Genomic DNA, 228704 nt, shown 5'->3' with positions numbered 1-228704 from the left:
CCAAGGTCGTCGTCTCCTCGCGCAAGGCCGACGCCTGCAAGGAGGTCGCCGACGGCATCATTGCGGCCGGCGGCGACGCCATCGTCATTCCCTGCAACATCGCGCGCAAGGCCGAGGTTGAGGCGCTGATCTCCGGCACGACCAAGCATTACGGCAAGATCGACATCCTGGTCTGCAACGCCGCGGTCAATCCCTACTACGGCCCGCTGCTCGACATATCAGACGAAGCCTTCGACAAGATCATGGGCTCGAACGTCAAGAGCAACATCTGGCTCTCCGCGCTCGCGATCCCTGAGATGGCGGAGCGCGGCAACGGCTCTGTGATCATCATCTCCTCGATCGGCGGCCTGCGCGGCTCCACCGTGATCGGCGCCTACGGCATCTCCAAGGCCGCCGACTTCGCGCTGTGCCGCTCGCTCGCCGGCGAATGGGGCCCGAAAGGCGTCCGCGTCAATTGCATCGCGCCCGGCCTGGTCAAGACCGACTTCGCCCGCGCGCTGTGGGAAGACGAAGCCAACCTCAAGCGCCGCACTGCCACCACGCCGCTGCGCCGCATCGGCGAGCCCGACGAGATCGCCGGCGCCGTCGCCTACCTCGCCTCCGACGCCTCGAGCTTCATGACCGGCCAGACCATCGTCATCGACGGCGGCGTGACGACCGCGGCGGTGTAGTCCTTTCACTACTTGCAATTGTGCCGCGCGCACGCTTCACTTCACCCTCCCCTGGAGGGGTCCGGGACGAGCGCAGCTCGCCCGTGGGTCGCCGCGCATGCAATGCGGGGTGGGGTGAAGCCACACCAATGGTCTCGACATCAATCCGACGTGCCGCCGCGAAGAAACTGAGGGCGAATACGACTCCGCACGAGCGGATGTTGTGGCGCGCGCTCAAGGAACTTCCGATGGACGGCTCGCACTTCCGCCGCCAAGCGCCGATCGGTCCCTACGTCGTCGACTTCTTCTGCCCGGCCAAGCGTCTCATCATCGAGCTCGACGGCGGCCACCACAACGAAGACGCCACGGCCGCCCACGATCTCGAACGTCAGCGCTGGCTCGAGAACGAAGGCTATCGCGTTGTCCGGTTCTGGAATTCGGAGATCAACGCCGACCTCACCGCGGTCCTCGAACGCATCTATGTCGAGCTCTACGGATCGCGCGAAGCGGAAACCATCCGCCTCCAGCACCGTCGCAACCGGAAAACGCGAACCTGAACTCAGAAGCACGCTTTCTTACCCTCCCCTGGAGGGGGAGGGTCGATCGCGCGTAGCGCGAGCGGGGTGGGGTGATCTCTCCCCACGGGCACTGATAGCTGTGGAGAGACCTTCACCCCACCCCGGATCACATTCCGCTGCGCTCCATGTGATCCGACCCTCCCCCTCCAGGGGAGGGTAGGCGAGACCAACCTTGACCTTGCCGCCCTAATCCGCTCCCTTTGGCGCGACACGATGACCCCTCCAGGGGAAAACGCTCAAAGGAACGCCAAGGTAAGCTCCCATGTCTTTCGTCCTCGCCATCGACCAGGGCACCACCTCCTCGCGCGCGATCGTGTTTCGCGGCGACATCTCCATCGCGGCGAAGGCGCAAGCCGAGTTCCCGCAGCATTTCCCGGCCTCGGGCTGGGTCGAGCACGAGCCGGAGGACATCTGGACCTCGACCGTGATGGTCTGCCGCGAGGCGATCGAGCAGGCCGGCATCAGCGCAAAGGACATCGCCGCGATCGGCATCACCAACCAGCGCGAGACCACCGTGGTGTGGGACCGCGCGACGGGGCAGGCCGTGCACCGCGCCATCGTCTGGCAGGACCGCCGCACCGCCGACATCTGCGCGAAACTCAAGGCTGAAGGCCGCGAGCCCGTGATCTCGCAGAAGACCGGCCTGATTATCGATCCCTATTTCTCCGGCACCAAGGTCGCCTGGATTCTCGACCACGTCCCCGGCGCCCGCGCCCGCGCGGCGCGCGGCGAATTGATGTTCGGCACCGTCGATTGCTATCTGCTGTGGCGCCTCACCGGCGGCAAGGTGCACGCCACCGACGCCACCAACGCCTCGCGCACGCTGCTGTTCAACATCCACACGGGCCAGTGGGACGACGAGCTCCTGGAGATCATCGGCGTGCCGCGCTCGATGCTACCCGAGGTGAAGGATTCCTCCGCCCGCTTCGGCGAGAGCACGCCGGATCTGTTCGGCGGCGCGATCGCCATCTCCGGCATCGCCGGCGACCAGCAGGCCGCCACCATCGGCCAGGCCTGCTTCCGCCCGGGCATGATGAAGTCCACCTACGGCACCGGCTGCTTTGCGCTGCTCAACACCGGCACCACGCCGGTCGTCTCCAAAAACAAGCTGCTCACCACCGTCGCCTATCAGCTCGACGGCAAACGCACCTACGCGCTCGAAGGCTCGATCTTCGTTGCGGGCTCGGCGGTGCAATGGCTGCGCGACGGCCTCGGCATCATCAAGCATGCCGCCGAGACCGGTCCTCTTGCCGACCAGTCCGACTCCATGCAGAGCGTCTATCTCGTGCCGGCCTTCGTCGGCATGGGCGCGCCCTACTGGAATCCTAGGGTGCGCGGCGCGCTGTTCGGCCTCACCCGCAACACCGGCCCCGCCGAGCTCGCCCACGCCGCGCTGGAGAGCGTCTGCTACCAGACCTTCGACCTCTGGGCCGCGATGCGCGCGGACTGGCCGAGCTCGGAAACCGCCAGCGTCGTGCTCCGCGTCGACGGCGGCATGACGGCGTCGGACTGGACCATGCAGCGCCTTGCCGATCTCCTCGACGCGCCGGTCGATCGCCCCGTGATCCAGGAGACCACGGCACTCGGCGCCGCCTACCTCGCCGGCCTCAACGCCGGCGTCTATCCCGAGCCGACCAAGTTCGCCGACAATTGGCGCTTGGAGCATCGCTTCAAGCCGAACATGAGCCAGGCGACAAGGGAGAGAAAGCTGGCGGGCTGGGCGCGCGCGGTGAAGGGCGTGCTGGCGAGCGATGAGGGGGAGGGGTAGCGGTAAACTTCGTAGCCCGGATGGAGCGCAGCGAAATCCGGGACCGCTGCCGGCTCTGCCAAGAATCCCGCATTACGCTGCGCTCCATCCGGGCTACACGGTTGCGAGAACAATGATCCTCCCCGACGGCTATTCCGACGTCCCCAACGGCAAGATCGCCGCAATCGTCACGCATCTGGAGATGACCGCACCTCCCGCGCGCCGCGACGATCCGCCCGGCAAGTGGACCCTGCGCAAGGTCGATTCCCCCGCGCTTCATTGGTACCGCGACATCTTCCGCCGCGTCGGCGAGGACTGGCTTTGGTTCTCGCGCGCCCGCATGACCGACGCTGACCTCGCCGCAATCATCCAAGCGCCTGATGTTGAAATCTACGCGCTGGTCGCCGACGGCCGCGACGAAGGCCTGCTCGAGTTCGACTTCCGCGACCCCGGCCAGTGCGAGCTGGCCTATTTCGGCGTCACCGCTGGCCTCATCGGCACCGGCGCTGCCCGCTTCCTGATGAACCGCGCACTGGAGCGCGCCTGGTTACGCGACGTCCGCCGCGTCTGGGTCCACACCTGCACGCTCGATCATCCCTCCGCCGTCGCCTTCTACCAGCGCTCCGGCTTCCGCGCGTTCCGCCGCCAGATCGAGATCGCCGACGATCCGCGGCTCGACGGCACGGCGCCGCGAACGGCCGCGAAGCATGTGCCGATTATCGAATAGTGCGCGGCCGTAGCCCGGATGGAGCGAAGCGCAATCCGGGACCAGTCTTTCACCAAGCGAGACCGCCCAAACTAAGCTAGCCGCATCCAGGCTGCACGGCTCTGAGACTGTTCTAGTGGAGCAGCATCCTGCCCCGAAGATCTCGATCAGCTCTCCGGCTCGAAGATGGCCCGAGAAAGCAGTCTACAGACTTCGTCTTCGCCGAGATCAGTCCAACTGAGTCCCTTAACATTCAGCAGCGCGGGGCTATAATCGTACACCATCTTACTCGTGACGCCGTACCATACTGGAAGTATGACCTGGCTATGCTCCAGAATTTCTCTCGTGAATATCGAATCGAACTCCTTTTTGGTCCATCCCTTGTTCGCGAAAAACTGCGGGCTGAGTATAAGGATGCACTTCTTGCATTCTTTCAGCCCTCGTTCGATGCTGTCCCTGAGATTGTCGCCTACGTTCAACGAGAACTCATCATACCATACGGGGCACATAAGCCTCTGAAGGTGAAGCGCGATCTTCCGTGCAACGTCCTGCTTGTCTCTTGAATCGTGACTGATGAAAGCTAACGGGCGCTCACCCTTTGCTCTCTGTGCGGCGTGACGCACGGACCTGAACTGGATGTCATGCCCAAGAGTCTTTCCTTCATCTTTCAATTGAATAACTTCCGCTTCTGAGAGTTGGGACTCCGTGTAGATGAAGATCCGCCTTGAGGCGTCGATTTCTTTCATTGAGGTCCACGCCGGGTCGTCAAAGAATTTAGCTCGAATTTCGAGCGGATTATCGTGCTTTACCTCAAGCTGTCCTGGGAAAAAACGTGTATTGGGGAGAGTCACCTGACCCCGAAATTTGACTTGTGTCTTTCCGTATTCCAGACTTCGGATAATCTCAAGGAACTGATCAATTGGAGCAGAGTGATCGGGGACATAGCAGGCCAGAAAGCTTTTCATTCCTGCGAAGTCATAAAGGATCACTCCTTGTACATCGCCTCCAGTCTTCAGTGGGAAATCAACGTGAACGCGCACGGCGAAGCTGAAGTCTGCATCAAAGTACTCCCGTAACGTCGCCATTGACTAATGCTCCTACCATCTGCCTGAGCAACGCGCATTGTAAGAGCATTTCGCCTATCAAAACACCTCCTGCTTCCCCCGCGCCAGCGAAAACCCTCGCTGCATCGCGTTGAAGCACGTCAGCCCGGTCTGCTCCGACCGGCACGTGAATCCCCCGCGCTGCCACACCTCGCCATAGGCCAGCACCGGCAGTGATTGATCCATCACGGTGTCGCCGGCGCAGATGCGGCTGGCGGCGCCCTTCGCGCTCATCTCGAAGGCGTGGCCCCAGTCGAGCTCGCAATCGGCGGGCCGGCGCGGGCGCGCGTCCATGTTCATGATGTCGCAGCGGAGCACGCCTTTATCGTTGGCTTGGCCGTTATCGGTGAAGAACTGGCAGGCGATGTTCTTCGACGGCGTCAGGAAGCCGATCGGGCGGTCCTGCGCGTGGGCGGCGCCGATCATCGCCAACAGGATCGCTATCAGGATCAGTCCGCATGGCCCCGCCATGTCATTCCCGCTCAGCTGTCGAAATTCACCGCCGTTGTGTTGGCGCCGCAGACCAGGACCGCGACGCGTTCGCCGGCCGAGGGACGATAGCGGCCGGAGAGCACCGCGGCAAAGGCGGCGGCGCCGCCGGGCTCGGCGACGAGGCGCAGGTGCGACCACAGGGCGGCCTGGGCCTGCCGGATCGCATCGTCGCTCACCAGGACCACGCGCTCGACATGGGCGCGCGCGAGCGGAAACATCAGTTCGCCGACGCGCCGCGGCGCAAGGCTGTCGGCGGCGATGCCTCCGGCCGGCGCATCGACCGGCGCGCCCGCCGCGAACGCGCTGTGCAGGGTTGGCGATTGCTCCGGCTCGACCGCGACGATGCGCGTCCGGCCGGCGTACCACGCCGCAATGCCGCCGATCAGTCCGCCGCCGCCGACCGCCACCAGCAGCGTGTCGATGCCGGGCGCATCCTGCTCCAGCTCCAAGCCGACGCTGCCCTGGCCGAGCAGAGTTTCGGCCTGATCGTAGGCATGAACCGCCAGCGCGCCGGTTTGCGCGACATGCGCCTCGCTCGCGGCGAGCGCATCGGCGTAGCGGCTGCCCGCGATCACGAGCTTTGCGCCATAAGTCCTGATCCGCTCGGCCTTGGCCGGCGAGGTGATGTCGGGCACGAAGATCGTGGCGGGAATGCCGAGCCGCTGCGCCGCATAGGCGACGGCCGCGCCGTGATTGCCGCCGGATGCGGCGACGACACCGGCCTGCGGCACCTGCCGCAGCAGCAGGTTGGCGAAGGCGCCGCGCGCCTTGAACGATCCGGAATGCTGCAGCATCTCGAGCTTGAAGGTGACGGGCGCGGCCGGCAGGCCGAAATCGGCGAGATCGGCCTGAAGCAGCGGCGTGCGCCTGATATGCGGGCGGATGACCGCCTCGGTCGCCGCGATCCGCTCCCGATTGATGTCCATTGTCGCTGTCATGATACCGCCCAGGATAGCGCAAGGGAGCGTTGACATCAATTAGCCAATTAGCAAAATGACTAAATGAAATTTGCCCCCGCCCTGCGCGCGCTTGCCAATGAACGCCGCCTGCAGATCCTGGAATGGCTGCGGGATCCGCGGAAGCATTTTCGCGAGCAGGAAGATGGCGACCTGGTCGAGGACGGCGTCTGCGGCTTGCTGATCGCCGAGAAGCTCGGCGTCAGCGCCCCGACTGTGAGCGAGCACATGCGGGTGCTGACATCAGCCAAGCTGGTGCGCGCCAAGCGGATCAAGCAGTGGACGATGTACAAGCGCAACGAGACCGCCATCGCGGCGCTCAAGCGCGCGATCCATGACGGCCTTTGAGCGTGGTGCGCGGTGAGGCCGTCGCGGACGTCGTTGCAGCCGGCGCAATGCTCCCTTTCCGAGATTTTTGTTGCGTCGCATCGTGCTGGTCGGGGAGACTGATCGGCCCTGCCTGTTCAACGATCGAGAAGAGCGAGAACCATGTTCCTGATCGGCCAATATGATTCCCCCTTCGTCCGCCGCGTCGCGATTGCGCTGAGGCTTTACGGGCTTCCCTTCGAGCACCGGCCGTGGTCGACCTTCGGCGATGCCGACAAGATCGCGCCGTACAATCCGCTGCGCCGGGTGCCGACGCTGGTGCTCGACGATGGCGAGGCGCTGATCGAGAGCATGATCATTCTCGACTATCTCGACGACCTCGTCGGCCCCGACAAGGCGATGCTGCCCCGCGGCGGTGCCGAGCGGCGCAAGCATCTGCGCATCTGCGCGCTCGCTTCCGGCCTCGGCGACAAGGCGGTGAGCCTGCTCTACGAGCGCGTGCTGCGAAAGGAGCAACTCGCGCTGTGGGTCGAGCGCTGCCAGGCGCAGATCGGCGACGTGCTGAAGGTGCTGGAGGCCGAGCGGGCGAAGGTGGCAACGCCGTACTGGCTGGGCGATCGCATCGGCCACGCCGACGTTGCGGTGGCCTGCGTCGTCCGCTTCACCCGCGAGGCGCATCCGCAGCTGTTCGACGCCTCGCGCTATCCGGCGCTGTCGGCGCATGCCGAGCGCTGCGAGGCGCTGGCGCCGTTCAAGGAGATCGTGCAGCCCCTGGCGCCGCCGAAGGGGTGAGACGCTCACCCTCCCCTGGAGGGGGAGGGTCGATCGCGCGAAGCGCGAGCGGGGTGGGGTGATCTCTCCACACGGGCAGCGCTTCCGCGGAAAGACTGTCACCCCACCTCGGCTCGCATTTCGCTTCACTGCATGCGAACCGATCCACGGGCGAGCTGCGCTCGTCCCGAACCCTCCAGGGGAGGATGGGCACCGTGCGTGTGCGAAAGTTACAAGACAGCACCGCCGGCTTTGCGCCACCGCGCACGCCAGCCGATAATGGAATACTAGCCCTGTTTTGCCCGACGCCGCAAAGCGGCTTCGGCGTGTCCGAAATTCTTCAACCTTTTCAACCCCATTCTACTGTGCATGGGGTTGTTTTCGCATTTTTTGTTTGGCAGCGGGTCTACCCCGCCCCCGCGCGTTTCTTCTGCCAGACGAGGTGCACCGCGCAGGTGCAGCCCGGCGGATGCGAGGCGAGGTCGTTCGACGGCTCGTCGTTCGCAGGCTTTGCCGCGAAAGCCTTGTCCTCTCGCGACGGGATGTAGTTCAGCACCGGCGCCAGCCAGCGCTCGGTCTCCGCGACGCTCATGCCCTTGCGCGCGGCGTAGTCCTCGACCTGGTCGCGCTCGATCTTGCCGACGCCGAAATAATAGCTCTCGGGATTCGCGAAGTAGAGGCCCGAGACCGAGGAGCCCGGCCACATCGCAAAGCTCTCGGTCAGCTTCACGCCGGCCGTCGCCTCCGCATCGAGCAGCTCGAACAGCGTCGCCTTCTCGGTGTGGTCGGGCTGGGCGGGATAGCCCGGCGCGGGGCGGATGCCCTGGTATTTCTCCAGGATCAGATCTTCGCTGGAAAGCGTCTCGTCCGGCGCATAGGCCCAGAACTCGCGGCGCACGCGGGCATGCATGCGCTCGGCGAAGGCTTCGGCGAGGCGGTCGGCCAGCGCCTTGCACAGGATCGAGGAGTAGTCGTCATTGGCCATCTTGAAGCGGTCGGCGACCGCGTCCTCGCCGATGCCGGCGGTGACGACGAAGCCGCCGATATAGTCCGGCACGCCCGCGGGCGCGATGAAGTCGGCGAGCGCGGCGTTGAAGCGGCCTTCGCGCTTCTCCAGCTGCTGGCGCAGCGTGTGCAGCGTCGCGATCTTCTTGGTCCTGTTATCGTCGGCATAGAGCACGATGTCGTCGCCTAGCGCATTCGCCGGCCAGAAGCCGATCGTTGCGCGGGCCCGGAACCATTTCTCCTTGACGATGATGTCGAGCATCTTGCGCGCGTCGTCATAGAGCGAGCGCGCGACCTCGCCGACCTTGGCATCGTCGAGGATGGCGGGGAAGCGTCCGGCGAGCTCCCAGGTCTGGAAGAACGGCGTCCAGTCGATGTAGTCGATCAGCTCGGCGAGGTCGTAGTCGTCGAAGCTCTTGATGCCGAGGAAGGTCGGCTTCACCGGCTTATTGGCGGTGAAATCGACCGGCACGCGGTTGGCGCGGGCGTCAGCCAGCTTCAGGCGCTTCTTGTCGGCCTGCGCGCGCAGATGCGCTTCCGAGATCTTGGCGTATTCGGCGCGCACCTCGGCGGCATAGGCCTCGCGCTTCTCGGGCGAGAGCAGCGAGGACGCAACGCCGACGGCGCGGCTGGCGTCGTTGACATGCACGACGGGCCCGGCGCGATAGCTCGGGTCGATCTTGACGGCGGTATGCACGCGGCTGGTGGTGGCGCCGCCGATCAGCAGCGGCAGCTTGAGGCCTTCGCGCTGCAATTCGCCGGCGAAGAACGCCATCTCGTCGAGCGAGGGCGTGATCAGGCCCGAGAGTCCAACGATGTCGGCCTTCTCCGCCTTCACGGTCTCGACGATCTTGGCCGCGGGCACCATCACGCCGAGGTCGATGACCTCGAAATTGTTGCACTGGAGCACGATGCCGACGATGTTCTTGCCGATGTCGTGGACGTCGCCCTTGACGGTCGCGAGCACGATCTTGCCGGCGGACGAGGAGCCCTCGGTGCCGATGCCGTTGGCGAGGTTGCGCGCCTTCTCCTCCTCCATGAACGGCATCAGCCAGGCCACCGCCTGCTTCATCACGCGCGCGGACTTGACGACTTGCGGCAGGAACATCTTGCCGTCGCCGAAGAGGTCGCCGACCACGTTCATGCCGGCCATCAGCGGGCCCTCGATCACGTCGAGCGGACGCGAGGACTGCTTGCGAGCTTCCTCGGTGTCCTGCTCGATGAATTCGGTGATGCCGTGCACCAGCGAATGCGACAGCCGCTTCTCCACCGGCCATTCGCGCCAGGCGAGATCGGCTTCCCTGCTTTCCGTCTTCTTGCCGCGGAATTTCTCGGCGAGTGCCAAGAGCCGCTCGCTCGCGCCCGGATCGCGGTTGAGGACGACGTCCTCGCAGGTCTGGCGCAGCTCCGGATCGATGTCGTCATAGACGATCATCTGCCCGGCGTTGACGATGCCCATGTCCATGCCGGCCTTGATGGCGTGGTACAGGAACACCGAGTGCATGGCCTCGCGCACCGGCTCGTTGCCGCGGAACGAGAAGGAGAGGTTGGAGACGCCGCCCGAGATATGCGCGCCCGGCAGGTTCTGCCGGATCCAGCGCGTCGCCTCGATGAAGTCGACGCCGTAATTGTTGTGCTCCTCGATGCCGGTCGCGATCGCGAACACGTTCGGATCGAAGATGATGTCCTCGGGCGGGAAGCCGACCTTGCTCACCAGGATGTCGTAGGCGCGCTTGCAGATCTCGGTCTTGCGCGCGAACGTGTCGGCCTGCCCGACCTCGTCGAACGCCATCACCACCACGGCCGCGCCGTGGCGACGGGCGATCCTGGCTTCGTGGATGAACTTCTCCTCGCCCTCCTTCATCGAGATCGAATTGACCACCGGCTTGCCCTGCACGCATTTCAGGCCGGCCTCGATCACCGAGAATTTCGAGGAATCGACCATCACGGGGACGCGGGCGATGTCAGGCTCGGCGGCGACGAGGTTGAGGAAGGTCACCATCGCGGATTCGGAATCGAGCAGGCCCTCGTCCATGTTGACGTCGATGATCTGCGCGCCGTTCTCGACTTGGTCGCGCGCGACCTGCAGCGCGGCGGTGTAGTCGCCGGCGGTGATCAGCTTGCGGAAGCGGGCGGAGCCCGTGACGTTGGTGCGCTCGCCGACGTTGACGAAGGGAATCGCGTCCGTCAGCACGAACGGCTCGAGGCCGGACAGCCGCAGGCGCGGTTCGATCGCGGGCACGATGCGCGGCTTGTGCGGGGCGACGGCCGCTGCAATCGCCGCGATATGGTCCGGCGTGGTGCCGCAGCAGCCGCCGACGATGTTGACGAGGCCGTCGCGGGCGAACTCGCCGATCAGCCGCGCCATGTACTCCGGGCTCTCGTCATACTGGCCGAACTCGTTGGGCAGGCCGGCGTTGGGATAAGCACAGACCAGCGTATCGGCGACGCGGCCGATGTCTGCGATATGCGCGCGCAAATCCTCGGCGCCGAGCGCGCAATTGAAGCCGATGGTGACGGGCTTGGCGTGCCGCACCGAATTCCAGAACGCCTCCGGCATCTGGCCCGAGAGCAGGCGGCCGGACTTGTCGGTGATGGTGCCGGACACCATCACGGGCATGTCGATGCCGCGCTCTTCGGTGATCTCGGCGATCGCATAGAGCGCCGCCTTGGCGTTCAGCGTGTCGAAGATGGTCTCGACCAGCAGGAGGTCGACGCCGCCATCGAGCATGCCGCGGATCTGCTCGCCATAGGATTTGCGCAAATCGTCGAAGGTGACGGCGCGGTAGCCGGGATTGGAGACGTCAGGCGAGATCGAGGCGGTGCGGTTGGTCGGGCCGATGGCGCCGGCGACGAAGCGCGGCTTGCCGTCCTCGGCCTCGACGCGCCGTGCGGCGTTGCCGGCAAGGCGGGCGCCTTCACGCGCCATCTCGTAGACGATGTCGGCGAGGTCGTAATCGGCCTGCGCGATCGACGTGGTGGAGAACGTGTTGGTCGCGACGATGTCGGCGCCGGCGCGCAAATAGGCGGCGTGGATGTCCTCGATCGCCTGCGGCTGGGTCAGGATCAAGAGGTCGTTGTTGCCGCGCAGGTCGCGATGGAAGTCCTTGAAGCGCTCGCCGCGGAACGCTTGCTCATCGAGCTGCAGATTCTGGATCATCGTGCCCATGGCGCCGTCGAGCACCAGGATGCGCTCGCGCGCGGCGTTGAGCAGGGCAGTTCGCTTGGCGGAAACGGGGACGGTCATTTTCTCTCACGCAGCCTTCTGGACGCTCTTGGCGCGGATGCCGAGCAAATGGCAGATCGCGAACACGAGATCGGCGCGGTTCATGGTGTAGAAATGGAAGGTGTCGACGCCGTGCTTGGCGAGCTTCTGCACCTGGCCGGCGGCCACCGTCGCCGCCACCAGCTTGCGGGTCTCGGCGTCGTCGTCGAGGCCCTCGAACTTCGCGGCGAACCAGTCCGGCACCGTGGTGCCGGCGCGGGTGACGAAATTCCGGGCCTGCTTGAAATTGTGCATGGGCATGATGCCCGGCACGATCGGAATATCGATGCCGCGGGCGCGGACGCGGTCGAGATAGCGGAAGTAGAGGTCGTTGTCGAAGAACACCTGGGTGATCGCACGCGTCGCGCCGGCATCCACCTTGGCCTTCAGCGTGTCGATGTCGGCGTCGAAGTCGCGCGCCTCGGGATGCTTCTCGGGATAGGCCGAGACGGACACTTCGATATCGGCGTGCCGCTTCTTGATCCCGGCGACGAGCTCGGCCGAGCTCTGATAGCCGTCGGGATGGCTGGTATAGGGCGTGCCGATGCCGCCGGCGGGATCGCCGCGCAGGCCGACGATGTGGCGGACGCCGACCTCGTGATAGCGGTCGACGATCTCGTCGATCTCACCGCGCGAGGCGCCGACGCAGGTCAGGTGCGCCGCCGGCAGCAGCGCGGTTTCCTTCAGGATCCGGGCGATGGTCGCATGGGTGCGCTCGCGCGTGGAGCCGCCGGCGCCGTAGGTCACCGAGACGAATTTCGGGTCGAGCAGGGCGAGCCGGTTGATGGTCTCCCAGAGATTGCGCTCCATCTCCTCGGTCTTGGGTGGAAAGAACTCGAAGGAGATCGCAGGCCGCTTCAGGTGCCCGTCTTGCCCGTCGGCCCGGGCAGGAATCGTCAGATCGGTCATGGCACCACTCACTCCAGATTTGCCGCCAAGAGATTCATCGCCACGTCTCGGCGCCAGATTCGGCGGCCGACCGTCAGCTCAACTGGCGCGCAGGATAAGCCAAAGACGACTTGATCGACAGCCCATCGGGGATGGGAAGTAGCCCACTTCTGTCGATATTTCTGGAATTTTACGTCTTTGATGGATTGTGGTGGGATACCCGGCTCATAAAAATAGAATATATGTATCAATACAATATGCAGGAAGCGGGGTCAAATCCAGGGATTCAGGTCGGTGGGCAGGTCGAAGTAATCGTTATCTAGATGTTAATTGGCCCATCGCATCGCCGAACTGCCGCATCTGCTCTCGGCCGGCACACGTCAGACCTGCGCAGCCGCCCATTGTCGCCGCGCGGCCGTCCACTACGTTAGGCCGCCATGATCCCGCTCTCCGTTCTCGACCTCTCCGTTGTCACCACCGGCACCAAGCCTGCCGCGGCGCTGCGCAACAGCATCGATCTGGCGCGCCATGTCGACGGCCTCGGCTATGTCCGCTACTGGCTCGCCGAGCACCACAACCTCGCCTCCGTCGCGAGCCCTGCGCCCGACGTCATGATCGGCCAGATTGCGGCGGTGACAAAGCATATCCGCGTCGGCTCCGGCGGGGTGATGCTGCCCAACCACGCCCCGTTGGTGGTGGCCGAGCGCTTCAAGATGCTGGAGGCGCTGTTTCCCGGGCGCATCGACCTTGGCCTCGGCCGCGCGCCCGGGACCGACGGTGCGACGGCTTACGCGCTGCGCAGCCGGCTGGATCGCCGCGAGGGCGACGATTTTCTGGAGCGGCTGCACGAACTGATCCTGTGGCAGACCCGCGAATTCCCCGCCGGGCACCCCTACAACGAGGTCGTCGCCATGCCCGACGATACCGCCCTGCCGCCGATCTGGCTGCTTGGCTCCAGCGACTATTCCTCGGAGCTATCAGCGCAGATCGGCATGGGCTTCGCCTTCGCCCATCACTTCGCCTCCCACGATGCCGTCGATGCCATGGTGCATTACCGCAATCGGTTCCAGCCCTCAGCCTGGCGCGCGAGCCCGCACGCGATCCTCGCGGTCGCCGCCATCGCGGCCGATACCGATGCGGAGGCCGAACGGCTCGCCTCTTCGTTCGACCTCAACCGGCTGCGCCGCGACCGCGGTCAGTATTTGCCGCTGCCGAGCGTCGAGGAGGCGCTGGCCTATCCTTACTCCGACGCCGAGCGCGCCTCGATCCTGCGCAACCGTTCCCGCCTGTTCGTCGGCAGCCCCGCGACCGTGCAGAGGAAGCTGCAGCCGCTGATCGAGGCGAGCAAGCCGGACGAACTGATGGTGATCACCGCCGTTTACGATCACGAGGCGCGGAAAAGGTCGTATTCGCTGCTGGCGGAGGCGTTCGAGCTGGCGAAGCCGGCGGCTTAAGCGGTCTCGTGCCCCGGACGCAGCGCAGCACGCAGTGATGCGCTGCAGAGCCGGGGCCCATCATGCCTATGGGTATTGCGGCCTCTGGGTCCCGGCTCGCGCTTCGCGCGTCCGGGACACGAGACTAACTCTGCTGCGATTCGCTGAACGTCGCGCGGAACGGATGGCCGGGATAGACGCCGACGATGCGGAATTCGCGCGAGAAGAATTTCAGCTCCTCGATGGCGAAGGCGAGGCCCTTGTCCTCGGGATGGCCGTCGACGTCGGCGTAGAACTGCGTGGCGAAGAAATTGCCGTCGACCATGTAGCTTTCGAGCTTGGTCATGTTGACGCCGTTGGTGGCAAAGCCGCCGAGCGCCTTGTAGAGCGCGGCCGGCAAATTGCGCACCCGGAAAACGAACGTCGTGACCAGCGGGCCGGAGCCCTGCGCGGCCCATTTCGGCTCGCGCGCCAGCACCACGAAGCGCGTGGTGTTGTGGGCCTCGTCCTCGATGTCCTCGGCGAGGATGTCGAGGCCATAGATCTTTGCGGCGAGGCGCGAGGCGATCGCGGCCACCGTCTTGTCCTTGCGCTCGGAAATGTCGCGGGCGCTGCCGGCGGTATCGGCGTGAACGATCGGCTTGATGCCGAGCTTGCGGATGATGCGGCGGCACTGGCCGAGCGCATGCACATGGCTCTCGACGCTCCTGATGTCCTCGAGCCTGGTCCCCTTCACCGCCATCAGCTGATGCCGAACGGGGAGAAACCACTCGCCGATGATGAAGAGACCGGAGGCCGGCAGGAGATGATGGATGTCGGCGACGCGGCCCGCCACCGAATTCTCGATCGGGATCATGCCGAGATCGGCCTCGCCCGACGAGATCGCCGACAGCGCGTCCTCGAAGGTGGCGCAGGGCATCGGCTCGGCGTCCGGATAGGCCTCGACGATGGCGATGTGGGAATTGGCTCCGGGTTCGCCCTGGAATGCGATCTTCATCTTGCTCATGATCGGCCTTGTAACAGCGGCTCAGGATTTGGAAAGGATGCTGCGGGCGGTTTCCAGGTCCGCCGGCGTATCAACTCCGCGGGGCACTGTATCCACGATGGTGAAGTCGATGCGCATTCCGGCCTCCAGCGCGCGGAGCTGCTCGAGCTTTTCCTGCAATTCCAGCGGAGACGGCGGAAGCGAGACGTAGCGCTCCAGCGCGGCGCGGCGGTAGGCATAGAGCCCGATATGGTGGTACCGCGGTCCGTCGCCGTAAGGGGCCGTCGCGCGGGTAAAGTAAAGTGCGCGCATCCGCCTGCCGCCAAGCGAGGTTCCGATCGCCTTCACCACGCTCGGCGCGAGGTCCTCTTCCTCGGTGTGGATCTGCGAGGCAAGGGTCGCGATGTCCACGGCCGGGTCGTGCAGCGGAGGCAGCACCTCGCGGATGTTGTCGATCGTGATGGTTGGGAAATCCCCCTGGAGATTGACCACGATCTCGGCCCTGCCTTCCGGATCGAGCTTCTGCATGGCCTCATGGATGCGGTCGGAGCCGGAGGGGTGATCGGGGCGGGTCATCACCGCCTCGCCGCCATGTGCGGCCACCACTGAGGCGATCTCCGGCGTGTCGGTTGCGACTGCGACCCGGCCGATGGCAGCGGCCTCGGCGCGGCGCAGCACATGGACGATCATCGGCAGTCCCGCGATATCGGCGAGCGGCTTGCCGGGCAGGCGGGTGGCGGCCATGCGGGCCGGGATCAGCACCAGGATGCGAGGGTCGATCATAGGGTCAAGTTCTTGGGGTCAAGTTCTTGGGGGCAAGGTGTTGGGGCAAGGGTCTGGAAACGGGGCGTTTTTCGCGCCGAGCAAGGGGGTGGGGACGAGCCTGAAGGCGGCTCGCTTATACGGGTTGCCAGACCCCGGGCAAACCGATATCTCAATGGCAAAACTCGGGGAAACGATAGCGAACGGTTGATTCTCCCGAGGCTCGTCCTGGCGGCCGCCCGGCCGCTCGATCCTTCTTGCGGTGTGGGGCCTGGCCGGAAATGGACTCTTTCGAACTCAATAAAATTCTCGGTGCCTTGCTCGGCACCTGTCTCTTCTTGCTGGTGACGAGCTTCACCGCGAATGCGCTGTTCTCGCCCAAGGTGCCGGAAAAGCCGGGCTTCGAGATTGCGGTGAAGGAAGATGCCGGCCACGGCAAGGAAGGCGCCGCTGCGGCCGCACCGTCCGAGCCGATCGAAAAGCTGCTCCAGACCGCCTCCATCGAGAAGGGCGCCGCCGCCGCCAAGAAGTGCGGCGCCTGCCACACCTTCGAGAAGGGCGGCCCGAATCGCGTCGGGCCGAACCTCTATGGCGTCGTCGGCGAGCCGAAGGGCCAGGGTCGTGGTGGCTTCAACTTCTCGGCCGCCATCAAGGCCAAGGGCGGCAACTGGACGTTCGACGATCTCAACAAGTTCATCGCCAATCCGAAGGGCTTTATCCCGGGCACCGCGATGGGCTTCGCCGGTATTGCCAAGGATTCCGAGCGCGCCGACGTCATCGCCTATTTGAATTCGCTGTCGGAGCATCCGCAGCCGCTGCCGACGGCCTCGAAGTAAGGCCTCAACAATCTGTCTTGGAAGAGGCGGCCAGGCTGAGAAGCCTGGCCGTTTTCGTACCCGGGCCTCCCGGTGAATTTATCGGGGCGTTTGGCCGCATCTGGCGGGCCATCCGGCCCTTCAAGATGAGGAAAAAGCAACATATTCGGTCGAAACCTCGCCTATATTGGGAACTTAAAGGAGTAACCTCCTTCAAGACAGGGATGTTGATTTGGCCATTACCCGACGCGATCTCCTGCTCACAGGCACTGCGGCCGCAGCGCTTCCCGTCCTCGGTTCCGCAGCGGGCATTCCCGCCATCGGCTCAGCGCAGGCGCAATCCGCAACTGAGCTGCCTTGGCGTCATGCCCTGTCGCTGTTCGGGAAGGTCAAGTACCCCGCGGATTTCAAGCGCTTCGACTACGTCAATCCGGAAGCGCCCAAGGGCGGCGCCGCCCGCCAGATCGCCGTCGGCACCTTCGACAATTTCAACATCGTCGTGTCGGGCGTGAAGGGGCAGGTCGCAGGTGCCGTCGCGTTCATCTACGAATCCCTGATGACGGCCTCGCTCGACGAGGTCTCGACCGAGTACGGCGCGCTGGCCGAGGCCGTCAGCCATCCCGACGATTTCTCCTTCGTCACCTACCGCTTGCGGCCGCAGGCCAAATGGCACGACGGCAAGCCGGTGACTGCGGACGACGTGATCTTCTCGCTCGATTCCTTCAAGAAGCACCACCCGATGTACTCGGCCTATTACAGCCATGTGGTCCGGGCGGAGAAGGTGGGCGAGCGCGAGGTGAAATTCGTGTTCGACGCGCCGGGCAACCGCGAGCTGCCGCAGATCGTCGGCCAGCTCACGGTCCTGCCGAAGCATTGGTGGGAGGGGACCGACGCGCAGGGCCGCAAGCGGGACGTTTCGGCGACGACGCTCGAGGTGCCGCTCGGCTCCGGTCCCTACCGGGTCAAGGACTTCGTTGCAGGCCGGTCGATCGCACTTGAACGGGTCAAGGATTATTGGGGCCGCGACCTGCCTGCCAATGTCGGCCGCAACAATTTCGACGAGCTGCGCTACGAATATTTCCGCGACGCCACCGTGGCGATCGAAGCCTTCAAGGCCGACCAGGTCGATTGGCGCACCGAGAACAGTGCGAAGAATTGGGCGACCGCCTACGACTTCCCGGCCGTGACCGAAAAGCGCGTGATCCTCGAGGAATTCGTCAATCGCAGCTCAGGCGTGATGCAGGCCTTCGTGCCGAACCTGCGCCGCGGCAAGTTCAGCGATCCCCGCGTGCGCCGTGCGCTCAACTTTGCGTTCGACTTCGAGGAGATGAACAAGCAGATCTTCTACGGCCAGTACAAGCGCATCAGCAGCTATTTCGACGGCATCGAGGAGCTCATGGCAACCGGCTTGCCGCAGGGCAAGGAGCTCGAGATCCTCGAGACCGTGCGCGCCCAGGTCCCACCCGAAGTTTTCACGACGGCCTACAGCAATCCCGTGGGGGGCAGTCCGGAGGCTGTGCGCGAGAATCTGCGCGAGGCCCTGCGCCTGTTCAAGGAAGCCGGCTACGAGGTGCGCGACCGCAAGTTGGTCGACGTCAAGACCGGCGCCCAGTTCACCCTGGAACTGCTGAACTCGGATCCGAGCTTCGAGCGGATCACGCTGTTCTACAAGCCGTCATTGGAGCGGCTCGGCATTGCCGTCAGCGTGCGGACAGTCGATCCGACCCAGTACGAGAACAGGACGCGCGAATGGGATTTCGACATCGTCACCAACTCGTGGGGCGAGTCGCAGTCGCCGGGTAACGAGCAGCGCGAGTTCTGGTCGTCCAAGTCGGCCGATATCGCGGGGTCGCGCAATATCGCGGGCATCAAGAATCCGGCGATCGACAAGCTGATCGAGCGCTTGATCTACGCCACCGATCGCGATGATCTCGTCGCAGCCACCAAGGCTCTCGACCGCGTGCTGCTGTGGAATCACTACGTCGTGCCGCAGTGGACCTACAACAAGATCCGCACGGCGCGCTGGGATCGCTTCGGCCGGCCGGCGGAGTTGCCGAGATATGGTCAGTCCGGCTTCCCGTTCATCTGGTGGTACGACGCAGACAAGGCGGCGCGGATCGCAAAGAAGTCGTGAAGGATATCCCCGCATGACGCAGATGTCACGCCGCCACGTGCTGGCCTTGGGTGTTGGCGGCGCCCTCGGGGCGTCCATGGGGGCGCCGTTGCGCCGTGTGGGTGCAACGGAAGCCGGGACCGAGGCGCACGGCATCTCGGCGTTCGGCGATCTCAAATATCCCGCCGATTTCCACCATTTCGACTACGTCAACGTCGATGCGCCGAAGGGCGGCACGTTCTCGCTGATCCCGTCGGTGCGGGCCTATAATCAGTCCTACCAGACCTTCAACTCGCTCAACGCCTTCATCCTGAAGGGCGATGGCGCGCAAGGCATGGACATGACATTCGCACCGCTGATGGTGCGCGCGAGCGACGAGCCTGATGCGATGTACGGGCTCGCCGCCAGATCCGTGCAGATCTCGCCGGACCGGCTGGTTTACCGCTTCACGATGCGGCCGGAGGCCAAATTCCACGACGGCACCAAGCTCACCGCGCACGATGCGGCGTTCTCGCTGATGGCGCTGAAGACCAAGGGGCATCCCCTGATCCTCGTGCAGCTCCGCGACATGGTCGGCGCGGAAGCGGTCGACGATGCAACGCTCGTCGTCACCTTTGCCAAGGGGCGGGCGCGCGACGTGCCGCTCTATGCCGCCAGCCTGCCGATCTTCTCGAAGGCCTATTACGCCTCTCGCCCGTTCGATGAATCGTCTCTGGAGATTCCGCTGGGATCAGGTCCGTACAAGGTGAGCAAGTTCGAGGTCAATCGCTATATCGAGTATGAGCGGGTGAAGGACTGGTGGGCTGCCGATCTGCCGCCCTGCCGCGGCACCTATAATTTCGATGCCGTGCGCTATGAGTTCTATCGCGATCGCGACGTCGCCTTCGAGGGATTCACCGGCAAGAACTATCTCTACCGCGAGGAGTTCACCTCGCGGATCTGGGCGACGCGCTATGATTTCGCCGCCGTCAAGGAGGGCCGCGTCAAGCTCGAGGTCGTGCCCGACGACACGCCGTCCGGCGCGCAGGGCTGGTTCATCAATACTAGGCGCGACAAGTTCAAGGACCCGCGCGTGCGCGAGGCCCTGATCGATGCGTTCGACTTCGAATGGACCAACAAGACCATCATGTACGGAGCCTATGCCCGTACGGTGTCGCCGTTCCAGAATTCCGATCTCATGGCGAGCAACGGGCCGCCGTCGCCGGAAGAGCTGAAGCTGCTGGAGCCGTTCCGCGGTCAGGTTCCCGATGAAGTGTTCGCTGCGCCCTTCGCGCCGCCGGTTTCCGACGGCTCGGGGCAGGACCGCGCTCTCTTGCGCAGGTCGCAGCAGCTGCTCAACGAAGCCGGCTATCCGATCAAGGATGGCAAGCGAATACTGCCGAGCGGAGAGGTGTTCAAGATCGAATTCCTGGCGGAGGAGCCGTCGCTTCAGCCGCATCACGCGCCGTATATCAAGAATTTGGCAACGCTCGGCATCGAAGCAAGCCTCCGCCTCGTCGATGCCGTGCAATATCGCGCGCGCGTGGAGGATTTCGACTTCGACATGACGATCCAGCGCTTCAGCATGTCGGCGACGCCTGGCGATGCCATGCGCGCGTTCTTCTCCTCGCAGGTGGCGAACACCAAGGGCTCGTACAATCTTGCGGGCGTCGCCAGCCCGGCCATCGACGCCATGATCGAGAAGATCATGGCGGCCGACAGCCGCGAGGAGCTGACCGTCGCTTGCCGCGCGTTCGATCGTCTGTTCCGCGCCGGCCGCTATTGGGTGCCGCAATGGTACAACAAGACGCATCGACTGGCTTACTGGGACCAGTTCGGTCATCCGCCGAAGCTGCCGCGTTACGCCAACGGCGTGGGCGCGCCCGATATCTGGTGGCATGAACCGGCCAAGGCCGCCAAGCTGGAGCAGGCGAAATAATCATGAGCGCCTATATTGCCCGCCGTCTCCTCCTGATGATTCCGACCCTGCTCGGTATCCTCTTCGTCTCCTTCGTCGTGGTGCAGTTCGCGCCGGGCGGCCCGGTCGAGCGCGTGATCGCGCAACTTTCGGGGGCCGATACCGGTGGCACCTCGCGCATTTCGGGCGGCAGTGACTTTGCACAGCGCGCGCCGGGACAAGTCGGCGCCGGCGGCGATGCCATCAACTCGAAATACCGCGGCGCGCAGGGCCTCGATCCCGATTTCATCAAGAAGCTCGAGGCACAGTTCGGCTTCGACAAGCCGGCCCCCGAGCGTTTCGCGCTGATGGTGTGGAATTTTGCCCGCTTTGATTTCGGCAAGAGCTATTTCCGCGACGTCAGCGTGCTCCAGCTCATCAAGGAAAAGCTGCCGGTCTCGATCTCGCTCGGGATCTGGCTGACGCTGATCACCTATCTGATCTCGATCCCGCTCGGCATCCGCAAGGCGGTCAAGGACGGCACGCGCTTCGACACCTGGACGTCGACCATACTCGTGCTGGGCTATGCGATTCCCGGCTTTCTGTTCGCGATCCTTCTCATCATCCTGTTTGCCGGCGGTTCTTTCTTCAACTGGTTCCCGCTGCGCGGACTGACCTCGGACGGCTGGTCGCAGTTTCCCTGGTACTGGAAGATCATCGATTATTTCTGGCACCTGACGCTGCCGCTGATCGCGATGGGATTGGGTGCGTTCACCACCATGACGTTCCTGACCAAGAACTCGTTCCTGGACGAGATCCGCAAGCAATACGTCATGACCGCGCGCGCCAAGGGCTGCAGCGAGGGCCGGGTGCTTTACGGCCATGTCTTCCGCAACGCGATGCTGATCGTGATCGCGGGCTTCCCCGGCACCTTCATCCACGCCTTCTTTTCGGGCTCGCTGCTGATCGAGACCATCTTCTCGCTGGACGGGCTCGGGCTGCTCAGCTTCGAGAGCGTGCTCAACCGCGACTATCCCGTGGTGTTCGGCACGCTCTACATCTTTTCGCTGGTCGGCCTCGTGATCAATTTGGTCTCCGACCTCACCTATATGTGGATCGACCCCCGGATCGATTTCGAGGCGCGGGAGGTCTGATGACGCTGACCGCGCCGACGCCGATCGAAACCACAGCGAAGTCGCCCCTTGGCGACGCCGTTCCGATCACGCGCAAGCCGTTTGCGCCTTCGCCGCTCAACAGGCGGCGCTGGCAGAACTTCAAGGCCAACCGCCGCGGCTACTGGTCGTTCTGGATCTTCATCGCCCTGTTCGTTGTCTCGCTGTTCGCCGAGCTGATCGCCAACGATCGTCCCTTCCTGATCAAATTCGACGGCCGTCTCTATTGGCCCGCTTTCGTGACCTATTCGGAAACCACCTTCGGCGGCGATTTCGAGACGGCGGCCGACTATCGCGATCCGTACTTGCAGAAGCTGATCAAGGACAAGAACGGCAGCATCGTCTGGCCGCTGATCCGCTATTCCTACGACACCCACAATCTCGATCTACCGACGCCGGCGCCGTCGCCGCCGACCTGGATGCTGACCGAGAAGCAGTGCCAGCCGGTGGTGGAGAAGAAGGGGCTGAAGAGCTGCCGCGACCTCGAATACAACTGGCTCGGCACCGACGACCAGGGCCGCGACGTCGTCGCGCGGCTGATCTATGGCTTCCGCATCTCGGTGCTGTTCGGCCTTTGCCTCACCATCATCTCGTCCGTCATCGGCATCGCCGCGGGCGCGGTGCAGGGATATTTCGGCGGTCGGGTCGATCTGATCTTCCAGCGCTTCATCGAGATCTGGACGGCGATTCCCTCGCTCTATCTTCTCCTGATCCTGTCCTCGGTGCTCGTGCCCGGCTTCTTCGTGCTGCTCGGCATCCTCCTGCTGTTCTCCTGGGTCTCGCTGGTCGGTCTGGTGCGGGCCGAGTTCCTGCGCGGGCGCAACTTCGAATACATCCAGGCGGCGCGGGCGCTCGGCGTGTCCAACCCGGTCATCATGTTCCGCCACTTGCTGCCGAATGCGATGGTTGCGACCATGACGTTCCTGCCCTTCATCGTGTCGAGCTCGGTGATGACGCTGACGGCGCTCGATTTCCTGGGCTTCGGCCTGCCGCCGGGATCGCCTTCGCTCGGCGAATTGCTGTCGCAGGCCAAGTCCAACGTGCAGGCTCCCTGGCTCGGCTTCTCCGGCTTCTTCTCGGTCGCGATCATGCTGTCGCTCCTGATCTTCATCGGCGAAGCGGTGCGCGACGCCTTCGATCCGCGCAAGACGTTCAGGTAAGGTCATGGACGCGATCAACCAGCCCCTGCTTGCCGTTCGCGACCTCTCGGTGGCTTTCCACCAGGGCGGCGCCACCACGCTCGCGGTCGACAAGGTCTCGTTCCAGATCAAGCGCGGCGAATGCCTGGCGCTGGTCGGCGAATCCGGCTCCGGCAAGTCGGTCAGCGCGCTCTCGATCCTGAAGCTGCTGCCCTATCCGAACGCCTCGCATCCCTCGGGCAGCATCCGCTTCAAGGGGCAGGAGCTGATCGACCGTTCGGAGCAAGAGATGCGGGAGATTCGCGGCAGCGATATCTCCATCATCTTCCAGGAGCCGATGACCTCGCTCAATCCGCTGCACACGATCGAGGCGCAGATCGGCGAGATCATCCAGTTGCACAATCCGACCAGCAACGCGGAGGCCCGCAGGCGGACGCTGGAGCTGCTGACGCAGGTCGGCATTCCCGAGCCCGAGACGCGGCTGAACAGCTATCCGCATCAACTTTCCGGCGGCCAGCGCCAGCGCGTGATGATCGCGATGGCGCTCGCCAACGAACCGGATCTGCTGATCGCGGACGAGCCGACCACGGCGCTCGACGTCACCGTGCAGGCGCAGATCCTGGCGCTGCTCGCCGACATCCGCTCGCGGCTCGGCATGAGCCTGCTCTTCATCACCCACGATCTCGGCATCGTGCGCCGCATCGCCGACACGGTCTGTGTGATGAAGAACGGCGAGATCGTCGAGCAGGGGCCGGTCGAGCAGGTCTTCAGGACGCCGAAGCATCCCTATACGCGCGACCTGCTCGCGGCGGAGCCGAAGCCGGATCCTGCGCCGCCGCAGCCGGACGCACCGGTGGTGATGTCGGTCAACGATCTGAAAGTGTGGTTTCCGATCAAGCGCGGCCTGATGCGCAAAACGGTCGGTCACATCAAGGCTGTCGACGGTGTCAGCGTCGCCGTGCGCAAGGGCGAGACGCTTGGTGTGGTCGGCGAATCCGGTTCGGGCAAGACCACGCTGGGGCTGGCGCTGCTGCGGCTGATCTCCTCGAACGGACGCATCGTGTTCCTGGGCAAGGATATCCAGGGCCTGCGCTTCAAGGAGATGCGTCCGTTCCGGCGCGACATGCAGATCGTGTTTCAGGACCCGTTCGGCTCGCTCTCGCCGCGCATGTCGATCGCCGACATCATCGCCGAAGGCCTCTCCGTGCATCAGCCGAAGCTGTCGCGTGAGGAGCGTGAGGCGCGCGTCGTCAAGGCGCTGGAAGACGTCGGGCTGAAGCCCGATACGCGCTTCCGCTATCCCCACGAATTCTCCGGCGGCCAGCGCCAGCGCATCTCGATCGCACGCGCGGTGGTGCTGGAGCCGGATTTCGTCGTGCTCGACGAGCCGACCAGCGCGCTCGACATGCTGTTCCAGGCCCAGATGGTCGATCTGTTGCGGGAGCTGCAGCGCAAGCGCGAGCTCACCTACATGTTCATCTCGCACGATCTGCGCGTCGTCGCCTCGCTTGCGAGCCATTTGATCGTGATGCGCGGCGGCAAGGTCGTCGAGGAGGGACAGGCCGCCGAGCTGTTCAAGAACCCGAAGACGGATTACACGCGCGCGCTGTTCGCGGCGGCCTTCCGGCTGGAGACGTCGGGGAACGGCTCGGTGGCGACGTAAGCCCGTCAGAGCCGCTTGATCGCAACGACCTCGCTGCCGGCCTGCCTGATTCGCGCAATGGCCGGTTCGATCGGCTCGATCATTGTCGCCATGTGATACGCGTTGGCGTGAACCATGGTGCTGCCGTCGCGGGCGATCGCGACATGCCCCTTCCAGAAGATCAGATCGCCGCGCCGCAAGCGGCTTCGCTCATGCGGCTCGAGTGCGCGGCCGAGACCGGCGAGCTGCATGTCGCTGTCGCGCGGGCAGCCGGTGCCCGCTGCCGTCAGCGAGACCTGGACGAGGCCGGAGCAGTCGATGCCGAGACTGCTCTTGCCGCCCCAGAGATAGGGCGTGCCGACGAAACGCTCGGCGATTGCGACGAAATCCGGCTCGCGATGATCGAGCGCAGCGAGATGCGCTTTCGGCAGATATCTGCCGTCGTGCGTCACGGCAAAGCTGCCGTCCTCGCGCGCCACGGCGAGCCTGGATCCCATCACGAGCGTCTCGGCCGGCGGCAGCTTGATCGATGGGCCGGGGAAGGCAAACGTCCGCAATGCGCTGACCACGTGGGTCGGGGCGGCCGACGGCTTTACGAGCGCGGCATCCGGCAGCCAGCCGACATAGCCGTCGCCATTGAGCTGTCCCCACGCCCACCCCTCGCCGTTGCGGTCATAGATCGTGATCCGCTCGCCGCGCAGGGCCTCCGTCATCAGCATCGCGCTCGAGGACGGCTGCTCGCGCACCGGCGCGACCGGCTCGATCACTTCGAATTCCTCGCCCGCGACGAAGCGATCCGCCTGCACCTTGCCTTCGAGATATTTCGCGGCGAGGTCGCCCCGCGCCGGTGTTATTCGCGGATCATGCATAGCGCTCGCTCAGCAAGGTGTAGATGGCGCGCGCGGCCTGGCACTCGCCGCCTTCGGGGCGTGCCGGCTTGGCCGACGGGGTCCAGCCGTAGATGTCGACGTGCAGCCAGCTCCCGGCGTGCTCGACGAAGCGTTGCAGGAACAGCGCGCAGGTGATCGAGCCGGCAAAGCCGCCCGATGGCGCATTGGTGATCGTGGCCGTCTTGGAGTCCAGCCACTGATCGTAAGGCGGCCACAGCGGCATGCGCCACAACGGATCGTTCTCCTTCACCGCGCAGCGCGCAAGGTCGGCGGCGAGGGTCTCGTCATTGGTGTAGAAGGGCGGCAGATCCGGCCCGAGCGCGACACGCGCCGCGCCGGTCAGCGTGCCCAGGTCGATCAGCAGGTCGGGCTTCTCCTCGTCGGCCAGCGCCAGCGCGTCGGCGAGCACCAGGCGCCCCTCCGCGTCGGTGTTGCCGATCTCGACCGTGATGCCCTTGCGCGAGGTGAAGATGTCGAGCGGGCGAAAGGCATTGCCGGCGACGGCGTTCTCCACCGCCGGAATCAGCACGCGCAGGCGCACCTTCAGCTTCGCATCCATCACCATGCGCGCCAGCGCCAGCACGTTGGCGGCGCCGCCCATGTCCTTCTTCATGATCAGCATGCCGCTCGACGGCTTCAGGTCGAGCCCGCCGGTGTCGAAGCAGACGCCCTTGCCGACCAGCGTCACCTTGGGATGATCGGGATCGCCCCAACCGATGTCGATCAGCCGCGGCGCGCGGCTGGAAGCCATGCCGACGGCGTGAATCAGCGGGAAGTGCTTCTCCAACTCCTCGCCGATGGTGCAGGCGAAGCTCGCGCCGAACTCGGCGGCGAGGGCTTGCGCGGCGGCGGCGAGCTCGTCCGGCCCCATGTCGTTGGAGGGCGTGTTGATGAGGTCGCGGGCCAGCATCGCCGCACCGGCGATCCGCTCGATCTCGGCGGGGTCGACGCCATCAGGCGGCGCCAGCCGGACCTCGGGCCTGTCAGCCTTGCGGTAGCGCGCGAAGCGGTAGGTGCCGAGCGCAAAGGCGAGCGCCGCCAGCCGTGTATCGTGCGGCGCATTGGCAAAGCGATAAGTGCCCGGCGGCAGCAGCCCGGGCAGGGCGCCGGGCCGGAACAGGTCGCGCGATCTTGCACCCTCATCCTCGAGGCCGAACAGCACCTGTGCGAGCGCGCCATCGGGCGAGGGCAGGGCGAGATAACCGCCGGGCTTGGCGGCAAAGGCGCATGAAGCGGCGAACTGGCGTTGCGGCGGCGGCAGCGCCTCGGCGACCTCATCCCAGCTCGATTTGGTGACGAACGTGATCGGGATGGCGGTGGATGACGTCTCGAAGAAGGGCATTGGCGGGTCCGGATCGTCGGATCAAACGGGTGATGCGAACGGACGAGACTTCGCAGAGTTTCGTCACGGCTGCAATCGGCATTGCTGACACCGTTTCGGCGAGCGCTACTCGCGGCAAGGGGGCCATGCTAGGTTCCGGCAAGGGTCGCCAGGGCTGGAGATCGGGCGGGCGACGACAAACGCGCCGGGAGGACATGCAATGGAATTCGTGTGGAGCGTGGTCATGTTCATCGGCCATGCCGTTGAGGCGATCCTTGGCTATGTCGAGCACCACCATTGGATCTTTGCGCTCCTGGCCGGCGGTTACGTGTTCTATCTCCACGACCGCTCGGTCCACGCGCGGTTCGATGCACTCGACAAGCGCGTCGACGAAATCCGCAAGCGGCTTGCGATCGAATATTGAGAGGCGGCAATGGCTGCGGGATCCGGACCGGCAGGCGCTCGGCCTCGATCCCGACCTTGGCACAGGGGCCCCCGCAGGCGTGGGCGAGGTGCGGCCTGGGAAGCGGCGTTAACCCGCCGTTAGGGTTAACAGCCTATTGCTGACGCGTTCGGCTCGATCAATCGGCTCGAGAGTCAAGGCGTCATGCGTCAACGGTTCAGTCTCGCCCGGCTTCTTGCGTCCACCTCGCTGGTCGCGGCGGTCGCCATGGGCCTCGGCGGCTGCACGGGCATGTCGAAGCTCTCCGACGTGACGGGCTCGCTCGGCGGACCACGGGCAGAGGCGGCTCCCACCGATCCCACGCGCGCCGTCGAGGTCTACGGCGAGCGCTACCGTGCCAATCCCAGGGATGCCGAGGCGGCGCTGGCCTATGGCCAGGCCTTGCGCGCCAACGGCCAACGCGCCCAGGCCGCCGCGGTGCTGGAGCAGGCGACCATCGCCAATCCCGGCAACAAGGCTCTGCTCGCGCAGTATGGCCGCGCGCTCGCCGACAACGGCAATTTCCAGCAGGCCTACGACGTGCTGTCGAAAGCGCATTCGCCTGACAATCCGGACTGGCGCCTGCTCTCGGTGCAGGGCACCGTGCTGGACCAGATGGGCCGTCACGAGGAGGCGCGCTCCTATTATGCGAGCGCGCTCAAGATCGCGCCGGGTGATCCCGGCGTGCTTTCCAATCTCGGCCTATCCTACATGCTGTCGAAGGATCTGCCCAAGGCCGAAGAGGCGTTGCGGCAAGCCTACGCTTCGCCGCGCGCCAGCAGCCGGGTGCGGCAAAATCTCGGCCTCGTCGTCGGTCTGCAGGGCCGCTTCGCCGAGGCCGAGACCATCGTGAAGGCGGATCTGCCGCCGGATCAGGCCGCGGCCAATGTCGCCTATCTCAAGGACATGCTGAGCCGCAGCGACCATCATCGCGGCGGGCCGAAGCGGACCCCGGTCGCCGCGCTCAACCAGCCCGACTGATCAGGATCTGATCTTCAGCATGCGAAGCCGTCCCACGGACCGCGCGGGGTCGACGGCTCGTGTCACTGCATCTCGGTGATCTTGATGCCGGTCGGTCCGAGAATGACCACGAACAGCACCGGCAGGAAGAACAGGATCATCGGCACCGTCAGCTTCGGCGGCAACGCGGCGGCCTTCTTCTCGGCCTCGGTCATCCGCATGTCGCGGTTTTCCTGTGCCATGACGCGCAGGGACTGACCGAGCGGGGTGCCATAGCGTTCCGCCTGCTGAAGCGCGAGACAGACCGACTTGACGCCCTCGAGCCCTGTGCGTCGCGCCAAATTCTCATAGGCGACCTTGCGGTCCTGCAGATAGGACAACTCGGCCGTGGTCAGCGTGAACTCCTCTGACAGCGCGATCGACTGTCCCACGATCTCGGTGGCGACCTTCCGGAACGCCATTTCGACCGACATGCCGGATTCGATGCAGATCAGGAGCAGGTCGAGCGCATCGGGAAAGGCGCGCTTGATCGAGAGCTGGCGCTTGGAGATCGCATTCTTCAGGAACAGCATCGGCGCCTGGAGACCGAGATAGGCCGCGCCGATGCAGATGCCGATCTTGATCGGCACCGGCTTGTCCATGTGCGCGATCACGAAGACGTAGAGAAGCGAGCCGACGAAGAGCACGATCGGCGTGACCAGGCGGGCAAACAGGAAGGTGATATAGGGCGCCTGGCCGCGGTAACCGGCCATGATCAGCTTGTCCCGCGCCGCCTCTTGCGCCAGCCATTTCGTGAGGTTGAAGTCCTCCACGACCTTGGAGACCAGCTGCTTCGGGGTCTGGCGCAGCGAGACCTTTTCGTTCTTGTGAAGGCGCTCACGCTCGCGCTGCCGAATGCGCTCACGTTCGCTCGCGACCGCCTTCATGCGCTTGGAGAGTCCCTCGCCGGCGAACAGCGGCATCACCAGCGTATAGACGGTGGCGCTGGCGGCGATGGCCGCCAGCAGCATCGTCATGAAGCGGACGTCATGCAGTTTCGAAACGAGGAACTCGACCATGCATCACCGTCAGAAGTCGAAATTGATCATCTTCTTCATCACCATGATGCCGATCGACATCCAGATGACGCAGCCGACCAGCATCAGCTGGCCGGTCGGATGAGTCCAAAGCAGCGAGATGTAGTGCGGCGTCGTGAGATAGACGAGGAACATCACGATCGGCGGCAACGAGCCGATGATGCCGGCGGAGGCCTTGGCTTCCATCGACATCGCCTGAATCTTCTCTTTCATCTTCTTGCGGTCGCGCAGCACCTTTGAGAGGTTGCCCAACGCCTCGGAGAGGTTGCCGCCCGATTTCTGCTGGATCGAGATGACGATGCCGAAGAAGTTGGCTTCGGGCAGCGGCATGCGCTCATAGAGCCGGGAGCAAGCCTCGCCCAGCGGCATGCCGATCGCCTGCGTCTCGATGATGGCGAGGAATTCGCTGCGCAGCGGCTCTGGCGAATCGGCCGCGACGACCTTGATCGATTCGAACAGCGGCAGGCCGGCCTTGATGCCGCGGACGATGACGTCGACCGCGTCGGGCAGTGCCTTCAGGAACTTGTCTTCCCGGCGCTTCTTCAGGAAGCCGAGGGCCCAGCGCGGCAGTCCAAAACCTCCGGCAAAGGCGAGACCGGCGGCGCCGAGCAGGCCGCCGCCGACGAACAGGGCCGCCGCGAACAAGACGCCGGCCACGACGGCGGACACGATCCAGAACTTCTGCGGCGTCCAGTTCAGGCCGGCCTGGGAAATGCGGATATTGAGCGGAACGCTCTTCTCCTGCTGACGTCGTGCCTCGAGATCCTTCAGCGACGTTTCGACCTGCTCGCGGCGCGATCGCTGGCTCTTTTCGCTCTGCTTGGCCATCGGCGCGTCGGCACGCGCGATCGAGGCGCGCCGGCTTTCCGCCTTCCGCTCCCCGGAGAGCAGCGGATAGAGGAAGACCCAGGCGATGCCGCCGACCGCGGCGGTGGCCAGAAATGCGAGGGCGAGGACCTGTATGTTCATGGCGTCGCTGTCCTGCTCACGTCGTCGGCGCCACTTCCGCGGCGTCGAGAGCAGCGGCAAGGCGCTTCTCCTCGCCGTAATAGCGCGCGCGTTCCCAGAACTTCGGACGGCCGATGCCGGTCGAGCGGTGGCGGCCGATGATCTTGCCGTTGGCGTCCTCGCCGATCATGTCGTAGAGGAAGATGTCCTGGGTGATGATGGTGTCGCCTTCCATGCCCATCACCTCGGTGATGTGGGTGATGCGGCGCGAGCCGTCGCGAAGGCGCGCGGCCTGGACGATGACGTCGATCGAGGCGCAGATCATCTCGCGGATCGTTCGCGAGGGGAGCGAAAAGCCGCCCATCGTGATCATGGATTCGCAGCGCGACAGCGCTTCGCGCGGATTGTTGGCATGCAGCGTGCCCATCGACCCGTCATGGCCGGTGTTCATGGCCTGGAGCAGGTCGAACGCCTCGGGTCCGCGGACTTCGCCGACGATGATGCGTTCGGGCCGCATACGCAGGCAGTTGCGCACCAATTCGCGCATGGTGACCTGGCCCTCGCCCTCGATGTTGGGCGGACGGGTCTCCAGCCGCACCACATGGGGCTGCTGGAGCTGGAGCTCGGCGGCGTCCTCGCAGGTGATGACGCGCTCGTCGTGCTCGATGTAATTGGTCAGGCAGTTGAGCAGCGTCGTCTTGCCCGAGCCGGTACCGCCGGAGATCAGCACGTTGCAGCGGACGCGGCCGATGATCTGGAGGATCTCGGCGCCCTCCGGCGAGATCGCGCCGAACTTGACGAGCTGATCCAGCGTCAGCTTGTCCTTCTTGAACTTGCGGATGGTGAGCGTCGGGCCGTCGATCGACAGCGGCGGCACGATGGCGTTGACGCGGGAGCCGTCGGCGAGGCGTGCGTCGCAGATCGGCGAGGATTCGTCGACGCGCCGGCCGACCTGGCTGACGATGCGCTGGCAGATGTTGAGGAGCTGCTGGTTGTCGCGAAAGCGGATGCCGGTGCGCTGGATCTTGCCGGCGACTTCGATGTAGACGGTGTTGGCGCCGTTGACCATGATGTCGGCGATATCGTCGCGCGACAGCAGCGGCTCGAGCGGGCCGTAGCCGAGAACGTCGTTGCAGATGTCGTCGAGCAGTTCCTCCTGCTCGGCGATCGACATCACGATGTTCTTGATCGCGATGATCTCGTTGACGATGTCGCGGATTTCCTCGCGGGCGGATTCCGAATCCAGCTTGGCCAGCTGGGCGAGGTCGATCGCCTCGATCAGCGCGCCGAAGATGGTCGCCTTGACCTCGTAATAATTGTCGGAACGCCGGCTCTCCATCGCCGGGGGCGGCGGGGCCTTGGCGGGAGCAAGCGGCGGCGAGGCGACGGCCGGCGGCGGCGGGGCGCGCGACACCGTCGGCGCCGGAGCCTGGGCAGGCTCGAGCGACACGGCGCCGGGCTTGGGCGCCCGAAGGTCGGTGTCTGTTCCGCTACGCTTACCGAACACTTAACAACTCCATGCGGCGGCTATTTTCCCCGCAACTTGTCAATCAGGGGTGAAAACAGGGACGACTTTTGCTTCTTGGTCTCGCTGCGGCCGGTCAGGCGCTGGGCGATCTGAAGGAACATCTCGATCGACTTGTGGTTGGCGGAGATCTCCGCGATCATCTGGCCGTTGTTGGCCGCCGAGCCGAAGATCTGCGGCTCGAACGGGATCGAGACGATCGGCTGGCTCTCGATCGCCTTGGCGAACTCCGCGGCGGCGATTTCGGGCCTTTTCGGCACGCCGACCTGATTCAGGCAGTAGAGCGGCGGCCGGTCGTTGGGCCGCGCGGCCTTCAGCAGGTCGAACAGGTTCTTGGTATTGCGCAGATTGGCAAGGTCGGGGGCGGCCACGATCAGAATGTCGTCCGCTCCGATCAAGGCGCGCTTGGTCCAGCCCGACCATTGGTGCGGAATGTCGAGCACGATGCACGGCATGGTGGAGCGCAGCGTGTCGAACACGGAGTCGAAGGCGTCGGTGCCGAAATCATAGACCCGGTCCAGCGTGGCCGGCGCCGCCAGCAGGCTGAGATGGTCGGTGCATTTCGACAGCAGGCGGTCGATAAAGGCGGTGTCGACGCGATCGGGCGAGAACACGGCGTCGGCAATGCCCTGCGGCGGATCCTGGTTGTAGTCGAGCCCGGCGGTCCCGAAAGCCAGGTCGAGATCGGCGACGACGGCGTCCATTGCGAGGTCGCGCGCGATCGCCCAGGCGACGTTGTGCGAGATGGTGGAAGCCCCGACGCCCCCCTTGGCGCCGACCACGGCGATGATGCGGCCGACCGCCTTGGCTTCCGGCGCCGAGAACAGGTTGCAGATCGAGCGTACGACGTCGATCGCGCCGACCGGCGCGAGCACATAGTCGCTGACGCCGCGGCGCACCAGCTCGCGGTAGAGCGTGACGTCGTTGATGCGGCCGATCACGACCACGCGGGTGCCGGCATCGCAGACGGTGGCGAGCTGGTCGAGCCCGCCCAGGAGGTCGTTGCGGCCGTCGCTCTCGAGCACGATCACGTTCGGCGTGGGAGCCGAGCGGTAGGCTTCGATCGCGGCCGCCATGCCGCCCATTTGGATCTTGAGATGGGCCTTGCCGAGGCGGCGATCCTCGCCGGCCGACTGCACCGCGGCCGCGGTCTCGACCGTCTCGCAGAAGGCCTGGACCGAGACGCGCGGCGAGGGCGCGATATGCTCCTCGACCGGCGGAGGCGGGGCTTCCGGCTGCTCTTCGTGTGTCTGGCGAGCGTAGCTGATCATTTGCCGGTGTCGCTGAGTTTGGCCTTGTCGGCTTCGGGATAGGTGGTCGCGCTCGTGAGTCCCTTGCGATACTTCTCGAGACCGGTGATGCGCCGGGGAGTGTAGGACGGCGTTTCAGGCCGCGGCTGCTCGAGGTCCGACGGATTGTCGACCATCGCGGCGAGGTTGCGCTGATAGGCGCAGCCGTAATTGTAATATTCCTTGTTCTCGAACCAGCCCTTGTTCTTCATCGAAGGGCCGATGTCGTCCGGCCACAGGCCGCAGGGGCCTGCGATCGCTGCGATCTTGGAATAGGTGAGACGGATCGGTGGCAGGAAGCGCCTGTCCTCGGGCTGGTAGGGGCGAACGTTGACACCCCGCGGCGGAACGCCCGCCGCGGCCAGCATCGCCTGGATTTCGCGCATCGTGTCCGCCACCGGTCGCGCATTGGGCGTGCCGGACGGCACGTCGATGCGGATGGCGCCGGTGCCTTCGCGCAGCCATGCCGAGGCGACGCCCATCACGTCCGCACGCTGGGCCGCGGTCAATCCGCCGCGGGCATGGCCGACGAAGACGACGATCGAGCGATTCTGCTCCTCGATCGCGATCGGGTGGCGCTGCTTGTAGTCGCCGGGAATCGAGGCGGTGACGACCTCGTCGTGCTGGCAGCCACTGAGCGCGAGCGCCATTGCGACCAGCGCGCCACCGAGACGGATGGCGCGCTTGCGAAGCTGGGGTGGTCTTGTGATCATCGTGGAGTCCCCGTTCCGCCTCAGTCGGTAATGAAGCCGTAGGTGCCGCGGTAGTTCTTGGCCGGTTCGGTCCGGCCCGGCACGCCGTAGATGCGGTTGATGTTGCCGAGCAGCTGGGCCTGTGGATCCGCGGGCGGGGCGAAGCCGTCATCCGGCCGCGACAGATCCTTTGGCGCCACCGCGCGAACGACATAGGGCGTCACGATCACGACCAGCTCGGTAGCGTTGTTGACGAAGTCGCGGCTGCGGAACAGCGTGCCGAGGATCGGGAGCTGCATCAGCCCCGGCAGTCCGCTGATGGCCTGCTTGGTCTGCTGCTGGATCAGGCCCGCCATCGCCATGGCGCCGCCGGAGGGAATTTCCAGGGAGGTCTCCGCGCGGCGGGTCCTGATCGAGGGCACCGTCAGCGAATTCACCGAGGTCGAGGTCACGGCCTGCGACAGCGTGATCGCGTTTTCGTTCGAGAGCTCCGAGACCTCGGTCATCACGCGCAGGCTGATCTTGCCTTCGCTCAGGACCACGGGGGTGAAGTTGAGCGAGATGCCGAACTTCTTGAAGCTGATCTGGGTGGTACAGACATGGGTGGTGGGGTCGCACGCATAGCCTGCCGGGACCGGGAATTCGCCGCCGGCGATGAACGTGGCCGATTCACCGGAGATTGCGGTCAGGTTCGGTTCGGCCAGCGTGCGGATCACGCCCGCGGTCTCCATCGCGCGCAGGGTGGCCTGCACCGACGACGAGCCGCCGAACTTCGTCGTCAAATTGTTGCCGTCCACGAGGTTCTTGCCGAGCGCGGTGAACGGATTGGAGTTGCTGAAGCTCACCACCGACGTGCCGTAATTGAGGCTGGCGCTGAGGTCGATGCCGAGTTGCTTGACGATGGTGCGCTGGACCTCGGCTACCGTCACCTTGAGCATGACCTGGTCGCGGCCGCGCACCACGATCGAGTTCACCACCTTGTCGACGCCGCCGGCCAGGCGCGCGGCGAGCTCGTTGGCCTGCTGCGCCTCCATCGGATTCGCCGCCGTGCCGGTCAGGACAATGCCGTCGCCGAGCCCGTCGATCTGAATGTCCGAATTCGGCAGTATTTGCTTCAGCGCGGCCCGCACGCCGTTGAGGTCGCGCTTGACCGCGATGTCATAGGCCGCGATCTGCTGGCCGGCGGAATCGAAGAACACGATATTTGTCTGGCCGACCGTGGCACCGATGATATAGGCGCGCTGCGCCGAGCGGACCACCGCGTTGGCGATCTTGGGATCGGCGACCAGCACGTCCTTGATGTCGCGCGGCAGGTCGATCACGACGGATTTTCCGACTCCGAGCGAGAGGAAGCGCGCGTTCATCTGGCCATCCGCCGCGGCCAGGGCCCCGGGACGGTAATCGGCGGCAACCGCGGGGGTCAGCACCGGGTTGAGCGCCAGCGCCAGCGCGGCCGAAAACGACAGGGCGCGAACCGCCGAGGTTCGCATCGTCGCCAAATCCACCCTGCGTTTCATATCGACTGTCTTCATCGTACTTTCGCCGTCTGACTTGGAATGCCGTAGCGAATGATCGAAACACCGTCCCGCTTCTGCGCGGAATCATCGAGCGTGATTTCGCTCATCTTGACGTCGACGATGCTGCGCAGTGCCAGCGACAGCGTGCCGCTCTGGCGGGCTGCGGAGAGCGTCGCGGTCTGCGCCGGATTGAGCTCGAGGGTGACGGTCTTGCCGACCACCGCGTTCTGGCCGTCCTTCTCCTTTGGCGCCTGGTCGATGGCGAGGACTCGGATATTGGCCAGGATGATCTCGGAGGTGACGATGTCGGGGGCGCCGTTGTTCTGGTCCGGGTTCTTCAGCCGGCGGGTCAAGAGGACGTCGACCCGATCGTTGGGCAGAATGAAGCCGCCTGCGCCGGTCTCCGGCGAGATCTCGGTCGAGATCGCCCGCATGCCGGTGGGCAGGATTGCAGCCATGAAACCGGAGCCTTCGGCCTTGACCAGCTTCTGGTCGCGGATCGGCTCACCTTGAATGAAAGGGGCGCGCGCGATCGAACCGGTGACCTGGGTCGCGCCCTCGGGACGCTCGTTGCGGCGGATGAAGGTGGCGCTGGCGGTCGCGGCCGGCCAGGTCTGCCATTGCACGTCTTCCGGCTTCACGGTCTGGCCGAGGCCGATGTCGTTCTTGGCCACGAGGACGTCGACGGTCGGAAGCTGGGCGACCGGAGCTGCCGGAGGCGGTGCAGATTGGTCCGAGCCGCTCGCCAGGTACGCGGCGACGCCGCCGGCGCTGATGGCGACCGCCAGGACGACAATGCGTGCCCTATTCATACGCTTCACTTTCCAACAAGACGCCGCGACGCTGCCGCCGCCGTAATCGGCAGTTGACCAGCTATTCGTCAAAGCATGGTTAATGAGGCGTATCTAAATCGCCTTAACGCCGGGTTTACCCGGTGCGTTCAGCGCAGTGCGAGGTGAGCGAGGTCGATCGCCTTCACCCATTCGGTCTCGGGGTAGACCATCAGCGCGCTCAGCGCGAGCGCGATGCCGTAGGGGATGCCGCTCTCCTTGGCGTGCAGCCGCGCGAGCCAGGCCTGACCCGCCAGCCCGTAGGGCAGCGGCCATTGCCGGAACTGGAGCAGGAGCAGCGTCAGCGCGCCGCCGAACAGCGAGGCGTAGAGCAGGAAGTTCATCAGCTGCGCGAACCCGAACCAGAGCGCGACGGAGGCCGCGACCTTGGCATCACCGCCGCCGACCCAGCCCATCGCAAAGCAGGCGAAGGATATGACGAGCAGCAGCGCGCCGGCGCCGACATGGCTCAGCATCTCGTAAGGTGCCATGCCGCCGGCGAGGGCGAGCGCGAAGAAGCCTGCGACCAGCGCCAGAGACACGCGATTGGAGATCGTCATCGTGAACAGATCGCTCGCGGCGGCGAACGCCATCAGGGCAGGGAAGAGCAGAAGGCGCGCAAGGTCGAGGATCATGGGCTGCGTCTTGAGGCCTGGGTTTGCCGCGGGAACTGGCGTCGCCGGATTCTAGCCGGCAGTGCTAAACAAACCGACAACGGCCGCGAGGTTCATGCAAGGCCGAAGCTGCGGAACGCGTGCCTACCAGAGGCTGGCAATGCGCGCGGCGAGCGCGACTGTCGCAAGCAGCAGCGCAAGGCAGACCCAATAGACCGGCGAGCCGGCCTGCGCCGCAGCTGCCTCGTCTGCCGCGACTGCGGCACCGGTTCTGGACTCACGCAACGCCACTGGAACTCGCCGTCCTTGGAAAAACAAAGGCCCCGGAGGTCCGGGGCTTTTGCCGTCGTTCGTCTGTTGCTTACTTCAGCCCGGTGCTGATCGAGGTGAACTTGGTGTTGAGCGTGCTGCCGAGGCTGTTGACGACGGTGATGATGGCCAGCGCGATACCGGCGGCGATCAGACCGTATTCGATGGCGGTTGCGCCGGATTCATCCTTTGCGAAACGCGCAATCAAGCTCTTCATGAACAAAACTCCATTCGGGTGGGATCGCCTCGTTCGGCGCTGTCTTTGACCCGATGACCATGTGAGCCGAGCTCTTTCGGTAGAGTTAATCCGATCGCGTAAACCCGCGTCCGGCGCGATGCTTTCGTCCAGAGTGAATTTCGCCTTAAGGCCGCGGCCTCAATTTCGGTTCCAGATGCGTCGCCGGCACGGCGGCCGCTTCACCCTCCCTTAAATCTCACGGAGTAGGCGTAACAAAGGACCGGAATTCGCGGAGAGAGGCGATGATGTCGAGCCTGCCCATGCAAGTCGCCCTGATGCTCGGCGAGACCATCGCGAAGTTGCTCCCCGTCACCTTCGTGCTCGCGGCGGTCTTCACCGTGCTCGAGCATTTCTGGGCCTGCAACCCCGGCGCCCCGTGGTGGCGCAAGCGGGAGATCATCACCGACATCTGCTATTGGTTCTTCGTTCCGGTGTTCGCCCGCACCATGCGGATCGGACTTCTGATCGTCGGCGCCGCCGTCGTCTTCAACATCCACGACGCCGACGAGCTCATCGCCTTCTACGACAACGGCCATGGGCCGCTGGCGCAGCTGCCTCTGTGGGTGCAGGCGCTGCTGTTCCTGGTGCTGTCCGATTTCATGCTGTACTGGATCCACCGGTTCTTCCATGACGGTGGCTTCTGGAAGTACCACGCCATCCATCATTCGTCCGAGGAAATCGGGTGGATTTCGGCGGCCCGCTTCCATCCCATCAACCTCCTGCTCGGCACGATCAGCGTCGACGTCGTGTTGCTGATGGCCGGCATTTCCCCGAACATCATGCTCTGGGTGGGCCCATTCACCACCTTCCATTCGGCGTTCGTGCACGCCAACCTGAACTGGACCTTCGGACCGTTCAAATATCTGCTGGCAACGCCGGTGTTCCACCGCTGGCACCACACGTCGCTCGACGAAGGCGGCAACACGAATTTCGCCGGGACGTTCCCGGTCTGGGACGTGCTGTTCGGCACGTTCCGCATGCCGGAGGGGCGGCTGCCGCAGGATTACGGCAAGGACGAAGCGGCCATACCGAAGGAGATCGGGGGCCAATTGGCCTATCCGTTCCGCCAGTAGGGTGGGAAAATCGGCGGCAAATCCCGACTACGTTCAAACAATCGTCGGCGAGTTTGCGGAACGTTCACAAATTAAGGGCAGGTTAGCCGGGTCGGGCACCGGCTCCGCTGTTAGCTTCTGCCGGTTTGTGACGTCCCGGGAGTATGAGTATGCGTAAGGAATTGCTGCGCCGTCATGCGCGGGTCTGTCTTCTGGTTGCTGCCGCAGTGCTGGCATCGCCGGCTGCCGGCCTCGCCGAACCGACCGCCGACACCATCGCCGTCAACGTCGACCAGGCCAAGCTGGTGCGGCTGCCCGGCAAGGTGGCGACCATCGTGGTCGGAAATCCCCTGATTGCCGACGTGACGCTCCAGCCCGGCGGCATGATCGTCGTGACCGGCAAGGGCTACGGTGCCACCAATTTCATTGCGCTCGACCGGGGCGGCGAGATTCTGGTCGACCGCCAGATTCAGGTCGAAGGCCCGAGCGACCGGCTCGTCACCGTCTATCGCGGGATTGAGCGCGAGTCCTACAGCTGCATGCCGCTCTGCCAGCGTCGGGTGACGCTCGGCGATAGCGACACCTACTTCAACAACACCATGAACCAGGCCGGTTCGCTGAGCAGCAGTGCCAGCGGCAACGCCGGTGCGGCCACCAAGTCCAACTAGCCGAATCGATTGGCGGCTTCGCGCCGGGGTGGATCGCCTGATTCTGCCGCGCCGCTTCTGCATGCCAGCGACGTCCCTCTGGGCGTCATCCTTGGCCGCCGCCGGCGCGCGGGGTTAACGCATCCTTAACCGACCGCTTCGCGCAGCGTGAATCGCCTGCAACACTTAAACAATCAGTTTTAGCTATTGAACGAAGCAGATGATCGCCGCTGCTGGGGAATTTGACGCGATGCCTGCGCCTACGAGATTCACGCTCCGGAAAGCGCTATGCCGGTTTCGTGGCAGCCGCCGCGGCTCCGCCGCGGTCGAGTTCGCGCTGGTCGCTCCGATCTTCTTCGGGCTGCTGTTCGCCATCATCGAGACCGCGTTGGTATTTTTCGCAGGGCAGGTGCTCGAGACCATCACCCAGAATTCGGCGCGTGCGATCCTGACCGGTCAGGCGCAAGCACAGGGCGGCTCGGTGGCGGCCTGTCAGACGGTGCCCAACGCGGTCTCGGCATGCAATCAGACCACGTTCAAGGCCTATGTCTGCACCCAGATCCCGGCGCTGTTCGATTGCAGCAAGCTTTACGTCGACGTGGTCAGCACCAGCTCCTTCACGACGCTGAGCCTCACCAATTACGGCGATTCCTGCACCTTCAATCCGGCCGGCGTGCAATACAATCCCGGCAGCTCCAGCCAGGTCGTCGTGGTGCGGCTGTTCTATCAATGGCCGCTCTTCGTCACCGGCCTCGGCTACAACATCGGCTGCAGCAACAAGCGGCTGCTGGTGGCGACCGCGGCCTTCAAGAACGAACCCTTCTGAGGCAGATGGATCTGGGCGGGCCAATGCAGGCGATTGCGAACTTCCTGGGGAATGCCCGCTGCTCGGCGCGCGACTTCGTCGCCGACACGCGCGCGCTCGCGGCGACCGAATTCGCGGTCATCGTCCCGCTGATGCTGGTGATGTTCTTCGGCACCGTCGAATTCTCGTCGGCGGTGGCGATCGATCGCAAGGTCACGTTGATCGCACGGACGCTGTCCGATCTGACGTCGCAATCGACGACGCTTGCCGATGCCGACATGCAGAACACGTTCACGGCGAGCATCTCGATCGTGATGCCGTACGACGCTACGCTCGTGAAGGGCTCGATTTCCCAGATCTATATCGATGCCGACAAGATTGCCACGGTGCAGTGGAGCAAGGCCGGAACCATCGCGAGCGGCGCGACGCAAGCGACGCTGGCGACCTCGGGCCGGAAGGCCGGCGACAAGGTGACCAACGAGATTCCGCCGACGCTGCTGATTCCGTCGACCTATCTCATCCTCAGCGAGGCGAGCTACACTTACACGCCGTCGGTGGGCTACGTGTTGAAGTCGAACATAGCGCTGAAAGATCTGTCCTACACGCGGCCGCGGCAGGCCACTTGCGTTCAATACAACAACGTGCCGTCCTCGTGCTGACGCTCCCGAGGGGGGGCCTGGACATGAAAAAGGCCGTGCGTTGCGCACGGCCTTCTTTGCTTCTTGCGAGCCGATCGGGCGAGGCCCGGCGGGTTCAGCCTGCGGCGCGGAGGTTGTCTGCAGCCGACTTGCCGGAACGGCGGTCGGCCACGATCTCGTAGGAGATCTTCTGACCTTCGCGCAGCGTGCCGAGGCCCGCACGTTCCACAGCGCTGATGTGGACGAACACGTCCTGGCCGCCGTCGTCGGGCTGAATGAAGCCGAAGCCTTTGGTCGCGTTAAACCACTTCACGGTTCCCATGCTCACGGGGGTAGTCCCTTCTCAGATAACACAATGTGACAGCCTGCTCGCGCAGGCCAGTTAGATCGAATTTTTGGAAGGGTCGTCAGCGTGTCTGAACCGGCTGTACCGGTGGATGCTAATGTCGTCCGGCCGAAAATCGATAAATTCCTTTTATCGGAATTCCAGCGGCAAAACAATCCAGCCGCGCACGATTTTTTGATCCGCCGTGGTGTTCACGGCGGACCAATGGAAAGTTCGGAGTTTTACTGCCGCGCCGTGCGCCGCCGCTCGACTAGCGACGACGGAACTGGCCGCCACGCTGTCCGGGACGAGGCGGTCCGCCCACGCCGCTGGGGCGTTCGTCCTTGTGGCGGAAAATCAGCCGACCCTTCTCGAGGTCATAGGGCGACATCTCCACCGTCACGCGGTCGCCCGCCAGAGTCTTGATGCGGTTCTTCTTCATCTTGCCGGCGGTATAGGCGACGATCTCGTGTCCGGCGTCGAGCTGCACGCGGTAGCGGGCGTCGGGGAGGATTTCGGTGACCAGTCCTTCGAACTGGATCAGCTCTTCCTTAGCCATGTGGGTGTCTCCAGTCGTAGACTGTTAGTTCGAATGAGGATTGCGGTTCGGTCGGCCGTTGGGGCGGCTCTCGCGACGCAAAAAGGCAACGCCTTGTATTCCATCAGGCTTGCCGGCGCTATGCGCGGGACGCTGTTCCGACCGATCGGCGGGTGAGGAATTCATCTTACCACCAGGACCACGCCGGCGGCGAGACCCCTTGGAGGCCTTGTGGCCTTCTCCCGGCCTGCCATCAACAGGTCTGCCCTCGCCATGACGTCCTTCGCCGGGCCGTCCGTCGGCCGGCCTGCCGGCGCTGTGATGACGTCCGTCAGCATGTCGTTCGTCGCCACGCCGTCCGTCGCCGTGCCGGGCGCCCTGAGGACGCTGGCCCGGGCGGCCGCCCGGCCGGCCCTGCCGTTGCTGCGGCGGGGGAGGACCGGCGTCGCGGCGACCGGCATCGGTGCGGTGGTCTTCGCGCGGCAACGCCACGCGGATCAGCCGCTCGATGTCGCGGAGATAGCTGAGCTCCTCGCCGCCGGCCACCAGCGAGATCGCGGTGCCCTCGGCGCCGGCGCGCGCGGTGCGGCCGATGCGGTGGACGTAGGTTTCCGGCACGTTGGGCAGGTCGAAATTGATGACGTGGCTGATGCCGTCGACGTCGATGCCGCGGGCGGCGATGTCGGTGGCGACCAGGGTCCGGATCTCGCCCGAGCGGAACTGGGCCAGCGTGCGCTCGCGATGGTTCTGCGACTTGTTGCCGTGGATGGCGCTGGCAGGGATGCCGGCCTTCTCGAGCGACTTCACCACCTTGTCGGCGCCGTGCTTGGTGCGGGTGAAGACCAGTGCGCGGTTGACCGGCTCATCCTTCAGAAGCCTGGTCAGGAACGCCGGTTTGGCGGAGAAGTCGACCTGGACGATGCGCTGGTTGATCCGCTCGGCGGTCGAGGACACCGGGGTCACCGCGACCCGCGCGGGGTCACGCAGCATGGCGTCGGCGAGCTCGGCGATGTCCTTCGGCATGGTGGCCGAGAAGAACAGCGTCTGCCGCTTGATCGGCAGTTTGGCGACGATTTTGCGGATGTCGTTGATGAAGCCCATGTCGAGCATGCGGTCGGCCTCGTCGAGCACGAGGAACTCGACGCTCGAGAGCTTCAACCCGTTGCTCTGCACGAGGTCGAGCAGGCGGCCGGGGGTGGCGACCAGCACATCGACGCCCTGCATCAGGGCGCGGACCTGGCGGCCCATCGGCACTCCGCCGATGGCCAGCGTCGAGGCGAGGCGCAGGTGGCGGCCATAGGCGTTGAAGCTGTCGAGGATCTGGCCGGACAGCTCGCGGGTGGGCGACAGCACCAGCACCCGGCAGGTCTTGGGCTGCGGCTTGATGCGGTGCTCGAGCAGGCGGTGCAGGATCGGCAGCGCGAACGAGGCGGTCTTGCCGGTGCCGGTCTGGGCGATGCCGACGACGTCGCGCCCGGTCAGCGCGATCGGGATGGTCTGGGCCTGGATGGGGGTGGGAGTGACGTAGTTCTCTTCCGCGAGAGCACGCGCGATCGGTTCGGCGAGGCCGAAATCCTGAAACGAAGTCAAAAGATGGGTTCTTTCCATGTCAAAAGCGGGCGCCCGGCGCATTCGGCGCGGCGCGCGCAAAAGGGTGTCGAGAAGACACCTGCGTGTTTAGGGTGTCGGATGGCTTGGGAGATATGGGGCAAGCCAGAGGCCCGTTAAGGGGCTTAAGAACACGCGGCTCGCAACGACCTCTTGATTCGCAAGAGGTCTCGGCTGCTCATATGGAACATCCAAGGGGCGCTTTCAAGGCAGGCCCGCGCCAAAAGGCGATTGCAGTGCAGAAATAGTTATGCCGGAAATTTAGCCAGGGCGGGTGATTTGCATAAGAGATGACCAGCCTGCCGCTTTGGCATACATTTGAGTTGCCTAAGATTTGAGCGGTCTCTTCGCCCCAGGACCCCCTTTTTTCAGAATTTTGACAGTAGAATCAACAAGTTGCAGGGGGTTCAGCCCATGGCACGGTTCTTGCGAATCCGTTAATCGCAGGCGGCCGTGGGGCCGTTTCGCAGCGTTTTTCACGTCTGCGTCAGGGAGATGAGACACTCATGCTTAGCAAATCTACTCACGATATAGCGGCATCATTTAGCCGCCGCGGCGTGCTCGCCGCGACCGCTGGACTGGTGCTCGGTCTGGCTTCATTGACTGGCGCGAAGGCCGCGGACGACACCATCAAGGTCGGCGTGCTGCACTCTCTGTCCGGCACCATGGCGATCAGCGAAACCACGCTGAAGGACACCATCCTCTTCCTGATCGACGAGCAGAACAAGAAGGGCGGCGTTCTCGGCAAGAAGCTCGAAGCCGTCGTCGTCGACCCCGCGTCGAACTGGCCGCTGTTCGCCGAGAAGGCGCGCGAGCTGATCACCAAGGACAAGGTCTCGGTCGTGTTCGGCTGCTGGACCTCGGTGTCGCGCAAGTCGGTGCTTCCGGTGTTCAAGGAGCTCAACAGCATCCTGTTCTACCCCGTGCAGTACGAGGGCGAGGAGAGCGAGCGCAACGTGTTCTATACGGGTGCGGCGCCGAACCAGCAGGCGATCCCCGCCGTCGACTACCTGATGAAGGAAGAGAAGGTGAAGCGCTGGGTGCTCGCGGGCACCGACTACGTCTATCCGCGCACCACCAACAAGATCCTGGAAGCCTATCTCAAGTCCAAGGGTGTCGCCCAGGACGACATCATGATCAACTACACGCCGTTCGGTCACTCCGACTGGCAGACGATCGTGGCCGACATCAAGAAGTTCGGTTCGGCCGGCAAGAAGACCGCGGTGGTCTCGACCATCAACGGCGACGCCAACGTTCCCTTCTACAAGGAGCTCGGCAACCAGGGCATCAAGGCGAAGGACATCCCGGTGGTGGCGTTCTCGGTCGGTGAGGAAGAGCTCGCCGGCATCGACACCAAGCCGCTGGTCGGCCATCTCGCCGCCTGGAACTACTTCCAGTCGATCAAGTCGCCGGAGAACGAGAAGTTCATCAAGGCCTGGCAGGCCTACACCAAGAATCCGAAGCGCGTGACCAACGATCCGATGGAAGCGCACGTGATCGGCTTCGACATGTGGGTCAAGGCGGTCGAGAAGGTGAAGTCGACCGATCCCGACAAGGTCATCGACGCTCTCCCGGGCATCGAAGCCAAGAACCTGACCGGCGGCACCTCCAAGATGCTCCCGAACCACCACATCACCAAGCCGGTGTTCATTGGCGAGATCAAGGGCAACGGCCAGTTCGACGTGGTCTGGAAGACCCCAAGCCTCGTCGCGGGCGATGCCTGGTCGAAGGAGCTCGATGGCTCCAAGGACCTGATCGGCGACTGGGTCGGCAAGAAGTGCGGCAACTTCAATACCAAGACCAACAAGTGCCTCGGTTCCGGCTCCTGATCCGGATCTGACACGCCATTGCGCGACCGGAGAAGGCGGCGATCCCGCCGCCCTCTCCACCTATTTCTGCCGGGGTCATTCACAGTGCCAGCCTATCTGTCCGCGCGCCTCTGCTCGCTTGCGCTCTCGCTATTGCTGATCGCGTTCGCGCTGCCGGCCTTCGCCGGCCCGTTCGAGGACGGAGTCGCCAAGTTCGCCAATGACGATTTCTCCGACACGGAAGAGGCGATCGGCGCAGTCGCGAGCAGCGGCAACAAGCTGGCCTTTCCGATCATCAGCGCGCTCCAGGACGGCCGGTTGATGGCCGATCCGGACAGCAAGAAGGTTTACGTCACCGGCACCGACGGCAAGTCGATTGATGCCGCGACCGGCGAGGCGGTGGCCAGCGTTCCCGATAGTGCGAGCGCGGTGCGCCTCAACAATCGTCTGCGCCGCAGTGTCGATGCCGCGCTCGGCGGCCTGACGCTGCAATCGCCGGATGTCGGAACGCGCCTGCAGGCCGCGCAATCGGTCTTCAAGTCGCATGAGGAGACGGCGCTCGATGCGGTCGATGCCGCGCTCGCCAAGGAAGGCAACAGAGCGATCAAGACGGCCCTCGGCGAGGCCCGCGCCGCCATCCTGCTGTTCAAGTCCGATGCGACCGAGGTCGAGAAGCTCGAGGCCGTGGCCACGCTCAAGGCGCGCGGCGACCAGGACGCGCTGGCGCTGCTCACCGGCATGGGCGACCAGCCGGCCTCGGTGACCAAGGCGGCCGCGAGCGCGATCGGCTCGATCCAGAGTTCGCTCGCGGTCTGGTCCATGGTGCAGAACGCCTGGTACGGCCTCTCGCTCGGCTCGGTGCTGTTGCTCGCCGCGATCGGGCTCGCCATCACCTTCGGCGTGATGGGCGTGATCAACATGGCGCATGGCGAGATGGTGATGCTCGGGGCCTACACCACCTTCGTGGTGCAGGAGGTGATCCGCACCCGCTATCCCGGCCTATTCGACTATTCGCTGCTGATCGCCGTGCCGCTCGCCTTCCTCGTCGCCGGCGCGATCGGCGTCTTGATCGAGCGCAGCATCATCCGCTTCCTCTACGGCCGTCCGCTGGAGACGCTGCTGGCGACCTGGGGTCTCTCGCTGGTGCTGCAGCAGGCGGTGCGCACCATGTTCGGCCCGACCAACCGCGAGGTCGGCAATCCCTCCTGGATGAGCGGCGCGTTCGAGCTCGGCCAGATCACCATCACCTATAACCGGCTCTGGATCCTGCTCTTCACGCTTGCCGCGTTCGCGATCCTGCTCGCGATGCTGCGCTACACCGCACTCGGCCTCGAGATGCGCGCGGTGACGCAGAACCGCCGCATGGCGGCCTCGATGGGCATCGCGACCTCGCGCGTCGACGCGCTGACCTTCGGTCTCGGTTCGGGCATTGCCGGCATCGCCGGCGTGGCGCTGTCGCAGATCGACAATGTCAGCCCCAATCTCGGCCAGAGCTACATCATCGACAGCTTCATGGTCGTGGTGTTCGGCGGGGTTGGCAATCTCTGGGGCACGCTGGTCGGCGCCTTCACGCTCGGCATCGCCAACAAGTTCCTGGAGCCGGTCGCCGGCGCCGTGCTCGGCAAGATCGCCATCCTGGTCCTCATCATCCTGTTCATTCAAAAGCGGCCGCGCGGCCTGTTCGCGCTCAAGGGCCGTGCGGTGGAAGCATGACCCCTCACATGCTGACGCGATCGCTGGACCGCAGCGCGACGATCTTCCTTGCCGTCGTCGCGGCCTGCGGCATCCTCATCCCGCTCTCCAACCTGCTGCTGCCCGCAGGCTCGTTCCTGCAGGTGCCGACCTATCTGGTCGCGCTCTGGGGCAAGTATGTCTGCTACGCGATCCTGGCGCTGTCGATCGACCTGATCTGGGGCTATTGCGGGATCCTCTCGCTCGGCCACGGCGCTTTCTTTGCGCTCGGCGGCTATGCGATGGGCATGTACCTGATGCGGCAGATCGGCACCCGTGGCGTCTACGGCAATCCGATCCTGCCGGATTTCATGGTGTTCCTGAACTACTCGAAGCTGCCCTGGTACTGGTACGGCTTCGACATGTTCTGGTTCGCCGCCCTGATGGTGCTGGTCGTGCCGGGGCTGCTCGCCTTCTGCTTCGGCTGGCTCGCCTTCCGCTCCCGCGTCACCGGCGTGTACCTGTCGATCATCACGCAGGCGATGACCTATGCGCTGCTGCTCGCCTTCTTCCGCAACGACTTCGGCTTCGGCGGCAACAACGGCCTGACCGACTTCAAGGACATCCTCGGCTTCAACGTCCAGGCCGAAGGGACGCGCGCTGCCTTGTTTGCGTTGAGCTGCCTGGCGTTGATCGCCGGCTTCCTGATCTGCCGCGCCATCGTCTCGTCGAAGCTCGGCAAGGTGCTGATTGCGGTGCGCGATGCGGAATCGCGCACGCGCTTCCTCGGCTACCGGGTCGAATCCTACAAGCTGTTCGTGTTCACGGTGTCGGCCTGCATGGCCGGCGTCGCCGGCGCGCTCTACGTGCCGCAGGTCGGCATCATCAATCCGTCCGAGTTCGCGCCGGGCAATTCGATCGAGGCGGTGATCTGGGTCGCGGTCGGCGGCCGCGGCACGCTGGTCGGCGCCGCGCTTGGCGCCGTCGTCGTCAACTACGCCAAGACGTTCTTCACCTCGGGCGTGCTCGCGCCGTATTGGCTATTCATGCTGGGCGCGTTGTTCATCCTGGTGACGCTGCTGCTGCCCAAGGGCATCGTAGGCACTTTCAACGCCTGGTGGGACCAGTCCAAGGAGAAGCGCACGGCGAGCTCGGCGAGCGCCGCGGCCGAGGACGGTGTCACCGAACCCAAGATGGCGGAGTAGCCGCACATGAACGTCATGGACAGCCGCACCACGTCCGCAATGCTCTATCTCGACGGCGTGCACGTCTCGTTCGACGGCTTCCACGCCATCAACAATCTGTCGCTGACGCTCGAGCCCGGCGAGATGCGCGCCATCATCGGCCCGAACGGGGCCGGCAAGACCACGATGATGGACATCATCACCGGCAAGACCAAGCCGGACGAGGGCACCGTGCTGTTCGACGGCGTCACCGATCTGACGCGGCTCGACGAGACCCGCATCGCCGAACTCGGCATCGGCCGCAAATTCCAGAAACCGACCGTGTTCGAGAGCCAGACCGTGCAGGACAACCTCCTGCTCGCGCTCAACGTCGACCACTCGGTCCGCGGCACGCTGTTCTGGCGCGGCAGCAGGGCCGAGTCCGAGCGCATCGACAAGGTTCTGGAGACGATCCGCCTCACCGACGCCCGCAACCGCCTTGCCGGCAGCCTCAGCCACGGCCAGAAGCAATGGCTGGAGATCGGCATGCTGCTGGCGCAGGATCCCAAGCTGCTGCTCGTCGACGAGCCCGTCGCGGGGATGACCGACGTCGAGACGCATCTCACCGCCGAGCTGCTGAAGGAGATCAACAAGACCCACACCGTGATGGTGGTCGAGCACGACATGACCTTCGTGCGCGAGCTCGGCGTCAAGGTCACCTGCCTGCACGAGGGCACGGTGCTGGCGGAAGGAACCATCGACCAGGTCTCGTCCAACGAGCGGGTCATCGAAGTTTATCTGGGGCGCTGAGCGATGCTTGAGGTCAAGAACATCAACCTGTTCTACGGCGCCGCCCAGGCGCTGCGCGGCGTCTCGATCTCGGCCGAGCCGGGCAAGGTCACCTGCGTGCTCGGCCGCAACGGCGTCGGCAAGACCTCGCTGCTGCGCGCGATGGTCGGGCAATATCCGATCGCCTCGGGCGCGATCATGCTCGACGGCAGTGACATCACCGGCCTGAAGCCCTATGAGCGCGCCCGCAAGGGCATCGGCTTCGTGCCGCAGGGTCGCGAGATCTTCCCGCTGCTGACGGTCGAGGAGAACCTCAAGACCGGCTTCGGCCCGCTCAAGCGCGAGGACAAGCACATTCCGGACGATGTGTTCTCGCTCTTTCCGGTGCTGCAATCGATGCTCGGCCGGCGCGGCGGCGATCTCTCCGGCGGCCAGCAGCAGCAGCTCGCGATCGGCCGCGCGCTGGTGATGCGGCCGAAGCTGCTGCTGCTCGACGAGCCGACCGAGGGCATCCAGCCCTCGATCATCAAGGACATCGGCCGCGCCATTTCGTACCTGCGCAACCTCGGCAACATCGCCATCGTGCTGGTCGAACAATATCTCGACTTTGCCTGCGAACTCGGCGACAGTTTCGCGGTGATGGATCGCGGCGCGGTGAAGTTCACCTGCGACCGCGCCAACCTCGACGCGAGCGAGATCAGCCGCCAGATGGCACTGTAGGCCGTCTGTCGCGACCGGCTGGGGAGGCGGATGCGCAGCGACGTTTCAACCACGTCAGAGGTTTTCGAGGCCAACCGCGCCCGCGGTGCCGTGCGCTTCGACGTGCACGCCCGCGAGGGCGTGACGCGGCGCGGCACCTTGCAAGAATCCGGCTCGCTCCGCGTCCGCTTTCCCTCGCCGGAGGATCAGGGCCTCTCCGGCGTGTTCGTCAACACGGCCGGCGGCGTTGCCGGCGGCGACGGTTTCGATATCGACGTCACGGCAGGCCAAGGCTCGCGTCTGACCTTGACGACGGCGGCCGCCGAAAAGGTCTATCGCGCACCGGGGCCGGCAGCGCAGCTCAATATCGCTTTGCAGGTCGGCGCGGGGGCGCATCTGTCCTGGCTGCCGCAGGAAACCATCCTGTTCGACCACGCCCGGGTGCAGCGCCGTTTCGACATCGCGCTCGACGAGGCCGCCTCGCTCCTGCTCTGCGAGATCGTCGTGTTCGGCCGCACCGCCATGGGCGAGCGGATGGAGCAGGGCGAGTTCGTCGACCGCTGGCGGCTGAGGCGTGGGGGCAAGCTGGTATTCGCCGAGACCGTCCGGCTCGACGGTAACATCGGCGCCAAGCTCGCGCGATCGGCCATTGCCAAAGGCGGCGCCGCGATCGGTACGGCCTTGATCGCGCCCGGCGACGAGGCCCTGGTCGAGCGCATCCGCGAAGCGTCCGAATCTTTCGCCGGCGAGGTCGGAATCTCGGCCTGGAATGGCTTTGCAATGGCGCGGTTCTGTGCCCAAGATGCGGCGCGTTTGCGCGCCGACATGATGGCTGTGCTGGCACGCACCGGCGCGGCCCTGCCGCGGCTCTGGCTGAATTGACCGGCTGAATTGACGAATTGAACGGAAGAGATTCTGCATGAACCTGTCTCCCCGCGAAAAGGACAAGCTTCTGATCTCTATGGCGGCGATCGTGGCGCGCCGCAGGCTGGACCGCGGCGTCAAGCTCAACCATCCCGAGGCGATCGCCATCATCTCCGACTTCATCCTCGAAGGCGCGCGCGACGGCCGCACCGTGGCCGAGCTGATGCAATCCGGCGCGCAGGTGCTCACCCGCGATCAGGTGATGCCCGGAATCCCCGAGATGATCCACGACATCCAGGTCGAGGCGACCTTTCCTGACGGCACCAAGCTCGTCACCGTGCACGAGCCGATCCGTTGAGACACGACGCTATATCAACACCGTCATGCCCGGGCTCGTCCCGGGCATCCACGACCTTCGAACCAGGTGGCTCCACGTGGATGGCCGGGACAAGCCCGGCCATGACGCAGCAGAGCAAGACGAGGTAGCACATGATCCCCGGCGAACTCTTCATCCAGGACGGCGAGATCGAGCTCAATGCCGGCCGCAAGACCGTGATCCTGACGGTTGCCAACACCGGCGACCGCCCGATCCAGGTCGGCTCGCACTACCATTTCTTCGAGACCAACCCCGCGTTGAAGTTCGACCGCAAGAAGGCGCGCGGCATGCGCCTCGACATCGCCGCCGGCACCGCCGTCCGCTTCGAGCCCGGCCAGACCCGCGACGTGCAGCTCGTCGCCTTGGCGGGAAAGAAGACCATCTACGGCTTCCGCGGCGACGTCATGGGAAAGCTGTGAAGCGATGCTTTCGATGTCTGCGAAGCCCCGAGGACGAGTTTCGGCAACGCCGGTGAGCCGGACGTTCGCCTGGCCGGTCCACCGAGGCTTTGCTGCCATCGTCCTCGCGTTCGCTTTCTCGTCGACCAGCTACGGCGAAGACGGCTGGCAGTGGCGCGTAAACAAGATAGGCGACGGACGATTGTTGCTTGCATTCACCGAGACCGAGGCGACCGACGAGTTGGGAACCGTGTGGTTCTACTGTCGGCCGGCGTCGGGCGTTATCGATGTTCTTGGTGCGGCCAATGACAGGCAGCGCAAGGTCCTTGCGGACTTCGTCCGATCGAACGCCTATCCGAAGGTGCAACTCGAAGGAGACACATCGATCGTCGAACCCTCGTTTTCGGAGGCCGGCGGCTGGGAATATCGTTTCCAAGTTAGCGCCGATGGTGAATGGTTCAACAAGTTCAAGCAGACTGGCCGGATCGGATTCAGGTTCGGATCGGTGGTGGCGGACTATGGAAAGGACCCGATCGCAAAGTCAGGTCTGAAGAAGGTTGCCGAATTTCAGGCGCAATGTCTGAGGCCCGCCTCTCATGGCACCTCAGGCGGGCCGAGGGGGCAACGATGACTTTCGCCGACCATTGCGCTAGCGCAGTGAACGATGCGTTGACTGGCACTGTGGAGGCGTGAGAGTGCTGCCTGCTGTTCGCCTCATCTCCGAAGCCGCCGAGCTGGCCGCGCAGCGCCACAACGGCATGGCGCGCAAGGGGCGCGGCAACGAGCCTTACATCAATCATCTCGCGGAGGTCGCGAACCTGTTGGCGACCGCGACCGACGGCGCCGATGCCGAGCTGGTCGCGGCCGGCTGGCTGCATGATACGCTCGAAGACACCGACACCACGCGCAAGGAGCTTGCGCAGCGATTTTCCGAGCGTGTCGCATCGCTCGTCGCCGAATGCACCGATGACATGAACCTGCCCAAGGCCGAGCGGCGGCGGCTTCAGGTGCTCGAGGCACCGAAGAAGTCGCCCGGCGCCAAGTTGATCAAGATTACCGATAAGATCAGCAATATCGGCGCGCGGATCCATTTCGATCCGAGTGCCGCGGAGCGCGACGATCTCGCCGACTACATCGAATGGGCCACGCAAGTCGTGGCGGGTTGCCGCGGGGGCAATGCGTGGCTCGACGAAAGATTCGATGATGCCGTCAAAGCAGCGAGGGCGTTGCTGTGACCACCCAAACAATCAAAAGCAAGCGGGGCTCGTGATGTCCGTCAAGATGAAGCGTTCCGTCTATGCCGACATGTTCGGCCCGACCACCGGCGACAGGGTGCGGCTCGCCGACACCGACCTCATCATCGAGGTCGAGAAGGATTTCACCACCTATGGCGAGGAGGTGAAATTCGGCGGCGGCAAGGTGATCCGCGACGGCATGGGCCAGTCGCAGGTCACCAACAAACAGGGCGCGGCCGACACCGTCATCACCAATGCGCTGATCGTCGACCATTGGGGCATCGTCAAGGCCGACGTCGCCATCAAGGACGGCCTGATCGCAAGCATCGGCAAGGCCGGAAATCCCGACATCCAGCCCGGCGTCACCATCATCATCGGTCCCGGCACCGACGTGATCGCGGGCGAAGGAAAGATCCTCACCGCCGGCGGCTTCGACAGCCACATCCATTTCATCTGTCCGCAGCAGATCGAACACGCGCTGATGAGTGGCGTCACCTCGATGCTGGGCGGCGGCACCGGTCCCTCGCACGGCACCTTCGCCACCACCTGCACGCCGGGACCGTGGCATATCGCACGGATGATCCAGTCGTTCGACGCCTTCCCGGTCAATCTCGGCATCTCCGGCAAGGGCAACGCCTCGCGGCCCGCAGCCCTGGTCGAGATGATCAAGGCCGGCGCCTGCGCGCTCAAGCTGCACGAGGACTGGGGCACGACGCCGGCTGCGATCGACAATTGCCTGTCGGTTGCCGACGCGCACGACATCCAGGTGATGATCCACACCGACACGCTGAACGAATCCGGCTTCGTCGAGGACACCATCAAGGCCTTCAAGGGCCGCACCATCCACGCCTTCCACACCGAAGGCGCCGGCGGCGGTCACGCGCCTGATATCATCAAGGTCGCCGGCCTCAAGAATGTGCTGCCGTCCTCGACCAACCCGACGCGGCCCTTCACCCGAAACACCATCGACGAGCATCTGGACATGCTGATGGTGTGCCACCACCTCGACCCTTCGATCGCGGAAGATCTGGCCTTCGCGGAAAGCCGCATCCGGAAAGAGACCATCGCCGCGGAGGACATCCTGCACGATCTCGGCGCGCTCTCGATGATGTCCTCGGACTCGCAGGCGATGGGCCGGCTCGGCGAGGTCATCATCCGGACCTGGCAGACCGCCGACAAGATGAAGAAGCAGCGCGGGTCCCTGCCGCAGGACAAGGGCAAGGACAACGATAATTTCCGCGTCAAGCGCTACATCGCCAAATACACCATCAATCCGGCCATCGCGCACGGCGTGTCGAAGCTGATCGGTTCGGTCGAGAAGGGCAAGCTCGCCGACCTCGTGCTGTGGTCGCCGGCCTTCTTCGGCGTCAAGCCGGACTGCATCGTCAAGGGCGGCAGCATCGTCGCGGCGCCCATGGGCGATCCCAATGCCTCGATCCCAACGCCGCAGCCGGTGCACTACCAGCCGATGTTCGGCGCTTTCGGCAAGGCGCGCACGGCCTCGTCCGTGGTCTTCACCTCGAAGGCGGCGGTCACGGGCGGCCTGGCGCGAAAGCTCGGCATCGAGAAGAAGCTCTATGCCGTCCAGAACACCCGCGGCAGGATTTCGAAAAAGAGCATGATCCACAACGACGCCACGCCCGACATCGAGGTCGATCCGGAGACCTACGAGGTGCGCGCCGACGGCGAGCTGCTCACCTGTGCACCCGCCGAGGTGCTGCCCATGGCACAGCGTTATTTCATGTACTGAAATAGCGCCTCGACGCATGTCCCCGGCGGGTGTCCGGGGACCGCTTTTTGCGGTTTTGCGTTCGGTCCCGCCTGGTCTAATGTCCGCCCGGTATCGAACCCTAGAAGAAAAGCCGGGAGGATTTCTCGTGATCTATGTCGTCGCCACCTTGACCATCAAGCCCGAAACGCGCGCCGAATTCATTGCAGCGGCCACCGCCTGCATCAAGGAGACGCGGAAGGAGCCCGGCAATATCGCCTACGATCTGCACGAGAGTGTCACCGATCCTGCCAAGATGGTGTTCGTCGAGCAGTGGGAGAGCGCCGAGGCGTTGGTGCCGCATCGTGGCATGGAGCATATGAAGACGTTCGGCCGCGTCGCGGTGAAGTGCTTCACGGCGCCGCCGAAGATCGAGGTGATCACGCCCGAGAAGGTCGAGACACGGTAACGAGGTAGAGCATGATCCGGGCGACGCAGGTTAGGGGGCAGCACCGCTTCACGGAAGCGCCGGCGGACACGGTCGTGCTCGATTTCGACGATCGGCACCGCCGCCGCATGGCGATGACGGGCACGCGGGGGCTCGAATTCCTGCTCGACCTCGAGCACGCCACAGCGCTCCGCGGCGGCGATGCGCTGGTGCTCGAGGACGGCCGCCTGGTCGAGGTGGTCGCGGCGCCGGAACCGCTACTGGAAATCCGCGGCCGCGATCCGCATCACCTCATTCGTGTCGGCTGGCATCTGGGCAACCGCCATCTGCCGACCCAGATCATGGCGAAAGCCTTGCGCATTCGCCGGGATCACGTCATCGAGGCCATGGTGAAGGGCCTCGGCGCGCGCGTGATCGAGATCGAAGCGCCGTTCGACCCCGAAGGCGGCGCCTACGCAGATGCCGGTCACGCCCATGGTCACGACGACCACGCGCATCACGATCACGGCCATCATCATGATCATGGCCACGACCACCATGATCACCACGGCCATGATCACCACGACCACCATGGTCATGCCTCACATGACCACGGTCACGACCACCACCATCACCACGACGAGCATTGCGACCACCCTGAACACCACGGCCACAAGCATGCTCATGACCACAAATGAGCCGATCAGCGCCGGTGGCCTCGACGAGGGCGAGGCGGCGGCGCTGTATCGGCTGATGACCTGGCTGTCGCCGGCATTCCCGGTCGGCGGCTTCTCCTATTCCAGCGGCATCGAATGGGCGGTGGAGGCGGGCGACATCGTCGACACGGCAACGCTGGCCGACTGGCTCGACGCGATGCTCGGTGACGGCTCCGGCTTTTGCGACGCGACGTTTCTGGTCCACGCCTATCGCGCCGCGGAGGCGGATGAGAAGGCCGCTTTGAACGACATCGCCGAGCTGGCCGCAGCCTTCGTGCCCTCGCGTGAGCGGCAGCTGGAGACGAGCTCGCAAGGCCGTGCCTTCATCGACATCGCCCGCGCCGCGTGGGATGCCGATGGGCTGGATGCCATGGTTGCGGCATGCCGCACGCCGATGGTCTATCCTGTCGCCGTCGGCGTCGTCGCGGCTCAGCACGGCGTTCCGCTGGCGCCGACGCTGCATGCGTTCCTGCATGCGCTGGTCTCGAACTGGATTTCCGCGGCCAGCCGTCTCGTCCCGCTCGGCCAGACCGACAGCCAGCGCGTGCTGGTGCGACTGGAAGCCGCCGTGGCTGCGACTGCGAATCGCGCGCTGAACGCGACCTTGGACGACCTCGGCAGCGCCACCTTCCGCGCCGATCTCGCCAGCTTGCGGCACGAGACACAATATACGCGGCTGTTCCGGTCGTGAGCGCGCCGCGCCTTCAACCCTTCGAGAGAGAGCGAGTTGCATGTCGAAATCTCACGGCCCCTTGCGTGTCGGCGTCGGCGGTCCAGTCGGATCGGGCAAGACCCAGCTGATGGACCTGCTCTGCAAGGCCATGCGCGAGCGCTATGACATCGCCGCGATCACCAACGACATTTACACCAAATGGGATGCGGAATTCCTGGTGCGATCGGGCTCGCTGACGCCGGACCGCATCGCCGGCGTCGAGACCGGCGGCTGCCCGCACACCGCGATCCGCGAGGATGCCTCGATGAATCTGGCTGCTGTCGCGGACATGCGCGCCAAATTTCCCGGGCTCGATCTCGTGCTGATCGAGTCCGGCGGCGACAATCTCGCTGCCACCTTTTCCCCGGAGCTGGCCGACCTCACCATCTACGTGATCGACGTCGCCGCCGGAGACAAAATCCCCTCCAAGGGCGGCCCCGGCATCACCCGGTCCGATCTTCTGGTCATCAACAAGATCGATCTCGCCCCCCATGTCGGCGCCTCCCTGGAGAAGATGGACGCGGACGCCAGGCGCATGCGCGGCGAGCGTCCCTTCGTCATGACCAACCTGAAGAAGAGCCAGGGGCTCGAGCGCATCGTCGGTTTCATCGAGGCCAAGGGCGGCTTGAAACGGGCAGGCTGACGGCGCGACCACTTGGCGTACGCTCATTTCGCCGTTAACCTCGCCGTCGAGCCGCAACGACGGAACAAATTTCGGACACGGCGATTGATTACCTCCGGCGCCCCGGGCAGTCCGTCATGGCCGGACCGGACGGATTAAGCTTTTCAGGCGACCTACGTTGCGTACCGATGTCTCCTCCTTCATTATCTCCGCCACTGGAGTCCATCCTGTTTCGGCACATGGCCGTTCGAACGGCGTTCATATGCTCCCTGTTTGTTGCCGACCTCCTGCATTGGCCTGAGTAGTCGCGTGGTCCGGCTGGGTTTCATCATCGGTTTCATCGCACTGCTTGGAGCCTTGCTCTCCGGGCTTGCAGCCTATCGCGTCCACGACCAGGAATTGGCGCTGGACCGGATCGCGCTCGCGCGCGCGATCGACGTTCATGCCAGCCTGGTCCAGGACCGGCTCACCGAGCGCGAGCTGCTCGCGCGCGTTGCCTCAGGCCTGTTCCGCAGGCCGTCCGTGATCAATCCGAACATGCTGGAGCCGCTGCGCTCGGCCATCTACGCCTTCAAGACGGATTTCGTCGTGGCCGGCTGGATCGCCCGGCTGAAGCCGGACGAGCTGACCGCGGCGCAGGATGCCATTGCGGGCGCCGGCTTCCCGAATCCGAAAATCCGCAGCTTTGACGACAAGCCGATGAATCCGGCCGAGATCACCGCGCCGATCGACGTGCTGCTGGATCTCGAGCCGCGCAGTGACGAGACCAAGGCCCTGCCGGGCCGCAGTTACGACCAGGACCCGGTTCGCAGCGCCATGCTGACGCGCGCCAGGACCGAGAAGAAGTCGGTGGCTTCGGACCCGGTTCCGCTGTTGCACGCGAACGGGCCCGTGGGCGTCATCGTGGCTGCGCCCGTCATTCCCGAAGGGGCGACCGAGCCGGCCGGCTTCATCACGTTCTCCTACGAGCTGGCCACGCTGATGTTGACCAACGACGACATGTCGTTGTTCTCGGTCGCGCTCAGGGATCCGCGCAAGGAAGGCGGCGAGCTGATCGCCAACGACCAAGGCGTGGTCTCGACGCGCAGCGTGGCGGACGGACCGGCACCGTCGGCGATGCGCACGGTGAGCTTCGGTGGCCGCGATTGGCAGCTCGGCTACTACGCCAAGACCAACTCGGTGCGCCGTGCCGAGCAGACCGCGATCATCGTGGCGGCCATCGGCTTTGCGATCACTGCCATGGTGTGCGGCCTGTTCGGCTATGTTGCCTACAACAATCTGCGGCTCAGTCGGGAAATCCAGGTCAGAATCGGCTTCGAGCGCCGGCTGACCGCGGTGATCGACGAGCTCAACCACCGGGTCAAGAACATCCTGGCGGTGATCCAGTCGATCGTGACGCGCACCTTGCGCCATGGCGCGGACATCGACGTCGCCCGCGAGCTCCTGATCGGGCGCATCCACGCCATGTCCAACGTGGTCTCGCTGCTCAGCGAAAGCCAGTGGCAGGGCGTGAAACTCAAGGGCTTGTTCGAGGCGCGTGCCATCCCGCATGCCGACCGCATCGCCGTCACCGGTCCCGATATCGCGGTCAGCGCGCGCGCGGCGCAGAGCCTGTCGCTGCTGTTCTTCGAGCTCGCCTCGCATTCCGACGAAGGCCTGTCGCTGGTTGGAAAGCATCCGCACATCACCGCGAATTGGACGGTGACGGGCGAGGGGAGCGAGGAGATCTTCAATTTCCGCTGGGAGGAGTTCAACACCAGCGAAGCGACCCGCCGCCCCGATTCCGATTTCGGCCTGATCCTGCTCGACCGCGTCGCCCCCGAGGCGCTCGGCGGCACCGCCAAGCGCTATTTCACCGACGTCTCCTACGTCTATGAGCTCACCGCCCCTATGGAGACGGTGGTCGACATGACCGAACGCGACCGCACGGACAAAATCTCGGCTCCGGTGCGGCCTGCTCGCGGCTAAGCTTTCGGCCGCAAGATCAGATCGACCAGATTGCGCGCGTAGCTGGGCGTGATCGGCGCGATGCCGAAGACGTAGCGGTAGAACAGGCTGCCGTAGATCGCGTCGTAGAGATCCTCAGCCGGGCCTTCGGCCAGGATGCTGCCGTCGTGCTGGCCCGCCGCGATCATCTCCACCAGCGCGTCGCGACGGAATTGCAGATAGCGGGCATAGAACAGTTCGGCGGAGCCGGTCTTGGAAATGCATTCGGAGATGACGGCAAGCTGCACCTTGCCGAACTCGCCCTGGAGCGCCTCCGCATAGGCCGCGGCGTGGCGGCGCGCGCGGGCGGCGGGGCTGCCGGAGCTCGCCGGGGGCAACGGCAGCATCTGCGCCGCATGTCGAAGAAAGGCGTCGATCAGGAGTGCCTCGCGCGACGGCCACCATTTGTAGATCGTCATCTTGGAGACGCCGGAATGGCGGGCGACGGCGTCGATGGTGGTGGCCGCAAGGCCGGTGGACGCCATCAGCGCATAGGCGCTTTCGAGAATGGCGTTGCTGGTCTCGATCGATCGCGGCCGGCCGCGCCGGGGGGCGCTGTCGGCCCCGTCGCCCCCGCCATTCGCCGTCACCACGCCCGGTCTCCTCGCGCACCCGCTCTCGCTCCGGGATAGCGCAGCCGCGGCGGCCGGCCTAGGGAAATCGCGCTAAAGCGCGATGCGATCAGGCGGCGCGCTTTTGCGGATCATACTCTAGGCCCCCCTGCCGCAACGCCTCGGGCAGATCCTGCCACTTCGACCAGGCGACGTAATAGGCCACCGCGGTCATTGCGGCGAATCCGGCGAGGCTCACCACGATCTGCATCGCGACCAGATTGGCGCTGGTGATCAGGATGAGATGCCCGGCAAAGGACAGGAACACTCCGACGCAGAACACGGCAAGCCACTCCTCGCCAGATCTGATGACCGCTTGGAGCGGCTTCAAACTCAGGCCGGGGTGATCGGCCGGAATGAGATGGGTCGCGAGGAAGGCGAGTGCGAGGAAATGAACCACGCGATAGGGCGCGAGATTTTCCTTGTCGGTCGGCGCGATGCCGGCGAGGAGAAGGTCCGGCAGGTAATGGGACAATTGCGGCGAATGGCGCAGCAAGGTGACGGCCATCGCGAAGACCAGATAAGTCCCGGCGAGTATCCTTAGCCAGGGCATGTCGCGTAGCGCCCGCCCCGATGCGCCAGTCACGGCGAACCAGCCTCCGAGCACCATCAGCATCTGCCAGCACAGCGGGTTGAAGGTCCATTCCTGATCCGGATAGACCCGGAAATTCCAGTCGAACCAACGCGCGGCAAGATACAGCGCGACCGATGCCGCCAGCGTCACGTTCGGCCTCCGCAACAGCCCCCAAAGGGCCAAGGGAAAGAAGGCCATCAGCGGGATCATCAATTGCAGGAGATCGAGGTTCAGCGGCTCCTCCTGGAGCACGAGGCCGCGGACCAGGATGCGCAGCGGGTGCTCGAGGATTCCCGAGATGTTGTATTGGTGGATGATCTCCGGCGCCATCGACTGCGAGGCGACGTAGGCGATGGTGGCGATGTAGATCACGAACAGCACGACATAGGCGGCATAGAGCCGCCAGACGCGACGGAAGATGCGTGTTGCGGCGACGAGATAGCCGCGCTCCAGCGCGATCCGGCCGTAGATGATCGCGACGCCATAACCGACTACGAAGACGAACAGGTCGGCGGCGCCGCTGAAACCGAAATTGCGCAGCGTCAGCAGGTTGACGATGTTGTTCGGGATGTGGTCGACGAAAACCGACCAATTGGCGATGCCGAGCGTCAAATACAGCCTGGCGTCATGCCGGAACGCGGCAAGGTTTGCCTGAACGGACGGTTTCATTGAGTAAATTAGCTTTGAGAATCAGGGTGACGCTTTTAGCGGCAACCGGCGGTCCGTCCGAGTAGCGTTTGCGTGAGTGACGGTCGGGCGCTCAAAATGACCGCAGAATCGGGCGAATGAATGCCGCCGCGGGGTGGCCCTCCGCGAAATTCTTGACGTGGTCCGTCCTTACTCGGCCGGTTCGGCCGACACCTCGTCCGACATGCCGGCGGCGCGGCTCGCGAGGATGCCGAGAGCGACGCCACCGATCGCCAGGATCGGCAACAGCCGCTTGACGCCGATGGCGCGAACGATCTGGAGCCCGGTGGCGAGGAGCATGGGGTCCGCGAGCATGCTCGAGGCCGCCGCCTTCGCGGCGCGCTCGGCTGCGATCTGGGCTTGCTTGCGCAGCTCGCGCTTGTAGGCCCAGTAGCTCACTGCTGCGGCCAGGGTGAGGAGGAAGAAAACGCCGGCCCCCGCGAGGCAGGCTTGCACCGGGCCGTAATTGTTGAGCACGGAGATGAATGCCGCCGCGCACAGGAAGCACGTGGTGATGAACAGCGCGAACGCCGCGCCCGCGGCCAGGGAGGTCAGCCGCACCGTCGTGCCGGTGGATGCACTGATCCCGTCGATGATGCGCTGAAACATGGCCTTGCTCCTCAAATCCCCAACAGCCCTGTCCGTCCACAAGCCGGCAACGGCGGCGCCGTAACGCCGCCGTTCCAATCCCCCCTCGCGCGTCCTACCGACGCCAGGCGGCCCCGATCAGGAAGCCGATCCCGAGCGCGAGTCCGACGGTCGCAAGCGGCCGCTGCGTGATCGCGTCTTCGAGCGTCTCTTCGATCGATCCATAGGCCTCCTGGGCCGCGCCCATCATCGCACTGCCGCGCTCCGACATGTCGTCCATCGCGGTGTCGACATTCTCGCGCGCCTGGCGGTAGCCGCGGCGGGCCTGCTTGCTGGTGGAATTGGCGAAGGTGTTGAGCGCGTCGGTGATCTGGTCGGTCAGGGCGGCGATATCGCTTTTCACGGCTGCTACATCCTTTTCGAGGCGTTCTCTGGTGGCTTTGTCGGTCCAGTCTTTCATCCCGGCTTCGGCACTGGTCGTGGACATCGGGAGCTCCGAACTGTTGACGGCTGCGATAGCCGGAAAACGTTTCGTCACCGGGGAAGTTCCGTTCACGGAAACCGGTCAGTCCCGCGGCAGCTGCGGCGAATCCGCCGGCAACAGGTGCTCCTTGAGGATCAGCGCCACGATCAGGAGCGGCGACGACAGGAACGCGCCCATCGGACCCCACATCCAGGTCCAGAATGCCAGCGCAAGCAGGACTGCAAGGGCATTCAGAGCGAGCCGCCTGCCGATGATGGTCGGGGTGATGAAGTGCCCTTCCAGAAAGGTGAGACCGCCGAAGGCCAGGGCCGCCATCAGGCCGCCGCCGATGGTCGGAAAGGCAACCAACCCGACCACGACCAGCACGACGAACATCGCGACCGGCCCGATGATCGGGATGAAGTTGAGCGTTGCTGCAAGCGCACCCAGCCCGGCCGGATTGGGCATGCCGGTGAGCGCGCAAATGAGGCCGGTGCCGACGCCGACGCCGACGTTGATGAGCGTCACTGTCAGCAGATAATTGCCGAGATGCTCCTCGATCTCGTTGAGGATCCGGAGCGTGCGAAGCCGTGCGTCATGGCCGCCGAAGTTCATGATCATGGCGCGCCGGAGGTCACGCCAGCTGGCGATGAACAGGATCAGGGTGACGAAGAACAACAGGAATTCGGTGAAGGTCGGTGACAGGAATTCCAGCGTCGGCTGCACCCACTCGACCTTCGGCATGTGGATGCTCGGCAATCCTTCGGAGCCGCCGAGCATGGCTTGCGTCTCCCGCCACAGCGAAAGCGGCCGGTCGAACACGTGCAACTTGTCCTTCAGTCGCGCGCCGAGCTCCGGCAGGCGCGTGCTCCACTCGATTGCCGGCGAGGCGATCAGCGCCACGACGAAGGCGACCACGGCGGTCCCGGCAGCCACGATCAGAACGGCCCCGACCGCGCGCGGGACCCGGTATCGCTCCAGGAAGCCCGCCGCGGGCGACAGCATGGTGCCGGTGACAAAGGCCATCACCACGGGCAGGAAGAAAGCCCTTCCGACGTAGAGCACGGTGACGACGGCAATCAGCAACAGGCCGGCGAGCGCAAAGGCGACGAACTCCGTGCGGCGGATCACCGGCGGCAGCTCGGCACGGCTGTCGGGAAGCGGGTCGCCTGCGCTGTTGCCGGGAATCAAACTCTCGCTCGGAAGGACGCGCACAATCTCTCTCCCGCACGGAAGCCTCGCGCCGCGCGCCCATTGATGACGGATAATGCGCGAGCCGGACCGCGGTTCCATCGCGGCTTCGTGAAGTGCTGCTCGCTTGACTGTGACAGGGATGCCGCGCGCCGTGCCGGAACTTGAATCGCCCCCGCGGAGTTCATGGGACAGCGCATCACCCTGATGCACACATCCCACGGGGCAGCACATGACAAAGTTCTCTGCAGTCCGTCGCAGCTCGTCGCCGCGCGTCGTCACCGCATTCGCCTTCGCAACGCTCCTGCTCGGGGTGCCATTCGGCGGCGCGAGCGCGCAAACGTACGGTTACAGCCCGATGCAGCCGCAATCCTACGCGCAGGATCAAGGCTACTCGCAAGGCTACGTGAACGAGGCGCCGCAGGCGGCCGAGGACGAAGATGCTCAGCTGCCCGATCGCCTGCGCAGGCAGATCGTCGGCTTCGACCGCAGCGAGCCCGCCGGCACCATCGTGATCGACACCAACAACACCTATCTCTACTACGTGCTCGGCAACGGCCGCGCCATTCGCTATGGCGTCGGCGTCGGCCGCGAAGGCTTTACCTGGTCCGGCGTGCAGAGCGTCAGCCGCAAGGCGGAGTGGCCTGATTGGCGTCCGCCGGCCGAGATGATCGCGCGCCAGCCCTATCTGCCGCGCTTTGTTGCCGGCGGTCCCGGCAACCCGCTCGGCGCACGCGCGATGTATCTCGGCGCGAGTCAGTATCGCATCCACGGCACCAACGATCCCTCCACCATCGGCAAGTTCGTCTCGTCCGGCTGCATCCGCATGACCAATGAGGACGTCGCAGACCTTTACAGCCGCGTCAATGTCGGCGCCAAGGTCGTGGTGCTGCCGAAGAATGCGCCGCTGATGGCCAGGGGAGGGGATCCCGTGCGCAAGCGCTCGACGGTGACGGCGCTGCCCCCGGGCCGGCAGGCGCTGAGCGTCACGACGTCGGCCGTGAACTAAGACTGTGCGAGGTCCCATGTCGAACAGGCTCATTGGTAGATTGTCTGGCGCCGCGGCGATTTTGGTCGTCGTCTCGACAGGGCTGGCAATGGCACCATCGGCGCATGCGCAGGATTTCTTTTCGAATTTGTTCGGCGGCTTCCGAATGCGGCCGCCGCCGGAAATCCGGATACCTTTCCCAACCGACGACAACCCGCGCTATGAGGCGCCTCGGCATCGCTCGTCCTATGGGGGTGGCACCGCTTATTGCGTGCGCGGCTGCGATGGTCGATATTTTCCGGCGCAAGGCAGCGATGGCGAGAGCAAGGCGCAGTCCTGCAAGAGCTTTTGCCCTGCCTCAGAGACGTCGCTCGTCTACGGCGGCAGCATCGACGATGCCACGACGGCGAATGGAAAGTCATATTCCGAGTTGCCGAACGCATTCCGCTATCGCAACGAGATCGTTGCCGGCTGCACCTGCAACGGCAAGGATCCGGTCGGGCTGGCGCAGGTCAAGGCCGAGGACGATCCCACCTTACGCAAAGGCGATATCGTCGCTGGCGCCAATGGTCTCGTCGTCGCCAGCCGCAACGCCAACGACCGCCGCGGCGTCGCGATGAATTTCTCCCCGCTGCCCGACTCGGTGCGCGCCAGATTCCGCCAAGTTCCGGTGGTGGCGAAGGAATAAGGCCGACATTACGGCCGGGTTTTGGTGATTGCTCAATGGGTTGCGTCTGCGGAACCGACGCCGCGGACGTGCGTTAGATTGCCGTCAGATCATTTGCCACAGGGGGCCTCGCGATGCTGGTCGGCGTACTTGTCACTTTTCTCGTCGTTATTCTCGTCCTCTATCTCATCAACATGCTGCCGATGGATGGTCGCGCCAAGCAGATCGCGCGCGTGGTCGTCATCATCATCGGCATCGTGTCGTTGCTGAAATATCTGGCGGTGTTCTAGCGCAGAGAACAGCGCCGCCCGGGATGGCCGCAAGCGATCAGGACGGCGCTGCGCGTCATCACTTGCAAGATATGCAATCAAAAAGCCCCGGCGTGAGCCGGGGCTTTTTTCGGTCTGACTTAGTTCAGCGTCTTCAGCCAGTCGTCGACGTCCTGGCGAATCTGGTCCTTGGCCTTGCCATAGCGCTCCTGCAGCCGTCCCTCGAGCTGCTCGCGGCGGCCTTCGATCAGCTGGAGATCGTCGTCCGTGAGCTTGCCCCACTTCTCCTTGGCAGAGCCCTTGAACTGCTTCCAGTTTCCTTCGATCCGATTCCAATCCATAACCACCTCCCGTTTTGGTTGATGGCCCGACAACGCGAGACGCGCGCGACCAGTTCCGCGACTTGGCGCGACGTTTCGCCCAACGAGAAAGCCCCGGCGAGGGCCGGGGCTTTCGGTATTGCTGTGACTGCGCTCGGCCGAACGCCTGTTATCCAAGCGCCTTGGCCTCGCGGCGGCGCGCGGTGAGGATGTATTCGGTGTAGCCGTTCGGCTGCTCGCGCCCCTTGAAGATGAGATCGCATGCGGCTTTGAAGGCGACGCCGTCGAAGGCGGGCGCCATCGGCCTGTAGATCGGATCGCCGGCGTTCTGCTTGTCCACGACGACTGCCATGCGCTTCAGCGATTCCATCACCTGCGCCTCGGTGATGACGCCCTGGTGCAGCCAGTTGGCGAGATGCTGGCTCGAGATGCGCAAGGTGGCGCGGTCTTCCATCAGGCCGACATCGTGGATGTCGGGCACCTTGGAGCAGCCGACGCCCTGGTCGATCCAGCGCACGACGTAGCCGAGAATGCCCTGGCAGTTGTTGTCGATCTCCTGCTTGACGTCGTCGGGCGCCCAGTTCGACTTCGACACCGGAATGGTGAGGATGTCCGAGAGCTTGGCGCGTGGCCCGCCCTTGGCGAGCTCCTCTTGCCGCGCGGTCACGTTGACCTGGTGGTAGTGCAGCGCGTGCAGCGTCGCCGCGGTCGGCGAGGGCACCCAGGCGGTGGTCGCGCCGGCTTGCGGATGGCCAAGCTTCTGCGCCAGCATGTCCGCCATCTTGTCGGGGGCGGCCCACATGCCCTTGCCGATCTGGGCGTGGCCGGGCAGGCCGCAGGTCAGGCCCATGTCGACGTTCCAGTCCTCATAGGACTTGATCCAGGCCTGCGCCTTCATCTCGTTCTTGCGGATCATCGGGCCCGCTTCCATCGAGGTGTGGATCTCATCGCCGGTGCGGTCGAGGAAGCCGGTGTTGATGAACATGATCCGCTTGGAGGCGCGCTGGATGCAGGCCTTGAGGTTGACCGTGGTGCGCCGCTCCTCGTCCATGATGCCGACCTTGAGCGTGTTATCGGGCAGGCCCAGCATCTTCTCGACGCGGCCGAAGAGCTCGCAGGTCAGCGACACCTCGTCCGGGCCGTGCATCTTTGGCTTGACGATATAGGCCGATCCCGTGCGGCTGTTCTTCACCTTGGAATTGCCCTTGAGGTCGTGGATGGCGAGCAGGCCGGAGACGGCGGCATCGAGCAGGCCTTCGGGAATCTCCTCGCCGTTCTCGTCCAGCACCGCGTCGGTGAACATGTGGTGACCGCAATTGCGCATCAACAGCAGGCTGCGGCCGTGCAGCTTCACTTCGCCCTTGCCGTCGGGGGTCTTGTAGCTGCGGTCGGCGTTGAGCGAGCGCGTCAGCGTCTTGCCGCCCTTCTCGAAGTCGGCCGACAGAGTGCCGTTCATCAGGCCGAGCGTGTTGCGGTAGACAAGCACCTTGTCTTCGGCATCGACCGCGGCGACCGAGTCCTCCATGTCGAGGATGGTTGAGACGGCGGCCTCCATGATCATGTCGGCGACGCCGGCCGGATCGTCCTTGCCGATCGCGCTGCTGCGGTCGATCTTGACCTCGACATGCAGGCCGTTGTTGACGAGCAGCACCGCGCTCGGGGACGCCGCATCGCCCTGGAAGCCGGCGAACTGCGCGGCGTTTTTCAGCGCGGTGGCGTTGCCGCTCTTCAGCTTCACCGCGAGCTGGCCCGCGACGACGCTGTAGGCGGTGACGTCGGTGTGGCTGCCGGTCGCGAGCGGCACGGCGGCATCGAGGAACGCCTTGGCCTTGGCGATCACCTTGTCGCCGCGCGCCTTGTTGTAGCCCTTGCCGCTCTCGGACGGATCGTGCGGAATGGCGTCGGTGCCGTAAAAGGCATCATAGAGCGAGCCCCAGCGCGCGTTTGCCGCGTTCAGTGCATAGCGCGCATTGGTGAGCGGCACGACCAGCTGCGGGCCGCAGATCTTGCCGATTTCCTCGTCGACATTGGCGGTCTCGACCTTCTGGGTCGCCGGCTCCGGGACGAGATAGCCGATCTCCTTCAGGAAGGCGGTATAGGCGTTGAGGTCGAACGCCTTGCCCTTGTTGGCACGGTGCCAGTCGTCGATCTTGGCCTGCAGCGTGTCGCGGAAAGCCAGCAGCGCACGGTTCTTCGGCCCCAGGTCCCTGACGATGGCCGCAACCCCGGCCCAGAACGCATCCGGTGCGATCCCCGTTTTCGGGGCCGCTTCCTTGGCGATGAAATCAAACAGAACAGGGGCGATCTTCAATCCGTGGGCGTCGACGCGTTTCATGATGGGCTTTCTTGTTGGAAATGGCTGTTTTTTGGCTGCTTTTGACCCGACAGCAGCAAAATGCGCCCACGAGGGCGGCTTTCGGGGCCCTATTAGCCCCAAAACCGGGGCGGTGAGAAGACCTCCATAAGTTGTCAAAATGTCAAGCAGAGGTGGGGCCCAGGCACCGCTGTCATTCCCCGCGAAGGCGGGGAATCCAGTACGCCGCGGCTTTTCCGTATCCCAACGCTGTCTCTGGAATACTGGGTCGCCCGGTCAAGCCGGGCGACGACAGCGGGGGTGGGGCGCCTTCAAATATTCGCCGCGAGGTCCACGGCCTCGTCGAACAGCACGCCTGATGTCTTCAGCATGCGCTCGATCTCGTCGGCGGCCTCGGCAACCGTCCGTGTCGAGGTGTCGATCACGAGCTCGGCCGCCTGCGGCGCTTCGTAGTCGTTGCCGATGCCGGTGAACGAGGCCAGCGCGCCGGCGCGCGCCTTCTTGTAGTGGCCCTTGGGATCGCGCTCCTCGCATATTTCGGCAGGCGTCGCGACGTGGATCTCGCGGAACACGGTGTCGGCGATGCGGCGCGCACTCGCGCGGTCCTCACGGGCCGGCGAGACGGCGGCGACGATGGCGATATGGCCGTTGCGGGCGAGATGCGTCGCGACCTCGGCGAGGCGGCGGATGTTCTCGCTACGGTCCGCGGCGGAGAAGCCGAGATCGCTGTTGAGGCCGGCGCGCAGCGTGTCGCCGTCGAGCAGGATCGGCGAGCCGCCGTTGCTGAACAGCCGCCGCTCCAATGCCTTGGCGAGCGTCGATTTGCCCGAAGCGGGCAGGCCGGTGAGCCAGACTACGGCACCGTTGTGTCGATAGCGCGCGGAGCGCTCGTCGGGACGCAGGGCCGATTCCACCGGTACGATGTCGACGGGCACGGCGCGCTGGCCGGCATCGACCGACAGCACCAGGCCGCCGCCGGCGATGCGCCCCGCGACCTCGATCACGAGCCGGCCGGTGCGCGGATTCTCGGTGTAGGGATCGGTGGCAATCGGATTCGAAAGAGAGATATCGATCTCGCCGACATGGTTGCGACCGATCGCCTTGTTCTCGGTGCTTTCGAGCTCGCCCGGATCGACCGCCTTCTCGATCGCCACCACGGTGGCGCGGCTTTCCTTCGGCCCGCAGCGAACCAGCAGCTGGTCGCCCTTGGCGAGCGGCTTGTCGTGCAGCCAGAAGATGCGCGCACGCAGGCGCCGCGTCTCGCGCGGAGCGCTGCCGGCATGCGCGACGATGTCGCCGCGCTCGATGAACAATTCGCGGTCGAGCGTGATGCCGACCGAACGGCCGGCGCCTTGCCGCCCCGCAACCGGCGTCACCGGCCAGCTCTCGACCGTCCTGATCCGGGCGATCTTGCCGGCGGGCATGATCACGATCTCGTCGCCGGCCTTGAGGCTGCCGGATTCGAGGCGTCCCGCCACGATGCGGCGATCGTCGAACTTGTAGATCGCCTGCACCGGCAGGCGCAGCGCCAGCGCTTCCAGCGCCCGCGCCGGCTCGAGCCTGTCCAGCGCCTCGACCACGGTCGGGCCCTTGTACCAGCCGATCCGGTCGGTCCGCTCGGCGACACCGTCGCCGTCGCGGGCGGAAATCGGGATCACGGCCGTGGGCGTCACGCCGAGGCCGCTCAGATGCGCGGAAATCTCGTCGCTGATCTCCTTGAAGCGATCGGCTGAGAAGTCGACGCGGTCCATCTTGTTGACGACGATCGCGACCTGCTTCACGCCGAGCAGATGCAGCAGATAGCCGTGCCGCCGTGTCTGATCGCGCACGCCTTCGAGCGCGTCGATGATCAGCACCGCGCCGTCGGCCTGCGAGGCGCCGGTGATCATGTTGCGCAGGAATTCGGCGTGGCCGGGCGCGTCGATCAGCACGATGTCGCGCGAATTGGTGCGGAAGCGGATCTGCGTGGTGTCGATGGTGATGCCCTGGTCGCGCTCGGTCTGCAGCGCATCGAGCAGGAACGACCATTCGAACGGCATGCCGCGCCGCGCGCTGACGGCTTTCAGCATTTCCAGCTTGCCGTCCGGCAGGCTGCCGGTCTCGTGCAAGAGGCGGCCGACCAGCGTCGACTTGCCGTGGTCGACATGGCCGACGATGACGATGCGCACCTGCGGACGGGTGGTGCCGTTCGGGGTCGCAGGCGAAGCGGGGGTGACGAGCATGTTCATGACCGCGATGCGTCCTTGGAATCAGAGATAGCCGGCGACGCGAAGGCGCTCGAAGGCGTCCTCGGTCTCGTGGTCGAGCGCGCGCCCCGAGCGCTCCGGGACCTTGGTCTGCTCGAGCTCGATCAGGATCTCGTCGATGGTCGACGCCGTCGAATTCACGGGATTGGTGATGTCCTGATCGCCCAGCGAGCGGTAGCGCTTGCCGTCTTTCGCCAGATAGAGCGGGATGATCGGGATGTTCTCACGCTTGGTGTAGGCCCAGATATCGGCCTCGGTCCAATGCAGGATCGGATGGATGCGCAAATGCGCGCCTTGCGGCGGTGAGGCGTTGAAATGATCCCAGAACTCCGGCGGCTGGTCGCGCACGTCCCAATTGCCTTCAAGCCCGCGCGGCGAGAACACGCGCTCCTTGGCGCGGGTCGCTTCCTCGTCGCGGCGGATGCCGGCGATCAGGCCGTCGAAGCCATACTTGGCGAGCGCCATCTTGAGGCCTTCGGTCTTGCGCGCGGCGGAGCGGGCGGCCGGCGGCAATGTCGGATCGACGGCATCGATGGGCGGGCAGGGCTCGACGCGCAGATCGAGATCCCACTCTTTGCCGTAATGATCGCGGAAGCGGTACATCTCGGGAAACTTCTTGCCGGTGTCGACATGAAGGGCCGGGAACGGCATCTTGCCGAAGAACGCTTTGCGCGCCAGCCAGATCATGACGTTGGAGTCCTTGCCGAGCGACCACAGCAGCGCGATCTTCTTCAGCCGGGCGAAGGCCTCGCGGAAGATGTAGATGCTCTGCGCCTCGAGCTGGTCGAGATGGTCCATGCTCGGCGCAACATCGGCAGAAAATTCTTGCGAGCCCAGGCGTGCGAGGGGGGCTCTGCTGCTCGCTCCCACCGAAGCGGAATCGTCCTTGAGAAGATGCATCTCTGCCACTTTGCGTTTGGAGGCGAAAATTCTATAGTTGCAGTGCGGAAGAGAAGAAAAAATTTTCTCTTTGCGCGCTCGAAACGAGACATATATAGAAAATAATTCCAGTCAACCCCGGAAGTGGGGGAAGCGAGTATCGCATGCGGTTCTTGCCGGTATTCCTCGATCTCAAGGCCGGTCCGGTGGTTCTCATCGGCGCGGGCGAGCTTTTGCGCGCCAAGCTGCGCGTGCTCGCCGCGGCCGGCGCGCGCATCCGTGTGCACGCGATCGACGACAATCAGGATCTCGGTCTCGGTGCGGAAGATGCGGCGCGTATCGAAGTCCGGACGGGCGATCCGCTCGCCGCCGATCTCGCGGGCGTCATCGCCGTCGTCTGCGCCGGCGCCGGCGACGTCGGGGTGGCGATGTCAATTCGCGCCAAGGCGCTCGGGCTCCCCGTCAACGTCATGGACGATCTCGAGCATTCCAGCTTCATCTTTCCGGCGATCGTCGATCGCGGCGACGTCGTGGTCGCGGTCGGCACCGGCGGCACATCCCCGGTGGTGGCACGGCGCGTGCGCGAGAAGATCGAGGCGCTGCTGCCGGCGCGCATCGGCGAGCTCGCCGAGTTCATCGGCGGCTTCCGCAAATCCATCAACGAACGGATCGCCGAGTTTCCGCTGCGCCGCCGCTTCTGGGAGCGGGTGATCGACGGTCCGATCGGTGCCGCCGTGCTCGCCGGCCGCAAGGCGGACGCAGACGCTGCCCTCAATGCGATTTCAGATCCCTCCGAATTCGCACGCGCGGACAAGCCGCAAGGCTCCGTCGCGCTGGTCGGCGCCGGTCCCGGCGATCCCGATCTTCTCACCATCAAGGCGCTGCGCGCGTTGCAGGACGCCGACATCGTCTTCCATGACGAATTGGTCTCGGGCGAAATTCTCGACCGCATCCGCCGCGACACCACGCGCGTTGCCGTGGGCCGCCGCGTCGGCAGGCCCGGCATCGGCCAGGACGCCATCAACCAGCGCATGATCGAGGCCGCGCAAGCCGGCCAGCGGGTGGTGCGGCTGAAGGGCGGCGATCCCTTCGTGTTCGGGCGCGGCGGCGAGGAGATCGAAGCGCTGCGCGCCGCAGGCGTTCCCTATTCGATCGTTCCCGGCATCACCGCAGGCCTCGGCGGCGCCGCCGATTTCGAGGTGCCGCTTACCTACCGTCATGAAGCGACCCGCATCACCTTCCTCACCGCGCACAAGGCGCGCGACGCGGAAGCGGTGGACTGGTCGGCGCTGACCGACACCAGGATGACAGTCGTCGTCTACATGGGCGTGTCCGCGACAGCTGCCGTGCGCGCGGGCCTGCTCGCTGCAGGCCGCTCGCCGGAGACGCCGGTCGGCGTGTTCGCCCGCGTCACGCGCCCCGACGCGCAAGGCGCGATCGGCACGCTTCGCGAACTTCCCGAGCTCGCACGGCGGGCCAATGGCGGTCCGGCCATTCTCATCATCGGCGAGGTGGTCCGGCATGCCGGTTCGCTTCGCCGCCAGACACCCAACCAAATCATCTCTGACCTATTGGATGCAGCCGAATGACCTCTCCGCTCGAACAGAAGAAGATCAAGATCGCCGGCCCCTCGATCGTGACCGCCAACCGCACCTGGGACGGCATCGTGGTTTACCGCACCGCCGCCAAGAGCTGGTCCGCGGACCTCTCGGAAGCCGCGATCGTGCGCAACTCCGACGAGGCCAAGGCGTTGCTTGCGGAGTCCATCGCCGATGACGTCGGCGCGATCGGCCCCTATATCGCCCCGGTGCAGGTCGGCGCCGACGGCAAGATCGAACCCGGCAACTTACGCGAACTGATTCGCCGCACCGGCGTCACCATCGGACAGTCGGCCCAGGCTTAAGGCATCTTCTTATGTATGCTTACGACGAAATCGACCGCACGCTCGTCAACGAGCGCGTCTCGGAGTTCCGCGACCAGGTGAAGCGGCGCCTGTCCGGCGAGCTCACCGAGGACGAGTTCAAGATCCTGCGCCTGCAGAACGGCGTCTATCTGCAATTGCACGCCTACATGTTCCGCGTGGCGATCCCCTACGGCACGCTGGCGACCAACCAGCTGCGGGCGCTGGCGCATGTCGCGCGCAAATACGACCGCGGCTACGGCCATTTCACGACAAGGCAGAACATCCAGTTCAACTGGATCAAGCTCGCCGAATTGCCGGACGCGCTGGAAGATCTCGCCAAGGTCGGTATCCATGCGATGCAGACCTCCGGCAACAACATGCGCAACGTCACCTCGGACCAATGGGCCGGCGTCGCGCCCGGCGAGATCGAGGACCCGCGCATCTGGTCGGAATTGATCCGCCAGCACACCACGCTGCATCCGGAATTCTCGTTCCTGCCGCGCAAGTTTAAGATCGCGATCACCGCATCGGACCACGACCGCGCCGCGATCAAGATCCACGACATCGGCCTGCGCCTGATCAAGAACGAGAAGGGCGAGACCGGCTTCGAGGTGCTGGTCGGCGGTGGTCTCGGCCGCACGCCGTTCATTGCCAAGACCATCAAGCATTTCGTGCACGGCCGCGACATCCTCAGCTACATCGAGGCGATCCTGCGCGTCTACAATCAGTACGGCCGGCGCGACAACATCTACAAGGCGCGCATCAAGATCCTGGTGCACGAGCTCGGCATCGAAAAATTCTCCCGCGAGGTCGAGGACGAGTGGCAGCACATCCGCAACTCCTCGCTCCAGATCGACGACGAGGTGATCGAGGACATCCGCTCGCGCTTCACCTATCCGGCTTACGAAAAGCTGCCGCATATGCCGGACGAGCTGCGCCAGGCCGCCGCCGACCCCGATTTTGAGGCGTGGCGCAAGAACTCGGTGGCCCCGCACAGGGTACAGGGCTACTCGATCGTCACCATCTCGCTGAAGCCGACGGGCGGGCCTCCTGGCGATGCCACCGCCGAGCAGATGGATGCGCTCGCCGATCTCGCCGACAGATATTCCTTCGGCGAGATCCGCGTCGGTCATGAGCAGAACCTGGCGCTGCCGCATGTCGCCAAGCGCGACCTGCCGGCGCTGTGGAAGGCGCTCGACAAGCTCGGGCTGGCGACGCCCAACGTCAATCTGATCACCGACATCATCGCCTGCCCCGGGCTCGACTATTGCTCGCTGGCGAATGCGCGCTCGATCCCGATCGCGCAGGAATTGACGCGGCGCTTCGCCAATCACGAGCTCGCCAATCTGATCGGCCGGCTCCACATCAACATCTCCGGCTGCATCAATGCCTGCGGCCATCACCATGTCGGCCATATCGGCATTCTCGGCGTCGAGAAGAACGGCGAGGAAGTCTACCAGATCACCATCGGCGGCCGTGCCGACGAGAACGCCGCGCTCGGCACCTTGATCGGGCCGGGCGTCAAGTTCGACGAGGTCGCCGACGTCGTCGAGGACATCGTGGAAGCCTATCTGGCGCTGCGCGAGCGGCCCGAAGAGCTGTTCATGGACACCGTGAAGCGTCTCGGCGTCGAACCCTTCAAGGAGCGCGTCTATGCCACTCGTTAAAGGCGGAAAGATCACGGGCGACAGCTTTGCCAAGCTCGCCGTCGACACGCCGGTGCCCGAGGGCGGCGACATCCTGGTGCCGGCCGAGCGCTTTCTGGCCGAGGCCGACACCCTGCTCAACCGTTCGGGCAAGGTCGGGGTGATCTGGCCCAACAACCGAGACATCAGCGAGCTCGTGCCCTATCTCGGCAAGGTCGCCGCCGTCGCGCTGGTGTTTCCGACTTTCCGCGACGGCCGCGCCTACAGCCAGGCCCGCCTGCTGCGCGAGCGCTACGATTATCGCGGCGAGCTGCGTGCGACCGGCCAAGTGCTGCGCGACCAGTTCGTGTTCATGCTGCGCGCCGGCTTCGACGCCTTCGAGGTCAAGAAGCAGGCCGACGCGGAGGCATTCATGGAGACTGCCAAGCGCTATTCGGTGTTCTACCAGCCGACCGGCGACGGCCGTATCACCGCGCTGCACCGGCGAATGCAGCTGCGTCATTCCGAGGGTGTCGGCACGTGAACGTCGTTCCCTCTCAGCTCGCTCGGCTCTCCGTTTCTGCGCTGCCTTCGGCGCAGGAGCTCGATCGCGCCTTGCGCGATGCCTCGCCCGCGGAGATCGTTGCCGCGGCGCTGAAGACGGTCGGGCGCGAGAAGCTGGCGCTGGTGTCGTCCTTCGGCACCGAATCGGCGACGCTGCTGAAGGTCATGGCGGATGTCGACCCGGCGATCCCCGTGATCTTCCTCGACACCGGCTGGCTGTTCGAGGAGACGCTGGCCTATCGCGACACGCTGATCGCGACGCTGGGTCTGAAGGATGTCCGCTCGATCAAGCCGGCCGAGGAGACCCTGTCGCGCGAGGATCCCGACCGCGATCTCTGGTTCTCCGATCCTGACGCCTGCTGCCGCATCCGCAAGGTGGAGCCGCTGGCGCGCGCGTTGAAGCCGTTTGATGCCTGGCTCAACGGCCGCAAGCGTTTCCAGGGCAATGCCCGTACCGACATTCCGGTCGTCGAGGACGACGGTGTGCGATTGAAGTTCAATCCGTTCGCCAACGTCTCCCGCGAGGAACTCGAGGCGATCTTCGTCCGCGCCAAATTGCCGCGTCATCCCCTGGTCGCCTCCGGTTTCCGGTCGGTCGGGTGTATGCCTTGCACGAGCAGAACGGCCGAAGGCGAGGATGAACGCGCCGGTCGCTGGCGCGGCCGAGCCAAGACAGAATGCGGCATCCACACGATGAGGACTTCGTAGCACAGCGACATTGCCACGCTGCAAACAAGGAAATCCGGTTTCGTTGACTTGAGCGCGTTTCGCCGCGAGTTTCGCCTGCCTTCGCCGACACCGACGTCAGTGAAGTGAATGGAGATGGACATGATGCGCCGTATCGTTCCGCTCGCTGCAGGTCTCGTCTTGACGGGTTTCTTGGCAAGCGCGGCTCTCGCCGCTGACATCAACCTGTTGAACGTGTCGTACGATCCGACCCGCGAGCTCTATGCCGAGTTCAACAAGGCATTTGCGAATGCCTATCAAAAGGAGACCGGCAAGAGTGTCGAGATCAAGCAGTCGCATGGCGGTAGCGGCTCGCAGGCCCGCGCCGTGATCGACGGCTTGCAGGCCGACGTGGTGACGCTCGCGCTCGCCTACGACATCGATGCAATCGCGGCCAAGCGCCTTACCGCGGCCGACTGGCAGAAGCGGCTGCCGCAGAATTCATCACCCTATACCTCGACCATCGTGTTCCTGGTGCGCAAGGGCAATCCCAAGGCCGTCAAGGACTGGGACGATCTGGTCAAGCCGGGTGTCGCGGTGATCACGCCGAACCCGAAGACATCGGGCGGTGCGCGCTGGAATTATCTTGCGGCCTGGGGTTTTGCGCAGAAGAAATATGGCTCAGCCGACAAGGCCAAGGATTTCATCGGAAAGCTCTACCAGCAGGTGCCGGTGCTGGATACCGGCGCGCGCGGCGCCACGGTGACCTTCGTCGAGCGCGGCGTCGGCGACGTGCTGCTCGCCTGGGAGAACGAGGCGTTCCTCGCGCTGAAGGAGTTCGGCGCGAACAAGTTCGAGATCGTAGCGCCGCCGCAGTCGATCCTCGCCGAGCCGCCGGTCGCGATCGTCGACAAGGTGGCGGACAGGAAGGGCACGCGCAACGCCGCCGACGCGTACCTGCAATATTGGTACACGAGGGAGGGTCAGGAGATCGCCGCGCGCAACTTCTACCGCCCGCGCGATGCCGAGATCGCAAAGAAATACGAAAACGCCTTCGCCAAGCTCGAACTATTTACGATCGACGACGTTTTCGGTGGTTGGACCAAGGCGCAGAAGGAACATTTCGCCGACGGCGGCATCTTTGACCAGATCTACAAGAACTGATCGGCTGCTGTCTTAGGAGGCTTTTGCAGGGGGCCTGGTGAGCGCAATCGCAGCACGACGCCGGATATTGCCGGGCTTCGGTCTCACGATGGGACTGACGCTGTCCTGGCTGTCCGTCATCATCCTCATTCCGCTCGCCGGGCTGTTCCTGAAATCGCTCGAACTCAGTCCCGAACAGTTCTGGAATATCCTCTCCAGCCGCCGCACCCTGAACGCCCTGCGCGTCTCCTTCGGCCTGGCCTTCGCCGCGGCCTGCGTCAATCTCGTCATGGGCAGCATCATCGTCTGGGCGCTGGTGCGCTACCGCTTTCCCGGCCGCCGGCTGTTCGACGCCATCGTCGACGTGCCCTTCGCGCTGCCGACGGCGGTGGCGGGCGTCGCGCTGACCGCGCTGTTCGCCGAGCAGGGCTGGCTGGGGGCGCCGCTTGCGGCGCTCGGCATCAAGGTGGCGTTCACGCCGGTCGGCATCTTCGTCGCCATGATCTTCATCGGTATTCCCTTCGTGGTGCGCACGGTTCAGCCGGTGCTGCAGGACCTCGATCCCGAGATCGAGGAAGCCGCGGGCTGCCTGGGGGCCAACCGCTGGCAGACCATCACGCGCGTGATCCTGCCCTCGCTGGCGCCGGCGCTGCTCACCGGGCTCGCGCTCGCCTTTGCCCGCGCCGTCGGCGAATACGGCTCGGTGATCTTCATTGCCGGTAACCTGCCCAACGTCTCCGAGATCGCGCCGCTCCTGATCGTGATCCGCCTGTCCGAGTTCCGCTATGCCGACGCGACCGCCATCGCGGTGGTCATGCTCGTCGTCTCCTTTGTCGTTATCCTGGCCGTCAACCGGCTCCAGCGCTGGGCGCAGAGCCGGATCCCGGCGCGCTGAGGGCGGACCATGACGATGCAGATCGCCCATTCAGGTCCCGTCACCTCGTCCGACGATAAGGCCCGTGCACGTGAAGCCCTCGCGCGGGACAATCTTCGCACCGAGCCGAAGGCAGTGCGCACTGTCATCATCGTTGTCGCGGTCGCGTTTCTCGGCATCTTCGTCGTGTTGCCGCTGGTGGTGGTGTTCGCGCATGCGTTCTCGAAGGGAATCGCCGCCTATTTCGCCGCGCTGGCCGATCCGGAGGCGCTGGCCGCGATCAGGCTGACGCTGCTGGTCGCAGCGATCTCGGTGGGCCTCAATCTGGTGTTCGGCCTCGTCGCCGCCTGGGCCATCGCCAAATTTGACTTCCCGGGTAAGACGTTCCTGATCACGCTGATCGACCTGCCGTTCTCGGTGAGCCCGGTGATCTCCGGGCTCGTCTTCGTGCTGCTGTTCGGCGCGCAGGGCTATCTCGGCAGCTGGCTGAGGGATCACGACATCCAGATCCTGTTCGCGGTGCCAGGCATCGCGCTCGCCACCACCTTCGTGACCTTCCCCTTCGTGGCGCGTGCGCTGATTCCCCTGATGCAGGAGCAGGGCACGCAGGAGGAGGAGGCCGCGATCTCCCTCGGCGCCTCGGGCCTGCAGACCTTCTTCCGCGTCACGCTGCCCAACATCAAATGGGGCGTGCTCTACGGCGTCCTGCTCTGCAACGCGCGGGCGATGGGCGAGTTCGGCGCGGTCTCGGTCGTATCCGGCCATATCCGCGGCGAGACCAACACGATGCCGCTGCTGGTCGAGATCCTCTACAACGAATACCACTTCGTCGCCGCCTTCGCGATTGCCTCCTTGCTCGCGATGCTGGCGCTGATTACGCTGATCGCCAAGACGGTACTGGAACGCCATCTGGACCAGGGACAGGCAAGTGACCATTGAAGTCAGAAATCTCGTCAAGACGTTCGGCAGCTTCAAGGCCCTCGACGGCGTCGACCTCAAGGTCGACGGCGGCGAGCTGGTGGCGCTGCTCGGACCGTCGGGATCGGGAAAGACCACGCTGCTCAGGATCGTCGCCGGCCTCGATTGGCCCGACGCCGGTGAAGTCCTCATCAACGGCGAGGACGCGCTGGCGCAGGGCGCGCGCGAGCGGCATGTCGGCTTCGTATTCCAGCACTACGCGCTGTTCCGCCACATGACGGTGTTCGAGAACGTCGCCTTCGGCCTGCGCGTGCAGCCGCGCGGGGTCCGCAAGGACGAAGCGACCATCCGCGCGCGCGTCAAGGAGTTGCTGGACCTCGTCCAGCTCGACTGGCTTTCCGGCCGCTATCCGAGCCAGCTCTCCGGCGGCCAGCGCCAGCGCATCGCGCTCGCCCGCGCGCTCGCGATCGAGCCGCGCATCCTGCTGCTCGACGAGCCGTTCGGCGCGCTCGATGCCAAGGTGCGCAAGGAGCTGCGCAGGTGGCTGCGCTCGCTGCACCACGAGATCAACGTCACCTCGATCTTCGTTACCCACGACCAGGAGGAGGCGCTGGAAGTCGCCAACCGCGTCGTGGTCATGGACAAGGGCAGGATCGAGCAGATCGGCTCGCCCGACGACGTCTACGACAGCCCGGCAAGCGCCTTCGTCCACGGCTTCATCGGCGAATCCATCGAGTTGCCGGTGCAGGTCGAGGGCGGCGTCGTCAGGCTCGGCGACCGGCCGCTCGCTCTTGCAGCGGACGGGCTCGCGCCTGGCGCGTCGAGATTGTTCGTGCGCCGACATGACATGGTGGTCGGCCCGCCGGGCAGCGGCGCCTTCGAGGGCTCGGTGCAGCATGTCCGCAATTTCGGCCCCGTGCAGCGGGCCGAGGTCACATTGTCGGGCGGCAAGACCATCGAGATCGATGCCCCCCGCGACAAGGAACTGCGCGCCGGCGACATGATCGGCCTCGAACCGCGCCGTTACCGGATATTTGCGGGTTAAGGCCCCGTGATTGCGGGTTCGATGCTTCGCACTGCCCCGGAATGACGGCACAAATTTTCCTCAAAATTCACCTTTCAGCCATTGTTGATATGCAACAACGGCCCCTCATACGGGGGCACCTTCATGCGCGCTGCGGCCGCAATTCTCATCACTTTGCTGCTCGCCGGCTGTGCCGGCAACGAGGCACCGGTCCAGCAGCCGTCGATGTATACGGACATGGCGGTGCCGGGCTCCAAGCTCGATGCGCAGGCGGCCGCGATCATGATCTCGCAATACCGCCAGAACAACATGCTCGGCACGGTCGTGGTCGACCCCGATCTGATGCGGCTTGCGGAATCCCAGTCCCAGGCCATGGCCGCCGCCAACAAGATGGACCATGACGTCCGCGCGCCCCTGGCCAAGCGGCTCGCCGCCGGCGGCTATCCTGCCACCGTCGCGGTCGAGAATATTTCGGCCGGCTATCATACGCTGGCGGAAGCCTTTTCCGGCTGGCGCGACTCGCCTCCGCATCGCGCCAACATGCTCAAGAGCGGTGTCACAAAATTGGGCATCGCGGCGAGCTATGCCCCCGGCACCAAGTACAAGGTGTTCTGGACCATGATCCTGGCTTCGACGGAGCGATGAGCCAGACTTGATCTCGGCATGCATTGACGCCGTCGCGAAGTGTCGCCACGGTGGCGCGCCATTGCTAATGTTCCCCGATGACAGATCGTAGCCCGGAATCCGCCCGCATCCCCGCGCATGCGCAACGCGTCCTGGTCCTGCAGGGCGGCGGCGCGCTCGGCTCTTACCAGGCGGGTGCCTATCAGGCGCTGTGCGGCGCCGGCTTCGAGCCGGAATGGGTCGCCGGCATCTCGATCGGCGCGGTCAACGCCGCCATCATCGCCGGCAACGAGGGGCCGACCCGCGTCAAGCGGCTCAAGGAATTCTGGGAGATGGTCTCCGCGCCGGTGCCGTGGAAGCCGATCGGCAAGAGCGATCACAGCCGCGAGCTGTTCAACTCGACCAGCGCCGCGCTGATCGCCACCTTCGGCGTGCCCGGCTTCTTCGTCCCCCGCGTCCCGCCGGCGCCGCTGTGGCCGCCGGGGCATCCCGAAGCCCAGAGCTATTACGACACCGCGCCCTTGAAGAAGACGCTGGAGCGCCTGGTCGATTTCGACCGCATCAACGACCTGAAGACCCGCCTGTCGGTCGGGGCGGTCGGCGTCACCTCCGGCAACTTCAAGTATTTCGACAATTACGAGCTCAAGAAGCTCGGCAAGAAAATCGGCCCGGAGCACATCATGGCCTCCGGCGCGCTGCCGCCCGGCTTTCCCTCGGTGATCATCGACGGCGAGCATTATTGGGACGGCGGCATCGCCTCCAACACCCCGCTCGACTACGTGCTCGATGCCGAGCTCGATCGCGACATGCTGATCTTCCAGGTCGACCTGTTTTCGGCGCGCGGCGATCTGCCGACTTCGCTGCTGGAGGCCGCAGAGCGCGAGAAGGACATCCGCTATTCCAGCCGCACGCGGATGAACACCGACAAGAACAAGCAGCTGCACAACGCCCGCAAGGCCGTGCGCGACCTGATCGGCAAATTGCCGGACTACCTGAAGAACGATCCGTCCGTCGAATTCCTCGCGAAAGTGTCGCGCGAAAGCACCGTCACCGTGGTGCATCTGATCTACCGCAGCAAGAACTACGAATCTTCGTCGAAGGATTACGATTTCTCTCACGTCGCCATGGTCGAGCATTGGGAGGCCGGCGTGAACGACGTGCACCTGTCGATGCGCCACAAGGATTGGCTCGAGCGGCCGCAGTCCGGCGAGACCATGGTGACCTACGATCTCACGGGGGACGTCTCTGCGCCCCCGGCAAAAAGGAGCGAATCAAATGGGTAGTCTGTCAGGCAAGAACGCCGTCGTGACCGGATCCACCAGCGGCATCGGGCTCGCCTACGCGCGTGCGTTCGCCGGCGCCGGCGCCAACGTCGTCATCAACGGCTTCGGCACGCCGGAGGACATCGAGAAGGAACGCGCCAGGATCGAACAGGAGTTCAAGGTGAAGGCGATCTATTCGCCCGCCGACATGACCAAGCCCGCCGAGATCGCCGGGATGATCGCGCTCGGCGAGACGACGTTCGGCTCGGTCGACATCCTCGTCAACAATGCCGGCATCCAGTTCGTCTCGCCGGTCGAGGAGTTTCCGATCGAGAAGTGGGACCAGATCATCGCGATCAACCTGTCCTCCGCCTTCCACGGCATCCGCGCCGCGGTGCCCGGCATGAAGAAGAAAGGCTGGGGCCGCATCATCAACACGGCATCCGCACACTCGCTGGTGGCCTCGCCATTCAAGTCGGCCTATGTCTCAGCCAAGCACGGCATCGCCGGTCTCACCAAGACCGTGGCGCTGGAGGTCGCGACCCACAAGATCACCTGCAACTGCATCAGCCCGGGTTATGTCTGGACGCCGCTGGTGGAGAAGCAGATCCCCGACACGATGAAGGCACGCAATCTGACGCGCGAGCAGGTCATCAACGACGTGCTGCTCGCGGCGCAGCCGACCAAGGAATTCGTCACCTCCGAGCAGGTCGCAGCGCTGGCACTGTTCCTGTGCAGCGACGACGCCACCCAGATCACCGGCACCAATCTCTCGATCGACGGCGGCTGGACCGCGGCGTAAGGCGGCGGTGCCGTAGGGTGGGTTAGCCTTATAGATGTGCGAAGCGCATCTGTAAGGCGTAACCCACCACTTCTGTGACTGCGGAAACAAAAGAGGTGGGTTACGCCTTTGGCTAACCCACCCTACGAGAGCGACACCGAGGCGGCAGCTGCCCGCTCAATGCGTCCAGGCCAGTGCAGTCACGAACGCCGAGGACAGGTTCAGCTCAGCAAACATGATCTTGCCGGAGACGACGAACAGCACGCTGGCAAGCGTCAGCCGCAACACCGTCTCGGGCACGCGCGTCGCGCTGTAGCTGCCGACGACGATGCCGGGCAGCGAGCCCATCAGCAGCACGCCCATCAAGGCCCAATCCACGTCGCCGAGCGCCCAGTGCCCCATGCCGGCGACCAGCGTCAGCGGCACCGCGTGGGCGATGTCGGAGCCGACGATGGTCACCATCGGCAGGCGAGGATAAAGCAGCAGCAGCACGGTGACGCCGACCGCACCGGCGCCGACCGACGAGATCGAGACCAGCACGCCGAGCACGATGCCGGTCACGACGGTCGCGATCGCCGTGGTACGATCGTCGACGCGCTCCAGCCGGCTGCGATAGCGCTCCATGATCGACTTGCGGAAGATCAGCGAGGTCGCGGTCAGCAGCAGCGCGAAGCACAGCACCAGATTGACCAGGCTGCGCTCGGAATCGCTCTTGAGGTCGAGCTTCCACAGCACGAGCAGCGTCAGAGCGCTCGCGGGAATGCTGCCGCAGGCGAGCCGCAGCACCGCCGGCCAGTGCACGCTGCGCGACCAGCCATGCACCACGCTGCCGCCGGCCTTGGTCGCGGCGGCATAAAGCAGGTCGGTTCCGACCGCCGTGGAAGGATGAACACCGAACAGCAGGATCAGGAGCGGCGTCATCAACGAGCCACCGCCCACGCCGGTCATCCCGACAAGGAGGCCGACGCCGAAGCCGGAGGCGACGTAGAGTGGATCAAGCATATCGGGATAATCTTAGGTTGATCTGGTCGGTTAGGCAATACGACGTAGGATAAGGTTCCCCTGATGCGCAACCACCTCGGCAGAATAAGAAAAATATTGCCTCGCGTTGAAAAAGCGGAGGCGTTTTGCCTCGTTCGCGCTCGTGTGCTGACGGAGCTGTTCCCTCCGAAAGCACTGAGCATCGAGGCGTGCAGCGCCTATTTCCCGAACGCCAGCACGTGCAGGCCAAGGCGTTGCCGCACGATCCAGAACAACAGCACGGTCTCGAAGGTGAGGGAGATCGAGGTCGCAGCGGCGGCGCCGTGGCCGCCATAGCGCGGGACCAGCGCGATGCAGAGCACGAGGTTCATCACGAAGGCCAGCGCGTAAGCGAGCGCGCAGATCTTCTGCTGACCGAGCATGTTGAGCAGCCGCTCGACCGGCCCGATCGCGGCGCGCACCACGAGCCCGATCGCGGCGACGAACATGATGTCGTAGCCGACCACGAACTGCGGCCCGAACAACCAGAGCAGCGGCTTGCCGAGCGCGAGCAGCACGATGGTCGCCGCCAGCGACGGCCAGAACGTCCAGTTGATCGCATGCGCCACATAGGCCGACAGCCGCGCCTTGTCGCCGCTTGCGTTGTATTCGGCGAAGCGATGCGCCGTCGTCGCCGACATCGCGTAGTGGATGAAGGAGACCAGCGCCAGCGTCTTCACCACCGCAAAGTAGACGCCGACCTCGTCGGAGGGACGGAACTGCTGCAGCACCAGCACGTCGGTGTAGGACAGCAGCAAGTAGAAGCTCTCGACCAGGAGGATCGGCAGCGAGACGGCAAGCCAGCCGCGGATGTCGTAGGCGCTGGGACCGGGCTCGATGTGATCGGCGAGCTTGCGGTTCAGCACCACCATCTGTCCGGTCATCGCGATCCACACCGCGCCTGCGCTCGCAACCATCGCGGCGACGGCACCGAGATGATAGCCGAGCAGGAAGGCCGCGCCCGTAATGCCTATGATCAGCGCCTGGCGGATGATGAATTGCGGCATCAGCCCGAGCTGCATCCAGTCATGCGAGCGCGCGATGCCGTCCTGGGTGTTGGCGACCACGAAGGCGGGCAGGGTCATGCAGCCGATATAGAGGGGCAGCTGCTCGGCCGGATCGATCCAGGGCGACAGCAGCCTGACGATGCCGGCAAGGCCGAGCGACACCAGCGTCGACACGGCAAAAGTCAGCCAGCGACTGCCGGACAGAAAGCCGCGCAGCAGCGCCTGGTCGTTGCTGGCGCGATATTCCGGAATGATCTTCTGTGCCGAGGCCGAGATGCCGAAATCCATCATGCTGCCGAGCAGCAGCACCCAGGTCCAGACATAGACATAGACGCCGTAATCGGACGTGCCCATCCAGCGCGCCAGCAGCACCTGCGAGACATAAGCGAGCCCGGCGCTGATGACGCGGATGACGAAGATGGTGCCGGCGAGCCGCCGCGTCAGCGAGGCCTCGCTGGGCCCGCCCGTCAGCCTGGCCCGCAGCCGCGCGATCAGCCCGGCCGGTCCGGTCGTTGCGGGTTCTGCATCCATCACGGCCACGAAGAATCTCCAGGGCGTCCCGCATGCTGCGGCAGGCCTGGGAAATAGCAACCATTCGTTAAGATTGGGTTGGGCGGGCTCTTGGCCCAACTCTCAGCTGTCGTCCCGGACAAGCGCGCCCGAGCGCGCGCAGATCCGGGACCCCTAGACCCGGGAAGAAGTTATGGCGCGAACTGATCACTCCGTGTCTTCGCCGAACCACGCCCTGTGGCTATGGATCCCGGATCTGCGCTTCCCTTGTCCGGGACGACGCCGAATGTGGATTGCGGGTTGAGCAACTCACTCGCGTTAAGCGCGACTCACTCCAGGTTCGTATTGAACTCGTAGGCCTTCTCCGGCCCGACCAGCGTGAATTTCAGCGCCGCACCGTCCGGCTTGGCGCCCGGCGGCAGGCCGTCGAGCTCGAAGGAAAACCGCATCACGCCGGGCGGGCCGTGCTGCACCGGCGCCGGAATCGGAAGCGCCCAATCGGGCGTCGGGCCTTCCACGAACAGATTGACGTTGCGGCTGTCGGGCGTGATCACGTCGACGACGACGTTCTTCGTCCCGTCGCGCTTGACGTCGCGGATGGTGAGCGGATTGGGATCGCCGATATTGGCGGGCTTGGGCACGGTGTCGAGCGCGGCGCGCAAATTGGCGTCCTCGGTCGAGGCGACGCTGTTGAAGCCGAGCTCGGCCTTGGCCTCGACCGGAATGCAGAGCTTCTCGCACACGGCGTAATTGATCTCGGCGCGCAAGGTCACGGGCTTGTCGGCCGCCTTGGCGACGATACGCAAAGGCAGCACGATCTGGTCACGATAGCCGATCGAATGGCCGCCGGCGCCGTCGGCGAATTTTTGCGGCGCCGGCCACATCACCGTCACCGCCTCGACATTGTCCGACTTCGAGAAGTCGAACCGCGGCGGAACGCCGGAATCGCCGGGGTTGCGCCAGTAGGTCTTCCACCCCTGCTGGAGCTGGAAGGCGATACCGCCGAGCAGGACGGCGCCGCTGCGCGATCCCGCCAATAGCCGCACCGCGGAATGTCCGTCGCGCTGCCACGGCGAAGCGTCATCGGCGCGGGCTGCGATGGCCAGCGACGACGCAAGCAGGGTTGTCGCGACGCCAATCGCCGCACGCAGGGGAACTCTCGTCAGCATGGCACGTCTTTACAGGGTCGCCCCGAGGCAAACCATTGAATTGCTTGTGATGGATGCAGCCGAATCGCGTCCCTGCAAGCCTTGATTTGACAGCGGCTAGGTCCGACATCAGGATAGGAATTGAAACCGGAGTGCTTCACCGATGGCTCCCACAGGAAAGAGAACGGGCGAAAGCACCCGCCGCGCGGGTCCGGCGCTTCCCAATTCGGCCGGTTATCTCGACGGCCGGCTGCTGATCGCGATGCCCGTGATGGGCGATTCCCGTTTCGAGCGCTCGGTGATCTATCTCTGCGCCCATTCGGCGGAAGGGGCGATGGGCATCATCGTGAATCACCCGGCCGGCAGCATCGACTTCCCCGAGCTGTTGCAGCAGCTCGGCATCATCAAGAAGGGCGAGCACATCAAGCTGCCGGAGAACGCCGAAAGCATGAAGGTGCTGCGCGGCGGCCCGGTCGATACCGGCCGCGGCTTCGTGCTGCATTCCAGCGACTTCTACATCGAGAACGCGACGCTGCGGATCGACGACGGCGTCTGCCTCACGGCGACCGTCGACATCCTGCGCGCCATCGCCAGCGGCTCCGGCCCCAAGCACGCCATACTGGCGCTCGGCTATGCCGGCTGGGCGCCGGGCCAGCTCGAGACCGAGATCCAGAGCAACGGCTGGCTGCATTGCGATGCGGATGCGGATTTGATCTTCGGCGACGACGTCGACGACAAATACACCCGCGCGTTGCAGAAGATCGGCATCGATCCGGGGATGTTGTCGAACGAGGCGGGCCACGCGTAATTTGTTCAGACGCTAGCGCCCCACTCTCGGTGTCGTCCCGGACAAGCGCGCGCAGAGCCGGGACCCATGCTCCCGGCAAGGAGTGTGGTGCGAGCTCTCGACCACGAGCCTTCGCCAAACCGCTCCCCGTGGTTACGGGGCCCGGCTCTGCGCTTCGCTTGTCCGGGACGACGGCGGCGTGTGAGCCGCGCCTATTCCGCCGCCTGCTGCTGCACCGTCGGCTCCGTGCCCGCCACCGTCGCGCGGCGCATGTCGCGGGGCTGCGACTGGTCGTAGCGGCGGACGCGATGCATGGTCTGGCGATTGTCCCACATCACGAGATCATGCAGCTTCCATTTGTGGACGTAGACGAACTCTGGCTGCGTCGCGTGCTCGTTGAGATCGCGCAGCAGCAAGCGCCCTTCAGGCACGCTCATGCCGACGATCTTGCCCGCATGCGACGACAGATACAGCGACTTGCGACGGTGGACGGGATGGGTCCGCACCAGCCGCTGCAGCACCGGCTTGAACATCTCCTTCTCCTCGTCGGTGTATTCGGTGAAGCCGAGCGACCCCCGCGAGTACATCAGGGAGTGCTCGCAGACGAGGTCTTCGATCTCCGCCTTGGTCTCGTCGTCGAGCGCGTCATAGGCGGCGCGCATGTCGGCGAACTCGGTGTTGCCGCCCTTCGGATTCACTACGCGCGCCGACAGCAGAGAGAACTTTGCCGGGATCGGGCGGAACGAGCTGTCGGAGTGCCACAGGCAATTGCCGAGATTGAACAGATTGGCGCGGCTGTCCTTCGGCAGCGGCTTGCCGTCCTTGCCGAGGTTGGAGACGTCGTTGAGGCCCGAGGTGAGGCGGTATTCGTCGGCCTTGGTGATGTTGCCGCCGCGGGCGTCCTCGCGCTGGCCGAAGTTCAGGGCGAAGGCCATCTGCTGCTCGTCGGTGATGTCCTGGTCGTGGAACACCAGCACTGCGTATTTGTCCATGGCGGCCTCGACCTCGCGTGCTTCGGCCTCGGTGAGAGGCTTGCGCAGATCGAGGCCGGACACCTCGCCGACGAAATGTTTTTGCAGCTGCCGGATGGCGATCGTCATGACGTTCTCTCCCGCGTGTCGCGAGCGGTTGCTCCCGCTCTGTCGGCGAAAAAGCTACTCCCGCACTCGTACTTGTCAACGCGCGGTGCGCATATCTCTCACGCGTTTCGCGCCATCAGCCCGCCATCGACCGGGATCACCGCGCCGGTGAGGAAGGACGCCGCCGGCAGGCACAGGCTCAGGGTCATATGCGCGACCTCCTCGGGATCGCCGTAACGGCCGAGTGCGGTGCGACGCTTGGCGTAGATGGTCTTGTGCTCCTCGGAGATGCGGTCGGTGATCCCAGTGCGGATCGGGCCGGGGCAGATGCAGTTGACGGTGATGCCCTCGCGGCCGAGCTCCACGGCGAGCGATCGGGTCAGGCTGGCAACGCCGCCCTTCGCCGCCGAATAGGGGCTGTGCAACGCGGTGGCGCCGAGCGCCTCGGTCGAGGCGATGTTGACGATGCGCGGGCATCTCGACTTGCGCAGATGCGGCAGCGCGGCGCGGATGATGCGCGGATGCGCCGTCAGCATCACGGCGATACCCCTCGCCCAGGCGTCCTCATAGCTCTCGTCGTCGATCGCGACGCGGACGGAGATGCCGGCGTTGTTGACGACGATGTCGAGCCCGCCGAAATGCGCCGCGACCTCATTCACCACACGCTTGATCTCGCCGCCGTCGGCAACGTCGAGCTTCCACGCTTTTCCTGCGCCGCCGCTCGCGGCGATCTCCGCGGCCACCGCCTGCGCGCCTTGCGCGTCGTAATCGGTGACGGCGACGTTGGCGCCCTCGGCGGCGAACACGCGCGCGGTGGCACGCCCCATGCCGCTGGCCGCGCCGGTGACGAGAACGGTCAGGCCCTTGACGGACCGGCTGAGCTCCTTGAATTCGGACATGTTGTTTCCTCGGAACACTGCTTTTCTTGTTATGATTGACAAGGCTGGCATCGATCCGCAGACAGGTCAAACAAGCAAGACAAAAGGGGAGGCCGCCATGGCGAACGAGCTCGATTTCTCAGGCAAGCAGGTGCTGGTCGTCGGCGGCTCGAGCGGGATCGGCAACGGCATCGCGCAGGCGTTTCGCACGCGGGGCGCGCAGGTCGCAGTGTGCGGCACGCGCGCTCGCGCAACGGAATATTCTGCGGAAGAAGGCTCCGATCTCACGGGGCTTTCCTACGCGCAGCTCGACGTCAGCAATCCCGGTGCGATCGAGACGTTCAAGCCGTCCTTCGACAGGCTCGACGTGCTCGTGCTGGCGCAAGGCGCGGTGCTCTATCGCCGCGGCGAATTCGAGATGGCCGGCTTCCGCAAGGTGGTCGAGGTCAACCTGATGAGCCTGATGGCCTGTGCGACGCGGTTTCATTCCATGTTGCGGGATGCCAAGGGCGCGTTGATCATGGTGTCATCGACCGCGGCCTATCATTCCACCATGGGTAATCCCGCCTATAACGCCTCGAAGACCGGCGCGGTCGGATTGACGCGAACGCTGGGAGAGGCCTGGGCCGAGGACGGCATCCGCGTCAACGGCATCGCTCCCGGCCTCGTCGACACCAAGATGACGAAGGTGACGACCGACAATCCCAAGCGGCTCGAAGGCGCGCTCGCGCGCATCCCGCTGCGGCGATTGGGCACGCCGGCCGACATGGCGGGCGCGGCGCTGTTCCTGGCCTCGCCGCTGTCGTCCTACATCATCGGCCAGACGCTAGTCGTCGATGGCGGGCTGATTCTGTAGCCGTCTCGGCAACACTTTCGTCATCGCTTGGAACTGCGCTGCTCCTGATCGGTTACTTGGGCTGACCCCCGAGGAGGAGCATCATGGACACGGATCGGATTGTTGGATCGGCGAAGGAATATGCCGGACGCGCGGAAGGCGCGATCGGAGACCTGGCAGGCGATGCCAAGACGCAGGCATCGGGCAAGGCGCGCGAGGCTGCGGGCACGGTGCAGAATCTCTACGGCCAGGCCAAGGATGCCGTGCGCGATGCCGCGGATACCGCGACCAGCTACGCCAAGGACGCCTATGAGAACAGCGGCGACACCTTCCGCGACGGCACGCAGGCGCTGTCGAAGAAGGTGCAGGACAATCCGCTCGGCGCCCTGATGGTGGCCGGTGGCATCGGTTTTGCGCTCGCGCTGCTGATGTCGCGTCCCGCCCGCCGTCCGCCGCCGCGCTGGCGCTATTAAGGGCTGAATCAAAGTCCACGTCTCTGGTGCCCCGGACGCAGCGCATCACGCAGTGGTGCGCTGCTGAGCCGGGGCCCATTCTTTTTTGAATGCCTTGAGAGGAGCTGGGTCCCGGCTCTGCGCCGCATCACCAAGGGATGCTGCGCCGCGTCCGGGACACGAGACCTTCGCTTACCGGAACATCTCGGCGGAGCGGCCGACGTTGCCCGGTGGACGCGGGATGCCCGGATTGGGAGCTGGATTGCGCGGGCCGGGCGCCGGCGCCAGTTGACGCGGCGGTCCTGGCTGCGGCGAGCCGAAGCCGAAGAAATCGCGGAACGAGGGCGGCGCTTGCGCCGGCTGCTGCGGCGGCACCGGCGGCTTCTTCGGCGCCAGTTTCGGCGGCCCGATCGCGGCGGCGGCGCCAGCCGCGGTCGGATTGGCGGCGTTGCCCTCAGGCGTCGTCGCGGCCATCGGCGTATCGCCCTTGGCCTGCTCGCGGCCGACTTCGCGGCGCGGCCAGGCATAATCGTCGGCGCGGCCGGCCGGCGCCGCCAGCGGCTCACCCTTCACCATCGTCCTGGCAGCGAGCGCATCGACGGCGGCGGGACGCGAGCCGGGGCCGCCCAGCAATTGATCGGTCGAGATCGAGGCCGCGACCAGCGGCACGATCGGCCCCGCCAGCGGCCGCGGCGCGGGCTTGCCGGGCTCGGCACTGGTGTCGGGGGTCGCGGGCTCGCTCGGCAGCGCGATCGGGCCGGAGCGTCCGGCCAGCAGGCGCGTGATCTCGCGCTCGACATAATGCGCGAGCTTGCGCGCGCCGGCCTTGGTGAAATAGACGCCGTCAGAGCTGCGCAGCTGGCGGATCTGGCCCTCGAAGTCCGGGCCCTTCTGCAGGAAGCGGCCGGCTTCGTCGACGAAACCGTCCCAGACGTCGACATAGGTGATGCCGGCCTTGGCCGCGCCCTCGCGATAGAGCGAATCCAGGAACAGCGTATCCGCGGTGCCCTTGGGTCCGCGAACCGCCGGCAGGCCGACCCACAGCACCGGCACGCCCTTGGATTTGAGGACGGCCGCGAGCTCCTCGATCTTCTTGCTGTAGAGCTCGATCCAGCGCTCGTCGCGGAACTCGTAGAGGCCGTTCGGATTGCGCGCGGTCTTTTCCGGCGCGGCCGCAGGCGTGTCGGCGTTGTCGGCGTCGTCCTGCGGCAGGTCGGCATCGGCCGGCTTGTCCTCGGGCTTGGCGGCGCTGTCGGTGCCGGGCTTTGCCTCGCCCGGTTTTGCCGGTGGCTTGCCGCGCGCGCCCTTGTCGTTCTTCTTGTCCTTGTCCGCAGCGGGCTTCTCTGTCTTCTCCGCCGCCGGCTCGCGGATCGCGGCGCGGTCGTTGAGGCCGAGCATGACGACGATGACGTCGGGCTTTTCGGTCTCGAGGATGCCCCTTGCCGCCGCCGCCCAGTCCGAGGGCTCGCCCTTGGGCTGGTACCTGATCAGGCCGGAAACGGTCTTGTGCTTGCGGATCACGCCCATGTCGGGCTGCTCGGCGTAGGCGTCTTCCAGGCCGTAAGCGAGCCAGTCGGCCATGGCATCGCCGAGCACCAGCACGTTCTTCTCGGGGATGGTGTCGCGCTTGGCCGGCGCCGGGGCGCGCGAAAAATCCTGCCGCGGCGCCTGCTGCTGTTGCTGCTGGAACGGTACGAAGAAGTCGCCGCCGAACCAGCCGCCGCCTCCACCCCGTGGTGGCGGCGGCGCCGAGCGCTGCGGCGGGCCGCCGAAGCCGGGGAAGTTGAAGAACTGCGCCGAGGCAGGTCCTGCGACCACCACCAGGATCGCAAGCGCCGTCCCCAGCGCGATCAACGGGCCGGTCTCGGTCAGTGCCTTGAACAGGGACTTCTTCGACATGCGATCTCGGGCGCGCAACGGGGATCGGAAGTGGCTCAATATAGTAACGGAATCGGGCGCGAAACGGGCAAATTCCGTTGCAGATTCTTGCCCCATACGCCGGGGAACAGCCGCCTGCGTCAAGCGCGGCGGGCGAAATCCCTGTTCAGGGTTACTTTTGGGGCGATTCTACCGTCCGCGCAGCCGATCCAGCGCCTCGGAGGAGGCAAAGCCGTCGGCCGGTACCCCGATCGAGGCCTGGAAGTTGCGCAGCGCCTCCCTGGTCTGGCCGCCGAACTGGCCGTCCGGGGTGCCCTTGTAGAAGCCGCGCTGGGCCAGCAGCTGCTGCAGCTCCAGCCGCTCGGTGCGCGACAGCTCGCGCTCCTGGCGCGGCCAGGGTTGGACGAAGGGCTGCCCGCCACGCAGGCGGTCGGCGAAATGGCCGATCGCCAGCGCATAGGCCTCGGCCGGGTTGTACTTCATGATGACGCGGTAGTTCTGCAGCATCAGGAAGCCCGGTCCTTGCGCGCCCGCTGGCGCCAGCAGGTAGGCTTTCTCGCCCGGATGCGGGAAGGGCTGGCCCGTCGCCCGCTTGAGCCCGAGCTTCTCCCATTGCGCGATCGGCATCGCCTTGGCGCGGTCGGCCAGCATGTAGTTGAAGCCTTGGGGCACCACGACCTCGTAGCCCCAGGTCTGGCCAGCCTGCCAGCCGTCCTTCTTCAGGTTGTTGGCGGTGGAGGCGATCAGATCGGTGGGATTGTCGACGACATCGCGCCGTCCGTCACCGTCGCCATCGACGGCAAAGCGCTTGAATGCGGTCGGCATGAACTGGGTCGGGCCGAAGGCGCCGGCCCAGGAGCCGCGCATCTGCTCCGGCCTGAGGTCGCCGCGGTTGAGGATCTCCAGCGCCGACAGGAACTCGTCCTTGAAATAGGTCTGGCGGCGGCCGATGCAGGCCAGCGTCGCGGTCGATTGCAGCACGCTGCGGTCGCCCATCTGCGTCGAGTAGTTGGACTCGATGCCCCAGATCGAGGCGATGATGTAGCGATCGACGCCGGTGGCCTTCTCGGTGGCGTCGAACTGCGCCTTGTATGTCGCGAGGATCTCGCGGCCCTTGGCGAGGCGGTTGTCGTTCACCAGGATGTCGAGATAGGCCCAGATCGATTTGGTGAACTCGGGCTGCGAATCCATGAGGTCCATGATGCGCAGATCGGGGCTGAGGCCGGCCGTGAAGCGCTGGAAGTTTTCCTGCGTGACGCCGCGCCGTGCGGCATCGGGCCACATCCCGGCGACGCAATTGTTGAAATTGCCGGCGGCCTCGCGGATCGCTGCCGCCGTCATCAAGGGATGGCCGGAGGCGCCGTCCTCGCCGGTCCAGGGCAATGCTCCCGTTTGACCGCCGCCGGGTCCCGGCGGGGCTTGCGATGGCGCCGCGTTGGAGCCGGAGAAGATGCCGCCGAACAGGTTGGACAGGCCGTTCTGCGCCTGAGCGTGCGCGCCGGCAGGCAGCAGCAGAGTGGCCGCAACCATCATCGCGCCGGTCGCGGATACCGTCCGTCTTGCCTGTCCTGCCACCGATCGCATCATGTCCCACCCATCGGGCTTTTCAAAAATCCGCCATCAGGAGGCCTGGTTACGGTTGCCAATAGCTTAACAAAGGTGAAATTTTGGTGGCGGCCTTTTTCTTAACTCTGCGCGGGTGAGGCCCCACATCCGCCTTTGTTGGCGGCTGCAAACAGGTTAGCAAATGCCATTGCTCCGTTCCCAGCTCCGTTCCCATGGGCTCTCAGGTATTCGATCAATCACATGAAAATTCGCAAAGCCGTATTCCCCGTCGCCGGTCTCGGCACCCGTGTCCTGCCCGCCACCAAGGCGATGCCGAAGGAGATGCTGACCATCGTCGACAAGCCGCTGATCCAGTACGTCTATGACGAGGCGAGGGAGGCTGGCATCGAGCACTTCGTCTTCGTCACCGGCCGCAACAAGAACGTCATCGAAGATCATTTCGACCGGATGTACGAGCTCGACGCGACGCTGGCGGCTCGCGGCAAGAAGGCCGAGCAGGACATCCTGGCGCAGAACCAGCCCGACGCGGGCGCCGTCAGCTTCACGCGCCAGCAGGCGCCGCTCGGCCTCGGTCACGCGGTCTGGTGCGCGCGCGACATCGTCGGCAATGAGCCGTTCGCCGTCGTGCTGCCTGACGAGCTCGTGCTCAACACGCCCGGCTGCCTGAAGCAGATGATCGAGATGGCATCATCGCTCGGCGAGAAATCCAATCTGGTCGCGGTCGAGGCGGTGCCTGACCATCTCACCCATCAATACGGCATCTGCGGCGTCGGCAAGCGCAGCGGCAAGATGTTCGAGGTCGACGGCATGGTCGAGAAGCCGGCCAAGGGCACCGCGCCCTCGAACCTCTCGATCACCGGCCGCTACATCCTTCAGCCCGAGATCTTCAAGATCCTGGAAACGCAGGAGCGCGGCGCCGGCGGCGAGATCCAGCTCACCGACGCCATGATCGGCCTTGCCAGATCGCAGAAGTTCTACGGCGTCGAGTTCGAGGGCGAGCGCCACGATTGCGGCTCCAAGCCCGGTTTCCTGCGCGCCAACATCGCCTACGGCCTGAAGCGCCCCGAGCTGCGTGACGGCCTGATCGCGGAGATGAAGAAGTATCTGGGGCAGTAACGCGCCGTCATTGCGAGCGAAGCGAAGCAATCCAGAATTTTTCCACGGAGAATGCCTGGATTGCTTCGTCGCAAGAGCTCCTCGCAATGACGAGGAGAGAGCTCGTCACGCCACCAGCGACAGCTTCGGCAGGCTCGCGACCACCGACTGGTTGCGGCCGCCAGCCTTCGCGGCGTAGAGCGCCTTGTCGGCGGCGGCGACCAGGATCGACCAGTCCATGCCGGCGGCCGGAACCAGGCTGGCGACGCCGCAGGACACCGTCGAAATTACCTGCTCATCGGACCAGCCTTGCACCTTGGTCCGGATCGCCTCGGCGACCTTGAAGGCGTCTGTGGCCGATGTATTCGGCAGCAGCACGGCGAATTCCTCGCCGCCATAGCGCGCGGCACAGTCGCCGGCGCGGCTCACCGAATCGGAAATGCAAATGGCGATGCCGACCAGCACCTGGTCCCCTGCCTGATGACCGAAGCTGTCGTTGTAGGCCTTGAAGTGATCGGCATCGATCATCACCAGCGCGATCGGCGCCTTCTGGCGCATGGCGCGCCGCCATTCGACGTCGATGACGGAATCGAATTTGCGGCGGTTCTTCAGGCCGGTGAGCGCGTCGGTCGTCGCCATCTCCTCCAGCTTGCGCTCGGCCTCGGCGCGCCGGCCGATCTCGCGCGCCAGCACGAGCGTCGACCCCAGCACGAACAGCGCGAGCGCCAGCACCACGGCACCGATGCGGAACGCCTCCTTCTCCCAGAGCGCGAAGACGGCGGTCAGGGGTTTGCCCGCCACCACGAACAGCGGTCCGCTGTCGCCGCCGCGGACATAGAGCCGAGGCGTCGGGTCGACCGGGCCCTGTCCCGAATAGGCGGCCCCGATTCGGAGATTGTCGGCCCTCCAGCTGCGGCGATCGTTCAGATTGGTGCCGATGATGTCGAGATCGAATGGCCGCCGCATCATGATGGTGCGGTCGCGCTTGAGGACGGTGATGGTGTCTTCGGGATCGAGCTTCAGCTGCTCGAACAATTGGTGGAAATAGCTGAAGCGGATCGAGCCGGCGACGACGCCGAGGAACCCGCCGTCGGTGTCGCTGATGCGCCGGCTCAGCACGATCGCATAGGTGCCGCGAAACAGCATGGGACGACTGATGAACAGCCCGACGTCGGGATTGTCGCGATGAACCCTGAAGTAATCCTCCTCGCTCCGGTTCTCGGGGAGGGGATCGAGCGTGGAGGCGTCGATGGTCAGCCGGCCCTCGGCATCGAACACCTGGATGGCGCCGAAATGCTTGGCTGTCGTGGCGTGGTCGAACAGGATGAGGTGACGGATCGGCTTCGACACCGTCGCGAGCTCGGGCAGCAGCATGTTGCTGGCGACCGCCTTCAGCGACAAATCGTAGATATCGAAGTTGCGGCTGACGTCGGACTGGATGGTGGTCGCGAGGTTCTCCAGCGTCTGGCGGGCGAGCGCCTCCTCGCCGCGGCGCATGTCGAGCATCACGTTGACGCAAACGGCGGAAAAGCCGATCACCGTCACGATGGACGAGATGATCAGCAGTTTCGCAGAAATCCGCCACGGCCGGCGGGCCATGGCGTCGCGCCATCCAGACAGCATCGTTTGCTCCCGGCATAAGTGGATGCGCCCGAAAGCTTGCGCGATGTTTAAGGCGGGACGGCGCTGCCGTACTGAGTTAAGAATCGGTTTACGCAGGCCACGGTTTTGGGCAGACCCGGCGTGAGCAGACCCGCTTTCGGACGAGAGGACGATTGTGAACGACTACGACGCGTTGCGCGACTATCTGATGCGGCAGAAGCAGGACGAACTGGTGCTGAGCTTCGAGCAGATCGAGGAGATCATCGGCGCGGCCCTGCCGCGCGCGGCCAATCGTGCCTCGTGGTGGGACAGCCTGCGCAGCCCCGACATCCAGATGCCGCAGCGCGAAGCCTGCCTCGCCGCGGGCTTCGTCGCGACCCGGATGCCTGACGGTGCGAGCGTGCGGTTCAGGAAGCAGAAGTCGCAGAGGCGGTGGTAGTGCAGCGGCAGGGGAGGGTAAGAGAATGATCAGCTCGCCGCTTCCAGCCGCACTTCCGTCAGCAGCCGCATCGCCGCGTCGGCGTCCATCGGCTCGCCGAAGGCGAAGCCTTGGGCGTATTCGCAGCCCATTTGGTAGAGCTCGACTGCGTCGGAATCGGTCTCGGCGCCTTCGGCCACCACGTCCATGCCGAGGTCGTGCGCGAGCGCGATGATCGACTTCAGGATCACCGGTCGGGTGCCGCGGTTGGTGGTGCGCACGAAGGACTGGTCGATCTTGATGGTGTCGAACGGGAAGCGCTGCAGGTAGGCCAGCGAGGAATGGCCCGTGCCGAAATCGTCGAGCGAGAGCCCGGTGCCGAGCTCGCGGATCCGCGTCAGCATCTGCGCGGCGTGCTCCGGATTCTCCATCACCAGCGATTCCGTCAATTCGAGCTTGAGCGTGCCGCGTGCCACCGAGGAGCGCGACAGCACGGTGCGGATGTCGTGGATCAGGTCGTGGCGCAGCAACTGCCGTGACGAGACGTTGACGGAGGCGAAGATCGGCTCGCGCGAGCGCATCGCGCGCTGCCACACCGCGAGCTGCTTGGCGGTCTGGTCGAGTACGAACATGCCGAGGTCGACGATCAGGCCGGTCTCTTCCGCGATGCTGATGAATTCCGACGGCGCCATGCGCCCGAGCTTGGGGTGATCCCAGCGCACCAGCGCTTCGAAGCCGGCGACCGAGCGATCCTCCAGCCGCACGATCGGCTGGTACAGGATCGTGAGCTCCTGGCGCTCGATGGCGCGGCGCAGCTCGCTTTCCAGCGTCAGGCGATCGGTCTTCCGCGCCCGCATCGCCGGCTTGTAGACGTCGATGCGGTCGCCGCCGATGCGCTTGGAATGATACATCGCCAGCTCGGCGTCCTTGATGATCTCGTCGGTGAGCTGGGTTTGCGGATCGGACAGCGCGAGGCCGATGGACGCCGTGAGGAAGATCTCGCGGTCGTTGAAGGCGATCGGCGCGCGGATGGTCTTGCGGATGGTCTCGGCGAAGGCGGTGATGCGGGCCGGGTCCTGCTCCGACAGCAGGATCAGGCCGAACTGATCGCCGGCCATGCGGGCCAGCGTGTCCTGCGGCTTCAGGATGCGGGTAAGGCGGCGGGCCAGCGTCAGCAGGATGGAATCGCCGACCGCGATGCCGACGGAATCGTTGACCTGCTTGAAGCGGTCGAGGTCGATCACCATCAGCGTCGGCCGCAGCGTCGGCATGGTCTTGGCGAAGTTCGCGACCGCACCCAGCCGGTCCATGAACAGCTTGCGGTTGGGCAGACCGGTGAGGTTGTCGTGCACGGAATCGTGCAGCAGGCGCTCCTCGGCGTTGCGCAGCTCGGTGACGTCGGTGAGCGTGCCGACCACGCGCGAGACCTCGCCGTCCGAGCCGACCACCGGGCGGGCCTTCAGCGCGAACCACATGAAATGGCCGTCCGGGGTACGCAGGCGGAAATCCTGCACCAGGCGGCCGCGGCGCTGGTCGAGTACGCTGTCGAGCGCGGCGCGGAAACGGTCCTGGTCGAGCGGATGCAGCACCTCGAGCCAGGAGGCGGCCGGGCCTTCCAGCGTGCCGCGCTTGAGACCGAGCAGGGCCTCGGTCTCGGGGCTGGTGAAGACCTTGTCGGCGGAGACATCCCAGTCCCAGATCAGATCGCCCGAGCCGGCCAGCGCCAGCGCGCGCCGCTCGATGTCGGAGACGACGCCGGTGGTGGCGCCGCCGCCGGCGAAGGCATGCTGCATCACCGTGAAGCCGATCAGCATCACGATCAGCACGAGGCCGCCGAGCAGAGCAGGGCCGACGATGTCGTTGGTGACGGAGCCGGCCACGGTCATGCCGGCCGCGACCACCCAGACGACGAGAAGGAACCAGGTCGGGATCAACAGCACGGCGCGGTCGAAGCCGTGGGTGGAGAGATAGACGATCAGCGCAAAGCCCGCGAAGGCGATCAGCACCAGCGAGATGCGCGCGATGCCGGAGGCCACTGCCGGATCGAACAGCGCGAGCGCCACCAGCGAGCCGAGGAAGGCGAGCCAGCCGATCGTGATGTGGGAATAGCGCACATGCCAGCGGCTGAGATTGAGGTATGCGAACAGGAACACCAGGAGCGTCGCGGCCAGGATCGCCTCACCCGCCGCGCGCCAGATGCGCTCGGCGTTGTTCGACATGTCGAGCACCTTGCCCCAGAAGCCGAAATCGACGCCGATATAGACCAGCACCGCCCAGGCCAGCGCCGCGGCGGCCGGGAACATGATGCTGCCCTTGACCACAAACAGGATGGTCAGCACCAGCGCGAGCAGGCCGGAGATGCCGATCACGATGCCCTGGTACAGCGTGAACGAGTTGACCTTGTCCTTGTAGGCTTCCGGCTCCCACAGATAGAGCTGCGGCAGCTTGTCGGTGCGCAGCTCCGCGACGAAGGTGACGACGGCGCCGGGGTCGAGGGTGATGCGGAACACGTCCGCAGTTGCACTTTCCTGACGTTCGGGCCGGTCGCCGATCGAAGGCGTGATGGTCGCGATGCGCGACAGGCCGAGGTCGGGCCACAACAGGCCTGAGGAGACGATGCGGTAATGCGGCGCGACGATCAGGCGGTCGAGCTGGTCGTCGGTGTTATTGGCAAGCGCGAACACCACCCAGTTCTGGCCGCCTTCGCGGGCGCGCACCTCGATGCGGCGGACGATGCCGTCGGTGCCGGGCGCGGTGGAGACCTGGATGCGATCGGCATCGCTGCGCTGATGCTCAAGCACGCCGGTGAGGTCGATCGCGGGCGCGTCACTGCGGACGCTGACGGCGTCGAGCGCGCGCGCGGGATACGCGGCGACGAGAATCATGAGGCCCAGCGCGATGGGCGCGAGGCACCTGATCAGACGCAAGGTCAGTTCTCCGCGTTCGACGCAAACTCTGAGTAAGAGCTGATTTCAGACCGGACCGAAGTGGTTCGGTGCGTCGCGATAGATGCCACGAAAGCGAGGAAAATCAAAGGGTTTCCGGCCCGCCCTGTGGGTCAGCGGCCTAGACCTCCAACACAATTTTGCCAATATGTGCGCTGGTTTCCATGCGCCGATGCGCGTCGGCGGCCTTTTCCAGCGGGAAAGTGCTGTCCATCAGCGGTTTGACGCGGCCTTCGCGCAAAAGCGGCATCACTTTCTGCTCGATTGCGGCCACCATCGCCGCCTTATCCGCATTCGTACGGGGGCGCAGAGTCGAGCCGGTATGGGTGAGGCGCTTGACCATCACCTTGGCAATGTTGACGCTGACCTTGGGCCCGTTGAGGGTTGCGATCTGCACGATCCGGCCATCGACCGCGGCGGCGTCGTAGTTGCGGTCGACATAGTCGCCGGCGACCATGTCGAGGATCAGGTTGACGCCTTCCTTGTTGGTCGATTCCTTGACCACGGCGACGAAGTCCTCGGTCTTGTAGTTGATGGCGCGGTCGGCGCCCAATTTGAGGCAGGCATCACACTTGTCCTGCGATCCCACGGTGACGAACACCTTGGCGCCGAACGCCTTCGCAAGCTGGATCGCCATGGTGCCGATGCCGGAAGAACCGCCATGGATCAGCAGCGTCTCGCCGGCCTTGAGGCCGCCGCGCTCGAACACATTGTGCCAGACCGTCATCAGGGTCTCCGGCAGCGCGCCGGCTTCCTTGATCGACAGCGCCGGCGGCACGCTCATGGCTTGGGCGTCCTGGGCGATGCAGTACTGCGCATAGCCGCCGCCGGCGACCAGCGACATCACCTTGTCGCCGACCTTGTGCCGCTTGGCGTTGCTCCCGACCGCGACCACCTCACCGGCGATTTCGAGGCCGGGCAGGTCGCTGGCACCGGGCGGCGGCGGATAGGCGCCGGAGCGCTGTGCGACATCGGGCCGGTTGACGCCGGCGGCCATCACCTTGACCAGGATCTCGTCCGGGCCCGGCTGCGGCAGGCTGCGCTGTTCCGGGATCAGCACCTCCGGTCCGCCGGGCTTGGAGATGGCGACCACGGTCATTTGCGCGGGCAGCTTGTCCATGATGTGTCCTTGAGCAAAGGTGCGGGGATGAACCAGGCCTTTGATTAGCCAGCGCAGTCCGGACTGGCAACCGCCTCAGCGTTGCGGTCCGGCCCGCGGACGAGAGGAGGAGCGAGAATGGCGACGGAAGACGACGACCGCCCGCGCAGGAAGATCACACATGAGATCGGACAGGATCTCTCACTGTTGTCCGTGGAGGAACTGACCGAGCGCGTCCTCCTGCTCAAGACCGAGATCGCAAGACTGGAAGAAGCCGCCACCAAGAAGCGCGCCTCGCGCGATGCGGCGGATCATTTTTTCAAGAAGTAGGTGTTGCCACCTTACTTGTCCCGGACGCGGTGCGGCACGCAGTGACGCTCCGCAGAGCCGGGACCCATGTATCTCCAAGTCCCTCAGCCAAAGAACTAGGCCCCGGCTCTGCAGCGCACCGCTACGCGGTGCACTGCGTCCGGGGCAGGAGGCCGGCTCGGCCACTGGCCGACATGGCTAACGAACCCTCAAAAAAATCGCTCGTTTACTCCAGATTAAGCTTTCGGGTTTATGATTGGAACTGTCCTCGTTTGGACACCGAGTGGCTCCTGTCCACTCTGTTTGACGCCTCCCTGTTATCAACTTTCAAAGCCGCCGGTCTCCGGCGGCTCTTTTTTTGCGTCTATTCCCGGTTGAATTGCTGGGAATGACCCGCGGAAACCATATCCGCGCTTGTCACTGGACTCCGCGTCTCGCCCGCGCAATGATTTGTTCATCATAAAGCCGGCGCCAAAGCCGGACAGTCAAACAGTTGCGTAAGAGGCGTTAACCATGGAACGTTTGCAGGCCGACGGCGCGCTCGTTCAACTGAGCGAGCGGTTCACCAATTCCGCGGCGTTCGGCGTTCTGTTCCGCGAGGGCATGGATCTGGTCGAGGAGACCGCCGCCTATCTGGACGGTGCCGGCCGTACCGAGGCCAAGGCGCTCGACCGTGCCGTCAGCCTCACCTACGCGACCGAGAGCATGCGCCTCACCACCCGCCTGATGCAGCTCGCCTCCTGGCTGCTGCTGCACCGCGCGGTGAAGGAAGGCGAGATGACGCTTGTTCAGGCCAATCGCGAGAAGACCAAGGTCAAGCTCAGCGCCGCCGATCCCGGTCCTGCCGACACCATCGAGAAGCTGCCCGCGCAGCTCCAGGACCTGATCCATCGCTCGATGAGCCTGCAGACCCGCGTGCGCCGCCTCGACACCACGATCCACACCCCGCCGGCCGAGCACGTCGCAATCGGCAATCCGCTGGTGCCGCACCTCAACGCGCTGAAGGCCGCGTTCGAGCGGTAAGTTCGATCAACCATCTCGGTCGTCATTCCGGGACGCGCCTCTTGGCGGGGGCCCGGAATCCATACTCCCGATCGTGGTTATGGATTCTCAGATGCGCAATTGCGCATCGTAGCTCGCCCTTCGGGCGCCCCGGAATGACAGCGCGCGATAAATAAAAACGCCCCCGGTTTCCCGGGGGCGTTTTTCGTCTCCAGCCTTGCGGGCCGGATCAGTCCTTCTTGAGGAAGCCCGAAAACTTCTTCTGGAAGCGCGAGACGCGGCCGCCGCGGTCCATGATCTGGGCGTTGCCGCCGGTCCAGGCCGGGTGCGACTTCGGGTCGATGTCGAGGTTCAGCGTATCGCCTTCCTTGCCCCAGGTGGAGCGGGTCAGGTACTCGGTTCCGTCGGTCATCACGACCTTAATCGTATGATAATCCGGATGAATTTCGGCTTTCATGGCAAATTCCTCGGCGCCCGGCGCCTGTTCGGTGGCTCGCGAATGACGGATTTGGCCGGCTCTATACCTCACGATATCAGTCAAAACAAGCGGGCTTGCGCGGCTGAACCGGGTTTGCCCCTAAGGGACATCCCGGATTTGCCACTACCCTTGCACCGGCCTATTGGGAGCAAACGAATGCAATGGGCCAGATCTCATGAGCGCAGTGGAACGGCTTGATGACCAATATGTCGATCAGCCCGCAATGAACGCCGCGGACACAACCTCGATCGAAGCCGAGCTGATCGAAGCGCCGGCCAAGGGCCGCGCCAAGCTGCGGCCGCTGCTCGCGCTGGCACCTTATGTCGGCCGCTATCGCGGCCGGGCGGCGCTGGCCTTCGTCGCGCTCACGGTCGCGGCCCTGACCACGCTATTGGTGCCCATCGCGGTGCGCCGGATGATCGATTTCGGCCTGACGCCCGAGGGCATCGAGCTGATCAACAGCTACTTCTCGGTGATGCTCGCGGTGGTCGGCGTGCTCGCGCTCGCCAGCGCCGCGCGCTACTACCTCGTGATGACGATCGGCGAGCGCATCGTCGCCGACCTCAGGCGCGACGTCTTCGCTCATCTGCTCTCGCTCTCCCCCGCCTTCTTCGATTCCGCGCGCAGCGGCGAATTGATCTCGCGGCTCACCGCCGACACCACCCAGCTCAAATCGGCCGTCGGCGCCTCGGTGTCGATCGCGCTGCGCAATCTGATGATGTTCCTGGGCGCCACGGCGATGATGGTGATCACGAGCCCGAAGCTGTCGGGCTTCGTGCTGCTGGCCATCCCCTTGATCGTGCTGCCGCTGGTTGCCTTCGGGCGCTGGGTGCGGCGGCTGTCGCGCAACGCGCAGGATACGCTCGCCGAGGCCTCGGCCTATGCGGGCGAGCTGGTCGGCGCGATCCGCACCGTGCAGGCCTATACCAGCGAAGGGTTCGCCGAGAAGCGTTTCGGCGGCGAGGTCGAGCACGCCTATGAGGCCGCGCGGACCTCGACCCAGGCGCGCGCCGTGCTCACAGCCATCATCATCTTCATCGTGTTCGCCAGCGTGGTCGCGATCCTCTGGATCGGCTCGCATGACGTCCTCACCGGCGCGATTTCGCCGGGCCGGCTCGGTCAGTTCGTGCTGTATGCGGTGTTTGCCGCGGCGGGCCTCGGCCAGCTCAGCGAGGTCTGGGGCGAAGTCTCGGCGGCATCCGGCGCGGCCGAGCGCCTGTTCGAGATCCTGCACGTGAAGCCCGACATCACCGCGCCCGCCTCAGTGCGCGCGTTGCCGGTGCCGGCACGCGGTGAGGTCGGGTTCGATCAGGTCAGCTTTGCCTATCCGGCGCGGCGCGACGTCAATGTGCTCGATGCCGTGTCGTTCACCGTGCGCCCCGGCGAGAAGGTTGCGATCGTCGGCCCATCCGGCGCCGGCAAGAGCACGATCTTTCACCTCTTGCTGCGCTTCTACGATCCGCGCAGCGGCACGATCTCGCTCGACGGCGTGCCGGTCAAGTCCGCCGACCCCAGGGATTTCCGCGCGCGCATCGCATTGGTGCCGCAGGAATCCGTGGTGTTCGCCGCGAGCGCCCGCGAGAACATCCGCTTCGGCCGGCCCGATGCGACCGATGCCGAGGTCGAACGCGCCGCCGAGCTCGCCCATGCCGCCGAATTCATCCGCCGCCTGCCCGAAGGTTTCCAGACCCCGCTCGGCGAGCGCGGCGTGACGCTGTCAGGCGGCCAGCGCCAGCGCATCGCGATCGCGCGCGCCATCCTGCGCGATGCGCCGCTGCTGCTGCTCGACGAGGCCACCTCCGCGCTCGACGCCGAAAGCGAGACGCTGGTGCAGACCGCTCTGGAAGAGCTGATGCGCCACCGCACCACGCTGGTGATCGCGCATCGCCTCGCAACCGTGCTGTCCTGCGACCGCATCCTGGTGATGGACCAGGGCAGGATCGTCGAGCAGGGCACCCATGCCGAGCTGGTGGCGGCCAACGGCCTCTATGCGCGGTTGGCGCGGCTGCAGTTCGAGGGGGCGTGAGGGCGCAGCGCGATCGACGTGAAGCGCTGCGATCGCTGCCTCATCCACAATGTCGTCGCCCGCGAAGGCGGGCGATCCAGTACGCCGCGGCGTCTCGGTTCAATCACTGCTGTCTCTGGAATACTGGATCACACGCCCCTGTGCGCAATTGCGCACTAGGCGGGTGATGACAGCTCAGTTTGCATTTGGCGATCACGCCCGCCACACCATCTTCAGCACCGGCCGCCCCGAGGTCGGGTTCACGTCGTCGCCGGCATGGGCAAAGCCGTTGCGCTCGTAGAAGCGGATGGCGCGGGCATTGTCCTTGTTGACGAGCAGCGTCACGCCCGAGGGTGACAAGCGCTTGGCTTCCTCGACGAGCAGCCGCGCGGCATCAGAGCCCCAATGCGCGGGGTCGACCACGAGCTGGTCGAGATAGCCCTCGCCATCGATCGTGACGAAACCGGTCAGCGTGCCGTCTTGTTCCGCCACCACGATCGAGGCCTTGGGCACCAGGTCCTTGCGCCAGCGCTCGCGCCACCATTCCAGACGGGCCGAAAAGTCGATCTGCGGATAGGCCTCTTGCCAAGTGCGATGCCAGAGGTCGATCGCGGCGGCTTCGTCTTCGGGACGATAGGGGCGGAGGGTCAGGGCGCTCATTGATCCACACGGTCGTTCCGGGGCGCGCGAAGCGCGAACCCGGAACCTCGAGATTCTCTGGTGCGCAAGCGCGCACCAGAGTTCGATGCTTCGCATCGCCCCGGAATGACAGCCTCAAAAATCACCACTACCGCTCCGTTAGCTTCAGCTCGATGCGGCGGTTGCGCTTGTAGGCTTCCTCGGTGTTGCCGGGATCGAGCGGTTGGAATTCGCCGAAGCCGGCCGCCACCAGCCGCTGCGCGGGCACGCCGAGCGAGACCAGATATTGCACCACCGAGATCGAGCGTGCCGCCGACAGGTCCCAGTTCGATTTGAAGTTTGCTCCGCTCACCGGCCGCACGTCGGTATGGCCGTCGACGCGCAGCACCCAGGGAATCTCGCCAGGGATCTTCTTGTCGAGCTCGATCAGCGCGATCGCCAGCGTGTCGAGCTCGGCGCGGCCCTCGGGCAGCAGCATCGCCTGTCCGGTGTCGAAGAACACTTCGGACTGGAACACGAAGCGGTCGCCGACGATGCGGATGTCGGGGCGGTTGCCGAGGATGGCGCGCAGCCGGCCGAAGAATTCGGAGCGGTAGCGCGACAATTCCTGCACCCGCTGCGCCAAGGCGACATTCAAACGCGACCCGAGATCCGCAATGCGGTTCTGCGATTCCTTGTCGCGCTTCTCGCTGGCGTCGAGCGCCTCTTCCAGCGCCGCCAATTGCCGCCTGAGCGCGCTGATCTGCTGGTTCAGCACCTCGATCTGCGCCAGCGCCCGCGCCGAGACCGCCTTCTCCGAATCCAAAGCCTTGCCGAGCTCGGAGGTCTTGCCTTGCGCGTCGTTGCCGGCGGCGGCGAGGCCGTCATAGAGGCCCTTGATGCGGTCGCGCTCGCTCTCGGCCGAGGCGAGGCCGGCTTTCAGCTGCGAGACCTGGTCGTCGAGCGTGAGCTTGCCGAGCTTCTCCAGCGACAATAGCTCGTTGAGCTGGGCGATCTTGGCGTTGAGCTGCTCCAGCGCCTTGTCCTTGCCGGTGACCTCCTGCGACAGGAAGAACTGCACCACCAGGAATACCGACAGCAGGAACACGATCGACAGCACCAGCGTCGACAGCGCGTCGACGAAGCCGGGCCAGTAGTTGAGGCCGCCTTCGTTGCGGCGGGCGCGGGCAAGAGCCATTTACGTCTCCACTTCCGTGTGTCCCGGACAAGCTGCAACGCGTCAGCGTTGCGGCGCAGAGCCGGGACCCATTCTGTAACGCAGAAGGTGCTGGGCCCCGGCTCAGCGGCGCATCACTGCGTGCTGCGTCGCGTCCGGGGCACGAACCTTTCGTCCTGTCCTCAACTCTTCTCCGGCTGGCGCGCGAGGCGCTCCAGCAGGCGCCGGATCTCGCGGTTCTGCTCGCCCTGGCCGTCGGCCCATTCGCGGATCATCTGTTGCTCGGTGCGCATGTGCGAGACCAGCGCCTGGATCGCTTCGGCAAGGCTCGCCATCGCCGCCGTGGTGCCGCGGCTGCCACTGCCTTCCTCGAGCACGGAGCGCAAGCGCTCGACCGCGGCCTGCAGCTCGCCGCTGGCGACCCCGCCGCCGCCCGAGGCGACCGCAACCTCGCCGCTGCCATATTCGCGCACGGTGGTGGCCAGCCAGTCCTCGAGGTCGGTGTAGAAGCGGTTCTGGGCCTGGCTCGATTGCAAATCGAGGAAGCCGAGGACCAGCGAGCCGGCGAGGCCGAACAGGGAGCTGGAGAACGAGATGCCCATGCCGCCGAGGGGGGCGGCGAGGCCTTCCTTCAGCGTGTCGAACAGCGCCCCCGAATCGCTCCCGACCTTGAGCCCGTCGATCACCTTGCCAACCGAGCCGACCGTCTCGATCAGGCCCCAGAAAGTGCCGAGCAGGCCGAGGAAGACCAAAAGGCCGGTCATGTAGCGCGAGATGTCGCGGGCCTCGTCCAGGCGGGTCGCGATCGAATCGAGCAGGTGCCGCATGGTGGTCTGGGTGATCGACATCCGCCCGGAGCGCTCGCCGCCGAGGATCGCCGCCATCGGCGCCAGCAGCTTCGGGTGCCGGGCCGGCGCCAGGCCGGGGTCGGCGATGCGGAAATTGTTGACCCAGGAGACCTCGGGGTAGAGCCGGATGACCTGGCGGAACGCCAGGATGATGCCGATGAACAGCACCCCTCCGATCAGGGCATTGAGCCCGGGATTGGCGAAGAAGGCCTGGATGATCTGCTTGTAGAGCACGACGCCGACCAGTGTGCACAGCACCAGGAAGACCAGCATCCGCACCAGGAAGACGCTGGGCGAGGACAGTTTGGTGTACTCGATATCCATGGTGGAGCGGGACGAAGTGCCTGACGGCATGGCCATTATCATCCATTACGAAGCTTGCTTGCGGTGCGCACTATGGCACAGCGCCGGCCCAAAAAAAGCGCCGGATACGCCGATTTCGGGAACGGCTCGGGGAACCCGTGCCGGAAGCGGCGCTTTGATAGTCAGGTATTTGCAGGAGTTCGCCATTTGGGGGACGCATGAGCGTCGTTTCCGCGATCATCGGGACTGCCGAACGCGTGCCGCTGCCGGATGTCGTGGTCCGCGCCGCGATCCAGCGCCTGTGCTCCCGCACCGCAACGCGCCTCGCCGGCCATGATGCGGCCACTGACGCCGCCCTCGCTGGTCGGATGATGCTGCGGCCGATCGCCGAGGGTGCCGCGGCCGGGCGTGACGAGGTGCCCGCGGCGTTCTTCGCGGACGTGCTCGGCCCGAGCCGCAAATATTCCTGCTGTTTCTACAAGACCGACGCGACCACCTTGCAGGAGGCGGAGGAGGAGGCGCTGCGTCAGACCGTCGAGCATGCCGGCCTTGCCGATGGCCAGACCATCCTCGAGCTCGGCTGCGGCTGGGGCTCGCTGTCGCTGTGGATGGCGCGGCAATTTCCGCACGCCAAGGTGACGGCGGTGTCGACCTCGCAGGCGGAGCGCGCCCATGTCGAGGAGCAGGCACGGCAGCGCGGCCTGCTGAACCTGCGCGTGGTCGCCGCGGACATGAACGTGTTCGCGCCCGACGGCCAGTTCGACCGCATCGTCTCGGTCGAAATGTTCGAGCAGATGATGAATTGGCGCAAGCTGATGACCCGTCTGCGGTCATGGCTCGCCCCCGAGGGGCGGTTCTTCATGCAAATCGTCACCCATCGCTCCGGCTCGCAGCTGTTCGACCGGCTCGATCGTGACGACTGGATTGCGCAGCATGTCTTCACGGGCGGGCTGATGCCAAGCCATCACCTGGTCAGGCAGTTCGACGACATCTTCACGGTGGAGAAGGAATGGTGCTGGAGCGGCACGCATTATCAGCGCACCGCGAACGACTGGCTCGTCAATTTCGACGCGCATCGCGACGCGATCGAGGCGTCGTTGCGCAAGGTCTATGGCGAGGAGACCGCACTCTGGCTGCGGCGCTGGCGCTGGTTCTTGCTCGCGACGTCGGGCCTGTTCGGCTACGCCGATGGAACCGAGTGGGGCGTCAGCCAGTACCGGATGAAAGCCGCCGGGTAATTGCGATCTTCTGTCGCGGCACGCCGGGATGGAACCTGACTCACGATCAGGTGATTCCAAAAATATATCGTTTGGTCAATTGGTTAGCTCGTGTGACAATGAGCCGCCAATCCTCTCATTGCGTCGCAGCAAGCACCCATTATTTTCTTTTTCAAATCAGACTGTCCGGAATTTCCTGGAAGCCTGAGAGCAATGCGATTGAACGGGGCAACTACCCTTATGCTAGTACTTCATGCGCGATCCGCCTGCATGGTCATGATGCTCGCGGTCGCGGCGCCGCTGCTTGCGGGCTGCGACGAGTCAAACTCTGCGATCGTCCAGGCCCAACCGACCGAGCCGGATGTCAGCGTCGTCACGGTCAAGCCGCAGCCGCGTGCCATCGTGCGGGAACTCCCTGGCCGTATCGCGCCGACTCGTGTCTCCGAGGTGCGGCCCCGCGTGTCCGGCATCGTGGTCGAACGCTTGTTCCGCCAGGGCAGCGAGGTCAAGGCGGGCGATGCGCTCTACCGCATCGATCCACGCCCGTTCGAGGTCGAGGTCATGGCCAACGAAGCTGCGCTGGCCAAGGCCGAGGCCGCCTTGATGCAGGCGAAGCAGCAGGCGCATCGTATCGCCACCCTCACCAAGGATCGTGCCGCCCCGGAGGCCGAGAACGAGAAGGCGATTGCGGCCGAACGCCAGGCCCATGCCGACGTCGAAGGCCGCAAGGCCGACCTGGCACGGGCCAAACTCAATCTCGACTACGCGACGGTGCGCGCACCGATCGACGGCGTGGTCGGTGCGGCCCTGGTCAGCGAAGGCGCCCTCGCGGTGCAGAACGAGACCAATCTCGCCACCATCCAGCAGCTCGACCCGATCTATGCCGACTTCACCCAGTCGGTGAACGAACTCAACCAGCTCCGCCGCGCCTTCGAAACCGGTGATCTCGAGCGTATTGCGTCCGACACCGCCAAGGTCCGCCTCGTGCTCGACGACAACACCATCTATTCGCTCGAGGGCAAGCTGCTGTTCTCCGACGCCAAGGTCGACGCCCACACCGGGCAGGTGACGTTGCGCGGCGAGTTCCGCAATCCCAAGCGCGAATTGCTGCCGGGCATGTACGTCCGGGTCCGTATCGACCAGGGTCTCGATTCCGACGCGATCGCGGTGCCTCAGCAGGCGGTCCAGCGCAACGGCGGCGGCGGCAGCGAGGTGTTCGTCGTCAAGGGCGACAACCACATCGCGGTGCAGGCGGTGCGCACCGGATCGGTGCAGGACGGCATCTGGTTCGTCACCGAAGGCCTGAAGGCCGGCGACAAGGTCGTGGTCGAAGGGTTCCAGAAGTTCGCGGCAGGCGACAAGGTCAAGCCGCAATCCTGGGTCGAGGCCGAAGCGACCGCGGACAACCGGCACGCCCAGCAGCTCACGCGGTAGCGCTCGCGCGGCAAGTGTGGTCCTCATCCTGAGGAGCCCGCTGAAAGCGGGCGTCTCGAAGGATGGCCGCGGGCGAGAGCCCGCCTTCATGGTTCTCGCGGCGATGCGCAGCATCGTCCGGAGCGCGCGTTCCGCGCTCCTCACCATGAGGGACTCACGAAACAACGAGGGTAAAACGGCCAATGGCCAGTTTCTTCATCGACAGGCCAATCTTCGCCTGGGTGGTCGCGCTGTTCATCTGCTTGATCGGTGCGATCGCCGTGCCGCTGCTGCCGATCGCGCAATATCCGATCATCGCACCGCCCTCGATCTCGATCTCGACCAGCTATCCCGGTGCCTCGCCGGAAAACCTCTACAACAGCGTCACGCGTCTGATCGAGGAGGAGCTCAACGGCGCCTCCGGCATCCTCAATTTCGAATCGACCAGCGATTCGCTCGGCCAGGTCGAAATCATCGCCAATTTCCAGCCGGGCACCGACACCAACGACGCCTCCGTGGAAGTCCAGAACCGCATCAAGCGCGTCGAGGCGCGGCTGCCGCGCGCGGTGATGCAGCAGGGCATCCTGATCGAGGAAGCGTCCAGCGCGGTGCTTCAGATCATCACGCTGAGCTCGACCGACGGCAGCCTGGATGAGGTTGGCCTCGGCGACTTCATGATCCGCAACGTGCTCGGTGAGGTTCGTCGTATTCCAGGCGTCGGCCGCGCTACGCTCTATTCCACCGAGCGCTCGCTTCGCGTCTGGGTCGATCCAGCCAAGCTCGTCGGCTATGGTCTCACGGCCGACGACATCAACAAGGCGATCGCCGCTCAGAACGCGCAGGTCGCCTCCGGCAGTATCGGCGCCGAACCTTCGACGTCCAACCAGCGCACCTCCGCGCTGGTGCTGGTCAAGGGGCAGCTCTCCTCGCCGGACGAATTCGGCGCCATCATCCTGCGCGCCAATGCCGACGGCTCGACCGTGCGCCTGCGCGATGTCGCACGCGTCGAGGTCGGCGGGCTCAGCTACCAGTTCAACACGCGCCTCAACGGCAAGCCGACTGCGGGTCTGTCGGTGCTGATGTCGCCCACCGGCAATGCGCTGGCGACCGCGAGCGCGGTCGAAGCCAAGATGAAGGAGCTGTCGCGCTTCTTCCCGGCCAACATCACCTACGAGATTCCCTACAACATCACGCCCGTGGTCGAGGCTTCGATCAAGAAGGTGCTGACGACACTCGTCGAAGCCGTGGTGCTGGTGTTCGTGGTGATGTTCCTGTTCCTCCAGAACATCCGCTACACCATCATTCCGACCATCGTGGTGCCCGTGGCGCTTCTGGGCGCCTGCACCGTGCTGCTGCTCGCCGGTTATTCCATCAACATGCTCTCGATGTTCGGCATGGTGCTCGCGGTCGGCATCCTCGTCGACGACGCCATCGTCGTGGTCGAGAACGTCGAGCGCATCATGGCCGAGGAAGGCCTGTCGCCGAAGGAGGCGACGCGAAAAGCCATGTCGCAGATCACCGGCGCCATCATCGGCATCACGCTGGTGCTGATGGCGGTGTTCGTGCCGATGGCATTCTTCCCGGGCTCGGTCGGCATCATCTACCGCCAGTTCTCGGTCACTATGGTCGCGGCGATCGGCTTCTCCGCCTTCCTGGCGCTGTCGTTGACGCCGGCGCTTTGCGCGACGCTGCTGAAGCCGATCGCCAAGGGGCACGGCCATTCCACCAACTTCGTGTTTAGCCGGTTCAATCACATGCTGGAGGCGGCCAGATTCCGCTACGGGCGCACCGTCGGCTTTTCGCTGAAGCGCACCGGCCGGCTGATGCTGGTCTATGCCGCGCTGCTGGTTGGTCTGTCCTGGGCCTTCGTCAATCTGCCCGGCGGCTTCCTGCCCGTCGACGACCAGGGCTTCGTCACCACCGACGTGCAGACGCCGTCGGATTCGTCCTACGCCCGCACCGAGGCCGTGATCGAGAAGGTCGAAAAATATCTTGCCGCACGGCCGGGCGTCAAAGACGTCACCTTCCTCACCGGCTTCAGCTTCTCCGGCCAGGGCATGAATACCGCGCAGGCCTTCATCACCTTGAAGGACTGGTCGGAACGCGGGCCGAAGGATTCCGCCGCCGCGATCGTCAACGACGTCAATCGCGACCTCGGCTCGTCGATCCGCGATGCGAAGATCTCGGCGCTGCAGCCGCCGCCGATCGACAATCTCGGCAACTCCTCCGGTTTCTCGTTCCGTCTCCAGGACCGCGGCCAGAAGGGCTATCCGGCCTTGATGCGCGCGGCCGATCAGCTGATCGCGGCGGCCAATGCGAGCCCGGTGCTCCAGAAGGTCTATATCGAAGGCCTGCCCGAGGCAGGGGTGGTCAATCTCATGATCGACCGCGAGAAGGCCGGCGCGTTCGGCGTCACCTTCGAGGACATCAACAACACGATCTCGACCAATCTCGGCTCGAACTACATCAACGACTTCCCGAACCGCGGCCGCATGCAGCGCGTCGTGGTGCAGGCGGACGCCCGCGACCGCATGCGGACCGAGGACATCCTCAACTACAACGTCAAGAACAGCCGCGGCCAGCTGGTGCCGTTCTCGTCCTTCGCCACGATCGAATGGGCGCGCGGCCCGACGCAGATCGCCGGCTTCAACTATTATCCGGCGGTGCGCATCTCCGGCGAAGCCAAGCCCGGCTTCACCTCGGGCGATGCGATCGCCGAGATGGAGCGGCTTGCCGGCCGCCTGCCACGCGGCTTCGGCTACGAATGGACCGGGCAGTCGCTGCAGGAGAAGCTGTCCGGCTCGCAGGCGCCGTTCCTGCTGGCGCTGTCGGTGTTCGTGGTGTTCCTGTGTCTCGCCGCGCTCTACGAGAGCTGGACCATTCCGCTCGCGGTGCTGCTGACCGTGCCGCTCGGCATCGTCGGCGCCGTGACCGCGGCGATGCTGCGCGGCCTGCCCAACGACGTCTATTTCACCGTCGGCCTGATCACCATCATCGGCCTTGCCGCCAAGGACGCGATCCTGATCATCGAGTTCGCCAAGGACCTGCGCAAGGAAGGCAAGCCGCTGGTGGAAGCCACCATCGAAGCCTGCCGCCTGCGCTTCCGCCCGATCCTGATGACCGGCCTTGCCTTCATCTGCGGCGTGCTGCCGATGGCGATCGCCCACGGCGCCGGCGGCGCCAGCCAGCAGGCGCTCGGCTCAGTCGTGATGGGCGGCATGATCGCCGTGGTGATCCTGGCGCTGTTGATGGTGCCGGTGTTCTTCGTCTCGGTGCAGCGCGTGCTGGGCGGGGACCGGGAGCCGGCGGCGGCGAAGGAACGCGAGCCTCACGGTTCGCCGGCGCGGGCTCATACCGGGCACTGACAGTTCTTTCCGTCATTCCGGGGCGCGCGTAGCGCGAACTATGATGCGCAATCGCGCATCTGAGAATTTATCGGGCCGCAATCACAGTCGATGAATGGATTCCGGGCCCGCGCCAAGCGGCGCGCCCCGGAATGACAACTGAATGTGAAGCGCGGGCTTCCGCCTTACGCCGCCTTCCGCAAGATCTTCACCAACTCTCCGTGCACGAACTCGTTGCCGCGCACGACGTCGCCCGTCACCAGCACGTCGTCAGGCGTCTTAGTCTAGGCGGGTTCGAGCGGGAGAACGGGGCGCTGGCGTCAGCGTCGGCGTCTCTCGCTTACATGACCTTTTCGAACAAGAATCCTTCGCTACCCGCAGGATCGTCCGGAACAGCGGGGTGATTCGGATCGGTATGCCGGTCGTTGAAGAATTCGATGATCTTGAAACCACACTTGTTGACGTAGAAGTGGATGTTTCTCTTCTCGAAATATGGAGTGTAAGTCCGCCACGCCACCGTCTTTGGGTACCGGTGTTCCAAGGCAAGCCACGCTTTGTGGCCCAAACCACGCCCCTCCTCGCCAACCTTCAGAAAGAAGAGATCCAGCGAGTTACGGTGAGTTTGTTCGTTGATGGTCACCACCGCGCCGCCAACCTTTCTGCCGTCGCACAGGATGCGCAGCGCCACCGCTCCCTTGGCGTTGATCGAATGGTCCAAGTCGTCGTCTGAAGGAATGGGCCCATCCGGCAGATTTTCGAATTCCTCCGCAACAGCTATCGAAAACGCGTCCTGCAATTCCTTTTTGAAATCGCCGATATCGGTTGCGTCGACTTTCACCAGGCTGATTTGAGTGTCGGACATATCGCCCTCGTAGGTGCTTGCTGCAGACATCAGGCTGATGCTGTCGGCGGAAAACCGGGCAATCGCAGTGTGGTCAACGAGCCTCCCCGCGACATCGAAAAGCCGCTCCGAGGGGGCCCGCCTCCGCGCGATGAGTGCTGGGCGTCGAGCTTGCGCCTTACGCCGCCTTCCGCAAGATCTTCACCAGCTCCCCGTGCACGAACTCGTTGCCGCACACGACGTCCCCGGTCACCAGCGCATCGCCGGGCGTGCTGATATCGCTCACCGTCCCCCCCGCTTCGCGCACCATCAGCATACCGGCCGCGATGTCCCAGGATTGCAGATTGCGCTCCCAATAGCCGTCGAGGCGGCCGGCGGCGACGAAGGCGAGGTCGAGCGAGGCGGCGCCGAAGCGGCGCAGGCCTGCGACGCGGTCCTGGATCGCCGTCATCTCGCGGCGGAATTCCTCGTGATCGCCGCGGCCGATATGGGGCAGGCCGCAGGCCACCACGCATTCGTTGAGCTGGCGGCGCCCGGCCACCCGCAGGCGCTGGTCGTTGAGGAAGGCGCCCTTGCCGCGCTCGGCGATGTAGAGCTCGTCATTGGCGGGGTTATAGATCACCCCCGCGATGATGGTGCCCTCGCGCGACAGCCCGATCGAGATCGCAAATTGCGGGATGCCGTGCAGGAAATTGGTGGTGCCGTCGAGCGGATCGACGATCCAGGTATGGCTCTTGTCGCTGCCTTCCCGCGTGCCGCCTTCCTCGCCGATGAAGCCGTAGCCGGGGCGGGCCTTGGCGAGGTCCTGGTACAGCATCTCCTCGGCGCGCTTGTCGGCGAGCGAGACGAAATTCGCCGGCCCCTTCAGCGAGACCTGGAGATGCTCGATCTCGCCGAGATCGCGCTTGAGGCTGCGGCCGGCACGGCGCGCAGCCTTGACCATGACGTTGATAGTGGCGGAATACAGCATGAGCTTTCGGTCTTGATCGGGGGAGAAGGGCGGGACATCGCGCCTGTTTGACGCCTTGGGTGCCCTGCAGGGGCGCTGGCGTCAAGTGATTGGATCAGGTCATTTGGGGTCAAGTCATTTGTTGCCGAGCCACTTCTTGGCGGCGGCCTCCGCCTTGGCGCGCTCCTCGGCCGGCAGGTCGGACAATTGCTTGTCGAGCTCGGGGTCGCCCTTGCCGGCGGTCTTGGCCACCAGGTGCCATTTGAAGCCCTCGACCTTGTCCATGGTCGTGCCGACGCCGTTGATCAGCACCCACGCCAGCCGGTTCTGTGCGATCGCGCTGCCCTGGCGGGAGGCCTTGCGGAGCAGGGCGACGGCGGCCGGCTGGTTCTTCGGCGTGCCGGTGCCGTTGAACATGGCGATGGCATATTCGACCTCGGCGTCGACATTGTCGGCGAGCGAGGCGGCCTGCAGCAGCCGCACCGCGCGTTCCGGATCCTTCGGAACGCCGGTGCCTTCCTTGTAGAAGGTCGCGAGCGCGTATTGCGCCTCGGGCAGGCCGGCATCGGCGGCCTGGCGCAGCAGCTCGGCCGAGCGCTTGACGTCCTGCGGCAGGGTCTGGCCATCGAGATAGAGCAGAGCGAGGTTATAGGCCGCTCTGGGCTCGCCGAGCTTGGCGGCGGACGCCATCAGCTTGACCGCCTCGCCCTTGTCGACCGGGCCGCCGCGGCCGGAAATGCGCAGCATGGCGAGCGCGAACATCGCCTCGCGGTCGCCGGCATCCGCCGCGCGCTTGTACCATTCGGCCGCCTTGGCATAATCGCGGCGAATGCCCATGGCGTTGGAATAGAGCTCGCCGAGCATGGTCATCGCCTTGGGATCGCCGGCTTGCGCGCGGGCGGTGGCGAGCTCGAACGCCGTCTTGTACTGGCCGCGCTGATAGGCGCCGTACACCAGATCGGCGTTGGAATTGTCGGTCGGCGGCGCCGGGATCACGGTCGGGGCCGGCGTCGGCTTGACAGAGGGGGCCGGCTTGGGCGAGGCCGCAGGCTTCGGCGCAGCCTCCTTCTTCTTGGCGGGCGCGGGCTTCTGCTTCTCAGGCGTCGTGCTCGGTATGGTGGCCGGCGGGGTGATCTGAAGCTGCGCGGCCGCCGGTCCGGTGAGCAGCAGCGTAGCCAGCATGGTGATGCAGGGAAGCTTCATGTCGGGCGCTAGCCGTGCTCGCCGCCAGCAGGATTCTGGCTCGCCATCGCCGTCGCGTGCGCCTTCTTGATCGCGGCATCCGCCTCGACCAGCGCGGCCTTGGGCCCGCGCGGATCGGACCAGATGAAGTCGCCGACCAGCACGAAATCAGCGCCGCTGAGGGCGAAGTCGTGGGCTTCCTCGAGCGAGGTGGCAAAGCCGACGCAGGGCGGCTCGAACAGTTCGGCCCACCAGTCCAGCCGCTCGGCGATCGCCTGCGCCTGGGGACGCTGGCCATTCGCATCGGGTTCGCCGAACAGCACGTAGTCCGCGCCCATCTCGCCCGCATCCATGGAATGGTGCCGCGTCGTCAGCCCGCCGACGCCGGCGATGCGATCGGGCTTGAGCGATGGCAGCGCCTCCTTCAGCGCCGCGATGCCGGGCAGGTGCGCGCCGTCAGCGCCGCCGCGCGCGACCAGCTCGGCATGGCCTTCGACCAGCAGCGCTGCGCCAGCCTTCTGCACCGGCTGCGCCAGCGCCTTGATGCGCGAGATCATGGTGCGGTGGTCGGTCTCCTTCAGCCGCAGCAGCACGGCCGCGACGTCGGCCGAGCCGAGCAGGCCCGGCAGCTCGGCGACAAGCGCGGCGGGATCATCGACGACAGGCGTCGCGAGATAAAGGCGCGGCGCCGGGCGCGGCGGAGGCGGTTTGCTCGACAAGATCTAGGCTGCCTTCTGTTCCAGGCTGCTTTGCCACTCACCCTTGGCGGCAAGGCCGTTCATTCGCGCGCGATGGCTGAAGGCGCGCTGGCCGGCCGCGACGTTCTCAGGCCTCCCGCACCAGGCCTTCTGTGGCGCGGCCTGCAGCGCGCGGCCATAGGAGAAGGTCAGGCCCCAGGGCAGTGGGCCGAGCTTGTGCATGGCGTTCAGATGCGCGGTCGCCTCCTCGTCCGACTGGCCGCCGGAGAGGAAGGCGATGCCGGGCACGGCCGCGGGCACGCAGGCCTTGAGGAGGCGCACGGTCTTCTCGGCGACTTCCTCGACGGAGGCCTGCTTCGCGCATTTCTTGCCCGAGATCGCCATGTTGGGCTTCAGCACCATGCCTTCGAGCGCGACGCGCTGGACTCGCAATTCCTGGAACGTCTTGTTGAGCACCCGCCCCGTCACCTCATAGCAGCGGTCGATGTCGTGGTCGCCGTCCATCAGCACCTCCGGCTCCACGATCGGCACGATCTGCGCGGCCTGGCACAGCGCGGCATAGCGCGCCAGCGCGTGGGCGTTGACGCTGATCGCGGTCATGGAGGGAATGCCGCTGCCGATGTCGATCACCGCGCGCCATTTGGCGAAGCGCGCGCCGCGCTCGTAATATTTCTTCAGCCGCTCGGCGAGCTTGTCGAGGCCGACGGTGACGAGCTCTCCCGGACACATCGGCAGGGCCTGCGTGCCCTCGTCGACCTTGATGCCGGGAATGGCGCCGCTACTCTCGATCAGCTTGATCAGCGGCGTGCCGTCCGCAGCATTCTGCCAGATCGTCTCGTCATAGAGGATCACGCCGGAGATGTACTGGCTCATGGCGTCCTTGGCGCGGAACAGCATCTCGCGATAGTCGCGGCGGTTCTCTTCGGTCGATGCGACGCCGATCGCGTCAAAGCGCTTCTTGATGGTGCCGGAGGATTCGTCGGCGGCGAGGATACCCTTGCCGGGGGCCACCATGGCGGTCGCGATCCTGTTGAGCTCAGTCAGATTCATCGAGAGGTCCTCCCAAAACGATTCTGCCCTTGCCCGTGAAAATAGACCGTTCTCGGGCAATTGCCGAGTTAACGTTCGTCGCAGGGTAAGGGGGGCTGGAAGCCCGCGGCCTCCACAGCGTCATGGCCGGGCTTGTCCCGGCCATCCACGCCTTGCCCCAGGCGCCCAAGAACGTGGATGCCCGGGACAAGCCCGGGCATGACGATCTCTCGTGGATCTCTAGCTGTGACAGCCCGCTGCAAGTGGGGCTCGGCTGTCGGATTTTACGCGACCTTCGGATCCAGCTCGCCCTTGGCGTAGCGCTTGGCCATCTCGGCGGTGGTCAGGACGCGCTTGATCTTGGCGGCCTGGCCGGCGGTGTTGAACTCCTGCAGGCGCTGCTTGCACAGCTTGGTCATCGCTTCCATCGCCGGCTTCAGGTACTTGCGCGGATCGAACTCTTCCGGGCTGTCCTTCAGCACCTTGCGGATCTGGCCGGTCATCGCCATGCGGTTGTCGGTGTCGATGTTGATCTTGCGCACGCCGTTCTTGATGCCGCGCTGGATCTCGCTCACGGGCACGCCCCAGGTCGGCTTCATCTTGCCGCCATAGGCGTTGATGATGTCCTGCAGCTCCTGCGGCACCGACGAGGAGCCGTGCATCACGAGATGTGTGTTCGGCAGCTTGCGGTGGATCTCCTCGATCACGTTCATGGCGAGGATGTCGCCGTCGGGCTTGCGGGTAAATTTGTAAGCACCGTGAGACGTCCCCATCGCGATCGCGAGCGCGTCGACCTTGGTCTCCTTGACGAACTTCACGGCCTCGTCCGGATTGGTCAGGAGCTGGTCGTGGCTGAGCTTGCCTTCGGCGCCGTGGCCGTCTTCCTTGTCGCCCATGCCGGTCTCGAGCGAGCCGAGCACGCCGAGTTCGCCCTCGACCGAGATGCCGCCGAGATGGGCCATGTCGGTCACGGTCTTGGTGACGTCGACATTGTAGGCCCAGTCGCCGGGCGTCTTGCCGTCGGCCTTGAGCGAGCCGTCCATCATGACGGAGGTGAAGCCGGCCTGGATCGCGGTCATGCAGGTCGCCGGCTCGTTGCCGTGGTCGAGATGCACGCAGACCGGAATGTGCGGATAGATCTCGGTCACCGCGTCCATCATGTGCTTGAGCATGACGTCGTTGGCGTAGGAGCGCGCGCCGCGCGAGGCCTGGATGATGACGGGCGCGTCGACCTGGTTGGCCGCGTCCATGATCGCCAGCGCCTGCTCCATGTTGTTGATGTTGAAGGCCGGTACGCCGTAATCGTTCTCCGCCGCGTGGTCGAGCAGTTGACGTAACGTGATCCGAGCCATCTGTCTTTTTCTCCCGTTGGGGCCTTTCAAGGCCGCGATGTTTGCCGACTTGAGTTACTTGACGCGCAGCACCTCGACGCCGGGCAGGGGCTTGCCTTCCATCCACTCGAGGAACGCGCCACCGGCGGTCGAGACATAGGTGAAGTCACCGGCCACATGGGCCTGGTTGAGCGCCGCGACGGTGTCGCCGCCGCCCGCGATCGAGATCAGCTTCTTGGCCTTGGTGCGCTCGGCAGCGTGCTTGGCGGCCGCGACCGTGCCGCGGTCGAACGGCTGCATCTCGAACGCGCCCAGGGGGCCGTTCCAGACCAATGTCGCCGCGTCGTCGATCGCGGCATGGACGCGGGCGATCGATTGCGGGCCGACGTCGAGGATCATGCCGTCGGCCGGGATCGCGTCGAGCCCATAGGCGTGCGAGGGCGCGTTGGCGGCGAAGTGATAGGCAACGGTGGCGTCCACGGGGAGGATGATGGCGCAATTGGCGGCGTCCGCCTTCTCCATGATGCGCAGCGCGGTGGCGGCGAGATCCTTCTCGGCCAGCGACTTGCCGACCGCAACGCCCTGGGCGTGCAGGAAGGTGTTGGCCATGCCGCCGCCGATGACGAGCGCGTCGACCTTGGTCACGAGGTTTTCCAAGAGGTCGATCTTGGTCGAGACCTTGGCGCCGCCGATGATGGCGATGACGGGCTTGGTCGGCGAGCCCAGCGCCTTCTCCAGCGCGTTGAGCTCGGCCTGCATGGTGCGGCCGGCATAGGCCGGCAGCTTGTGGCCGAGGCCTTCGGTCGAGGCGTGGGCGCGGTGCGCGGCCGAGAACGCGTCATTGACCCAGATGTCGCCGAGCTTGGCCAGCTCCGCGACGAAGGCCGGATCGTTCTTTTCCTCTTCCTTGTGGAAGCGGGTGTTTTCGAGACAGAGAATGTCGCCGTCCTTCAGGGCGGCGACGGCCTTGGCCGCGGGCTCGCCGATGCAGTCGTCGGCGAAGGCGACCGGCTTCTTCACCACCTTCGACAGCGCCTCGGCGACCGGCTTGAGCGAGTCCTTGGCGTCGCGCCCCTTCGGCCGGCCGAAATGCGCGAGCAGGATGACCTTGCCGCCCTTGTCCGAGATTTCGGCGATGGTCGGCGCGACGCGCTCGAGCCGGGTCGCGTCGCTGACGCGGCCATTGTCCATGGGCACGTTGAGATCGACGCGCAGCAGCACGCGCTTGCCCTTCACGTCGACGTCGTCGAGGGTGCGGAATTTGTTGGTCATTTCTGGGCTCTCTTGTCCCGGGCCTCTAGGAGGTCATTCCGGGGCGGTGCGCCAGCACCGAACCCGGAATCTCGAGATTCCGGGTCTGGTCCTTCGGACCATCCCGGAATGACGATCTGCGACGTCAGATCACCTTCGCCATCGCGGCGGCGGTGTCCGCCATGCGGTTCGAGAAGCCCCACTCGTTGTCGTACCAGGACATCACGCGCACCAGCGTGCCGTTCTGCACCTTGGTCTGGTCTTCGTGGAAGGTCGAGGAGTGCGGGTCGTGGTTGAAGTCGATCGAGACGTTCGGCGCGTTGGTGTAGCCGAGGATGCCCTTGAGCTGCTGCTCGCTGGCGCGCTTCATCGCCGCGTTGATCTCCTTGGCGTCGGTGGCGCGCTTGGCGACGATCTTGAGGTCGACCACCGAGACGTTCGGGGTCGGCACGCGGATCGCGACGCCGTCGAGCTTGCCCTTCAGCTCGGGCAGCACGAGGCCGATCGCCTTCGCCGCACCGGTCGAGGTCGGGATCATCGACATGGCGGCCGCGCGGCCGCGGTAGAGATCCTTGTGCATCGTATCGAGCGTCGGCTGGTCGCCGGTATAGGCGTGGATCGTGGTCATGAAGCCGGTCTCAATACCGACGAGGTCGTTCAGCACCTTGGCGACCGGCGCCAGGCAATTGGTGGTGCAGCTTCCGTTGGAGACGACGAGATGATCCTTGGTCAGCGTCTCGTGGTTGACGCCGTAGACGATGGTGGCGTCGGCGCCGTCGGCGGGCGCGGAGACCAGCACGCGCTTGGCGCCGGCGGTCAGATGTGCGGACGCCTTGTCTTTCGAGGTGAAGATGCCGGTGCATTCCATCGCGATGTCGACGCCGAGATTCTTCCAGGGCAGCTTCGAGGGATCGCGCTCGGCGGTCACCTTGATCTTGCCGCCGCCGAGATTGATCGAGTCGCCGTCGACGGTGACGGTGCCGGGGAAACGGCCATGGACGCTGTCGAAGCGGAGGAGGTGAGCATTGGTCTCGACCGGACCGAGGTCGTTGATGCCGACGACCTCGATGTCCTTGCGGCCGGACTCGGCGATCGCCCGCAGGATGTTACGGCCGATGCGGCCAAAACCGTTAATTCCGACGCGGACTGCCATGTTTCGTCTCCTTCAATGACCGTTGTCATCCCGCACAACGCGCTGTGCGCGCCTGCGAGGGTTTTTTAGGGGCGGGCGCCCGGTTCGGCCGGGCGGTGCTTGATCATATGAGGGATTACGTAGTCCTTTTTTGCGGCAAGCTCAACTCTCAGGTAACGCGCTTCAGCACAGCGTTAACCGCAGCCTCGGCGGTAATACCGAAGTGCTTGTAAAGCTCCTTGGCAGGGCCGCTTTCGCCGAAGGAATGCATGCCGATGAATTCGCCATCCTGGCCGATCACGGCATCCCAGCCCCAGCGCACGGCAGCCTCGATCGCCACCTTCACCGGCGCATTGCCGATGATGGCGGCGCGCTTGGCCTCTGGTTGCGCTAACAACAGCTCCAGTGACGGAACGGAGACAACGCGCGACGCGATGCCGCGTTCCGCGAGCTGCTTCTGGGCAGCGACCGCGATCTCGACCTCGGAGCCGGAGGCGAACAGCGTCGCCTTGGCTTCGCCTTGGGCCGCGACCAGCTCGTAGGCGCCGGCCGCGCAGGGGTTGTCGTTCGGTGCGGTGGTCCGCAGCTGCGGCAGGTTCTGGCGCGTCAGCGCCAGCACGGTCGGACCGTCCACGCGGTTGAGCGCGAGCTCCCAGCACTCGGCGACCTCCATGGCATCGCAGGGGCGGAATACGCGCATGTTTGGGATGGCGCGCAACGCGGCGAGGTGCTCGACCGGCTGATGGGTCGGACCGTCTTCGCCGAGGCCGATCGAGTCATGGGTCATGACGTAAACGACGCCGGCGCCCATCAGCGCGGCGAGGCGCATCGCGGGACGGGCGTAGTCGGTGAACACCAGGAAGGTCGCCCCGTTCGGCGCGAAGCCGCCGTGCAGGAAAATGCCGTTCATCGCGGCGGCCATGCCGTGCTCGCGGATGCCGTAATGGATGAAGCGGCCCTTCGGCGTCTTGGCCGAGAACGCGGTCGCCGACTTCGCCTTGTTGTTGTTCGAGCCGGTGAGGTCGGCCGAGCCTGCCAGGAATTCCATCGGCATCGCGCCGGCGATCACTTCGATCACCGCTTCCGACGACTTGCGGGTGGCCGCATTCATCGGCTTTTCCAGCAGCTCCTTCTTGTAGGCGCGCACGGCCTTGGCGAGAGAAGCGGGACGCTCATGGCGCAGACGGCGCTCGAACTCGGCGCGCTTGCGGCTGCCGAGCTCGCCGAGCCGCGTTTCCCATTCCTGGCGTGCGGCTGCGCCACGGCTGCCGGCCGCGCGCCATGCCTTCAGCACGTCCTCGGCGATTGCGAACGGCTCGAGCGAGAGGCCGAGCTTCTCCTTGGCAGCCTTGAGCTCGTCGGCGCCCAGCGCCTCGCCGTGCACCTTCGAGGTGCCGGCCTTGTTCGGCGCGCCGAAGCCGATGGTGGTGCGGCAGGCGATCAGCGTCGGCTTGTTCGATTTCTTCGCGCGCGTGATGGCGTCTGCAATCGCCGCCTGGTCATGGCCGTCGATCTTCTCGGCGGCCCAGCCCGCCGATTTGAAGCGCTTCACCTGGTCGACGGAATCCGCGATCGAGGTCGGACCGTCGATCGAGATGCCGTTGTCGTCGTAGAGCACGATCAGCTTGTTGAGCTTCCAGTGCCCCGCCATCGCAATCGCTTCCTGCGACACGCCTTCCATGAGGTCGCCGTCGGAGGCGAGCACGTAGGTGTGGTGATCGACGATCTTCTTGCCGAACTCGGCGGCGAGCATCTTCTCGGCGAGCGCCATGCCGACCGCGGTCGAGATGCCCTGGCCGAGCGGACCGGTCGTGGTCTCGATGCCCTTGGTGCGGAAATTCTCCGGGTGCCCGGGGGTGAGCGAGTCGACCTGGCGGAACTGCTTGATCTGGTCCAGCGTCATCTCGGCATTGCCGGTCAAATACAGCAGCGAATAGAGCAGCATCGAGCCGTGGCCCGCCGACAGCACGAAGCGGTCGCGGTCCGGCCAGGCCGGCGCCGTGGCGTCGTATTTCAGGAATTGCGTGAACAGCACCGTGGCGATGTCGGCGGCACCCATCGGCAGGCCGGGATGACCCGATTTCGCCTTCTCGACAGCGTCCATCGAAAGGCCGCGGATCGCGTTGGCCATACGGGTGTGATCGACCTGCGTCATGTCTGAAATCCGTCTGAAATGAGGCGCTTGGAGGCGATGTACGCCCGCGCGGGAGGAGCCTGGCGGCCACTGAAGGTCGGGGCTGGGATAGCACCTCGGTTCCGGGAGTCCAAGGCAGTCAAACGCCGATTTGGCCGCAAAAGTTGCCTCTGTGGAGATCGGTTTTCCGCCGGACGCGCGCGTGGCGGAACTCACGGATCGGGATGACGTCCGTCCCGATTGATCGGTGCATAGTTTCGCGGCGGCGTTGCGCTGGGCTAGCTTGCCACGTAAATTTCTGCTTCTAACCGCTTGCCGAACCGAGTCTTTTGCCGGGCGGCAAGCCCCAGGAAAAGGCCACTGGGCAAAGGCCGCAGGTTCCGCCGCTGACTACATGAACGATCGCGTGTCCAACAGTGCCGCCATGACGGAATCCTCCGCGGTCGAGATCGAGATCGCGACCCGCAGGTTGACGGCGGCGCTCGACGCGCTCGAAAGCGCGGTGGAGCGGCGGCGCGATGCCGATCGCGACGAGAACGAGCTCGCGGCGCGGATCCAGGCACTCGGCGCGGATCGTTCGCGGCTTGCCGACGAACTCGATGGCGCGCTGGTGAAAGCGCGCAAGCTCGAGCGCACCAACCGCGAAATCTCCGACCGGCTGGATTCGGCCATCGTCACGATACGCTCGGTGCTCGATACCGGAGAGGACGGATGAGCCACATCAACGTCACCATCAACGGCCGGCAATACCGCATGGCCTGCGAGGAGGGCCAGGAGGTGCGGCTGCTCAAGCTCGCCGAGAGCCTGGAGACGCGGATCCAGTCGCTGCGCGGAAAGTTCGGCGAGATCGGCGATGCCCGTCTCACCGTGATGGCGGCGCTGACGGTCTGCGACGAGCTGGTCGACGCCGGCAACCGTGTCCGCACCATGGAGCAGGAGCTGACCGAGCTCAGGGATTTCCGCAACGCCGCCGTCGAGCGCGCCCGGCTGACCCAGACCGCCGTGGTCAACGCGCTGAACGCGGCGGCCGAACGCATCGAGAAGTCGACCCAGGTGCTGAACCGCACTGTCGGGAATGGAATCGCGATCGGGTAGGGCTGCGGATCGTAGCTGGTTTGTTCGATGTGCCCGCGCGCGCCTTACCCTCCCCTGGAGGGGGAGGGTCGATCGCGCGCAGCGCGAGCGGGGCGGGGTGATCTCTCCGCACGGAGACTGTTGCAAGTGGAGAGACCGTCACCCCACCCCGTCTCACACGTCGCTGCGCTCCATGTGAGCCGACCCTCCCCCTCCAGGGGAGGGTAAGAAAGCGAGCCTTCTCGCCGCACTGGCGATTCGTCAGTATCGTTGTTACATTGCCCAGGCGAGGCTGCGACGTGCGTCAGGAGCCATATATCCCCGGGGCCTTATCGATCCTTTAGGGAACTGTCCCTGGCCGGGCCCGTGGGCCCGGACATATGGTGCCCACCTACTTTCGTAGGGAACTCCGGGATCGAGTGCTTCAACGGCGTACGCGGCTTCGCACTGTTTTCTGCTCGGTTTGTGCTTGTTGAAATGACTGCGGCCAATTCAACAGGTGTCATGCCCCGCCGAGTGCGCAATGCGCACGGAGGACCGGGGCATCCAGTACGCCGCGGCCTTTGTGTGAATCACCACCGCCTCTGGAATACTGGATCACCCGCATTCGCGGGTGATGACGTGGGGACCGACATGCCCGCATCGAAAGCCGAACTCCGCGCCAAAGCCCTGGCGGCGCGCGACGCGCTGAGCGAGAAGAAGCGCAGCGCCGCCGCCGCAAAGCTCGCCAAGCGCGGGCTGCCGTTCAAGCTGCTGCCCGGCAGCATCGTCTCGGGCTATTCGCCGATCCGCAGCGAGATCGATCCGATGCCGCTGATGAAGGCGCTTGCGGAGCAGGGCGCGAAGCTCGCGCTGCCCTGCGTCACCGCACGCGGCCAGGCGCTGATCTTCCGCATCTTCCATCCGAACGATCGCCTGATGCTCGGCCCGCTCGGCATTCCCGAGCCGTCGCCGGCGGCCGCCGAAGTCATTCCGGACGTCATGCTGACGCCGCTGGCGGCGTTCGATCGTCTCGGCCATCGCATCGGCTACGGCGCCGGGCATTACGATTTCACCTTCGCGCATTTGCGCAAAGCCAAGCAGATCGTCGCCATCGGGCTGGCTTTCGCAGCGCAGGAGATCAAGGCGGTTCCGGCACTATCGCACGACGTGGCGCTGGATTATGTGCTAACGGAATCGGACGTGTTCGATTTCCGGAGTTCTGAAGTTGCGCATTCTCTTCGTGGGTGATGTGGTCGGCCGTAGCGGGCGCGAGGCCGTCGCCGAATATCTGCCCGGCCTGGTCAAGGACTGGTCGCTCGATCTCGTCGTCGTCAACGGCGAGAATTCCGCCGGCGGCTTCGGCATCACGGAAGCGATCTACCAGGAGTTTCTCGAGGCCGGCGCCGATGCGGTAACGCTCGGCAATCACTCCTGGGACCAGCGCGAGGCGCTCGTCTTCATCGAGCGCGCCGATCGCCTGGTGCGCCCGGCGAACTATCCGCGCGGCACGCCCGGCCGCGGCGCCGCCCTGGTCGAGGCCAAGAACGGCAAGCACGCCCTCGTCGTCAACGCTTTGGGCCGCGTCTTCATGACCCCGTTCGACGATCCCTTCGCCGCGCTGGAGCGCGAGCTCGGCGCCTGCCCGCTCGGCGTTGCGGCCGACGCCATCGTCGTCGATTTCCATTGCGAGGCGTCGAGCGAGAAACAGGGCATCGGCTTCTTCTGCGACGGCCGCGCCAGCCTCGTCGTCGGCACCCACACCCACGTGCCGACCGCCGATCACCAGATCCTCGCCGGCGGCACCGCCTACATGACCGACGCCGGCATGACCGGCGACTACGATTCCATCATCGGCATGCAGAAGGAAGAACCGTTGCGGAGATTCACATCGGGGATTCCATCGGGCCGTTTCGAGCCCGCCGCAGGCGCGGCGACGCTCAGCGGCGTCGCCGTGGAGACCGATGATGCGACGGGACTCGCACTGAAGATTGCACCGGTGCGCATGGGTGGCCGGCTGGAGCCGGCAACGCCGAAGTTCTGGTTGAGTTGAAGCGCGAAAGCCCGATCACCCAGTGTTGTCCCTGGACGATGATGCCACTTTGCCCTCAACAGTGCCGGCTGCGGCCGTGGGCAGTGACGTCCGGTCTACCTTCGGCTGCGGACGTGACCGGGCACTGCCCGGACGGTTGCGATGGGCCAGAAGCAGACGTCGCAATTTGTCCGAGCAGGCGCCGTCTTTGCTCAGCCGCCTCGTTCTAGCGAATGCCAACTGCCATTGACGAAATAAACGCCTCGACTTGCCGCAACATCCGCGGCCAAATATCGATCGGCTTCTCAACGTCGAGAACGCCAAGCGAAACGACTGACCCGTCGCGGAGCCGCCCGCGAATTGTACAGCTGTTGCTTGGTCGCTGGGTAGCAGCGGGACCGCATTGTGCTGTGACTAGGGAGCCAAAAAAAATGGGCTCGATCGACGTGAGCTCAAACCATGGCTCTCGGACGATTTTTCGAAACAAGCCGCCTGGCGTTGGTTGGCCACCTTCTGCAACACTGAGGCTCGCGAGATGCGATCTATTGATGGCCAGAGGAAAAATACCGGCAAGGTCAGCACGGTCGGTACCCCCGCCAGCCCAAGCAATCAGGCCTTTCTTTGGAAAGGAAATACTATTAACCATCGCCGGTGGGCTCTGCGGAGATTGGCAATAGTGCTTGGTTCGAAGATTATTCAGTAAATAGTCCCGCGTTGATAAAGCTTGTTCAGGCGAGTAGTACGGCTGGAGCGCAGCCGGAATATGATACTCGATCCCGTTCAGCTGCAATCTGACCGTATGAGCGACTATGCAAGTCGCCTCGCCAGATCCGAATGCAAGAATGTAGCTTATCGCGAGGGTCGCCGCCAAAAAGAGCGTAAGAAGGAAGGCGAACGTTGTATTACGCATTCCATTCTCGGATCGTGTTTTTACGCGTACCAGAGCATCGTCTTTTTGATTGCGGAATTACTCCTAGTCAACCTCCAGCATTGCCGCATCCTCAATTTTCACTGAACGAGTGGATGCCCGCTTCGGGTCAAAACGCGAAGAACTCAGCTTGAGCAAATCTGGTCCGCTCTGGCTTAACGAGCGGGCTACCGACCGCCGAGGCGCAACTTCGCAGATGGCCATAGCCTCACTCTCTTCAGGACGGCCTTCTCCAAAGGTCAGCTGGGTGGACGGTCAAAGCCCTCGAAGGCGAGGAAAAGCAATCCGAACATGATTGCCACGATGAGACCTGAGCCGAGAACGACGAGCAGCGCAGCCTTCCAGCCGGCCAAACCTCGCTTCTGGAGCCGAACCGCGTAGAGGATCAGGGCGATGAACAGGATAGGACCAACGAGCAAGAGCATGGTCGATCCTAAATCTTCGCCCGAAGCTAAGTCTACTATTCAGGCCGCAATTCGCTTCCCCCTTCAAGCCAGGTCTATCGCATATAGGCTTTTTCGGAGGGGCCTGAGCAGGCGCGTCGAAGGATGGCCGCAGGCGAGCGTCGGATCTGCGCTTCGCTTGTCCGTGGCGACGGCGGAGATCGTCGCGCGCGATCACGCGTCAATCTCAGGTGACCGCGCCCCGCGCCGCGACTGGCCAAAGCGCCTCCACGCGGGCATCCGGTGTGTTGAAGCCGCGCACGCCGACATACCAGTCGTAGAGATTGACGGTCGGGTCGCAATGGCCGGGGATCAGCGTCACCTTGTCGCCGATCGCCAGTCGCGACGAAGCGCTGTCGAAATCGAGCAAGCCATGCTCGTCCGAGGGCCGATGATAGCGCAAATCGGGCCGGCCGAGCACGACCGGAAATCCGCTGTCGTTCGAAAGCGCCTTGTGGCCGGCATCGATGACCGCGCGCTCGCCGGCGCCTGTGCTCATCACGGTCGCGATCACGAACAGCGCATGCTCGAACGGATTGGCGTTGCGCGCGCCGTCGGCGAGGTTCTTGGCGTAGTCGGCGTCCATGAAGATATAGGAGCCGGCCTGCAATTCGTTCCAGATGCCGCTCGCGCCTTCGAGCTCGAATGTGCCGGTTCCCGCGCCTCCAATCGTCCGGCATTGGAAGCCTGCCTCTTTGAGGACGCGCAGCGTCTCCGCGGTCGCGTTCGCGGCACCGGCGATGGCAGCGCGCCGCTCCTCCGGCGTGCGCAAATGCTGGGCAGAGCCGTGATAGGCCTGCAAGCCGCCAAACGACAGGAAGCGCGACTCCGCCACCTGCCGCGCCAGGGTGGCCGCCGCGGGCCCCGGCCTGACGCCGCAGCGACCGGCGCCGACGTCGATCTCGACCAGGACTTCGATTTGCGATCCTGCCTGCTCCGCGGCGTGCGACAGTTGCTCGACCATGATCGTATCGTCCACGCAAACGCTGATGCGCGCGTGGCGCGCGAGGCTTGCGAGCCGTTCCAGCTTCCGCAGGCCCACCACCTCATTGCTGACGAGCACGTCGCTCACCCCGCCCGCAACCAGGATCTCGGCCTCGGCGACCTTCTGGCAACACATGCCGATTGCGCCGCGCGCGATCTGCTTGGCGGCAATGATCGGTGATTTATGGGTCTTCGCATGCGGACGCAAGCGAACGCCGAGCTTGCTCACTGCCGCCGCCATCGTGTCGAGATTGCGCTCGAAGGCGTCGAGGTCGATGATCAGCGCCGGTGTATCGCTCTCGGAAAACGGCGCGCCGATTTGGGCGGGTGGACAGGACATCGAAAAACCAGCTTGCTGTGTTCGGGTTCGCGCCCCGAACGCGTGGTGGCGTTTCTACGGCAACGTCGGCCGCCGCACCAGTGCAGGCGGCTCTTGGTGCTCGGCAGGTGGCGGGGAGAACCGCATGCCTCCCACTATTTCGGAATAATAGCAATCTACCCCTGTTTTGCCCGACAAGTCAAAAATGCCGCTGCCTGCCGCCGCAAGCCATTGATTCCACACGCCCCGCCTACTGTGCATGGGGTTGTTTTCGAACTTTTAGTTCGGGCGCGCGGGAGCGCCGGCCGTCAGCCCTGGCGAAAGCCCATCCGGAACGCGCCCCAGTGCCTGCCGCGGACCATGATCGGCGAGGACAGGTCCTTCATCAGCACGAACTGCCCGCCGCCCATGTCGCGGCGGTAGGTCTGGAGCAGGAACGGCTTGGTGCTGCCTGCGACCTTCTTCACCGTGCGGTCGTTGAACAGGCGGCGGTTGCGGCAGTTTGCGTTATTCCAGACGGGGTCCTTGCCCTGCGGCAGGCGGTAGTTCGGATTGTGGGTCGGCAGGTAGCCGCTCCGTGCCCAGGCGACGCAATAGACGATGCGCGGATCCGCTTTCTGGATCGGGTCCTGGATCGCGGGCAGCACGCGGTCGGTGAACTCGACGTAGTTGGTGAGATATTGCTTTGGATCGGTGCCGGGAATTTCCCGATAGGTCTCGTCGAGCAGTTGGTCGAGCGTGATGTCGCCGCGATCGATGGCGGCTTCGAACTCGGCCGAGATCCGCTTCGCGGTATCGACCACGATTCGGATCAGCGGCGTGTCCGAGGTCTCCACGCCGCTGTCCGCGATCAGCGCGATCAGGCCTTCGGATGTGTCGAGCAGCTTGGCCACCCGCTCGTCGGCGTTCTTGAGGTCGTGCGAGGAGAGGTCGACGCCCTTGGCGAGCTCATTGAGCTCGCTGATGACGGTGTCGCAATGTCCGAGATTGGAGGTCGCCGCGCGCGTGACGCTGCCGATCTCCGCTTCCACGGAAGCGAATCCCTGCTGCACGCGCGAGATGATGCCGGAGATCGCTTGCGCGCCTTCGCCAGCCGTCTTGGCGCGCTGGGAAGCTTCGCTGCTCTCGCCGATCAGGCCTTCGATCTGGCCGTCGAGATCGCGCACCGTGTCGGAAATCTCGTGCGTGGCCTGGCGGGTGGCTTCCGCGAGGTTCTTCACTTCGCTTGCGACCACCGCGAAGCCGCGGCCGGCATTGCCGGCGCGGGCGGCCTCGATGGTCGCGTTCAGCGCGAGCAGATTGGTCTGCTTGGCGATCGCCTCGATCGAGCCGGAGACCTTCGCCACCTGGGCCAGCGCCGAACCGACGGCGGACAGGCGCGCCTCGATCCGCTCCACCGCGGCGACGAGCTCCGAGATGTGGCTGACCGCGGTGTCGACGGCGCTGCGCGACTGCGTGATCTCGCCGACCGCAGCCGACGTGGTGGTTTGCACCGCCTGCGATGCATTGGCGATGTCGTGGTTGGCCGAGACCATCGTCTCGGCCGTCTTTTGCAGATGATGGAACCGTTCCGACTGGTTGGCGACGCGGTTTGCCACTTCCTGGACGTTGCCGGCAATGTCAGCGAGTTCCACGCCGAGGCCGCCGATGCGGTCGGCGAGCTGATCGATCAGCCGTTCGGCGAGCGTGCGGTTGGATGCGGTGTCCATGACGGCAAGTTGTGCGGCGGACATGTCCTGGGCTTCCTCCAATCAGGGCCGTTCGCCGGCCCTCCGCGGCATTCCCATTCCAGCGGCGACTTAGAGGATGATTCGCCAGCGGCGTCTTGCCTGAGCGTGCACTAGAGTTTGTAGGCGGTGCGGAATCCGCCCCAGTGCCGGCCCTGCACGCGGATCGGGACGTCGATCTCGCGCATCATCACCGTGTTTCCATTGCCCATGTCGCGCGCATAGGTTTGGACTAGGTACGATCGCAGGTTGCGCGCGGCGGCGAGCCCCGCCGGATCGTTGAACATCCGCCGGTTGCGGCTGTTGGCCGTATTCCAGGCGACGTCGCCCGGCCGCTGCGGATGCGAATAGATCCTGTTGTGCACCGGCAGGAAGCCGTTGCGGTCGACCATGGCGCAGAACGCCATGCGCTGGTCCTTTGCCAGAAAGGCTTCCTGGAACGGCGGCAGGGCACGGTCGGCCCAGTCGAGATATTTGGTGCGGTATTGCTGCGGATTGGTTCCGGCGATCTCGGCATAGTCGGTGTCGAAGAGGTCGTCGATCCCGACGTCGCCGCGGGCCACCGCCTGCTCGAAGATCTTGGTCAGCGCGCTGCCCGCCTCCATCGCGCGGGTGACGAACTCGGTGTTCTCCCCGTGGATCGACCAGAGCTTGTCCTCGATCTTTTCGCGGAGCTCGGCATTGGGGCTGGCGAACTGCGCGCGGGCGCCGGCCTTGGACTGCTCGACCACGCGCAGGCGACAGGCGCCGACGTCTTCGAGGGTACCCTCGATCATGGCTTGCGGTGCGAGCCGGCTGGCGTCCGCGCCGCCGATCAGCACGCCGTCCATCGCGATTTCATAGATCGGCATCACGCCGCGCGCGCTCTCGAACTTGAGATGACAGGGCAGCCGCTCGGTCTTGCGGCGGTCGTCGTGCTCGCTCTGCCGCAGCAGCACGGCGCAGCGCGACTTCAGCTTTTGTGCGAAGGTGGTGACGGCTTTGCCGGCGCTGGCGACGTTCTCGCCGTGGCTCTCGGCCGCCTTGGTCGCGGCATCGATCTCGGCCGCGCTCTCGCCGACCGAGACGATGAATTCCGAGGCGCTCGCGGCATTGCCGGAGACTTCGCTGGTGGTGGCGTTCTGTTCGGCGACTGCTCCGTTGACGGTCTCGAACACCGGGCGGATCGCCTCGATCGCCTGCGAAATGCGGTGCACGGCATCCGCAGAGCCGGCGGCGTCGCGCTGCAATGCGTCGATCTTCTTTGTGATCTCTTCGGTCGCGCCTTGCGTCTGCACCGCCAGCGCCTTGACCTCGGTTGCGACGACCGCAAAGCCTTTTCCCGCGGCGCCCGCGCGCGCGGCCTCGATGGTCGAATTGAGTGCGAGCAGCGTGGTCTGTCGCGCGATCTGCGCGATCAGATTGACGACGTTGCCGATGGCGGCGGAGGATTCCCGCAAGCGGTCGACATTGGCGCGGGCTTCCTGCGCCGCGGCACTGGCCGCGTCGGCGAGCTTGCCCGCCTCGCGAACCTGCGCCCCGATTCCGAGCGCAGACTGGGTGAACTTGTCGGCGGCATGGGCGAAGGTGGATGCGGTCGATTGCGCGGCGTTGGTCCGGCCGGTCAGGGCGTCGGTGCGGTCGCGGATGGCGGCCAGCGTCGTCGCGGTCGCCTCGGCGCCGCCGGCCACCGAATTGGCGGCGCGCTCGAGCTGCCGGATCATGGCGCCGAGCTCGAGTTCCAGCAGCTCCAGGATTTCCCGCGCCGAATCAGTCTCGGCCGCGGCAGCGGGCTCGGAATGGGCCGCCGGCTGCGGCGGCGCCGCCGGGGCGGCCGCAGGCGCAGCCTGGTCCGGTAGACGCTTCCGAAATAGTCCGAACGCCATCGGCTCTCTCTTGTCGGGGAATGGTCGGACGCTATTTTCGCAGTCCGGAATGAAATCAGGGTTAACAATGCCCGATCTCTAGGCACCCGGCCGTACCTAGGGCTACCTTTAGGGTGCTACCTTAGGAGTAGGAGATCCCTTTGATTCCGGCGGGTTGGCGGCCTATAAGGCCGCGCTTCCCACGCTCCACCTTTGGCTGACGATTTCCCAAGAGACCACGTTCCCAAGAGACCACGCATGGCCGGACATTCCCAATTCAAGAACATCATGCACCGCAAGGGGCGGCAGGATGCCCAGAAGTCGAAGCTGTTCGGCAAGCTGGCGCGGGAAATCACGGTCGCCGCCAAGCTCGGAACGCCCGACCCGGCCATGAACCCCCGCCTGCGCGCCGCCGTGATCGCAGCGCGCCAGGAGAACATGCCGAAGGACAATATCGAGCGCGCCATCAAGAAGGCGCTCGGCAGCGACGGCGAGAATTATGACGAGATCCGCTACGAGGGTTACGGCCCCGGCGGCGTCGCCGTCATCGTCGAGGCGCTCACCGACAACCGCAACCGCGCCGCCTCCGACATCCGCTCCTTCTTCACCAAATCCGGCGGCAATCTCGGCGAGACCGGCTCGGTCTCCTTCATGTTCGACCGCACCGGCGTCATCGAATACGACCGCAGCGTCGCCTCCGACGACGCCGTGCTGGATGCCGCGATCGAGGCCGGCGCCGACGACGTCGTCTCGGGTGAGGGCGGCCACGAGATCTACGCCTCGACCGAAGGCTATCGCGACGTCGCCAAGGCGCTGGAAGCCAAGTTCGGCGAGCCGCGCAAGGCCGCGCTGATCTGGAAGCCGCAGAACACGGTGGCGGTCGACGATGAGACCGGCGAGAAGCTGCTCAAGCTGATGGACCTCCTCAACGAGCACGACGACGTCCAGAACGTCTACGCCAATTTCGAGGTGTCGGACGCACTGATGGCGAAGATGGGCGGGTAGGGTACTCCCGTGTCCCGGACGCGCTGCAGCGTGAAGCGCTGCTGCGCAGAGCCGGGACCCATCGTTCTCCGAGTCCGGACGCCTGCTGGGCCCCGGTTCAGCAGCGCAGCACTCCGTGCCGCGCTGCGCCCGGGGCACGAGACCGGCTTTCCCCTGTTACTTCTGTTCTGTTTCTGTTTCGCTTCCGGCGGCCAGCCGCTATCACTGGCCCATGACTGCGCTCCCGATTCGTGGCCCCGTCCGCATCATCGGCATCGACCCCGGCCTGCGCCGCACCGGCTGGGGCGTGATCGAGGCCGAGGGCAACCGGCTGATCTACGTCGCCTGCGGGTCGGTGGAGCCGCCGGACGATTTGCCGCTGGCGAGCCGCCTGCTCGCGATCCATGAAGGGCTCGCGGCCGTTCTCTCCAGCCACCAGCCGATGGAAGCGGCGGTCGAGCAGACCTTTGTCAACAAGGACGGCGTCGCCACGCTGAAACTCGGCCAGGCCCGCGGCGTCGCCATGCTGGCGCCCGCAATGTTCGGCATCTCTGTCGCCGAATATGCGCCGAACCAGGTCAAGAAGACCGTGGTCGGCGCCGGTCATGCCGACAAGCAACAGATCTCGATGATGCTGAAGATTTTGCTGCCCAAGGCCGAGCCGCCGTCGGCGGACGCCGCCGACGCGCTCGCCATCGCCATCACCCACGCCCATCACCGCCAGAGCGCGGCGCTGCGGCTGAAGGTCGTCGGGATATGATCGCTCGCCATATATCGCCGCCGTCATGCCCGGGCTTGTCCCGGGCATCCACGATCTTTCTCGCTGAGGCCAAGGCCGTGGATGGCCGGGACAAGCCCGGCCATGACGAGAGAGAGGTGCCTCGCGCAGTCGAGCAATCCACATGATCGGCAAGCTCAAGGGCCTGATCGATTCCTACGGCGAGGATTTCGTCATCCTCGACGTCGGCGGCGTGGGCTATCAGGTGCACTGCTCCTCGCGCACGCTGCAGCATCTGCCCTCGCCGGGCGAGGCCGCCGTGCTGTCGATCGAGACCTATGTCCGCGAGGACCAGATCAAGCTGTTCGGCTTCCGCACCGACCAGGAGCGCGAGTGGTTTCGCCTGCTCCAGACCGTGCAGGGCGTCGGCGCCAAGGTCGCGCTGGCCGTGCTCGGTACGCTCTCGCCGGCCGATCTCGCCAATGCGATTGCGCTGCGCGACAAGGCCGCGGTCGCCCGCACCCCCGGCGTCGGCCCCAAGGTCGCCGAGCGCATCGTCACCGAGTTGAAGGACAAGGTGCCGCCCTTCGCCAATGTCGACCCGGCCGTGGTGCATCTCGCCGGCGCCGTCGACGACCAGCGCGCGCCGCGGCCCGTGGCGGATGCGATCTCCGCACTGGTCAATCTCGGCTACGGCCAGCCGCAAGCGGCGGCGGCGATTGCGTCGGCCTCGCGCAGCGCGGGTGAAGGCGCCGAGACGGCGCAACTCATCCGGCTGGGATTGAAGGAACTGGCGAAGTGAGCGACCCCAAAGCCAGCCGCATGGTTTCGCCCGAGCGTCGCAGCGACGATGTCGGCGACACCGCACTGCGTCCGCAATCGCTGTCCGATTTCGTCGGCCAGGCGCAGGCGCGCAAGAACCTCTCGATCTTCATCGAGGCGGCGCGCAAGCGCGGCGAGGCGCTGGATCACGTGCTGTTCGTGGGTCCCCCCGGCCTCGGCAAGACCACGCTGGCGCAGATCGTCGCGAAGGAGCTCGGCGTCGGCTTCCGTGCCACCTCGGGGCCTGTCATCGCCAAGGCCGGCGATCTCGCCGCCCTCCTCACCAATCTCGAAGAGCGCGACGTGCTCTTCATCGACGAGATCCATCGCCTGAGCCCGGCGGTGGAAGAGGTGCTTTATCCCGCGATGGAGGACTTTCAGCTCGATCTCATCATCGGCGAGGGCCCGGCGGCGCGTTCGGTGAAGATCGAGCTGTCGAAGTTCACGCTCGTCGGCGCCACCACGCGAGCGGGCCTGCTCACCAATCCCCTGCGCGATCGCTTCGGCATTCCGGTTCGGCTCAACTTCTACACCATCGAGGAGTTGGAGAGCATCGTCAGCCGTGGCGCGCGCGTGCTCAATGTCGGCATGACCGCCGACGGTGCCAACGAGATCGCGCGCCGCGCCCGCGGCACGCCGCGCATCGCCGGGCGGCTGCTCAGGCGCGTGCGCGACTTCGCCTCGGCGGCGGATGCAGACAAGATCGACCGCAAGATCGCCGACCACGCGCTGAGCGCGCTCGAGGTCGATGCCGCAGGGCTCGATGCAATGGACCGCCGCTATCTCACGACCATCGCGCTCAACTATGGCGGCGGCCCGGTCGGCGTCGAGACCATGGCCGCGGCACTGTCCGAGCCGCGCGACGCGATCGAGGACATCATCGAGCCCTATCTGATCCAGTGCGGCTATCTCCAGCGCACCCCGCGTGGCCGCCTGCTCACCTCGCACGCCTTCCGTCATCTCGGCATCGCCGAGCCCTCGCGCGATGCGGCGGCGCAGTTCGGTCTGTTCGGGACGGACGAGAGCGACGACTGATCTGCGCAAACGCGGCGCGCTCCTTCGGTCATGAATTTCTGGTGATCTCGTGCAGGCGATCTGCACGAGAACACCCCAATTCCGCTCCAATCGGGCCGCATCAAGAGAGCGCATCCCGATCGGGCTTTCATGATCACGCGACGTCATTTCATCCGTTCCATCGGCGCCCTGTCCGCCCTCGGCGTCTCCACCGCGGCCTATGGGGTCGGCGTCGAGCCGGTGCTGCGGCTCCGCGTCACCCGCTATCATCCGAGGCCGCGGCAATGGCCGGCGGATCTTTCGCTGAAGATCGCCGCCATCGCCGATATCCATGCCTGCGATCCCTGGATGTCGCTGGAGCGGATCGAGGGCATCGTCGCGCGTACCAACGCGCTGAAGCCTGATATCGTCGTGCTGCTCGGCGACTATGTCGCCGGTCTGCACCACGTCACGCGCATCATTCCGTCGAGGGAATGGGCGAGGGTGCTCGCCGGCCTCAAGGCGCCGCTCGGCGTTCATGCCGTCATGGGCAATCACGATTACTGGGACGACAGGACCGTGCAGCGCACGGGGCGCGGGCCGACGATGGCGCATCGTGCGCTCGAGGCCGCCGGCATTGCCGTTTACGAGAACGACGCGGTACGCCTCACCAAGGACGGCCGCCCATTCTGGCTCGCCGGCTTGGGTGATCAGCTGGCCTTCCTGCCGGCGCGGCGCTTGCGCAGCATGGCGCACTTCGGCGCCGACGATCTCAACGCCACGCTCGCCAAGGTCACCGATGATGCGCCCGTGATCCTGTTGGCGCATGAGCCCAATATCGCGCCGCGCGTTCCCGCGCGCGTCGCGCTGCAATTGTCCGGCCATACCCATGGCGGCCAGGTTCGCCTGCTCGGCTGGTCGCCCGCCGTCGCAAAGCAGCAGGGCATCCGGCTCGCCTATGGCCACGTCAGGCTGAAATGCGATCTCATCGTCTCCGGCGGCCTCGGTTGCAGCATCATGCCGGTCCGCGTCGGCGTGCCGCCCGAGATCGTCGAGGTGACGCTAGGTAGGACCGGGCCGGCTGTGTCCTAGCTCCGCTTGCACCGCCGGCAGTTTTTGCGCAAAAACGGGCCGGTTAGCGACAAGCGAAGAGGCTCGCGACGTGACAGCTCATCTCGACGGCGAGATCCGCGACGGCCGCCATCACATGCAGGTCCGCGTCTATTACGAGGACACGGATTTTTCCGGCATCGTCTATCACGCCAATTATCTGCGCTACATGGAGCGTGGACGCACCAATCATCTGCGCTTGATGGGTGCCGAGCAGCAGGCGCTGTTCGAGCAGGCCGAGACGGAAGGCACAGGCTACGCCTTCGTGGTGCGCTCGATGCATCTGGACTTTCTCAAGCCGGCGCGGATGGACGACGTGCTCGACGTCGTGACCTGGCCTGTCGCGGTGAAGGGCGCCTCGATCATGCTGGCGCAGGAGGTGCGGCGCGGTGACGATGTGCTGGTGAAGGCCGAGGTCCGCGTCGCCTTCATCAGCGGCGGTCGCGCCCAGCCGATCCCGAAATCGATCCGGACGCTGATGAAGGCCGATTTGATTTCGTGATCGCCCGATAGGTTGTGGCCTATCGACTTCGCCGAAGGCGGCGATAGATTGCGGCCCCGTTCAACCGATGAGGCCACCATGTCGCGCCCGCCGCTTCCGCCCTTCACCCGTGAGACCGCCGCGCAGAAAGCGCGCATGGCCGAGGACGCCTGGAATTCACGCGATCCGGTGCGCGTGTCGCTCGCCTACACCGAGGACAGCCGCTGGCGCAATCGCTCCGAGGTGTTTCAGGGCCGCGAAGCGATCGTCGCCTTCCTCACCCGCAAATGGGAGAAGGAGCAGGATTATCGCCTGATCAAGGACCTCTGGGCCTTCGACGGCAACCGCATCGCGGTGCGCTTCCAGTACGAATGGCACGATGGCAAAGGCCAGTGGTATCGCTCCTACGGCAACGAGCAGTGGGAGTTCGACGAGCACGGGTTGATGAAGCGGCGCGAGGCGTCGATCAACGACATCATGATCGCCGAGAAAGACCGCCGGTTTCACTGGGCAGCGCCGGGACCGCGGCCGGCTGATGTGCCGGGATTGGGCGAGAGCCCGTTCTGAGGTCTCAACCCTCATGGTGAGGAGCCGCGAAGCGGCGTCTCGAACCATGCAGGCCTCGCTGCTTGCAGCGGGGCATTTATCCTTCGAGACGCCCGCCCTTTGGCGGGCTCCTCAGGATGAGGAGATGGGTTTGCGCGCCAGAAACCTCGTAATCGCCGCACCCAGCTTCGCGTTGTCCATCGGCTCCGCCAGCGATGCCCTTGCCGTCGCGACGACATGGTCCGGCGCCTTGCCGTCGCGCAGATCGCAGCACACTTGCGCGAACGCAACGTCGAATTCCGGATGCGGCTGCACGGAGAGCGTGGTGCCGTTGGCGTAGAGCAGGCCGGCGTGCGGAGTGAACGCCGACGACAGGATCGTCAGCGCATCGCTCGGCGGCTCGATCACCTGGTCCTGATGCGAGGCGGCGATCGCGACCGCTTCGCCTTCGATGATTCCGTTCTCCGGCAGCACTCGATAGACATGCCGGCCGATGCCCCAGCCCTTCTCCGATTTGCGCACGGTGCCGCCGAGCGCCTGCGCGATCAGCTGATGGCCGAAGCAGACGCCGACCATCGGCGTCTTGCTGACGTGGGCCTTGCGCACGAAATCTTCCAGCGGTGCGATCCAGTCGTGCCCGTCATAGACGCCGGCAGCCGCGCCGGTGATCAGGACGGCCTCGAGCTCGCGCGGATCGGGAAGCGCATCGCCATTCGGGATGCTGACGACCTCGACCGTGGCGGCGGGGTCCTCGGCGCGGATCATGCGCTCGAACATATCGGGAAATGAACCGTGGCGCTCGCGGTGCTCGTGCGGGACCGCTCCGGTCTCGATGATGGTGATGCGTGCCATGTGCCCTCGCGAAGACAAGGAGAATACAGCAGGCGCCGCGCGGCGTCCAAATCAGCCGCTCGCAAGTCAGCCGCTCGCAACATCCTGCGCGGCCTCGTCCTCGAACTCCGCCAGCGCCTTGCGCATGGTCTCGACCAGATCCAGCGCCACCGGCGACGGGCTGCGCTGTGCCGGGAAGACGGCGGAGAATTCGAAGTCGATGCGCGGCAGGAAGCGACGCGCAACCACGCCGCGGGTGGCGAATTCCCGCGCGGTGAAAGGGTCGCAGATCGCGACGCCGAGCCCTGACGACACCATGCCGCACATGATCTCCGACAATGTGGTCTCGACCCTCAGCACGCGGCGGACCTCGTGGCGATTGAAGACCTGGTCGACGAGATGCCGGCTCGAAGATCCCGCCGACAGCGAGATGAAGGTCTCGCCTTCGAAATCGCGCGGCTCCAGCACTTCCTTCTCCGCGAGGCGATGACCGCTCGGCAGCACCGCGACGCGCGCCGGCGCCGGCAGCCGCAGGCTCGGCAGGCCGGAATGGGCGATCGGCACCTCGGCGAAGCCGATGTCGCATTGATTGTTCAGAACCCAGTCGACCACGATCGGCGAGATCACGCCGAAGAAGGCGAGGTTGAGGTTCGGCCGCTCCTGCAGGAAGTGCCCGGCCAGCCGCGGCAGAAAGCCGTTCGCAAGCGCCGGCAGCGCGGCGATGCGCAGCGAGCCCGTGCGGCGTCCGCGGATTTCCTCGGCTGCCGCCGTGATGCGCTCGAGGCCGACGAACGAGCGCTCGACCTCGGTATAGAGCGCCATCGCCGCCGCGGTCGGCACCAGGCCGGTGCCGCGCCGCTCGAACAGCTCCATCTTCAACAGCGCCTGGAAGTCGCGCAGCAAGCGGCTGACCGCTGGCTGGGTCACCACCATCAGCTTCGCAGCCTCCGTGACGCTGCCGGTCAGCATCATCGCGCGGAAGGCCTCCACCTGCCGCGAATTGATCCGCGCCATCCCGTCGTCCAATCATAACATTTTGGCATGCAGAGGGTGCCATTATTCATTGGACGATGGAAGTATAGGTTTGCGATCTTTTTCATCAGAGCTGGAGCCAGCTCGCTTTTTCGGCAGATTGGAGGCGTTCAAACCTCCAAATCGCGCCAAAACCCGCCGAACAGGGGCCGGAGCCCTGATCTCAAGGGAATTTGCGCGGAAGGAAATGCGGAAGGCGCTCCAGCCGGATTTGTCGGCACGTCACCTCATTCCGGTATGGAGATCGGTCCACATGAAGACTTTTCGCCTTCTGACCGCGGTCAGCATCGCAGCGCTCATTGCCGCCCCGTCAGCCGCCTCGGCCCAGCAAAAGACCCTCTATATCGCCGGCTACGGCGGCTCGTTCGAGAAGACGATCCGCGACGAGGTGATTCCGGCTTTCGAGAAGGAGAACGGCGTCAAGGTCGAGTACGTCGCCGGCAACTCCACCGACACGCTGGCCAAGCTCCAGGCGCAGAAGGGCAACCAGCAGATCGATGTCGCCATCGTCGACGACGGCCCGATGTACCAGGCGATCCAACTCGGCTTCTGCAGCAAGCTCGAGGGACTGCCGGCCGATCTCTACGATACCGCCCGCTTCAAGGACGACCGTGCAGTCGCGATCGGCATCGTCGCCACCGGCCTGATGTACAACACCAAGGTGTTCAAGGAGAAGGGCTGGGCACCGCCGACCTCGTGGAATGATCTGAAGGACCCGAAATACGCCAAGCAGCTCGTGATCCCGCCGATCAACAACACCTACGGCCTCGAGGCGCTTGTGATGCTGTCGAAGATGAACGGCGGCGGCGAGACCAACGTCGAGTCCGGCTTCAAGATCTTCAAGGAACAGATCAATCCGAACGTGCTCGCCTACGAGCCGTCGCCGGGCAAGATGACCGAGTTGTTCCAGTCCGGCCAGGCCGTGATCGCGGTGTGGGGCACCGGCCGCGTGCAGAGCTTTGCCAACACCGGCTTTCCCGTCGACTTCGTGTATCCCAAGGAAGGCGCGGCGACGCTGCTGACCACGGCGTGTCCGATCAACAAGCCGAACGCCTCGCCGCTCGCCGCGAGCTTCGTCAAGATGCTGCTCGATCCGAAGATCCAGCTCGTGCTGCTGAAGGATTACGGCTACGGCCCCGTGCTGAAATCGCTGGTGATCCCGCCCGAGCTCGGCAAGATGGCGCCGATCGGCGAGCGTGCGGCCAAGCTCTACAATCCGGACTGGACCGTCATCAACGAGAAGCGCGAGGAGTGGACCAAGCGCTGGAATCGCGAGGTCGAGCGCTGATCGGTCGCGGCGGAGACAGCGTCATGGCCTATCTCGAGCTCGATCGGGTCGCAAAGCAGTTCGGCGCGCAGACCGTGGTCGACGACTTCAGCCTGTCGGTGGGGAAGGGAGAGTTCATCTCCTTCCTCGGCCCGTCCGGCTGCGGCAAGACCACGACGCTGCAGATGATCGCGGGCTTCCTTGATCCCACGCGTGGCACCATTCGCCTCGAAGGCAAGGACCTGACCGCGATCCATCCGGCCAAGCGTGGCCTCGGCATCGTGTTCCAGAGCTACGCGCTGTTTCCGCACATGACCGCGGCGGAGAACGTCGCCTTTGGCCTCGAGATGCGTAACGTGCCGCGAGGCGAGCGGGCCGAGCGCGTTCGCTCCGCGCTCGCGATGGTCGGCCTTGCCGGCTTTGAGGACCGCCATCCCCGCCGCATGTCCGGCGGCCAGCAGCAGCGCGTGGCGCTGGCGCGCGCGCTGGTGATCAAGCCGAGCGTGCTGCTGCTCGACGAGCCGCTGTCGAACCTCGACGCCAAGCTGCGCGAGGAAATGCAGATCGAGCTGCGCCAGATCCAGCGCACCGTCGGCACCACGACGATCCTGGTCACCCATGACCAGAACGAGGCGATGTCGCTGTCCGACCGCATCGTGGTGATGAGCCAGGGCAAGATCGAGCAGATCGGCACGCCGCAGGAGACGTATGAGAAGCCGGCCTCCGCCTTCGTCTCGCAGTTCCTCGGCAAGACCAATGACTTTGCCGGGACCATCGACCGCACCGCGGCGCCCGCGCAGCTGGTGGCGGGCTCCTGGAGCGCACCGGCGCCGGCAGGGCTGAATGGTCCGGTCACCGTCAGCATTCGCCCCGAAAGAATCGGCTTCGGCGATGCCGGCCTCAGCGCCAAGATCATCACGCGGATTTTCCAGGGCAATCACTGGCTGTTTCAGTGCGAGAGCGAGTGCGGTCCGGCGATCGTGATCCGCCAGAACGACGGCAAGGCGCAACCGGCCGAAGGCGAGGCCGTTCGTCTCACCTGGCGTCCCGAGGACATGAGCGTGCGTGCGAGGACTGCCGCATGAGCATGGCCGCCGAGGAGCGCAGCACGCGCGCGCCGTGGGCGCTGACGGCGCCTGCCTTGATGCTGTTCGTCGGCGTGCTCCTGATCCCGCTGGCGATGACGGTGATGCTGTCGTTCCACGATTGGGGCCAGTACAAGGGCATCGAGCCGGTCTTCATCCTCAAGAACTGGCACGAGATCGCGACCGATCCCTATTACGCCGAAATGTTCTGGCGGACGTTTCGCGTCGCGATCCTGACGACACTCCTCACTGCCGTGTTGGGCGCCCCCGAAGCCTATATCCTCAACCGCATGAGCGGCCGCTGGAAGAGCTTTTTCCTGCTGGTCATTCTCGGGCCGCTCTTGATCTCCGTGGTGGCGCGTACGCTCGGCTGGGCGCTGCTGTTCGGCGGCAACAACGGCCTCGTCAACAAGCTCCTGATGTCGCTCGGGGTGATGCGCTCCCCCATTCCCTTCATGTTCACCGAAACCGGCATGGTGATCGCGCTGGCGCACGTCATGATGCCGTTCATGGTGCTGTCGGTGTGGGCAGCGCTGCAGCGGCTCGATCCGCAGATCGAGAACGCGGCGATGTCGCTCGGCGCCGGTCCCGTCACCACCATCCGCCGCATCATCATGCCGCAGATCATGCCGGGCGTGCTGTCGGGGGCCATCATCGTGTTCTCGCTCTCGGCCAGCGCGTTTGCGACGCCCGCGATCATCGGCGGCCGCCGGCTCAAGGTTGCCGCGACGCTGGCCTATGACGAATTCCTCAACACCCTGAACTGGCCGCTCGGAGCTGCGGTCGCGACGCTCCTGCTGGTCGCGCTGGTCTTCATCGTCGTCGGCAGCAACGCGCTGATCGAGCGGCGCTATGCGGAGGTGTTCCGATGAGACGGAACGGCCCGCTGGCGCTGATCTTCCACACCATCTTCGTCGTCATCATGGTGGCACCGATCCTGGTGGTCTGCCTCGTCGCCTTCACGCCCGAGGGTTTCCTGTCGCTGCCGACCAACGGCTTCTCCTTGCGCTGGTTCAGGACCATCGCGAACTATCCCGAATTCATTCACGCCTTCTGGGTCAGCCTTGGGTTGGGGGCGCTCTCGTCCTTCGTCGCGCTGCTGTTCGCGGTGCCGGCGGCGCTCGCGATCGCGCGCTATCGCTTCCGCGGACGCGATGCGCTGGCGGCGCTGTTCCTGTCGCCGCTGATGATCCCGCATGTCGTGCTCGGCATCGCCTTTCTGCGCTTCTTCACCTCGGCCGGCATCGGCGGCAGCTTTGCCGCGCTGATCATCGCCCATGTCATCATCGTGTTTCCGTTCGCGCTGCGGCTGACGCTCGCGGCGGCGACGGGGATGGACCGCACGGTCGAGATGGCCGCGGTCTCGCTCGGCGCCGGCGGCTGGACCCTGTTTCGCCGCGTGACGTTGCCGCTGATCCTGCCCGGCGTCATCAGTGGTTGGGCGCTGGCCTTCATCCAGTCCTTCGATGATCTGACCATGACCGTCTTCCTCGCCGCGCCCGGCACCGAGACATTGCCGGTGCGCATGTTCCTTTACATCCAGGACAACATCGATCCGCTGGTAACGTCGGTCTCGGCCTGCGTGATCGCGATCACCATGACCGCCCTCATTCTGCTCGACCGCTTCTACGGGCTCGACCGCGTGCTCGCCGGCAAGGGCGATACGGGGCGATAGGAGAACCCATGTCAGGAGAATATGACGTCGCCGTCGTCGGCGGCGGGCTGCTCGGCTCCGCCATTGCCTGGGGCCTCGGCCGGCTCGGCAAGACGGTCGCCGTGCTCGACGAAGGCGACATCACCAAGCGAGCCTCGCGCGCGAACTTCGCGCTGGTCTGGGTGCAGAGCAAGGGACTCGGCATGCCCGCCTATACGGTGTGGACCGTGCGGGCGTCGCAGGCCTGGGGCCGACTGGCGTCCGAACTGAAGCAGCAGACCGGGCTCGACGTCTGCCTCCAGCAGAATGGCGGCTTTCACCTCACCCTCGGCGAGGACGAATTCGGCCAGCGCACCGAGCTGGTCGCGCGCATGCACAACCAGACCGGCGCGGCCGACTACAGGATGGAGATGCTCTCCGCATCCGACGTGAAGAAGTCGCTGCCGCTGATCGGCCCCGAGGTCTCCGGCGGCAGCTATTGCCCGCTCGACGGCCACGTCAATTCGCTGCGCACGTTCCGCGCGTTCCATACCGGCTTCAAGGCGTTCGGCATCGACTATCTGCCGGAGCGGCCGGTCTCCGCGATCGGCAAGAGCGGCGGCGAATTCCGCCTGACCACGCCGAAGGGCGAGCTGCGCGCCGCCAAGGTGGTGCTGGCCGCCGGCAACGCCAACCAGACGCTGGCGCCGATGGTCGGTCTCCATGCCCCGATGGGTCCGACCCGCGGCCAGATCGTGGTGACCGAGCGCACGGTGCCGTTCCTGCCGCACCCGCTGACGACGATCCGCCAGACCGACGAAGGCACGGTGATGATCGGCGACAGCAAGGAGGACGAGCTCGACGACCGCGCGCTGAAGCATTCGATCAGCGCGGTCATGACCGATCGTGCCCAGCGCATGTTCCCGCATCTGTCGCGGCTCAACGTGGTCAGGAGCTGGGCCGGCATCCGCGTGATGCCGCAGGACGGCTTTCCGATCTACGACCAGTCAAAGACGCATCCCGGCGCCTTCGTCGCCTGCTGCCATTCCGGCGTGACGCTCGCCTCCAACCACGCTTTCGAGATCGCGCGCATGGTCGTGCAGGGCGCGCTCGAGCCCGAGCTGGTCGGCGCGTTCTCGGCGAGCCGTTTTGGCGGCGCGGGCGCGGCGAACAACAGCGGTTACTAGAGATTTCAAGGAGCCACGAGGCATCCCATGTTCAAGAGATCCGAGCAGGACAAACGCCCACCGGTGCAGATCTTCGTCGACGGCGTGGCCGTCGCGGCGCGCCAGGGCGACACCGTCTCCGCGGCGCTGCTGGCCTCCGGCGTCGACGCACGGCGTTCCACCGCGGTCAGCGGCGCACCGCGTCTGCCCTATTGCATGATGGGCGTGTGCTTCGACTGCCTCGTCACCATCGACGGCGTCGGCAATCGGCAGGGCTGCCTGGTGCCCGTCGCCGAAGGCATGCAGATCGAAATCCAGAAGGGCAAGCGGGAGATCGGAAAATGACTGTGGCTCCCGAGCGCGAAAATTACGACGTCGTGGTGATCGGCGCCGGCCCCGCCGGCCTTGCTGCTGCCGCAACATCCGCCGAGGCCGGCCTCTCGACGCTGCTGCTCGACGAGAACATCGGCCCCGGTGGTCAGGTGTTCCGCGCGATTTCGTCGACGCCGGTTGCCGAGCGCAACCAGCTTGGCGCCGATTATTGGATCGGGGCCGATCTCGTCCAGTCGCAGCGCGCCAGCAGCGCGGAAGTCATCCAGCGTGCCACCGTCTGGAGCCTCGACCGCAATCTGGATATCTCCGTCTCGATCGGCGGCGCTTCGGCCTTCATCAAGGCCAAGCGCGTGATTCTCGCGACCGGCGCGCTGGAGCGGCCATTCCCGATTCCCGGCTGGACGCTGCCGGGCGTGATGACAGCAGGCGCCGCGCAGACCATGCTGAAATCCTCGGCGCTGGTGCCCGACGGCCGCACGGTGATCGCCGGACAGGGCCCGCTGCTCTGGCTGCTCGCCGCGCAGATCCTGCGCCTTGGCGGCCGCATCGACCGCATCCTCGACACCACCGAGCGCGGCAATTATTTCGCCGCGCTGCCGCACGCCTTCGCCTTCCTGACCTCGCCCTATTTCGCCAAGGGCCTGTCGATGATGCGCGAGGTCAAGGCGAAGGTGCAGGTCGTCTCCGGCATCACCGAGCTCTCGGCATCCGGTGAGGGCCAGCTTGCCAGCGTCAGCTATGTCGCGGGCGGCAAGCGCGAGACCATCGCTGCGGACCTGTTGCTGCTGCATCAGGGCGTCGTGCCCAACGTCAATCTGGCGATGTCCGCCGGTATCGAGCATCGCTGGGATGATCTGCAATTGTGCTGGTCGCCGGTGCTCGATGCGAGCGGCAGCTCGTCGGTCGCCGGCATCGCAATTGCCGGCGACGGCGCCGGTATCGGCGGTGCGAGCGCCGCCGTGGTGCGCGGCCGCATCGCGGCGCGCGCGGCGGTGGAAGCGCTGTCGCCCGCGGCTGCGGCGAAGCTCGCGCCGATGGCAACGCTCCGCGCCGATCTCGCCAGGGCCGAGCGCGGCCGCGTCTTCCTCGACACGCTGTTCCGGCCTGGGCCGCAGTTCCGGATTCCCTCGGGCGACACCATCGTCTGCCGCTGTGAGGAGGTCACCGCAAAGGACGTCCTCGATTCCGTCGCGATCGGCGCGACCGGGCCGAACCAGCTCAAGGCCTACCGCCGCACCGGCATGGGCCCGTGCCAGGGCCGGCTCTGCGGCCTCACCGTCACCGAGCTGATGGCGCAGGCGCGCGGAAAGACGCCGCAGGAGATCGGTTATTACCGGCTGCGCGCGCCGGTGAAGCCGATCACGCTCGCCGAGCTCGCCGCCGTTCCCAAGAGCGAGGCGGACGTCAAGGCGGTGGTTCGCGGATGACCCAAAACGTGGATGCGATCGTCGTCGGCGGCGGCATCCACGGATGCTCGACTGCGCTGCATCTGTGCCTCGCCGGCCTGAAGCCGGTGCTGATCGAGAAGGACTATGCCGGCCGCCACGCCTCGGGCGTCAATGCCGGCGGGGTGCGCCAGCTCGCGCGGCACATCCCCGAGATTCCGCTCTCGATCCGTTCGATGGGAATCTGGGAGAAGATCGCAGATCTCGTCGACGACGATTGCAGCTTCGAAAGCTACGGCCAGGTGCTGGTCGCGGAAAACGAGGAGGAGCTGGCGGCCTGCCGCGCCCGCGTGGCCGAGCTCAACGCGCTGGGCTTCACCCACGAGGAACTGATCGGCGCTGCTGAACTACGTCGTCTGGTGCCCGCGGTTGCCGAGACCTGTCCCGGCGGAATCGTGTCGCGTCGTGACGGCGCCGCCAATCCGGCGCAGACGACGACGGCGTTCAGGCGCAAGGCCGAGCGGCTGGGCGCGACCGTGCGTGAGGGTGTCGCGGCCGGCAACATCCGGCACCGTGACGGGCTCTGGCATGTCGATGTCGGTCCTGAAACCTTCGCCGCGCCGGTGCTGGTCAATGCCGCCGGCGCCTGGGCGGGCAGGATTGCCGCCGATCTCGGCGAGCCCGTTCCGGTCGAGACCGTGGCGCCGATGCTGATGATCACCTCGCGCGTGCCGCACTTCATCGATCCCGTCGTGATCCTGCGCGGGCGCAAGCTTTCGTTCAAGCAGTTCAAGAACGGCACCGTGCTGATCGGCGGTGGCCATCTGGCGAGGCCCTATCAGGACCGCAACGAGACGGTGCTCGACTGGAAGAGCCTCGCGACCAGCGCGCAGACCGTGTTCGAGCTGTTTCCGGTGATGCGCAGCGCCTCCATCGTCCGCGCCTGGGCCGGCATCGAGGCGAAGATGAAGGACGATATTCCGGTGTTCGGTCCGAGCAGCCGTCACAAGGGCCTCTATCACCAGTTCGGCTTCTCGCTGCACGGCTTCCAGCTCGGCCCCGGCGCCGGCGCCGTGATGGCCGAGCTGATCGTCAGCGGCGGCACCCAGACCCGAATCGGCGATCTCGGCATCGACCGCTTCCATCCTTCCACGCTCTAACAAGAGGACATCATGAGCATCACCCGCAGTATTCGCACGCCCATCATGCACCGCGCCGTCGAGGCCAACGGCTTCGTCTTCCTCGGCGGCACCATCGCCGACGACACTTCGGTCTCGATGGGCGAGCAGACCCGCAACATCCTCGGCAAGATCGCCGGCTATCTGAAAGAAGCGGGAACCGACAAGAGCCGCGTCGTCAGCGCCTCGATCTTCGTCACCGATCTTTCCAAGAAGAAGGAGATGGATGCGGCCTGGACCGAGTTCTTCGGCGACAATCTGCCGACCCGCGCCACTGTCGGCGTCGCCGATCTCGGGGGCGGCGCGCTGATCGAGGTCGTGGTCACCGCGCTGAAGGGCTGATCGCGCTTGCCAAAGGGGGACGACAGCGCCCCTCACGCTGTCGCCTCATCGCGCCGCGCCTTGATATCGCCCTTCGAAGGGAATACTGAGAGGCTCTCAAACAGGAAATTCGCAGCCATGGATTCGACCCCGACCGCAAAGCCCATCCGCCTTGCCCACGGGGAGTTCCATGCCTGCCTCCGTCATCCTGTCGAACCTGTCGCTGGCCACGCCTGACGGCCGTTCTCTTGTCTCCAATCTCGATCTGACATTCGCGGCCGAGCGGACCGGTCTCGTCGGCCGCAACGGCGTCGGGAAAACGACGCTGCTTGCGTCGATCTCAGGGGAGCATCTTCCTCATTCCGGACGCGTTCTGGTCAATGGCAGCATTGGATTGCTGCGCCAGGATGCGCAGTTGCCCGCGGGGGCGAGCGTGGCCGATCTGTTCGGCGTCGGGCCGGCGCTCCAACTGCTGCGCCGTGCCGAGCGGGGCGACGCGTCGATCGACGATCTCGCGGCGATCGACTGGACGCTCGAAGCTCGGCTGGTAGCCGCGCTGGCGCGCCTCGGCTTCGATCTGTCTCCCGATACGGAGCTGTCGCGTCTGTCCGGCGGTCAGATCACGAGGGTCCGGCTCGCGGCCCTGATCTTCGCCGAACCGGACTTCCTGCTGCTGGACGAACCCACCAATAATCTCGATCAGGCTGGACGCGAGGCCCTGACCTGTCTCCTGGCAGCGTGGCGCGGCGGTGCGATCGTGGTCAGCCATGATCGGAGCCTGCTCGAGACCATGGATGCGATCGTCGAGCTGACGTCGCTTGGGGCCGCGCGCTACGGCGGCAACTGGAGCAGGTTTCGCGAACAGAAAGCCGTCGAGCTTGCTGCTGTCAGGCACGATCTCGCGCACGCCGAGAGGCGCCTGTCCGAGATCGACGGGAAGGCGCAGCAGGCGGCGGAGAAGAAAGCGCGCAAGGACAGCGGCGGCCGAAAAAAGCGCGCCAAGGGCGACATGCCGCGCATCCTGGCCGGCGCGCGGAAGGATCGCAGCGAGGATAGTGGCGGCAAGACCGCGCAAATCGCCGAGCGGCAGCGCGCGGAAGCGCTCGAGGCCGCCGCCGCGGCGCGCCGGCGCATCGAGATTCTCCAGCCGCTCTCCGTCAAGTTGCCCGCGACCGGCCTGCCGGCGGGCAGGGAGGTGCTTTGGCTCGACCGCGTCAGCGCCGGCTACCGACCTGAGCAGCCGGTCCTGCGCGATCTCTCGTTCGCCGTCGTCGGACCGGAGCGGGTCGCGCTGGTCGGGCCCAACGGCTCCGGCAAGACGACGGTGCTCAAACTCATCGCGGGCGAACTGCGTCCGCTCTCAGGGATCGTGCGGGTCAGGCCGGATTTCGCGCTGTTCGATCAGAAAGTCAGTCTGCTCGACCCGGGGCTCTCCATTCTGGATAATTTTCGCCGTCTCAACCCGAAGGCGGGCGCGAACGAGTGCCATGCCGCACTGGCCCGGTTCATGTTCCGCGCCGATGCCGGCTTGCAGGTCGTCGGAAGTTTGAGTGGCGGGCAGATGTTTCGGGCGGGCCTGGCCTGCGTGCTCGGCGGCCCGCGGCCGCCGTCGCTGCTGATCCTGGACGAGCCGACCAATCATCTCGACCTCGAATCCATCGAAGCCGTGGAAGCGGGCTTGCAGGCCTATGATGGCGCGCTGCTCGTCGTCAGTCATGACGAAGCGTTCCTGCAGGCGATCGCGATTGCACGACGGATCGATGTCGCCGCCAGGGCGCTGCCCGTCGATGGCGGGATCGTCTGATCCCGCCGGAGCGCGGTCTGGATTTGGTAGTGATTCTCAAAAACCCGACGCCCTGCCCCCAGCGCGTCGGGTGGAAAAAACGAGTATCAATCCGTGATCTCAATGCGATTGTTGTGACGCGTGCCGCACCAATTTTCTACTCCGGGAAACTACCGCGTGGGAACCGGTCGTCTTCGCCAGAGCAGCGTCGCCGGCGATCGCGATCAGCACCTGGGCGTAGAGGATCCTGGACCAGGGCTGCTGCCAGCGGCCGCTGGCTGGCTGGACCGCGACTTGTGTCATAGAGTGGGCCGGGGACGCAGTCTTGCAGGATCTGGATCTTGCATGACCTGCACGATGTGATGCCGCCGCAGAAGTGACAATCACATTCTTGCCTGTTTGCACGACGATCGATCGCTGCACCGCAATTGGGGGGAACATGGCGACTGCAACCGACTCCGACCGGCAAGCGCAAGGCTATTTTCCGCGGTGGAAACTCAAGACCGCGGGCGTGATCATGCCGGAGGAGCGGCTGGCCTGGGGGCAGACCATTGTCTCCGGTCTCCAGCATTGCGTCGCGATGTCCGGCGCCACGATCATCGCCCCGCTGCTGATGGGATTCGATCCCAACGTCGCGGTGCTGTTCTCGGGCATCGGCACGCTGATCTTCTTCGTCATCGTCGCCGGGCGCGTGCCGAGCTATCTCGGCTCCAGCTTCGCGTTCATCGCCGTCGTCATCGCCGCCACCGGCTATGCCGGGCAGGGGCCGAATCCCAATATTTCGGTCGCGCTCGGCGGCATCATCGGCGCCGGCGTGCTGTACGGCGTGATCGCGCTGATCGTGATGTGGTCGGGCGTCGGCTGGATCGAGCGCTTGATGCCGCCGGCCGTCACCGGCGCGGTGGTCGCCGCCATCGGCCTCAATCTCGCGCCCGTTGCGGTCAAGTCGGTGAGCGCCGGCGCCTTCGACACGGCAATCGGGCTCGCGACTGTTCTGATCATCGGTGTGGTGGCCGTTGCAGCTCCAGGCCTTTGGCGAAGGTTGCCGATCATCCTCGGCGCGATCGGCGGATATGTCTTGTATCTGCTGTTCGCGAACGGGCTCGGCTTCGGCAAGCCGATCGACTTCACCCCGCTTTCGGCCGCGCCCTGGCTCGGCCTTCCGAACTTCACCGCGCCGACGTTCCAGGCCGATGCCATCTTCTTGATCGCGCCGGTCGCGATCATCCTCGTTGCCGAGAACCTCGGCCACATCAAGGCCGTCGGCGCCATGACGGGCCGCAGTCTCGACGCCTATCTCGGACGCGCCCTGTTCGCCGACAGCCTCGCGACGATCGTCGCCGCCTCCGGCGGCGGCACCGGCGTCACCACCTATGCCGAGAATATCGGCGTCATGGCGGCGACGAAAGTCTATTCGACCCTGCTGTTCGCCTTCGCGGCCCTCGTGTCCATCCTGCTCGGCTTCTCCCCGAAGTTCGGCGCGCTGATCCTGTCGATCCCGGGACCGGTCATTGGCGGCCTCTCGATCGTGCTGTTCGGACTGATCGCGGCGATGGCGGGCCGGATCTGGGTCGAGAACAAGGTCGACTTTGCAAATCCTGCAAACCTGATCACCGTCGCCGTGGCATTGATCGCGGGCGCGGGCGATCTCACGCTCAAATTCGGCGCGTTCACGATCGGCGGAATCGGCACCGCAACCTTCGGTGCCATCATTCTCTACCAGATTCTGACCTCGCCACTCGCGCGCCGTGCGGAATGAAATGCGCGGTAGGGATGGAACAAAAAGCGCCTCCCGTCGATGATGAGGCATTCCGGAGAGAACCCATGCCGCAACCCGATCGCTCGACTTCGTTTCCCTCGCGCCTCGTCGGCCACTATGCGCTGGTGACCGGCGCCTCACAGGGCATCGGCCGCGCCGTCGCCGTCAGGCTCGCGCAGGAAGGTGCGACCGTCGCCATCAACTATTTCGAGAACGAGGAGCGGGCGGAGGAGACGCTCGCGCTCGCCCGGGCAGCTTCGAGCGAGCGCGGCCACGGCGAGCCCGATCATTGCATCGTCAAGGCCAATGTCGGCGACGAGCGGGACATCGCTGCGATGTTCGAGGCGATCTTTTCGCGCTGGAAGCGACTGGATTGTCTGGTCAACAACGCCGGCTTCCAGCAGGAATCGCCGAGCGAGGCGCTCGACGTCGAAACCTATCGCCGCATCATCGACGTCAACCTGAACGGCGCCGTGCTGTGCGCGCAGCAGGCACTTGCGCATTTCGTCAAACGCGGCGGCGGCGGCAGCATCATCAACTGCTCCAGCGTGCACCAGATCATTCCGAAGCCCTTCTATCTCGCCTATTCGATCAGCAAGGGCGGTATGGCCAATTTGACGCGCACGCTGGCGCTCGAATTTGCCGGCCGCGGCATTCGCGTCAATGCCGTCGGGCCCGGCGCGATCGATACGCCGATCAATGCGGCCTGGACCGGCGACCCCGACAAGCGCGGCGTTGTCACCAGCCACATTCCGATGGGGCGCGTCGGCACGCCGGAGGAGATCGCCGCCGTGTTCGCCTTCCTCGCCTCGGAGGATGCGAGCTACATCACGGGGCAGACGATCTATGCCTGCGGAGGCCTGACGCTATTCCCCGAATTCCGGGAGAATTGGGCAAGCTGAACGTCAGCCTTGGCCACGCGCATCGGCGGCCGCCAGTCCGCGGAGAAATCAGGACGGTTTGGGGGCTGCGGCGCCGTGTGCTATCGACCGTGGGCGACGCGGCCGTTATTGGCAAGCGCCGACACAAGACGGGCTCGTGACCACATCCATCAACATCAACGCCTATAGTGACGCACTGGTGGTCCTCGGCACCGCCGGCGTCGTGGTGCCGATTGTCCGCCATTGGGGCATCAATCCGGTGCTGGGCTATCTCGGCGCCGGCGCCATTCTCGGTCCGCTCGGGCTCGGCTCGCTCGTGCGAGAAATCCCGTTCCTGTACTGGTTTACGGTGACGGACGCGCAGAACGTCGAGGGTATCGCCAATCTCGGCATCGTCTTCCTGCTCTTCCTGATCGGCCTCGAGCTGTCTTTCCGGCGGCTCGTCACGATGCGGCGTCTGGTGTTCGGCCTCGGTGGCCTGCAGGTGCTGGTGACGTCCGCGATGATTTTCGGCGTGGCGCTTCTCTCCGGGCAGAGCTCCGATATGGCCGTCGTCCTCGGCGCCAGCCTTGCGCTGTCCTCTACCGCGATCGTGCTCGAGCTTCTGTCCGGTGAGAAGCGGCTTGCGACCACGACCGGGCGCGCCAGCTTCGCGGTGCTGATTGCCCAGGATCTCGCGGTGGTTCCGATTCTGGTTTTCGTCTCGGTGCTCGGCGCGGACAGCGGCGGCTCCGTCCTGGCGCACATCTCCAGCGCGATCCTGAAGGCCGCGCTGGCGGTCGCTGTCCTCATCCTGCTCGGACGGCTGCTGATGCGTCCGCTGTTCCAGATGGTTGCGGGCACCCATTCGACCGAGTTGTTTGTCGCCGCAACCCTGTTCGTCATCGTCGGCGCAGGACTGGCCGCGCACCAGGCTGGCCTGTCGATGGCGCTCGGAGCCTTCGTTGCAGGACTGATGCTGGCGGAAACGGAGTATGGCAAAGCCATCGAGGCCACCGTTGAGCCGTTCAAGGGCCTGCTGCTCGGCATCTTCTTCTTCACCGTCGGCATGGCCATCGACTTTCGCGTGTTCTTGCGCGAGCCGGGCTGGCTGCTGACCGCCGTTGTCGGCATTCTCGTCGGCAAGGCGATCGTGCTCATCGCCCTCGGCCGCCTCTTCAGGCTGTCATGGTCCGCGGCGATCGAGATCGGATTCCTGCTGAGCCCAGTCGGCGAATTCGCTTTCGTCAGCATCGGAATGGCCGCGGCCGGAGGCATGATCGAGCCCCGCGTGTCGAGCTTCGCCGTGGCCGTCACCGCCGTGACGATGGCGTTGACGCCGCTTCTGGGTATGCTCGGGCGACGATTGGCCGCGAGGCTGAGCAGCGAACGCACGCCCGATCCTGAACTCGCGGTTCGCCCGCCCGGCGACCGGGCGCAGGCCATCGTGGTCGGCTATGGCCGCGTCGGCAAGGTGGTCTGTTCGCTGCTGACAGGCCACGGCCTGAACTACATCGCGGTCGATCACGAGGCGGTCGCCGTGGCACGCGACCGCCGCGACGGCCACAAGGTCTATTTCGGCGATGCGACCGAGCCGGGCTTCCTCGAAGCTTGCGGCCTGATGCAGACGACCGGCGTGATCATCACCATCCAGTCGCGGCCGGCGATCGATGCCGTCGTCGAGCGAATCCGCGCGGTGCGCCCGGACGTGCTGATCGTCTCACGGGCGCGGGATGCCGAGCATGCCCGCCACCTCTATGCGATCGGCGCAACCGATGCGGTGCCGGAGACCATCGAGGCGAGCCTGCAGCTTTCCGAGGCCGCGCTGGTCGGCCTCGGCGTTGCGGTCGGGCATGCGATCGCCTCGGTGCACGAGAAGCGGGACGAATTCAGGCTGACGCTGCAGCAGGCCGCGCGCAAGGCGGACCCGGAGGGATCCCGCCCATCGGCTATCGCAGGCCGCCACGATCGGCGGCATTGATCTGGCAACACCGCGTCGCGCCGACTACATAGGGGCCATGTCAAACCCGCCGCTCCAGCACTTCATCGACCGGCACGAACGGCTGTTCGTGCTGACCGGCGCCGGCTGCAGCACCAATTCGGGCATTCCTGACTATCGCGACAGCCATGGCAATTGGAAGCGGACCCAGCCGGTCAACTTCCAGTCTTTCATGTCGGACGAGCATACACGGCGGCGCTATTGGGCACGCAGCCTGATCGGCTGGCGGCGGTTCGGTCAGGCCAGGCCGAACGACGCGCATCACGCGCTGGCCCGGCTCGAGGCGAACGGGCGGTGCGGGATGCTGCTGACCCAGAACGTCGACCGGCTGCATCAATCCGCCGGCCACCGCCAGGTGATCGACCTGCACGGCCGGCTCGATCTGGTCCGCTGCATGGGCTGCGGCCGCAAGACGTCGCGGAGCGAATTCCAGGATGCGCTCGGCCGCGCCAATGCGCAATGGCTGACGCTCGATGCAGCCGATGCTCCCGATGGCGACGCCGATCTGGAGCGCGAGGATTTCTCGTCCTTCCAGGTACCTCCCTGCGAAACTTGCGGCAGCATCCTCAAACCCGACGTCGTGTTTTTCGGCGAGAACGTGCCGCGCGACGTCGTCGCCACCGCGCAGGATCATCTGGCGCAGGCCGACGCCATGCTGATCGTCGGCTCGTCGCTGATGGTCTATTCCGGCTTCCGCTTCGTACAGGCTGCAGCGCAGCGCAACATTCCGATCGCGGCCATCAATCTCGGCCGCACCCGCGCCGATGATCTGCTGACGCTCAAGGTCGAGGAGCGCTGCGAGACGGCGCTTGCATTCCTGCTCTGATCTCACGCGCGGCGAACACGCCTTGCCTATTGCATAGGTGCCGCGCAAAATAGCCGGGCGCGCGTTCCTGCATGCCTCATGGCACGGGAATTGCTGCGTTTTCGCTCGCAATCTTTGACGACCAGCACGGAGAATTTGGAATGCTTGAGGGAGCCGAGGTGCGGCTTGCCGTCGATATCGGTGGGACGTTCACGGATATCGTGCTGGACGTGGGTCACGACCGCAAGACACGCAAGCTGCTGACGACGCCGCAGCGGCCCGAGCAGGCGGTGCTCGACGGCATGCGTCTCATCCTCGCCGATGCGCGTGCCCATATCAGCGACATCGATGTCTTCATTCACGGCACCACGCTGGCGACCAACGCGATCATCGAGCGCCGCGGTGCCAAGACCGCCCTGATTGCGACCGAAGGCTTTCGCGACGTGCTCGATATCGGCACCGAGAGCCGCTACGACCAGTACGATCTCAGCATCGACAAGCCGAGGCCCCTGGCGCCGCGCAGCCTGCGTTTTACCGTTCCCGAGCGGGTCGACGCCCACGGTGCCGTCCGCCTCCCGCTTGACGAAGCGTCGGTACGCGCACTCGCGCCGAAGCTGCGCGAGCTGGGCGTCGAGAGCGTCGCTATCGCCTTCCTGCACTCCTACGCCAATCCCGAGCACGAGCGACGTGCCGCCGCGATTTTGGCCGAGGAGATGCCCGGCGTCTCGGTGACGGTATCCTCCGCCGTCTGTCCGGAGATCCGCGAGTATGAGCGCACATCGACGGCGGTTGCGAATGCCTATGTGCAACCCCTGATCGATGGCTATCTCGCCCGCATGGCCGACGCCTTGCAGGTCGAGCAGTTCCGCGGCGCGATCTACCTCGTCACCTCCGGTGGCGGCGTCACCTCGATCGAGACCGCGCGGCGCTTTCCGGTGCGCCTCGTCGAATCCGGCCCCGCCGGCGGCGCGATCTTCGCGGCGCAGATCGCGGCAAGGCTCGGAGAGAGCAAAGTGCTATCCTTCGACATGGGCGGCACCACCGCAAAGATCTGTCTGATCGAGAAGTACCAGCCCGAGACGTCGCGCGTGTTCGAGGTCGATCGCGCCGCGCGCTTCCTCAAGGGCTCCGGCCTGCCGGTGCGCATTCCCGTGATCGAGATGGTCGAGATCGGCGCCGGCGGCGGTTCGATCGCCCATGTCGATGCCATGAAGCGCGTCACTGTCGGCCCGGAGAGCGCCTCGTCGGAGCCTGGCCCCGCCTGTTACGGTCGCGGCGGCCAGCGTCCGGCGGTGACGGATGCGGATGTTGCGCTGGGCATGATCGATCCCGACGCGTTCGCGGCCGGCACGATCAAGCTCGATCCGGAGCTGTCGAAGCAGGCGCTGCTGCGCGATGTCGGCGAGCCGCTCGGCTTGTCCGCGGAAACCGCGGCCTATGCAGTGCACGAGGTCGTCTGCGAGAACATGGCGAGTGCGGCGCGCGTCCATGCGGTCGAGCGCGGCGAAATCGTCGGCCAGCATACGTTGGTCGCCTTCGGCGGTGCTGCGCCGCTGCATGCGGCGCGTGTCGCCGAGAAGATCGGCGTCTCCCGGGTGATCGTGCCGTCGAATGCCGGCGTCGGCTCGGCCGTCGGCTTCCTGGCCGCGCCGATCGCCTATGAGTTGGTGCGCAGCCGCCATGTCCGGCTCGACGATTTCGACACCGAGGCGGTCTCCGAGCTGTTGCAGGAGATGGTGGCCGAAGCGCGCGCATTGGTTGAGCCTGGCGCGGCGGGTGCGCCGGTGCGCGAACGCCGGGCCGCCTTCATGCGCTATGTCGGTCAGGGCCATGAGATCTCCGTCGAGCTGCCGAACCGGCGGCTGACGGTGGCCGATCTCGCCGGCCTGCGCCGGAAGTTCGAGGCCGATTATGCGGCGATGTTCGAGCGCTCGATCCCGGGCGCCGCGATCGAGGTGCTGAGCTGGTCGGTGCTGGCGACCACGGAGGCACGCAATCCGCCCGCGGTCGCAGCCGTCGCGCGCAAGCCGGCGGGCAAGGCCGTCGGCAGCCGAAAATTCTTCGACGGCCGGGCAGGCGAGGTGATCGAGATTCCGCTCTATCGCCGCGAGGACATGGCACCGGGCGCGACCATCGCGGGTCCGGCCGTGATCGCGGAAGACGAGACCTCCACCTTCGTCTCCACCAATTTTGACGCCCATATCGACGGTGCCGGCAGCATCGTCATGGAACGAAAGGCGGCCTGATCATGAGCAAGGCAAATGGCGCGAGCCTGATCGACCTTCAGATCATGTGGCACCGGCTGATCGCCGTGGTCGAGGAGCAGGCGCAGGTGCTGCTCCGCACCGCCTTCAGCCCGATCGTGCGCGAATGCGGCGACCTCTCGGCCGGCGTGTTCGATCTTAGGGGACGCATGCTGGCGCAGGCGGTGACCGGCACGCCCGGCCACGTCAACTCGATGGCGGAATCGGTCAAGCACTTCATCGCCCACTTCCCGATCGAAACGATGAAGGAGGGCGATGCCTATATCACCAACGATCCCTGGATGGGGACCGGCCATCTCAACGACTTCGTCGTCACCACGCCCTGCTTCAAGGACGGCAAGCCGGTGGCGCTGTTCTCCTGCACCAGCCATCTCATGGACATCGGCGGCATCGGCTTCGGCCCCGACGCCACCGACGTGTTCATGGAAGGGCTCTACATCCCCATGCTGAAGTTGATCGACCAGGGCGTCGTCAACGAGACGCTGATGGCGATGATCCGCACCAACACGCGGCTGCCGATCGACACCGAGGGGGACACCTATTCGCTCGCCGGCTGCAACGACGTCGGCTGCGAGCGCCTGGTCGAGATGATGACCGAGTTCGGCATCGACACGCTCGACGAGCTCGGCGACTATATCTGCGATCGCTCGCGCGAGGCCGTGCTGGCCGAGATCGCGAAGCTGCCGAAGGGCAGCTGGCGCAACACCATGGTGGTCGACGGCTATGATGCCCCGGTGACGCTGGCGGCGACGCTGACGATCTCGGATGCGGGCATCCACGTCGATTTCGACGGCACATCCGCGGCCTCGAAGTTCGGCATCAACGTGCCCTTGTCCTACACCACCGCCTACACCGTGTTCGGCCTTGGCTGCGTGGTCGCCTCGCAGATTCCGAACAATGCCGGCTCGCTTTCGCCGCTGACGGTGTCGGCGCCGGCGGGTGCGATCCTCAATGCGCCCAAGCCCGCGCCGGTCGCCTCGCGGCACATCATCGGCCAGATGCTGCCCGACGTGGTGTTCGGTTGCCTGCGCCAGATCATTCCGGAGCGCGTGCCGGCGGAAGGCACCTCGTGCCTGTGGAACCTCAACGTCCGCGGCCAGACGCGCAGCGGCGTCGGCGGCAATTACGGGTTCTCGATGGCGGTGACCTCCAATGGCGGCACCGGTGCGCGCTTCGGCAAGGACGGGCTGTCGGCCACCGCGTATCCCAGCGGTGTGCGCGGCACCCCGGTCGAGATTGCCGAGACGCAGACGCCGCTGATCTTCTGGCGCAAGGAGCTGCGTCCGGATTCCGGCGGGGCGGGGCGCACCCGCGGCGGTCTCGGCCAGATCATCGAGGTCGGCAGCGGCGTCGATGCGCCGTTCGACATCCTGGCGGCATTCGACCGCATCGATCATCCGCCGCGCGGCCGCGATGGGGGCAAGAACGGCGAGGCCGGCTATGTCGGCCTCAAGTCCGGCAAGAAGCTGCGCGGCAAGGGCTTCCAGCAGGTGCCGCCGGACGACCGGCTGGTGGTGCTGACGCCCGGAGGCGCCGGCATCGGCGATCCCGCGATGCGCGAGCGTGCGGCGGTCAAGGACGATATCGACAGCGGGCTGGTGTCCGCCGCGAATGCGGCTGCAGTTTATGGCTACGCGCGCTGACGCGTCAGCGCGCTTGGATCAACGGAGGGGTGCAATGATCACGCGACGGAACTTCACCGCGGGCGCAGCGACGCTGCTCGCCGCAGGCCATATCTCGACCCGTGCGCGGGCGGCGACGACGAGCTGGGACATGTCGACGGTCTGGCCCGACGGCAATTTCCACACCCAGAACGCGATGGCTTTCGCCGAGGAGGTGAAGAAGCAGACGGGCGGCTCGGTCGCGATCACCGTGAAAGCCGGCGGCCAGCTCGGCTTCAAGGGGCCCGAGCATTTGCGCGCCGTGCGCGACGGCCTGGTGCCGCTCGCCGACGTCCTCAACATCCAGCAGGTCGGCGACGAGCCCTTCATGGGCGTCGAGAGCATCCCGTTCCTGTGCGGCTCCGTGGACGAGCTCAAGGTGCTGCACAAATACGTGCGGCCCGAATACGAGAAGATTGCCGCGCGCAACAACCAGAAGATCCTCTACATCGTGCCGTGGCCGACGCAATATCTGCACCTCAAGGCGAAGGTCTCCGACGTCGAGGGCCTGAAGAACATCAAGATCCGCGTGCCCGACAAGAATGCGGTCGAAATGCTGAATGCGATCGGCATGGCGGCGGTGATGATCCCCTGGGGCGAAACCATTCCCGCGCTGGCCTCCGGCGCGGTCGCCGGCGTCTCCACCTCGTCGGTGTCGGGCGTCGACGGCAAGTTCTGGGAATTCCTGAAATACGTCTACCCGACCAACCACGTCTGGTCGTCGCAGATGCTCACCGTCAATCTCGAGTCCTGGAAGGCGCTTCCCGCCGATCAGCAGAAGCTCGTCGCGGACATTGCCGCAAAGATGGAGCCGGGCTTCTGGGCGAACTCGCTCAAGGCCGATGTCGACAGCCTCAACCGCCTCAAGGAGGGCGGCATGGAGGTGGTGCCGGTATCGGACGCGATGATGACGGACATCCGCGCCAAGACCGCGCCGCAGCTGGATGCCTTCCTCAAGCGCGTGCCGGCGGCCGACAAGCCGGTGCGGGCCTATCTTGCCGAAATGAAGCGCGGCTGAGGGCGGAGGCGTGGTGAGCGTTTCGTCCGAAGCACCGCAGAGCCTCAACGCAGCGGCACCAGTGCCGCTGCGCATCCTGCTCGACGGCATCGATCGTCTCGGCCGGCTCGACGGGTGGATCGGCGGCTTCTGCCTGTTGATGCTGACCCTGCTGATGCTGTGCGAGGTTGCCACCCGTTTCCTGTCGAACTTCCTGCCGTTCTTCCCGCCGAGCATCTCGATCGCGTGGGAATATTCGTCCTATCTGATGGCGGCGTCGTTCACCTTCGGTGCGGCCATGACCTTGCGCGTCGGCGGGCACATCCGCGTCGTGCTGCTGCTGAAGAACGTGCCGGTTCCGGTGCAGCGCGCGCTCGAGATTCTCTCGGCGGCGGCCGGCTTCGCCTTCATGGCGTTCCTGACCTCGGCCATGGCGAAGTTCGCCTTCGCCGCCTACACGCGCGGCCAGGTCTCGACTTCCAGCGATACGCCGCTGTGGTTTCCGGAAGCCGTCGTCACCTTCGGCATGCTGCTGCTCACGCTCCAGTTCCTGGCGCGCGCGATCCAGGCCGCGCTCGGCCTGCCGCTGGAGGATCATCGCATGAAAGCCTCGCCCGTCGAATGACCGCTTTGCCCGCAGCCGGATTCAAGCTCGCATGACCATCGAAGTCGTTGCCCTGTTCGCGATGCTGTTTGCGCTGCTGGCGTGCGGCGTCTGGATCGGCCTGACGCTCGCGCTCACCGCGACGCTGCTGCTCGCGATGTTCCGTTCGATCCCGCTCGACAAGCTGCTGCCGCAATACGCCTGGAACATCCTGACCACGCAGGAGCTGCTGGCGCTGCCGCTCTTCATCCTGATGGGCGAATTGCTGTTTCGCACCCGCCTGTCGCGCTCGCTGTTCCAGGGGCTCGCGCCCTGGGCCGGTCTGCTGCCCGGCCGCCTGCTGCATGTCAACGTGATCGGCTGCACCATCTTTGCGGCGATCTCCGGCTCCTCGGCCGCGACCACGCAGGTGATCGGCCGCATGTCGCTCAACGAGCTCACGCGCCGCGGCTATTCGCGCGACATCGCGATCGGCTCGCTCGCCGGCGCCGGCACGCTCGGCTTCCTGATTCCGCCGTCCAACATCATGATCATCTACGGCGTGCTCGGCGACGTCTCGATCCTGAAGCTGTTCACGGCTGGCGTGCTGCCGGGCTTCCTGCTCGCCGCCACCTTCATGGCCTGGGTGATGCTGCACACGAGTCTCAATCGCACGATGGTGCCGGAGACTGAAGCCAAGCTTTCGCAGGTGCCGTGGAGCGAGCGCTTCGCGGCGTTGAAGGACCTCGCGCCGGCGCTGTTCCTGATCGCCTGCGTGCTCGGCTCGATGTATGGCGGGCTCGCCACGCCGTCGGAAGCCGCCGCCGTCGGCGTGCTCGGCGCGGCGCTGGTGGCCTGGGCGCAGGGGGCGATGTCCCAGCAGGTGATGCGCGACGTCTTGATCGGCTCGATCGTCACCTGCTCGATGATCGCATTGATCGTGCTCGGGGCCTCGATGCTCGGCAACGCCGCGGCCTTCCTCGGCATCCCGCAGGCGGTGGCCGCCTTCGTCAAGGGGCTCGGCCTGTCGCCGTTCATGCTGATCGTGGTGCTGATCGCCTTCTATCTCGTTCTCGGCTGCTTCCTCGACGGCTTCTCGATGATCGTGATGACGTTGCCGATCGTGCTGCCGATCGTGAAGGGGGCGGGCTTCGACGAGATCTGGTTCGGCGTGTTCCTGGTGCTCGCCGTCGAGATGGCGCAGATCACCCCGCCGGTCGGCTTCAACCTGTTCGTGATCCAGGGCCTGACCGACGACGGCCTCGGCTACATCGCGCGCGTCACGATGCCGTACCTTATGATCATGATCGGCTTCGTGCTGCTGCTGACGCTGTGGCCCGGCATTGTCACGATCCTGCCGCGGGTGCTGTACGGGTGATCGACATCTCGCCGGCGAGTCCCGAGCAAGGCCGCCTACCTCGCCTACCATCCGTTGTGCCTCCCGACGGGCAAAACACCCCAGCGCTGGGTCGATAGCGATCGCCAAAAATATTCGTATTTACAGAAATTCGCTTTTGTCGTACAAGCTCGGACATCCCGCCCGCCACAAGGGGCGTTTCGCGATCGTCACGAGACGCGGGCCGGGATGCGGTGGCCGCGACGGCGTCGGCGCGCGATGGGGCTTGCAGGGCGGGAAACCGTGAGCAGCGACAGGCGCGATACGACACGGCGCTGACAGCGTCCCTTGTTCGGTCTCGGCAGTGAGCGCACGCCAGCTGTCGGGAACGCGGGCGGGGATGTGCGCGGACGGAGAAGTCGTGTGGTCCTGACGCCCGGGGTTCTGGCGTCAAGTCATGTGGTGATGCTCGCGGCTCAACCGGGCACGCACATCAGCCATCTGCATGGCGACGGGGGCAATAGTGCAACGCTCCCCGGGGAGAGCACGAAGGACACCGTGAAAACCATCGCGCAGGGAAGGCCGGGCGACCGGCATCACCTGTCGTCCACCCCGTGCGCGTTCTTTTCGCACACGCGGGACTTCGGGTGCCAGCCGGCGCCCGGCCTTCCCTGCGCCCTTGCTTTCAAAAGGGCGGAAGAGGCAGCAAAGCTCGGGCGAATCAAGCCGCGAGGATGAGAAGGTATGTCTATCGCCTGAAATCGGTCTCGTGCCCCGGACGCAGCGCAGCGCGCCCCCGGCGATGCGAAGCATCGTCCGGTCCGGCGTGGTGCGTTGCAGAGCCGGGGCCCATGCATCAGCGGAGTGTGGAGCCTGCTGGGTCCCGGCTCTGCGCAGCAGCGTAAGAACGCTGCAGCGCGTCCGGGACACGTGAGACGCGTGCCAACGCAATGTCACCTCCCCACACTCCGTCATTGCGGGGAGCTCAGCGACAAAATTGCGGAGCAATTTTGCGCAGACGCGACGAAACAATCCAGACTGCCACCGCCGAGGGATTCTGGATTGCTTCCGCCTTCGCCAAGGCTTCGGCGGACAGGTCGCTGCGCTCGCACTGACGGGAGTCCCGCTTCGTCTCAACGATTCTACCGCGCGTGCTGTACGGCTAGCTGCGAACGAGAAGCGGCTGCAAGGTTGGTGCGATCAGAGCTGCGACGCGCGATCGGGAACGCGCGTGACTTTGCGAGGCGGACCTTGACCATCCAGCGGTTGCTACCGTTCTGCGGTCTCCCGCATTGGATGCGTTTTTGCCGAAAATAATCTGTTGCAGCGTCATTTCACTGTGCGATCGGTTCGGGAAATTTAGGCAAATTAAATCCTTGGGCGCTTACCTGAAGTTCACAGGTTCGATTTTTGCGAATGCCATTTTGGAGGCTCCCATGCGGACCAACCTTCCGGTCACGGCCATCGAATATCCAATTACCGACGAAACCCTCATCGTCTCTCACACCGATACGAAAGGGAAGCTGACCTACTTCAACGATCAGTTCGTCGAAGCCTCCGGATTTTCTGAAGCCGAATTGATGGGGCAGCCTCACAACATTATCCGCCATCCGGATATGCCGTCCGCGGCCTTCGAAAATCTGTGGGCCACGCTCCAGCAGGGCAAGCCCTGGTCGGGCGCCGTGAAGAACCGGCGCAAGAACGGCGACTTCTACTGGGTGCTCGCGACCGCCTCTCCGATTCGGCAGAACGGACAGATCGTCGGATACAGCTCCATCCGCACCAAGCTGCCCGCCGACCAGCGCGCCGAGGCGGAGCAAGTGTATAAGATGATCCGCGAGAACAAGCCACACGACTACAGGCTGGATGCGGGCGTGCTCCGCCGCCGCTCGCTGCTTGATCGATTCTCCGTCTTCAACGGCACGCTCAATGCGCGCCTGATTACGCTTGCTGCAACACTGTTGCTGTTTCTCGTCGGGATTGGAGGCGCTGGCCTGCTGGGCACGCGCGAGAGCAACGTCAGGATGAAATCGATCTACGAGGATCGGGCGGTGCCGCTCGCGCAGCTCTTCGAGATCAACGACCGGATGAGGGATAATACGGCCCTACTCTTCGAGGCCGCCTCCAACGGGGGAGCCGGAAAGCCCGTCGGCGAGGTCACCGCCAGGGTGAGCGCCAATCTGGAAAAGGTCAGCAGGATCTGGGCCGAATACATGGCGACTTATCTGACGCCGGAAGAAAAAGGGGTCGCCGATTCCTTTACCCCCAAGCGCATGAACTATGTCGAGAAGGGATTGAAGCCAGCGTTGTCGCTTCTTGCGCACCAGAAGTACGTAGAGCTCGCTGCCGCCCTCGCGGGGCCAGCCCGTGAACTGTACGACGCGGCCAAGGCTGATCTCGATAAGCTGGTGGCCATTCAGGTCAGGGAAGCCAAGGCGGAGTATGATGCGGCCACGTACGAATACAGTTGGCTGATCGGTATTGCGCTCACCCTGCTGGCTCTGAGTGTCGCCATAGCCGGGCTTCTGAGCCGGCAAACCATTCGCGCCATCGTGCGTCCGCTGCAGCGGCTCAATGATGCGATGCTGAGCGTCAACGCCGGCAAGCTCGACAACCGCATCGTCGTCGAGCGAGACGACGAGCTCGGCGTGGCTCTGCGGAATCTGCAGACATTGCAGGCCATCGTTCGATTTGATCGCGACGAGCTGAAGGCGACCGAGAAGCGGGCGGCTACCCAGCGCAAGATGGAGATGAACAAGCTTGCCGGCAGTTTCGAAAGCGCGGTGGGCGAGATCATCGAGACCGTCTCGTCGGCCTCGACGGAGCTGGAGGCCTCGGCGAACACGCTGACCTCGACCGCTGAGCGCGGAGAGAAGCTCGCAACGATGGTTGCGGCGGCTTCCGAGGAGGCCTCCACCAACGTGCAATCCGTCGCGAGCGCGACGGAGGAGCTGTCGTCCTCCGTCAACGAGATCGGCCGACAGGTCCAGGAATCCGCGCGGATGGCCAATGAGGCGGTCGAGCAGGCACGCCTCACTGATCAGAAGGTCGGCGAGCTCTCCAAGGCTGCGGCGCGGATCGGCGACGTCGTCGAGCTCATCACCACGATCGCAGGCCAGACCAACCTGCTCGCCTTGAACGCGACGATCGAGGCCGCGCGGGCCGGCGAAGCCGGCCGCGGCTTTGCCGTGGTCGCTTCCGAGGTGAAGGCCCTGGCCGAGCAGACCGCCAAGGCCACCGGCGAGATCTCCCAGCAGATTTCCGGCATTCAGGGTGCGACCCAGGACTCGGTCAACGCCATCAAGACGATCGGAAGCACGATCAAGTCCCTGTCGGAGATCTCGTCGACCATCGCGGCGGCGGTCGAGGAGCAGGGCGCGGCGACCCAGGAGATCGCGCGCAACGTCCAGCAGGCTGCGCAAGGCACGCACCAGGTCTCGTCGAACATCGCCGACGTCCAGCGTGGAGCGACCGAAACCGGCTCGGCCTCCACGCAGGTGCTCAGCGCGGCGCAAGCGCTTTCAACCGACAGCAATCGGTTGCGAACGGAGGTCGGCCGCTTTCTCGACAGCGTCCGCGCCGCTTGAACGAACGCCGCTCCTCCCGGCCGCCGGGAAAGGCGGCGATCTCGAAGAGATCGTTGTTCCCGCCTCGTGGGGACAACGATCAGATCGGCATGGCCATGCGGCGTTCGATCGGATTATGCCGCCGCCTTCTTGCGCGCCAGCTCGGCCTTGTACAGCTCGAACTCCTCCGCAATCGCTCTTGCGACCGAGGGCCGCTGGCGCAGGCGCTCGTAATAGGCCTTCACGTTCGGCCACTTCGCCAGCTCGATCGGTGGCATCGCCATGGTCCAGTTGATGACGGTGACGAGATAGGCGTCAGCCACGCTGAAATGATCGAGCAGGAAGTCGCGCCCCTTCAGGTAATTGTCGAGATAGTCGAGCCGCGACAGGTTCTTCTCCAGGGCATAGGCCTTGGCGTCCTGCGGCGCCTTGCGGTCGAGCAGGGTGACGAAGAGACCCTTGTGCAACTCGGTGCCGATGAAGCAGAGCCATTGATGCAGCCGCGTGCGCTCGATGCCGGCGCTCGCGCCGAGGCCGGATTGCGGGAAGCGGTCGGCGACGTATTGCAGGATCGCCGCATTCTCGGTCAGCACCAGACCGTCGTCGGTGCGCAGCGTCGGCACCAGGCCGATCGGATTGACGGTGCGGAAGTCGGAGCCGTCGCTCAGCACGGTCTTGGTCGGCGGGTCGACCTCGAGATAGTTCGCCTCGGCGCCGGCTTCGTACAGCGCGACGCGGGTCGCCATCGAGCAGGCGAGCGGCGAGAAATAGAGATCCATCTGTAGCCTCCTTGGGCATTTCTTGAGGTTTCGCTCAACCTGGCCAGATTGATTTTTGTACTGTCTTGCATAATATGGGGCCGGTCAAGGATTATTTTGCGAGATGGTACAAAAATCAAAGCCGCCGATTGCTGCCAATGAGCCCGAGCGCCGCGGCCAACCAAAGCGCCGCGGCCGTCCGCGCGCCTACGAGCCCGATGTCGCGCTCGGCAAGGCGCTGGACCTGTTCCGGAAGCAGGGTTTTGCCGCGACCTCGCTCGACGATTTGAGCGCGGCCACCGGCATGAACCGCCCGAGCCTCTATGGCGCCTTCGGCGACAAGCGCGAGCTCTACATCAAGAGCTATCAGCGCTACCGCGAGGAAGCGCGGGCATCCATGGCTGCGATCTTTCGCGAGGAAATGCCGCTGCGCCAGCGGCTGGAGCGCATCTTCGCTTCGGCGCTGAACATCTATCTGTCCGGCGAGACCGGCCCGCGCGGCTGCTTCACGGTGGTGACGGCGGCATCGGAAGCCGTCGGCGATCCCGAGATCCGCGCCATGGTGCTCGACGGGCTGAGCGAGCTCGACAAGGCCTTTGCGAGCTGCTTCCGCCGCGCCAAGGAGAAGGGCGAGCTGCCGGAGAATGCCGATCCGCTCGTGCTGGCACAGATCGCATCAGCCACCGTCCACAGCATCGCCATCCGCTCCCGCGCCCGCGTCTCGCGCAAGGAGCTGGAGGCCATCGTCAAGGGCGCGATCGATCTGATGGTGGGCGCCAAGGAGTAGGCTGTCGTCCCGGACAAGCGCGCCCAAAAGGCGCGCGCAGATCCGGGACCCATACGCCGCAGCAGGAGTTTGGCGAGCACTCGGAGTTGAGTGGCTTCGGTACGACGACTTCGCGCTAACGATGGATCACGCGGTATGGGTCCCCGCCTTCGCGAGGACGACAGCGAGATTGCTGCACGATCCCGTCCAGCTACGCCGCGCGGATCTGCGCCAGGAAGCGGTCCACCTCGTCGCGCAGCCGCTGCGACTGTTTCGACAGCTCGACCGCCGAGCCCAGCACTTCCTCCGCCGCCGTGCCGGTGGCTGCGATGCCGTCGGTGACGCCCGCAATGTTTTGCGAGACCTCGCCGGTGCGGGCCGCGGCCTGCTGGACGTTCTGTGCGATCTCCTGCGTCGCCGTGCCCTGCTGTCCAACGGCAGCGGCGATCGCGGCGGAGATCTCGTCGACCTGCTGTATCGTCGCGCAGATCGACTGGATGCCGTCCACCGCGCCCGATGTTTCGCCCTGCACCGCGGTGACCTGAGCGCCGATCTCCTCGGTCGCCTTTGCCGTCTGCGTCGCCAATGCCTTGACCTCGGAAGCGACCACGGCAAAGCCGCGGCCGGCTTCGCCCGCGCGCGCCGCTTCGATCGTCGCGTTCAGCGCCAGCAGATTGGTCTGGCCGGCGATGCCGCTGATGAAGGAGACGACGTCGCCGATCTTCTGTGCGGCTTCCGCCAGGCTCTGCACGCGTGCATTCGACTGCCGACCGTCGCTGGCGGCCTTGCCGACCACCTCGGTCGCATGGGCGAGGCGGCGGCTGATCTCCGTCATCGACGAGGACAATTCCTCCGCCGCTGCCGCGACGGTCTGCACGTTCTCCGAAGCCAGTGCCGAGGCCGACGACACCGCGCGCGTCTGCTGCCGGGACTGCTCGACGATGGCCGACATCGAACGCGCGGTATGCTCCATCTCGACCGCAGCCGAGGACACCGTGGTGACGACGTCGCGGATGCTGGCCTCGAAATTGTCGGCAAGCGCGGCGAAGGTCCGCCGCTTCTCCGCTTCGGATTGCTCCTTGGCCTTCAGCTGCTCGGCCTGAAGCTCGTTGAAGCGCAGTGCATTGTCGCGGAACACCGCCACCGCCTTCACCATCGCGCCGACCTCGTCATTGGCCTTGCTGGCCGGAATGGCGACGTCGAGGTGTCCATCGGCCAGCTCGCGCATGACGGACGTGATGGAGATGATCGGACGCGAGATGCCGCGGGCAATGAGATAGCCGACGATCGCCGCCAGCACGAGGCCGAGCGCGGCGATGCCGATGGCGAGCAGCCAGGCGCGGTCGGCCGAAGCTTCGTAATCGGAATTGTCCATCACCAGCTCGACGGCGCCGAGCGGCTTTCCGGAGAAGTCCTTGATCGGCCCAAGCAGCGCCGCGACCGGCGTGTTGTCGAGCTTGGCCTGCCTCACGGTGAAGTCGCCTGCGGCGGCGCGGCCATAATCGGCCGCGTCGAAGAAGCTCTTGCCCTTCAGCGTGCCGCCGAACAATTTGAAGCCGGAGCCGTCGGCAAGATGGAAGGCGACGTCGACGTGGCGGTTCGCCTTGAAATCATCGAGGAAGGGCTGGCCGAAGCTCAGGCCGAATTCGACCGTGCCGAGATGCTTGCCCCCTTGCGCGATCGGCACCACGCCGCGGATGCCAAGTCCGGCGACGCCGCCTTCGAGCCCGACCACGACCTTATGCTCCTGATTGGCGAGCAGAACGGTCTTGCGGAAGCCGGAAAGGTCGTCGCCGAATTTGGCCGGCTGATGCACGCGCAGGAACGATGTCGCCGGCGCCACATGAAACTGGAACTGATCGACGCCGTACTCGGATTTGGTGGCGGCAAACACCGGCCCGAACAGGCCGACCAGGGCGTTGCGGTCCTGTTTGGCCATCGCCTCCTGCGTCGCCGGCATCGCGGCCACGACGGCGCTCATGGCGGCGGCGCGGCGGGATTCCTCGGCAATGCGCGACTGAAGGGCATCATAATGGCTGCGCAGCTCGCGCTGATCGGCGCGGTCGATGATCCCGGCGATGATCCACATCGCCCCGAGCACCGCGAACAGGGCCGTCGCCGCCGCCGTCACCGCGAGGGCAACCGTGATCCGCATCCTGAGGCCGAGGCTCGCGCGCATGTCCGACTCGTTCTTTGACCGTTGGTTAAGAACGCATATCAAGTTCTCGCTAAGAGAGGGTGAACGGGATACCGGCGGAGCGCGGAGGTTGTGGGCCTAATATCCCCGCGCCCGGTCCACCACGTTCTCCAGCGCACCGCCCGCCTCGAACCGCGCGATCTGCTCGGCGACATAGGCCGAGATCGCGTCCGCATCGGTGTCGGCTGCGTTGTGCGGCGTCAGCACCACCTTGGGGTGGGTCCAGAACCGGCTGTCCGCTGCGAGCGGCTCCTGCACGAAGACGTCGAGCGAGGCGGCGCCCAGCGTGCCGTCGTCGAGGCAGGCCAGGATGTCGGCTTCGTTCTGCAAGCCGCCGCGGCCGGCATTGATCAGCACGGGCGCGCCGAGCGGGCTGTTGCGGTTGAGCTTTGCGAAAGCGTTGCGGTTGAGGATGCCGTGCGTCTCCGGCGTCAGCGGCAGCAGGCAGACCAGGATGTCGGTCGTGCGCAGGAAAGCCTCGATCTGCGCGGCGCCATGGAAGCATTCGACACCGTCGATCGTGCGCGGGCTGCGGCTCCAGCCGGCGACACGGAAGCCGAGCCGCCGCAGCACGTCGGCGGCGTCGGCACCCAGCGTTCCCAACCCCATGACGCCGACCGTCACCGCGCTCGCCGGCCACTGATATTTCGGCTCCCAGCGCTTCTCGCGCTGTGATTGCCTGAGATAAAGCTCCTGGCGGTGGTGCATCAGCACGTGCAGCACGACATATTCGGTCATGCGGTTGGTGAGATCGGGCACCGCGACGCGGACCAGCGGCACGTCAGGCAGGCTCTTGTCCGCCATCAGCGCGTCGACGCCGGCGCCGAGATTGAAGATCGCGCGCAGATTGGTGAAGGCGGCCAGATCGCCCGGTACCGGCTTCCATACCGCGGCATAGTGCACCTCGGCCGGATCGAGCCCGGCATCCGGCAGCAGCACCACGCGGCGGCCGCCGCAGACCGCGTCGAACCGGGCCTTCCAGCGCTCCGGCAGCCAGTTCTGCTGCGTGCTGTTGATCAGGACGGCCAGTGTGCCCATGGTCATTCGAAGTGCCTCGTCAAGGTTCCGCTGAAGAAGGCCCTCCTTGCCACGATCTGCCGGATTTTTCTTGCAAATTTTTTCCGCAGTGCTGTCGGAGCGGGGCATATTGGCGCGTCTTCAGAACAGACGAGGAAAGTGCCGCCCATGCTTTATGCCATCCTTTGCTATCACGATGAGGACTTCGTCGGCTCCTGGAGCAAGGAGCAGGACGAGGCCGTGATGAAGAAGCTTGCGGTGGTGCAGGAGAAGCTCACGAGCCAAGGCCGGCTCGGGCCCGTGGCGCGGCTGTTGCCGACCACGGCGGCGGCGACCTTGCGCAAGGAGGACCCGCCCTTGGTGCTCGACGGCCCCTATGCCGAGACCAAGGAGCAGCTGCTCGGCTTCTACATCGTCGATTGCAAGAATCTCGACGAGGCCCTCGACGTCGCGCGCGATCTCGGCGCCGCCAATCCGGGCGGTGCCTATGAGGTGCGCCCCGTCGGCGTGTTCCGGCCCGGAGGAAACCTGACGTGAGCGAGGCCGACACCGCCTGGATCGAGACTGCGCTGACCTCGGCGCGCCCCCAGGCGGTCGGCGCGCTGCTGCGCTATTTCCGCGACCTCGACACGGCCGAGGAGGCCTTCCAGAACGCGTGTCTGCGCGCGCTGAAGACCTGGCCGCAGAATGGTCCGCCGCGCGATCCTGCGGCCTGGCTGATCATGGTCGGCCGCAACGTCGCCATCGACGAGGTGCGACGCACGCGCAGGCAGCAGCCGCTGCCGGAGGACGACCAGGCGATCTCCGATCTTGACGACGCCGAGGGTGCGCTGGCCGAGCGGCTCGACGGCTCGCACTACCGCGACGACATCCTGCGGCTGATGTTCATCTGCTGCCATCCGCAATTGCCGGCGACGCAGCAGATCGCGCTGGCGCTGCGCATCGTCTCGGGCCTTACCGTGAAGCAGATCGCGCGCGCCTTCCTGGTCTCGGAGGCGGCGATGGAGCAGCGCATCACCCGTGCCAAGGCGAAGGTCGCCGAGGCGGGGACGCCGTTCGAGGCGCCCGGCGCGGTCGAGCGCTCCGAGCGCCTCGCCGGCGTCGCGGCGATGATCTATTTGATCTTTAATGAGGGCTATTCGGCGAGCGGCGACACCGCCGAGATCAGAAAGCCGCTCTGCGAGGAGGCGATCCGGCTGGCACGGCTGCTGCTGCGGCTGTTTCCGAGTGAGCCGGAGATCATGGGGCTGACCGCGCTCATCCTGCTGCAGCATGCACGCAGCGCCGCGCGCTTCGCCGGGGATGGCACGCTGATCCTGCTGGACGATCAGGACCGCTCATTGTGGAACGGCACCATGATCGCGGAGGGGCTTGCCTTGATCGACAAGGCGATGCGCCATCGCCGCAGCGGGCCCTACCAGATCCAGGCCGCGATCGCCGCGCTGCATGCCCGCGCGTCGGCACCGGACGAGACCGACTGGGTGCAGATCGACCTGCTCTACGGCGCGCTCGAAGTCGTGCAGCCCTCTCCCGTGGTCACCCTCAACCGCGCGGTCGCGGTCTCCAAGGTGCGGGGGCCGCAAGCCGCGCTCGATCTGATCGAGCCGCTGGCTCCGAAGCTCGCCAATTACTTCCATTTCTACGGCGTGCGCGGCGCCTTCCTGATGCAGCTCGGCCGCAACGACGAAGCCCGCATCGCCTTCGACCGCGCCATTGCGCTGGCCAACACGTCGGCGGAAGCCGCCCATATCCGCATGCATCTCGATCGCCTGATCCGGGACAGCCAGCCGAAGGCAAAGGAAAACGCCAGGGCGAAATGACGCGCGACGATCAAAAAACGTTCAGTTGATTGTCGGCCCCCGCCGTTCGCGTTCGTCCTTTGCCCGTATCATCGGGAGCCCCTCATGCTGAAAGCCATTGCCATCATCGCCATCCTGCTCGTCGTCGGACTTGCGGGTGTCGTCGTCTTCGCGCTGACAAAACCCGACACCTTCCGCGTCGAGCGCAGCCTCGCGGTGAAGGCGCCGGCCGGTGCGATCTATCCGCAGGTCGCCGATTTCCGCCGCTGGACCGGCTGGTCTCCCTATGAGAACCGCGACCCCGCCATGAAGCGCAGTTTCGGTGGAGCCGCGGAAGGCGAGGGCGCGACCTATGCCTGGGACGGCAACAACAATGTCGGCGCCGGCCGCATGGAGATCCTCGAGGCGAACGGGCCGTCCAAGCTTCGCATCAAGCTCGACTTCGAGCGGCCGTTCGAAGGGCACAATACCGCCGAGTTCACCTTTGTGCCGCAAGGCGATGCCACTCTGGTCACGTGGGCGATGTATGGTCCGGCCCCGTTCATGTCCAAGATCATGCAGGTCTTCATCAACATGGACAGCATGATCGGCAAGGATTTCGAGGCCGGTCTCGCCAGCCTGAAGAAGCTGACCGAGAAGCACTAGGCCTCACCGCAAACGAAGAGGAGAGAAACGATGCTCAATCCGTATCTGTTCTATCAGGACACTTGCGAAGCGGCGTTCAATCATTACGCCAAGGTTCTCGGCGGCAAGATCGACGCCATGATGCGCTCGTCGGACGCGCCCCCGGACGTGCCCGCCGCGCCCGGCCGCGAGAAGATGATCATGCATGCGCGAATGTCGCTGCCCGACGGCAGCGTGCTGATGGCGTCCGACGTGCCGCCGGAGCATTTCAGCAAGCCGCAAGGCTTTTCGATCTCGTTCACGGTCAAGGATCCCGCCGATGGCGAGCGCAAGTTCAACGCGCTCGCCGACGGCGGTACCGTCACCATGCCGTTCAGCAAGACTTTCTGGGCCAAGGGCTTCGGCATGTGCGTTGACAAGTTCGGCATTCCCTGGATGGTGAATTGTCCGGAAGAGATGTGACGCCCGCGACTGCATGCATGGTCGTTGAGCCGCGATCCCCTCTCTCCATCCTGGCGTGAGAGGGGATGCGCGGGCCTTTCGCGTCATCCGTGGATCCGCCGTGAGCTTGCTCAGCGGGTCGATCCGGTCACGTCTTCGTCCTGCCGCGGCTGAACACAGCGGGGGCAGATCACGAGCTTGGTGCCGAGCTTCCTGTCGTTCTCCGCTTCGATCTCGTCGTGAACCGCCCACCACGCCTCGGAGTATGGCCGCAGGGCGTCGAGCACACGTTGCCGCTCCTGATTGGGATCGCTTGCTGCGGGCGCGGGATTTGTGGCGCGCGGCTTCGCGGTATGAAGGCGTCTCGGGCTCTTGTTGGGATCTTGGCCGAGGCCATCCCACGCGATCGGGCGACGCTCCTGCGCCGGCGCGACTGCACATCCCAGCAGCGCTGCGCAGAAGGTGAGCAAGATGAAGCCGTTTCGCATCAATGCCGGACCCGAATTTCGCCGCGCAATGCGCAAGCTCCGCACAGGAAACTTGCACAGCGTCGGTCAAATGGAACTTAAGGCAAACGAGTTGGCCGGCATGGCCGAGCAATGAACTCACGATTCGCATGACTTTGCGCGAGCAGTGAGGCTGCTTCGTGAAACCATGCGGACTGCATCGCACAACAATTGACGCAATATTGGGCTGTAATCTGCACGTCAGAATCGCTATTGGTGATTCATAAAATCTAAAAACCGGGGTGGACGTCACTTGAAGGGGAGCGACCGATGGCGGCGGCGCTACAGATCAATTTTGCCCTGTGGGGAATGCTTATCTGCGTCAGCATGAAGCTGGTGCCGGTGATTCAGACTCTTTATTGAAGGCAGCCAAAGCGCGATGGCGCAGAGACCCGGTGCGCACATTGGGTGCGGGCACAGGGAACCTGCCGTATGGCTTCGGGCCAGCTACGCCAGATGCCCTTGATGTGACGCGGTTCACATAAGCCTCATTCATGTCGCCTGGGTGCGGCTGGCGAATTCGTCAGCGGCAGCGCGGATAGATCGCGGCGAGATCACGGCCCTTGAGCAGAAGCAATCGCGAGCTGAGGCCGCCGCGGCGGCTGATCCAGTCGCGAACCGGGCCGGGATAGGCGGCAAGCACCGCGACCGATGCTTCCGGTTCGGCATAAAGGCGCCCGCGCCGGTCGACCGAACGTGCCGCATGAAAGCCGAGCACGGCGCGCCTGGTGACGCAAATGCGCTCTTCCGGCACGATGCTCAGCACCAGTGTGCAGGCAGACAGGCAGGGGCCGTCGATCACCACGCGCTCGCCGCTCTCGCGCACCTTCTCGAACAAGTCGAGGAACGGCCCCACTTGTCCGCCCGGCGACTGGATGATGCGGATTTCCGCGGCGGCGGGCGTAGAGGCGAGCAGCGTGGCTGCAAGCATCACGGCTTTGAGGCAGGTGATACGTCGCATGAAATCTCCACCAACTCGATTTGTAGGGTGGGTTAGCTGAGCGATTGCGCGAAGCGCAATGGCTCGGCGTAACCCACCATCTTTGACGCCACGTGAGAAGAGGTGGGTTACACCCAACGGGCCGCGCTTTGCGCGGCCCGCAGTGCTAACCCACCCTACACTTCCTACCCGTTCCGCCTCTGACCGCGCAGAGTCGGCAAGCCGATGCCGGCTGCATCGAAGCCGCCATCAACGGCTAAAATTTGGCCGGTGATGTAGCTCGCACTTGCCGAGCACAGGAAGTAGATCGCTTCCGCAAGCTCCTCCTCCAGGCCGTAGCGGTTGAGCGGAATGGCGTCGTGATAGTCGGCGCGAATCTCCCTGGTGTGCACCTGCTTGGCCATCGCCGTGTCGACCGGCCCAGGCGCGACTGCGTTGACGCGGATGTTGAGAGAGGCAAGCTCGACCGCGAGCTGCTTGGTCAGATGCGCGAGCCCGGCCTTGCTGGTGCCGTAGGCCGAGCGCAGCGTCGAGGCGCGCACCGCCGAGATCGAGGTGATGTTGACGATGGCCCCGCCATGGCCCTCGCGCATCAAGTGCACGGCCGCCTTGGTGCAGAGGAAGGGGCCGGTGAGGTTGACCTCGAGGACGCGGCGCCAATCGGCCTCGGATGTTTCCATCAGCGGCGCGAACACCGCGATGCCGGCATTGTTGACGAGCGCATCGAGCCGGCCGAACCGGCGCTCGACCTCCGCCATCGCATCGCTCACTGCGGCGGCGTCCGAGACGTCGCAGGTCAGCGCCAGCGTCGCCTCGCTCTGGTCGATCTCGGCGACCGCCCGGCCGAGCAACTCGCCCTCGATGTCGAGCAGCGCCACACGCCAACCCTCGGCCAGAAACTTCTTCGCGGTCGCAAGCCCGATGCCGCGCGCGGCTCCGGTGACGAGGGCGACTTTTTGCGGGGCAGGGGGCATCGGCTGATCGGTCCTTTGTCGAGAATTGCTCGCGCGAGCGCGGGCCCCTTCTTACTTCGCTTTGGTCTCGATGAGGAACCTGGCCGACGAAAATTATTCCCGTCCCGGTGTCGGTTGCGACTGGGACCGTTCGTCTTGCAGGGGAGCGCGGCCCCTTTCGGCGCCTCCGGAAATGACGAAGAAGGGTTAAGGACATTCCATGCGATTCATGATGCTGATGATCCCGCTCGGTTACGAAACCGCGCCGCCGGACGTCCAGCTTGATCCCGAGCGGGTCGCGGCGATGATGCGCTACAACGAGGCGCTGAAGGACGCAGGCGTGCTGATCACGCTCGACGGCCTGCATCCGCCGTCGATGGGCGCACGGGTTTCGTTTGCGACCGGCGAGCCCATTGTCACCGACGGCCCATTCGCCGAGGCCAAGGAAGTCCTGGGCGGATATTGGATGATCGAGGTTGCCTCGCGGGCCGAGGCGATTGCCTGGGCAAAGCAGTGCCCGGCCTCGCCGAACGAAATCATCGAGATCCGGCAGGTGCAGGAGCTGGCCGACTTTCCGCCCGACGTGCAGGCCGCCGCGGCCGGTTTCGGCGACCTGAAGACATAGCGGCGGTGGTCGCGACCAGATCGCGGCTGTCATCAACACATCACCAAAGGAGAGACCGATGAGCACCGAACACAAATTCCTCGCCGTCTATCTCGGCAGCATGAGCGGCGAAAGGATGAAGGCCTGGCACGCGATGCCCGAGGCCGAACGGAAGGCCAGAGAGCGCGAGGGCATGGCCGCCTGGCATGGCTGGGTCGAGAAGCACAAGGACGTCATCGTCGAGCTGGGCGGCCCGCTCGGCAAGACCCGCAGGATCGACGGAAGCGGCATCACCGAGATCAGCAACGCACTGACCGGCTTCACCGTGGTGCGCGCTGCCTCGCAGGAGGAAGCTGCCAAGCTATTCGTGAACCATCCGCACTTTGCGATCTTCCCGGGCGAGGCGATCGAGGTCATGCCCGTCTTGCCGATTCCGCAGATGTAGGTTCGAGTGAATCGTCATTCCGGGGCGGTCCGCAGGATCGAACCCGGAATCTCGAGATTCTCAGGTGCGCAAGCGCGCACCGGGATCGATGCTGGCGCATCGCCCCGGAATGACTGCGGAGGATACGGTTAATCAAACTCGGCCGCCGCTAGTGACCTTCGCGCCCGCCTCATGTAAAGCTCGTTCACATGAGCTGGCGCAAGGAACAGCGCCGCGCCGAGCGCGGCTATCACCACGGCAATCTGAAGGAGGCCTTGTTGCAGGCCGCTCTCGGGCTGATCGCCGAGAAGGGCGCGGCCGGCTTCACCTTCGCCGATGCCGCACGCATGGCCGGCGTCAGTGCGGCGGCACCCTACCGGCATTTCCGCGACCGTGACGAGCTCTTGTCCTCGATCGCCCAGCGCGGCTTCGAGCAATTCGAGGCGCGCCTGACCGCGGCCTGGGACGACGGCCGTCCCGACACGGTCACCGCGTTCGAACGCGTCGGCAAGGCCTATCTCGCCTTCGCCCGCGAGGAGCCGGCCTTCTACAACGCGATGTTCGAGTCCGGTCTGCCGGTCGACGCCAATCCGGCGCTGCAGGCCGCGAGCGAGCGGGCGTTCAACATCATTCGCGCCGCGGCCGAGCGGCTTGCAGCGCTTGCGCCGCCCGGCATGCCGCGGCCGCCGGCGATGATGATGGCGCTGCACATCTGGACCATGGCGCATGGCGTGGCTTCGCTGTTCTCCCGCGGCGACGCGGCGCGGCGAAAACTGCCGATGTCTCCGGACGAGCTGCTCGAGGCCGAGGTGCTGATCTATCTGCGCGGTCTCGGCTTCCCGACGGATCGCCGCCCGCCGGCGAAAGGCGCCGAGCCGCCGCCGGTGCCACCGGAGGCATCCTCCGGTTCCGGAGTGCCGCCCGGGGGCCCCTGGGGCAAGCCGAAATAAGGTGACGCAATAATCACGCGGGCGTGTCTGGCGCCCAGCTTGACAAAATCGGTGGATGGTTTAGCTATGTAAATGTTATTTACATTCACAACGGCGCAGGTGCCGTGATGGAGATGGGAAATGGCCTACACCGCTGATGTCAATCGCTGGCGCGGCCCTTCGGATCAATACCAACAATACGAGCGCCCCCGCATGCTGGACACGCCCTGGCATCCCGGCTGGATCGCCGTGACCATCCTCGGCTTCATCATCTGGTGGCCGATCGGACTTGCCCTTCTCTTTTTCACACTCGGGAGCAGAAGAATGTCGTGCTGGAGCAACCAGGATCGCTGGCAGAACAAGATGGAGCGGATGCAGTACAAGATGGACCGCATGCGCGGCCGCATGGAGCGCAGCGGCTTCGGCTTTGGCTTCGGCCCGCCGTCGTCCGGCAACCGCGCCTTCGACGAGTACCGCTCTGAAACGCTGCGCCGGCTCGAGGAAGAGCAGGTCGAGTTCAGGAACTTCCTCGACCGTCTGCGTCACGCCAAGGACAAGGAAGAGTTCGACCAGTTCATGGCGCAGCACAAGACCCGTCCGACCCCGCCGCCGACCGACCAGCAGCAGGGCTGACCTTCAAGGCCTGACACTTCTCAAAGCCTTCAGGCGCATGCCCCCAAAGTCCTGATGGCCCCGAGCCGCCCGTCTGCGCAACCCGCAGGCGGGCGGTTTGGCTTTGGGAACGTAGGCACGGCCCCGATCCGCTTGATCGAAGGCGCGTGACCCCGAGCGTTCAGCGCACTGTCACGAGCTGGGCCTGCACCGAAGCCAGGAAATGCGCGTAGGCGTGATCCACGATCTCGTTGAGCGATCGTGTTCGCGCGAAGATCGCCCTGGCTTCAGTGAGAAACTCATCGCGGGTCGGTATCTTCGGCAGATGCAGGTGTGTCAGTGCGTCCACGCCGTCATGCGCGCGATTGAGGATGTCGTGCAGCGTCGGCAGTTGCAGCTGGGCGAGATCGGCCCGACGCCGCGCCGAGGAGATCGCATGCGCCAGCTTCTGGGCATCGAACCGTTCGGCGAGCTCGATGGCCGCCCGATTGATGACCCGGGCGCCGAGCGGCTGCTCGTTGCGCAGCACCTGTTCGGGCGGCGCTTTCATGTTCCAGACGATTCCGAGCCAGGACAGCACTTTGAGGACGTAATAGGTGATGTCGATCTCCCACCAGCGGAAGCCCTGACGCACGCTGCTCTGGTAGGCGTGGTGATTGTTGTGCCAGCCCTCGCCCATCGTGAACAGCGCCAGCAGCCAGTTGTTGCGGGAATCATCGCCCGTCACGTAGCGCTTGCGTCCATGCACATGGGCGAGCGAATTGATGCAGAAGGTGGCGTGATAGACCAGCACCGTGCTCCAGAGGAAGCCGACCACCAGGCCCGACCATCCCGCAACGAAGAAGCAGAGCGCCGCAAGCACGAAGGCCGGCAGCAGCTCGAGCCGATGCAGCCACATCAGCTCCGGATAGGCCGCGAGATCGCCGACCTTGACGAGGTCGGTCGCATCGTGCTCGCGATAAAAGATCCAGCCGAGATGGCTGTACAGGAAGCCGCGTTGACGTGGCGAATGCACGTCCAGCTCGGTGTCGGAATGCAGATGATGGTGGCGATGCTTGGCGGCCCACCACAACACGCTCTTTTGCGCGGTGCTTTGCGCAAGGCAGGCCAGAACGAACTGAAAAACCCGGCCGGTGGCAAAAGCCTTATGCGAGAAATAGCGGTGGTAGCCTGCTCCGATGGCAAACATGCGCACGACGTACAATGAACCGCAGATCGCCAGGGCCTGCCAGGTGACGCCTGTCCAGATGGCGGCAAAGCAGCCGAGATGAACCAGCACGAACGGTATGGCGGAGGGGTACATGACGTCGTCGTGGTGGTCGTCGGCGGGCGCGTTGGGCGACATGTCTTGGCGTGACCTCAGGTATTGTGATGCGGGATTCGTGTCGGCAGCAGTGACGGCCGCCGGGTACGAAAAACCCGCGGATGGCGGACCACCGCGGGGCTTGAACGAGCTGCTTTGCATGGGCATCCCGGCCAGGGCAGCTTCGGCCGACGATTTAATAGACTATATGGTTGCGAATGCCTGGCATGCAAGCTCGTAGCCTCACGGGGAGCTGCGGCATGCTGCTCAGGTTGCAGCGGCATGGTGCAGAGAGGGCGCGCGGACTATGTTTGAGACCTGAAGGAAGCCCCACACCGGAGGCGGCGATGACGGCAGCTGTGACCGCGACGAACGATCGCCTGTGGCAGCAGATTCGCGGTGAGGCGCAGCGTGCGGCTGCATCCGATCCGGTCTTCGGCAGATCGCTCGCCGAGACCGTCCTCGCGCATGACGGTCTTGCGGCTGCTCTGGCCGATCTCATCGGCCGCAGGCTGGGCGGTAATCCCGCAGGGCAGGCGCGCTTCGCTGCCTTTTCCCGCGACGCTTTTCACTTTTCGCCGGAGCTGATCGAAGCGGCCGGCCGCGACTTGCAGGCGATCGTGCGCAACGATCCTGCCATCGCCGGCCTGTTGGCGCCGCTGCTGCATTTCAAAGGCTATGTCGCCCTGCAAGCCTGGCGCGTCTCGAACTGGCTCTGGCATCGCGACCAGCGCGATGCGGCGCTGTTGTTTCAGAACGAGGCGTCGAACGTCCTGCAGGTCAGCATTCATCCGTCGGCCAGCATCGGCGCGTCCGTCTATCTCGATCATGCCACCGGCGTCGTGATCGGCGCCAATGTCGTGATCGGCGACGAGGTCACCATCCTCCAGAATGTCAGCATCGGCCGCAGCAATGAGCTGCCGACACGCTCGCCGCGCATCGGCCGTGGCGTGTTCATCGGTGCGGGCGCGACCATTTTGGGCGATGTCCGGATTGGCGATCGCGCCAGGATCGGCGCCGACACGGTCGTGACCTCCGACGTTCCCGCCTGCTGCACCGCGGTCGGAAATCCCGCGCGATTGACCAACTGCCCCGAGCCCGCGCCGGCGGCTTGAGGCGCGAACACATCAAGCGGCGTGGCGGGCGGCCCGACCGGAGCCAAGGCATGGTCGCCGAGGTCTGCCCCGGCGACCTGCCGTTGCTTCAGGCCGCGTGGCGGCGGCTCTCGCCGCCGTGCTGGGGCGTGACCGGCTCCGAGCTGGTCTGGCCCGGCGCATCCAGCACCGCGACGTGATGCCGGTAGACCATCTCCCAGCCCTTCCATCCCGTGAACAGGAGGATGCCGACGACGATCAGCGACAGCACCACGCCCCACGGCGTGACGGCGGCTTCCGTGCCTTGCGCGTAGCGCAGGTAGAAATTGACCAGGGCAAGCACGACCGCGGCGAGATTGCCGACCATGTGGTACCAGGCATCGTTGAGGCGGCGGATGCGCGGCTCGCTGAAGAAGTCGGTAAAGCCGGCCGCAGCCGCGACGAGCGCCGTGACGATGCCGGCGCCGATCAGCCACATCGCGGCCCTGGCCCAGAAATTGTCGCCGGTTGCGATGAAGGCGAGATCAGCAATGGGCGCGCCGACCAGGCATGCGACGGGGAAGGGGATGAGCATCGGGTGGAGCGGGTGATCGCCGATGGCGGCGGTCGTCTTGGGGTTGATGGTCATGGCAAGACCTCGCGGAAAGTGATTTTCGGGACAATTTTTCGGGGGAGGGCTGGTTCCTCGGACAACGCGACCGGGGAGAGGGTTCTCGTGCCCCGGACGCAATGCAGCGCCCCTTGGCGATGCGTTGCAGAGCCGGGGCCCATTTCTCCAGCTGGAGTCTGCGGCTGCTGGGTCCCGGCTCGCACCACAACGCAAGAGCGTTGCGGTGCGTCCGGGACACGCCTCCCAACCGCCTGCGCCGCCTGCCTTTCCCGCCGCCCAATTCACCCCTGGTAACCTCGCATTAACCAACGCCGGGCTCTGGTAAGGGCGGGCAGTCGCGCCCAAAGCCCGAAGCCGAGGCCCGTCAAGGCCCGGGGCCAAAGGCCCATAGTTTTGACATCTTGGCAGGGAATGCAGGCGGCCGGCTTTGGACGAGCCCCTGCACCCCCGAAAGACAAGGCTTTGAGCGGGCATGCCGGCCGCGCCGGTTGTAGCGCGGTCATTGGGGAACCGGCAGCCATTTGCTGGCCGGCATATCGGGTAACGATCGCCTTGAGAGGATACTGCTTATGAATCCGGCCGACGTGGCTCAGTCAGCCCTTCCGGTTGCCGCTTCCGCGGACGTGTCGCTGATCGCGCTGTTCTGGCAGGCTCACTGGATCGTGAAAGCGGTGATGCTGGGGCTTCTGGCCTGCTCGGTCTGGGTCTGGGCCATCGCCATCGACAAGATATTCCTGTTTGCCCGCACGCGCCGCTCGATGGACCGCTTCGAGCAGGCGTTCTGGTCCGGCGAATCGATCGAGGAGCTCTATCGCACGCTCTCGGCCAAGCCGACGCATTCGATGGCGGCGTGCTTCGTCGCGGCGATGCGCGAGTGGAAACGCTCGTTCGAGAGCCATGCCCGCTCGGTCGCGGGCCTGCAGATGCGCATCGACAAGGTCATGAACGTCTCGATCGCCCGCGAGGTCGAGCGGCTGGAACGCCGCCTGCTGGTGCTCGCCACCGTCGGCTCCGCCGGCCCCTTCGTCGGCCTGTTCGGCACGGTCTGGGGCATCATGTCGAGCTTCCAGTCGATCGCGGCGTCGAAAAATACCTCTCTGGCGGTGGTGGCGCCGGGCATCGCGGAGGCGCTGTTTGCGACCGCCGTCGGCCTTATCGCCGCCATTCCCGCCACTATCTTCTACAATAAGTTCACGTCCGAGGTGAACCGGCAGGCCCAGCGGCTGGAAGGCTTCGCCGATGAATTTTCCGCCATTCTGTCGCGTCAGATCGACGAGCGGGGCTGACCGGCGGCATGTATAGTGTGAAGGGCAATTTGGGCACGCGATCATGGCGATGAACGTTGCGAGTTCGTCCGGCGGCGGCCGCCGCCGAGGCCGGCGTAAGCCCGTCGTGGCCGAGATCAACGTCACGCCGATGGTCGACGTGATGCTGGTGCTGCTCATCATCTTCATGGTGTCGGCGCCGATGCTCACGGTCGGCGTGCCGCTCGACCTGCCGCAGACCAATGCCAAGAGCCTCGAAAGCAACGACCAGAAGCCGATCCAGCTCTCGGTCGACATCAAGGGCAAGGTGTTCATCAACGATTCCGAGATCGCCATCAACGAGCTGATCCCCAAGCTGAAGGCGATCACGGACGCGCGCGGCGGGCTCGAGGAACGCATCTATCTGCGCGCCGACAAGAAGGCGGATTACGGCACGGTGGCCAAGGTGATGGGCCTGTTGTCCGGCGCCGGATTCAAGAAGCTCGCCCTCGTCACGGAAGCGGATCAGGGGTAAGCGGTGAAGGTGAACGTCGACAAGACACTCGTTGCGTCGATTGCCCTCCACGTCCTCGTGCTGGGATGGGGGCTCGTCACCTTCAGCAGCAAGGCCTACATCGCGCCTGAGGAGTCGCTGCCGGTCGACATCATCTCCACCGATCAGCTCGCCAAGATGATGGCGGGGCAGAAGACCGGCAAGAAGGAAGAGCCGAAGCCGAAGGTCGAGAAGATCGCGGAAGCCAAGCCCGAGGAAGACGCGGTCGGCAAGGTCACCGAGAAGAAAGAGTTGATCAAGACCAACTCCCAGCCGGAGCCGCCGCCGAAGCCGGTCGAGAAGCCGGTGGAGAAGAAGCCCGAGCCGCCCAAGCCCGTCGCCGAAGCGAAACCGAAGGAAGAGCCGAAGCCGCAGGAGAAAAAGCCTGATCCGGCCAAGGAAGATCCGATCGCCGAGCTGCAGAAGAAGCTGGACACCAAGAAGCCGCCGCCCAAGCCCGTGGAGCAGAAGGTCGCGGCGGTGCAGCCGCAGCAGCAGCCGAAGCCGAAGGAGCGCACCTTCGATCCCGCCCAGATCCAGCGTGATCTCGACAAGCGCGCCGCGACCCGGCACGAGCAGACCGGCTCGGCGCTGAATGCGTCGGCCTCGCTGGGAGCTGCGACAGGGACCGCCGCCAACAACGTCGCGACCTGGCGCGGTGCGTTCCAGGGCGCAGTCAAGCGCTGCTTCACGCCCACCTATAACGGCCAGGATGCCGATCAGTACGAGGCCGACATCGACATTCCCATGAAGATCGACGGATCGCTGGCTTCGGAGCCGATCGTCGTCGCCGTGCGTGGACCGTCGCGCTCGATTGCTCAGGCCATTGCCGAGAGTGCCAAGCGCGCCATCGTGCAGTGTCAGGTCTACTCGTTCATGCCGAAGCAGCAGTACGAGAGCTGGAAGCTCATTCCGATGACTTTCGGCCTGAAAGACATGTTGTGACATCCGAACAAAAGAATTTTCCAATGAATGACGTCCGATCGATGAACCGCCGCCGCTTCATGACGCTGACGACCGGATCGACGCTTGCCATGCTCGGGAGCGGACGCGCCTTCGCTCAAGGGCAGGAAGGGCGCCTGCGCATCGATCCCACAGCATTCCAGCCGATCCCGATCGCGATCACCAACTTCCTGCCCGGCTCGCCCGCCGACGGCGACGTCGGCAACGGCGTCACGCAGGTCATCACCAACAATCTGAAGCGCTCGGGTCTGTTCGCGCCGATCGATCAGGCCGCTTTCATCGAACGCATCAGCAACATGGACGTCGCGCCGCAATTCCAGAACTGGAAGACGCTGAACGCGCAGGCCCTCGTCACCGGCCGCATGACGCGGCAGCCCGATGGCCGGCTGAAGGCCGAATTCCGCCTGTGGGACGTGATCTCCGGCCAGCAGCTCGCCGGCCAGCAATATTTCACCTCGCCGGAATATTGGCGCCGCATCGCCCACATCATCTCCGACCAGATCTACGAGCGGATGACCGGCGAGAAGGGCTATTTCGACAGCCGCGTGGTGTTCGTGGACGAAAGCGGCCCGAAGGAGCGCCGCGTCAAGCGGCTGGCGATGATGGACCAGGACGGCGCCAACGTGCGCTATCTGACCCGCGGCTCCGACCTCGTGCTGACGCCGCGCTTCTCGCCGAACTCGCAAGAGATCACCTACATGGAGTTCGGCCAGGGCGATCCGAAGGTCTATCTCTTCAACATCGAGACCGGCCAGCGCGAGATCGTCGGCAACTTCCCGGGCATGACCTTCGCGCCGCGCTTCTCGCCGGACGGCCAGCGCGTCATCATGAGCCTGCAGCAGGGCGGCAATTCCAACCTGTTCGTGATGGATCTGCGCTCGCGCTCGACCACGCGCCTTACCGACACGCCGGCGATCGACACCTCGCCGTCCTATTCACCGGACGGCACCCGCATCTGCTTCGAGTCCGATCGCGGCGGCCGGTCGCAGATCTACGTGATGGCGGCGGGTGGCGGGCAGGCCCAGCGCATCTCCTTCTCCAAGGACGACACCAACGCCAGCTATTCGACGCCGGTGTGGTCGCCGAAGGGCGACTACATCGCCTTCACGAGGCAAGGCGGCGGACAGTTCGCGATCGGCGTCATGAAGCCCGACGGCTCCGGCGAGCGGCTGCTGACTTCCGGCTTCCACAACGAAGGTCCGACCTTCTCCCCGAACGGCCGCGTGCTGATGTTCTTCCGCGACCCCGGCGGCAACGGCGGGCCCTCGCTGTACAGCGTCGACATCTCCGGTCGCAACGAGCTCAAGGTGCCGACGCCGGGCTTCGCGTCCGACCCGGCCTGGTCGCCGTTGCTGTCCTCGACGGCGGGTCAATAGAACGCGGGTTCGGAACGCGCGATCTTTTCGAAAATCGTGCCGATTTTCCCGCTTTCGACGATGCGGGTAAGCCTTTCTTCACCTTGTGCCCGGCAAGGCTTGCCTAATTGCTTGATTTTTAAGCTGGAATTGGTTCGGCATTACCGAAAAACAACTCGACTTTAACGATGTTCCCTCAGAAAGACTTCACCTGAGCCGGGTAAAAGTACGCGCCAAACAGGACGCGCGTACAAACACCAATGCAGTTCGCAAGCCAGAGCGGAGAACCTGAGCCGGCGTCGCCGAGGATTTCGGCCGCGCTGATCGATTCGCTGTTCGAAACGCCAGCTCCCTTGCTGACGGGGCTTGTCTTCGGCGTCGTCGCGGCGGCCGCGACCGCGCTGAAGACCGGAGAACCTTTGATCTGGGCGTGTGTGGCGCTCTTGATCCTCGCCGGCGCCATCCGGGCGTTCGACTTGCGGCGGTACCAGATGCGCAAGTCGACGCTGACCACCGACGAAGCGGCGCGATGGAAGAACCGGCATCAGATCGGGGCGATGATCCAGGCCGCCGCCGTCGGCATCTGGAGCACCACCACGCTGTTGGTCAGCGACGATGCCGTCGCCCATATGATCTCTCTCTCCACGACCACGGGCTTCGTGGCGGGTGGTGCAGGCCGGGCGTACGGACGGCAATGGATATATCAGCTGCAGGCTACGCTTTGCTTCGGTTCGACGGTGGTCGCGCTGGCGTGGCGTGGCACGCCCTATTACATCGTCATGTCAGTCCTGTGCGCCGCGTTTCTGGTGGCCGTCATACAGATTTCGGCCAATCTGCACAGAATATTCATGCGGGCGCTCGTCGCGCGCGAACGCGAAGCGGCCCTGGCGGGCCAGTTCGACAGCGCGTTGAACAACATGCCCCATGGCCTGTGCATGTTCCGTGTCGACGGTCAGCTTGCGGTGATGAATCATCGTTTCAGCGAAATGATGAATCTGCCTGACGATCTCGTCCAGCGCGGCCCCAATGCGTCCGAAATCATCGCGGCGTGCGTCAGCGGCGGCTCCATCTCGGCCGAGAACGGCAACCTGATCCTCCGGGAGATCGAGGACGGACGGGTCCGCGAGCTCCTGACCTCGGATCCGGATATCGCGCGCGGGCGCGCGCTGTCCTGGACCTTCCAGCCAATGGCCGATGGCGGCACGGTCATGCTGATCGAGGACATCACCGAGCGTAAGAACGCCGAGGCGAGGATCACCCATCTTGCCCGCTACGACGAGCTCACGGCATTGCCCAACCGGGTCAGCTTCCACGACGAGATCGAGCGGCTGCTGGCGAATTCGCATCATGCCGAGCGCCTCTCCGCACTGCTGTTCGTCGACCTCGACCAGTTCAAGCAGGTCAACGACACGCTTGGCCATCCCTGCGGCGACCAGCTGCTGTGCGCGGTTGCCAATCGCCTGCGCGAGATGCTGCGGCCCGACGATTTCGTCGCCCGCTTCGGCGGCGACGAATTCGTCGTGTTCCAGCAGAACATCTCTTCGCCGGAGGACGCCGCCAGCCTCGCCCGCCGCATCGTCGAGCGCCTCAGCGAGCGCTATCGCATCGACAACCACCTCGTCGAGATCGGCGCGAGCGTTGGCATTGCGCTGACCTCGCCGGATGGCAGCGCCAGCGCCGACACGCTGCTCAAGAACGCCGACATGGCGCTGTACCGGGCCAAGGCCGACGGCCGCGGTACCTTCTGCTTCTTCCGCGACGAGATGGCGGCGACCGTCGAGGCCCGCCGCATCCTGGAGCTGGACTTGCGCAAGGCGCTCGCCAACGAGGAATTCGAGCTGTTCTATCAGCCGCTGGTCAACCTCAAGACCGGCAAGATCACCACCTGCGAGGCGCTGCTGCGCTGGAACCATCCGGTGCGCGGCACGGTCTCGCCGGTCGACATCATCCCGGTCGCCGAGGACATGGGCCTGATCGTCGATCTCGGCCGCTGGATCCTGCGGCGGGCCTGCATGGAGTGCATGAAGTGGCCGGACGGCGTCAGCGTCGCCGTCAACTTCTCGCCACAGCAATTCCACCAGCGCGACGTGCTGAGCGAGATCCGCTACGCGCTCGAAGTCTCGGGCCTGCCGACGCATCGGCTGGAGATCGAGATCACCGAGTCCTCGCTGCTGCGCAACACCCAGCTCACGCACGACATCCTCTCGCAGCTTCATGCGCTTGGCGTGCGCATCTCGCTCGACGATTTCGGCACCGGCTATTCCAGTCTGAGCTATCTGCACAATTTCCCGATGCAGAAGGTGAAGATCGACCGCTCCTTCCTCGAAGGCATCGATACCGATCGGCCGCTGACGCTGTTGCGCGGGGTGGCGCGGCTGGCCGCCGACCTCGGCATGTCGGTGGTGGTCGAGGGCATCGAGACCAACGAGCAGCTCGAACTGATCAGCGCCGACGGGACCATCACCGAAGGACAGGGCTATCTTTTCAGCCGGCCGGTGCCGGCCATCCGGGTTCGGCAATTGCTGAATGCCTCGCACGGCCGCCGCTTGCCCGACGATCAACTGACCGTCGCCTCGCGATCGATCGCCTGACGCCTCCGTAAAACTGCGGGAAATCCCTGGTTTTCTGCGACTGGCAGGGTTAACCCTAACCGGGTGCTTCAATTGCGCCGGCGTTAAGAAGGTGTTAATCCTGTTCCACCCGCGAGGGTTGTTTGTCAGTCGAGGAATGCTGGATGAAGCCCGAAGCCGAACCGCGCGCTTCGCTCTCTGTGCGGGGGGGAGCGCTGTTCGACCGCGTCGACTACCGATCCATCGAGACTCCTGAGGAGAAAGATCAGCTCTATCAGATGCGCTATCGGGCCTATACGCGTGGCGGATTGATTCCGCCGTCGGAGTCCGAGCGCTACAGCGATAGCTACGACGATGCACCCAATGCCCGGATCTTCGGAGTGTATGTCGACGGAGAGCTCTGCAGCTCTATCCGTCTTCACGTGCTGACGTCAGAACAACGGGCGTCCTGCACCACCGACTTGTTCGGCGACGTTCTTCACCCCCGCCTCGATCGCGGCGAAGTCTTCATCGATCCGGCCCGCTTCGTCGCAAGCCCGGAAAAAGCCAAGTGTTTTCCGGAGCTGCCTTATGTGACGGTGCGGCTCGTCTTCCTGGCCTGCGAACATTTCAATGCCGATACCGGGCTCGCGCTCGTCCGTCCCGCGCACGAGGCGTTCTATCGCCGGGTCTTTCTCAACGAGACCATCGCAGAACCGCGCTTGTTCCCGAATGCCTTGGCAAAGGTCGCGTTGATGGCGTCCGACTTCCGCGCCGTGCGGGAAAGGGTGTTGACGCGTTTTCCGATCATGCGCTCGAGTGCCTTCGAGCGACGCATGCTGTTTGGGCCTAGCAGTGCGTCATCGCTGAGCGGCGTCTCGCCCAAACTGGCCTCCGAACGTCCAAAGCTGGTCGTCTATTCCTGAGAGCCCGTCGGGGCGCATGCCCTCGAACCGAGCTGCCGTCCAGCGCCAGGCCCCGACCGGGCTTATTTTTGGCCGGTTTCGCCGGTTCGGACGCTTGCCTTCACCCTCGCGCCACATTTACAACCCATTAACCATGACGGGTGCTTTTCGCCGGTTGGGGGCATTTGATCGGCTGAGGCAAGGTTCCGTCAAGGTTGACGGAACGTTCGCTTAACCAACCCCCTGTAGACCGGACAGCAGTGGACTAACGTGAGCGTGGAGGCTCCGGAATGAAACATCCTATGCGTATCCTCCAGGGATTGAAGCTGGTCGCGGTGCTCGCCGTCGCGCTGTCGATGGGCGCCTGCGCCAACAAGAATGCCGCGACGGATGCGATGGCCAATGCGGCGACGCCGGGCAGCCAGCAGGATTTCGTCGTTAACGTCGGCGACCGCGTGTTCTTCGAAAGCGACCAGACCGATCTGACCCCGCAGGCGATCGTGACCCTGGAGAAGCAGGCGCAGTGGCTCCAGACCTATCCGCGCTACAGCTTCACCGTCGAAGGTCATGCCGACGAGCGTGGTACCCGCGAATACAACATCGCGCTCGGCGCCCGCCGTGCCCAGTCGGTGCGTTCGTTCCTCGCCTCGCGCGGCATCGATCCGAACCGCATGCGCACGATCTCCTACGGCAAGGAGCGGCCGGTCGCCGTCTGTAACGATATCTCGTGCTGGTCGCAGAACCGTCGCGCCGTCACCGTGCTGAACGCGAGCTCCTGACACGGAGATACTGACGCCGGGATCCTGACGCCAAGATCGTGACGCTCGGTCAGGCGCCGTTCATCTTCAGAAACCGATTATGCCGGCGCCCTCTCGGGCGCCGGTTTCGTATCTGCAATCCGTGACCTAAAACCTCTTGGTGGCAGTCACAGTTTTGGCGTACTCCCTTTCTCATTGTGTGGCGCGGCGAATGGTCCGCCGCGCGCCACGTCGCTTTCGTCGTCAGGGCAAGATGTCATCGAAATTCAAGGCAATTACCGGCACCGTGGCGACCGCCGCGCTGCTCTCTTTGTGCTCGCCCGCACTCGCGCAATCGATCTTCGCGCAATCGGATGATGCCGATCCCGAGATGCGGATCGAGCGGCTGGAGAACCAGCTGCGCCAACTCACCGGCCAGAACGAAGAGCTGCAATATCGCAACCGGCAGCTCGAGGAGCGGCTGCGGGCGCTCGAGGGCGGCGCGCAGGGCGCGCCCGGACAAGCGCCCAGTGCCGCGGCGATGCCGCCCGCCCAGATCGCACCAAGTCAGGTCGCGCCGGGCTATCGCCAGCCGCAGCAGCAGGCCGTGCAGCCGAATTACGAGCAGCCGCAGATCGCATCTCCCGCGCCGATCGTTCAGGAACAGCCGGCGCCCGGCGCCCCCGGCACACGCCGCCGCGGCGACGCCTTCGATCCCAACCAGAACCCGAACGCGCCTGGCGCGCCGCGCGCGCTGGGCGGCGGGCAGCAACCGATGCCGGCAGGCGGCCAGATCGGCTCGCCGGGCGGCCAGATCGGCTCGCCCGGCGGTCGCGGCGCCGGCGAGCCGCTCGATCTCGCCAACACCAGCCCGCGCTATCAGCCGCAGGCAGCACCCCCGGCGGCCCAGCCCGGTTATCCGGCGCCTGCGGGCGCCCCCGGTTTGACCACGCTGCCGCCCTCGGCCACGCCGCGCGACGAGTTCGACCTCGGCATCGGCTACATGCAGCGCAAGGACTATGCCCTCGCCGAGCAGACCATGAAGAATTTTGCGCAGAAATATCCGAGCGATCCGCTGCTCGGGGACGCGCAATATTGGCTCGGCGAGAGCTACTTCCAGCGCCAGCAATACCGCGACTCCGCGGAAGCCTTCCTCGCCGTCACCACCAAATACGAAAAATCGGCCAAGGCCCCGGACGCGCTGCTCCGGCTCGGCCAGTCGCTCGCCGCCCTGAAGGAGAAGGAGGCCGCCTGCGCCGCCTTCGGCGAGGTCGGCCGCAAATATCCGCGCGCCTCCGCCGGCGTCAAAGCGGCCGTGGACCGCGAGCAGAAGCGGGTGAAGTGCTGATCCACCGCGCGGATCGCTGACAAAGCGGATGGCGCTGCGCTAGATTGCGCCCGCCATTCGCTGGCGATTGCCGGGCCGCGCCATGTCAGACGATGACAATTCTCCGATCTCCACCCGCGAGGCGAGCCGCCTCTTCGCCAGCTTGAAGAGCGCGCCGGCGCTGGTGCTCGCCGTCTCCGGCGGCCCCGATTCGGTGGCGCTGATGTGGCTTGCGGCGCGCTGGCAGCGCAGCCTTCCGCGCGCGCCGCTGCTCACCGTCGTCACGGTCGATCACGGCCTGCGGCAAGAGGCGGGGCGCGAGGCGCGCGAGGTCAAGCGGCTCGCCGCCGAGCTCGGACTGCCGCACCGGACCCTGCGCTGGCGTGGCGCCAAGCCGAAGACGGGGCTGCCGGCGGCCGCGCGCGAGGCGCGCTATCGTCTGCTCGCCGACGCCGCCCGTGCTGTCGGCGCGAGCCACGTGCTGACTGCCCATACCCGCGACGACCAGGCCGAGACGCTGTTGATGCGCCTGTTGCGCGGCAGTGGACTTGCGGGACTGTCGGCCATGGCCCCTCTCAGCGAGCGCGACGGCATCGTGCTGGCGCGGCCGCTGCTCGACGTCCCGAAGTCGCAGCTGGTCGCGACCTTGAAGCGGGCCAAAATCGGCTTTGCCGACGACCCCACCAATCGCGACACCGCCTTCACCCGGCCGCGGCTGCGCGCGCTGCTGCCGCTTCTCGCGGCCGAGGGCGGCGACAGCAGGAATCTGGCGCGGCTTGCGGCCAGGCTGGCGCGGGCCAATGCGGCGGTCGAGGTGCTGGCCGACGGCGCCGAGCGCTTCCTCCGTTTGCGGGATCGCGGCGAAGCGCCGCAGTCGGGAGCGCGAAGCTTCGAGGCTGCGGCCTTTGCCGCCCTGCCGGATGAAGTCCGGCTGCGGCTCCTGCTGCGGGCCATCAACGCGCTCGGGCATGAAGGGCCTGCGGAACTCGGCAAGGTCGAAACCTTGATGTCCGTGCTGGATCAGGCCATTGCGGCAAGTCTCCGCGCCCGCGCCGGTCGCCAGCCGGTCCTGAAGCAGACCCTTGCGGGAGCCTTGATCAGCCTTGCCGGCGGGCGTATCCACATCGCACCGGCGCCGGCTCGGCGCCGCAAGGGTGGATAGGCGTGGGCGAGAGCGGATCATGACACCAGTCATTTCGGCCCCGCACCGTCAGGACACCTTAACCAGGCAGGAAGAACCCCGCTTCGGGCGCCATTTTTTCAGCGGGAATCGCTCTAAGATGGGCTAAATAGTCCCATCTCATTCCCTTGGCAGCGACCCGGGCGGCACCTAGATTGTATGCGTAACCGAGAGGATTCCTTGGGGATTTTCTCTAGCTCGCCCAAGTAACGCCTGAAGGTAACTCCTGAAGGACCAGGCCGCGATCCGCGCGACCACGAAGGAAGATCGATGAACGCCAATCTGCGCAATTTCGCCCTCTGGGTCATCATTGTTTTGCTGCTGTTGGCGTTGTTCACGCTCTTCCAGAATCCGGGCCAGCGAGCCTCCTCGCAGGACATCGCCTTCTCGCAACTCTTGAGCGAGGTTGACCGCGGCAATGTGCGCGACGTCGTGATCCAGGGGCCGGACATTCACGGCACCTTCACCAACGGCTCCAGCTTCCAGACCTATGCGCCGAACGACCCGACGCTGGTGAAGCGCCTGTATGACAGCAAGGTGCAGATCACCGCGAAGCCGCCGGGCGACAACGTGCCGTGGTTCGTCTCGCTGCTGGTCTCCTGGCTGCCCTTCATCGCGCTGATCGGCGTCTGGATCTTCCTGTCGCGACAGATGCAGGGCGGCGCCGGCAAGGCGATGGGCTTCGGCAAGTCGCGCGCCAAGATGCTGACCGAAGCGCATGGCCGCGTCACCTTCGAGGACGTCGCCGGCGTCGACGAGGCCAAGCAGGACCTGCAGGAGATCGTCGAATTCCTGCGCGACCCCGGCAAATTCCAGCGCCTCGGCGGCCGCATTCCGCGCGGCGTGCTGCTGGTCGGCCCTCCCGGCACCGGTAAGACCCTGATCGCACGCGCGGTCGCGGGCGAAGCCAACGTGCCGTTCTTCACCATTTCGGGTTCGGACTTCGTCGAGATGTTCGTCGGCGTCGGCGCCTCTCGTGTGCGCGACATGTTCGAGCAGGCCAAGAAGAATGCGCCCTGCATCATCTTCATCGACGAAATCGATGCGGTCGGTCGTCACCGTGGCGCCGGCCTCGGCGGCGGCAATGACGAGCGCGAGCAGACGCTGAACCAGCTGCTGGTCGAGATGGACGGCTTCGAGGCGAACGAGGGCGTGATCCTGATCGCCGCGACCAACCGCCCCGATGTGCTCGATCCCGCGCTGCTGCGTCCGGGCCGCTTCGACCGCCAGGTCGTGGTGCCCAATCCCGACGTCGTCGGCCGCGAGCAGATCCTCAAGGTTCACGTCCGCAAGGTGCCGCTGGCGCCGGATATCAACCTCAAGACCATCGCGCGCGGCACCCCGGGCTTCTCCGGCGCCGACCTGATGAACCTCGTCAATGAGGCCGCGCTGACAGCCGCCCGCCGCAACAAGCGGATGGTGACGCAGGCCGAGTTCGAGGAGGCCAAGGACAAGGTGATGATGGGCGCCGAGCGCAAGTCGCTCGTCATGACCGAGGAAGAGAAGCTCTTGACGGCCTATCACGAAGGCGGCCACGCCATCGTCGGCCTCAACGTGCCAGCGACCGATCCGATCCACAAGGCGACCATCATCCCGCGCGGCCGTGCGCTCGGCATGGTCATGCAGCTCCCTGAGCGCGACAAGCTGTCGATGTCCCTGGAGCAGATGACCTCGCGCCTCGCCATCATGATGGGCGGCCGCGTCGCCGAAGAGCTGATCTTCGGACGCGAGAAGGTCACCTCGGGCGCCGCCTCCGACATCGAGCAGGCCACGCGGCTGGCTCGCATGATGGTGACGCGCTGGGGCCTGTCGGAAGAGCTCGGCACGGTCTCCTACGGCGAGAACCAGGACGAAGTGTTTCTGGGCATGTCGGTGTCGCGGACCCAGAACGCCTCCGAAGCGACGGTGCAGAAGATCGACTCCGAGATCCGCCGTCTGGTCGAGGAAGGCTACAAGGAAGCGACCCGCATCCTCACCGAGAAGCGTGCCGACCTCGAGGCGCTGGCCAAGGGTCTGCTCGAGTTCGAGACGCTGAGCGGCGACGAGATCGTCGATCTGCTCAAGGGCAAGAAGCCGAACCGCGAATCCGTGCTCGAGCCGACCACGCCGCGCGCCTCCGCGGTGCCTCCGGCCGGCAAGTCGCCGCGCCCGCGGCCCGATGCGGATCCCGGCCTGGAGCCGCAGCCGCAGGCGTAATCGAGCAGCGGCACCGAATTGAAGAACGCGGCGGAAACGCCGCGTTTTTTCTTGTTCAAGCGCACCTGCGCGCGCTGGCATTCTGCCGGATGCCTTCGCGCCTAGGCCGTTTTGCCACAGCCATCCCGCCTGAATCGCTTGCGGTCGGTCAAGAGAGCGGACCTTGACCGCGCTAGGCTCCGACTCGTCAAAGGAGGGACATATGGCTTTCAAGGATATTCTGCTGACCCTGGCGAGCTATCCGGAACCGACGCCGGTTTCGGTGATCGACGATGCCGTTTCGGTAGCCGCCGTCCTGGATGCGCACCTCGCAGCCATTTCCTGCGAAGTCCATGCGGAAGTGCGCGCAAGCCTGCTCGGGGATGTCATCCTGGACATACCCGCGCTTGTTGCTCGCGAGGCAACCAAGAGCCGCGAGAATGCGCAAGCGCTGCTCGCGGCATTCGAAGCCTCGGCCGCGAAGGCCGGCGTTCGGCACGAGACCATCTTCGAGCAATGTGCATCCGCCGGCGAGGCCGCACTGCTGGCAGATTATGCAAGGCTCCGCGATCTCACGATCATGGCAGTGCCGGACTCCCATGATCGATGGTACGCAGAAGAGGTGATCTTCGAATCCGGCAGGCCGACGCTGATCCTGCCCGCCGCTCCCCGATCGCGTCCATTCCGGCTCGATGCCGTTTGCGTGGCCTGGGACTTCAGCCGTACCGCTGCGCGAGCGGTGTCCGCTGCGCTTCCTTTGCTCGAGAACGCAGGACGTGTGCGCGTCGTGACCGTCACGAACGAAAAGGCCCTGGATCCCAAACATTCGGGAGAAGAGCTGGCGAAGAACCTCGCTCGTCACGGCATCGAGGTCGTGCGCGACGAGATCGATGCCGAGGGCAAGCCGATCGACGAGGTCCTGACGTCTTACGTGCTGTCCCACGGCATCGACGTCCTCGTGATGGGCGCGTACGGAACGCCGAGATGGCGGGAGTTCGTGCTCGGCGGCGCGACCAGGGGCCTGCTGTCCAAGCCGCCGATCCCGATTCTGTTCTCGCATTGACGATTGGTCATGCAGGAGGTGGCGCCGCCCGGGTCTACAAGACTGATCAGATCGCTGACGCTGACGCACGCGGTGCTGTACGGGCTCGGCGTGACGATCGGTGCCGGAATCTACGTCCTGGTGGGAGCGGCCGCCGCGCGGAGCGGAATGCATGCACCTCTGGCGTTCCTCGCTGCGGCGGTCGTGATGGGCGTGACGGCCGGGAGCTTTGCCGAACTGGGTACGCGACTGCCGGTTGCTGCGAGCGAGGCCGCCTATGTCCAGGCCGCGTTTCATCGAAAATGGCTCAGCGGTGCCACGGGGCTGCTCGTGGTGGCCGCAGCGACGATCTCCGGCGCGACCATCACCGTTGGCAGCGCCGGCTACATCAGCGTGTTCGTGCCGCTGCCCGCCAGCTGGATCATCGCCGGCGTCGTGCTTGCGATGGGAGCGGTCGCCTGCCTGTCCGCGGTTCAGTCCATCAGCTTCGCCGGCTTGATGACGGTCGTGGAGATCGGAGGATTGCTCCTCATTGTCGGCGCCGGGCTGTTTCAGGGCGACGCCCTGGTCTCCCGGCTGCCCGAACTGTTGCCTCCCCTGAGCGACAAAGCGGCGTGGACCGGGATCGCACAGACGTCGCTGCTCGCCGTGTTTGCATTCATCGGGTTCGAGCACCTCGTGAACATCTCCGAGGAAATGAAGAATCCGTCCCGGACTCTGCCTTGGGCGCTCTTCATCACCTTGGGCGTGACGGCGTTCCTCTACATGACCGTCGCCTGGGTTGCGGTGGTCGCGGTGCCCCCGGCCGAGCTCGCGCACTCCTCGGCTCCGCTTGCACTGGTCTTTCAGCGGTTGACCGGTCTTCCGCTCTCGGTGTTGAGCGTCATCGCCATCGTTGCGACGGTCAACGGAATCATCGTTCACATGCTGATGATCGGACGCGTGCTGTACGGGCTTGCGGACCAAGGCAGCCTTCCCGCCTTTCTCGCCAGGGTGAACGCCAGAAGCGGCTCCCCGGTGGTTGCAACCCTGTTCGGCGTCGGCGCCATCCTGATCCTCGCCCTCGGCATTCCCTTGACCGGATTGGCCGAGTGGACCTCACGTCTGACCCTCGGGGCTTTCGTTCTGGTCAACCTGGCGCTCCTGCGCATCAAGACGACAGAATCCAAGCCTCCCGCCGGTGTGTTCCTCGTGCCCATCTGGGTGCCGATTGCAGGACTGTTCACAAGCGCCGCATTGCTCCTGATCGATCTCCTCGCCTAGTGCGAGCTTGGGTTCGGCGAACGAAGTACGATTCGCCTGAAGCGGGGGGTAGGCGTGCGCTCCTGACCGTGCGTCGGAGCAATGCCTGAAACACTCAAGAAGAACTTAACGCTTGCGGCCTACTTTGGCCCGCCATGACTGACCAGGTCGTCCACAGCGCGGTTCAACCGCTTTCGGCACGTGCAGCGCTCCCTTGGGTCGTGGGGCTCGCCGTTTATGCTGTGTTGCTGGTGGCCGGGCCGCGGCTGCTCGGTGACCCCGACAGCTATTCTCACATTGAGCTGGGGCGGTGGATCATCGCACACGGCACCCTGCCGACGAGCGACCCGTTTTCGTTTGCAAAGAATGGCGCGCCCTGGATCACGTTCGAATGGCTGTCCGAGGTCGTCTATGCCGGGATATACGCGCTGTCCGGCTGGCCAGGCGTCGTCGCCATCGCGGCCGCGGCGATCGCGCTCGCCTTCGCCCTTCTCACGTTCTCCCTGCTGCGCAAGCTTTCGCCGGCCCTGACGCTGCTCATGGTGATCGCGGCCGTCGTCCTGCTGGCGCCGCACATGCTGGCGCGGCCACATGTCCTGGTGCTGCCGCTGATGGTGACCTGGGCGGCTGCGCTGGTCCGCTGCATGGATCGCCGCGGCCCTCCGCCATATTGGGCCCTGCCGCTTCTGGTGCTGTGGAGCAATCTGCACGGCAGCGTGGTGCTGGCGCTTGGCCTGATCGGACCGGCGGTGCTCGAGGCATTGCTGCGTGAAGAGCGCGCCCAATGGCCGCGCGTGCTGCTGCGGTGGCTGCCGTTTGTGGCCCTTGCCGTCGCGGCGTCCTGCCTGACGCCGCATGGGCCGGAACCGCTGCTGATGCCGCTGACGACGCTCGGCCTCGGCTCCGCGCTCGCCTGGATCGGAGAATGGCGGCCACAGGACTTCAGCCATGTCAGTGGCTTCGAACTGCTGCTGCTCGCCGGCATCTTTGCGCTCTCGCGCGGCGTCACGCTACCGGTCGTACGGACCTTGGTGGTGATCGGCCTGCTGCATTTCGCGCTGGCGCAAATCCGCAATGCGGATCTGCTGGCCATGCTGGCGCCGCTCTATCTGGCGGCTCCGCTGGGTCGGAGGTTCGGCGGACCGGCCGAGGATGGTGCGACGGTCTCGCCGCGCGCCCTGAATTGGGTTGGGCTCGGTGTGTTGATCGCAGTCAGCGGGGTGGCTTTGGCGCGTGACGTCCGGCCGGCTCCGGCCATCACCCCCGAGGCCGCCGTCGCCCAGGCCAAACTCGCCGAGGCGGGGCCCGTGCTCAACGATTATTCGTTCGGCGGCTATCTGATCTTTGCCGGCATTCCGACCTTCATCGACGGTCGCGGCGAATTGTACGGGGGTCCGTTCATCAACCGCTACAATCGAGCACTGGCGCTGATCGACCTCGACGACTTTCTGAAGCTGCTCGACGAATACAAAATCGGCGCGACGCTGCTCGCGCCGCGGACGCCGGCGGTCGCGCTGCTCGACCGGCTGCCGCAATGGCAGCGCGTCTACAGCGACGATGTGGCGGTCGTACACAAGCGGCGCGATACGCCGCAAAGGTAATTAAGCAGTCCCGAAGGCGGCGTATTGGCCTCCGAGCCAGACGCCGCTCAGCGCGTCTTCGAGGCGCCGTGCCGGCTTGCTGTCCCAGGGCAGCAGCAGGAAGTGCCGCGCGCCGATCTCGCGCAGGCCGCTGGTTGCCATCAGCTTCCGGGTCGTGCCGGCCCCGAGCAGGACGGCGTCCCGGTCGAACTCACAGCGCGCGACGGCAAGCCGCGTCAGCGGGTTATACGGATTGTGCTCGATCACGCAGACGAGTCCCCCGGGACGCGTCACGCGGCGCATCTCGGCGATGAACTGCGCCCATTGCGCCGGCACGATGTGGTGCATCACGCAGACGGCCGTGACCAGATCGAAGCTGGCGTCGGCAAACGGAAAAGTGCGGCCGTCAAACTCCCGGTAGTCGACCCCGCCATTGCGGGCGCGCGCCTGCGCCAGGCTGGCCGAGGAGACGTCGATGCCGCTGAGGCGGCCGACCATGCCGTGCAGCAGCGGGTGAAGGCTGCCGACGCCGCAGCCGACGTCCAGCATGTCGGGCTTCTCGACGTCCAGCCGCTGGTCGATCAGATCGCGCAGCAGGTCGGCCTTTGCGCGCATGAAGAAATCATGCGGCAGGCCCGAGAAGTCGATCGAGGACTGGACCACGTCACGGTAATTGTCGTGATAGCCGTCGAAGAGTGCGGTCATGTGCTGGATTACTCGTTGACGGCGTGGATCGCCGGCGTCGCAGCCGTCTCGTCGCGATCGAAGCCGATTCGTGCCTGCACCACATAGAGCGGGCGGCGTTTCACCTCGGCATGGATGCGGCCGACATAGAGTCCCACGATGCCTGTCATCAGCATGTTGATGCCGCACAGCAGCGAGACGACGACGATCGTCGAGGACCAGCCGGTCACGAGATGACTGTCCTTGCCGAGCCACAACAGCACAACCCAGCCGCCGTAGAGCAGTGCGAGCCCGGACACCGTCAATCCGCACCAGATGGCAAGCCGCAAGGGCAGATCCGAAAAGCCGAGCGCGGCGTTCACCGCCAGCCGGACCATCTTGAACAGCGGGTATTTGGTTTCGCCGGCGGCGCGCTCGAGACGATGGAAGGCCACCTCGGCCTGGCGGAAACCGAGCCAGGCGATCATGCCGCGCACGAAGCGATCCTGCTCCGGCATCTGCCGGAGCGCCTCCAGCACCTTGCGATCGATCAGGCGGAAGTCGCCGACATCGGCGGGGATGCCGACCGAGGACATCCTGCCGAGCAGCCGGTAGAACAGATGCGCGGTCGCACGCTTGAAGCGGCTTTCGCCCTCGCGCGACAGGCGGCGGGCGTGGACGATGTCGTTGCCTTCCTTCCACTTCGCGATCAATTGCTCGATCACTTCGGGCGGATCCTGCAGATCGGCATCCATGACGATGATCGCGTCGCCTTGCGCGGCGTCCATGCCGGCGGTGATCGCGATCTGATGGCCGAAATTTCGCGACAGGCCGATGTAGCGAAAGCGCGAGTCGCGCGCGGCGAGCGCCCGCAACACGATCGAGCTGGAATCGCTGCTGCCGTCGTCGACGAAGATCGCTTCTGCCGGCCCGTCGAGCCGGAACATGACCTGGTCGAGCCGGCGCAGCAGGACCGGCAGCACGGCTTCCTCGTTGAACACGGGGATGACGAGGCTGTAGCGGATCGATCTGGAATTGGCCGCCATGCGAAGGATTCCGACTGGGTTGCAGGGGCGGGAGTCTATAAGCCGGTGGTTAAGGTCGCCTTGCCGCAAATGTTAAGGGTCTAGCGCCCGGGACATCGGCGGAGGACGGACCGAGAGCCGGAAGCCGGTTAACCACGCTTGGGAGCGCCGGCCTGGCTCTAGGATTTGCGGCGGATCCTGTAGAGAGCAAATCGCTGCGAGGTCTCCAGCAGCTCCAGCCGCTCCGGCAGCGGATTGGCGGCCGGCGATCCCAGTACATAGAGGTAGTCGAAATCCCGGTACCAGGTGCGGACAAATGGCGGAACGTCCGCAGGTGGCTGACCGGTCGCGATCGCGGCCAGGAGGCCCGCCGGCACCGGCCCCCCATAGGGAATGGATATATTGCGCACGGTCTCGCGCGGCCGCACGGGCTGCTTGCCCACCTCGGTGAACAGGTTGGGCACGAACGCGCCTGCGTAGTGCACGGCCAGCGTCGGCGCATAATACATCGGATACGACGTGAGGTCGGCGAAGGGCGGATCTCCATTGTCGTCCGCGCTGCCGACCAGGATGCGCGAGCCGCGATCGATCTTCTGGAACGAGGCGATGATCGCCGCGTAATCGGCGCGGTAAGGCAGCCACACCGACAGAACGACGGCGAGATTGAGCAGGATGATGCCGCTGATGCCGGCGAGCGCAGCCATCCTCCAGGCACGGCTCGGCAGTGACAGCGAGCAGAAGGCGGGCAGGATCAGCGCCGCGGCGGGAATCACGCGAAGATCGACGAACGAGGTTCCGAACAGCTTCGAAGGAATGGCAAAATAGAGCAGCGCAAAACCGACCGCGAGCCAGATCCCTGAAGGCTCGAGCCTGAGGACGCCGCGTCTTGCGGCGACAAGCACCCCGACCGCCAGCGCCAGCCCGGTCGCTGCCGCCGTCGTCAGATTGTAGCCGTTCATGATGCGGAGCGGCCAGATCGGCTTGAATCCCAGGAACCAGCTCGTGCCTTCGCTTCCGACCGAACCTGCAGTGACGTGCATGATCGCAAGCAGCGCGAGCGCCGGGAGCGCCAACGCAGTGAGCCGCGCGGCCGCGACGGGATAGACGACCTGCCGTTGGCGGATGCGCGACAGCTCGAAAAAGCCAAGCGTCGCGCCGTAGATGCCGAGCGAAAAGAAATGCGCCACATAGAGCGCAGCGACGAAGATCAAATTGGCGACAAAACGCGCCGGCCATGGGCCTTCCGCCAGCATCAGATAAACGGCGATGCCCCAGAGTGCGAGGCCGAGGCCGAACTCGAAGTTTACGAAGCCCCAGCTGAACGGCAGGCAGTAGAGGAAAGCCAGCGCAGCGAAGCCGGCAAGCTGAACCCGTCCCTTCCGGACCCATTCGAGCAGCAGCGCGCCGGAAACGATCAGCAATTGGCTCAGCAGCAGAAACAGCCGTGTGGCGCTCTCGACGCTGATCAGCCGCGCCATCTGCGGGACCAGCAGATCCATGCCGAGGTTGGGATAGAACGCCCAGGCCACCTCGTAATGCGGATTGGCATCGGGGGTGCCGCTTTGGCTCAGAATGTACATGCGGGCGAGGTGATTGGGATAATCCACCATCGCGGGAATGGGGGTCAGCAGCACTGGAAGAAACGAGACGGCCGCCAGCATGGCAAGCACGGCAATCGCCACCGATCGGTCCGAGCCGGGAGCAGCCGGAATGGTCAAGGCCGGCCTGTCGGATTCGGAGGCGCAGCGGTCGCGGCCTCCGCATGGTCTCGGACGTGAATGACGGCAATATCGTCCGCATAGATGCGCTTCCAGCCCTTGAGCTGGTCGAGGATCTGCGGGCCCGGCGCACCGGCGACCAGGAGCGTGGCGTCGATCTTGTACTCGTCGAGCAGGCGCGGCAGCAATTCGGGCTTCTTGCCTTCCGTCGCCTTGAAGAAGTCCACGACGAATTTCTCGCCGTAGAGCTCGGCGCGGCCGTCGACGAAGACCGGAATATCGCGGGAGATCAGATAGCCGCCGAACTGATAGGCGTTGAAGATGCGCTGCACCTTGCGTTGCTCGAGCAGGTCGACCGCCGCAACCGGGGTGTGCGTCATCGTGAAGCTGAAGCGGTGGTGCGCCATGTAGAGCGACGTCGAGGTCCAGCTGGCCGCCACGATCATCAGCGCGCCTGTCGCGGTGACATAGCGGGCCGGCCAGCGATCGGCACCCACGCCGTCAGCCGCCGCGCGCGGGAACATCTCGCCGAGCGGCTTTGCCAGCACCAGCGGCACCAGGAACGCAAATGCCTCGATGCTCCTGACATGGGTCAGCGCGCTCCAGGTCAGGAACAGGATCAGGAAGATCCGGGGCGCCGACAGCACGAGACCGCGATAATAGCCGAATGCGATCAGGCCGAGCAGGGCGCCTTCGAACGGGGTGAAGGTGGCGAAGTTCGCCGGCATCCATTCGAAGATCAGCGACAGCAGCTCGCCGAGCCCGAGGATGCTGGTCGCGCCCTGGAGCGTGCGCCAGCCGTAGGGCGTGCAGCAGCTCGCGATCAGCGCGCCGATTCCGAACAGCACCCAGCGCATGAACAGGCGGAGCCGCCGTCCCTTCTCGGCATGCTCGACGGCCTCGAGCGAGATCGGGCCGATCAGCGCCAGACCCAGCACGAAACCGCCGTGCAGATTGGCCCAGAGCGCCATCAGCGGCAGCCAGTACCATGACGGCGCGCACCTGCGGTCGGCGGCCGCCATCAGCAGGCCGATCCACGCCACCATGACCGGCAGCGCCAGGATATGCGGACGCGCCAGCACGTGATGGGCCGACAGCAGCAGCGCCAGCATCGCGAACAGCACGGCGCGTGGGGCCTCGATCTGCGTGCCGAGCAGATAGACGAAGATCGCTACCGCGAGCGCGACGCCCAGCGCGGTGAGGATGACGGGACCTGCCCAGTCCCATTGCGCATAGGAGGAGGCGAACAGCACCTGCGACAGCCACGACGTCGAGATCCACGGCGCGCCCGTTCGCGTGAAGGAATAGAGGTCGATGGTGGGCATGGCGCGGTGATCGAGGATCCATTGCCCGATCTTGATCTGCCAGAACGTGTCGGAATCCTGCAGCCGCGTGTCGCCGAGATAGAGGAAGAGCAGATAGGCGCCGGCACCGGCGCACAGCGGCACGAGAGCCCTCGCGCGGCTCTGCACCGCGATGCCGTCGGCAAAGGAAAGGGACATGCCGCCTCGTCGTCCTGTTGTCCTTGTCGGTCGAGCATGATCCGGACCCGCAGCGCCGCGTTCGCGCAAAGTGTGGTGCGGTTTTCCGAGAGATCACGCCCGAGCAACGACGGTGAAACGCGACGAAGGATTCAGCTCGTCGCACTTCAGTTCGAGCGGGTGGCATTGGATCACGGCGGTCATAACTTCGGGTAAATCCGCAGCGCCATGCCGACTTCAAGTCCCGACAATTTAACAGATTGTTTTAGATTTGATTTTACCATCGGCCGACACACGCAATCCGCCCGGTGTTTACGCAGTCGAATTAACTGCGGCGCAATTCTTTGCCTCTACGTTCGGTTTCACGGTCGGCGGCGCTGGGAAGCCGGGAAGACCAGATCAGTTGTAAGTCTCGTGTACTCATTTGGAGCACTCCATGAAGAACCTCGTTGCGCGTTTCGTGAAGGATGAATCCGGCGCCACCGCCATTGAATACGGCCTGATCGCCGCCGGCATCGCGCTGGCGATTATCACCGTCGTCAACAATCTCGGCAGCACGTTGAACACCAAGTTCACCTCCATCTCGACCGGCCTCAAGTAAAGCCGGACGACCCAGGAATTCTGGAGAGCCTCGTCCTTGACGGGGCTCTTTGCTTTTTGACGGGGCCTGTGCGCAGGGCTTGCCAGTTGCATTGCCTCCGTACCGTTACGAGCCCGCTTCAAGATCTCGGTCGCGAGTGTAGTTATCGATCAGACAGCCCTGCACGTAGCCGCACATTCGCGAGCAGGAGAGGCAACTGTTATCGCTGTGGGCCTCTATAAGGTTCTATGATTGTTCGAGGCGGTACTTCCTCGCACTGCATGACGGTGCGAGGTCGCGCTGCATCGCCCTCGACTCCCGAATGCAGATGATGCCGAAGTTTGTCTCGACGTCTATCGGCGGTGTTTCAAACACGACAGCTTTGGCATCGAGGTCGAAGGTCGCAAAGTAGGGGCGGACGGGCGCGCCACCCTCGCAGCGTACCGAGAATAGTTCAGCGGCCGTCACGCGAGCGGAGGTCAGCATGAGAAAAGGAATGAGTGCAATGACAAGGCCGATGAGCCAAGTCATGTCGCACGCTTCGTTCGTACAAGAGACTCTCCGCCGTGGCTTGACAGCGCCGATGCCGCTCGAACTTTCGAAATGGCCGGCGGCGAAGCTCGAGGCCATCAGCAACCGCGCCCGGCTCACGTCAACGTCCGGCTGCGAACATCATAAATGAACTTACAAGTATATGACCGCAGCACAATCCCACGGGGACACTCACGATCACCTGAACTCAAACTGGCGAACGGGGCGTCCCAAGACCTCGAAGATGACGCGTGCGGCCGATTCGTTGTTACACGTCGAACGCGACCGGCCAGAAGATCCTGCCTTGCTCGGCAAGCTGCCACTTTATCGGCGACCTCGGTAAAATGCCGCCGTCAACCTCGGCGCCTCCGTCTGCTACCCGCGACGCTCCACGCATTTCCCATCTTGTCATCGCTCCTGAATAGTTGTTCAGTCCTTGCGGGACGATTTGCATCTTTGACGTGACGACGCGTTCGGCCGCAGGGCGTGCGGCTGGCGTGTGGGACAGGAAGCGCGCCATGGTTTATCGGCGGACGCATCAAGTGGTGAAGCGCCTTGCGGCGCGGCGCAGCGCGATTCTGGCGGCGGCGCGGGAGACCGCGGCAGAAGGCGGCATGGCGGCGGTGCAGATCGCGCCGGTCGCGGTCCGGGCCAATGTCGCGGCCGGGACGGTCTACCGCTACTTCCCCTCCAAGGCCGAGCTGATCTCTGAACTCATTGCCGAGGTCTCCCGCGACGAGCTTGCGGCGATCCGGCGGGCGGCCGACGCCGCCCCGGGCCCGTCCTCGGCGCTGGCCGCAGCCGTGACGACCGTGGCGGTCCATACCCTGTCGCAGCGCCGGCTGGCCTGGGGCATCCTGGCCGAGCCCGTCGATGTCGATGTCAGCGCCTCGCGCCTCGCCAGCCGGCGCGAGATCGCGGGCGAGATGGCCGCCCGCATCGACGCTGCGGTGCGGGCCGGTCACCTGCCAGCGCAGGACACCGCGCTCGCCGCCACCGCCTTGCTCGGCGCGCTGCATGAGGCGCTGGTCGGGCCGCTGGCGCCCGACAATCTCGACGATCCCGTCAAGATGCGCGATGCGGTTCAGACCGTGACGCTGCTGGCGCTGCGCGCGGTCGGCGTCATGGACGCCCGCGCCCGCGGCCTCGTGGTGCAGCAGACCCTGCTTCCGACGACGAAGGCGCTGGTGGGCGCGTAAAATCGCCGCGTGAGGCAGGCGGCGGCTTGATTCCGCTCAAGCCGCTGACGTGGCAAGTCTTTTCGTGAAAACACAGCAAGCGCGCCGGACGCTCCGGCTACTGTGCATGGGGTTGTTTTTCGATATTTTGCTTGGCGGGCCCAAGCGGACCTACATATTCGCGTCGCCCTCGGGGCCGACCGAGGCGATGCGCACCATGTTGGTGGTGCCGGGGATGCCGAGCGGCACGCCGGCGACGATGATCACGCGCTGGCCGGCGCGGACGAAGCCGTCGCGGAACGCGATCTGGCCGGCGCGGGCGACCATGTCGTCCTGATCGCGCGCGTCCTCGGCCACCACGCAGTGCACGCCCCAGACCACCGCGAGCCGGCGGCCAGCGGTGATGTTCGGGGTGATCGCCACGATCGGCGGCTTCGGCCGCTCGCGCGCCACGCGCACCGCCGTCGAGCCCGACGAGGTCCAGCAGATCAAGGCGGGCAGGTCGAGCGTCTCGGCGATCTGCCGCGCGGCATCGGCGATGGCATCGCCCGCGGTGGCTTCCGGCGCCGGGCGCTGGGCCATGATCACCGACCGGTAGGTCGGGTCGCGCTCGACCTCCTCGCCGATACGGTTCATGGTCGAGACTGCTTCGACCGGGAATTTTCCGGCGGCCGATTCCGCCGACAGCATGATGGCGTCGGCGCCTTCATAGACGGCGGTGGCGACGTCGGAGACTTCGGCGCGGGTCGGGACCGGCGACTGGATCATCGATTCCAGCATCTGGGTCGCGATCACCACCGGCTTGCCGGCGCGGCGGGCCATCCGCGTCATCTGCTTCTGCAGGCTCGGCACGCGCTCCAGCGGCAGCTCGACGCCGAGGTCGCCACGCGCCACCATCAGCGCATCGGAGGCCTCGATGATGTCGGCGAGGCGGTCGATCGCCTGCGGCTTCTCGATCTTGGCCATCACGGCGGCGCGGCCGCGGATCATCTTCTTGGCTTCGAGCACGTCGTCGGCGCGCTGCACGAAGGACAGCGCGATCCAGTCGACGCCGGTGACGAGGGCGGCCTCAAGGTCGGCGCGGTCCTTCGGCGTCATCGCCGAGACCGGCAGGTCGGTGTCGGGCAGGCTGACGCCCTTGCGGTCGCTCATCTTGCCGCCGACCACGACACGCGTCACCGCGTGCTCCTTCGAGGTCTCCTCCGCGATCAGGCGCACCTTGCCGTCGTCGAGCAGCAGCGCGTGGCCGGGCCTGAGCGCGGCCAGGATCTCGGGATGAGGCAATTGGACGCGCGTGGCATCGCCCGGCGCTTTGTCGGAATCGAGCGTGAAGGTCTGGCCGTTCTGGAGCTGGACCGAGCCTTCGGCGAAGGCACCCAGCCTGAGCTTCGGGCCCTGGAGATCGACCAGGATGCCGATCGGCCGGCCGTAGCTGGACTCGACGTTGCGGATCGTCGCCACCAGCTCGCGCATCTTGTCATGCGGGGTGTGGCTCATGTTGATGCGAAACAGGTCGGCGCCGGCCTCGAACAGGCGGCGGATCATGGCGAGGTCTGACGACGCCGGTCCCAGGGTCGCGAGAATCTTGATACGGCGCAGACGCCTCATGGCTTATTTCCAGACGGGGGTGGCAGGCCGGGCGAGCCGGGGGGCGTAGCACCGGGAGGGCCATTGGGCAAACCGGGAACCCCGCCCGGGCCAACCGGGCCGGGCAGGCCGGGCACGCGCTGTTGCGCCGGCTGTTCGTTGGCGTCGGTCAGCTGCACCGTCCAGGCCCGCTGCTCGCCGGTGTCGACCTCGAAATAGCCGGTCCGGTCGTATCCGCGCGCGAGGCAATCCTCGGTGCCGCGGATGGTGAACTCCTTGTCGCGCGAGCACATGAAGGCCTGCCCCGACCACTCGCCGCCGCGATCATAGTCGATCGCGTAGATGTAATAGTAACGGGCCACCAGCGTTCCCCGCAGCAGGGTCTCGCAGGAGCGTGAGGAGATGTTCCACCAGCCCTCGGTGGTCCAGCCATCGGCGTCCTTGTAGCCGAGCGCAATGCCAACCCGGCTCGAAGTGTTGTTGCAGAGGCGGAAATCGGCGGCGGCCGGGCTGGCGCAAAGGCACAGCCAGGCGACCACCAGCACCGGGACCAACCGGGCGAGCAGGCGAAGCGGGGAGCGGGGAGATTCGGCAATCATTGTCGCGGTAGCTATACCAGATCATTGACGATTTGGCGTAGGGCCGGGAACGGCCCCCAAAGAGCGGCAGGCCAGCTTCCGGCCGGTTTGCGCCGGGATATGGCAAAATCTGTGACAGTGCCCACCTGATCCCGTAAGGGTGACCCATCGGGGCAGGCCCAAGGGGATACAGCCATGGCAATCGACGACAAAACCAGGACCGAGCTCGAGGCGGCCGCTTTCCGGCGCCTGGTCGATCACCTGAAGACGCGGACCGATGTTCAGAACATCGACCTGATGAATCTGGCGGGCTTCTGCCGCAACTGCCTGTCCAACTGGCTCAAGGAAGCCGCCGACGCCCAGGGCGTCCCCTTGAGCAAGGACGAGAGCCGGGAGGCGGTCTACGGCATGCCCTATGAGACCTGGAAAGCGAAATACCAGGGCACGGCGACGCCGCAGCAGCTCGAGACGATGAAGAAGGTCCATCCGCACGGCCACTGAGTTCGCGAAACACTGAGTCGCACCACACAACAGCTTTCTGCGCCACGAAGCAGGAAGGTGTGGGCGCGCTGTGGACGAGCGCGATGCTGCCTTGAACGCAGTCGGCACCGACCCTAAGGGTTCTAGCCAGCACGCGCGGTGAGGATGCCGGCGTCACTTCGTTTTGCCAGTTCCATTGGGAGTACCTAGATGGCCACCTCCGCCGCCGTCCGCGACGACGAGCCCGCGACGAAATTTGCCAAGGACCAGCTCAAGTCCATCATCGAGCGCATCGAGCGGCTGGAGGAAGAGAAGAAGGCGATCTCCGACGACATCCGCGACGTCTACGCCGAGAGCAAGGGCAACGGCTACGACGTCAAGGCGTTGCGCACCATCGTGCGCCTGCGCAAGCAGGACCCCAACGAGCGCGCCGAGGCCGAGACGATCCTCGAGACCTACATGCAGGCGCTCGGCATGATCTGAGGCGTGTCGCCTCAATCACCGCCGCCGTAGCCCGGATGGAGCGCAAGCGAAATCCGGGTTCTTGCATTTGAGACAGCGTTCCCGGATTGCGCTTCGCTTCATCCGGGCTACGAGACCGAGTTTCGAGATTATCAGCGCAGCGCGGCGGTGCGCACGACGAATGACGTCGTCTGGAGCTTCGCGGTGGCGCTGCCGGAGAACGTATCGCAGGACAGGCCCTGCATCGGATCCTCGGCAAATCCCATCGCGATCACGGCGCGCGGCTTGACGAAATAGGTGCGCAGCGCCGCCGTATCGAGCTCGCCCATCAGCGTCACCGACATCGCATGGCTGGCGCTCGGCGACAGCATCACGACCTTGAGCCAGACGCTCTCGCCCTTGGCGGCGGAGAGGCGCGTCGCGGTCGCGACCATGCCGTCGATGCTCTTGCCGACCACCGTGTTGATTTCCGTCGCCTGAGCAAGGCTGCGCGATGCGGGGCGGGCCGAACGCGGGATCGGCGCGGAGGCGGCGACGACATTGGCGCGGTCGACCGGGGAGGCGGCCGGCGCGTAAGCCAGTGCCTGAAGAGCTGTGTTGGGCAGGCTCGCGGTTGGTTGCGGATCGGTGGCGGCGGCAAGAGCCTGGCGGGCCTTCAGTGCGGCGACCTGGGCCGGCGTCGCCTGCTGCGGCGTGGCCGGGATATCATCCCAGAAGCCGCGGGCATTGATGATGTCGGCCGGGGTCTCCGGCTTGCCGTCGACGGATTTGGCGGCAGCGGGCTTGTCAGCCACCGGCGCGGGCTTCGGCTTGGGGGGCGCAACGAGCTGCGCATCGGCCGAGGCGAGCTGGATCATCGCCATTTGCGGCTTCGCGCGCGGCGTCGGCACCGGCTCGGCGGGCTTGGCTGCGACGACGGTCGGGGCCGCGGGTTTCGCGGCCGGGGTGGGGGCGCCCTCGTCATCCTCGTCGCTGGCGGCCGGAGCCGCCGACTTGCCCTTGAACAGCGCCGCGAAGAAGCTCGGCTTGCTGCCGGCATCGTCGCCGCTGCCGCGGCGCTCGATCTCGGCCTTGGCGACCTCATAACCCTTCAGCGGCACGCCGTCGGTCGGCAGATGCACCGTCTTGCCGTCCGGGAACACGCGGGCGAGCTGGTCATGCGTCATGCGCGGCCAGTGCCGAACGCTGCCGGTGTCCAGATGCACGAAGGGCGAGCCGGAGGTCGGATAGAAGCCGACGCCGCCGCGCTGCAGGCGCAGGCCGGCGAAGCGGATCTGCTCCAGCGGCACGCCTGGGATGTAGAAGTCCATCGCATGTCCCAGCATATGCTGGCTGGAGCGCGCCACGCCGGAGGAGCGGCGGCGGAGCATGGCGTTGGTGGCGGGCGAGCGATAGGAGGAGATGATCTGGATCGGCTGCTTGCCGTCGACGTCGCGATAGACTTCCCAGAGGATGTCGAACAGGCGACGGTCCATGACTGTCGCCTCCTGCGTGCGCCAGTCGCGCAGGAAGTGGTTGAGCTGCTTCAGCGCGGCTTCGTCGTAGCGCCCGTCACGCTTGAAGGTGACGGTGAGGTCTTCGCCGGAATGGGTGTGGTGGAAAGAAAGCGTTTTGGTCTCGTTCAGCGCAGCGGCGTCATGAACCGAGCCTGCGCCCGCAAGCAGCAATGCGGCAGTGAGGCCGATCCGCGAACCGGCCTTCACTCCCGCATGGGACAACGACAGCACAGCGAATTGGCGTGCGAGACCAGTCAGCACGTATGAGCCCACCCAGTCGACGAGCGTTCAATGGACTCTCCCGCCAACCCCGTTAGCAGTGCGAAAGAGGATGAACGCTTTCTTAAAGCGAGAAGGTTAATTCGAGGTTGACCTTCCCGCCCCCAAACCAAGTCAGAATACGATCCTAACCGGTTGACTGTGGCAAAAAAACGCCCGCTGCCAGGATGCAGGTGGAGAATGGTTAACGTTAAACGGCCCCGTCGCTGGGACGGGGCCGTTGATATCGTTGCAGGATTCGAAAAAAGGCCGCCGAAACGGGCTCAGCGGGTGAACACCCGCTGCTGCTGGGGCCGGCGCCCGACCGGCGCCGGCGGCGCGGCCTGGGTCGGCGCCCCGAACAGCCGCTCGAAGAAATTCGGCCCGGACGAGCCGAAGCCCCCGCCATTGTTGGCCACCGCCACGCCCGAGGGCAGCGTCGTCGCCGGGCGCGAATAGCTGGGCTGGGAATGGGCCACGACGGCCTCGAGGTCCTTGCCGCGGTTGTTCTTCAGGACGTTGATCATGGCCGCGTCGCGGCCATAGATGTCCTTGCGGAATTGCAGCTTGCCGGCGTCATCCACGAACGCGGTCTGATAGGTGATGTTCACCGGGATCGGGGTCGGGAATTTCAGGTCGATCTCGCTCTTGCCGTACATGCTGCGGATGCGCTCGGGCGTGTACTTCTCGTTCGGCATGACGATGTTGAGCAGCACGGAGGCGTACTGATCCGGATTCTGCACCCGCATGCAGCCATGGCTGAAGGCGCGCTCTTCCTTGGCGAACAAATGCTTGTCCGGCGTGTCGTGCTGATAGACCAGGAACTTGTTCGGGAAGTTGAAGCGGACACGACCGAGCGCATTGGCTTCACCGGGCGGCTGCGAGATGTGCACCGAGCCGTCGCGGTTCTGCTCGAGCCTGAGGCCCATGCGCTGAAGCACCGTCGGGTCCTGCTGCAAGGCCGGCAGGTATTCGTTGTAGACGATCGACGGAGGCACGTTCCAGGTCGGATTGACCGTGATGTACTTCATCGTCTCGGTCAGCAGCGGCGTGGCATGCTTGCCCGGCTTGCCGGTGACGACGCGCGTGGTCCAGACTTGCTGGCCGCGCTGCATCACCTTCAGCGTGAAATCGGGAATGTTGAGGATGACATAGGCATCGCCCAGCGCGGGTGCGCCGAGGTCGCGCGGCAGCCAGCGCCAGCGCTCCATGTTCACCAGCACCACGTCGATCTGCTTGTCGCGCTTCGGGGTGTTGAGCGCGCTGACGGTCTTGTCGTCGAGAATGCCGGTCGGCTTCAACTCGGCGCTGCTCTGGAATTTGCGCACCGCGTCGGCGACGGCGGCGTCATAGCGGGTGTCGCTGCCGTTCTCGGCGAGGCCGAGCTTGGCGCGCAGCTGCGGCACGCGCGGATCTTCCACGACGATCTCGGCATGCTTCTTGGTGGCCGCCGTATACTTCAGCGCCGGACCGTCGGCGATCTCGATCACCGGGCCGTTGCCCTGACCGCGAAGCTCCGCGAGCTTGGCCTTCAGCTGCTTGTAGAGCTTGTGCGGCGGGTTGTAGCTGTCGAGCGCTGCGGAAGCGTCCGCCGCGGTCGTGACCTTGGCGAGCACCTCGTTGGGGTCGACCGGATGCTCGGGATAAAGAATGTCGCCGCTGACCTGCGACCAATGCATGCGGCCGCTCTGGGCATGGCGCGCATAGTCGAACATGCTGGCAGTGAGCTTGAGCTCGGCATCGGCCAGCGCATCGGGCGTGGTGGCGGCCGCAAAATCCGGCACCGGATAATCGGCGGGATTGAGACCGTCGGAGGCCGCGTCCTTGAGCCGCGCGATCACGCCCTTGGCCGCAGCGGTGAGAGAGCCGCCTTGAGTCCAGACCGGCGCGAAATCGCGTGCGCCGTAGAACTTCTCGACCGCGGCGCGCTCGTTCTTGCGGTCAAAGTGCCGTGAGGTCTTGGCGCCGATGATATCTTTGAGCCTGTCGGCGACCGGCTGGTCGGCGGCGGGAACGTTGCTCGCGGCCTTGACCGGTTCGGCGGCCGGAGCCGCAGCGGGTGCCGCAGGGGCAGCCGGCGTTGCGGTGGCGGGCGAGTTGGCGAGCTCGGAAGGCTTGGTCTCGACCTTGTCCGGCGCGGGGGCGACGTCAGCCTTCACCGGCTCCTTCGGCTCCTTGGCGGAATCCTGAACGGTGGCGGTGGTGTCGAGCTTGATGTCAGCTGCGGTCGGGGGCGGGACGTTGGCCGGCTCGGGCCGCGGGATCGCGGCTTCGATCGCGAGCTCGGCCGCGCTGCTGCGCGCCTGGTCCTGCCCCAGGGCCGAGCTGGCCGACACCGTGAGGAAAGTGGCCGCGACCGTCATCAAGACGCGGTCAAAGCCCGCACGGTGGTTCAAACAGTTCCGCATTGTGTCGCACCCCTCGGGTGAACTGTCCCTCATGGAACAGCTTCGTTATCGCCTATGAGCTTCGGCTAAATCGCGCCGGCCTCTCGAAAGTTGCACGCCTGCACGCAACGATTCCCACGCAGACGATATACAGGCCCCGGTTTTGCAGCCAGCGCTACCCGGGACAATTCACGCCAAACTGACTTCAAGGCAGCCTCTTGGCAACGGATTGTGCGCTGGCCCCACGCGCTTTTCCCTGTGTCTGTCACTTCCAAGTCACGGTTCAACAAGCAGTCGAATTCTGTCGTCGTGGGAATGGCTTACAGCCGCCCCTCGTATTGCCCAGCGAGGCTCAGTGCGTCTCCTCGCCGCTTTTCCCGCCATGGCCGGGAACCCCGGCCTCGTCGAGTTTGCGGTAGAGGGTGGACCGGCCGATTTTGAGGCGGCGGGCCACCTCGGACATCTGGCCGCGATAATGCGAGATCGCGAAGCGGATGATCTCGTTCTCCATGTCCTCGAGCGGGCGGACCTCGCCGGTCGGGGTCAGCATGGCGAGAGTTCCGGCGGCCGGAAGCGGCGCGATTGGTATTTCATTGCCCGACACGACGGAAGGAGTGGCCGCCGGCTCGAGCATCAGCGGGGCGGTCGGAATCTCCGTGATGGGCTGCGGCTGCGAAGCGAGCAGGGGGAAATCGCTGAGGCCGAGCTGGTCGCCGTCGCTCATCACTACGGCACGGTAGACCGCGTTCTCGAGCTGGCGGATGTTGCCGGGCCAGTCGAGCTGGGCCAGATGCGCCATCGCCTCGCCACTGATGCCGGCGATCTGACGATTCTCCTCGGCGGCAAAGCGCGCCAGGAAATGCCGGAGCAGATGCGGGATGTCCTCGCGCCGGGCCCGGAGCGAGGGGATCGTCAGCGGCAGCACGTGCAGACGATAGAACAGGTCTTCCCGGAAGTGTCCCTGCTTCACCCGCTCCAGCAGCTTGCGATTGGTGGCCGAGATGATGCGGACGTCGACCTTGACCGGCTTGCGGCCGCCGACCGCCTCGACCGCACCCTCCTGGAGCGCGCGCAACAGCTTGACCTGAGCGGTCAGCGGCAGCTCGCTGACCTCGTCCAGAAACAGCGTACCGCCATGGGCCTCGACGAACTTGCCCATATGCCGCTCGGTGGCGCCGGTGAAGGCACCCTTCTCATGGCCGAACAGGATGGATTCGACGAGGTTGTCGGGAATGGCGCCGCAATTGACGGCAACGAACGGCTTTGCCTTGCGCTCGCCGCTGCCATGGATGGCGCGCGCGAACATCTCCTTGCCGACGCCGGACTCGCCTTCGATCAGAACGGGGATCGAAGAGTTCGCCGCCTTCTGCGCGGCGCGCATGACCGGCGCCATCGCCTCGGCGCGGGTGATGATGTCGGAGAACGTCAGCCGGCCCTCACGGCTGTGCCGGATGCGCTGCAATTCGCCCTTGAGCGCGGAGACGTTGAGAGCATTGCGTAGCGAAACCTGAAGTCGCTCCAGGCCGACCGGCTTGACCACGAAGTCGGCCGCACCAGCGCGCATCGCCGAGATCACGTTGTCGATGCCGCCATGCGCGGTCTGCACGATGACGGGGACGCTGAGGCCCGCTTCACGCATCTTGGCCAGCACGCCCATGCCGTCGAGGCCGGGCATCACGAGATCGAGGATGACGCCGTCGATGGCCGGAGCATCGGGAGCGGTGAGGGCGGCGATCGCGGCATCGCCGGAATCCACGACGATCGTCTCATAGCCGCATTTCTGCACCATGTTCTCGACCAGCCGGCGGGCTACGGCGTCGTCGTCGGCGATCAAAATACTGGCAGCCATGGTGTTCCCCGCACGCTACTACTATCTGTCTCGAATCGGGGCACTCTGGCCGAAGCCGATTAACGCACTCTTAAACCTTGATGCCCCCGCCCGCCGCCGCGATTGTTGAACACAGGTTTCCCACACAATGAATTCGCGCTCCAACTCTGCTCTCAAGAAGTCTGCTCTCCGCAAGCCTGCCGCCAGGACATCTTCCGCCAAGACATCTGCCGTCACGAAATCCGCCAAGAAATCCGTCGCCAAGGCAAAGCCCTCCAAGACGTCACGCGCCAAGCCCGCGAGCAAGACCGGCAAGCTTCCGGAGTGGAACCTGGCCGATCTCTATTCCGGGATCGATGCGCCGGAAGTGGCGCGCGATCTCGAAAAGATGGCTGCCGACTGCATCGCGTTCGAGACCGACTACAAGGGCAAGCTGGCGACAGGGACAGCAAACGAAGATGGCGGAAAATGGCTCGCGGAGGCCGTGCGACGCTATGAGGCGATCGATGATCTCGCCGGCCGCCTCGGCTCCTATGCCGGGCTCGTCCATGCCGGCGACAGCATGGACCCTGAGATTTCAAAGTTTTATGGCGATGTCTCCGAGCAGCTGACGGCGGCATCGACGCATCTTCTGTTCTTTGCGCTCGAGCTCAATCGCGTCGATGACGATATTTTGAACCGCGCCATGCAGACTCCCGAGCTCGCTTACTACCGTCCGTGGATCGAGGATCTGCGCAAGGAGAAGCCGTATCAGCTCGACGACAAGCTGGAGCAGCTTTTCCTGGAGAAAGCCCAGACCGGCTATTCCGCGTTCAACCGGTTGTTCGACCAGACCATCTCGGGCCTGCGTTTCAAGGTCGGGTCCAAGGAGCTCGCGATCGAGCCGACGCTGAACCTGCTGCAGGACCGCGATGGCGCGAAGCGCAAGAGCGCGGCGGAGGCGCTGGCGAAGACGTTCAAGGCCAACGAGCGCACCTTTGCATTGATCACCAACACGCTCGCCAAGGACAAGGACATCTCCGACCGCTGGCGCGGTTTCAAGGACGTCGCGGATTCCCGGCACCTCAACAACCGGGTCGAGCGCGAAGTGGTGGACGCGCTGGTCGCCTCGGTGCGCGCGGCCTATCCGAAGCTGTCGCATCGCTATTATGCGCTGAAGGCGAAGTGGTTCGGCAAGAAGCGGCTGGCCTATTGGGACCGCAATGCGCCGCTGCCGTTCGCCGCGACCGACGTCATCGCCTGGCCGGAGGCGCGAAGCATGGTGCTGACGGCCTATCGCGGCTTCTCGCCAAAAATGGCTGACATCGCCGAGCGTTTCTTCACCGATCGCTGGATCGACGCGCCCGTGCGGCCGGGCAAGGCCCCGGGTGCGTTCTCGCATCCGACCACGCCGTCCGCGCACCCCTACGTGCTCATGAACTACCAGGGCAAGCCGCGCGACGTGATGACGCTCGCCCACGAACTCGGCCACGGCGTGCACCAGGTGCTCGCCGCGAAGAACGGCGCGCTGATGGCGCCGACCCCGCTGACGCTGGCGGAGACCGCAAGCGTGTTCGGCGAGATGCTGACCTTCCGGCGGCTGCTGGCGCAGACCAAGAGCGCCAAGCAGCGCCAGGCGCTGCTCGCCGGCAAGGTCGAGGACATGATCAACACCGTGGTGCGGCAGATCGCGTTCTATTCCTTCGAGCGCGCAGTCCACACCGAGCGCAAGAACGGCGAACTCACCGCGACGCGGCTCGGCGAGATCTGGCTGTCGGTGCAGGGCGAGAGCCTCGGGCCGGCGATCGAGATCAAGGCGGGCTACGAGAACTACTGGATGTACATCCCGCACTTCATTCACTCGCCGTTCTACGTCTACGCCTATGCCTTCGGCGATTGCCTCGTGAACTCGCTCTATGCCGTCTACGAGAACGCGGCCGAGGGCTTTGCCGAGCGCTACCTCGACATGCTCGCCGCCGGCGGCACCAAGCATTATTCCGAGCTGCTGCGACCGTTCGGGCTCGATGCCAAGGATCCCAAATTCTGGGATGGCGGCCTCTCGGTCATCGCCGGGATGATCGACGAGCTGGAGGCGATGGGCTGAGCGGGCGATCGCTTCGTCCTAACTGGTGCTCGGGGCGGCGGCTGATCCCGGATCCGCGGCAATTGGAATTCCAAATGACCTGATTTGCGGGAAAACCGCGCCCCCCTGCCGTTGCCCTGCCCGAGAGTTTGCGGTATCCCAGCCCACGAATTGAACTTTCGACTGGGGACATTCCATGGCTGACCATAGCGAAGTGGCGTACAGCACCGCCGACGGCAACGACTACGTTGCTCACGAGCAGACCTACGAGGGCTTCATCAAGCTGGTGAAGTACGGCACGGCCTCGGTCGCGCTCATCGTGATCCTGATGGCGATCTTCCTGACCTGACCGATCGGCAGCTGCACACGCCAGCGGCAGCAGCTGCCCAGAATATTTGCATTCAAGCCGGTGCCAAAACCGGTATCGAACGCCGCGGGAGTAACGCTCAAGTTTGCGCGCGCGCTGTCCCGCGCCGCCGGAGGACCTATGAAGATCGCCGTTGCCAAGGAAATCGATCCATCGGAGCCGCGCGTCGCCGCTTCGCCTGATACGGTGAAGAAGTTCAAGGCGTTAGGCGCAGAGATCGCCGTCGAGCCGGGCGCCGGCCTCAAATCGGGCCTGCCGGATTCCGAATTCACGGCCGCAGGTGCCATTGTCAGCGCCGACGCGCTGAAAGATGCCGACATCATCATCAAGGTGAAGCGTCCCGAGGCCTCGGAGCTGTCGCAGTACAAGCGCGGTGCGCTCGTCATCGCCATCATGGATCCCTATGGCAACGAGGCCGCGCTGAAGACGATTGCCGATGCCGGCGTCTCCGCCTTCGCAATGGAGCTGATGCCGCGCATCACCCGCGCGCAGGTGATGGACGTATTGTCCTCCCAGGCGAACCTTGCCGGCTACCGCGCCGTGATCGAGGGCGCGGAGGCCTTCGGCCGCGCTTTCCCGATGATGATGACCGCGGCGGGCACCGTGCCCGCGGCCAAGGTGTTCGTGATGGGTGTCGGCGTCGCCGGCCTCCAGGCCATCGCGACCGCGCGCCGCTTAGGTGCGGTCGTGACCGCGACCGACGTGCGTCCCGCCACGAAGGAACAGGTCGAATCGCTCGGCGCAAAATTCCTCGCCGTCGAGGACGAGGAGTTCAAGAACGCGCAGACCGCCGGCGGCTATGCCAAGGAAATGTCCAAGGAATATCAGGCCAAGCAGGCCGCGCTCACCGCCGAGCACATCAAGAAGCAGGACATCGTGATCACGACCGCGCTGATCCCGGGCCGGCCGGCGCCGAAGCTGGTCAGTGCCGAGATGGTGAAGTCGATGAAGCCGGGCTCGGTGCTGGTCGATCTCGCCGTCGAGCGCGGCGGCAATGTCGAGGGCGCGAAGCCGGGCGAGGTCGTCGACCTCGATGGCATCAAGATCGTCGGCTACACCAACGTCGCCGGCCGCGTCGCGGCCTCGGCCTCCAGCCTCTACGCGCGCAATTTGTTCTCCTTCATCGAGACCATGGTCGACAAGAAAGAGAAGAAGCTCGCCGTCAACTGGGACGACGAGCTGGTCAAGGCGACCGCGCTCACGAAAGACGGCGCCGTCATCCACCCGAACTTCCAGCCGAAGGCATAAGGAGAGATCGCCATGGAGCATGTTGCACAGGTCGTCGACCCCTTCGTCTTCCGGCTGTCGATCTTCGTCCTCGCCGTCTTCGTCGGTTATTTCGTGGTGTGGTCGGTGACCCCGGCGCTGCACACCCCGCTGATGAGCGTGACCAACGCGATCTCCTCGGTGATCGTGGTCGGCGCGCTGCTCGCGGTCGGCGTCGGCATGGTTTCGAGCGGTTCGGGTTGGGCGCGCGGCTTCGGCTTCGTCGCGCTCATCTTCGCCTGCGTCAACATCTTTGGCGGCTTCCTTGTCACCCAGCGCATGCTGGCGATGTACAAGAAGAAAGCCAAGTAAGCGGCCACCTCGGGCTGAAGGGATCAATGGGGACCTGAGATGAGCGCCAATCTCTCTGCATTCTTGTATCTCGTGGCGGGGGTGCTGTTCATCCTGTCGCTGCGCGGGCTGTCGAGCCCGGCAACGTCGCGCCAGGGCAATCTGTTCGGCATGATCGGCATGGGCATCGCGGTCGCGACCACGCTCGCCAGTCATCCGCCGGCGGACGGCGTCGCCTGGATCCTGGTGATCCTCGGCATCGCCATTGGTGGCGGCATCGGCGCGGTGATCGCCCGCCGCGTACCGATGACCTCGATGCCGGAACTGGTTGCCGCCTTCCACTCGCTGGTCGGCATGGCCGCGGTGCTGGTTGCCGCCGGCGCGTTCTATGCGCCCGAGGCGTTCGACATCGGCAAGCCCGGCGCCATTCATGCATCGAGCCTGGTCGAGATGTCGCTCGGCGTCGCCATCGGCGCACTGACGTTCACCGGCTCGGTGATCGCGTTCCTGAAGCTGTCCGCGCGCATGAGCGGTGCGCCGATCATTCTGCCCGGCCGCCACATCATCAACATCGCGCTCGCCGTCGCGCTGGTGTTCTTCATCGTCCGTCTCGTCCTCACCGGCGGGGCGTTCGACTTCTGGATGATCACGATCCTGGCGCTGGCGCTCGGCGTGCTCATGATCATCCCGATCGGCGGCGCCGACATGCCGGTCGTGATCTCGATGCTGAACTCCTATTCCGGCTGGGCTGCGGCCGGCATCGGCTTCACGCTCGGCAATTCCGCGCTGATCATCACCGGCGCGTTGGTCGGCTCCTCCGGCGCGATCCTGTCCTACATCATGTGCCACGCGATGAACCGGTCCTTCATCTCGGTCATCCTCGGCGGCTTCGGCGGCGAGACCGCCGCAGCCGGCGGCGGGACGGGCGAGCAGAAGCCCGCCAAGCTCGGCTCGGCGGACGATGCCGCCTTCATCATGAAGAACGCGCAGAAGGTCATCATCGTGCCCGGCTACGGCATGGCGGTGGCGCAGGCCCAGCACGCGCTGCGCGAGATGGGCGACATCCTGAAGAAGGAAGGCGTCGAGGTGAAATACGCCATTCATCCGGTGGCAGGCCGTATGCCCGGCCACATGAACGTGCTGCTCGCCGAAGCCAACGTGCCCTATGACGAGGTGTTCGAGCTCGAGGACATCAACTCCGAATTCGCGCAGGCCGACATCGCCTTCGTGATCGGCGCCAACGACGTCACCAACCCGGCGGCCGAAGAGGACAAGACCTCGCCGATCTACGGCATGCCGGTGCTGCAGGTCTGGAAGGCCGGCACTGTGATGTTCATCAAGCGCTCGCTGGCCTCCGGCTACGCCGGCATCGACAATCCGCTGTTCTACCGCGACAACACCATGATGCTGCTCGGCGACGCCAAGAAGGTCACCGAGAACATCGTCAAGGCGATGTAGCCGCACGAAGGAAGCGGACCGTGGCCATCAACACGGAATTGCACCGGTCCCGTCGCATGCCGCCCAAGGCCACGCGCGAGCAGCGCGTCAAGAGGCACGCCGCCCACAGGCGGCGTGCGGCTGTCGCGACGTACCGGCAAGCCTTCGGCCCGACGTCATGAAATTGCTGCGGAGCCGTCGCAAGCCCTGAGTTCAAACCGGGGCCGGACGTGCCATGATCGCCATCGCCAAGTGGACTGTCATCCTGCTCGTGACCGTCTATCTCGCCGGGCTCGTCGTGCTGTATGTCCGGCAGCGCGAGATGCTGTTTCCGATCCCGCCAGTCGGTCGCGCTGCACCCGGTGCGGCAGGTCTGCCCGAGGCAGAAGAGCATGTCCTGACCACCCCGGATGGCGAGAAGGTCATCGTCTGGCACGTGCCGGCGAGGCCCGGTCGGCCCGTGATCCTGTATTTCCCTGGCAACGGCGATTTCCTCGCGGGCCGCACCGATCGCTTCAAGGCCATGATTGCCGACGGCACCGGTCTCGTCGCGCTGTCCTATCGCGGCTATGCCGGCTCGAGCGGCGCGCCGAGCGAGCAGGGCCTGCTGCGCGACGCGGCCACCGCCTACACTTTTACCAGCGCGCGCTATGGGGCGGAACGAATCGTCGCCTGGGGCTTTTCGCTGGGGACGGGCGTGGCGGTCGCGCTCGCCTCCGAACACGCCATCGGAAAGTTGATCCTGGAGGCTCCCTATACGTCCACGGCCGACGTTGCAGCATTGGCCTTCCGGTACGTGCCGGTGCGCCTGCTCATGCGCGACCAGTTTCGCTCCGACGAACGGATCGTGCGCGTCACGGTGCCGCTGTTGGTGATGCATGGCACCAATGATCTTGCCATTTCCATCCTGTTCGGTGAGCGTCTGTTCGCGCTCGCGCATGAACCGAAGCGGTTCGTGCGCTTTGCGGGCGGCGGACATGACAATCTCGACAGTTTCGGTGCGGTCGAAACGGCAAGGCGCTTCATTGGATATTGAACGATCCGTCACGCGGCTCAGGGGCGCATTCCTCCTCGCCATTCTCACCTTGTTGCCGCAGCCGGCCTGGGCCGCGACCGGGCTCGATGGTGCGGCGATGCGCTGGCCCTATGCGCTGCCCTTTGCCGGTCTGTTGCTGTCGATCGCGCTGGGGCCGCTGCTGTTTGCAAGGATCTGGCACCATCATTACGGCAAGATCGCTGCTGCCTGGTCGCTGCTGGCGCTAGCCGCTCTCGTCGTCTTCGCCGGCGTTGCGACGACGCTGGCCGCGCTCGTTCACGCCGTACTCACCGAATATCTCGGCTTCATACTGCTGCTGTTCTCGCTCTACGTCGTGTCTGGCGGCATTCTGATCACCGGCGACATCAAGGCCTCGCCCGTGACCAATCTGGGAATTCTCGCGCTCGGCACGTTGGGGGCCAGCATCGTCGGGACCACCGGTGCCGCGATGATCCTGATCCGGCCCCTGATCCGCGCCAACCGGGCGCGGCGCCACAACGTGCACGTTTTCGTCTTCTTCATCATCCTGGTCGCCAATGTCGGAGGCGCGTTGACCCCGCTCGGCGATCCCCCGCTGTTTGTCGGCTTCCTGCATGGTGTCGACTTCTTCTGGACGACACGGACCATCTGGTTGCAAACGGCGATCGTGGCCATGCTGCTACTCGCGATGTTCGTGGCGATCGACGTCTGGCATTTCCGCGCCGAGCCTCCGCCTGTCGACGTCGGTTCTGCTGAGCCGGTCCGCATCCGAGGCCTTGTCAATCTGGTGCTGATTGCGGCCATCGTCGCCAGCCTGCTGTTGTCGGCGATGTGGAAGTCCGGCATTGCGCTCGACATTCTCGGCACCAAGCTGGCGCTGGAAGACATCGCCCGCAATCTGGCGCTGCTGGCCATTGCGGCGCTGTCGCTATGGCTGACGGCCGACGAGCACAGGCAAGCCAATGGCTTCACCTGGGAGCCGATCCGCGAGGTGGCAAAACTGTTCGCGGGCATCTTCGTTGCCATCATCCCTGTCATCGCCATGCTCAATGCCGGCGATCGCGGTGCGTTCGCATGGCTGCTGTCTGCGGTGACCGCCCCGGACGGCACCCCGCGCGAGGTCGCCTATTTCTGGTTCACCGGCCTGATGTCGGCGTTCCTCGACAATGCGCCGACCTATCTGCTGTTCTTCGAGCTCGCCGGCGGTGACCCGCAGGTGCTGATGCATCAGCTTGCGGGTACGCTCGCCTCGATCTCCATGGGGGCCGTCTACATGGGAGCGCTCACCTATATCGGCAATGCGCCGAACTTCATGGTGAGCAGCATCGCCAGTGAGAACGGCATCGCGATGCCGAGCTTCTTCGGCTATTTCTTGCGTGCCGGCGCAGTGTTGATCCCGCTGTTCGTGCTGCTGACGCTGCTGCCGGTCTCGCCGATCCTGCACTGGCATTGAATCTCGTGCCTGATTTGCTACTGCTCATCCGAGCAGATGGAATTGGTGGATGAGCGCGCATAACCCGATGCCCCGGTCGGCCTGGATCTTTCCGGCGCTGGCCGTGCTGTTGTTCGCAGCCGTCAGCGCGACGGACTACGTGTTCACGCTGTCGCTGGGCGGGCTCGTCTTCGCGGCCGTGCTGCTCATCATTCTGTTCGGCACGGTGTTCGCCGCGGTTCATCATGCCGAAGTGATCGCCGAACGGGTCGGCGAGCCCTATGGCACGCTGGTGCTGACGCTTTCGGTGACCATCATCGAGGTGGCGCTGATCACCACGATCATGCTCGGCGACAAGCCCGCGCCGGCGCTGGCGCGCGACACCGTGTTCGCCGTGGTCATGATCGTCTGCAACGGCCTCGTCGGGCTCTGCATCTTCATCGGCGGCCTGCGCTATCGCGAGCAGGGGTTTCAGCTCTCCGGCGCCAACGTCTATCTCAGCGTCCTGTTCGCGCTCGCGACCATCACGCTGATCCTGCCGAACTACACGACCAGCACGCCGGGGCCGGTCTATTCGGCAGCTCAGCTCGGTTTCGTCGACGTCGTCACGCTCGCGCTGTACGGGGTGTTTCTCTACACCCAGATGGTGCTGCACAAGGACTACTTCGTGCATGATCGGGGAGACGGCGGCAGCGGCGAGGGGCGTCTGTCGGGCAGGATGCTGGCGCTCAGCGTCGTGCTGCTGCTGGTCGCGCTGCTGGCGGTTGTGCTGCTCGCCAAGAAATTCTCGCTGGTCGTCGACGCCGTCGCAGCCAGGATCGGCGCGCCGCCGGCCTTCACCGGACTTCTGGTCGCGCTGCTGATTCTGATGCCGGAAGGCGTCGCGGCGGTAACTGCGGCCCGCAAGAACGACCTCCAGAAGAGCATCAACCTCGCGCTCGGCTCCTCGCTCGCCACCATCGGGCTGACGATTCCGGCCGTCGGCATTGCCACCTACGCGCTCGACAAGGAGCTCGAGCTCGGCCTCAGCGCCCAGGGCAGCGTGCTCCTGCTCCTGACCTTCTTCCTGAGCATGCTGACCTTCGGCACGGGCAGAACAAACGTCCTGTTCGGGCTGGTCCATATGGTGGTATTTGCCGTCTACGTCTTCATGGTTTTCGTGCCCTGAACCCATTTTGCGCGTCCGCCGGCCTCATGGCCGGATCGCGTCCCAGGAGAGTCCCGATGCTTGCCGCCAGATCCGAGGTTCAGGTCGATAACGAACAGGTGCGGGTGACCGAATGGCGGCTCGATCCGGGCAGCGCCACCGGCCATCACACCCACGGCATGGATTACGTGATTGTTCCCGTGGTCGCCGGCGAAATGACCATCGTGGCGCCCAACGGCGAGCGGTCCAAGGCGCAGCTTGCGGCCGGGAAATCCTATTTCCGCAAGGCGGGCGTCCAACATGACGTACTTAACGAAACCTCAACTGAGATCGTGTTCCTTGAGATCGAGCTCAAGCCGTAAGTCCGGGCCTTAACACTTGCCATCGATCCGTCGCAGTTGATCCCTTACAATGCCCCAAAGTTCCCGCATCAGATCGCGCGGGGAGTGGCCGGAATGCTGAAATACCTCGCTAAAATTTCGATGGATATTTTCCCCTCGGTGCTCGCGACGATCATCGGGGCGTACATCGTTAACCACTACATCAACGCCAAGCCGGCGGCTGATGCCCCTGCGGCCGTGGTGGCCCCTTCCCAGGCCGGCAGCGACGGCAAGCCGACCGACACCGCCAACCTTCCTGCGCCCGGCGTCAAGGCCAGGGGCATCTCGGAGAAGAGCATTTCCGACAAGGGTGCGGCGGACAAGGCGGTGGCGGACAAGGCTGCGGCCGAGAAGCCCACCGACAAGCATGAGACCAAGGCTGCAGACGTCGCGCCTGCCGACACTCCCTCGCACGGCCGTTCCCCTGCGCGCGAGAAGGCTGCCGCGAAGGCGACCCCGCCAGCCGCTGCACCGGTCGCGGAGGCCAATGCCGCGCCGGCTGGAGCATCCCAGCCTGCGACCCCCGATGCCAACGATCTGGCGCGCGCCGCCATCGAGCGTCTTCGCAAGTCGCCTGAGGGCAAAGCTGCCGAAGCCAAATCTGCCGAGACCAAGTCTGCCGAGACCAAGCCGGTCGAGCGGACTCCGGAGCCAGCGGTGCGCGAAGCTACCCGCGTCCCCGAGGCCCCGCGCGTCATCGCGACGGAGCCCTCGGCGGTCAGGCCGCTGCCACCGCCGATCACGGTGTCCACGCCCTCGCCCGAGAGCTATGGCAACGGCGGTTCCTCGCCGTCCTATACGGCCTCGGTCGGCAACGACGACCCGAATCGGATCACGCCGCCGGCGGACATCCCCGTGCCGGTGATCGCGCCGCCGCTCGATCTGCGCGCCGATGCCGGCGCCGCCCTGCCGCGGCCGAAGAAGACGAATGTGGCCGACGAGATGCTGTCGGGCATGAAGTCGATGTTCCACTCGGTTCTGCCGAAGAGCGCCACCCCCGACTGAGACAGCGCCTGCGCTGCGACCGAGCCGTCAGCCGCCGACGCGGGCAAGGCCGCTCCGTGCGGTGTCGTCGCGTGGCCGAAGCGCGACCGCCCTGGTGTAGGAGGCCGCCGCCTTGGCCTTGTCGCCCAGCCGTTCATAGGCCTGTCCGCGCGTGGTCCAGACTTGCGCGTTGTGCGGATCCGCCTCGGAGGCCTCATCGAGATCGGCTGCGGCCTCCTTGATCTTGCCGAGCGCGAGATAGCTGGTGGCGCGGCCGAGCAGCGGCTCGGCCTTCTGGGGGTTGAGCCCGCTCGCGGCGCTGAAATCGGCAATTGCGAAGTCGTGCTGATGATTGGCCTGGTAGATCAGGGCGCGGCCATAGAGCGCCTGCGCGTTGTAGGGATCGAGACCGACCGCGCGATTGAACTCGTCGAGCGCTGCCGCGGTCTCGCCTGACTTTGCCAGGGATTGGGCTTTTGCGGTATGGGCCTGCGCTTCGGCGACGTTGCCGGGGCTCACCGCGCTCTCAGCGGGTGCGGCCGCCTTCGGCGCCTCCTGCGGCTTGTCCTTCTCCGGCATCAACGATCCCAGATCGAAGGAGCAGCCGCACAGCGTAATCCCCATCAAAGCCAGCGCGAACGGCTGCCGCCAGATCAGGCGTCGCCGCGTCAAGCCGCGCTCGGGGCAAGGGGAAGCCATCTACGGTTCGCTCGCGCTCGTGCCGCACTGGTAGTGCCCCGTCCCAGAAAGGCACCGTTCACAAACAATAACGCGGGCCAGGGGCCCGCGTCATCGGAAACTGAAGTCTTGGGAAATTGAAGACTTGGGAAACTGAAGTCTTGCGGGGTCCAGTAGATCAGCGCGGTCCGCGCGGACCTGCACCGGGGCCGCCACGGCCGCCGCGATCACCGCCGGGACCGGCGCCGAACACCGGCTTCGGCTTCATCGGCAGCAGGCCTTCGCGCTGCAGCTTCTTGCGGGCCAGCTTGCGTGCGCGGCGCACGGCTTCGGCCTTTTCGCGGGCCTTCTTCTCGGAGGGCTTTTCGTAGTGACCGCGGAGCTTCATCTCGCGGAAAATTCCCTCGCGCTGCATCTTTTTCTTCAGCGCCTTGAGGGCTTGATCGACATTGTTATCGCGAACGAGAACCTGCACGCGGCATCCTCTTGAGTGGATCGGATTTGAATTCTGGTAAGACGAAGGGGATGGCGAAACGCGCAAGCCCTTAACCTTGAGGGCGCGGATGTATCAGACAAAACCCGGGATGTCCACCGGCCAAGCGGGGGATTCGGGCCAAGTTCAGCCATTAAATAAGGCAAAATATCTCCGCGCGGCCCTGATTTGGGAGATTTGACGCCAATGATGGGGCCGTTTCCGGGGCTTTGTTCCGGAATCTTGAAAGCAGGGGACTACACATGGATATCAAGAAATACGCTGCAGAAGCCATCGGGACCTTTTGGCTTACATTCGCAGGCTGCGGGAGCGCGGTGATCGCCGCCGGCTTTCCGCAGGTGGGAATCGGCCTGGTCGGTGTCTCCCTCGCGTTCGGACTCAGCGTCGTCACCATGGCCTATGCGATCGGCCATATCTCGGGTTGCCATCTCAACCCGGCGGTCACCGTCGGTCTTGCTGCCGGCGGCCGTTTTCCCGCCGGGCAGATCCTGCCCTATGTGATCGCCCAGGTGGCCGGAGCCATCGTGGCTGCATGGCTTCTCTATGTCATCGCGAGCGGGGCTCCCGGATTCGACGTCGGCAAGGGCTTCGCATCCAACGGCTATGACGCGCATTCGCCCGGCCAGTACAGCATGATCGTGTGCTTCCTCACCGAGGTGGTGATGACCATGATGTTCCTGTTCATCATCATGGGCGCCACCCATGGCCGCGCGCCCGCGGGCTTCGCACCGCTCGCGATCGGGCTCGCGCTGGTGATGATCCATCTTGTCAGCATTCCCGTCACCAACACGTCGGTGAACCCGGCGCGCAGCACGGGTCCCGCGCTGTTCGTCGGCGGCTGGGCCACAGCGCAGCTTTGGCTGTTCTGGATCGCACCGCTGATCGGCGGCGCGCTGGGCGGGGTGATCTATCGCTGGCTGAGCGAGGAGCCCACCGGCGTTGTCGCGGGCGTGAAGACGGCCTGAGCGCTTGGCGGGATTGCAGGTCGGAGCCGCAATCCCGTTACTTGCCTGTGGTCGGGCGCACTTCGGTGACGTGGCCCATCTTGCGGCCGGGGCGCGGCGCGCCCTTGCCGTAGATGTGGACGGTCGCGCCGGGCACGGCCAGCCACTTCTCGTAGTCGTTGATCTCGTCGCCGATCAAATTGGTCATGGTGACGACCTCGCCGTGGCGCACCGGCTTGCCGAGCGGCCAGCCGGCGATGGCGCGGATGTGCTGCTCGAACTGCGAGACGGACGCGCCGTCGAGCGTCCAGTGCCCGGAATTATGCACGCGCGGGGCGATCTCGTTGACCAGCACCTTCGGTCCGGTGCCATTGGCCAGCACGAACATCTCGACGGCGAGTACGCCGACATAGTCGAGCGCGCTCGCGATCTTTCCGGCAATGCTGCGCGCTTCCTCGGCGAGCGCGTCCGGGATCGGGGCCGGCGCGCGCGATATCTTCAGGATGTGGTCGCGGTGCTCGTTCTCGGTGACGTCGAAACACTCGACCTCGCCTGTGACCGAGCGTGCGGCGATCACGGAGATCTCGCGCTCGAACGGCACGAAGGCTTCCAGGATCGCCGATTTGGTGGCGAGGCTGGTCCACACCTTGGCGATGTCGTCGCCCTCGCGGATGATGGCCTGGCCCTTGCCGTCATAACCGAAGCGGCGGGTCTTGAGCACGGCCGGAAGGCCGATCCTGGCGATCGCCTCGCGCAACGAGGCGACGGACGTGACGTCGGCGTAGGCTGCGGTACCGATCCCGAGGCGGGTGACAAAATCCTTCTCGGCGAGGCGGTCCTGGGTCGTCTCGAGGATCTTGCGATTGGGCAGCACCGGGCGGCGCGCATCCAGCACCATCGCAGCGGCCGAGGGGACGTTCTCGAATTCGTAGGTGATGACGTCGACGTCGCCCGCGAACAGCTCGAGCGCTTCGACATCGGCATATTCGGCGCAGGTCGCGTTCAAGACGACGTCGAAAGCCGGCGAGTCCGGATCGGGCGAGAACACCTGGCAGCGCAGGCCGAGCCGCGCCGCAGCCATCGCCAGCATCCGGCCCAATTGTCCGCCGCCGAGGATTCCGATGGTGTCACCGGGCTTCAGCTTCACGTGCCGGGTGTCAGTCACGCCTTGCCCTCCGGGCGCTCAGCGACCGCCTCGGTCTGAGCCTTGCGCCAGGCGGCGAGGCGATCGGACAAGGCAGGGTCGGACAGTGCCAGGACGGATGCTGCCAGCAGCGCGGCGTTGGTCGCGCCGGCCTTGCCGATGGCGAGGGTGCCGACCGGGATGCCGGCGGGCATCTGGACGATCGAATAGAGCGAATCGAGGCCCTTGAGGGTCTTGGATTCGACGGGAACGCCGAATACCGGCAGCTCGGTCAGCGCCGCCGCCATGCCGGGCAGGTGCGCAGCGCCTCCAGCGCCGGCGATGATGACCTTGTACCCCGCGGCCTTGGCGCCCTTGGCGAAAGCAAACAGCCGGTCGGGGGTGCGGTGGGCCGAAACGATGCGGCTGTCGGTTGCAACGCCGAGCGCAGCGAGCGTGTCGGCGGCATGCCGCATCGTGTCCCAGTCCGACTGGCTTCCCATGATGATGGCGATCGGCGCGGTCATGGCGTTGATTGTGCCCGAAAAACAGAAGGATAGGCCAGATTAAACGGTTCCGGCCGGCGGCTCGCAAGGCGGTGGCAAGGAGAAGGGAATCCACTATCCTGTCTTGGTGAATCCCCGCAAGCCTTCATTGAGCAGGATGCCCATGAAGAAACCGAAAAGGGCGAGTGCTGCGAAGGCCACGGCGGGCCGGAAGACCAGCGCTGGCCGTTCCAAAGCCGCCCCGAAGCGGCCGACCAAGCGTCCGGCGGAGCCGCCGCGGCGCGGTGCGCCCGGCAGCGATGGAGCCAAGGAAACCGTCAGGGCGACGATCCGGGACTTGCGGGCCAAGCTCAAGCAGGTGCAGCGCCGGGTCGCCGAGCTGGAAGCTGCGGCCGATACCGATTTCCTGCTCGGGATTCCCAACCGGCGCGGTTTCGAGCGCGAGC

Annotated in this window: 215 protein-coding genes and 1 other RNA gene (2 of these 216 only partly in view); 133 read left to right on the top strand and 83 right to left on the bottom strand. The window is 65.2% G+C overall.

Going from position 1 to position 228704, the window contains the following annotated elements:
• From K410_RS0131480 to K410_RS0131465, 4 genes are all read left to right on the top strand, one after another.
• On the top strand, positions 1-671 hold the 3' portion of the coding sequence (locus tag K410_RS0131480) for an SDR family NAD(P)-dependent oxidoreductase (protein ID WP_028138563.1). Its footprint begins 103 nt before the window's first position; the window shows 671 of its 774 coding nt (coding positions 104-774); its start codon lies beyond the left edge, outside the window; it ends in the stop codon at positions 669-671.
• A gap of 128 nt (positions 672-799) precedes the next feature.
• Complete coding sequence (locus tag K410_RS0131475; protein WP_028138562.1) at positions 800-1207, top strand: endonuclease domain-containing protein; 408 nt, start codon at positions 800-802, stop codon at positions 1205-1207.
• A 283-nt stretch (positions 1208-1490) separates the two neighbouring features.
• Positions 1491-2996, top strand: a complete 1506-nt coding sequence (gene glpK / locus K410_RS0131470) for a glycerol kinase GlpK (RefSeq protein ID WP_028138561.1) — start codon at positions 1491-1493, stop codon at positions 2994-2996.
• Between the two features lie 112 nt (positions 2997-3108).
• Entirely contained in the window at positions 3109-3702 is a 594-nt protein-coding gene (locus K410_RS0131465) for a GNAT family N-acetyltransferase (protein WP_028138560.1), read from the top strand.
• Between the two features lie 146 nt (positions 3703-3848).
• Here the strand turns inward: K410_RS0131465 and K410_RS37525 are convergent, their stop codons facing one another.
• Genes K410_RS37525 through K410_RS0131450 form a run of 3 tightly spaced genes read right to left on the bottom strand, consistent with a single transcriptional unit; the run spans position 3849 to position 6250 of the window.
• Entirely contained in the window at positions 3849-4766 is a 918-nt protein-coding gene (locus K410_RS37525; protein ID WP_049820401.1) for a toll/interleukin-1 receptor domain-containing protein, read from the bottom strand.
• Positions 4767-4823: 57 nt separating this feature from the next.
• Positions 4824-5255, bottom strand: coding sequence for a DUF6636 domain-containing protein (locus K410_RS0131455; protein WP_028138559.1), 432 nt, complete (start codon positions 5253-5255; stop codon positions 4824-4826).
• 11 nt (positions 5256-5266) lie between these two features.
• Positions 5267-6250, bottom strand: coding sequence for a threonine/serine dehydratase (locus K410_RS0131450; RefSeq protein ID WP_028138558.1), 984 nt, complete (start codon positions 6248-6250; stop codon positions 5267-5269).
• 27 nt (positions 6251-6277) lie between these two features.
• Here K410_RS0131450 and K410_RS0131445 point away from each other — a divergent pair, with 27 nt between their 5' ends.
• Both K410_RS0131445 and K410_RS0131440 read left to right on the top strand, forming a co-directional pair.
• Positions 6278-6580, top strand: coding sequence for an ArsR/SmtB family transcription factor (locus K410_RS0131445; RefSeq protein ID WP_028138557.1), 303 nt, complete (start codon positions 6278-6280; stop codon positions 6578-6580).
• 141 nt (positions 6581-6721) lie between these two features.
• Positions 6722-7351, top strand: a complete 630-nt coding sequence (locus K410_RS0131440) for a glutathione S-transferase family protein (protein WP_028138556.1) — start codon at positions 6722-6724, stop codon at positions 7349-7351.
• Between the two features lie 385 nt (positions 7352-7736).
• On the opposite strand, the gene metH is transcribed toward K410_RS0131440, so the two are convergent.
• Both metH and metF read right to left on the bottom strand, forming a co-directional pair.
• Positions 7737-11582, bottom strand: coding sequence for a methionine synthase (gene metH, locus K410_RS0131435; protein WP_028138555.1), 3846 nt, complete (start codon positions 11580-11582; stop codon positions 7737-7739).
• A 6-nt stretch (positions 11583-11588) separates the two neighbouring features.
• Positions 11589-12509: a methylenetetrahydrofolate reductase [NAD(P)H] gene (gene metF / locus K410_RS0131430; protein WP_028138554.1), complete on the bottom strand. Its 921-nt coding sequence runs from the start codon at positions 12507-12509 to the stop codon at positions 11589-11591.
• Between the two features lie 416 nt (positions 12510-12925).
• Here metF and K410_RS0131425 point away from each other — a divergent pair, with 416 nt between their 5' ends.
• Positions 12926-13942 carry an LLM class flavin-dependent oxidoreductase gene (locus tag K410_RS0131425; protein WP_028138553.1) on the top strand — a complete coding sequence of 339 codons (1017 nt, stop codon included), beginning with the start codon at positions 12926-12928 and terminating at the stop codon, positions 13940-13942.
• Positions 13943-14066: 124 nt separating this feature from the next.
• Here K410_RS0131425 and K410_RS0131420 read toward each other — a convergent pair whose 3' ends face one another.
• Both K410_RS0131420 and K410_RS0131415 read right to left on the bottom strand, forming a co-directional pair.
• Positions 14067-14927 (bottom strand): prephenate dehydratase, encoded by an 861-nt coding sequence (locus K410_RS0131420; RefSeq protein ID WP_028138552.1) that lies wholly within the window; start codon positions 14925-14927, stop codon positions 14067-14069.
• A gap of 21 nt (positions 14928-14948) precedes the next feature.
• Positions 14949-15689 (bottom strand): 3-deoxy-manno-octulosonate cytidylyltransferase, encoded by a 741-nt coding sequence (locus tag K410_RS0131415; protein ID WP_028138551.1) that lies wholly within the window; start codon positions 15687-15689, stop codon positions 14949-14951.
• A 260-nt stretch (positions 15690-15949) separates the two neighbouring features.
• Between K410_RS0131415 and K410_RS0131410 the strand changes: the two genes are divergently transcribed.
• From K410_RS0131410 to K410_RS0131385, 6 genes are all read left to right on the top strand, one after another.
• Entirely contained in the window at positions 15950-16504 is a 555-nt protein-coding gene (locus K410_RS0131410; RefSeq protein WP_028138550.1) for a c-type cytochrome, read from the top strand.
• Between the two features lie 211 nt (positions 16505-16715).
• Positions 16716-18617 (top strand): extracellular solute-binding protein, encoded by a 1902-nt coding sequence (locus K410_RS0131405; RefSeq protein WP_028138549.1) that lies wholly within the window; start codon positions 16716-16718, stop codon positions 18615-18617.
• Positions 18618-18630: 13 nt separating this feature from the next.
• On the top strand, positions 18631-20514 hold the full coding sequence (locus K410_RS0131400; RefSeq protein ID WP_028138548.1) for an extracellular solute-binding protein: 1884 nt from the start codon (positions 18631-18633) through the stop codon (positions 20512-20514).
• A gap of 2 nt (positions 20515-20516) precedes the next feature.
• The gene (locus K410_RS0131395; RefSeq protein ID WP_028138547.1) at positions 20517-21626 is read left to right on the top strand and encodes a microcin C ABC transporter permease YejB; all 1110 of its coding nucleotides are present in this window, start codon (positions 20517-20519) and stop codon (positions 21624-21626) included.
• Positions 21626-22804, top strand: coding sequence for an ABC transporter permease (locus tag K410_RS0131390; RefSeq protein ID WP_028138546.1), 1179 nt, complete (start codon positions 21626-21628; stop codon positions 22802-22804). Before K410_RS0131395 ends, K410_RS0131390 begins: the two co-directional genes overlap by 1 nt.
• 4 nt (positions 22805-22808) lie before the next feature.
• The gene (locus tag K410_RS0131385; protein WP_028138545.1) at positions 22809-24446 is read left to right on the top strand and encodes an ABC transporter ATP-binding protein; all 1638 of its coding nucleotides are present in this window, start codon (positions 22809-22811) and stop codon (positions 24444-24446) included.
• Positions 24447-24451: 5 nt separating this feature from the next.
• On the opposite strand, the gene K410_RS0131380 is transcribed toward K410_RS0131385, so the two are convergent.
• Positions 24452-25294, bottom strand: a complete 843-nt coding sequence (locus tag K410_RS0131380) for a C40 family peptidase (protein WP_028138544.1) — start codon at positions 25292-25294, stop codon at positions 24452-24454.
• Positions 25287-26657, bottom strand: a complete 1371-nt coding sequence (locus K410_RS0131375) for a leucyl aminopeptidase family protein (RefSeq protein ID WP_028138543.1) — start codon at positions 26655-26657, stop codon at positions 25287-25289. The genes K410_RS0131380 and K410_RS0131375 overlap by 8 nt, the downstream gene beginning before the upstream one ends.
• 199 nt (positions 26658-26856) lie before the next feature.
• Here K410_RS0131375 and K410_RS0131370 point away from each other — a divergent pair, with 199 nt between their 5' ends.
• Together K410_RS0131370 and K410_RS0131365 are read left to right on the top strand one after the other, a co-directional pair.
• The gene (locus K410_RS0131370; RefSeq protein WP_028138542.1) at positions 26857-27060 is read left to right on the top strand and encodes a hypothetical protein; all 204 of its coding nucleotides are present in this window, start codon (positions 26857-26859) and stop codon (positions 27058-27060) included.
• Between the two features lie 183 nt (positions 27061-27243).
• Positions 27244-28059, top strand: a complete 816-nt coding sequence (locus K410_RS0131365) for a tetratricopeptide repeat protein (protein WP_028138541.1) — start codon at positions 27244-27246, stop codon at positions 28057-28059.
• 62 nt (positions 28060-28121) lie between these two features.
• Here K410_RS0131365 and K410_RS0131360 read toward each other — a convergent pair whose 3' ends face one another.
• The 10 genes from K410_RS0131360 to K410_RS0131315 all read right to left on the bottom strand — a co-directional run bounded on the left by K410_RS0131360 (position 28122) and on the right by K410_RS0131315 (position 37055).
• The gene (locus tag K410_RS0131360) at positions 28122-29096 is read right to left on the bottom strand and encodes a type II secretion system F family protein (protein ID WP_028138540.1); all 975 of its coding nucleotides are present in this window, start codon (positions 29094-29096) and stop codon (positions 28122-28124) included.
• Positions 29097-29105: 9 nt separating this feature from the next.
• On the bottom strand, positions 29106-30083 hold the full coding sequence (locus K410_RS0131355) for a type II secretion system F family protein (protein WP_028138539.1): 978 nt from the start codon (positions 30081-30083) through the stop codon (positions 29106-29108).
• A 16-nt stretch (positions 30084-30099) separates the two neighbouring features.
• A complete protein-coding gene (locus K410_RS0131350) occupies positions 30100-31569 on the bottom strand; it encodes a TadA family conjugal transfer-associated ATPase (RefSeq protein WP_028138538.1) in 1470 nt (489 codons plus the stop codon).
• A 20-nt stretch (positions 31570-31589) separates the two neighbouring features.
• Positions 31590-32858 (bottom strand): CpaE/TadZ family protein, encoded by a 1269-nt coding sequence (locus K410_RS0131345; RefSeq protein ID WP_028138537.1) that lies wholly within the window; start codon positions 32856-32858, stop codon positions 31590-31592.
• Positions 32855-33589 (bottom strand): CpaD family pilus assembly protein, encoded by a 735-nt coding sequence (locus tag K410_RS0131340; protein ID WP_028138536.1) that lies wholly within the window; start codon positions 33587-33589, stop codon positions 32855-32857. Before K410_RS0131340 ends, K410_RS0131345 begins: the two co-directional genes overlap by 4 nt.
• Before the next feature lie 20 nt (positions 33590-33609).
• Entirely contained in the window at positions 33610-35085 is a 1476-nt protein-coding gene (locus K410_RS0131335; protein ID WP_028138535.1) for a type II and III secretion system protein family protein, read from the bottom strand.
• An 11-nt stretch (positions 35086-35096) separates the two neighbouring features.
• Complete coding sequence (cpaB, locus tag K410_RS0131330; RefSeq protein WP_028138534.1) at positions 35097-35897, bottom strand: Flp pilus assembly protein CpaB; 801 nt, start codon at positions 35895-35897, stop codon at positions 35097-35099.
• A gap of 128 nt (positions 35898-36025) precedes the next feature.
• Positions 36026-36550 (bottom strand): A24 family peptidase, encoded by a 525-nt coding sequence (locus K410_RS0131325; protein ID WP_028138533.1) that lies wholly within the window; start codon positions 36548-36550, stop codon positions 36026-36028.
• A 123-nt stretch (positions 36551-36673) separates the two neighbouring features.
• Positions 36674-36814, bottom strand: a complete 141-nt coding sequence (locus K410_RS40690; protein ID WP_196236097.1) for a hypothetical protein — start codon at positions 36812-36814, stop codon at positions 36674-36676.
• A gap of 76 nt (positions 36815-36890) precedes the next feature.
• Positions 36891-37055, bottom strand: coding sequence for a Flp family type IVb pilin (locus tag K410_RS0131315; protein WP_028138532.1), 165 nt, complete (start codon positions 37053-37055; stop codon positions 36891-36893).
• 266 nt (positions 37056-37321) lie between these two features.
• Here K410_RS0131315 and K410_RS0131310 point away from each other — a divergent pair, with 266 nt between their 5' ends.
• The 4 genes from K410_RS0131310 (at position 37322) to K410_RS0131295 (ending at position 40239) form a co-directional block, all read left to right on the top strand.
• Positions 37322-38149 carry a sterol desaturase family protein gene (locus tag K410_RS0131310; protein ID WP_028138531.1) on the top strand — a complete coding sequence of 276 codons (828 nt, stop codon included), beginning with the start codon at positions 37322-37324 and terminating at the stop codon, positions 38147-38149.
• Between the two features lie 149 nt (positions 38150-38298).
• Complete coding sequence (locus K410_RS0131305) at positions 38299-38796, top strand: pilus assembly protein N-terminal domain-containing protein (RefSeq protein WP_028138530.1); 498 nt, start codon at positions 38299-38301, stop codon at positions 38794-38796.
• 229 nt (positions 38797-39025) lie between these two features.
• Positions 39026-39601 (top strand): TadE/TadG family type IV pilus assembly protein, encoded by a 576-nt coding sequence (locus K410_RS0131300; RefSeq protein WP_028138529.1) that lies wholly within the window; start codon positions 39026-39028, stop codon positions 39599-39601.
• Between the two features lie 23 nt (positions 39602-39624).
• Positions 39625-40239 carry a TadE/TadG family type IV pilus assembly protein gene (locus K410_RS0131295; RefSeq protein ID WP_028138528.1) on the top strand — a complete coding sequence of 205 codons (615 nt, stop codon included), beginning with the start codon at positions 39625-39627 and terminating at the stop codon, positions 40237-40239.
• 94 nt (positions 40240-40333) lie between these two features.
• Here K410_RS0131295 and K410_RS0131290 read toward each other — a convergent pair whose 3' ends face one another.
• The 3 genes from K410_RS0131290 to K410_RS0131280 form a co-directional block, all read right to left on the bottom strand.
• Positions 40334-40546, bottom strand: a complete 213-nt coding sequence (locus K410_RS0131290) for a cold-shock protein (RefSeq protein WP_028138527.1) — start codon at positions 40544-40546, stop codon at positions 40334-40336.
• Between the two features lie 268 nt (positions 40547-40814).
• Complete coding sequence (gene infA / locus K410_RS0131285) at positions 40815-41102, bottom strand: translation initiation factor IF-1 (protein ID WP_008131890.1); 288 nt, start codon at positions 41100-41102, stop codon at positions 40815-40817.
• A gap of 24 nt (positions 41103-41126) precedes the next feature.
• On the bottom strand, positions 41127-42713 hold the full coding sequence (locus K410_RS0131280; RefSeq protein ID WP_049820400.1) for a DEAD/DEAH box helicase: 1587 nt from the start codon (positions 42711-42713) through the stop codon (positions 41127-41129).
• 482 nt (positions 42714-43195) lie between these two features.
• On the opposite strand from K410_RS0131280, the gene urtA reads away from it, so the two are divergent.
• The 16 genes from urtA (at position 43196) to K410_RS0131200 (ending at position 57845) form a co-directional block, all read left to right on the top strand.
• Positions 43196-44518, top strand: a complete 1323-nt coding sequence (gene urtA / locus K410_RS0131275) for an urea ABC transporter substrate-binding protein (protein WP_028138525.1) — start codon at positions 43196-43198, stop codon at positions 44516-44518.
• Between the two features lie 84 nt (positions 44519-44602).
• The gene (gene urtB, locus K410_RS0131270; RefSeq protein ID WP_028138524.1) at positions 44603-46210 is read left to right on the top strand and encodes an urea ABC transporter permease subunit UrtB; all 1608 of its coding nucleotides are present in this window, start codon (positions 44603-44605) and stop codon (positions 46208-46210) included.
• Positions 46207-47373, top strand: coding sequence for an urea ABC transporter permease subunit UrtC (gene urtC / locus K410_RS0131265; protein WP_028138523.1), 1167 nt, complete (start codon positions 46207-46209; stop codon positions 47371-47373). The genes urtB and urtC overlap by 4 nt, the downstream gene beginning before the upstream one ends.
• Before the next feature lie 6 nt (positions 47374-47379).
• Complete coding sequence (urtD, locus tag K410_RS0131260) at positions 47380-48141, top strand: urea ABC transporter ATP-binding protein UrtD (RefSeq protein ID WP_028138522.1); 762 nt, start codon at positions 47380-47382, stop codon at positions 48139-48141.
• 3 nt (positions 48142-48144) lie between these two features.
• Positions 48145-48840: an urea ABC transporter ATP-binding subunit UrtE gene (gene urtE, locus K410_RS0131255; RefSeq protein ID WP_028138521.1), complete on the top strand. Its 696-nt coding sequence runs from the start codon at positions 48145-48147 to the stop codon at positions 48838-48840.
• A gap of 30 nt (positions 48841-48870) precedes the next feature.
• Positions 48871-49701 (top strand): urease accessory protein UreD, encoded by an 831-nt coding sequence (locus K410_RS0131250; RefSeq protein ID WP_028138520.1) that lies wholly within the window; start codon positions 48871-48873, stop codon positions 49699-49701.
• Between the two features lie 37 nt (positions 49702-49738).
• The gene (locus K410_RS0131245; protein WP_007605424.1) at positions 49739-50041 is read left to right on the top strand and encodes an urease subunit gamma; all 303 of its coding nucleotides are present in this window, start codon (positions 49739-49741) and stop codon (positions 50039-50041) included.
• A 131-nt stretch (positions 50042-50172) separates the two neighbouring features.
• Positions 50173-50478: an urease subunit beta gene (locus tag K410_RS0131240; protein ID WP_028138519.1), complete on the top strand. Its 306-nt coding sequence runs from the start codon at positions 50173-50175 to the stop codon at positions 50476-50478.
• Between the two features lie 13 nt (positions 50479-50491).
• Positions 50492-51088, top strand: coding sequence for a hypothetical protein (locus K410_RS37520; protein WP_155253766.1), 597 nt, complete (start codon positions 50492-50494; stop codon positions 51086-51088).
• Positions 51089-51152: 64 nt separating this feature from the next.
• Positions 51153-51692, top strand: a complete 540-nt coding sequence (locus K410_RS0131230) for an HD domain-containing protein (RefSeq protein WP_028138518.1) — start codon at positions 51153-51155, stop codon at positions 51690-51692.
• A gap of 34 nt (positions 51693-51726) precedes the next feature.
• The gene (gene ureC / locus K410_RS0131225; protein WP_028138517.1) at positions 51727-53442 is read left to right on the top strand and encodes an urease subunit alpha; all 1716 of its coding nucleotides are present in this window, start codon (positions 51727-51729) and stop codon (positions 53440-53442) included.
• A gap of 127 nt (positions 53443-53569) precedes the next feature.
• On the top strand, positions 53570-53869 hold the full coding sequence (locus K410_RS0131220) for a putative quinol monooxygenase (protein ID WP_028138516.1): 300 nt from the start codon (positions 53570-53572) through the stop codon (positions 53867-53869).
• 11 nt (positions 53870-53880) lie between these two features.
• A complete protein-coding gene (gene ureE / locus K410_RS38905) occupies positions 53881-54525 on the top strand; it encodes an urease accessory protein UreE (RefSeq protein ID WP_080672283.1) in 645 nt (214 codons plus the stop codon).
• The gene (locus tag K410_RS0131210; RefSeq protein ID WP_028138514.1) at positions 54506-55234 is read left to right on the top strand and encodes an urease accessory protein UreF; all 729 of its coding nucleotides are present in this window, start codon (positions 54506-54508) and stop codon (positions 55232-55234) included. The genes ureE and K410_RS0131210 overlap by 20 nt, the downstream gene beginning before the upstream one ends.
• A 40-nt stretch (positions 55235-55274) precedes the next feature.
• Positions 55275-55898, top strand: coding sequence for an urease accessory protein UreG (ureG, locus tag K410_RS0131205; RefSeq protein ID WP_028138513.1), 624 nt, complete (start codon positions 55275-55277; stop codon positions 55896-55898).
• A gap of 288 nt (positions 55899-56186) precedes the next feature.
• A complete protein-coding gene (locus tag K410_RS0131200) occupies positions 56187-57845 on the top strand; it encodes a CHASE domain-containing protein (RefSeq protein WP_028138512.1) in 1659 nt (552 codons plus the stop codon).
• Here the strand turns inward: K410_RS0131200 and K410_RS0131195 are convergent.
• The 5 genes from K410_RS0131195 to K410_RS0131175 form a co-directional block, all read right to left on the bottom strand.
• On the bottom strand, positions 57842-58456 hold the full coding sequence (locus K410_RS0131195) for a TetR/AcrR family transcriptional regulator (RefSeq protein WP_028138511.1): 615 nt from the start codon (positions 58454-58456) through the stop codon (positions 57842-57844). The two genes, K410_RS0131200 and K410_RS0131195, sit on opposite strands and share 4 nt — an antisense overlap.
• 88 nt (positions 58457-58544) lie before the next feature.
• Complete coding sequence (locus tag K410_RS37515; protein ID WP_049820398.1) at positions 58545-59717, bottom strand: OpgC domain-containing protein; 1173 nt, start codon at positions 59715-59717, stop codon at positions 58545-58547.
• A gap of 168 nt (positions 59718-59885) precedes the next feature.
• A complete protein-coding gene (locus K410_RS0131185; RefSeq protein WP_028138510.1) occupies positions 59886-60344 on the bottom strand; it encodes a hypothetical protein in 459 nt (152 codons plus the stop codon).
• Between the two features lie 94 nt (positions 60345-60438).
• Positions 60439-60810, bottom strand: coding sequence for an ElaB/YgaM/YqjD family protein (locus tag K410_RS0131180; protein ID WP_028138509.1), 372 nt, complete (start codon positions 60808-60810; stop codon positions 60439-60441).
• A gap of 78 nt (positions 60811-60888) precedes the next feature.
• Complete coding sequence (locus K410_RS0131175; RefSeq protein WP_028138508.1) at positions 60889-62001, bottom strand: AI-2E family transporter; 1113 nt, start codon at positions 61999-62001, stop codon at positions 60889-60891.
• A gap of 208 nt (positions 62002-62209) precedes the next feature.
• Between K410_RS0131175 and K410_RS0131170 the strand changes: the two genes are divergently transcribed.
• From K410_RS0131170 to K410_RS40040, 3 genes are all read left to right on the top strand, one after another.
• Positions 62210-62986: a L,D-transpeptidase gene (locus K410_RS0131170; protein WP_028138507.1), complete on the top strand. Its 777-nt coding sequence runs from the start codon at positions 62210-62212 to the stop codon at positions 62984-62986.
• Between the two features lie 16 nt (positions 62987-63002).
• Positions 63003-63653, top strand: coding sequence for a DUF2865 domain-containing protein (locus K410_RS0131165; protein ID WP_028138506.1), 651 nt, complete (start codon positions 63003-63005; stop codon positions 63651-63653).
• A gap of 113 nt (positions 63654-63766) precedes the next feature.
• Positions 63767-63922, top strand: a complete 156-nt coding sequence (locus K410_RS40040) for a Thivi_2564 family membrane protein (RefSeq protein ID WP_007599832.1) — start codon at positions 63767-63769, stop codon at positions 63920-63922.
• A gap of 119 nt (positions 63923-64041) precedes the next feature.
• Here the strand turns inward: K410_RS40040 and K410_RS0131155 are convergent, their stop codons facing one another.
• From K410_RS0131155 to cysD, 4 genes are all read right to left on the bottom strand, one after another.
• On the bottom strand, positions 64042-64242 hold the full coding sequence (locus tag K410_RS0131155; RefSeq protein WP_028138505.1) for a CsbD family protein: 201 nt from the start codon (positions 64240-64242) through the stop codon (positions 64042-64044).
• A 148-nt stretch (positions 64243-64390) separates the two neighbouring features.
• The gene (locus tag K410_RS0131150) at positions 64391-66556 is read right to left on the bottom strand and encodes a malate synthase G (RefSeq protein ID WP_028138504.1); all 2166 of its coding nucleotides are present in this window, start codon (positions 66554-66556) and stop codon (positions 64391-64393) included.
• 290 nt (positions 66557-66846) lie between these two features.
• Complete coding sequence (cysC, locus tag K410_RS0131145; RefSeq protein WP_028138503.1) at positions 66847-68763, bottom strand: adenylyl-sulfate kinase; 1917 nt, start codon at positions 68761-68763, stop codon at positions 66847-66849.
• A 21-nt stretch (positions 68764-68784) separates the two neighbouring features.
• A complete protein-coding gene (cysD, locus tag K410_RS0131140) occupies positions 68785-69579 on the bottom strand; it encodes a sulfate adenylyltransferase subunit CysD (RefSeq protein WP_028138502.1) in 795 nt (264 codons plus the stop codon).
• Between the two features lie 245 nt (positions 69580-69824).
• Between cysD and cysG the strand changes: the two genes are divergently transcribed.
• From cysG to K410_RS0131080, 12 genes are all read left to right on the top strand, one after another.
• The gene (gene cysG, locus K410_RS0131135; protein WP_028138501.1) at positions 69825-71249 is read left to right on the top strand and encodes a siroheme synthase CysG; all 1425 of its coding nucleotides are present in this window, start codon (positions 69825-69827) and stop codon (positions 71247-71249) included.
• Positions 71246-71563 (top strand): DUF2849 domain-containing protein, encoded by a 318-nt coding sequence (locus K410_RS0131130; RefSeq protein WP_028138500.1) that lies wholly within the window; start codon positions 71246-71248, stop codon positions 71561-71563. The genes cysG and K410_RS0131130 overlap by 4 nt, the downstream gene beginning before the upstream one ends.
• Before the next feature lie 11 nt (positions 71564-71574).
• Positions 71575-73230: a nitrite/sulfite reductase gene (locus tag K410_RS0131125; protein WP_028138499.1), complete on the top strand. Its 1656-nt coding sequence runs from the start codon at positions 71575-71577 to the stop codon at positions 73228-73230.
• Positions 73217-73732 carry a DUF934 domain-containing protein gene (locus K410_RS0131120; protein WP_028138498.1) on the top strand — a complete coding sequence of 172 codons (516 nt, stop codon included), beginning with the start codon at positions 73217-73219 and terminating at the stop codon, positions 73730-73732. Before K410_RS0131125 ends, K410_RS0131120 begins: the two co-directional genes overlap by 14 nt.
• Positions 73729-74460: a phosphoadenylyl-sulfate reductase gene (locus K410_RS0131115; protein WP_028138497.1), complete on the top strand. Its 732-nt coding sequence runs from the start codon at positions 73729-73731 to the stop codon at positions 74458-74460. Before K410_RS0131120 ends, K410_RS0131115 begins: the two co-directional genes overlap by 4 nt.
• Positions 74461-74568: 108 nt before the next feature.
• Positions 74569-75582, top strand: coding sequence for a sulfate ABC transporter substrate-binding protein (locus K410_RS0131110; protein ID WP_155253763.1), 1014 nt, complete (start codon positions 74569-74571; stop codon positions 75580-75582).
• Positions 75583-75619: 37 nt separating this feature from the next.
• Positions 75620-76456: a sulfate ABC transporter permease subunit CysT gene (gene cysT / locus K410_RS0131105; RefSeq protein WP_080672282.1), complete on the top strand. Its 837-nt coding sequence runs from the start codon at positions 75620-75622 to the stop codon at positions 76454-76456.
• A 9-nt stretch (positions 76457-76465) separates the two neighbouring features.
• On the top strand, positions 76466-77374 hold the full coding sequence (cysW, locus tag K410_RS0131100) for a sulfate ABC transporter permease subunit CysW (RefSeq protein ID WP_028138494.1): 909 nt from the start codon (positions 76466-76468) through the stop codon (positions 77372-77374).
• Complete coding sequence (locus K410_RS0131095) at positions 77364-78398, top strand: sulfate/molybdate ABC transporter ATP-binding protein (RefSeq protein WP_028138493.1); 1035 nt, start codon at positions 77364-77366, stop codon at positions 78396-78398. The genes cysW and K410_RS0131095 overlap by 11 nt, the downstream gene beginning before the upstream one ends.
• A 123-nt stretch (positions 78399-78521) precedes the next feature.
• Entirely contained in the window at positions 78522-79022 is a 501-nt protein-coding gene (locus K410_RS0131090) for a CAP domain-containing protein (RefSeq protein WP_028138492.1), read from the top strand.
• 77 nt (positions 79023-79099) lie between these two features.
• The gene (locus K410_RS0131085) at positions 79100-80284 is read left to right on the top strand and encodes a DUF3734 domain-containing protein (protein WP_028138491.1); all 1185 of its coding nucleotides are present in this window, start codon (positions 79100-79102) and stop codon (positions 80282-80284) included.
• Complete coding sequence (locus K410_RS0131080) at positions 80277-81065, top strand: 3-hydroxybutyrate dehydrogenase (RefSeq protein ID WP_028138490.1); 789 nt, start codon at positions 80277-80279, stop codon at positions 81063-81065. Before K410_RS0131085 ends, K410_RS0131080 begins: the two co-directional genes overlap by 8 nt.
• A 156-nt stretch (positions 81066-81221) precedes the next feature.
• Here K410_RS0131080 and K410_RS0131075 read toward each other — a convergent pair whose 3' ends face one another.
• From K410_RS0131075 to K410_RS0131065, 3 genes are all read right to left on the bottom strand, one after another.
• Positions 81222-82046, bottom strand: a complete 825-nt coding sequence (locus K410_RS0131075; RefSeq protein ID WP_028138489.1) for a sulfite exporter TauE/SafE family protein — start codon at positions 82044-82046, stop codon at positions 81222-81224.
• A gap of 197 nt (positions 82047-82243) precedes the next feature.
• Positions 82244-83611, bottom strand: coding sequence for a flippase (locus tag K410_RS0131070; RefSeq protein WP_028138488.1), 1368 nt, complete (start codon positions 83609-83611; stop codon positions 82244-82246).
• 299 nt (positions 83612-83910) lie between these two features.
• Entirely contained in the window at positions 83911-84750 is an 840-nt protein-coding gene (locus K410_RS0131065) for a protein-disulfide reductase DsbD domain-containing protein (protein ID WP_028138487.1), read from the bottom strand.
• Positions 84751-84892: 142 nt separating this feature from the next.
• Here K410_RS0131065 and K410_RS0131060 point away from each other — a divergent pair, with 142 nt between their 5' ends.
• Entirely contained in the window at positions 84893-85537 is a 645-nt protein-coding gene (locus K410_RS0131060) for a YqgE/AlgH family protein (protein ID WP_028138486.1), read from the top strand.
• Between the two features lie 191 nt (positions 85538-85728).
• On the opposite strand, the gene K410_RS0131055 is transcribed toward K410_RS0131060, so the two are convergent.
• The gene (locus tag K410_RS0131055) at positions 85729-86616 is read right to left on the bottom strand and encodes a TauD/TfdA dioxygenase family protein (protein ID WP_028138485.1); all 888 of its coding nucleotides are present in this window, start codon (positions 86614-86616) and stop codon (positions 85729-85731) included.
• 98 nt (positions 86617-86714) lie between these two features.
• Positions 86715-87494, bottom strand: coding sequence for an SDR family NAD(P)-dependent oxidoreductase (locus tag K410_RS0131050; protein ID WP_028138484.1), 780 nt, complete (start codon positions 87492-87494; stop codon positions 86715-86717).
• 97 nt (positions 87495-87591) lie between these two features.
• On the opposite strand from K410_RS0131050, the gene K410_RS0131045 reads away from it, so the two are divergent.
• Both K410_RS0131045 and K410_RS0131040 read left to right on the top strand, forming a co-directional pair.
• Complete coding sequence (locus tag K410_RS0131045; RefSeq protein ID WP_028138483.1) at positions 87592-88329, top strand: SDR family NAD(P)-dependent oxidoreductase; 738 nt, start codon at positions 87592-87594, stop codon at positions 88327-88329.
• Between the two features lie 83 nt (positions 88330-88412).
• A complete protein-coding gene (locus K410_RS0131040; protein WP_028138482.1) occupies positions 88413-88781 on the top strand; it encodes a CsbD family protein in 369 nt (122 codons plus the stop codon).
• Between the two features lie 171 nt (positions 88782-88952).
• Here K410_RS0131040 and K410_RS0131035 read toward each other — a convergent pair whose 3' ends face one another.
• Both K410_RS0131035 and K410_RS0131030 read right to left on the bottom strand, forming a co-directional pair.
• Positions 88953-90659 (bottom strand): SGNH/GDSL hydrolase family protein, encoded by a 1707-nt coding sequence (locus K410_RS0131035; RefSeq protein WP_028138481.1) that lies wholly within the window; start codon positions 90657-90659, stop codon positions 88953-88955.
• 168 nt (positions 90660-90827) lie between these two features.
• Complete coding sequence (locus tag K410_RS0131030; RefSeq protein ID WP_049820467.1) at positions 90828-92222, bottom strand: lytic murein transglycosylase; 1395 nt, start codon at positions 92220-92222, stop codon at positions 90828-90830.
• Positions 92223-92444: 222 nt separating this feature from the next.
• Here K410_RS0131030 and K410_RS0131025 point away from each other — a divergent pair, with 222 nt between their 5' ends.
• Positions 92445-93320, top strand: a complete 876-nt coding sequence (locus K410_RS0131025) for a UTP--glucose-1-phosphate uridylyltransferase (RefSeq protein ID WP_028138479.1) — start codon at positions 92445-92447, stop codon at positions 93318-93320.
• 105 nt (positions 93321-93425) lie between these two features.
• Here the strand turns inward: K410_RS0131025 and K410_RS0131020 are convergent, their stop codons facing one another.
• Entirely contained in the window at positions 93426-94922 is a 1497-nt protein-coding gene (locus K410_RS0131020) for a sensor domain-containing diguanylate cyclase (RefSeq protein WP_028138478.1), read from the bottom strand.
• 154 nt (positions 94923-95076) lie between these two features.
• On the opposite strand from K410_RS0131020, the gene K410_RS0131015 reads away from it, so the two are divergent.
• Positions 95077-95340, top strand: coding sequence for a DUF7662 domain-containing protein (locus tag K410_RS0131015; protein ID WP_028138477.1), 264 nt, complete (start codon positions 95077-95079; stop codon positions 95338-95340).
• 29 nt (positions 95341-95369) lie between these two features.
• Here K410_RS0131015 and K410_RS0131010 read toward each other — a convergent pair whose 3' ends face one another.
• Together K410_RS0131010 and K410_RS0131005 are read right to left on the bottom strand one after the other, a co-directional pair.
• Positions 95370-98246: an EAL domain-containing protein gene (locus K410_RS0131010; protein WP_028138476.1), complete on the bottom strand. Its 2877-nt coding sequence runs from the start codon at positions 98244-98246 to the stop codon at positions 95370-95372.
• 139 nt (positions 98247-98385) lie between these two features.
• Positions 98386-99384: an NAD(P)H-quinone oxidoreductase gene (locus tag K410_RS0131005; RefSeq protein WP_028138475.1), complete on the bottom strand. Its 999-nt coding sequence runs from the start codon at positions 99382-99384 to the stop codon at positions 98386-98388.
• A 117-nt stretch (positions 99385-99501) separates the two neighbouring features.
• Here K410_RS0131005 and K410_RS0131000 point away from each other — a divergent pair, with 117 nt between their 5' ends.
• Together K410_RS0131000 and rcdA are read left to right on the top strand one after the other, a co-directional pair.
• A complete protein-coding gene (locus K410_RS0131000) occupies positions 99502-99693 on the top strand; it encodes a DUF1192 domain-containing protein (protein ID WP_028138474.1) in 192 nt (63 codons plus the stop codon).
• 492 nt (positions 99694-100185) lie between these two features.
• Positions 100186-100695: a protease adaptor protein RcdA gene (gene rcdA / locus K410_RS0130995; protein ID WP_028138473.1), complete on the top strand. Its 510-nt coding sequence runs from the start codon at positions 100186-100188 to the stop codon at positions 100693-100695.
• Between the two features lie 208 nt (positions 100696-100903).
• Here the strand turns inward: rcdA and rpmE are convergent, their stop codons facing one another.
• Entirely contained in the window at positions 100904-101131 is a 228-nt protein-coding gene (gene rpmE, locus K410_RS0130990; protein ID WP_011084323.1) for a 50S ribosomal protein L31, read from the bottom strand.
• A 196-nt stretch (positions 101132-101327) separates the two neighbouring features.
• On the opposite strand from rpmE, the gene K410_RS0130985 reads away from it, so the two are divergent.
• A complete protein-coding gene (locus K410_RS0130985) occupies positions 101328-103178 on the top strand; it encodes an ABC transporter ATP-binding protein/permease (protein ID WP_028138472.1) in 1851 nt (616 codons plus the stop codon).
• A 192-nt stretch (positions 103179-103370) separates the two neighbouring features.
• On the opposite strand, the gene K410_RS0130980 is transcribed toward K410_RS0130985, so the two are convergent.
• The 3 genes from K410_RS0130980 to K410_RS0130970 form a co-directional block, all read right to left on the bottom strand.
• Positions 103371-103817 carry a GNAT family N-acetyltransferase gene (locus K410_RS0130980; RefSeq protein WP_028138471.1) on the bottom strand — a complete coding sequence of 149 codons (447 nt, stop codon included), beginning with the start codon at positions 103815-103817 and terminating at the stop codon, positions 103371-103373.
• Between the two features lie 127 nt (positions 103818-103944).
• On the bottom strand, positions 103945-104973 hold the full coding sequence (locus K410_RS0130975) for a peptidoglycan -binding protein (RefSeq protein ID WP_028138470.1): 1029 nt from the start codon (positions 104971-104973) through the stop codon (positions 103945-103947).
• A gap of 161 nt (positions 104974-105134) precedes the next feature.
• Complete coding sequence (locus K410_RS0130970; RefSeq protein ID WP_028138469.1) at positions 105135-106154, bottom strand: hypothetical protein; 1020 nt, start codon at positions 106152-106154, stop codon at positions 105135-105137.
• 167 nt (positions 106155-106321) lie between these two features.
• Here K410_RS0130970 and K410_RS0130965 point away from each other — a divergent pair, with 167 nt between their 5' ends.
• From K410_RS0130965 to K410_RS0130955, 3 genes are all read left to right on the top strand, one after another.
• Positions 106322-107341 (top strand): SAM-dependent methyltransferase, encoded by a 1020-nt coding sequence (locus K410_RS0130965; RefSeq protein WP_028138468.1) that lies wholly within the window; start codon positions 106322-106324, stop codon positions 107339-107341.
• A 249-nt stretch (positions 107342-107590) separates the two neighbouring features.
• Entirely contained in the window at positions 107591-108754 is a 1164-nt protein-coding gene (locus tag K410_RS0130960; protein WP_491136924.1) for an efflux RND transporter periplasmic adaptor subunit, read from the top strand.
• 182 nt (positions 108755-108936) lie between these two features.
• Positions 108937-112098, top strand: coding sequence for a multidrug efflux RND transporter permease subunit (locus K410_RS0130955; protein WP_028138466.1), 3162 nt, complete (start codon positions 108937-108939; stop codon positions 112096-112098).
• Between the two features lie 319 nt (positions 112099-112417).
• Here the strand turns inward: K410_RS0130955 and K410_RS0130945 are convergent, their stop codons facing one another.
• The 9 genes from K410_RS0130945 to tkt all read right to left on the bottom strand — a co-directional run bounded on the left by K410_RS0130945 (position 112418) and on the right by tkt (position 122645).
• Positions 112418-112939 carry a GNAT family N-acetyltransferase gene (locus K410_RS0130945; protein WP_028138465.1) on the bottom strand — a complete coding sequence of 174 codons (522 nt, stop codon included), beginning with the start codon at positions 112937-112939 and terminating at the stop codon, positions 112418-112420.
• A gap of 157 nt (positions 112940-113096) precedes the next feature.
• Positions 113097-113888 carry an inositol monophosphatase family protein gene (locus K410_RS0130940; protein ID WP_028138464.1) on the bottom strand — a complete coding sequence of 264 codons (792 nt, stop codon included), beginning with the start codon at positions 113886-113888 and terminating at the stop codon, positions 113097-113099.
• Positions 113889-114002: 114 nt separating this feature from the next.
• The gene (locus K410_RS0130935; RefSeq protein ID WP_028138463.1) at positions 114003-115070 is read right to left on the bottom strand and encodes a tetratricopeptide repeat protein; all 1068 of its coding nucleotides are present in this window, start codon (positions 115068-115070) and stop codon (positions 114003-114005) included.
• A gap of 8 nt (positions 115071-115078) precedes the next feature.
• Complete coding sequence (locus K410_RS0130930; RefSeq protein WP_028138462.1) at positions 115079-115768, bottom strand: thiamine phosphate synthase; 690 nt, start codon at positions 115766-115768, stop codon at positions 115079-115081.
• A 3-nt stretch (positions 115769-115771) separates the two neighbouring features.
• Positions 115772-116797: a class I fructose-bisphosphate aldolase gene (locus K410_RS0130925; protein ID WP_028138461.1), complete on the bottom strand. Its 1026-nt coding sequence runs from the start codon at positions 116795-116797 to the stop codon at positions 115772-115774.
• 263 nt (positions 116798-117060) lie between these two features.
• Positions 117061-118128: a class II fructose-bisphosphate aldolase gene (gene fba / locus K410_RS0130915; RefSeq protein WP_028138460.1), complete on the bottom strand. Its 1068-nt coding sequence runs from the start codon at positions 118126-118128 to the stop codon at positions 117061-117063.
• A 54-nt stretch (positions 118129-118182) separates the two neighbouring features.
• On the bottom strand, positions 118183-119379 hold the full coding sequence (locus K410_RS0130910) for a phosphoglycerate kinase (RefSeq protein WP_028138459.1): 1197 nt from the start codon (positions 119377-119379) through the stop codon (positions 118183-118185).
• A 124-nt stretch (positions 119380-119503) separates the two neighbouring features.
• A complete protein-coding gene (gap, locus tag K410_RS0130905) occupies positions 119504-120511 on the bottom strand; it encodes a type I glyceraldehyde-3-phosphate dehydrogenase (RefSeq protein WP_028138458.1) in 1008 nt (335 codons plus the stop codon).
• Positions 120512-120659: 148 nt separating this feature from the next.
• Positions 120660-122645: a transketolase gene (gene tkt / locus K410_RS0130900; RefSeq protein ID WP_028138457.1), complete on the bottom strand. Its 1986-nt coding sequence runs from the start codon at positions 122643-122645 to the stop codon at positions 120660-120662.
• A 373-nt stretch (positions 122646-123018) separates the two neighbouring features.
• Between tkt and K410_RS0130895 the strand changes: the two genes are divergently transcribed.
• The 5 genes from K410_RS0130895 to K410_RS0130880 all read left to right on the top strand — a co-directional run bounded on the left by K410_RS0130895 (position 123019) and on the right by K410_RS0130880 (position 125730).
• Complete coding sequence (locus K410_RS0130895) at positions 123019-123339, top strand: DUF4164 domain-containing protein (protein ID WP_028138456.1); 321 nt, start codon at positions 123019-123021, stop codon at positions 123337-123339.
• On the top strand, positions 123336-123719 hold the full coding sequence (locus tag K410_RS0130890; RefSeq protein ID WP_028138455.1) for a cell division protein ZapA: 384 nt from the start codon (positions 123336-123338) through the stop codon (positions 123717-123719). The genes K410_RS0130895 and K410_RS0130890 overlap by 4 nt, the downstream gene beginning before the upstream one ends.
• A 265-nt stretch (positions 123720-123984) precedes the next feature.
• Positions 123985-124145: non-coding RNA, 6S RNA (gene ssrS, locus K410_RS38075), on the top strand.
• Between the two features lie 186 nt (positions 124146-124331).
• Positions 124332-124928, top strand: a complete 597-nt coding sequence (locus K410_RS0130885; RefSeq protein ID WP_028138454.1) for a 5-formyltetrahydrofolate cyclo-ligase — start codon at positions 124332-124334, stop codon at positions 124926-124928.
• Positions 124906-125730 (top strand): TIGR00282 family metallophosphoesterase, encoded by an 825-nt coding sequence (locus tag K410_RS0130880; protein WP_028138453.1) that lies wholly within the window; start codon positions 124906-124908, stop codon positions 125728-125730. The genes K410_RS0130885 and K410_RS0130880 overlap by 23 nt, the downstream gene beginning before the upstream one ends.
• Positions 125731-125935: 205 nt before the next feature.
• Here K410_RS0130880 and K410_RS40025 read toward each other — a convergent pair whose 3' ends face one another.
• From K410_RS40025 to K410_RS0130860, 5 genes are all read right to left on the bottom strand, one after another.
• Positions 125936-126619: a hypothetical protein gene (locus K410_RS40025; protein WP_155253758.1), complete on the bottom strand. Its 684-nt coding sequence runs from the start codon at positions 126617-126619 to the stop codon at positions 125936-125938.
• Positions 126620-126876: 257 nt separating this feature from the next.
• On the bottom strand, positions 126877-127062 hold the full coding sequence (locus K410_RS0130875) for a hypothetical protein (protein WP_028138452.1): 186 nt from the start codon (positions 127060-127062) through the stop codon (positions 126877-126879).
• Positions 127063-127267: 205 nt separating this feature from the next.
• Positions 127268-128404 (bottom strand): DSD1 family PLP-dependent enzyme, encoded by a 1137-nt coding sequence (locus K410_RS0130870; protein ID WP_028138451.1) that lies wholly within the window; start codon positions 128402-128404, stop codon positions 127268-127270.
• 287 nt (positions 128405-128691) lie between these two features.
• Entirely contained in the window at positions 128692-130116 is a 1425-nt protein-coding gene (locus K410_RS0130865; protein WP_028138450.1) for a methyl-accepting chemotaxis protein, read from the bottom strand.
• Between the two features lie 107 nt (positions 130117-130223).
• A complete protein-coding gene (locus K410_RS0130860; protein WP_028138449.1) occupies positions 130224-131975 on the bottom strand; it encodes a methyl-accepting chemotaxis protein in 1752 nt (583 codons plus the stop codon).
• A 237-nt stretch (positions 131976-132212) separates the two neighbouring features.
• Here K410_RS0130860 and K410_RS0130855 point away from each other — a divergent pair, with 237 nt between their 5' ends.
• From K410_RS0130855 to K410_RS0130825, 7 genes are all read left to right on the top strand, one after another.
• Entirely contained in the window at positions 132213-132959 is a 747-nt protein-coding gene (locus tag K410_RS0130855) for a YebC/PmpR family DNA-binding transcriptional regulator (protein ID WP_028138448.1), read from the top strand.
• A 211-nt stretch (positions 132960-133170) separates the two neighbouring features.
• The gene (ruvC, locus tag K410_RS0130850; protein WP_028138447.1) at positions 133171-133698 is read left to right on the top strand and encodes a crossover junction endodeoxyribonuclease RuvC; all 528 of its coding nucleotides are present in this window, start codon (positions 133171-133173) and stop codon (positions 133696-133698) included.
• A 142-nt stretch (positions 133699-133840) separates the two neighbouring features.
• The gene (gene ruvA, locus K410_RS0130845) at positions 133841-134458 is read left to right on the top strand and encodes a Holliday junction branch migration protein RuvA (RefSeq protein WP_028138446.1); all 618 of its coding nucleotides are present in this window, start codon (positions 133841-133843) and stop codon (positions 134456-134458) included.
• Positions 134459-134478: 20 nt separating this feature from the next.
• Positions 134479-135513, top strand: coding sequence for a Holliday junction branch migration DNA helicase RuvB (gene ruvB, locus K410_RS0130840; RefSeq protein WP_196236095.1), 1035 nt, complete (start codon positions 134479-134481; stop codon positions 135511-135513).
• A 129-nt stretch (positions 135514-135642) separates the two neighbouring features.
• A complete protein-coding gene (locus tag K410_RS0130835; RefSeq protein ID WP_028138444.1) occupies positions 135643-136563 on the top strand; it encodes a metallophosphoesterase in 921 nt (306 codons plus the stop codon).
• Between the two features lie 70 nt (positions 136564-136633).
• Entirely contained in the window at positions 136634-137083 is a 450-nt protein-coding gene (gene ybgC, locus K410_RS0130830; RefSeq protein ID WP_028138443.1) for a tol-pal system-associated acyl-CoA thioesterase, read from the top strand.
• 78 nt (positions 137084-137161) lie between these two features.
• Positions 137162-137629, top strand: a complete 468-nt coding sequence (locus K410_RS0130825; protein WP_028138442.1) for a nuclear transport factor 2 family protein — start codon at positions 137162-137164, stop codon at positions 137627-137629.
• Between the two features lie 111 nt (positions 137630-137740).
• Here the strand turns inward: K410_RS0130825 and K410_RS0130820 are convergent, their stop codons facing one another.
• A complete protein-coding gene (locus K410_RS0130820; protein ID WP_028138441.1) occupies positions 137741-138460 on the bottom strand; it encodes a type 1 glutamine amidotransferase in 720 nt (239 codons plus the stop codon).
• 66 nt (positions 138461-138526) lie between these two features.
• Positions 138527-139453 (bottom strand): LysR substrate-binding domain-containing protein, encoded by a 927-nt coding sequence (locus tag K410_RS0130815; protein ID WP_028138440.1) that lies wholly within the window; start codon positions 139451-139453, stop codon positions 138527-138529.
• A gap of 271 nt (positions 139454-139724) precedes the next feature.
• Between K410_RS0130815 and K410_RS0130810 the strand changes: the two genes are divergently transcribed.
• From K410_RS0130810 to K410_RS0130700, 20 genes are all read left to right on the top strand, one after another.
• Positions 139725-140759, top strand: coding sequence for an ABC transporter substrate-binding protein (locus K410_RS0130810; RefSeq protein WP_028138439.1), 1035 nt, complete (start codon positions 139725-139727; stop codon positions 140757-140759).
• 23 nt (positions 140760-140782) lie between these two features.
• Positions 140783-141823, top strand: coding sequence for an ABC transporter ATP-binding protein (locus K410_RS0130805; protein ID WP_028138438.1), 1041 nt, complete (start codon positions 140783-140785; stop codon positions 141821-141823).
• Entirely contained in the window at positions 141820-142695 is an 876-nt protein-coding gene (locus K410_RS0130800; protein WP_028138437.1) for an ABC transporter permease, read from the top strand. The genes K410_RS0130805 and K410_RS0130800 overlap by 4 nt, the downstream gene beginning before the upstream one ends.
• Positions 142692-143498 carry an ABC transporter permease gene (locus K410_RS0130795; protein ID WP_028138436.1) on the top strand — a complete coding sequence of 269 codons (807 nt, stop codon included), beginning with the start codon at positions 142692-142694 and terminating at the stop codon, positions 143496-143498. Before K410_RS0130800 ends, K410_RS0130795 begins: the two co-directional genes overlap by 4 nt.
• Before the next feature lie 8 nt (positions 143499-143506).
• Positions 143507-144643, top strand: coding sequence for an NAD(P)/FAD-dependent oxidoreductase (locus K410_RS0130790; RefSeq protein ID WP_028138435.1), 1137 nt, complete (start codon positions 143507-143509; stop codon positions 144641-144643).
• 27 nt (positions 144644-144670) lie between these two features.
• A complete protein-coding gene (locus K410_RS0130785; protein ID WP_028138434.1) occupies positions 144671-144967 on the top strand; it encodes a (2Fe-2S)-binding protein in 297 nt (98 codons plus the stop codon).
• Complete coding sequence (locus K410_RS0130780) at positions 144964-146382, top strand: FAD/NAD(P)-dependent oxidoreductase (protein ID WP_028138433.1); 1419 nt, start codon at positions 144964-144966, stop codon at positions 146380-146382. The genes K410_RS0130785 and K410_RS0130780 overlap by 4 nt, the downstream gene beginning before the upstream one ends.
• Entirely contained in the window at positions 146379-147500 is a 1122-nt protein-coding gene (locus tag K410_RS0130775; RefSeq protein ID WP_028138432.1) for an NAD(P)/FAD-dependent oxidoreductase, read from the top strand. Before K410_RS0130780 ends, K410_RS0130775 begins: the two co-directional genes overlap by 4 nt.
• Before the next feature lie 12 nt (positions 147501-147512).
• Positions 147513-147860, top strand: a complete 348-nt coding sequence (locus tag K410_RS0130770) for a RidA family protein (RefSeq protein ID WP_028138431.1) — start codon at positions 147513-147515, stop codon at positions 147858-147860.
• 169 nt (positions 147861-148029) lie between these two features.
• Positions 148030-149643: an ABC-F family ATP-binding cassette domain-containing protein gene (locus K410_RS0130760; RefSeq protein ID WP_028138430.1), complete on the top strand. Its 1614-nt coding sequence runs from the start codon at positions 148030-148032 to the stop codon at positions 149641-149643.
• Positions 149644-150061: 418 nt separating this feature from the next.
• The gene (locus K410_RS0130750; protein ID WP_028138428.1) at positions 150062-151381 is read left to right on the top strand and encodes a solute carrier family 23 protein; all 1320 of its coding nucleotides are present in this window, start codon (positions 150062-150064) and stop codon (positions 151379-151381) included.
• Between the two features lie 65 nt (positions 151382-151446).
• Positions 151447-152283 carry an SDR family oxidoreductase gene (locus K410_RS0130745; RefSeq protein ID WP_028138427.1) on the top strand — a complete coding sequence of 279 codons (837 nt, stop codon included), beginning with the start codon at positions 151447-151449 and terminating at the stop codon, positions 152281-152283.
• A gap of 136 nt (positions 152284-152419) precedes the next feature.
• On the top strand, positions 152420-154222 hold the full coding sequence (locus K410_RS0130740) for a cation:proton antiporter domain-containing protein (RefSeq protein WP_028138426.1): 1803 nt from the start codon (positions 152420-152422) through the stop codon (positions 154220-154222).
• A 37-nt stretch (positions 154223-154259) separates the two neighbouring features.
• Positions 154260-155066 carry an NAD-dependent protein deacetylase gene (locus K410_RS0130735; protein ID WP_028138425.1) on the top strand — a complete coding sequence of 269 codons (807 nt, stop codon included), beginning with the start codon at positions 154260-154262 and terminating at the stop codon, positions 155064-155066.
• Positions 155067-155206: 140 nt separating this feature from the next.
• Positions 155207-157291: a hydantoinase/oxoprolinase family protein gene (locus K410_RS0130730; RefSeq protein WP_028138424.1), complete on the top strand. Its 2085-nt coding sequence runs from the start codon at positions 155207-155209 to the stop codon at positions 157289-157291.
• Positions 157292-157293: 2 nt separating this feature from the next.
• Complete coding sequence (locus K410_RS0130725; protein ID WP_028138423.1) at positions 157294-158952, top strand: hydantoinase B/oxoprolinase family protein; 1659 nt, start codon at positions 157294-157296, stop codon at positions 158950-158952.
• Positions 158953-158986: 34 nt separating this feature from the next.
• Complete coding sequence (locus tag K410_RS0130720; RefSeq protein ID WP_028138422.1) at positions 158987-159988, top strand: TRAP transporter substrate-binding protein; 1002 nt, start codon at positions 158987-158989, stop codon at positions 159986-159988.
• A gap of 10 nt (positions 159989-159998) precedes the next feature.
• On the top strand, positions 159999-160592 hold the full coding sequence (locus K410_RS0130715) for a TRAP transporter small permease subunit (protein ID WP_028138421.1): 594 nt from the start codon (positions 159999-160001) through the stop codon (positions 160590-160592).
• Positions 160593-160623: 31 nt separating this feature from the next.
• Entirely contained in the window at positions 160624-161928 is a 1305-nt protein-coding gene (locus K410_RS0130710) for a TRAP transporter large permease (protein ID WP_028138420.1), read from the top strand.
• Between the two features lie 1394 nt (positions 161929-163322).
• Positions 163323-165473, top strand: coding sequence for a methyl-accepting chemotaxis protein (locus K410_RS0130700; RefSeq protein WP_028138419.1), 2151 nt, complete (start codon positions 163323-163325; stop codon positions 165471-165473).
• A gap of 113 nt (positions 165474-165586) precedes the next feature.
• On the opposite strand, the gene K410_RS0130695 is transcribed toward K410_RS0130700, so the two are convergent.
• Positions 165587-166231 (bottom strand): glutathione binding-like protein, encoded by a 645-nt coding sequence (locus K410_RS0130695; protein WP_028138418.1) that lies wholly within the window; start codon positions 166229-166231, stop codon positions 165587-165589.
• 103 nt (positions 166232-166334) lie between these two features.
• Between K410_RS0130695 and K410_RS0130690 the strand changes: the two genes are divergently transcribed.
• Positions 166335-166997 carry a TetR/AcrR family transcriptional regulator gene (locus K410_RS0130690; RefSeq protein ID WP_028138417.1) on the top strand — a complete coding sequence of 221 codons (663 nt, stop codon included), beginning with the start codon at positions 166335-166337 and terminating at the stop codon, positions 166995-166997.
• A 190-nt stretch (positions 166998-167187) separates the two neighbouring features.
• Here the strand turns inward: K410_RS0130690 and K410_RS0130685 are convergent, their stop codons facing one another.
• Together K410_RS0130685 and K410_RS0130680 are read right to left on the bottom strand one after the other, a co-directional pair.
• Positions 167188-169155: a methyl-accepting chemotaxis protein gene (locus tag K410_RS0130685; RefSeq protein ID WP_028138416.1), complete on the bottom strand. Its 1968-nt coding sequence runs from the start codon at positions 169153-169155 to the stop codon at positions 167188-167190.
• Positions 169156-169251: 96 nt separating this feature from the next.
• Positions 169252-170217, bottom strand: a complete 966-nt coding sequence (locus K410_RS0130680; RefSeq protein WP_028138415.1) for a 2-hydroxyacid dehydrogenase — start codon at positions 170215-170217, stop codon at positions 169252-169254.
• A 141-nt stretch (positions 170218-170358) separates the two neighbouring features.
• On the opposite strand from K410_RS0130680, the gene K410_RS0130675 reads away from it, so the two are divergent.
• The 4 genes from K410_RS0130675 (at position 170359) to K410_RS0130660 (ending at position 173075) form a co-directional block, all read left to right on the top strand.
• Positions 170359-170727 (top strand): YciI family protein, encoded by a 369-nt coding sequence (locus K410_RS0130675; RefSeq protein ID WP_028138414.1) that lies wholly within the window; start codon positions 170359-170361, stop codon positions 170725-170727.
• On the top strand, positions 170724-172010 hold the full coding sequence (locus tag K410_RS0130670) for an RNA polymerase sigma factor (RefSeq protein WP_028138413.1): 1287 nt from the start codon (positions 170724-170726) through the stop codon (positions 172008-172010). Before K410_RS0130675 ends, K410_RS0130670 begins: the two co-directional genes overlap by 4 nt.
• A gap of 84 nt (positions 172011-172094) precedes the next feature.
• Positions 172095-172634, top strand: a complete 540-nt coding sequence (locus K410_RS0130665) for an SRPBCC family protein (RefSeq protein ID WP_028138412.1) — start codon at positions 172095-172097, stop codon at positions 172632-172634.
• A gap of 30 nt (positions 172635-172664) precedes the next feature.
• Positions 172665-173075, top strand: coding sequence for a VOC family protein (locus K410_RS0130660; RefSeq protein WP_028138411.1), 411 nt, complete (start codon positions 172665-172667; stop codon positions 173073-173075).
• Positions 173076-173185: 110 nt separating this feature from the next.
• On the opposite strand, the gene K410_RS0130655 is transcribed toward K410_RS0130660, so the two are convergent.
• The gene (locus K410_RS0130655; RefSeq protein ID WP_028138410.1) at positions 173186-173545 is read right to left on the bottom strand and encodes a hypothetical protein; all 360 of its coding nucleotides are present in this window, start codon (positions 173543-173545) and stop codon (positions 173186-173188) included.
• Here K410_RS0130655 and K410_RS41315 point away from each other — a divergent pair.
• Positions 173526-173657, top strand: coding sequence for a hypothetical protein (locus tag K410_RS41315; protein WP_283805942.1), 132 nt, complete (start codon positions 173526-173528; stop codon positions 173655-173657). The genes K410_RS0130655 and K410_RS41315 overlap by 20 nt on opposite strands.
• A 426-nt stretch (positions 173658-174083) precedes the next feature.
• Here the strand turns inward: K410_RS41315 and K410_RS0130645 are convergent, their stop codons facing one another.
• Positions 174084-174521: a hypothetical protein gene (locus tag K410_RS0130645; RefSeq protein ID WP_028138409.1), complete on the bottom strand. Its 438-nt coding sequence runs from the start codon at positions 174519-174521 to the stop codon at positions 174084-174086.
• Positions 174522-174685: 164 nt separating this feature from the next.
• Complete coding sequence (locus K410_RS0130640; protein WP_028138408.1) at positions 174686-175474, bottom strand: SDR family NAD(P)-dependent oxidoreductase; 789 nt, start codon at positions 175472-175474, stop codon at positions 174686-174688.
• A gap of 199 nt (positions 175475-175673) precedes the next feature.
• On the opposite strand from K410_RS0130640, the gene K410_RS0130635 reads away from it, so the two are divergent.
• The 4 genes from K410_RS0130635 (at position 175674) to K410_RS0130620 (ending at position 178043) form a co-directional block, all read left to right on the top strand.
• Entirely contained in the window at positions 175674-176078 is a 405-nt protein-coding gene (locus tag K410_RS0130635) for a YciI family protein (protein WP_028138407.1), read from the top strand.
• Between the two features lie 58 nt (positions 176079-176136).
• Positions 176137-176502: a YciI family protein gene (locus tag K410_RS0130630; RefSeq protein WP_028138406.1), complete on the top strand. Its 366-nt coding sequence runs from the start codon at positions 176137-176139 to the stop codon at positions 176500-176502.
• Positions 176503-176690: 188 nt separating this feature from the next.
• Entirely contained in the window at positions 176691-177431 is a 741-nt protein-coding gene (locus K410_RS0130625) for a TetR/AcrR family transcriptional regulator (RefSeq protein WP_028138405.1), read from the top strand.
• Between the two features lie 120 nt (positions 177432-177551).
• Positions 177552-178043: a DUF2852 domain-containing protein gene (locus K410_RS0130620; RefSeq protein WP_028138404.1), complete on the top strand. Its 492-nt coding sequence runs from the start codon at positions 177552-177554 to the stop codon at positions 178041-178043.
• A 160-nt stretch (positions 178044-178203) separates the two neighbouring features.
• Here the strand turns inward: K410_RS0130620 and K410_RS0130615 are convergent, their stop codons facing one another.
• Entirely contained in the window at positions 178204-179367 is a 1164-nt protein-coding gene (locus K410_RS0130615; protein ID WP_028138403.1) for an acyl-CoA desaturase, read from the bottom strand.
• A 305-nt stretch (positions 179368-179672) separates the two neighbouring features.
• Here K410_RS0130615 and K410_RS0130610 point away from each other — a divergent pair, with 305 nt between their 5' ends.
• Positions 179673-180440, top strand: a complete 768-nt coding sequence (locus K410_RS0130610) for a serine acetyltransferase domain-containing protein (protein ID WP_028138402.1) — start codon at positions 179673-179675, stop codon at positions 180438-180440.
• 88 nt (positions 180441-180528) lie between these two features.
• On the opposite strand, the gene K410_RS0130605 is transcribed toward K410_RS0130610, so the two are convergent.
• A complete protein-coding gene (locus K410_RS0130605; RefSeq protein ID WP_028138401.1) occupies positions 180529-181047 on the bottom strand; it encodes a DUF2231 domain-containing protein in 519 nt (172 codons plus the stop codon).
• 551 nt (positions 181048-181598) lie between these two features.
• On the opposite strand from K410_RS0130605, the gene tolQ reads away from it, so the two are divergent.
• From tolQ to K410_RS0130540, 13 genes are all read left to right on the top strand, one after another.
• A complete protein-coding gene (gene tolQ / locus K410_RS0130600; RefSeq protein WP_028138400.1) occupies positions 181599-182315 on the top strand; it encodes a protein TolQ in 717 nt (238 codons plus the stop codon).
• 43 nt (positions 182316-182358) lie between these two features.
• Positions 182359-182808 (top strand): protein TolR, encoded by a 450-nt coding sequence (gene tolR, locus K410_RS0130595; RefSeq protein ID WP_028138399.1) that lies wholly within the window; start codon positions 182359-182361, stop codon positions 182806-182808.
• 3 nt (positions 182809-182811) lie between these two features.
• Positions 182812-183771: a hypothetical protein gene (locus K410_RS0130590; RefSeq protein ID WP_028138398.1), complete on the top strand. Its 960-nt coding sequence runs from the start codon at positions 182812-182814 to the stop codon at positions 183769-183771.
• Between the two features lie 41 nt (positions 183772-183812).
• Positions 183813-185165, top strand: coding sequence for a Tol-Pal system beta propeller repeat protein TolB (gene tolB / locus K410_RS0130585; RefSeq protein ID WP_028138397.1), 1353 nt, complete (start codon positions 183813-183815; stop codon positions 185163-185165).
• A gap of 239 nt (positions 185166-185404) precedes the next feature.
• Positions 185405-187735 (top strand): putative bifunctional diguanylate cyclase/phosphodiesterase, encoded by a 2331-nt coding sequence (locus K410_RS0130580; RefSeq protein ID WP_028138396.1) that lies wholly within the window; start codon positions 185405-185407, stop codon positions 187733-187735.
• Between the two features lie 143 nt (positions 187736-187878).
• Entirely contained in the window at positions 187879-188619 is a 741-nt protein-coding gene (locus K410_RS37510; RefSeq protein WP_049820397.1) for an N-acyl amino acid synthase FeeM domain-containing protein, read from the top strand.
• A 269-nt stretch (positions 188620-188888) separates the two neighbouring features.
• Complete coding sequence (gene pal, locus K410_RS0130570; RefSeq protein ID WP_018317777.1) at positions 188889-189377, top strand: peptidoglycan-associated lipoprotein Pal; 489 nt, start codon at positions 188889-188891, stop codon at positions 189375-189377.
• Positions 189378-189609: 232 nt separating this feature from the next.
• Positions 189610-190683 carry a tol-pal system protein YbgF gene (ybgF, locus tag K410_RS0130565; protein ID WP_028138395.1) on the top strand — a complete coding sequence of 358 codons (1074 nt, stop codon included), beginning with the start codon at positions 189610-189612 and terminating at the stop codon, positions 190681-190683.
• A gap of 82 nt (positions 190684-190765) precedes the next feature.
• Positions 190766-191824 carry a tRNA lysidine(34) synthetase TilS gene (tilS, locus tag K410_RS0130560; protein ID WP_028138394.1) on the top strand — a complete coding sequence of 353 codons (1059 nt, stop codon included), beginning with the start codon at positions 190766-190768 and terminating at the stop codon, positions 191822-191824.
• A 288-nt stretch (positions 191825-192112) separates the two neighbouring features.
• Complete coding sequence (gene ftsH, locus K410_RS0130555; protein ID WP_028138393.1) at positions 192113-194038, top strand: ATP-dependent zinc metalloprotease FtsH; 1926 nt, start codon at positions 192113-192115, stop codon at positions 194036-194038.
• A gap of 202 nt (positions 194039-194240) precedes the next feature.
• Complete coding sequence (locus K410_RS0130550; protein WP_028138392.1) at positions 194241-195080, top strand: universal stress protein; 840 nt, start codon at positions 194241-194243, stop codon at positions 195078-195080.
• 9 nt (positions 195081-195089) lie between these two features.
• Entirely contained in the window at positions 195090-196322 is a 1233-nt protein-coding gene (locus K410_RS0130545; RefSeq protein WP_028138391.1) for an APC family permease, read from the top strand.
• A 200-nt stretch (positions 196323-196522) separates the two neighbouring features.
• Complete coding sequence (locus K410_RS0130540) at positions 196523-197902, top strand: hypothetical protein (protein ID WP_245269568.1); 1380 nt, start codon at positions 196523-196525, stop codon at positions 197900-197902.
• Here K410_RS0130540 and K410_RS0130535 read toward each other — a convergent pair whose 3' ends face one another.
• The 4 genes from K410_RS0130535 to K410_RS0130520 all read right to left on the bottom strand — a co-directional run bounded on the left by K410_RS0130535 (position 197903) and on the right by K410_RS0130520 (position 202789).
• Positions 197903-198586, bottom strand: coding sequence for a class I SAM-dependent methyltransferase (locus K410_RS0130535; RefSeq protein ID WP_028138389.1), 684 nt, complete (start codon positions 198584-198586; stop codon positions 197903-197905).
• An 8-nt stretch (positions 198587-198594) separates the two neighbouring features.
• On the bottom strand, positions 198595-199590 hold the full coding sequence (locus tag K410_RS0130530) for a glycosyltransferase family 2 protein (RefSeq protein ID WP_028138388.1): 996 nt from the start codon (positions 199588-199590) through the stop codon (positions 198595-198597).
• A gap of 158 nt (positions 199591-199748) precedes the next feature.
• Entirely contained in the window at positions 199749-201251 is a 1503-nt protein-coding gene (locus tag K410_RS0130525; RefSeq protein WP_028138387.1) for a hypothetical protein, read from the bottom strand.
• Between the two features lie 32 nt (positions 201252-201283).
• Positions 201284-202789, bottom strand: a complete 1506-nt coding sequence (locus tag K410_RS0130520) for a hypothetical protein (RefSeq protein WP_028138386.1) — start codon at positions 202787-202789, stop codon at positions 201284-201286.
• Positions 202790-203204: 415 nt separating this feature from the next.
• On the opposite strand from K410_RS0130520, the gene K410_RS0130510 reads away from it, so the two are divergent.
• A complete protein-coding gene (locus K410_RS0130510; RefSeq protein WP_028138385.1) occupies positions 203205-203369 on the top strand; it encodes a Flp family type IVb pilin in 165 nt (54 codons plus the stop codon).
• A 225-nt stretch (positions 203370-203594) separates the two neighbouring features.
• Here K410_RS0130510 and K410_RS0130505 read toward each other — a convergent pair whose 3' ends face one another.
• Entirely contained in the window at positions 203595-203879 is a 285-nt protein-coding gene (locus tag K410_RS0130505; RefSeq protein WP_155253754.1) for a hypothetical protein, read from the bottom strand.
• Positions 203880-204397: 518 nt separating this feature from the next.
• Here K410_RS0130505 and K410_RS0130495 point away from each other — a divergent pair.
• Positions 204398-205078: a TetR/AcrR family transcriptional regulator gene (locus K410_RS0130495; protein ID WP_028138383.1), complete on the top strand. Its 681-nt coding sequence runs from the start codon at positions 204398-204400 to the stop codon at positions 205076-205078.
• A 150-nt stretch (positions 205079-205228) separates the two neighbouring features.
• On the opposite strand, the gene pyk is transcribed toward K410_RS0130495, so the two are convergent.
• Complete coding sequence (gene pyk / locus K410_RS0130490; protein WP_028138382.1) at positions 205229-206665, bottom strand: pyruvate kinase; 1437 nt, start codon at positions 206663-206665, stop codon at positions 205229-205231.
• Positions 206662-207243, bottom strand: coding sequence for a DUF1036 domain-containing protein (locus K410_RS0130485; RefSeq protein WP_028138381.1), 582 nt, complete (start codon positions 207241-207243; stop codon positions 206662-206664). The genes pyk and K410_RS0130485 overlap by 4 nt, the downstream gene beginning before the upstream one ends.
• Before the next feature lie 174 nt (positions 207244-207417).
• Here K410_RS0130485 and K410_RS0130480 point away from each other — a divergent pair, with 174 nt between their 5' ends.
• Positions 207418-207723 (top strand): DUF1244 domain-containing protein, encoded by a 306-nt coding sequence (locus tag K410_RS0130480; RefSeq protein WP_028138380.1) that lies wholly within the window; start codon positions 207418-207420, stop codon positions 207721-207723.
• A gap of 189 nt (positions 207724-207912) precedes the next feature.
• The gene (locus K410_RS0130475) at positions 207913-208185 is read left to right on the top strand and encodes a DUF2312 domain-containing protein (RefSeq protein ID WP_008546273.1); all 273 of its coding nucleotides are present in this window, start codon (positions 207913-207915) and stop codon (positions 208183-208185) included.
• 131 nt (positions 208186-208316) lie between these two features.
• On the opposite strand, the gene mepK is transcribed toward K410_RS0130475, so the two are convergent.
• From mepK to K410_RS0130460, 3 genes are all read right to left on the bottom strand, one after another.
• The gene (mepK, locus tag K410_RS0130470; protein ID WP_245269567.1) at positions 208317-209921 is read right to left on the bottom strand and encodes a peptidoglycan L,D-endopeptidase MepK; all 1605 of its coding nucleotides are present in this window, start codon (positions 209919-209921) and stop codon (positions 208317-208319) included.
• Between the two features lie 281 nt (positions 209922-210202).
• Positions 210203-212326: a L,D-transpeptidase family protein gene (locus K410_RS0130465; protein ID WP_028138378.1), complete on the bottom strand. Its 2124-nt coding sequence runs from the start codon at positions 212324-212326 to the stop codon at positions 210203-210205.
• A 331-nt stretch (positions 212327-212657) separates the two neighbouring features.
• Positions 212658-214154: a sigma-54-dependent transcriptional regulator gene (locus tag K410_RS0130460; RefSeq protein WP_028138377.1), complete on the bottom strand. Its 1497-nt coding sequence runs from the start codon at positions 214152-214154 to the stop codon at positions 212658-212660.
• A gap of 127 nt (positions 214155-214281) precedes the next feature.
• On the opposite strand from K410_RS0130460, the gene K410_RS0130455 reads away from it, so the two are divergent.
• The 10 genes from K410_RS0130455 to K410_RS0130410 all read left to right on the top strand — a co-directional run bounded on the left by K410_RS0130455 (position 214282) and on the right by K410_RS0130410 (position 224535).
• Positions 214282-216216, top strand: coding sequence for a M3 family oligoendopeptidase (locus tag K410_RS0130455; protein WP_028138376.1), 1935 nt, complete (start codon positions 214282-214284; stop codon positions 216214-216216).
• 175 nt (positions 216217-216391) lie between these two features.
• A complete protein-coding gene (locus K410_RS0130450; RefSeq protein WP_018317799.1) occupies positions 216392-216544 on the top strand; it encodes an aa3-type cytochrome c oxidase subunit IV in 153 nt (50 codons plus the stop codon).
• Positions 216545-216682: 138 nt separating this feature from the next.
• Positions 216683-217810: a Re/Si-specific NAD(P)(+) transhydrogenase subunit alpha gene (locus K410_RS0130445; protein ID WP_028138375.1), complete on the top strand. Its 1128-nt coding sequence runs from the start codon at positions 216683-216685 to the stop codon at positions 217808-217810.
• 12 nt (positions 217811-217822) lie between these two features.
• Positions 217823-218140, top strand: a complete 318-nt coding sequence (locus K410_RS0130440; protein WP_028138374.1) for a proton-translocating transhydrogenase family protein — start codon at positions 217823-217825, stop codon at positions 218138-218140.
• A 39-nt stretch (positions 218141-218179) separates the two neighbouring features.
• On the top strand, positions 218180-219577 hold the full coding sequence (locus K410_RS0130435; RefSeq protein ID WP_028138373.1) for an NAD(P)(+) transhydrogenase (Re/Si-specific) subunit beta: 1398 nt from the start codon (positions 218180-218182) through the stop codon (positions 219575-219577).
• A gap of 214 nt (positions 219578-219791) precedes the next feature.
• Positions 219792-220592 carry an alpha/beta hydrolase gene (locus tag K410_RS0130430; protein WP_196236083.1) on the top strand — a complete coding sequence of 267 codons (801 nt, stop codon included), beginning with the start codon at positions 219792-219794 and terminating at the stop codon, positions 220590-220592.
• A gap of 97 nt (positions 220593-220689) precedes the next feature.
• A complete protein-coding gene (locus tag K410_RS0130425; RefSeq protein WP_028138371.1) occupies positions 220690-222024 on the top strand; it encodes a sodium:proton antiporter in 1335 nt (444 codons plus the stop codon).
• A 49-nt stretch (positions 222025-222073) separates the two neighbouring features.
• Positions 222074-223171 carry a calcium:cation antiporter gene (locus K410_RS0130420; protein WP_028138370.1) on the top strand — a complete coding sequence of 366 codons (1098 nt, stop codon included), beginning with the start codon at positions 222074-222076 and terminating at the stop codon, positions 223169-223171.
• 56 nt (positions 223172-223227) lie between these two features.
• Positions 223228-223512, top strand: coding sequence for a cupin domain-containing protein (locus K410_RS0130415; protein ID WP_028138369.1), 285 nt, complete (start codon positions 223228-223230; stop codon positions 223510-223512).
• A gap of 93 nt (positions 223513-223605) precedes the next feature.
• A complete protein-coding gene (locus K410_RS0130410) occupies positions 223606-224535 on the top strand; it encodes a hypothetical protein (protein ID WP_028138368.1) in 930 nt (309 codons plus the stop codon).
• A gap of 27 nt (positions 224536-224562) precedes the next feature.
• Here K410_RS0130410 and K410_RS0130405 read toward each other — a convergent pair whose 3' ends face one another.
• Together K410_RS0130405 and rpsU are read right to left on the bottom strand one after the other, a co-directional pair.
• Positions 224563-225213: a tetratricopeptide repeat protein gene (locus K410_RS0130405; RefSeq protein WP_028138367.1), complete on the bottom strand. Its 651-nt coding sequence runs from the start codon at positions 225211-225213 to the stop codon at positions 224563-224565.
• 157 nt (positions 225214-225370) lie between these two features.
• On the bottom strand, positions 225371-225667 hold the full coding sequence (rpsU, locus tag K410_RS0130400; RefSeq protein WP_008546194.1) for a 30S ribosomal protein S21: 297 nt from the start codon (positions 225665-225667) through the stop codon (positions 225371-225373).
• Positions 225668-225927: 260 nt separating this feature from the next.
• Here rpsU and aqpZ point away from each other — a divergent pair, with 260 nt between their 5' ends.
• Positions 225928-226650, top strand: coding sequence for an aquaporin Z (aqpZ, locus tag K410_RS0130395; protein ID WP_028138366.1), 723 nt, complete (start codon positions 225928-225930; stop codon positions 226648-226650).
• Positions 226651-226687: 37 nt separating this feature from the next.
• On the opposite strand, the gene K410_RS0130390 is transcribed toward aqpZ, so the two are convergent.
• Together K410_RS0130390 and purE are read right to left on the bottom strand one after the other, a co-directional pair.
• Positions 226688-227794, bottom strand: a complete 1107-nt coding sequence (locus K410_RS0130390; RefSeq protein ID WP_028138365.1) for a 5-(carboxyamino)imidazole ribonucleotide synthase — start codon at positions 227792-227794, stop codon at positions 226688-226690.
• Positions 227791-228279 carry a 5-(carboxyamino)imidazole ribonucleotide mutase gene (gene purE, locus K410_RS0130385; protein WP_028138364.1) on the bottom strand — a complete coding sequence of 163 codons (489 nt, stop codon included), beginning with the start codon at positions 228277-228279 and terminating at the stop codon, positions 227791-227793. Before purE ends, K410_RS0130390 begins: the two co-directional genes overlap by 4 nt.
• Positions 228280-228421: 142 nt before the next feature.
• Between purE and K410_RS0130380 the strand changes: the two genes are divergently transcribed.
• Positions 228422-228704: the 5' portion of a GGDEF domain-containing protein gene (locus K410_RS0130380; protein WP_028138363.1), read on the top strand. Its footprint extends 443 nt past the window's final position; 283 of the gene's 726 nt are visible here — the first part of the coding sequence; the start codon lies at positions 228422-228424; its stop codon lies off the right edge, out of view.

This window comes from Bradyrhizobium sp. 22 (assembly GCF_000482425.1).
In the GTDB taxonomy this organism is placed as follows: Bacteria; Pseudomonadota; Alphaproteobacteria; order Rhizobiales; family Xanthobacteraceae; genus Bradyrhizobium; species Bradyrhizobium japonicum_B.
The sequence above is the reverse complement of the archived record's forward strand: the minus strand, read 5'-3'. Positions and strand labels throughout refer to the sequence as shown.

Coding starts and splice junctions, on each gene's coding strand:
- glpK (WP_028138561.1), top strand. CDS start 1,491: ATGTCTTTCGTCCTCGCCATCGACCAGGGCACCACCTCCTCGCGCGCG.
- tolQ (WP_028138400.1), top strand. CDS start 181,599: ATGAATCCGGCCGACGTGGCTCAGTCAGCCCTTCCGGTTGCCGCTTCC.
- K410_RS0131170 (WP_028138507.1), top strand. CDS start 62,210: ATGACAAAGTTCTCTGCAGTCCGTCGCAGCTCGTCGCCGCGCGTCGTC.
- K410_RS0130450 (WP_018317799.1), top strand. CDS start 216,392: ATGGCTGACCATAGCGAAGTGGCGTACAGCACCGCCGACGGCAACGAC.
- K410_RS0130710 (WP_028138420.1), top strand. CDS start 160,624: ATGACCATCGAAGTCGTTGCCCTGTTCGCGATGCTGTTTGCGCTGCTG.
- cysW (WP_028138494.1), top strand. CDS start 76,466: ATGACGATGCAGATCGCCCATTCAGGTCCCGTCACCTCGTCCGACGAT.
- K410_RS0131240 (WP_028138519.1), top strand. CDS start 50,173: ATGATCCCCGGCGAACTCTTCATCCAGGACGGCGAGATCGAGCTCAAT.
- K410_RS0130630 (WP_028138406.1), top strand. CDS start 176,137: ATGAGCACCGAACACAAATTCCTCGCCGTCTATCTCGGCAGCATGAGC.
- K410_RS37525 (WP_049820401.1), bottom strand. CDS start 4,766: ATGGCGACGTTACGGGAGTACTTTGATGCAGACTTCAGCTTCGCCGTG.
- K410_RS0130685 (WP_028138416.1), bottom strand. CDS start 169,155: ATGCGCGCGAGCCTCGGCCTCAGGATGCGGATCACGGTTGCCCTCGCG.
- K410_RS0130785 (WP_028138434.1), top strand. CDS start 144,671: ATGTTCAAGAGATCCGAGCAGGACAAACGCCCACCGGTGCAGATCTTC.
- urtD (WP_028138522.1), top strand. CDS start 47,380: ATGAACGTCATGGACAGCCGCACCACGTCCGCAATGCTCTATCTCGAC.
- K410_RS0130445 (WP_028138375.1), top strand. CDS start 216,683: ATGAAGATCGCCGTTGCCAAGGAAATCGATCCATCGGAGCCGCGCGTC.
- K410_RS0130420 (WP_028138370.1), top strand. CDS start 222,074: ATGAGCGCGCATAACCCGATGCCCCGGTCGGCCTGGATCTTTCCGGCG.
- tolR (WP_028138399.1), top strand. CDS start 182,359: ATGGCGATGAACGTTGCGAGTTCGTCCGGCGGCGGCCGCCGCCGAGGC.
- K410_RS0130975 (WP_028138470.1), bottom strand. CDS start 104,973: ATGGCTCTTGCCCGCGCCCGCCGCAACGAAGGCGGCCTCAACTACTGG.
- K410_RS0130800 (WP_028138437.1), top strand. CDS start 141,820: ATGAGCATGGCCGCCGAGGAGCGCAGCACGCGCGCGCCGTGGGCGCTG.
- K410_RS0131325 (WP_028138533.1), bottom strand. CDS start 36,550: ATGATCCTCGACCTTGCGCGCCTTCTGCTCTTCCCTGCCCTGATGGCG.
- K410_RS0131410 (WP_028138550.1), top strand. CDS start 15,950: ATGGACTCTTTCGAACTCAATAAAATTCTCGGTGCCTTGCTCGGCACC.
- ureE (WP_080672283.1), top strand. CDS start 53,881: ATGATCCGGGCGACGCAGGTTAGGGGGCAGCACCGCTTCACGGAAGCG.
- K410_RS40040 (WP_007599832.1), top strand. CDS start 63,767: ATGCTGGTCGGCGTACTTGTCACTTTTCTCGTCGTTATTCTCGTCCTC.
- K410_RS0130545 (WP_028138391.1), top strand. CDS start 195,090: ATGCAGGAGGTGGCGCCGCCCGGGTCTACAAGACTGATCAGATCGCTG.
- K410_RS0130425 (WP_028138371.1), top strand. CDS start 220,690: ATGCGCTGGCCCTATGCGCTGCCCTTTGCCGGTCTGTTGCTGTCGATC.
- K410_RS0130745 (WP_028138427.1), top strand. CDS start 151,447: ATGCCGCAACCCGATCGCTCGACTTCGTTTCCCTCGCGCCTCGTCGGC.
- K410_RS0130790 (WP_028138435.1), top strand. CDS start 143,507: ATGTCAGGAGAATATGACGTCGCCGTCGTCGGCGGCGGGCTGCTCGGC.
- K410_RS0130855 (WP_028138448.1), top strand. CDS start 132,213: ATGGCCGGACATTCCCAATTCAAGAACATCATGCACCGCAAGGGGCGG.
- K410_RS0131065 (WP_028138487.1), bottom strand. CDS start 84,750: ATGCTGACGAGAGTTCCCCTGCGTGCGGCGATTGGCGTCGCGACAACC.
- K410_RS0131045 (WP_028138483.1), top strand. CDS start 87,592: ATGGCGAACGAGCTCGATTTCTCAGGCAAGCAGGTGCTGGTCGTCGGC.
- K410_RS0131315 (WP_028138532.1), bottom strand. CDS start 37,055: ATGAAGAGCTTGATTGCGCGTTTCGCAAAGGATGAATCCGGCGCAACC.
- K410_RS0130885 (WP_028138454.1), top strand. CDS start 124,332: ATGCCCGCATCGAAAGCCGAACTCCGCGCCAAAGCCCTGGCGGCGCGC.
- K410_RS0131375 (WP_028138543.1), bottom strand. CDS start 26,657: ATGCCCTTCTTCGAGACGTCATCCACCGCCATCCCGATCACGTTCGTC.
- K410_RS0130485 (WP_028138381.1), bottom strand. CDS start 207,243: ATGATTGCCGAATCTCCCCGCTCCCCGCTTCGCCTGCTCGCCCGGTTG.
- K410_RS40025 (WP_155253758.1), bottom strand. CDS start 126,619: ATGCGTAATACAACGTTCGCCTTCCTTCTTACGCTCTTTTTGGCGGCG.
- K410_RS0130610 (WP_028138402.1), top strand. CDS start 179,673: ATGACGGCAGCTGTGACCGCGACGAACGATCGCCTGTGGCAGCAGATT.
- K410_RS0131165 (WP_028138506.1), top strand. CDS start 63,003: ATGTCGAACAGGCTCATTGGTAGATTGTCTGGCGCCGCGGCGATTTTG.
- K410_RS0130805 (WP_028138438.1), top strand. CDS start 140,783: ATGGCCTATCTCGAGCTCGATCGGGTCGCAAAGCAGTTCGGCGCGCAG.
- K410_RS0130695 (WP_028138418.1), bottom strand. CDS start 166,231: ATGGATCTCTATTTCTCGCCGCTCGCCTGCTCGATGGCGACCCGCGTC.
- K410_RS0131360 (WP_028138540.1), bottom strand. CDS start 29,096: ATGGTCGAGTTCCTCGTTTCGAAACTGCATGACGTCCGCTTCATGACG.
- K410_RS0130960 (WP_491136924.1), top strand. CDS start 107,591: ATGGTCATGATGCTCGCGGTCGCGGCGCCGCTGCTTGCGGGCTGCGAC.
- K410_RS0130430 (WP_196236083.1), top strand. CDS start 219,792: ATGATCGCCATCGCCAAGTGGACTGTCATCCTGCTCGTGACCGTCTAT.
- K410_RS0130680 (WP_028138415.1), bottom strand. CDS start 170,217: ATGACCATGGGCACACTGGCCGTCCTGATCAACAGCACGCAGCAGAAC.
- infA (WP_008131890.1), bottom strand. CDS start 41,102: ATGGCTAAGGAAGAGCTGATCCAGTTCGAAGGACTGGTCACCGAAATC.
- K410_RS41315 (WP_283805942.1), top strand. CDS start 173,526: ATGAAGCCGTTTCGCATCAATGCCGGACCCGAATTTCGCCGCGCAATG.
- K410_RS0130825 (WP_028138442.1), top strand. CDS start 137,162: ATGTCGCGCCCGCCGCTTCCGCCCTTCACCCGTGAGACCGCCGCGCAG.
- K410_RS0130970 (WP_028138469.1), bottom strand. CDS start 106,154: ATGCCGTCAGGCACTTCGTCCCGCTCCACCATGGATATCGAGTACACC.
- K410_RS0130795 (WP_028138436.1), top strand. CDS start 142,692: ATGAGACGGAACGGCCCGCTGGCGCTGATCTTCCACACCATCTTCGTC.
- K410_RS0130735 (WP_028138425.1), top strand. CDS start 154,260: ATGTCAAACCCGCCGCTCCAGCACTTCATCGACCGGCACGAACGGCTG.
- K410_RS0131055 (WP_028138485.1), bottom strand. CDS start 86,616: ATGACGATCGCCATCCGGCAGCTGCAAAAACATTTCGTCGGCGAGGTG.
- K410_RS0131075 (WP_028138489.1), bottom strand. CDS start 82,046: ATGCTTGATCCACTCTACGTCGCCTCCGGCTTCGGCGTCGGCCTCCTT.
- K410_RS0131080 (WP_028138490.1), top strand. CDS start 80,277: ATGGGTAGTCTGTCAGGCAAGAACGCCGTCGTGACCGGATCCACCAGC.
- K410_RS0131450 (WP_028138558.1), bottom strand. CDS start 6,250: ATGTCAACGCTCCCTTGCGCTATCCTGGGCGGTATCATGACAGCGACA.
- rcdA (WP_028138473.1), top strand. CDS start 100,186: ATGGAACGTTTGCAGGCCGACGGCGCGCTCGTTCAACTGAGCGAGCGG.
- K410_RS0130775 (WP_028138432.1), top strand. CDS start 146,379: ATGACCCAAAACGTGGATGCGATCGTCGTCGGCGGCGGCATCCACGGA.
- K410_RS0131185 (WP_028138510.1), bottom strand. CDS start 60,344: ATGTTTCAGCGCATCATCGACGGGATCAGTGCATCCACCGGCACGACG.
- K410_RS0131355 (WP_028138539.1), bottom strand. CDS start 30,083: ATGAACATACAGGTCCTCGCCCTCGCATTTCTGGCCACCGCCGCGGTC.
- K410_RS0130910 (WP_028138459.1), bottom strand. CDS start 119,379: ATGACCAACAAATTCCGCACCCTCGACGACGTCGACGTGAAGGGCAAG.
- purE (WP_028138364.1), bottom strand. CDS start 228,279: ATGACCGCGCCGATCGCCATCATCATGGGAAGCCAGTCGGACTGGGAC.
- K410_RS0131455 (WP_028138559.1), bottom strand. CDS start 5,255: ATGGCGGGGCCATGCGGACTGATCCTGATAGCGATCCTGTTGGCGATG.
- K410_RS0130415 (WP_028138369.1), top strand. CDS start 223,228: ATGCTTGCCGCCAGATCCGAGGTTCAGGTCGATAACGAACAGGTGCGG.
- K410_RS0131345 (WP_028138537.1), bottom strand. CDS start 32,858: ATGATCAGCTACGCTCGCCAGACACACGAAGAGCAGCCGGAAGCCCCG.
- K410_RS0130750 (WP_028138428.1), top strand. CDS start 150,062: ATGGCGACTGCAACCGACTCCGACCGGCAAGCGCAAGGCTATTTTCCG.
- K410_RS0131005 (WP_028138475.1), bottom strand. CDS start 99,384: ATGGACAAGCTGCCCGCGCAAATGACCGTGGTCGCCATCTCCAAGCCC.
- K410_RS37520 (WP_155253766.1), top strand. CDS start 50,492: ATGTCTGCGAAGCCCCGAGGACGAGTTTCGGCAACGCCGGTGAGCCGG.
- K410_RS0131050 (WP_028138484.1), bottom strand. CDS start 87,494: ATGTCCGAATTCAAGGAGCTCAGCCGGTCCGTCAAGGGCCTGACCGTT.
- K410_RS0130835 (WP_028138444.1), top strand. CDS start 135,643: ATGATCACGCGACGTCATTTCATCCGTTCCATCGGCGCCCTGTCCGCC.
- K410_RS0131030 (WP_049820467.1), bottom strand. CDS start 92,222: ATGCGATCGGTGGCAGGACAGGCAAGACGGACGGTATCCGCGACCGGC.
- K410_RS0131295 (WP_028138528.1), top strand. CDS start 39,625: ATGCAGGCGATTGCGAACTTCCTGGGGAATGCCCGCTGCTCGGCGCGC.
- K410_RS0131210 (WP_028138514.1), top strand. CDS start 54,506: ATGCTCATGACCACAAATGAGCCGATCAGCGCCGGTGGCCTCGACGAG.
- K410_RS0130635 (WP_028138407.1), top strand. CDS start 175,674: ATGCGATTCATGATGCTGATGATCCCGCTCGGTTACGAAACCGCGCCG.
- K410_RS0130550 (WP_028138392.1), top strand. CDS start 194,241: ATGGCTTTCAAGGATATTCTGCTGACCCTGGCGAGCTATCCGGAACCG.
- K410_RS0130980 (WP_028138471.1), bottom strand. CDS start 103,817: ATGAGCGCCCTGACCCTCCGCCCCTATCGTCCCGAAGACGAAGCCGCC.
- ybgF (WP_028138395.1), top strand. CDS start 189,610: ATGTCATCGAAATTCAAGGCAATTACCGGCACCGTGGCGACCGCCGCG.
- rpmE (WP_011084323.1), bottom strand. CDS start 101,131: ATGAAAGCCGAAATTCATCCGGATTATCATACGATTAAGGTCGTGATG.
- K410_RS0131180 (WP_028138509.1), bottom strand. CDS start 60,810: ATGTCCACGACCAGTGCCGAAGCCGGGATGAAAGACTGGACCGACAAA.
- K410_RS0130660 (WP_028138411.1), top strand. CDS start 172,665: ATGCTCAATCCGTATCTGTTCTATCAGGACACTTGCGAAGCGGCGTTC.
- K410_RS0130890 (WP_028138455.1), top strand. CDS start 123,336: ATGAGCCACATCAACGTCACCATCAACGGCCGGCAATACCGCATGGCC.
- K410_RS0130955 (WP_028138466.1), top strand. CDS start 108,937: ATGGCCAGTTTCTTCATCGACAGGCCAATCTTCGCCTGGGTGGTCGCG.
- K410_RS0130535 (WP_028138389.1), bottom strand. CDS start 198,586: ATGACCGCACTCTTCGACGGCTATCACGACAATTACCGTGACGTGGTC.
- K410_RS0131415 (WP_028138551.1), bottom strand. CDS start 15,689: ATGATCGACCCTCGCATCCTGGTGCTGATCCCGGCCCGCATGGCCGCC.
- K410_RS0130580 (WP_028138396.1), top strand. CDS start 185,405: ATGCAGTTCGCAAGCCAGAGCGGAGAACCTGAGCCGGCGTCGCCGAGG.
- tolB (WP_028138397.1), top strand. CDS start 183,813: ATGAACCGCCGCCGCTTCATGACGCTGACGACCGGATCGACGCTTGCC.
- K410_RS0131110 (WP_155253763.1), top strand. CDS start 74,569: ATGGAGATGGACATGATGCGCCGTATCGTTCCGCTCGCTGCAGGTCTC.
- K410_RS0130820 (WP_028138441.1), bottom strand. CDS start 138,460: ATGGCACGCATCACCATCATCGAGACCGGAGCGGTCCCGCACGAGCAC.
- K410_RS0131025 (WP_028138479.1), top strand. CDS start 92,445: ATGAAAATTCGCAAAGCCGTATTCCCCGTCGCCGGTCTCGGCACCCGT.
- K410_RS0130465 (WP_028138378.1), bottom strand. CDS start 212,326: ATGCGGAACTGTTTGAACCACCGTGCGGGCTTTGACCGCGTCTTGATG.
- cysC (WP_028138503.1), bottom strand. CDS start 68,763: ATGAACATGCTCGTCACCCCCGCTTCGCCTGCGACCCCGAACGGCACC.
- K410_RS0130865 (WP_028138450.1), bottom strand. CDS start 130,116: ATGTCCGCCGCACAACTTGCCGTCATGGACACCGCATCCAACCGCACG.
- K410_RS0130935 (WP_028138463.1), bottom strand. CDS start 115,070: ATGAAGCTTCCCTGCATCACCATGCTGGCTACGCTGCTGCTCACCGGA.
- K410_RS0130615 (WP_028138403.1), bottom strand. CDS start 179,367: ATGTCGCCCAACGCGCCCGCCGACGACCACCACGACGACGTCATGTAC.
- K410_RS0131400 (WP_028138548.1), top strand. CDS start 18,631: ATGACGCAGATGTCACGCCGCCACGTGCTGGCCTTGGGTGTTGGCGGC.
- metF (WP_028138554.1), bottom strand. CDS start 12,509: ATGACCGATCTGACGATTCCTGCCCGGGCCGACGGGCAAGACGGGCAC.
- K410_RS0131300 (WP_028138529.1), top strand. CDS start 39,026: ATGCCTGCGCCTACGAGATTCACGCTCCGGAAAGCGCTATGCCGGTTT.
- K410_RS0130725 (WP_028138423.1), top strand. CDS start 157,294: ATGAGCAAGGCAAATGGCGCGAGCCTGATCGACCTTCAGATCATGTGG.
- K410_RS0130985 (WP_028138472.1), top strand. CDS start 101,328: ATGAGCGCAGTGGAACGGCTTGATGACCAATATGTCGATCAGCCCGCA.
- K410_RS0130455 (WP_028138376.1), top strand. CDS start 214,282: ATGAATTCGCGCTCCAACTCTGCTCTCAAGAAGTCTGCTCTCCGCAAG.
- K410_RS0130480 (WP_028138380.1), top strand. CDS start 207,418: ATGGCAATCGACGACAAAACCAGGACCGAGCTCGAGGCGGCCGCTTTC.
- K410_RS0130505 (WP_155253754.1), bottom strand. CDS start 203,879: ATGACTTGGCTCATCGGCCTTGTCATTGCACTCATTCCTTTTCTCATG.
- K410_RS0130620 (WP_028138404.1), top strand. CDS start 177,552: ATGGCCTACACCGCTGATGTCAATCGCTGGCGCGGCCCTTCGGATCAA.
- K410_RS0131380 (WP_028138544.1), bottom strand. CDS start 25,294: ATGCATGATCCGCGAATAACACCGGCGCGGGGCGACCTCGCCGCGAAA.
- K410_RS0130440 (WP_028138374.1), top strand. CDS start 217,823: ATGGAGCATGTTGCACAGGTCGTCGACCCCTTCGTCTTCCGGCTGTCG.
- K410_RS0130530 (WP_028138388.1), bottom strand. CDS start 199,590: ATGGCGGCCAATTCCAGATCGATCCGCTACAGCCTCGTCATCCCCGTG.
- K410_RS0131090 (WP_028138492.1), top strand. CDS start 78,522: ATGCGCGCTGCGGCCGCAATTCTCATCACTTTGCTGCTCGCCGGCTGT.
- K410_RS0130770 (WP_028138431.1), top strand. CDS start 147,513: ATGAGCATCACCCGCAGTATTCGCACGCCCATCATGCACCGCGCCGTC.
- K410_RS37510 (WP_049820397.1), top strand. CDS start 187,879: ATGAAGCCCGAAGCCGAACCGCGCGCTTCGCTCTCTGTGCGGGGGGGA.
- K410_RS0130700 (WP_028138419.1), top strand. CDS start 163,323: ATGCGGACCAACCTTCCGGTCACGGCCATCGAATATCCAATTACCGAC.
- K410_RS0131390 (WP_028138546.1), top strand. CDS start 21,626: ATGACGCTGACCGCGCCGACGCCGATCGAAACCACAGCGAAGTCGCCC.
- K410_RS0130780 (WP_028138433.1), top strand. CDS start 144,964: ATGACTGTGGCTCCCGAGCGCGAAAATTACGACGTCGTGGTGATCGGC.
- K410_RS0130940 (WP_028138464.1), bottom strand. CDS start 113,888: ATGCTGTATTCCGCCACTATCAACGTCATGGTCAAGGCTGCGCGCCGT.
- K410_RS0130875 (WP_028138452.1), bottom strand. CDS start 127,062: ATGCTCTTGCTCGTTGGTCCTATCCTGTTCATCGCCCTGATCCTCTAC.
- K410_RS0130870 (WP_028138451.1), bottom strand. CDS start 128,404: ATGTCCTGTCCACCCGCCCAAATCGGCGCGCCGTTTTCCGAGAGCGAT.
- K410_RS0130730 (WP_028138424.1), top strand. CDS start 155,207: ATGCTTGAGGGAGCCGAGGTGCGGCTTGCCGTCGATATCGGTGGGACG.
- urtA (WP_028138525.1), top strand. CDS start 43,196: ATGCTTAGCAAATCTACTCACGATATAGCGGCATCATTTAGCCGCCGC.
- K410_RS0131020 (WP_028138478.1), bottom strand. CDS start 94,922: ATGCTGTCTGGATGGCGCGACGCCATGGCCCGCCGGCCGTGGCGGATT.
- K410_RS0131420 (WP_028138552.1), bottom strand. CDS start 14,927: ATGAGCAAGATGAAGATCGCATTCCAGGGCGAACCCGGAGCCAATTCC.
- ruvC (WP_028138447.1), top strand. CDS start 133,171: ATGACTGCGCTCCCGATTCGTGGCCCCGTCCGCATCATCGGCATCGAC.
- K410_RS0131035 (WP_028138481.1), bottom strand. CDS start 90,659: ATGTCGAAGAAGTCCCTGTTCAAGGCACTGACCGAGACCGGCCCGTTG.
- K410_RS0130495 (WP_028138383.1), top strand. CDS start 204,398: ATGGTTTATCGGCGGACGCATCAAGTGGTGAAGCGCCTTGCGGCGCGG.
- K410_RS0131425 (WP_028138553.1), top strand. CDS start 12,926: ATGATCCCGCTCTCCGTTCTCGACCTCTCCGTTGTCACCACCGGCACC.
- K410_RS0131465 (WP_028138560.1), top strand. CDS start 3,109: ATGATCCTCCCCGACGGCTATTCCGACGTCCCCAACGGCAAGATCGCC.
- K410_RS0130460 (WP_028138377.1), bottom strand. CDS start 214,154: ATGGCTGCCAGTATTTTGATCGCCGACGACGACGCCGTAGCCCGCCGG.
- K410_RS0130720 (WP_028138422.1), top strand. CDS start 158,987: ATGATCACGCGACGGAACTTCACCGCGGGCGCAGCGACGCTGCTCGCC.
- K410_RS0131385 (WP_028138545.1), top strand. CDS start 22,809: ATGGACGCGATCAACCAGCCCCTGCTTGCCGTTCGCGACCTCTCGGTG.
- K410_RS0131305 (WP_028138530.1), top strand. CDS start 38,299: ATGCGTAAGGAATTGCTGCGCCGTCATGCGCGGGTCTGTCTTCTGGTT.
- gap (WP_028138458.1), bottom strand. CDS start 120,511: ATGGCAGTCCGCGTCGGAATTAACGGTTTTGGCCGCATCGGCCGTAAC.
- K410_RS0131310 (WP_028138531.1), top strand. CDS start 37,322: ATGTCGAGCCTGCCCATGCAAGTCGCCCTGATGCTCGGCGAGACCATC.
- K410_RS0130645 (WP_028138409.1), bottom strand. CDS start 174,521: ATGCGACGTATCACCTGCCTCAAAGCCGTGATGCTTGCAGCCACGCTG.
- K410_RS0130640 (WP_028138408.1), bottom strand. CDS start 175,474: ATGCCCCCTGCCCCGCAAAAAGTCGCCCTCGTCACCGGAGCCGCGCGC.
- K410_RS0131040 (WP_028138482.1), top strand. CDS start 88,413: ATGGACACGGATCGGATTGTTGGATCGGCGAAGGAATATGCCGGACGC.
- urtE (WP_028138521.1), top strand. CDS start 48,145: ATGCTTGAGGTCAAGAACATCAACCTGTTCTACGGCGCCGCCCAGGCG.
- K410_RS0130895 (WP_028138456.1), top strand. CDS start 123,019: ATGAACGATCGCGTGTCCAACAGTGCCGCCATGACGGAATCCTCCGCG.
- K410_RS0131370 (WP_028138542.1), top strand. CDS start 26,857: ATGGAATTCGTGTGGAGCGTGGTCATGTTCATCGGCCATGCCGTTGAG.
- K410_RS0130815 (WP_028138440.1), bottom strand. CDS start 139,453: ATGGCGCGGATCAATTCGCGGCAGGTGGAGGCCTTCCGCGCGATGATG.
- K410_RS0131155 (WP_028138505.1), bottom strand. CDS start 64,242: ATGGATTGGAATCGGATCGAAGGAAACTGGAAGCAGTTCAAGGGCTCT.
- K410_RS0131000 (WP_028138474.1), top strand. CDS start 99,502: ATGGCGACGGAAGACGACGACCGCCCGCGCAGGAAGATCACACATGAG.
- K410_RS0130945 (WP_028138465.1), bottom strand. CDS start 112,939: ATGTCCGACACTCAAATCAGCCTGGTGAAAGTCGACGCAACCGATATC.
- K410_RS0131475 (WP_028138562.1), top strand. CDS start 800: ATGGTCTCGACATCAATCCGACGTGCCGCCGCGAAGAAACTGAGGGCG.
- K410_RS0131060 (WP_028138486.1), top strand. CDS start 84,893: ATGGCTCCCACAGGAAAGAGAACGGGCGAAAGCACCCGCCGCGCGGGT.
- K410_RS0131440 (WP_028138556.1), top strand. CDS start 6,722: ATGTTCCTGATCGGCCAATATGATTCCCCCTTCGTCCGCCGCGTCGCG.
- K410_RS0130675 (WP_028138414.1), top strand. CDS start 170,359: ATGCTTTATGCCATCCTTTGCTATCACGATGAGGACTTCGTCGGCTCC.
- tkt (WP_028138457.1), bottom strand. CDS start 122,645: ATGACGCAGGTCGATCACACCCGTATGGCCAACGCGATCCGCGGCCTT.
- K410_RS0130520 (WP_028138386.1), bottom strand. CDS start 202,789: ATGTCCCTTTCCTTTGCCGACGGCATCGCGGTGCAGAGCCGCGCGAGG.
- pyk (WP_028138382.1), bottom strand. CDS start 206,665: ATGAGGCGTCTGCGCCGTATCAAGATTCTCGCGACCCTGGGACCGGCG.
- K410_RS0131125 (WP_028138499.1), top strand. CDS start 71,575: ATGTATGCTTACGACGAAATCGACCGCACGCTCGTCAACGAGCGCGTC.
- K410_RS0130405 (WP_028138367.1), bottom strand. CDS start 225,213: ATGGCTTCCCCTTGCCCCGAGCGCGGCTTGACGCGGCGACGCCTGATC.
- cysG (WP_028138501.1), top strand. CDS start 69,825: ATGCGGTTCTTGCCGGTATTCCTCGATCTCAAGGCCGGTCCGGTGGTT.
- K410_RS0131340 (WP_028138536.1), bottom strand. CDS start 33,589: ATGATCACAAGACCACCCCAGCTTCGCAAGCGCGCCATCCGTCTCGGT.
- K410_RS0130435 (WP_028138373.1), top strand. CDS start 218,180: ATGAGCGCCAATCTCTCTGCATTCTTGTATCTCGTGGCGGGGGTGCTG.
- K410_RS0130810 (WP_028138439.1), top strand. CDS start 139,725: ATGAAGACTTTTCGCCTTCTGACCGCGGTCAGCATCGCAGCGCTCATT.
- K410_RS0131365 (WP_028138541.1), top strand. CDS start 27,244: ATGCGTCAACGGTTCAGTCTCGCCCGGCTTCTTGCGTCCACCTCGCTG.
- K410_RS0130475 (WP_008546273.1), top strand. CDS start 207,913: ATGGCCACCTCCGCCGCCGTCCGCGACGACGAGCCCGCGACGAAATTT.
- ruvA (WP_028138446.1), top strand. CDS start 133,841: ATGATCGGCAAGCTCAAGGGCCTGATCGATTCCTACGGCGAGGATTTC.
- K410_RS0130860 (WP_028138449.1), bottom strand. CDS start 131,975: ATGGCGTTCGGACTATTTCGGAAGCGTCTACCGGACCAGGCTGCGCCT.
- K410_RS0131445 (WP_028138557.1), top strand. CDS start 6,278: ATGAAATTTGCCCCCGCCCTGCGCGCGCTTGCCAATGAACGCCGCCTG.
- K410_RS0130690 (WP_028138417.1), top strand. CDS start 166,335: ATGGTACAAAAATCAAAGCCGCCGATTGCTGCCAATGAGCCCGAGCGC.
- K410_RS0131245 (WP_007605424.1), top strand. CDS start 49,739: ATGAACCTGTCTCCCCGCGAAAAGGACAAGCTTCTGATCTCTATGGCG.
- pal (WP_018317777.1), top strand. CDS start 188,889: ATGAAACATCCTATGCGTATCCTCCAGGGATTGAAGCTGGTCGCGGTG.
- K410_RS0130625 (WP_028138405.1), top strand. CDS start 176,691: ATGAGCTGGCGCAAGGAACAGCGCCGCGCCGAGCGCGGCTATCACCAC.
- ftsH (WP_028138393.1), top strand. CDS start 192,113: ATGAACGCCAATCTGCGCAATTTCGCCCTCTGGGTCATCATTGTTTTG.
- urtC (WP_028138523.1), top strand. CDS start 46,207: ATGACCCCTCACATGCTGACGCGATCGCTGGACCGCAGCGCGACGATC.
- K410_RS0130665 (WP_028138412.1), top strand. CDS start 172,095: ATGCTGAAAGCCATTGCCATCATCGCCATCCTGCTCGTCGTCGGACTT.
- cpaB (WP_028138534.1), bottom strand. CDS start 35,897: ATGAATAGGGCACGCATTGTCGTCCTGGCGGTCGCCATCAGCGCCGGC.
- K410_RS0130605 (WP_028138401.1), bottom strand. CDS start 181,047: ATGACCATCAACCCCAAGACGACCGCCGCCATCGGCGATCACCCGCTC.
- K410_RS0131250 (WP_028138520.1), top strand. CDS start 48,871: ATGCGCAGCGACGTTTCAACCACGTCAGAGGTTTTCGAGGCCAACCGC.
- fba (WP_028138460.1), bottom strand. CDS start 118,128: ATGGCTCGGATCACGTTACGTCAACTGCTCGACCACGCGGCGGAGAAC.
- cysD (WP_028138502.1), bottom strand. CDS start 69,579: ATGGACCATCTCGACCAGCTCGAGGCGCAGAGCATCTACATCTTCCGC.
- K410_RS0131085 (WP_028138491.1), top strand. CDS start 79,100: ATGACAGATCGTAGCCCGGAATCCGCCCGCATCCCCGCGCATGCGCAA.
- tilS (WP_028138394.1), top strand. CDS start 190,766: ATGTCAGACGATGACAATTCTCCGATCTCCACCCGCGAGGCGAGCCGC.
- K410_RS0131130 (WP_028138500.1), top strand. CDS start 71,246: ATGACCTCTCCGCTCGAACAGAAGAAGATCAAGATCGCCGGCCCCTCG.
- K410_RS0130925 (WP_028138461.1), bottom strand. CDS start 116,797: ATGAATCTGACTGAGCTCAACAGGATCGCGACCGCCATGGTGGCCCCC.
- ruvB (WP_196236095.1), top strand. CDS start 134,479: ATGGTTTCGCCCGAGCGTCGCAGCGACGATGTCGGCGACACCGCACTG.
- K410_RS0131335 (WP_028138535.1), bottom strand. CDS start 35,085: ATGAAACGCAGGGTGGATTTGGCGACGATGCGAACCTCGGCGGTTCGC.
- K410_RS37515 (WP_049820398.1), bottom strand. CDS start 59,717: ATGAAACCGTCCGTTCAGGCAAACCTTGCCGCGTTCCGGCATGACGCC.
- aqpZ (WP_028138366.1), top strand. CDS start 225,928: ATGGATATCAAGAAATACGCTGCAGAAGCCATCGGGACCTTTTGGCTT.
- K410_RS0131395 (WP_028138547.1), top strand. CDS start 20,517: ATGAGCGCCTATATTGCCCGCCGTCTCCTCCTGATGATTCCGACCCTG.
- ureC (WP_028138517.1), top strand. CDS start 51,727: ATGTCCGTCAAGATGAAGCGTTCCGTCTATGCCGACATGTTCGGCCCG.
- K410_RS0131150 (WP_028138504.1), bottom strand. CDS start 66,556: ATGAAACGCGTCGACGCCCACGGATTGAAGATCGCCCCTGTTCTGTTT.
- K410_RS0130760 (WP_028138430.1), top strand. CDS start 148,030: ATGCCTGCCTCCGTCATCCTGTCGAACCTGTCGCTGGCCACGCCTGAC.
- metH (WP_028138555.1), bottom strand. CDS start 11,582: ATGACCGTCCCCGTTTCCGCCAAGCGAACTGCCCTGCTCAACGCCGCG.
- K410_RS0130965 (WP_028138468.1), top strand. CDS start 106,322: ATGAGCGTCGTTTCCGCGATCATCGGGACTGCCGAACGCGTGCCGCTG.
- K410_RS0130510 (WP_028138385.1), top strand. CDS start 203,205: ATGAAGAACCTCGTTGCGCGTTTCGTGAAGGATGAATCCGGCGCCACC.
- K410_RS0131120 (WP_028138498.1), top strand. CDS start 73,217: ATGCCACTCGTTAAAGGCGGAAAGATCACGGGCGACAGCTTTGCCAAG.
- K410_RS0131280 (WP_049820400.1), bottom strand. CDS start 42,713: ATGCGCCGGGCGCCCGCTTTTGACATGGAAAGAACCCATCTTTTGACT.
- ureG (WP_028138513.1), top strand. CDS start 55,275: ATGTCGAAATCTCACGGCCCCTTGCGTGTCGGCGTCGGCGGTCCAGTC.
- K410_RS0130410 (WP_028138368.1), top strand. CDS start 223,606: ATGCTGAAATACCTCGCTAAAATTTCGATGGATATTTTCCCCTCGGTG.